Annotated in this window: 213 protein-coding genes, 16 tRNA genes, 1 other RNA gene and 9 pseudogenes (2 of these 239 running past the window's edge); 80 read left to right on the forward strand and 159 right to left on the reverse strand. The window is 67.8% G+C overall.

The features are described 5' to 3' along the window. A protein-coding gene (locus ISN38_RS05615; protein ID WP_058362493.1) for an error-prone DNA polymerase crosses the window boundary here: on the forward strand, positions 1-2,281 show its 3' portion. 920 nt of this gene lie to the left of the window's left edge; 2,281 of the gene's 3,201 nt are visible here — the last part of the coding sequence; its start codon lies off the left edge, out of view; the stop codon is at positions 2,279-2,281. A gap of 50 nt (positions 2,282-2,331) precedes the next feature. Here the strand turns inward: ISN38_RS05615 and ISN38_RS05620 are convergent, their stop codons facing one another. Then, positions 2,332-2,622 carry a hypothetical protein gene (locus ISN38_RS05620; RefSeq protein WP_003468827.1) on the reverse strand — a complete coding sequence of 97 codons (291 nt, stop codon included), beginning with the start codon at positions 2,620-2,622 and terminating at the stop codon, positions 2,332-2,334. 334 nt (positions 2,623-2,956) lie between these two features. Between ISN38_RS05620 and ISN38_RS05625 the strand changes: the two genes are divergently transcribed. After that, the gene (locus tag ISN38_RS05625; protein WP_003468826.1) at positions 2,957-3,232 is read left to right on the forward strand and encodes a hypothetical protein; all 276 of its coding nucleotides are present in this window, start codon (positions 2,957-2,959) and stop codon (positions 3,230-3,232) included. A 167-nt stretch (positions 3,233-3,399) separates the two neighbouring features. Here the strand turns inward: ISN38_RS05625 and ISN38_RS05630 are convergent, their stop codons facing one another. Next, a complete protein-coding gene (locus ISN38_RS05630) occupies positions 3,400-4,089 on the reverse strand; it encodes an SH3 domain-containing protein (protein ID WP_196479346.1) in 690 nt (229 codons plus the stop codon). Between the two features lie 168 nt (positions 4,090-4,257). Further along, positions 4,258-4,707, reverse strand: coding sequence for a nuclear transport factor 2 family protein (locus tag ISN38_RS05635; RefSeq protein ID WP_003468823.1), 450 nt, complete (start codon positions 4,705-4,707; stop codon positions 4,258-4,260). A gap of 123 nt (positions 4,708-4,830) precedes the next feature. On the opposite strand from ISN38_RS05635, the gene ISN38_RS05640 reads away from it, so the two are divergent. After that, positions 4,831-5,553 carry an ArsR/SmtB family transcription factor gene (locus ISN38_RS05640; protein ID WP_003468821.1) on the forward strand — a complete coding sequence of 241 codons (723 nt, stop codon included), beginning with the start codon at positions 4,831-4,833 and terminating at the stop codon, positions 5,551-5,553. On the opposite strand, the gene ISN38_RS05645 is transcribed toward ISN38_RS05640, so the two are convergent. Then, complete coding sequence (locus ISN38_RS05645; protein ID WP_003468819.1) at positions 5,550-6,314, reverse strand: DNA-formamidopyrimidine glycosylase family protein; 765 nt, start codon at positions 6,312-6,314, stop codon at positions 5,550-5,552. The two genes, ISN38_RS05640 and ISN38_RS05645, sit on opposite strands and share 4 nt — an antisense overlap. Before the next feature lie 155 nt (positions 6,315-6,469). Here ISN38_RS05645 and ISN38_RS05650 point away from each other — a divergent pair, with 155 nt between their 5' ends. Both ISN38_RS05650 and ISN38_RS05655 read left to right on the forward strand, forming a co-directional pair. Continuing rightward, positions 6,470-6,721, forward strand: a complete 252-nt coding sequence (locus ISN38_RS05650; RefSeq protein WP_003468816.1) for a type II toxin-antitoxin system Phd/YefM family antitoxin — start codon at positions 6,470-6,472, stop codon at positions 6,719-6,721. Beyond that, positions 6,718-6,975: a Txe/YoeB family addiction module toxin gene (locus tag ISN38_RS05655; RefSeq protein WP_003468814.1), complete on the forward strand. Its 258-nt coding sequence runs from the start codon at positions 6,718-6,720 to the stop codon at positions 6,973-6,975. The genes ISN38_RS05650 and ISN38_RS05655 overlap by 4 nt, the downstream gene beginning before the upstream one ends. A 140-nt stretch (positions 6,976-7,115) precedes the next feature. On the opposite strand, the gene ISN38_RS05660 is transcribed toward ISN38_RS05655, so the two are convergent. The 13 genes from ISN38_RS05660 to ISN38_RS05720 all read right to left on the reverse strand — a co-directional run bounded on the left by ISN38_RS05660 (position 7,116) and on the right by ISN38_RS05720 (position 17,684). Next, a tRNA-Val gene (locus ISN38_RS05660) sits at positions 7,116-7,190 on the reverse strand. Positions 7,191-7,267: 77 nt separating this feature from the next. Beyond that, the gene (locus ISN38_RS05665) at positions 7,268-7,621 is read right to left on the reverse strand and encodes a PilZ domain-containing protein (RefSeq protein WP_003468813.1); all 354 of its coding nucleotides are present in this window, start codon (positions 7,619-7,621) and stop codon (positions 7,268-7,270) included. Further along, positions 7,618-8,595, reverse strand: coding sequence for a DNA polymerase III subunit delta' (locus ISN38_RS05670; protein WP_003468812.1), 978 nt, complete (start codon positions 8,593-8,595; stop codon positions 7,618-7,620). The genes ISN38_RS05665 and ISN38_RS05670 overlap by 4 nt, the downstream gene beginning before the upstream one ends. Continuing rightward, positions 8,592-9,260: a dTMP kinase gene (gene tmk / locus ISN38_RS05675; protein ID WP_058358980.1), complete on the reverse strand. Its 669-nt coding sequence runs from the start codon at positions 9,258-9,260 to the stop codon at positions 8,592-8,594. The genes ISN38_RS05670 and tmk overlap by 4 nt, the downstream gene beginning before the upstream one ends. Then, complete coding sequence (mltG, locus tag ISN38_RS05680; RefSeq protein WP_038237756.1) at positions 9,257-10,318, reverse strand: endolytic transglycosylase MltG; 1,062 nt, start codon at positions 10,316-10,318, stop codon at positions 9,257-9,259. The genes tmk and mltG overlap by 4 nt, the downstream gene beginning before the upstream one ends. Positions 10,319-10,393: 75 nt before the next feature. After that, entirely contained in the window at positions 10,394-11,743 is a 1,350-nt protein-coding gene (locus tag ISN38_RS05685; protein ID WP_206712101.1) for an aminodeoxychorismate synthase component I, read from the reverse strand. 195 nt (positions 11,744-11,938) lie between these two features. Beyond that, positions 11,939-13,174 (reverse strand): beta-ketoacyl-ACP synthase II, encoded by a 1,236-nt coding sequence (fabF, locus tag ISN38_RS05690; RefSeq protein WP_047324599.1) that lies wholly within the window; start codon positions 13,172-13,174, stop codon positions 11,939-11,941. A 129-nt stretch (positions 13,175-13,303) separates the two neighbouring features. Continuing rightward, positions 13,304-13,543 carry an acyl carrier protein gene (acpP, locus tag ISN38_RS05695; RefSeq protein ID WP_003468806.1) on the reverse strand — a complete coding sequence of 80 codons (240 nt, stop codon included), beginning with the start codon at positions 13,541-13,543 and terminating at the stop codon, positions 13,304-13,306. A gap of 154 nt (positions 13,544-13,697) precedes the next feature. Next, positions 13,698-14,441 (reverse strand): 3-oxoacyl-ACP reductase FabG, encoded by a 744-nt coding sequence (gene fabG, locus ISN38_RS05700; protein WP_003468804.1) that lies wholly within the window; start codon positions 14,439-14,441, stop codon positions 13,698-13,700. A 62-nt stretch (positions 14,442-14,503) separates the two neighbouring features. Beyond that, complete coding sequence (fabD, locus tag ISN38_RS05705; protein ID WP_003468801.1) at positions 14,504-15,448, reverse strand: ACP S-malonyltransferase; 945 nt, start codon at positions 15,446-15,448, stop codon at positions 14,504-14,506. A 347-nt stretch (positions 15,449-15,795) separates the two neighbouring features. Beyond that, on the reverse strand, positions 15,796-16,779 hold the full coding sequence (locus ISN38_RS05710; protein ID WP_206712102.1) for a beta-ketoacyl-ACP synthase III: 984 nt from the start codon (positions 16,777-16,779) through the stop codon (positions 15,796-15,798). Between the two features lie 96 nt (positions 16,780-16,875). Next, positions 16,876-17,070 carry a 50S ribosomal protein L32 gene (gene rpmF / locus ISN38_RS05715; protein WP_003468798.1) on the reverse strand — a complete coding sequence of 65 codons (195 nt, stop codon included), beginning with the start codon at positions 17,068-17,070 and terminating at the stop codon, positions 16,876-16,878. Positions 17,071-17,174: 104 nt separating this feature from the next. After that, a complete protein-coding gene (locus ISN38_RS05720) occupies positions 17,175-17,684 on the reverse strand; it encodes a YceD family protein (RefSeq protein WP_003468797.1) in 510 nt (169 codons plus the stop codon). A gap of 126 nt (positions 17,685-17,810) precedes the next feature. Between ISN38_RS05720 and ISN38_RS05725 the strand changes: the two genes are divergently transcribed. Further along, the gene (locus ISN38_RS05725) at positions 17,811-18,383 is read left to right on the forward strand and encodes a Maf family nucleotide pyrophosphatase (RefSeq protein ID WP_003468795.1); all 573 of its coding nucleotides are present in this window, start codon (positions 17,811-17,813) and stop codon (positions 18,381-18,383) included. Between the two features lie 13 nt (positions 18,384-18,396). On the opposite strand, the gene ISN38_RS05730 is transcribed toward ISN38_RS05725, so the two are convergent. From ISN38_RS05730 to ISN38_RS05740, 3 genes are read right to left on the reverse strand one after another with little or no spacing between them, the layout of a single operon-like run. Continuing rightward, entirely contained in the window at positions 18,397-20,247 is a 1,851-nt protein-coding gene (locus ISN38_RS05730) for a glycosyltransferase 87 family protein (protein WP_053008577.1), read from the reverse strand. Further along, positions 20,244-21,239 (reverse strand): glycosyltransferase family 2 protein, encoded by a 996-nt coding sequence (locus ISN38_RS05735; RefSeq protein ID WP_206712103.1) that lies wholly within the window; start codon positions 21,237-21,239, stop codon positions 20,244-20,246. Before ISN38_RS05735 ends, ISN38_RS05730 begins: the two co-directional genes overlap by 4 nt. 46 nt (positions 21,240-21,285) lie before the next feature. Beyond that, positions 21,286-23,133 (reverse strand): ArnT family glycosyltransferase, encoded by a 1,848-nt coding sequence (locus tag ISN38_RS05740; RefSeq protein ID WP_058361544.1) that lies wholly within the window; start codon positions 23,131-23,133, stop codon positions 21,286-21,288. Positions 23,134-23,170: 37 nt separating this feature from the next. On the opposite strand from ISN38_RS05740, the gene ISN38_RS05745 reads away from it, so the two are divergent. From ISN38_RS05745 to ISN38_RS05760, 4 genes are read left to right on the forward strand one after another with little or no spacing between them, the layout of a single operon-like run. Beyond that, the gene (locus ISN38_RS05745; protein ID WP_003468773.1) at positions 23,171-24,124 is read left to right on the forward strand and encodes an AAA family ATPase; all 954 of its coding nucleotides are present in this window, start codon (positions 23,171-23,173) and stop codon (positions 24,122-24,124) included. Between the two features lie 5 nt (positions 24,125-24,129). Beyond that, on the forward strand, positions 24,130-25,086 hold the full coding sequence (locus ISN38_RS05750; protein WP_047324597.1) for a DUF58 domain-containing protein: 957 nt from the start codon (positions 24,130-24,132) through the stop codon (positions 25,084-25,086). Further along, positions 25,079-27,028 carry a transglutaminase TgpA family protein gene (locus tag ISN38_RS05755; protein ID WP_047324596.1) on the forward strand — a complete coding sequence of 650 codons (1,950 nt, stop codon included), beginning with the start codon at positions 25,079-25,081 and terminating at the stop codon, positions 27,026-27,028. The genes ISN38_RS05750 and ISN38_RS05755 overlap by 8 nt, the downstream gene beginning before the upstream one ends. After that, positions 27,025-27,552 carry a Slp family lipoprotein gene (locus ISN38_RS05760; protein ID WP_003468610.1) on the forward strand — a complete coding sequence of 176 codons (528 nt, stop codon included), beginning with the start codon at positions 27,025-27,027 and terminating at the stop codon, positions 27,550-27,552. Before ISN38_RS05755 ends, ISN38_RS05760 begins: the two co-directional genes overlap by 4 nt. Positions 27,553-27,657: 105 nt before the next feature. Here the strand turns inward: ISN38_RS05760 and ISN38_RS05765 are convergent, their stop codons facing one another. The 4 genes from ISN38_RS05765 to dnaX all read right to left on the reverse strand — a co-directional run bounded on the left by ISN38_RS05765 (position 27,658) and on the right by dnaX (position 31,049). Then, positions 27,658-28,005 (reverse strand): histidine triad nucleotide-binding protein, encoded by a 348-nt coding sequence (locus ISN38_RS05765; RefSeq protein WP_003468608.1) that lies wholly within the window; start codon positions 28,003-28,005, stop codon positions 27,658-27,660. A 77-nt stretch (positions 28,006-28,082) separates the two neighbouring features. Further along, positions 28,083-28,697 carry a recombination mediator RecR gene (recR, locus tag ISN38_RS05770; protein ID WP_003479776.1) on the reverse strand — a complete coding sequence of 205 codons (615 nt, stop codon included), beginning with the start codon at positions 28,695-28,697 and terminating at the stop codon, positions 28,083-28,085. A gap of 159 nt (positions 28,698-28,856) precedes the next feature. Further along, a complete protein-coding gene (locus ISN38_RS05775; RefSeq protein ID WP_003479775.1) occupies positions 28,857-29,177 on the reverse strand; it encodes a YbaB/EbfC family nucleoid-associated protein in 321 nt (106 codons plus the stop codon). 6 nt (positions 29,178-29,183) lie between these two features. Further along, positions 29,184-31,049: a DNA polymerase III subunit gamma/tau gene (gene dnaX, locus ISN38_RS05780; protein ID WP_058358977.1), complete on the reverse strand. Its 1,866-nt coding sequence runs from the start codon at positions 31,047-31,049 to the stop codon at positions 29,184-29,186. A gap of 234 nt (positions 31,050-31,283) precedes the next feature. Here dnaX and ISN38_RS05785 point away from each other — a divergent pair. Together ISN38_RS05785 and ISN38_RS20795 are read left to right on the forward strand one after the other, a co-directional pair. After that, positions 31,284-31,376 (forward strand) — tRNA-Ser (locus tag ISN38_RS05785). A gap of 81 nt (positions 31,377-31,457) precedes the next feature. Then, a complete protein-coding gene (locus ISN38_RS20795; RefSeq protein WP_425509977.1) occupies positions 31,458-31,778 on the forward strand; it encodes a DUF6538 domain-containing protein in 321 nt (106 codons plus the stop codon). Positions 31,779-31,974: 196 nt separating this feature from the next. On the opposite strand, the gene xopP is transcribed toward ISN38_RS20795, so the two are convergent. Both xopP and ISN38_RS05795 read right to left on the reverse strand, forming a co-directional pair. Then, positions 31,975-34,119, reverse strand: coding sequence for a type III secretion system effector XopP (gene xopP, locus ISN38_RS05790; RefSeq protein ID WP_058358976.1), 2,145 nt, complete (start codon positions 34,117-34,119; stop codon positions 31,975-31,977). A 333-nt stretch (positions 34,120-34,452) separates the two neighbouring features. Next, positions 34,453-34,599, reverse strand: coding sequence for a hypothetical protein (locus ISN38_RS05795; RefSeq protein ID WP_155522248.1), 147 nt, complete (start codon positions 34,597-34,599; stop codon positions 34,453-34,455). A gap of 335 nt (positions 34,600-34,934) precedes the next feature. On the opposite strand from ISN38_RS05795, the gene ffs reads away from it, so the two are divergent. Then, an RNA gene (ffs, locus tag ISN38_RS05800) (signal recognition particle sRNA small type) lies at positions 34,935-35,031 on the forward strand. A gap of 97 nt (positions 35,032-35,128) precedes the next feature. Here the strand turns inward: ffs and ISN38_RS05805 are convergent. From ISN38_RS05805 to ISN38_RS05835, 7 genes are read right to left on the reverse strand one after another with little or no spacing between them, the layout of a single operon-like run. Beyond that, entirely contained in the window at positions 35,129-35,557 is a 429-nt protein-coding gene (locus ISN38_RS05805) for a molybdenum cofactor biosynthesis protein MoaE (RefSeq protein ID WP_003468598.1), read from the reverse strand. Between the two features lie 3 nt (positions 35,558-35,560). Further along, positions 35,561-35,806, reverse strand: coding sequence for a MoaD/ThiS family protein (locus ISN38_RS05810; RefSeq protein WP_003468589.1), 246 nt, complete (start codon positions 35,804-35,806; stop codon positions 35,561-35,563). Continuing rightward, positions 35,803-36,318, reverse strand: coding sequence for a cyclic pyranopterin monophosphate synthase MoaC (gene moaC / locus ISN38_RS05815; RefSeq protein WP_047324595.1), 516 nt, complete (start codon positions 36,316-36,318; stop codon positions 35,803-35,805). The genes ISN38_RS05810 and moaC overlap by 4 nt, the downstream gene beginning before the upstream one ends. A 31-nt stretch (positions 36,319-36,349) precedes the next feature. Beyond that, on the reverse strand, positions 36,350-36,727 hold the full coding sequence (locus tag ISN38_RS05820; protein WP_003468584.1) for a nuclear transport factor 2 family protein: 378 nt from the start codon (positions 36,725-36,727) through the stop codon (positions 36,350-36,352). Positions 36,728-36,732: 5 nt separating this feature from the next. Continuing rightward, on the reverse strand, positions 36,733-37,773 hold the full coding sequence (gene moaA / locus ISN38_RS05825; RefSeq protein ID WP_047325546.1) for a GTP 3',8-cyclase MoaA: 1,041 nt from the start codon (positions 37,771-37,773) through the stop codon (positions 36,733-36,735). After that, on the reverse strand, positions 37,770-38,525 hold the full coding sequence (locus ISN38_RS05830; protein WP_003468578.1) for an MBL fold metallo-hydrolase: 756 nt from the start codon (positions 38,523-38,525) through the stop codon (positions 37,770-37,772). The genes moaA and ISN38_RS05830 overlap by 4 nt, the downstream gene beginning before the upstream one ends. Further along, a complete protein-coding gene (locus ISN38_RS05835; protein ID WP_058358974.1) occupies positions 38,525-39,274 on the reverse strand; it encodes a 3-deoxy-D-manno-octulosonic acid kinase in 750 nt (249 codons plus the stop codon). Before ISN38_RS05835 ends, ISN38_RS05830 begins: the two co-directional genes overlap by 1 nt. A gap of 20 nt (positions 39,275-39,294) precedes the next feature. On the opposite strand from ISN38_RS05835, the gene ISN38_RS05840 reads away from it, so the two are divergent. Continuing rightward, positions 39,295-40,344, forward strand: coding sequence for a glycosyltransferase family 9 protein (locus tag ISN38_RS05840; protein ID WP_003468571.1), 1,050 nt, complete (start codon positions 39,295-39,297; stop codon positions 40,342-40,344). Positions 40,345-40,547: 203 nt separating this feature from the next. Then, positions 40,548-40,703 carry a hypothetical protein gene (locus ISN38_RS20155; protein ID WP_003468568.1) on the forward strand — a complete coding sequence of 52 codons (156 nt, stop codon included), beginning with the start codon at positions 40,548-40,550 and terminating at the stop codon, positions 40,701-40,703. A gap of 165 nt (positions 40,704-40,868) precedes the next feature. Here ISN38_RS20155 and ISN38_RS05850 read toward each other — a convergent pair whose 3' ends face one another. Both ISN38_RS05850 and ISN38_RS05855 read right to left on the reverse strand, forming a co-directional pair. Next, positions 40,869-41,273 carry a DUF6165 family protein gene (locus ISN38_RS05850; RefSeq protein WP_003468565.1) on the reverse strand — a complete coding sequence of 135 codons (405 nt, stop codon included), beginning with the start codon at positions 41,271-41,273 and terminating at the stop codon, positions 40,869-40,871. A gap of 120 nt (positions 41,274-41,393) precedes the next feature. Next, positions 41,394-41,484: transfer RNA gene (locus ISN38_RS05855), tRNA-Ser, on the reverse strand. A 195-nt stretch (positions 41,485-41,679) separates the two neighbouring features. On the opposite strand from ISN38_RS05855, the gene ISN38_RS05860 reads away from it, so the two are divergent. Further along, entirely contained in the window at positions 41,680-42,384 is a 705-nt protein-coding gene (locus ISN38_RS05860) for a PP2C family protein-serine/threonine phosphatase (protein WP_047324594.1), read from the forward strand. A gap of 184 nt (positions 42,385-42,568) precedes the next feature. Here ISN38_RS05860 and dnaQ read toward each other — a convergent pair whose 3' ends face one another. Genes dnaQ through ISN38_RS05875 form a run of 3 tightly spaced genes read right to left on the reverse strand, consistent with a single transcriptional unit; the run spans position 42,569 to position 44,473 of the window. Further along, on the reverse strand, positions 42,569-43,309 hold the full coding sequence (gene dnaQ, locus ISN38_RS05865; protein WP_003479734.1) for a DNA polymerase III subunit epsilon: 741 nt from the start codon (positions 43,307-43,309) through the stop codon (positions 42,569-42,571). A gap of 32 nt (positions 43,310-43,341) precedes the next feature. Continuing rightward, positions 43,342-43,800, reverse strand: a complete 459-nt coding sequence (gene rnhA / locus ISN38_RS05870) for a ribonuclease HI (protein WP_003479732.1) — start codon at positions 43,798-43,800, stop codon at positions 43,342-43,344. Positions 43,801-43,813: 13 nt separating this feature from the next. Continuing rightward, complete coding sequence (locus ISN38_RS05875) at positions 43,814-44,473, reverse strand: class I SAM-dependent methyltransferase (protein WP_038237642.1); 660 nt, start codon at positions 44,471-44,473, stop codon at positions 43,814-43,816. 12 nt (positions 44,474-44,485) lie between these two features. On the opposite strand from ISN38_RS05875, the gene gloB reads away from it, so the two are divergent. Together gloB and ISN38_RS05885 are read left to right on the forward strand one after the other, a co-directional pair. Continuing rightward, a complete protein-coding gene (gloB, locus tag ISN38_RS05880; protein ID WP_003468546.1) occupies positions 44,486-45,253 on the forward strand; it encodes a hydroxyacylglutathione hydrolase in 768 nt (255 codons plus the stop codon). Then, the gene (locus ISN38_RS05885; protein WP_003468544.1) at positions 45,250-46,476 is read left to right on the forward strand and encodes a lytic transglycosylase domain-containing protein; all 1,227 of its coding nucleotides are present in this window, start codon (positions 45,250-45,252) and stop codon (positions 46,474-46,476) included. The genes gloB and ISN38_RS05885 overlap by 4 nt, the downstream gene beginning before the upstream one ends. A 615-nt stretch (positions 46,477-47,091) precedes the next feature. Here ISN38_RS05885 and ISN38_RS05890 read toward each other — a convergent pair. The 15 genes from ISN38_RS05890 to ISN38_RS05960 all read right to left on the reverse strand — a co-directional run bounded on the left by ISN38_RS05890 (position 47,092) and on the right by ISN38_RS05960 (position 57,582). Then, positions 47,092-49,083, reverse strand: a complete 1,992-nt coding sequence (locus ISN38_RS05890) for a SurA N-terminal domain-containing protein (protein ID WP_003468543.1) — start codon at positions 49,081-49,083, stop codon at positions 47,092-47,094. Positions 49,084-49,261: 178 nt separating this feature from the next. Next, positions 49,262-49,338, reverse strand: a tRNA-Asp gene (locus ISN38_RS05895). Between the two features lie 116 nt (positions 49,339-49,454). Then, a tRNA-Asp gene (locus tag ISN38_RS05900) sits at positions 49,455-49,531 on the reverse strand. Positions 49,532-49,561: 30 nt separating this feature from the next. Continuing rightward, positions 49,562-49,636 (reverse strand) — tRNA-Val (locus tag ISN38_RS05905). 11 nt (positions 49,637-49,647) lie between these two features. Beyond that, a complete protein-coding gene (locus ISN38_RS05910) occupies positions 49,648-49,920 on the reverse strand; it encodes an HU family DNA-binding protein (RefSeq protein ID WP_003468541.1) in 273 nt (90 codons plus the stop codon). Positions 49,921-50,146: 226 nt separating this feature from the next. Continuing rightward, positions 50,147-52,621: an endopeptidase La gene (gene lon, locus ISN38_RS05915; protein ID WP_058358970.1), complete on the reverse strand. Its 2,475-nt coding sequence runs from the start codon at positions 52,619-52,621 to the stop codon at positions 50,147-50,149. A 176-nt stretch (positions 52,622-52,797) separates the two neighbouring features. Beyond that, the gene (clpX, locus tag ISN38_RS05920; protein ID WP_003468538.1) at positions 52,798-54,084 is read right to left on the reverse strand and encodes an ATP-dependent Clp protease ATP-binding subunit ClpX; all 1,287 of its coding nucleotides are present in this window, start codon (positions 54,082-54,084) and stop codon (positions 52,798-52,800) included. A gap of 127 nt (positions 54,085-54,211) precedes the next feature. Next, positions 54,212-54,838, reverse strand: coding sequence for an ATP-dependent Clp endopeptidase proteolytic subunit ClpP (gene clpP / locus ISN38_RS05925; protein WP_003468536.1), 627 nt, complete (start codon positions 54,836-54,838; stop codon positions 54,212-54,214). A 138-nt stretch (positions 54,839-54,976) separates the two neighbouring features. Beyond that, the gene (tig, locus tag ISN38_RS05930; RefSeq protein ID WP_206712104.1) at positions 54,977-56,272 is read right to left on the reverse strand and encodes a trigger factor; all 1,296 of its coding nucleotides are present in this window, start codon (positions 56,270-56,272) and stop codon (positions 54,977-54,979) included. A gap of 215 nt (positions 56,273-56,487) precedes the next feature. Continuing rightward, positions 56,488-56,572, reverse strand: a tRNA-Leu gene (locus ISN38_RS05935). A gap of 360 nt (positions 56,573-56,932) precedes the next feature. Next, positions 56,933-57,076, reverse strand: a complete 144-nt coding sequence (locus ISN38_RS05940; RefSeq protein ID WP_155522249.1) for a hypothetical protein — start codon at positions 57,074-57,076, stop codon at positions 56,933-56,935. A gap of 42 nt (positions 57,077-57,118) precedes the next feature. After that, a tRNA-Lys gene (locus tag ISN38_RS05945) sits at positions 57,119-57,194 on the reverse strand. Between the two features lie 76 nt (positions 57,195-57,270). Next, positions 57,271-57,347, reverse strand: a tRNA-His gene (locus ISN38_RS05950). 36 nt (positions 57,348-57,383) lie between these two features. Beyond that, positions 57,384-57,460: transfer RNA gene (locus tag ISN38_RS05955), tRNA-Arg, on the reverse strand. A gap of 45 nt (positions 57,461-57,505) precedes the next feature. Next, positions 57,506-57,582 (reverse strand) — tRNA-Pro (locus tag ISN38_RS05960). Between the two features lie 155 nt (positions 57,583-57,737). On the opposite strand from ISN38_RS05960, the gene ISN38_RS05965 reads away from it, so the two are divergent. Next, positions 57,738-58,514, forward strand: coding sequence for a Bax inhibitor-1/YccA family protein (locus ISN38_RS05965; protein WP_003468531.1), 777 nt, complete (start codon positions 57,738-57,740; stop codon positions 58,512-58,514). 112 nt (positions 58,515-58,626) lie between these two features. Here the strand turns inward: ISN38_RS05965 and ISN38_RS05970 are convergent, their stop codons facing one another. The 3 genes from ISN38_RS05970 to grxC form a co-directional block, all read right to left on the reverse strand. Continuing rightward, positions 58,627-59,634: an isocitrate dehydrogenase gene (locus ISN38_RS05970; protein ID WP_003468529.1), complete on the reverse strand. Its 1,008-nt coding sequence runs from the start codon at positions 59,632-59,634 to the stop codon at positions 58,627-58,629. A gap of 175 nt (positions 59,635-59,809) precedes the next feature. After that, on the reverse strand, positions 59,810-60,223 hold the full coding sequence (locus ISN38_RS05975; RefSeq protein ID WP_003468524.1) for a carboxymuconolactone decarboxylase family protein: 414 nt from the start codon (positions 60,221-60,223) through the stop codon (positions 59,810-59,812). Beyond that, on the reverse strand, positions 60,220-60,531 hold the full coding sequence (gene grxC, locus ISN38_RS05980) for a glutaredoxin 3 (RefSeq protein ID WP_003468522.1): 312 nt from the start codon (positions 60,529-60,531) through the stop codon (positions 60,220-60,222). Before grxC ends, ISN38_RS05975 begins: the two co-directional genes overlap by 4 nt. Positions 60,532-60,672: 141 nt before the next feature. Here grxC and ISN38_RS05985 point away from each other — a divergent pair, with 141 nt between their 5' ends. The 8 genes from ISN38_RS05985 to lpxH all read left to right on the forward strand — a co-directional run bounded on the left by ISN38_RS05985 (position 60,673) and on the right by lpxH (position 71,404). Next, the gene (locus ISN38_RS05985; RefSeq protein ID WP_058361249.1) at positions 60,673-62,316 is read left to right on the forward strand and encodes a M48 family metalloprotease; all 1,644 of its coding nucleotides are present in this window, start codon (positions 60,673-60,675) and stop codon (positions 62,314-62,316) included. Between the two features lie 82 nt (positions 62,317-62,398). Then, entirely contained in the window at positions 62,399-63,088 is a 690-nt protein-coding gene (phoB, locus tag ISN38_RS05990) for a phosphate regulon transcriptional regulator PhoB (protein ID WP_003468516.1), read from the forward strand. A 67-nt stretch (positions 63,089-63,155) separates the two neighbouring features. Next, the gene (gene phoR, locus ISN38_RS05995; protein ID WP_003468514.1) at positions 63,156-64,481 is read left to right on the forward strand and encodes a phosphate regulon sensor histidine kinase PhoR; all 1,326 of its coding nucleotides are present in this window, start codon (positions 63,156-63,158) and stop codon (positions 64,479-64,481) included. An 11-nt stretch (positions 64,482-64,492) separates the two neighbouring features. Further along, positions 64,493-66,589 (forward strand): polyphosphate kinase 1, encoded by a 2,097-nt coding sequence (ppk1, locus tag ISN38_RS06000; RefSeq protein ID WP_003468512.1) that lies wholly within the window; start codon positions 64,493-64,495, stop codon positions 66,587-66,589. A 59-nt stretch (positions 66,590-66,648) separates the two neighbouring features. After that, positions 66,649-68,172, forward strand: coding sequence for an exopolyphosphatase (gene ppx / locus ISN38_RS06005; protein WP_047324591.1), 1,524 nt, complete (start codon positions 66,649-66,651; stop codon positions 68,170-68,172). A gap of 438 nt (positions 68,173-68,610) precedes the next feature. Next, complete coding sequence (locus tag ISN38_RS06010) at positions 68,611-69,741, forward strand: glycosyltransferase family 4 protein (RefSeq protein ID WP_003468509.1); 1,131 nt, start codon at positions 68,611-68,613, stop codon at positions 69,739-69,741. Beyond that, the gene (locus ISN38_RS06015; RefSeq protein WP_038237635.1) at positions 69,725-70,270 is read left to right on the forward strand and encodes a phosphatase PAP2 family protein; all 546 of its coding nucleotides are present in this window, start codon (positions 69,725-69,727) and stop codon (positions 70,268-70,270) included. Before ISN38_RS06010 ends, ISN38_RS06015 begins: the two co-directional genes overlap by 17 nt. Before the next feature lie 396 nt (positions 70,271-70,666). After that, positions 70,667-71,404, forward strand: a complete 738-nt coding sequence (lpxH, locus tag ISN38_RS06020) for a UDP-2,3-diacylglucosamine diphosphatase (RefSeq protein WP_058358944.1) — start codon at positions 70,667-70,669, stop codon at positions 71,402-71,404. Positions 71,405-71,443: 39 nt separating this feature from the next. On the opposite strand, the gene ISN38_RS06025 is transcribed toward lpxH, so the two are convergent. The 9 genes and pseudogenes from ISN38_RS06025 to ISN38_RS06065 form a co-directional block, all read right to left on the reverse strand. Then, positions 71,444-71,935 (reverse strand): hypothetical protein, encoded by a 492-nt coding sequence (locus ISN38_RS06025; RefSeq protein ID WP_058358945.1) that lies wholly within the window; start codon positions 71,933-71,935, stop codon positions 71,444-71,446. Positions 71,936-72,198: 263 nt separating this feature from the next. Next, positions 72,199-72,431 (reverse strand): annotated as a pseudogene (locus ISN38_RS20165) (peptidyl-Asp metalloendopeptidase); the annotation flags it as partial. A gap of 83 nt (positions 72,432-72,514) precedes the next feature. Then, positions 72,515-73,342, reverse strand: a complete 828-nt coding sequence (locus ISN38_RS06035; protein ID WP_003470548.1) for a ferritin-like domain-containing protein — start codon at positions 73,340-73,342, stop codon at positions 72,515-72,517. Positions 73,343-73,359: 17 nt separating this feature from the next. After that, a complete protein-coding gene (purF, locus tag ISN38_RS06040; RefSeq protein WP_003470549.1) occupies positions 73,360-74,826 on the reverse strand; it encodes an amidophosphoribosyltransferase in 1,467 nt (488 codons plus the stop codon). A gap of 28 nt (positions 74,827-74,854) precedes the next feature. After that, entirely contained in the window at positions 74,855-75,622 is a 768-nt protein-coding gene (locus ISN38_RS06045) for a CvpA family protein (RefSeq protein WP_003470551.1), read from the reverse strand. Positions 75,623-75,719: 97 nt separating this feature from the next. Further along, the gene (locus ISN38_RS06050; RefSeq protein WP_058362080.1) at positions 75,720-76,778 is read right to left on the reverse strand and encodes an SPOR domain-containing protein; all 1,059 of its coding nucleotides are present in this window, start codon (positions 76,776-76,778) and stop codon (positions 75,720-75,722) included. 69 nt (positions 76,779-76,847) lie between these two features. Then, complete coding sequence (gene folC / locus ISN38_RS06055) at positions 76,848-78,107, reverse strand: bifunctional tetrahydrofolate synthase/dihydrofolate synthase (protein WP_206712105.1); 1,260 nt, start codon at positions 78,105-78,107, stop codon at positions 76,848-76,850. A 383-nt stretch (positions 78,108-78,490) separates the two neighbouring features. Further along, positions 78,491-79,135 carry a histidine phosphatase family protein gene (locus ISN38_RS06060; protein ID WP_003470559.1) on the reverse strand — a complete coding sequence of 215 codons (645 nt, stop codon included), beginning with the start codon at positions 79,133-79,135 and terminating at the stop codon, positions 78,491-78,493. Positions 79,136-79,314: 179 nt separating this feature from the next. Beyond that, positions 79,315-81,468 carry a S46 family peptidase gene (locus tag ISN38_RS06065; RefSeq protein WP_003470562.1) on the reverse strand — a complete coding sequence of 718 codons (2,154 nt, stop codon included), beginning with the start codon at positions 81,466-81,468 and terminating at the stop codon, positions 79,315-79,317. Between the two features lie 162 nt (positions 81,469-81,630). On the opposite strand from ISN38_RS06065, the gene tdh reads away from it, so the two are divergent. Beyond that, positions 81,631-82,662, forward strand: coding sequence for an L-threonine 3-dehydrogenase (gene tdh / locus ISN38_RS06070; protein ID WP_038238771.1), 1,032 nt, complete (start codon positions 81,631-81,633; stop codon positions 82,660-82,662). A 128-nt stretch (positions 82,663-82,790) separates the two neighbouring features. Here the strand turns inward: tdh and ISN38_RS06075 are convergent, their stop codons facing one another. The 5 genes from ISN38_RS06075 to ISN38_RS06095 form a co-directional block, all read right to left on the reverse strand. Continuing rightward, a complete protein-coding gene (locus tag ISN38_RS06075) occupies positions 82,791-83,498 on the reverse strand; it encodes a TorF family putative porin (RefSeq protein ID WP_003470566.1) in 708 nt (235 codons plus the stop codon). Between the two features lie 325 nt (positions 83,499-83,823). Then, entirely contained in the window at positions 83,824-84,870 is a 1,047-nt protein-coding gene (locus ISN38_RS06080; RefSeq protein WP_047324589.1) for a sulfate/molybdate ABC transporter ATP-binding protein, read from the reverse strand. Between the two features lie 7 nt (positions 84,871-84,877). After that, entirely contained in the window at positions 84,878-85,840 is a 963-nt protein-coding gene (gene cysW / locus ISN38_RS06085) for a sulfate ABC transporter permease subunit CysW (protein ID WP_206712106.1), read from the reverse strand. A gap of 1 nt (position 85,841) precedes the next feature. Further along, positions 85,842-86,702 carry a sulfate ABC transporter permease subunit CysT gene (cysT, locus tag ISN38_RS06090; protein ID WP_038238777.1) on the reverse strand — a complete coding sequence of 287 codons (861 nt, stop codon included), beginning with the start codon at positions 86,700-86,702 and terminating at the stop codon, positions 85,842-85,844. A gap of 4 nt (positions 86,703-86,706) precedes the next feature. Further along, positions 86,707-87,729 (reverse strand): sulfate ABC transporter substrate-binding protein, encoded by a 1,023-nt coding sequence (locus ISN38_RS06095; RefSeq protein ID WP_047324587.1) that lies wholly within the window; start codon positions 87,727-87,729, stop codon positions 86,707-86,709. A 197-nt stretch (positions 87,730-87,926) separates the two neighbouring features. Between ISN38_RS06095 and kbl the strand changes: the two genes are divergently transcribed. Next, complete coding sequence (kbl, locus tag ISN38_RS06100; protein WP_058358948.1) at positions 87,927-89,126, forward strand: glycine C-acetyltransferase; 1,200 nt, start codon at positions 87,927-87,929, stop codon at positions 89,124-89,126. A 208-nt stretch (positions 89,127-89,334) separates the two neighbouring features. On the opposite strand, the gene ISN38_RS06105 is transcribed toward kbl, so the two are convergent. From ISN38_RS06105 to ISN38_RS06120, 4 genes are all read right to left on the reverse strand, one after another. After that, positions 89,335-90,126, reverse strand: coding sequence for a pseudouridine synthase (locus ISN38_RS06105; RefSeq protein ID WP_003470576.1), 792 nt, complete (start codon positions 90,124-90,126; stop codon positions 89,335-89,337). A gap of 91 nt (positions 90,127-90,217) precedes the next feature. Next, positions 90,218-90,724, reverse strand: a complete 507-nt coding sequence (locus ISN38_RS06110; RefSeq protein WP_058358949.1) for a hypothetical protein — start codon at positions 90,722-90,724, stop codon at positions 90,218-90,220. Between the two features lie 292 nt (positions 90,725-91,016). Further along, positions 91,017-92,111 carry an OmpA family protein gene (locus ISN38_RS06115; RefSeq protein ID WP_003470580.1) on the reverse strand — a complete coding sequence of 365 codons (1,095 nt, stop codon included), beginning with the start codon at positions 92,109-92,111 and terminating at the stop codon, positions 91,017-91,019. A 291-nt stretch (positions 92,112-92,402) separates the two neighbouring features. Beyond that, positions 92,403-93,086, reverse strand: a complete 684-nt coding sequence (locus tag ISN38_RS06120; protein WP_399507176.1) for a substrate binding domain-containing protein — start codon at positions 93,084-93,086, stop codon at positions 92,403-92,405. Between the two features lie 23 nt (positions 93,087-93,109). Between ISN38_RS06120 and ISN38_RS20170 the strand changes: the two are divergent. The 5 genes and pseudogenes from ISN38_RS20170 to ISN38_RS06145 form a co-directional block, all read left to right on the forward strand. Beyond that, a pseudogene (locus tag ISN38_RS20170) lies at positions 93,110-93,687 on the forward strand (MFS transporter); the annotation flags it as partial. Between the two features lie 250 nt (positions 93,688-93,937). After that, positions 93,938-94,168 carry an SGNH/GDSL hydrolase family protein gene (locus ISN38_RS06130; protein ID WP_003470585.1) on the forward strand — a complete coding sequence of 77 codons (231 nt, stop codon included), beginning with the start codon at positions 93,938-93,940 and terminating at the stop codon, positions 94,166-94,168. 40 nt (positions 94,169-94,208) lie between these two features. After that, positions 94,209-95,243, forward strand: coding sequence for an aldo/keto reductase (locus ISN38_RS06135; protein ID WP_058364682.1), 1,035 nt, complete (start codon positions 94,209-94,211; stop codon positions 95,241-95,243). Positions 95,244-95,295: 52 nt separating this feature from the next. After that, a complete protein-coding gene (locus tag ISN38_RS06140; RefSeq protein ID WP_068873099.1) occupies positions 95,296-96,321 on the forward strand; it encodes a zinc-binding alcohol dehydrogenase family protein in 1,026 nt (341 codons plus the stop codon). Positions 96,322-96,862: 541 nt separating this feature from the next. Then, entirely contained in the window at positions 96,863-98,911 is a 2,049-nt protein-coding gene (locus ISN38_RS06145; protein ID WP_058362078.1) for an NADPH-dependent 2,4-dienoyl-CoA reductase, read from the forward strand. A 6-nt stretch (positions 98,912-98,917) separates the two neighbouring features. On the opposite strand, the gene ISN38_RS06150 is transcribed toward ISN38_RS06145, so the two are convergent. Continuing rightward, positions 98,918-99,202 (reverse strand): Rap1a/Tai family immunity protein, encoded by a 285-nt coding sequence (locus ISN38_RS06150; protein ID WP_003470593.1) that lies wholly within the window; start codon positions 99,200-99,202, stop codon positions 98,918-98,920. A 214-nt stretch (positions 99,203-99,416) separates the two neighbouring features. On the opposite strand from ISN38_RS06150, the gene ISN38_RS06155 reads away from it, so the two are divergent. After that, on the forward strand, positions 99,417-100,736 hold the full coding sequence (locus tag ISN38_RS06155; RefSeq protein WP_058358952.1) for an MFS transporter: 1,320 nt from the start codon (positions 99,417-99,419) through the stop codon (positions 100,734-100,736). Here the strand turns inward: ISN38_RS06155 and ISN38_RS06160 are convergent. Then, entirely contained in the window at positions 100,705-101,826 is a 1,122-nt protein-coding gene (locus ISN38_RS06160) for an ROK family transcriptional regulator (RefSeq protein WP_003470596.1), read from the reverse strand. The genes ISN38_RS06155 and ISN38_RS06160 overlap by 32 nt on opposite strands. Before the next feature lie 108 nt (positions 101,827-101,934). Between ISN38_RS06160 and ISN38_RS06165 the strand changes: the two genes are divergently transcribed. From ISN38_RS06165 to ISN38_RS06190, 6 genes are all read left to right on the forward strand, one after another. Next, positions 101,935-104,436 (forward strand): TonB-dependent receptor, encoded by a 2,502-nt coding sequence (locus ISN38_RS06165; RefSeq protein WP_047324583.1) that lies wholly within the window; start codon positions 101,935-101,937, stop codon positions 104,434-104,436. A gap of 2 nt (positions 104,437-104,438) precedes the next feature. After that, on the forward strand, positions 104,439-105,359 hold the full coding sequence (locus ISN38_RS06170) for a glycerophosphodiester phosphodiesterase family protein (RefSeq protein WP_173427092.1): 921 nt from the start codon (positions 104,439-104,441) through the stop codon (positions 105,357-105,359). Positions 105,360-105,552: 193 nt separating this feature from the next. Continuing rightward, positions 105,553-106,710 (forward strand): glycerophosphodiester phosphodiesterase family protein, encoded by a 1,158-nt coding sequence (locus ISN38_RS06175; RefSeq protein ID WP_003470602.1) that lies wholly within the window; start codon positions 105,553-105,555, stop codon positions 106,708-106,710. 273 nt (positions 106,711-106,983) lie between these two features. Then, complete coding sequence (locus ISN38_RS06180; RefSeq protein ID WP_003470604.1) at positions 106,984-108,285, forward strand: hypothetical protein; 1,302 nt, start codon at positions 106,984-106,986, stop codon at positions 108,283-108,285. A gap of 297 nt (positions 108,286-108,582) precedes the next feature. Further along, a complete protein-coding gene (locus tag ISN38_RS06185) occupies positions 108,583-109,044 on the forward strand; it encodes a cell wall hydrolase (protein WP_003470606.1) in 462 nt (153 codons plus the stop codon). Positions 109,045-109,123: 79 nt separating this feature from the next. Further along, positions 109,124-109,732, forward strand: a complete 609-nt coding sequence (locus ISN38_RS06190) for a glutathione binding-like protein (protein ID WP_003470608.1) — start codon at positions 109,124-109,126, stop codon at positions 109,730-109,732. 113 nt (positions 109,733-109,845) lie between these two features. Here ISN38_RS06190 and ISN38_RS20800 read toward each other — a convergent pair whose 3' ends face one another. From ISN38_RS20800 to ISN38_RS06215, 6 genes and pseudogenes are all read right to left on the reverse strand, one after another. Beyond that, positions 109,846-110,142 (reverse strand): AMP-binding enzyme, encoded by a 297-nt coding sequence (locus ISN38_RS20800; protein ID WP_230811657.1) that lies wholly within the window; start codon positions 110,140-110,142, stop codon positions 109,846-109,848. An 88-nt stretch (positions 110,143-110,230) separates the two neighbouring features. Further along, a pseudogene (locus ISN38_RS20805) lies at positions 110,231-110,710 on the reverse strand (AMP-binding protein); the annotation flags it as partial. A gap of 130 nt (positions 110,711-110,840) precedes the next feature. After that, positions 110,841-113,348 carry a S9 family peptidase gene (locus ISN38_RS06200; protein ID WP_003470610.1) on the reverse strand — a complete coding sequence of 836 codons (2,508 nt, stop codon included), beginning with the start codon at positions 113,346-113,348 and terminating at the stop codon, positions 110,841-110,843. A gap of 339 nt (positions 113,349-113,687) precedes the next feature. Continuing rightward, positions 113,688-114,674, reverse strand: a complete 987-nt coding sequence (locus ISN38_RS06205; RefSeq protein ID WP_003470612.1) for a malate dehydrogenase — start codon at positions 114,672-114,674, stop codon at positions 113,688-113,690. 44 nt (positions 114,675-114,718) lie between these two features. Beyond that, on the reverse strand, positions 114,719-115,084 hold the full coding sequence (locus ISN38_RS06210; protein WP_038238803.1) for a glutaredoxin family protein: 366 nt from the start codon (positions 115,082-115,084) through the stop codon (positions 114,719-114,721). Between the two features lie 90 nt (positions 115,085-115,174). Continuing rightward, positions 115,175-115,669, reverse strand: coding sequence for a peptidylprolyl isomerase (locus ISN38_RS06215; protein ID WP_003470615.1), 495 nt, complete (start codon positions 115,667-115,669; stop codon positions 115,175-115,177). A 189-nt stretch (positions 115,670-115,858) separates the two neighbouring features. On the opposite strand from ISN38_RS06215, the gene typA reads away from it, so the two are divergent. Both typA and ISN38_RS06225 read left to right on the forward strand, forming a co-directional pair. After that, positions 115,859-117,688 carry a translational GTPase TypA gene (gene typA, locus ISN38_RS06220; RefSeq protein ID WP_003470617.1) on the forward strand — a complete coding sequence of 610 codons (1,830 nt, stop codon included), beginning with the start codon at positions 115,859-115,861 and terminating at the stop codon, positions 117,686-117,688. A gap of 13 nt (positions 117,689-117,701) precedes the next feature. Next, entirely contained in the window at positions 117,702-118,184 is a 483-nt protein-coding gene (locus tag ISN38_RS06225; protein ID WP_003470619.1) for a DUF2127 domain-containing protein, read from the forward strand. Between the two features lie 327 nt (positions 118,185-118,511). Here ISN38_RS06225 and ISN38_RS06230 read toward each other — a convergent pair whose 3' ends face one another. After that, positions 118,512-119,681: a mechanosensitive ion channel family protein gene (locus ISN38_RS06230; RefSeq protein WP_087960515.1), complete on the reverse strand. Its 1,170-nt coding sequence runs from the start codon at positions 119,679-119,681 to the stop codon at positions 118,512-118,514. A gap of 113 nt (positions 119,682-119,794) precedes the next feature. Further along, complete coding sequence (locus ISN38_RS06235) at positions 119,795-121,192, reverse strand: class II 3-deoxy-7-phosphoheptulonate synthase (protein WP_003470623.1); 1,398 nt, start codon at positions 121,190-121,192, stop codon at positions 119,795-119,797. A gap of 225 nt (positions 121,193-121,417) precedes the next feature. Here ISN38_RS06235 and ISN38_RS06240 point away from each other — a divergent pair, with 225 nt between their 5' ends. Continuing rightward, positions 121,418-123,553 (forward strand): TonB-dependent receptor, encoded by a 2,136-nt coding sequence (locus ISN38_RS06240; protein ID WP_058358956.1) that lies wholly within the window; start codon positions 121,418-121,420, stop codon positions 123,551-123,553. 366 nt (positions 123,554-123,919) lie between these two features. On the opposite strand, the gene ISN38_RS06245 is transcribed toward ISN38_RS06240, so the two are convergent. The 53 genes from ISN38_RS06245 to ISN38_RS06505 form a co-directional block, all read right to left on the reverse strand. Next, positions 123,920-124,432, reverse strand: a complete 513-nt coding sequence (locus tag ISN38_RS06245; RefSeq protein WP_003479607.1) for a disulfide bond formation protein B — start codon at positions 124,430-124,432, stop codon at positions 123,920-123,922. 175 nt (positions 124,433-124,607) lie between these two features. Beyond that, a complete protein-coding gene (gene rplQ, locus ISN38_RS06250) occupies positions 124,608-124,994 on the reverse strand; it encodes a 50S ribosomal protein L17 (RefSeq protein WP_003470628.1) in 387 nt (128 codons plus the stop codon). Between the two features lie 240 nt (positions 124,995-125,234). After that, a complete protein-coding gene (locus ISN38_RS06255; protein WP_003470629.1) occupies positions 125,235-126,233 on the reverse strand; it encodes a DNA-directed RNA polymerase subunit alpha in 999 nt (332 codons plus the stop codon). A 50-nt stretch (positions 126,234-126,283) separates the two neighbouring features. After that, a complete protein-coding gene (gene rpsD, locus ISN38_RS06260; protein WP_003470630.1) occupies positions 126,284-126,913 on the reverse strand; it encodes a 30S ribosomal protein S4 in 630 nt (209 codons plus the stop codon). Between the two features lie 14 nt (positions 126,914-126,927). Next, complete coding sequence (gene rpsK / locus ISN38_RS06265; protein ID WP_003470632.1) at positions 126,928-127,320, reverse strand: 30S ribosomal protein S11; 393 nt, start codon at positions 127,318-127,320, stop codon at positions 126,928-126,930. Between the two features lie 9 nt (positions 127,321-127,329). After that, the gene (gene rpsM, locus ISN38_RS06270; protein ID WP_003470634.1) at positions 127,330-127,686 is read right to left on the reverse strand and encodes a 30S ribosomal protein S13; all 357 of its coding nucleotides are present in this window, start codon (positions 127,684-127,686) and stop codon (positions 127,330-127,332) included. Positions 127,687-128,025: 339 nt separating this feature from the next. Continuing rightward, positions 128,026-129,396: a preprotein translocase subunit SecY gene (gene secY / locus ISN38_RS06275; protein WP_003470636.1), complete on the reverse strand. Its 1,371-nt coding sequence runs from the start codon at positions 129,394-129,396 to the stop codon at positions 128,026-128,028. Positions 129,397-129,403: 7 nt separating this feature from the next. Then, positions 129,404-129,847: a 50S ribosomal protein L15 gene (gene rplO / locus ISN38_RS06280; protein ID WP_003470637.1), complete on the reverse strand. Its 444-nt coding sequence runs from the start codon at positions 129,845-129,847 to the stop codon at positions 129,404-129,406. Between the two features lie 6 nt (positions 129,848-129,853). Beyond that, positions 129,854-130,045, reverse strand: a complete 192-nt coding sequence (gene rpmD, locus ISN38_RS06285; RefSeq protein WP_003470639.1) for a 50S ribosomal protein L30 — start codon at positions 130,043-130,045, stop codon at positions 129,854-129,856. Continuing rightward, entirely contained in the window at positions 130,038-130,583 is a 546-nt protein-coding gene (gene rpsE, locus ISN38_RS06290) for a 30S ribosomal protein S5 (protein WP_003470641.1), read from the reverse strand. The genes rpmD and rpsE overlap by 8 nt, the downstream gene beginning before the upstream one ends. A 157-nt stretch (positions 130,584-130,740) precedes the next feature. Next, on the reverse strand, positions 130,741-131,100 hold the full coding sequence (gene rplR / locus ISN38_RS06295; RefSeq protein ID WP_003470642.1) for a 50S ribosomal protein L18: 360 nt from the start codon (positions 131,098-131,100) through the stop codon (positions 130,741-130,743). A 90-nt stretch (positions 131,101-131,190) separates the two neighbouring features. Next, the gene (rplF, locus tag ISN38_RS06300) at positions 131,191-131,718 is read right to left on the reverse strand and encodes a 50S ribosomal protein L6 (RefSeq protein WP_003470644.1); all 528 of its coding nucleotides are present in this window, start codon (positions 131,716-131,718) and stop codon (positions 131,191-131,193) included. 16 nt (positions 131,719-131,734) lie between these two features. Further along, positions 131,735-132,133 carry a 30S ribosomal protein S8 gene (gene rpsH / locus ISN38_RS06305; RefSeq protein ID WP_003470646.1) on the reverse strand — a complete coding sequence of 133 codons (399 nt, stop codon included), beginning with the start codon at positions 132,131-132,133 and terminating at the stop codon, positions 131,735-131,737. 261 nt (positions 132,134-132,394) lie between these two features. Then, positions 132,395-132,700 (reverse strand): 30S ribosomal protein S14, encoded by a 306-nt coding sequence (rpsN, locus tag ISN38_RS06310; protein ID WP_003470648.1) that lies wholly within the window; start codon positions 132,698-132,700, stop codon positions 132,395-132,397. Between the two features lie 10 nt (positions 132,701-132,710). Beyond that, a complete protein-coding gene (gene rplE / locus ISN38_RS06315) occupies positions 132,711-133,253 on the reverse strand; it encodes a 50S ribosomal protein L5 (RefSeq protein WP_003470649.1) in 543 nt (180 codons plus the stop codon). A gap of 11 nt (positions 133,254-133,264) precedes the next feature. Further along, positions 133,265-133,582: a 50S ribosomal protein L24 gene (rplX, locus tag ISN38_RS06320; RefSeq protein WP_003470651.1), complete on the reverse strand. Its 318-nt coding sequence runs from the start codon at positions 133,580-133,582 to the stop codon at positions 133,265-133,267. A gap of 15 nt (positions 133,583-133,597) precedes the next feature. Further along, positions 133,598-133,966, reverse strand: a complete 369-nt coding sequence (gene rplN / locus ISN38_RS06325) for a 50S ribosomal protein L14 (protein ID WP_002811674.1) — start codon at positions 133,964-133,966, stop codon at positions 133,598-133,600. Between the two features lie 14 nt (positions 133,967-133,980). Beyond that, positions 133,981-134,250 (reverse strand): 30S ribosomal protein S17, encoded by a 270-nt coding sequence (gene rpsQ, locus ISN38_RS06330; protein ID WP_003470653.1) that lies wholly within the window; start codon positions 134,248-134,250, stop codon positions 133,981-133,983. A gap of 11 nt (positions 134,251-134,261) precedes the next feature. Next, positions 134,262-134,447, reverse strand: a complete 186-nt coding sequence (gene rpmC / locus ISN38_RS06335; RefSeq protein WP_003470655.1) for a 50S ribosomal protein L29 — start codon at positions 134,445-134,447, stop codon at positions 134,262-134,264. Beyond that, positions 134,447-134,860 carry a 50S ribosomal protein L16 gene (gene rplP / locus ISN38_RS06340; RefSeq protein ID WP_003470657.1) on the reverse strand — a complete coding sequence of 138 codons (414 nt, stop codon included), beginning with the start codon at positions 134,858-134,860 and terminating at the stop codon, positions 134,447-134,449. The genes rpmC and rplP overlap by 1 nt, the downstream gene beginning before the upstream one ends. Positions 134,861-134,865: 5 nt before the next feature. Next, complete coding sequence (rpsC, locus tag ISN38_RS06345; protein WP_003470660.1) at positions 134,866-135,600, reverse strand: 30S ribosomal protein S3; 735 nt, start codon at positions 135,598-135,600, stop codon at positions 134,866-134,868. Positions 135,601-135,617: 17 nt separating this feature from the next. After that, positions 135,618-135,953 (reverse strand): 50S ribosomal protein L22, encoded by a 336-nt coding sequence (rplV, locus tag ISN38_RS06350; protein ID WP_003470663.1) that lies wholly within the window; start codon positions 135,951-135,953, stop codon positions 135,618-135,620. A gap of 12 nt (positions 135,954-135,965) precedes the next feature. After that, a complete protein-coding gene (gene rpsS, locus ISN38_RS06355) occupies positions 135,966-136,235 on the reverse strand; it encodes a 30S ribosomal protein S19 (protein WP_003470666.1) in 270 nt (89 codons plus the stop codon). A gap of 6 nt (positions 136,236-136,241) precedes the next feature. Next, positions 136,242-137,069, reverse strand: coding sequence for a 50S ribosomal protein L2 (gene rplB, locus ISN38_RS06360; protein ID WP_003470669.1), 828 nt, complete (start codon positions 137,067-137,069; stop codon positions 136,242-136,244). A gap of 10 nt (positions 137,070-137,079) precedes the next feature. Then, positions 137,080-137,379 carry a 50S ribosomal protein L23 gene (gene rplW / locus ISN38_RS06365; protein WP_003470672.1) on the reverse strand — a complete coding sequence of 100 codons (300 nt, stop codon included), beginning with the start codon at positions 137,377-137,379 and terminating at the stop codon, positions 137,080-137,082. Continuing rightward, on the reverse strand, positions 137,376-137,981 hold the full coding sequence (rplD, locus tag ISN38_RS06370) for a 50S ribosomal protein L4 (protein WP_047325541.1): 606 nt from the start codon (positions 137,979-137,981) through the stop codon (positions 137,376-137,378). The genes rplW and rplD overlap by 4 nt, the downstream gene beginning before the upstream one ends. Positions 137,982-137,993: 12 nt before the next feature. Beyond that, complete coding sequence (gene rplC, locus ISN38_RS06375; protein ID WP_046979794.1) at positions 137,994-138,644, reverse strand: 50S ribosomal protein L3; 651 nt, start codon at positions 138,642-138,644, stop codon at positions 137,994-137,996. Positions 138,645-138,655: 11 nt separating this feature from the next. Beyond that, complete coding sequence (gene rpsJ / locus ISN38_RS06380) at positions 138,656-138,991, reverse strand: 30S ribosomal protein S10 (RefSeq protein ID WP_003470680.1); 336 nt, start codon at positions 138,989-138,991, stop codon at positions 138,656-138,658. A gap of 457 nt (positions 138,992-139,448) precedes the next feature. After that, the gene (gene tuf / locus ISN38_RS06385; RefSeq protein ID WP_047324579.1) at positions 139,449-140,639 is read right to left on the reverse strand and encodes an elongation factor Tu; all 1,191 of its coding nucleotides are present in this window, start codon (positions 140,637-140,639) and stop codon (positions 139,449-139,451) included. 90 nt (positions 140,640-140,729) lie between these two features. Beyond that, entirely contained in the window at positions 140,730-142,820 is a 2,091-nt protein-coding gene (gene fusA, locus ISN38_RS06390; protein WP_003469161.1) for an elongation factor G, read from the reverse strand. A 140-nt stretch (positions 142,821-142,960) separates the two neighbouring features. Further along, positions 142,961-143,428 carry a 30S ribosomal protein S7 gene (rpsG, locus tag ISN38_RS06395; protein WP_003469159.1) on the reverse strand — a complete coding sequence of 156 codons (468 nt, stop codon included), beginning with the start codon at positions 143,426-143,428 and terminating at the stop codon, positions 142,961-142,963. A 14-nt stretch (positions 143,429-143,442) separates the two neighbouring features. Continuing rightward, positions 143,443-143,817, reverse strand: coding sequence for a 30S ribosomal protein S12 (gene rpsL / locus ISN38_RS06400; protein ID WP_003469157.1), 375 nt, complete (start codon positions 143,815-143,817; stop codon positions 143,443-143,445). A 218-nt stretch (positions 143,818-144,035) separates the two neighbouring features. Continuing rightward, the gene (gene rpoC, locus ISN38_RS06405) at positions 144,036-148,259 is read right to left on the reverse strand and encodes a DNA-directed RNA polymerase subunit beta' (protein ID WP_003469148.1); all 4,224 of its coding nucleotides are present in this window, start codon (positions 148,257-148,259) and stop codon (positions 144,036-144,038) included. A 161-nt stretch (positions 148,260-148,420) separates the two neighbouring features. Beyond that, a complete protein-coding gene (gene rpoB / locus ISN38_RS06410; protein ID WP_003469145.1) occupies positions 148,421-152,572 on the reverse strand; it encodes a DNA-directed RNA polymerase subunit beta in 4,152 nt (1,383 codons plus the stop codon). A 295-nt stretch (positions 152,573-152,867) separates the two neighbouring features. After that, positions 152,868-153,239 (reverse strand): 50S ribosomal protein L7/L12, encoded by a 372-nt coding sequence (gene rplL, locus ISN38_RS06415; RefSeq protein ID WP_003469142.1) that lies wholly within the window; start codon positions 153,237-153,239, stop codon positions 152,868-152,870. A gap of 63 nt (positions 153,240-153,302) precedes the next feature. After that, positions 153,303-153,842 carry a 50S ribosomal protein L10 gene (gene rplJ / locus ISN38_RS06420; RefSeq protein WP_003469139.1) on the reverse strand — a complete coding sequence of 180 codons (540 nt, stop codon included), beginning with the start codon at positions 153,840-153,842 and terminating at the stop codon, positions 153,303-153,305. 486 nt (positions 153,843-154,328) lie between these two features. After that, positions 154,329-155,027: a 50S ribosomal protein L1 gene (rplA, locus tag ISN38_RS06425; protein WP_003469135.1), complete on the reverse strand. Its 699-nt coding sequence runs from the start codon at positions 155,025-155,027 to the stop codon at positions 154,329-154,331. Positions 155,028-155,030: 3 nt separating this feature from the next. Beyond that, positions 155,031-155,459, reverse strand: a complete 429-nt coding sequence (rplK, locus tag ISN38_RS06430; RefSeq protein ID WP_003469132.1) for a 50S ribosomal protein L11 — start codon at positions 155,457-155,459, stop codon at positions 155,031-155,033. A 201-nt stretch (positions 155,460-155,660) separates the two neighbouring features. Then, positions 155,661-156,218: a transcription termination/antitermination protein NusG gene (gene nusG, locus ISN38_RS06435; RefSeq protein ID WP_003469129.1), complete on the reverse strand. Its 558-nt coding sequence runs from the start codon at positions 156,216-156,218 to the stop codon at positions 155,661-155,663. A gap of 13 nt (positions 156,219-156,231) precedes the next feature. Continuing rightward, positions 156,232-156,645, reverse strand: coding sequence for a preprotein translocase subunit SecE (secE, locus tag ISN38_RS06440; RefSeq protein ID WP_003469122.1), 414 nt, complete (start codon positions 156,643-156,645; stop codon positions 156,232-156,234). Positions 156,646-156,695: 50 nt separating this feature from the next. Further along, positions 156,696-156,771 (reverse strand) — tRNA-Trp (locus ISN38_RS06445). 134 nt (positions 156,772-156,905) lie between these two features. Beyond that, positions 156,906-158,096, reverse strand: coding sequence for an elongation factor Tu (tuf, locus tag ISN38_RS06450; protein WP_047324579.1), 1,191 nt, complete (start codon positions 158,094-158,096; stop codon positions 156,906-156,908). Positions 158,097-158,142: 46 nt separating this feature from the next. Continuing rightward, a tRNA-Thr gene (locus ISN38_RS06455) sits at positions 158,143-158,218 on the reverse strand. 30 nt (positions 158,219-158,248) lie between these two features. Next, a tRNA-Gly gene (locus tag ISN38_RS06460) sits at positions 158,249-158,322 on the reverse strand. 32 nt (positions 158,323-158,354) lie between these two features. Next, positions 158,355-158,440: transfer RNA gene (locus ISN38_RS06465), tRNA-Tyr, on the reverse strand. Between the two features lie 168 nt (positions 158,441-158,608). Then, entirely contained in the window at positions 158,609-159,700 is a 1,092-nt protein-coding gene (ychF, locus tag ISN38_RS06470; protein ID WP_003471019.1) for a redox-regulated ATPase YchF, read from the reverse strand. Between the two features lie 122 nt (positions 159,701-159,822). Then, positions 159,823-160,434, reverse strand: coding sequence for an aminoacyl-tRNA hydrolase (pth, locus tag ISN38_RS06475; RefSeq protein ID WP_003471021.1), 612 nt, complete (start codon positions 160,432-160,434; stop codon positions 159,823-159,825). 54 nt (positions 160,435-160,488) lie between these two features. Further along, positions 160,489-161,136 (reverse strand): 50S ribosomal protein L25/general stress protein Ctc, encoded by a 648-nt coding sequence (locus ISN38_RS06480; protein WP_003471023.1) that lies wholly within the window; start codon positions 161,134-161,136, stop codon positions 160,489-160,491. Positions 161,137-161,302: 166 nt separating this feature from the next. Continuing rightward, positions 161,303-162,262 carry a ribose-phosphate diphosphokinase gene (locus tag ISN38_RS06485; protein WP_003471025.1) on the reverse strand — a complete coding sequence of 320 codons (960 nt, stop codon included), beginning with the start codon at positions 162,260-162,262 and terminating at the stop codon, positions 161,303-161,305. 145 nt (positions 162,263-162,407) lie between these two features. Further along, positions 162,408-162,484: transfer RNA gene (locus ISN38_RS06490), tRNA-Gln, on the reverse strand. A gap of 14 nt (positions 162,485-162,498) precedes the next feature. Next, positions 162,499-163,362: a 4-(cytidine 5'-diphospho)-2-C-methyl-D-erythritol kinase gene (gene ispE, locus ISN38_RS06495; protein WP_003471026.1), complete on the reverse strand. Its 864-nt coding sequence runs from the start codon at positions 163,360-163,362 to the stop codon at positions 162,499-162,501. After that, entirely contained in the window at positions 163,359-164,012 is a 654-nt protein-coding gene (gene lolB / locus ISN38_RS06500) for a lipoprotein insertase outer membrane protein LolB (RefSeq protein WP_047324578.1), read from the reverse strand. The genes ispE and lolB overlap by 4 nt, the downstream gene beginning before the upstream one ends. Beyond that, on the reverse strand, positions 164,009-165,706 hold the full coding sequence (locus tag ISN38_RS06505; protein ID WP_047324577.1) for a tetratricopeptide repeat protein: 1,698 nt from the start codon (positions 165,704-165,706) through the stop codon (positions 164,009-164,011). The genes lolB and ISN38_RS06505 overlap by 4 nt, the downstream gene beginning before the upstream one ends. 66 nt (positions 165,707-165,772) lie before the next feature. On the opposite strand from ISN38_RS06505, the gene hemA reads away from it, so the two are divergent. From hemA to ISN38_RS06520, 3 genes are read left to right on the forward strand one after another with little or no spacing between them, the layout of a single operon-like run. Beyond that, complete coding sequence (hemA, locus tag ISN38_RS06510; protein WP_206712107.1) at positions 165,773-167,056, forward strand: glutamyl-tRNA reductase; 1,284 nt, start codon at positions 165,773-165,775, stop codon at positions 167,054-167,056. Beyond that, a complete protein-coding gene (prfA, locus tag ISN38_RS06515) occupies positions 167,034-168,119 on the forward strand; it encodes a peptide chain release factor 1 (protein ID WP_206712108.1) in 1,086 nt (361 codons plus the stop codon). The genes hemA and prfA overlap by 23 nt, the downstream gene beginning before the upstream one ends. 49 nt (positions 168,120-168,168) lie before the next feature. After that, complete coding sequence (locus ISN38_RS06520) at positions 168,169-169,878, forward strand: O-linked N-acetylglucosamine transferase, SPINDLY family protein (RefSeq protein WP_003472862.1); 1,710 nt, start codon at positions 168,169-168,171, stop codon at positions 169,876-169,878. A gap of 336 nt (positions 169,879-170,214) precedes the next feature. Here ISN38_RS06520 and ISN38_RS20190 read toward each other — a convergent pair. After that, positions 170,215-170,687, reverse strand: a pseudogene (locus tag ISN38_RS20190) (hypothetical protein); the annotation flags it as partial. Between the two features lie 66 nt (positions 170,688-170,753). Here ISN38_RS20190 and ISN38_RS06535 point away from each other — a divergent pair. Next, positions 170,754-172,104 (forward strand): annotated as a pseudogene (locus ISN38_RS06535) (TonB-dependent receptor domain-containing protein); the annotation flags it as partial. Between the two features lie 85 nt (positions 172,105-172,189). Continuing rightward, entirely contained in the window at positions 172,190-174,343 is a 2,154-nt protein-coding gene (locus ISN38_RS06540; protein WP_058195634.1) for a phosphocholine-specific phospholipase C, read from the forward strand. Positions 174,344-174,396: 53 nt separating this feature from the next. Here ISN38_RS06540 and ISN38_RS06545 read toward each other — a convergent pair. Then, a pseudogene (locus tag ISN38_RS06545) lies at positions 174,397-174,792 on the reverse strand (alpha/beta hydrolase); the annotation flags it as partial. A gap of 237 nt (positions 174,793-175,029) precedes the next feature. Next, a complete protein-coding gene (gene bla / locus ISN38_RS06550) occupies positions 175,030-175,920 on the reverse strand; it encodes a class A beta-lactamase (RefSeq protein WP_038239961.1) in 891 nt (296 codons plus the stop codon). A gap of 98 nt (positions 175,921-176,018) precedes the next feature. On the opposite strand from bla, the gene ampR reads away from it, so the two are divergent. Together ampR and ISN38_RS06560 are read left to right on the forward strand one after the other, a co-directional pair. Then, positions 176,019-176,882 (forward strand): LysR family transcriptional regulator AmpR, encoded by an 864-nt coding sequence (ampR, locus tag ISN38_RS06555; RefSeq protein ID WP_003472662.1) that lies wholly within the window; start codon positions 176,019-176,021, stop codon positions 176,880-176,882. 235 nt (positions 176,883-177,117) lie between these two features. Continuing rightward, positions 177,118-177,408 (forward strand): hypothetical protein, encoded by a 291-nt coding sequence (locus ISN38_RS06560; protein ID WP_003472664.1) that lies wholly within the window; start codon positions 177,118-177,120, stop codon positions 177,406-177,408. Between the two features lie 196 nt (positions 177,409-177,604). Here the strand turns inward: ISN38_RS06560 and ISN38_RS06565 are convergent, their stop codons facing one another. Next, positions 177,605-179,461, reverse strand: a complete 1,857-nt coding sequence (locus ISN38_RS06565; protein ID WP_003472666.1) for an ABC-F family ATP-binding cassette domain-containing protein — start codon at positions 179,459-179,461, stop codon at positions 177,605-177,607. 258 nt (positions 179,462-179,719) lie between these two features. On the opposite strand from ISN38_RS06565, the gene ISN38_RS06570 reads away from it, so the two are divergent. From ISN38_RS06570 to ISN38_RS06585, 4 genes are all read left to right on the forward strand, one after another. Beyond that, positions 179,720-182,110, forward strand: coding sequence for a TonB-dependent receptor plug domain-containing protein (locus tag ISN38_RS06570; RefSeq protein ID WP_047324571.1), 2,391 nt, complete (start codon positions 179,720-179,722; stop codon positions 182,108-182,110). Positions 182,111-182,351: 241 nt separating this feature from the next. Continuing rightward, positions 182,352-184,736 carry a TonB-dependent receptor plug domain-containing protein gene (locus tag ISN38_RS06575; RefSeq protein ID WP_003472669.1) on the forward strand — a complete coding sequence of 795 codons (2,385 nt, stop codon included), beginning with the start codon at positions 182,352-182,354 and terminating at the stop codon, positions 184,734-184,736. Positions 184,737-184,796: 60 nt separating this feature from the next. Continuing rightward, the gene (locus ISN38_RS06580; RefSeq protein WP_139115995.1) at positions 184,797-185,006 is read left to right on the forward strand and encodes a hypothetical protein; all 210 of its coding nucleotides are present in this window, start codon (positions 184,797-184,799) and stop codon (positions 185,004-185,006) included. Beyond that, the gene (locus ISN38_RS06585; protein WP_155522284.1) at positions 184,996-185,172 is read left to right on the forward strand and encodes a hypothetical protein; all 177 of its coding nucleotides are present in this window, start codon (positions 184,996-184,998) and stop codon (positions 185,170-185,172) included. Before ISN38_RS06580 ends, ISN38_RS06585 begins: the two co-directional genes overlap by 11 nt. Positions 185,173-185,531: 359 nt before the next feature. Here ISN38_RS06585 and ISN38_RS06590 read toward each other — a convergent pair whose 3' ends face one another. Continuing rightward, the gene (locus tag ISN38_RS06590; protein ID WP_003472671.1) at positions 185,532-185,717 is read right to left on the reverse strand and encodes a hypothetical protein; all 186 of its coding nucleotides are present in this window, start codon (positions 185,715-185,717) and stop codon (positions 185,532-185,534) included. A gap of 83 nt (positions 185,718-185,800) precedes the next feature. Beyond that, entirely contained in the window at positions 185,801-186,634 is an 834-nt protein-coding gene (prmC, locus tag ISN38_RS06595) for a peptide chain release factor N(5)-glutamine methyltransferase (protein WP_003472673.1), read from the reverse strand. A 214-nt stretch (positions 186,635-186,848) separates the two neighbouring features. Here prmC and ahpC point away from each other — a divergent pair, with 214 nt between their 5' ends. From ahpC to ISN38_RS06625, 6 genes and pseudogenes are all read left to right on the forward strand, one after another. Beyond that, positions 186,849-187,412: an alkyl hydroperoxide reductase subunit C gene (gene ahpC, locus ISN38_RS06600; RefSeq protein ID WP_003472674.1), complete on the forward strand. Its 564-nt coding sequence runs from the start codon at positions 186,849-186,851 to the stop codon at positions 187,410-187,412. Positions 187,413-187,613: 201 nt separating this feature from the next. Further along, positions 187,614-189,203 (forward strand): alkyl hydroperoxide reductase subunit F, encoded by a 1,590-nt coding sequence (ahpF, locus tag ISN38_RS06605; protein ID WP_003472675.1) that lies wholly within the window; start codon positions 187,614-187,616, stop codon positions 189,201-189,203. A gap of 78 nt (positions 189,204-189,281) precedes the next feature. Next, complete coding sequence (locus ISN38_RS06610) at positions 189,282-190,247, forward strand: LysR substrate-binding domain-containing protein (protein WP_003472676.1); 966 nt, start codon at positions 189,282-189,284, stop codon at positions 190,245-190,247. 98 nt (positions 190,248-190,345) lie between these two features. Further along, a complete protein-coding gene (locus ISN38_RS06615; protein ID WP_206712110.1) occupies positions 190,346-191,140 on the forward strand; it encodes a hypothetical protein in 795 nt (264 codons plus the stop codon). 10 nt (positions 191,141-191,150) lie between these two features. After that, positions 191,151-191,429 (forward strand): annotated as a pseudogene (gene rnk, locus ISN38_RS06620) (nucleoside diphosphate kinase regulator); the annotation flags it as partial. A gap of 45 nt (positions 191,430-191,474) precedes the next feature. Further along, on the forward strand, positions 191,475-192,443 hold the full coding sequence (locus ISN38_RS06625; protein WP_058361431.1) for a transaldolase: 969 nt from the start codon (positions 191,475-191,477) through the stop codon (positions 192,441-192,443). Between the two features lie 169 nt (positions 192,444-192,612). On the opposite strand, the gene msrA is transcribed toward ISN38_RS06625, so the two are convergent. Beyond that, the gene (gene msrA, locus ISN38_RS06630) at positions 192,613-193,263 is read right to left on the reverse strand and encodes a peptide-methionine (S)-S-oxide reductase MsrA (protein ID WP_003472680.1); all 651 of its coding nucleotides are present in this window, start codon (positions 193,261-193,263) and stop codon (positions 192,613-192,615) included. A gap of 151 nt (positions 193,264-193,414) precedes the next feature. Continuing rightward, positions 193,415-193,564: pseudogene (locus ISN38_RS06635) on the reverse strand (nuclear transport factor 2 family protein); the annotation flags it as partial. Between ISN38_RS06635 and ISN38_RS06640 the strand changes: the two are divergent. Beyond that, a pseudogene (locus tag ISN38_RS06640) lies at positions 193,555-193,665 on the forward strand (response regulator); the annotation flags it as partial. The pseudogenes ISN38_RS06635 and ISN38_RS06640 overlap by 10 nt on opposite strands. A 158-nt stretch (positions 193,666-193,823) precedes the next feature. Here ISN38_RS06640 and ISN38_RS06645 read toward each other — a convergent pair. Together ISN38_RS06645 and ISN38_RS06650 are read right to left on the reverse strand one after the other, a co-directional pair. After that, positions 193,824-194,051, reverse strand: a complete 228-nt coding sequence (locus ISN38_RS06645; protein WP_003472682.1) for a putative signal transducing protein — start codon at positions 194,049-194,051, stop codon at positions 193,824-193,826. A gap of 9 nt (positions 194,052-194,060) precedes the next feature. Then, positions 194,061-194,702: a glutathione S-transferase family protein gene (locus ISN38_RS06650; protein WP_003472683.1), complete on the reverse strand. Its 642-nt coding sequence runs from the start codon at positions 194,700-194,702 to the stop codon at positions 194,061-194,063. Between the two features lie 99 nt (positions 194,703-194,801). Between ISN38_RS06650 and ISN38_RS06655 the strand changes: the two genes are divergently transcribed. From ISN38_RS06655 to rlmM, 6 genes are all read left to right on the forward strand, one after another. Then, a complete protein-coding gene (locus ISN38_RS06655; protein WP_058361429.1) occupies positions 194,802-196,556 on the forward strand; it encodes a glutamine--tRNA ligase/YqeY domain fusion protein in 1,755 nt (584 codons plus the stop codon). A 272-nt stretch (positions 196,557-196,828) separates the two neighbouring features. Beyond that, positions 196,829-197,782 carry a DMT family transporter gene (locus ISN38_RS06660; RefSeq protein ID WP_003472687.1) on the forward strand — a complete coding sequence of 318 codons (954 nt, stop codon included), beginning with the start codon at positions 196,829-196,831 and terminating at the stop codon, positions 197,780-197,782. A gap of 219 nt (positions 197,783-198,001) precedes the next feature. Further along, a complete protein-coding gene (locus ISN38_RS20195; RefSeq protein WP_003472688.1) occupies positions 198,002-198,235 on the forward strand; it encodes an STN domain-containing protein in 234 nt (77 codons plus the stop codon). A 61-nt stretch (positions 198,236-198,296) separates the two neighbouring features. After that, entirely contained in the window at positions 198,297-198,677 is a 381-nt protein-coding gene (locus ISN38_RS06670) for a hypothetical protein (protein ID WP_003472693.1), read from the forward strand. Then, a complete protein-coding gene (locus ISN38_RS06675; protein ID WP_003472695.1) occupies positions 198,677-199,237 on the forward strand; it encodes a nucleoside deaminase in 561 nt (186 codons plus the stop codon). Before ISN38_RS06670 ends, ISN38_RS06675 begins: the two co-directional genes overlap by 1 nt. Before the next feature lie 35 nt (positions 199,238-199,272). Continuing rightward, positions 199,273-200,313 carry a 23S rRNA (cytidine(2498)-2'-O)-methyltransferase RlmM gene (gene rlmM, locus ISN38_RS06680; protein WP_141697009.1) on the forward strand — a complete coding sequence of 347 codons (1,041 nt, stop codon included), beginning with the start codon at positions 199,273-199,275 and terminating at the stop codon, positions 200,311-200,313. Positions 200,314-200,483: 170 nt separating this feature from the next. On the opposite strand, the gene ISN38_RS06685 is transcribed toward rlmM, so the two are convergent. Continuing rightward, positions 200,484-201,599, reverse strand: a complete 1,116-nt coding sequence (locus ISN38_RS06685) for a Gfo/Idh/MocA family protein (protein WP_003472699.1) — start codon at positions 201,597-201,599, stop codon at positions 200,484-200,486. Positions 201,600-201,922: 323 nt separating this feature from the next. On the opposite strand from ISN38_RS06685, the gene ISN38_RS06690 reads away from it, so the two are divergent. Continuing rightward, positions 201,923-202,645, forward strand: a complete 723-nt coding sequence (locus ISN38_RS06690; RefSeq protein WP_058195638.1) for a hypothetical protein — start codon at positions 201,923-201,925, stop codon at positions 202,643-202,645. 47 nt (positions 202,646-202,692) lie between these two features. Beyond that, on the forward strand, positions 202,693-203,094 hold the full coding sequence (locus tag ISN38_RS06695; RefSeq protein ID WP_003472703.1) for an EF-hand domain-containing protein: 402 nt from the start codon (positions 202,693-202,695) through the stop codon (positions 203,092-203,094). 408 nt (positions 203,095-203,502) lie between these two features. Here ISN38_RS06695 and ISN38_RS06700 read toward each other — a convergent pair whose 3' ends face one another. Both ISN38_RS06700 and ubiH read right to left on the reverse strand, forming a co-directional pair. Beyond that, complete coding sequence (locus ISN38_RS06700; protein ID WP_003472704.1) at positions 203,503-204,681, reverse strand: UbiH/UbiF family hydroxylase; 1,179 nt, start codon at positions 204,679-204,681, stop codon at positions 203,503-203,505. Then, positions 204,678-205,892, reverse strand: a complete 1,215-nt coding sequence (gene ubiH, locus ISN38_RS06705) for a 2-octaprenyl-6-methoxyphenyl hydroxylase (protein ID WP_003472708.1) — start codon at positions 205,890-205,892, stop codon at positions 204,678-204,680. The genes ISN38_RS06700 and ubiH overlap by 4 nt, the downstream gene beginning before the upstream one ends. A 161-nt stretch (positions 205,893-206,053) precedes the next feature. On the opposite strand from ubiH, the gene ISN38_RS06710 reads away from it, so the two are divergent. The 9 genes from ISN38_RS06710 (at position 206,054) to ISN38_RS06750 (ending at position 215,409) form a co-directional block, all read left to right on the forward strand. After that, positions 206,054-206,638: a hypothetical protein gene (locus tag ISN38_RS06710; RefSeq protein ID WP_003481566.1), complete on the forward strand. Its 585-nt coding sequence runs from the start codon at positions 206,054-206,056 to the stop codon at positions 206,636-206,638. Between the two features lie 21 nt (positions 206,639-206,659). Continuing rightward, positions 206,660-207,214 (forward strand): cob(I)yrinic acid a,c-diamide adenosyltransferase, encoded by a 555-nt coding sequence (locus ISN38_RS06715; RefSeq protein ID WP_003472711.1) that lies wholly within the window; start codon positions 206,660-206,662, stop codon positions 207,212-207,214. Positions 207,215-207,248: 34 nt separating this feature from the next. Continuing rightward, on the forward strand, positions 207,249-208,154 hold the full coding sequence (locus ISN38_RS06720; protein WP_058195640.1) for a histone deacetylase family protein: 906 nt from the start codon (positions 207,249-207,251) through the stop codon (positions 208,152-208,154). Between the two features lie 109 nt (positions 208,155-208,263). Beyond that, positions 208,264-210,609, forward strand: coding sequence for an LPS-assembly protein LptD (lptD, locus tag ISN38_RS06725; RefSeq protein ID WP_003472718.1), 2,346 nt, complete (start codon positions 208,264-208,266; stop codon positions 210,607-210,609). Continuing rightward, complete coding sequence (locus tag ISN38_RS06730; RefSeq protein WP_003472723.1) at positions 210,606-211,985, forward strand: peptidylprolyl isomerase; 1,380 nt, start codon at positions 210,606-210,608, stop codon at positions 211,983-211,985. Before lptD ends, ISN38_RS06730 begins: the two co-directional genes overlap by 4 nt. Before the next feature lie 3 nt (positions 211,986-211,988). Next, complete coding sequence (gene pdxA / locus ISN38_RS06735; RefSeq protein WP_003472726.1) at positions 211,989-212,966, forward strand: 4-hydroxythreonine-4-phosphate dehydrogenase PdxA; 978 nt, start codon at positions 211,989-211,991, stop codon at positions 212,964-212,966. Between the two features lie 109 nt (positions 212,967-213,075). Continuing rightward, a complete protein-coding gene (gene rsmA, locus ISN38_RS06740; protein WP_003472731.1) occupies positions 213,076-213,870 on the forward strand; it encodes a 16S rRNA (adenine(1518)-N(6)/adenine(1519)-N(6))-dimethyltransferase RsmA in 795 nt (264 codons plus the stop codon). A 215-nt stretch (positions 213,871-214,085) separates the two neighbouring features. Then, entirely contained in the window at positions 214,086-214,469 is a 384-nt protein-coding gene (gene apaG / locus ISN38_RS06745; protein WP_003472733.1) for a Co2+/Mg2+ efflux protein ApaG, read from the forward strand. Between the two features lie 10 nt (positions 214,470-214,479). Next, positions 214,480-215,409 carry a symmetrical bis(5'-nucleosyl)-tetraphosphatase gene (locus tag ISN38_RS06750; protein ID WP_047324566.1) on the forward strand — a complete coding sequence of 310 codons (930 nt, stop codon included), beginning with the start codon at positions 214,480-214,482 and terminating at the stop codon, positions 215,407-215,409. Between the two features lie 118 nt (positions 215,410-215,527). Here the strand turns inward: ISN38_RS06750 and ISN38_RS06755 are convergent, their stop codons facing one another. The 8 genes from ISN38_RS06755 to ISN38_RS06790 all read right to left on the reverse strand — a co-directional run bounded on the left by ISN38_RS06755 (position 215,528) and on the right by ISN38_RS06790 (position 221,624). After that, positions 215,528-216,028: a dihydrofolate reductase gene (locus tag ISN38_RS06755; RefSeq protein ID WP_047325540.1), complete on the reverse strand. Its 501-nt coding sequence runs from the start codon at positions 216,026-216,028 to the stop codon at positions 215,528-215,530. A gap of 107 nt (positions 216,029-216,135) precedes the next feature. Then, positions 216,136-216,930, reverse strand: a complete 795-nt coding sequence (locus ISN38_RS06760) for a thymidylate synthase (protein ID WP_206712111.1) — start codon at positions 216,928-216,930, stop codon at positions 216,136-216,138. Continuing rightward, positions 216,927-217,808 carry a prolipoprotein diacylglyceryl transferase gene (lgt, locus tag ISN38_RS06765; RefSeq protein ID WP_206712112.1) on the reverse strand — a complete coding sequence of 294 codons (882 nt, stop codon included), beginning with the start codon at positions 217,806-217,808 and terminating at the stop codon, positions 216,927-216,929. Before lgt ends, ISN38_RS06760 begins: the two co-directional genes overlap by 4 nt. A 305-nt stretch (positions 217,809-218,113) precedes the next feature. Then, a complete protein-coding gene (locus ISN38_RS06770; protein WP_004426029.1) occupies positions 218,114-218,605 on the reverse strand; it encodes a TPM domain-containing protein in 492 nt (163 codons plus the stop codon). After that, the gene (locus ISN38_RS06775) at positions 218,605-219,549 is read right to left on the reverse strand and encodes a TPM domain-containing protein (protein ID WP_004426028.1); all 945 of its coding nucleotides are present in this window, start codon (positions 219,547-219,549) and stop codon (positions 218,605-218,607) included. Before ISN38_RS06775 ends, ISN38_RS06770 begins: the two co-directional genes overlap by 1 nt. Positions 219,550-219,738: 189 nt before the next feature. Then, entirely contained in the window at positions 219,739-220,377 is a 639-nt protein-coding gene (locus tag ISN38_RS06780; protein WP_003481596.1) for a LemA family protein, read from the reverse strand. Positions 220,378-220,453: 76 nt separating this feature from the next. Further along, on the reverse strand, positions 220,454-221,203 hold the full coding sequence (locus ISN38_RS06785; RefSeq protein ID WP_003481597.1) for a TerC family protein: 750 nt from the start codon (positions 221,201-221,203) through the stop codon (positions 220,454-220,456). A 40-nt stretch (positions 221,204-221,243) separates the two neighbouring features. Beyond that, a complete protein-coding gene (locus ISN38_RS06790) occupies positions 221,244-221,624 on the reverse strand; it encodes a diacylglycerol kinase (RefSeq protein ID WP_004426026.1) in 381 nt (126 codons plus the stop codon). A gap of 193 nt (positions 221,625-221,817) precedes the next feature. On the opposite strand from ISN38_RS06790, the gene ISN38_RS06795 reads away from it, so the two are divergent. Continuing rightward, complete coding sequence (locus tag ISN38_RS06795) at positions 221,818-222,525, forward strand: SGNH/GDSL hydrolase family protein (RefSeq protein ID WP_047324563.1); 708 nt, start codon at positions 221,818-221,820, stop codon at positions 222,523-222,525. Positions 222,526-222,569: 44 nt separating this feature from the next. Here ISN38_RS06795 and ISN38_RS06800 read toward each other — a convergent pair whose 3' ends face one another. Then, positions 222,570-223,034, reverse strand: partial view of a sensor histidine kinase gene (locus ISN38_RS06800; protein WP_206712113.1) — the 3' portion only. The gene runs 816 nt beyond the window's last position; only the last 465 of its 1,281 coding nucleotides appear in the window; the start codon falls outside the window, past its right edge — the gene reads right to left on this strand; its stop codon occupies positions 222,570-222,572.

Here is a 223,034-nt window from a genome sequence, read left to right on the forward strand (position 1 = left end):
ATGGCTGCGCACGCTCACCGAGCAAGGCGCCGCCACGCGCTGGCCGCACGGCGTGCCGGAAAAGGCGCGGCGCCTGATCGAACACGAACTGGGCGTGATCGCCCGGCTCGGCTACGAATCGTATTTCCTCACCGTCTACGACCTGGTGCGCTTCGCCAGGTCGCGCCACATCCTGTGCCAGGGCCGCGGCTCGGCGGCGAACTCCGCCGTCTGCTACGCGCTGGGCATCACCGCGATCGACCCGGACCGCATCGGCATGCTGTTCGAGCGCTTCATCTCCGAAGAGCGCAAGGAACGGCCCGACATCGACATCGATTTCGAGCACGACCGCCGCGAGGAAGTGATCCAGTACATCTTCAACCACTACGGTCGCGAACGCGCCGCGTTGACCACGGTGGCGATCCAGTACCACGGCCGCAGCGCAGTGCGCGACGTGGCGCGCGCCCTCGGCCTGCCCGGCGATAGCATCGACGCACTGGCGTCCACGCTTGGCCAGTGGGACGACGAAGTCCCGCCGCACGAACGCCTGCGCGAACGCGGCTTCGATCCCAACACTGCGCTGATGCGCCGGCTGCTGGCGCTGAGCGCCGAACTGATCGGTTTCCCGCGGCACCTGTCGCAGCACCCCGGCGGCTTCGTGATCTCCGAACATCCGCTGCACACGCTGGTGCCGGTGGAGAACGCGGCGATGGCCGAACGCACCGTGATCCAGTGGGACAAGGACGACCTGGAACTGGTCGGTCTGATGAAGGTGGACGTGCTCGCGCTGGGCATGCTCAGCGCGCTGCGGCGCACGCTGGATCTGCTGCGCGCGCACCGAGGCGTGGACTACAGCCTGGCGACCATTCCCGCCGAAGACGACAAGACCTACGAGATGATCCAGCGCGCCGACACCATCGGCGTGTTCCAGATCGAGTCGCGCGCGCAGATGGCGATGCTGCCGCGGCTGCGCCCGAAAGAGTTCTACGACCTGGTGATCCAGGTGGCGATCGTGCGTCCCGGCCCGATCCAGGGCGGCATGGTGCATCCCTACCTGCGCCGTCGCAACGAAGAAGAAGACGTCGACGATCTGCCGCCGGAACTGTTCAAGTTCTTCGAACGCACGCTCGGCGTGCCCTTGTTCCAGGAACAGGTAATGCAACTGGCGATCGTCGCTGCCGACTACTTACCGGGCGAGGCCGACCAACTGCGCCGCTCGATGGCCGCCTGGAAGCGCCATGGCGGACTGGAACCGCACCGCGAGAAACTGACCAAGGGCATGCTGAAAAACGGCTACAGCGCCGAATTCGCCGCGCGCATCTTCGAACAGATCAAGGGCTTCGGCAGCTACGGCTTCCCCGAGAGCCACGCCGCCAGTTTCGCCCTGCTCACCTACGCCAGCTGCTGGCTCAAGTGCCATGAACCGGCGGCCTTCACCTGTGCGTTGATCAACAGCTGGCCGATGGGCTTCTACAGCCCCGACCAATTGCTGCAGGACGCGCGCCGCCACGGCCTGCAGGTGCGTCCGGTGGACGTGCGCTACAGCGACTGGGATTGCGGGTTGGAAGCCTACAGTGCCGATCCGACGGTGCAGCCGGCGATCCGCCTGGGCCTGCGCATGGTCCGCGGCCTGGCCGAAGACGCCGCGCTGCGCCTGCAGCAGGCGCGCGCGCAGGCGCCCTTCCACGATCTCGCCGACCTGTGCCATCGCGCCGCGCTCGACGACAAGGCGCGCGACAGCCTGGCCGATGCCGGCGCGCTGAAACCGCTGGCCGGGCACCGCCACCGCGCACGCTGGGCGGTGGCCGGCGTCGAAGCGCAGCGGCCGCTATTCGAGCCGCTCGACGCCACACCGGAACAACAGGTGGCATTACCGCTGCCCAGCCTCGGCGAGGACATTCGTGCCGACTACGCGACCATCGGCACCACCCTCGGCAAACACCCGCTGACCTTGCTGCGCGCGCAACTGCGTGCGCGACGCTTTCGCCACTCCGCCGAACTGCGCGCCCTGCCCCACGCCAGCGCGGTCGCCATCGCCGGCCTGGTGACCATGCGCCAGCGCCCGCAGACCGCCAGCGGCGTCACCTTCCTCACCCTCGAAGACGAACACGGCCTGGTCAACGTCGTGGTCTGGCGGCGCCTGGCCGACCGCCAGCGCCAGGCGCTGATCGAATCCAGGCTACTGGCGGTGCGCGGCCGCCTGGAAACCGCCGACGGCGTGCGCCACCTGATCGCCGACCATCTCGAAGACCTGACCCCGCTGCTGCTCGGACTGGACATTCGCAGCCGCGATTTCCATTGAGTCGATGAGCACAACGCTGCATGCCTTGCGCGTCGAACAGGCAGGCACTGTTATTGCGAGGGCGCATCCGCCGCAAGACCGCATGCCTGCATCGCCCGCTGCACCGCATCCGCTTCGCCCAGGCGTTCGCGGTAGATGGTAGCGGCCATTTCGCGCCTGGCCTTGCTCGACCCGATCGAACCGTGGCTGGCGATGTCCGACAACGGCCCACCCAACTGACGATACCTGGCCACGAGCCTGGCCGTCGCGGCCATGCTGTCGCACTCCACCGGTGCCGCTTGCACCGGTGCGCACATTATCAGCAAACACGAAAAACCCAGCGCCGCGAGTGTCTTGTTCATAGCTACTCCCAAACGGAGACGAAGACCGCCATCCCCAAGCGGCCGCGCAAGGGCGAAGTGCCGCAGCGCACGCCTGCACAGCACCCCGGCAACCCGCACGGCATCGCCGCACGCGCCGAGAACACCGGCAAACAGGCCGCAGCGGCATCGGACCGCGCGTATCGCCATCCGCTCGTTGCGGACAGCGCCAATGGAAGATAGCCACCGCGAACGCCGGTGCCAGCCGTGTCGCGACGAAACCCCACGGCTGCGGAACGAACAACCGGATCAGCGGAGCCAAGCGCGGCGGCCATGTCGCCGCACGTTGCGCATCGCGCAAACAAGGATGGCGCCCATGCTAGAGAGCGCACCGGCCACCGCTGTCCGCACGGCGGCAGGACAGGCTGACAGGCGCGTTTCGATGACAGAAGAGCAGCTGGCGCTGCGCGGCAGACTGGAGATCACCGAGGGGTATGCGATCGTCCAGTTGGAAGACCCGGCCCCGCCGCTGCAAAACGCGAATGCGTGCAGCCGGGAATTAAAGCGAACGGACGCAAGCCTGGGCGTCGCCTTCGATCAAGGCGGGCGACGCATCGGACAGACAACCGCGATCCATTTCTATCGAGCATAGCGCGCACATCGGCGCCATGGCCTGCGGTCAAACGAGATGGACGGATTGAATGAATCGTGCCCCTTCATCCATCACAACTGTGCCGATCCACTGGAGGAAACCAGCAGTGCTGGCGGACCAGGAAATTGCATCGGCACGTCCAATATTGCGACGTGCCGCGCCCGCGATCAGCGCTTTGGAGCGGCCAGGCGCGCGTACTGGTCGTGATCGATCCAACCCGTGAACGAAGCATCCTTGGCATTGATGAATTCGACCTGGGCCCAACCATCCTTGAACGCCAGCACGCCCACCACATCGCCCTTGACGACATAGGCACCCTTGGGCGTCTTGGCACCCGGCGCCTTCTGCAGATATGCCTTGTCGGCGGACACCGTCACCAGCCCGATCCATTTCTTGTCGGCGGTCCGGGTCAGGTCCAGGCCAGTGGCGATTTCCGGCATCAACACATTGAGGCAACCGGGATGCTCACGGCCCTGCTTCACGGTCAGCGTCACGCCATCGGGCGATGCCGCCACCGTGCCGGGATAGGCGCCGTCCGCCCAAGTGGTGACCGCGACCGGGGCTGCGCTCTCCGCCTTGCCCTGCAGGTAGAACGCACAACCACGGCTCACGCCCTCGCCCATCTCTTCCGAGTAGAAGCCTTCGACCGCATGCTCGGGCGTCACGGCGAGCATCAGCCCTTCGTACTTGCCCGAATGCAGCGCAGCCGTGCCAGCGATTGCAGGCGCTACGGGGCAAAGCGAGAACAAACCAATAACCAGAAAACGGGTGATCGCCATTTTTTCCTTCGAGTGCTTCGCAAGTTTTTTGAAGCGTTTGTCATGGCAACCATCATAACCGTCGCAGGTGTGCAGCATGGCCACAAAATCCCGCTCTTGATGGCCTCGCCCCACAGCGGACGCTTGCTGCAAAAGCCGGGAACGCCTTCGATCGGCTATCGTCAATGGCCACCTCGCCCACTCGGAACCGAGAAGACGCTGGTCGTTGCCAGACCCGATTGCGCCGCGCAGGTTGCCCGGCATCGACTACGGCTTCCTGCCCAACACCGTCAGCAGCGTTTGTACGCCTTTCCAGCCCCAGTACACCCGATGGCACGCGATCAGGCCGCGCGCATCGATGTCCATGACTTCCACCAGATCGACCTGATCGCCCTCCGGCGTTTCTCGCGGATATTCCCACACCACTTGGCGGTGGGATGCATGGCAACGGTCGGTGCGATACCAGCGGCCAAGGCCGTTTTCGGGCTGTGCGAAAGACGCAGCGAAGAACGCCTTGATCGCTTCTCGGCGCTGCAGCCTTCCATCTTGCCGCTCTGCAGAAACCACGTACGCCAATGGCGTTTCCAGCATCGCGTCGTCCGCATACAGCGCCATCAGCGCATGCAGATCGCGCTCGACGACGCTGCGATGCCATTGCTCGAAGATGCGGCGGGCATCGCCGTGCGCCTCGTTCGACCGCGCTTCGATTTCGCTCATGCAAGACACTCCGAATGTAGTGCATTGCAGTCTAGGAACATGCACAGGCCATCGATTCGATGCGTGTCGAAGCGTTCCGGCAGGGTGCGGTCTATGATGACGGCGCCCGCCAGGAGTACACACATGCCGGTCGAACAGCCCAAGCTTGCGGCGACCGCGTTCCTGATCGCCGATCCCGCCCGCGCCGCCATGTTGATGGCGCTCATCGACGGGCGTGCACTGCCTGCCGGGGAACTCGCCTTCGCCGGCGGCGTCACTCCGCAGACGGCGAGTTCGCACCTGGCGAAACTGCTGGACGGCGGCTTGCTGGCGGTCGAAGCCCAAGGCCGCCACCGCTACTACCGGCTGGCCGGTTCCCACGTCGCGTTCGCACTGGAAAACCTGGCGACCCTCGCCGCACCCGCCGCACCGCGATGCCGGAAAGCCGGGCACAAGCAACAATCTCTGAGCCTGGCCCGATGCTGTTACGACCATCTGGCCGGGCGACTGGGCGTGGCGGTGGCCGAAGCGCTGGAACAGCGTGCGCTGATCGCCAGGGACGGCGACAAGCGATACGTGGTGACCACCGAGGGCGCCACCTGGTTCGCGCAGATGGGCCTGGATGTTTCGCGTGTCGCCTCGAGCAGGCGCGGCATAGCGCGGCAGTGCCTGGACTGGACCGAACGCAAGCACCACCTCGCCGGCTCGCTCGGCGTCGAATTGCTTGCGCTGCTCTGCGCCAAACGCTGGCTGCGCCGCAGCGACGGCTCGCGCGCGATCCACATCACCGACAGCGGCTGGGCCGGCTTGCATACGGAACTGGGAATCCACCGGCTTACCGGCGACGAACTCGCGCTGGATCCCTAAGATTCTTCAAAGAGGGAAGCATCCAGCACATAACGGCGCTGGCAATGCTCGCAGAAGAACGCGCGCCGCTGCGCCTTGCCGAGCTGCTTGCGATAGGTGAGCAGATGGCCGTCGCGCGGACAAATGGTCCTGGTATGCACCTGGTAGTGCTGCTTCAGCACGAAGGCCTTCTTCCAGGTGTAGAAATCGAAGCTGGACGCGCGCGCCTGCGTCACCAGCTCGGCCAGCTTGCGCGGCGGCAACGCCCCCACTTCGCTCTGCGGATGTACGCGGATGCGGGATAGCACCTCGTGCTTGATGATGTTGCCGACCCCGGCGAAGACGTCCTGGTCCAGCAACGCATCGGCGGCCAGCGTGCGCGGCCGCAGGCGCAACTTGCGCCGCGCCTGCGCCGCGTCCCAGTCCGGGTTCATCACGTCGGCGCGCCAGTCGTAGGCAGCGTCCAGCGCGCCTTCGATGAACTTGACCGAACACGCGTAGAAATTCAGTTCCTCGCCCTTGGCGAACCCCAGGCTCAGCCGCGGCGTCGCCTCCTCGCGCGCATTGATCCGATAGCTGCCGAACAGCAGGAAATGGATGCGCAGGCTGAACCCGTCGAACTCGATCAGGAAGTGCTTGCCCCAACTGCGCAGCGACAGGATCTTGCGGTTGCGCATCCGCGCCAGCTCCTGCTTGCTGTTGCCGGACACCCGCAACACCTTGCGCCCCGCGAACGCGGCCGCCTCTTCTTTCAGGATGACGATCGAAGGACCTTCGGGCATGGCCGCAGTATCGGGAATGGCCGTGAGCCGATCGTGAGCCGACGATCCACCTATGGACATGACGCCTCCTTGGGACTGTTTCGTGTCACCCCAGGAAGCCCAAATTGACACGCCCCAATCCACATGTACAATTATTTGTACAACTGGAGCCCAGCATGGACACCATCACCTATAGCGCTGCACGCGCCGCCCTTGCGGACACCATGGAGCGCGTCGTCAACAACCACGAGCCGGTGATCATCACCCGCAGCCGCGAGCAATCCGTGGTCATGCTGTCGCTTGAAGACTACAAGGCGATGGAGGAAACCGCCTACCTGCTCCGCAGTCCGAAGAGCGCGCAGCGCCTGCTGGAATCCATCGCCCAGCTCGAGGCCGGTCGCGGCAAGGCACGGGACCTGGCCGAGTGACGCTTCAGTTCTCGGACAATGCCTGGGAGGACTACCTCTACTGGCAGCAGACCGACAAGAAGATGCTCAAGCGCATCAACGACCTGATCAAAGCCATTCAACGCGATCCCTTCCAGGGCGTCGGCAAGCCAGAACCGCTACGCCATGCCTTGGCCGGCTATTGGTCGCGGCGCATCAACGACGAACATCGCATCGTGTACAAGGTCGAGGCGGGCGTCCTGCTGATCGCGCAGGTGCGCTACCACTACGTGTAGCCGCGCCGCTTGCAGCGTGATGCGCAGGTGCTCGACTGCCAACGACGGTTCGCAAGACAAGTGCAGGACAACAAAAAAGCCGGCACATGGCCGGCTTTTTCTGTTTCGCGAAACCCTTTCTGAAAACCAAGGGATTTTTTTGGTGGGCGGTGCAGGGTTCGAACCTGCGACCCTTGCCGTGTGAAGGCAATGCTCTACCGCTGAGCTAACCGCCCGTGCCGCGAGCCGCACATTATAGGGCTGCTGCGGCTGGCGTCAACGGCCCCCACAGATGCCGCACCTATGCCTCGCGCTACATGGTCTGGGTCGGCTTGTCGGCGTTGAGCGTGCCGGCCAGTTGGGTCTCGATCTTGTTGCGGATGGTCTCGCCTTCGCTGTTGTCCGGCAGCTGCACGCCGATGCCGGCGGTGCGGTTGCCCTGCGCGCCCATCGGCGTCACCCAGATCACCTTGCCGGCCACCGGCAGGCGCTCGCTGGAATCGGGCAGGGTCAACAGCAGGAACACTTCGTCGCCCAGGAAATAGCGCTTGGGCGTGGGTACGAAGATGCCGCCGTTCTTCACGAACGGCATGTACGCGTTGTACAGCGCCGCCTTGTCCTTCACCGCCAGCGACAGGATGCCCTGGCGTCCGCTCATCGCACTCATCGTTGTGCCCCTCTCCGGACCGGGCGATCGCCATCGCGCCAGGCCAACAACAGTTCCGCGATGGCCAGGTCGCCACGGACGGTGGTGCGCAGCAGGTCGCGGGTGCGATTGGCTGCGTCGAACCAGGTGGCCAGCTTGTGCAATCGCGCCGGGTCGGTCAAGCCGGCCTGCGAAGCCTGCGCCAGCGCCAGGTCGGCGGCATGGCCCAGGCGCTGTTCGGCGAAGCCGTCGGCGCTCCAGCGCTGCGCCGCTTCGACCGTGCCCAGCTTGCCCGCGGCGACCTGCTCCAGGTCCGCGGCCACCTGCCGGCGCAGTTTCAGGCCGTCCTCGCGCAGCCACTGCGCGGCCAGGCCGGGGTGGCCGCGCGCGGCAACCAGCGCTTCGCGCGCGGTCTTTTCCGGAAACGCCTGGGCCAGCAGCCAGGCGATCGCCTCGTCGGCCGGTGGCAGCTTGAACTCCAGGCGCTGGCAGCGGCTGCGGATGGTCGCCGGCAGCCGCGCCGGCTGCGCGCTGATCAGCCACAGGTAGCGGCCTGGTTGCGGCTCCTCCAGGGTCTTGAGCAGGGCGTTGCAGGCGGCGCGGTTGATCGCGTCGGCCGGGTCCACCACCACCACCTGGGCGATGCCGTACTGCGGGGTCAGCGACAGCTTCTGCGAGATCTCGCGCACCTGTTCGATGACGATCTCGGTGCGCAGCTTGTCGCCGGTGCGGTTGGGAATGAACGAGATCAGCTGCAGGTCGGGATGGGTGCCGGCGGCGATCAGCTGCGCGCTGCGCAGGTTCGCAGCCGGCTCGCCCTGGCCGAGCACGTGCGCGGCCAGCTTCAGCGCCACCGCGCGCTTGCCCAGGCCGTCCGGGCCGCAGATCAGCAGGCCGTGGCCAAGCCGGCCGGCGTCGAGCGCGGCCACGGTCTGCTCGTAGGCGCGCTGCTGCCAGGGCGCGAAAGGCAGCGTGTCGGTCGAAGCGGCGCTCATGGCGTGCGATCCTGCTGCACCCAGGCGGCCAGCGCGGCGGCCACGTCCTGCGCCACCGCCTGCGGCGGCTGGCTGGCGTCGATGGTGCGGAAGCGCTGCGGGTCCTGCGCGGCGCGCTGGCGGAAGCCGGCCCGCACGCGCTGGAAGAAATCGTCCTGCTCGCTCTCGATCCGGTCCGGCCACAGGTCGCGGCCGCTGGTGCGGGCGCGGCCGATCTGCACGTCCAGGTCCAGCAGCAGGGTCAGGCCCGGCTGCAGGCCGACCGCGCGCCGCTCCAGGTCGGCGATCCAGGCGCGGTCCAGGCCGCGGCCCTCCCCTTGGTAGGCGTAGCTGGAATCGGTGAAGCGGTCGCTGACCACGTAGGCGCCGCGCTGCAGCGCCGGGCGGATCACCTCGCGCACATGCTGGGCGCGCGCGGCGAACACCAGAAACAGTTCGGTCTCGGCGGCCAGCGGCTCGGCCGGCTGCTGCGCCGGTGCGTTGGTGAGCAGCAGCTCGCGGATGCGTTCGGCCAGCGGGGTGCCGCCGGGCTCGCGGGTCAGCACTACCTCGTGGCCCTGCGCCTGCAGCCAGTCGCGGATCGCGTTGATCGCGGTGGTCTTGCCGGCGCCCTCGCCGCCTTCCAGGCTGACGAAGCGATGGTGGCGCAGCACGGCCTCGCTCATGGCGTCACCGCCGCGCCGCTGCGCGCCTGGCGCAAGCGCTGCAGATAGCGCGCCACCGCCGCGGTGTGCTCGGCATAGCTGGCGGAAAACACGTGCGCGCCGCTGCCGTCGCCGACCGCGACGAAGTACAGGCTGTCGCCGGGCGCCGGGTTGGTCGCCGCGCGCAGCGCGTCGCGGCCGGGCATGGCGATCGGGGTCGGCGGCAGGCCGCTGCGGGTGTAGGTGTTGTACGGCGTATCGGTTTCCAGGTCGCGCTTGCGGATGTTGCCGTCGTAGGCGCTGCCGATGCCGTAGATCACGGTCGGATCGGTCTGCAGCTTCATGCCCTGCTGCAGGCGGCGCACGAACACGCCTGCGATCTGCGGGCGCTCGGCGGCCAGGCCGGTTTCCTTCTCCACGATCGAGGCCAGGCTCAGCGCCTGCTCCGGCGACTGCAACGGCAGCTCGGCGGCACGCGCATCCCAGGCCTCGGCCAGCGCCTTGTCCATCGCCGCATGGGCGCGCTGCAACACGTCCAGATCGCTGTCCTCGCGCTGGTACAGGTAGGTCTCCGGCAGGAAGCGGCCTTCCGGGTGCTGCCCGGGCTGGCCGAGCCTGGCCATCAGTTCGCTGTCGCTGAACTCGGTGGCGACGTGGCGCAGCGGCGTGGCCGCGTTCAGCGCCGCGCGCAGCTGGCGGATGTTCCAGCCCTCGACGATGGTGAAACGGTAGTGGATCACCTGGCCCTTGCGCATGCGCAGCAGCAGTTCGCGCGGGCTCAGCGCCGGCTGCAACGCGTATTCGCCGACCTTGAGCTTGCCGGCGGCATCGAGCTGGCGCGCAAGTAACTGCCACTGCAGATTACTGCCCTGTTCGACCCCGGCCGCGCGCAGCTTGCGCAGCACGCCGCTGAACGAATCGCCGCGCGCCACCTCCACGCTGGGCTGCGCCGCGTGCAGCGGCTGGTCGGAGAAGGCGCGATAGCCCTGCCACCACCACGCGCCGGCCGCAGCGGCCAGCAGCGCAAGCACCAGCACTGTCGCCAGCAGGGTCAGACACCCGCGTTTAGCCCAAGCCACGGCCACCTCGAAGCGAATTCAACGGGGTGCAGGATACCGCGCGGCCGGCATCGGCCGGTATCGCGACCGTGCCGCTCACGGTTCCAGCGCGCGCAGCAGGCCGCGCGCCTTGGCCCGGGTCTCGTCGAGTTCGCGCTCGGGCTGCGAATCGACCACGATGCCGGCGCCGGTGCGGAAATGCGCGTGCGCGCCGGCCACTTCGGCGGTGCGGATCAGGATGTTCAGGTCCATGTCGCCGTCGCGGTTGAGCCAGCCGAACGCGCCGGTGTAGGCGCCGCGCGGGGTCTGTTCCAGCTCGGCGATGATCTGCATGCAGCGCACCTTGGGACAGCCGGTGATGGTGCCGCCGGGGAAGGTGGCGCGGATCACGTCGCCGGGACTGACCCCGGCGCGCAGCCGCCCGCGCACGTTGCTCACGATGTGGTGCACGTGTGCGTAGCTCTCCACCGTCATCAGCTCGTCGACCTCGACGCTGCCCGGCGCGCAGACCCGGCCCAGGTCGTTGCGCTCCAGGTCGATCAGCATCACGTGTTCGGCGCGTTCCTTGGGGTGACCGACCAGCTCACGGATGCGCGCGGCCTCGTCGTCGCCGCGCGCGCGCGGACGGGTGCCGGCGATCGGCCGGGTCTCGACCACGTCGCCGCGCACCGACACCAGCCGTTCCGGCGAGGAACTGACCACGGCGCGGCCATGGCTGGCGAACAGGCCGGCGAACGGCGCCGGATTGGCGCGGCGCAGCTGCGCGTACAGCGCCGCCGGGTCCAGCGCGGCGGCGAAGCGCGCCGACCAGCGCCGCGACAGGTTGACCTGGAACACGTCACCGGCGCGCAGGTAATCGAGGATGCGGCGTACGCCATCGACGAAGCGCTGCGGCGGGTCTTCGTCGAGCGCCAGCGGCGCGGTCCAGGCCGGCAGCGGCGCGGCGGCGGGCACCGCCTGCAAGTCGGCGAGTGCCGCGTCCAGCAGCGCCGCATGCGCGGTTTCCGCCAGCGCCACGCACTCGCCGCTGGCGTGGTCGCGCAGCAATGCGGCCGGGCAGCGCAACGCCAGCGCTGTCGGCGTCGCCGCCTGCCCCCGCGGCAACTGCAGCACTGGCTCCACCTGCGCCGCCAGCTCGTAATCCAGCAGCAGCGCCCAGCCGCCACGGAACGGCAAGCGCGGTTCGTCGCGTGCGCAGCGTTCGGCCTGCCAGTGCGCGTCCAGCGCGGCCAGGAAATCGCCTTCGACCACCGCGCCGTGCAGATCGCGGGCGACCCCATCACGGTCCAGCCGCAGGCCCTCACCGCTGGCAATCAGCAGCAGGTCCCAGCGACCCTGCGCGGTCCCCGACGCCGCCGATTCCAGCAGCAACGGATAGCGCTGCGGCGCCAGGCGGTGCAGCGCCAGCAGATCGGTATCGGCCGGCAGGGGAACGGTACGCAGCATCGGAAATCCGGCGGAAGGATGGGAGGTGATGCGACGCCGCCATGCGAACGGCGGCGAAACGCCGGAAGCGTCATCCCCGTCGTGCAGGCACCTTTCCCGCATCAGAAAAAAACAAGCCGAGAATCAACGGATCGCAATGCAAACAAGCGGCTAAGCTCTACGAGTCCCGAGTCCCGAGTCCCGACTCAGCCAATCTCAAAGCCGCCTGAACACCAACGTCCCATTGGTCCCGCCGAAGCCAAACCCATTGGACATCGCCACGTCGATCTTCTTCTCGCGCGCCACGTTCGGCACGTAGTCCAGATCGCAGCCTTCGCTGGGTTCTTCCAGGTTGATCGTCGGCGGAATGATGCCGGTGTGCAGCGCCATCACCGAGAAGATCGCTTCGGCGCCGCCAGCCGCGCCGAGCAGATGGCCGGTCATCGACTTGGTCGAGCTGACCATGGTCGTGTAGGCGTGGTCGCCGAGCGCGCGCTTCATCGCCAGGGTTTCGGCCAGGTCGCCCAGCGGCGTGGAGGTGCCGTGCGCGTTGAGGTAATCGATCTGCTTGGGGTTGAGCTTGGCGTCCTTGATCGCGGCCAGCATGCTGCGCGCGGCGCCTTCGCCGTCCTCGCTCGGGGCGGTCATGTGAAACGCGTCGGAACTGGCGCCGAAGCCGACCAGCTCGGCGTAAATGCGCGCGCCACGCGCCTTGGCGTGTTCGTATTCTTCCAGCACCAGCACGCCGGCGCCGTCGCCGAGCACGAAGCCGTCGCGGCCCTTGTCCCACGGCCGCGAGGCGGCAGCAGGATCGTCGTTGCGGGTGGACATGGCCTTCATCGCGCAGAAACCGCCGACCGAGGTCGGCGCGGAACCGCGCTCGGCGCCGCCAGCCAGCATCACGTCGGCATCGCCGTGCTGGATCATGCGCAGCGCGGTGCCGATCGAATGGTTGGAGGTGGCGCAGGCCGACACCGCCGAGAAGGTCGGCCCCTTCAGGCCCTTGATCAGGCTCACCTGCCCCGGCAGCATGTTGATGATGGTGCTGGGAACGTAGAACGGCGAGATCTTGCGCGCGCCGCCCTCGTGGAATTTGATGGTCTGCTCCTCGATGCCGAACAGGCCGCCGATGCCGGAACCGAGGATCGCGCCGATGCGTTCGGCGTTGCTGTCGTCGATCACCAGGCCCGAATCGTCCAGCGCCATGAACGAGGCGCCGACGCCGTAGTGGATGAACGAATCCATCTTCTTGACGTCCTTGGCGGACATGAACTTGGTCGGATCGAAATCCTTGATCTCACCGGCGATCCTGGTGGTGAACTGCGACGCATCGATCTGCGTGGTCGGGCCGATACCGGAACGCCCGTTGACGATTCCATCCCAACTGCTGGCCAGGTCATTGCCCAACGGCGACACCAGGCCCATGCCGGTTATGACGACGCGACGGCTCATTGCGAAATCTCCTCGCCGCAGTACGCGCGGCGTTGACGCTGTAAAAACACAGGGCCGCAAGCGCGGCCCCATGGGATTGTCACGCGGACCGGACCCACGCAGGCGCCGATCGCGATCGAGAACGGAGCATCAGCTCTTGACGTGCGACTTGACGTAGTCGATGGCCTGCTGCACCGAGGTGATCTTCTCGGCTTCTTCGTCCGGAATCTCGCACTCGAACTCTTCTTCCAGCGCCATCACCAGCTCGACGGTGTCCAGCGAGTCGGCACCGAGGTCATCGACGAACGATGCGCTGTTGGTGACTTCTTCTTCCTTGACGCCGAGTTGTTCGACGACGATTTTCTTGACGCGTTCTTCGATGGTGCTCATTGGGATATCGCTCCAGATGGAGTAGTGGTGGTTCGAATACGCCATCGGGCTGCGATGGCCGCGTTGGATAGTGTAGTGGAAACCGCCCGGCGCTTGCATGCCTGCACAAACGCCCATCGATCAGCCACTTAGGCGCCGTCCTTGCGCCGCAGGCTTACGGCATGTACATCCCGCCGTTCACATGCAGGGTCTCTCCGGTGATGTAGCCGGCGCCGGGGCCGACCAGGAACGCCACCGCGTTGGCGATGTCGGCCGGCTGCCCGAGCTGGCCGAGCGCGATCTGCCCCAGCAGCGCGTTGCGCTGCGCCTCGGGCAGCGCCTTGGTCATGTCGGTGTCGATGAAGCCCGGCGCGACCACGTTGACGGTGATCCCGCGCGAGCCGATTTCCTTGGCCATCGACTTGGAGAAGGCGATGATCCCGGCCTTGGCCGCAGCGTAGTTGGCCTGGCCCGGATTGCCGGTCACGCCGACCACCGAGGCGATGTTGACGATGCGGCCCTTGCGCGCCTTCATCATGCCGCGCAGCACCGCCTTGGAGGTGCGGAACACGCTGGTCAGGTTGGTGTCGATGATCGCCTGCCAGTCTTCTTCCTTCATCCGCATCAGCAGGTTGTCGCGGGTGATGCCGGCGTTGTTGACCAGGATCGAGACCGCGCCGAATTCCTTGCCGATCGCCTCGATCAGCGCTTCGACCGCGGCCGGGTCGGTGACGTCCAGCGCGCGGCCGTGACCGCCGTGGACGGCCAGCCGCTCGCCGATCGCCTGCGCGCCGGAGGCGGAGGTGGCGGTGCCGATGACGGTGGCGCCCTGCGCGGCCAGCGTGTCGGCGATGGCCGCGCCGATGCCGCGGCTGGCGCCGGTGACGAGGGCGACGTCGCCCTGCAATGGCTTGCTCATCTGCTGTTCCTTGGGGAAGGACGGCGCGCGAAGCGCCGGGGGGAAAGGAGGTGGCGGCGCGATCAGGCGGCCCAGGCCTCGAGCGCACTGGCGAAGTCGGCCGGGGTCGCGAGCGCGCGCCCGTCCAGCGACTTGTCGATGCGCTTGATCAGCCCGGTCAGCACCTTGCCCGGGCCGCATTCGGCCACGCGGGTGGCGCCGCGCGCGGCCAGCGCCTGCACGCAGCCGGTCCAACGCACCGGCAGGTACAACTGCTCGACCAGCGCCTGGCGGATGGCATCGACGCCGTCGTGCACCTGCGCATCCACGTTCTGCACCACCGGCAGCTGCGGCGCGTGCCAGGCCAGGCCGCGCATCGCCTCGGCCAGGCGGTTGGCCGCCTCGCGCATCAGCGGCGTGTGCGAGGGCACGCTGACCGCCAGCTTCACCGTCTTGCGCACGCCGCGCTCGGCCAGCAGCGCCAGCGCGCGGTCGACCGCCGCCGCGTCGCCGCCGATCACCACCTGGCCGGGCGCGTTGTAGTTGGCCGGGACCACCACCTGGCTGCCGGCGGCCTGCGCGCAGACTTCCTCGACCAGCGCGTCCTCGGCGCCGATCACCGCGGCCATCGCGCCGACGCCGGCCGGGGCCGCGTCCTGCATCAGCTGGCCGCGCAGGCGCACCAGATGGGCGCCGTCGTGCAGCGACAGCGCGCCGGCCGCGACCAGCGCACTGTATTCGCCCAGGCTGTGCCCGGCCAGCAGCGCCGGACGCGCGCCGCCCTGGGCCTGCCACAACCGCCACAGCGCCACGCTCGCCGCCAGCAGCGCCGGCTGGGTGTATTCGGTGCGGTTGAGCATTTCCTCGGGGCCGCCCTGGGTCAGCGCCCACAGATCGACGCCGGCGCCGTCGGAGGCCTCGACAAAGCTGTCGCGCAGCGGCGGGTGCAGTTCGGACAGGTCGGACAGCATGCCCAGCGATTGCGAGCCCTGGCCGGGGAACACGAAGGCAAGTGTGGAATCGGTCACGCGGATGCGCCTGCAAAAATCGAGCGGCGATGATACGGGCGAAACCGGCCGTGCGTCTGTACCCGGGCGTATGTGCGCCGCCGGGCGACCGCGGCCACGGCAAACGCCACACCCGCTGCGGGCCGCCGCCGCAGGCCACGGCAGCGCTGCGCGCACCCGCACGACGACCTGCGGCGCATGCCCTCGCGCAGCTGGATCGCGCACGCCGCAACGCCGCGGCCATGCGCCAGGTCGGCGCCTGCGGGCAGGGGTCGCAACGAGGTTCTGTGATTCGGAGCGGCGCGCGACGCGCCCGCCCCCGCCGCCGGCCATGACGCGCCTGGCGCCATGCCGGGGAATACCCGGACTCAGTAGCGCAGCAGCGCCGAGCCCCAGGTGAAGCCGCCACCGAAGGCTTCCAGCAGCAGCAGCTGGCCGCGCTGCACGCGGCCGGAACGCACCGCTACGTCCAGCGCCATCGGCACCGAGGCGGACGAGGTGTTGCCGTGCATATCCACCGTCACTACCACCTGCTCCATCGACAGCTCCAGGCGCTTGGCGGTGGCTTCGATGATGCGCAGGTTGGCCTGGTGCGGGATCAGCCAGTCCAGGTCGCCCTTGTTCAAGCCATTGGCGTCGAGGGTCTCGTCGACCACCGCGTCCAGCGCCTTGACCGCGTACTTGAACACCTCGCTGCCCTTCATCTGGATGCCGCCGGCAGAGGCATCGCCGGTGCCGTCGCCGAGCCCGGTGGCGATGCCCACCGGATTCCACAGCAATTCCTTCTTGCTGCCGTCGGCATGCAGATGGGTGCTGAGGATGCCGGTGTCGGCATCGGCGCGCAGGACCACCGCACCGGCACCGTCACCGAACAGCACGCAGGTGGTGCGCTCGGTCCAGTCGACGATGCGGCTGAGGGTTTCGGTGCCGATCACCAGCACGGTCCTGGCGTCGCCGCAACGGATGAACTTGTCGGCCACGCTGAGCGCGTAGACGAAGCCCGAGCAGGCGGCGTTGACGTCCAGCGCGGCGCAACCGACTGCCCCCAGCCGCTCCTGGATCAGGCAGGCGGTGGACGGGAAGATCAAATCCGGGGTGGTGGTGCCGACGACGATCATGTCGAGCGCGGCGACTTCGATGCCGGCGGCCTCGATCGCCTTCAATGCGGCTTCGTAGCCGAGGTCGCCGGCGGTCTGGCCCGGTGCGGCGATGTGCCGCTCGCGGATGCCGGTACGGCTGCGGATCCATTCGTCGCTGGTATCGACCATGTGCGACAGATCGTCGTTGGTCAACACTTTTTCAGGCAAATAGCTACCGGTGCCCGCGATCCTGGAATAGATCCGCTTGCTCATGCTGATTCCTGTTGCCTGTTACGCAGGCCGCCCGCGCGGGCGCGGCCTGTGAAGATGGGTGACTCCGTCCGCCGCGGCGCGAGGGACGGGCACAAATCAATCTTCTTCGACCTGCGAGGTCTTGGTGACGATCACCTTCTTGCCGCGGTAGTAGCCGTCGGCGGTGATGTGGTGGCGCAGGTGGATCTCGCCGCTGGTCGGGTCGGTCGACAGCTGCTTGGCGCTGAGGGCGTCGTGCGAACGGCGCTGGCCGCGGCGGGACGGGGTGACACGGGATTTCTGCACAGCCATGGGATTGCTCCAAACTCGGTTCGTTTACATCTGTCGTCATTACGTCGCGCAGGACGCGCGCGTCCGGCAACAACCTTCAAGGCAGCGGGCCGGCGGGCCGACCGCTACTGTTTCTTCAGCGCCGCCAACGCCGCGAACGGGTTGGCCTTGCTCACCTCTTCCTCGGTCGCCGGCCAGTCCTGTTCGACCGCCTCACTTCCGGGCGCCACCGGCACCAGCGGAACCGCCAGCACCAACTCGTCCTCGACCAGATCGGCGGGCCGCAGCTGACCGTCGTCCGGCACCAGCAAGGCCTCGTACTCCGGCGGCAGCGCGGCCTCTTCGGCCTCGCTGCGGATCAGCCCCAGCCGCTGCACGCTCGCCACCGGCAGCAGGAAGCGCTGCAGGCTGCGCTGACAGATCAGCGGCAGCGCGGTTTCGAGCGTCAGTTCGACGTAGGACACTTGCAGTACAGCGTCGCGGCCGAATTCCAGCGTGTAGCGGCATTCGCCTTCGGTATCGGCCAGACTGCCTTGCAGACGGGTCATCGCCGAGAGCGGCAGGCGGTCTTCGAAGACCCTGCGCGCTGCGACCATCCGCCAGGCATCCAACAGTTCGGGCACGTTCGCGGACATAAGCCGCAGAATGTTAAGGACTGCCGTGGGCGCTGTCAAACCGTTCCGTCATCCTGCTTGCCCGGCCGCGCGCAACGCCGCAGACTGCCGGCCCCGGCGCCCGCACCGCCCTGCCCGACCTCGCCGATGCCGCGCCTGATCCTGGCCTCAACCTCCGTCTATCGCCGCGAACTGCTGCAGCGCCTGCGCCTACCCTTCGACAGCGTGCGCCCACAGGTCGAGGAGACGCCGCTGCCGGGCGAAGCGCCGCTGGCGCTGGCCCAGCGCCTGGCGCGGGCCAAGGCCGCGGCGGTGGCCGCTGGCGCCACCGATGCCTGGGTGATCGGCTCGGACCAGGTCGCCGAACTCGACGGCCAGCCGCTGGGCAAGCCGGGCCATGTCGCCGCCGCACACGCGCAACTGGCGGCAATGTCCGGGCGCAGCGTGCGTTTCCATACCGCGGTGTGCCTGCTGCGCGGCGAGCGGGCGCTGCAGCTGTGCGACCTGACCGAAGTGCGCTTGCGCGTGCTGCAGGCCGCGGAGATCGCCCGCTACGTCGCCGCCGAGCAGCCGCTGGATTGCGCCGGCAGCTTCAAGTGCGAAGGCCTGGGCATCAGCCTGTTCAGCGCGATCCATAGCCAGGATCCGACCGCGCTGGTCGGGTTGCCGCTGATCGGCCTGGCCGGGCTGCTGCGCGAAGCCGGCTACGTGCTGCCCTGAACTCGCGCCGCGGTCAGCGCCGGCTCACCCGGCACCACTGGTACGGGAAGCGCGCCTGCCCGACCCAGGATGCGTAGACCGCGCACGTCTCCGGCTGCAAGGCCAGGCCGTAGCCGGCCAGTTGCTGGTCGGCCAAGGCCCGCGCCGCGCGGTCGCCGGCGGTGATGTCGATGGCCCGTTCCGGCAGGATCGTCCACTGGCAGCGGCCATCACGCTCGGTCACTCCCGCGCGCACCGGCCGGTGCGCCAGGCGCCGCATCAGCCGGCAGTCCGGCCCCCGGTCCAGGCCCAGGCGCACGGCCAGGGCATTGAGCCGCTGCAAGCGCGCGACGTTGCGATCCACCGTCGCCGGCAACAGCGCATAGCCCTGGCCGCGTTCGGCCAGCATCGCCCGCACGCGCTCGGCATAGGCCGGCGATTCGGGGAAATTGGACGCCACCGACGCGTACACCGCCTGCGCCGGCAAGAACGGGATGCGCCACGACTGCGGCACGTCGCCGACCAGCAGCACCAGGCTGCGCGCCGGCTGCGGCAATGGCGGCGCCTGCACCCGGAACGCCGCGCGCGCCCAGCGCTCGTGGCCCCAGTCGCCCCAGCCTTGCACGGCAACCAGCGCGCAGGCGATCAGCGTCCAGCGCGCCGCCGGCGCGGCGATGCGCGCCGGCAGCAGCCACCGCAGCCCGACCCACAGCACCAGCGGCGCCAACAGCTCCGGCACCACCAGGTAGCGCTGGATGCTGAAGACCGACTGCCAGGCCAGGTACGCGACCACGAAGAACACCAGCAACGCGCGCCATGCCGGCGCGACCACGTCGCTGGCCGCCGCGGGCCGGGGTGGCCGGCGCAGCGCGACCCGCAGCAGCGCGGCCAGGCCGACCAGGTACAGCAACGGCCAGACGATCTGCCGCAAGGCGACCTCGCTGACCCGGTTCGGCGCGAGCGAGAAGTGCAGCGGCCAGCTCAGCCACTGCAGCCAGCCCTGCGGCAGCCAGCGCGTATCGCTGAGCGCGACTGGCTGCGCCAGCGGCGCCAGGAAATGGCTGTTGAACTGCGGGAACAGCGGGTTGCCGAACGCCTTCCACACGCCCAGCAGCCACGGCCCGGCCAGGACCGCGAAGCCGAGCACGGTGACCACGCTCAGCACCGCGGCGCCGCCGATGCGTTGCCGCGCTCGCCCGCCCGCGGCCAGCGCGGCCACGCCCAGCGCGAGCGCGAACAGCGCATTGGTCAGCTTGCAGGCCAGCGCCAGGCCCAGCAAGGCACCGGCCAGCGCCCACCACGCCACCGCCACGCCCTGCCCGGCCGCCTGTTGCCGGCGCTGCGCGTGCAGCGCGGCCAGCAGCGCGCCGAGCACCGGCAGCGCGCTGCTGTTGTCGGCCATTGTGCCGGCGAATTCGGACAGGAACGCGGCGCTGCACATGCCGGCCAGGGCCAGCCACGGCGCCAGCCGCGCCCGGTCCAGGCGCGGATCCAGCACCTGCCAGGCGATGCCGGCCAGCAGCAGGAACGCCAGCGCGTGCAACGCGCCCAGCGCGAAGCCCGCCAGCGGCGCCGGCAGGCCGCTCATCAGCGCGTAGTGCAGCACGTCCAGCAGCGGATTGAAGTAGCTCTGCAACTGCGCCGGCGCCAGGTCCACGCCGAGGCGGCCGTGCAATGCGGCATAACCGTTGTACAGGTGGTAATTGCGCAGGTCCCAGTTGGCGTCCTGGCCCAGCAGCAACGACAGCAGGCCGCCGAGCAGCGCGACCGCAAGGCCGGCGGCGATCACATTGCCGCGGCGGTGGAAGGCGAAGCGGCGATCCAGCGCGCGCAGCAGCCGCTGGCGGCGCGGCGGACGCGGCGCTGCGGCGCTTGCCGCACTCATGCGTTGTCGTCTTCGGCGCTGGGACCCAGCGGTGGCGAACGCAACGGCAGCGCCGGGATCGCCAGATAGGCCAGGCGCTTGGCCTCGACCCGGCCACGCGTGACCGTATCCAGGATCAGGCCGCAGGCCAGCAACAGGAAGCCGAGCAACACCAGCGCCGAACACAGGATCGCGGTCGGGAAGCGCGGCACCAGGCCGGTATGCACATAGGTGACCACCAGCGGCACCGCCAGCACCAGCGCCAGCAGCACGCAGGCGCCGAAGCCCAGCGAGAAGAACCGCAACGGCCGCTCGGCCTTGAACAGGCGCAGGATGGTCAGCAGGATCCGCATGCCGTCGTGCCAGGTGCGCAGCTTGCTTTGCGAGCCTTGCGGCCGCGCACCGTAGGCCGTGGCCACTTCCGCCACCGGCATGCGCAACTGCAGGGCGTGCACCGCCAGTTCGGTCTCGGTCTCGAAGCCGGCGGCATGCGCGGGAAACGACTTCACGTAGCGCCGCGAGAACACCCGGTAACCGGACAGCATGTCGTCGAAGCTGCGTCCGAACAGGAAGCTCACGCAGCGGGTCAGCAGCACGTTGCCGAGGCGGTGGCCGGCGCGATAGGCGGCGGCCGCGTCGCCGCGCCGCGCGCCGACCACCATGTCCAGCCCGTCGCGCAGCAGGCGCTCGACCAGCGCCGGCGCCATCGCCGCGTCGTAGGTCGCATCGCCATCGACCAGCACGTACACGTCGGCATCGACATCGGCGAACAGGCGCCGCACCACGTTGCCCTTGCCCGGCAATACGACTTCGCGCACCTGCGCGCCGGCGGCGCGTGCGCGCTCGATGGTGGCGTCGCTGGAATTGTTGTCGAACACGTGGATGCTGGCCGTCGGCAGCTGCTCGGCGAACGCGGCGACCACCTGGCCAATCGTGGCCGCTTCGTTGTGGCAGGGCACCAGTACCGCGATCCGCGGCATCGTCGCGGCGTGGGCAGAGGAAAGGCGCGGCATGGGCGGCGGGCGGTCCTGTGCGGCGGGCGTGGAAAGGCGCGCCATGCTAGCGGCGGCGCAGTTCGATCGGCTGTTCCCACCAATCCTCGACGCTGCCGTCGCGGCCATGCAGGCGCAGGCCGAGCCAATGCGTGCCCGGCGCCAAACCGCTGGCATCGAGTTCGGCGCGGAAGCCGACGTTGGGATGGCCCGGATCGGTGGAGATCTTCCAGAACGCGGTGACGTCGTAGGCCTCGCCATAGCGCGCCTGCGCGACGACCTTGCCATCGAGCAACACCTCGACCCGGGCGATACCAACGCCGTCCTTGAACGCCCAACCGGAGACCTCGAAATGGGGCGCTACCTTGCCGCCCACGTCCGGCGTGTTGAACCAGGCCATCGCCGGCGTCGTGCATGGCCCGGGCGGGCGTTGCGCCGGCAGCGCGAACAGCAGGAAGCGCTGGCTACCGTGGTCGCTGGATACCACCTTCGGCGGCGGCAACGGGCCGACCAGCGCGCAGAGCGCGTGGTAGCGCTGCAGCAGCAAGCGGTACTTCATGTCGCTGGGCGACAGCACCAGCAGCCGCGGCCCGTCGCGGCGGCCGTCGCTGAGCAGGCCCCACTGGCGCAGCTGCGCGCTGCGCCCGTGCTTGTCGTTCAACGGATGCGGCAGCACCTGGATGTCGGCATCGCCCAGTTCGAAGCCGAGTTCGGCGCCGACCTTGAAATTGTCCGCCAGCACCTGCGTGCCCGCCGGCATCGCCGCCAGCTCGCCGCGCACCGCGGTGGCCAACGGCTTCCAGCCGGCGAAGTTGCGCGGGTAGTCCTTGTCGCCGGCGGCATGCTCGCGCACCGACGGCACCGACACCGCCAGGTAATAGCCGAACGCGCCGATCAGGCCGATCCCGGTCAGCAGCCAGGTCGCGCGGCGCAGCGGTTTCGGCCAGCCGTGCAGGATCACCGGCGCGGCGATCAGCAAGGCCAGATAACCCGGCAGCGGCCAATGGAAACTGATGCGTTCGGCATCGGTGAAGAAGCCGAGCAGGAAGATGCCCAGCGTGGACACGCCGCCGAGCAGGCCGAAATAGCGCCACTGCACGCGCGCCCCGCCACTGCCGCCGCCGCGCGTGGCCACCAGCGCCACCTTCCACATCGCCACCGCCAGCAGCGGCGTGACGAACAAGCCCTGGATCAGTACGAAGGCGATGCCGCCGGGCTGGAAGCTCCAGGGGTGCCGATCGATCAGCTGGAACTTGACCCCGGCCTCGCCGTTGTCGGCATTCCAGGCCAGCAGCGGCAGCCAGGCGACGATGCCCATCGCCAGCGCCACCCAGACCTGCGGATCGCGCAGCATGCGCCGGCCCTGCGGGATCAGCAGCAGCGCGATCGCGCCGACCCCGATCACCCCGGCGAAGCGGTAATGGCTCAGCGCGCCCAGAGTCAGGCCCAGCGCCAGTTCCACCGCGCTCATCGCATCGATCTGGCGCAGCAGCCGGGCGCTGGCGTCCATGCACAGGATCGTCGCCAGCGCCATCGGCACGTCCGGCAAGGCGAGGATGCCGAGCGTACCCGACAGCGGCATCAGCAAGGTCAGGCTGCCTGCGCGCCAGCCGGCCACCGCGCCGAACCAGCGCGTGCCGATGCGCGCGATCAGCCACGGCATCAGCGCCGACAGCAGCAGGAACGGCGCGCGCAGCGCCAGCAGGTGATCGCCGCCGAGCGCCACGCCCAGCCGCGCCAGCCAGGCGGTCAATCCGGGCAGATCCGAGTAGGCGGCGGCCAGGTGCTGGCCTTCCTGCCAGTAGAACGCTTCGTCCACGAACAACGGCAGACGCGCGGCCACCAGCAGCTTGGCTGCGGTGACCAGCGTCCACAGCACCATGAAGGTGTTGCGTGCACGTTGTTCGCCTTGCATTGCCCTTAGACTCCCCTAAACCCGTTGCGAGAATGCGATGCCTACTCCGCCCCGCTTGCCGGAAATGCTAACCGATACGCTGCGCGAGGCGCTCGTGCAGGCCCAGCAGCAGGTCAATGCGCTGGTCCTGGGCAAGCCGCAACAGGTGCGCATGGCGTTTGTCGCGCTGCTGTCCGGCGGACATCTGCTGATCGAGGATCTGCCCGGACTGGGCAAGACCACGCTGGCGCATGCGCTGGCGGCGAGCCTGGGCCTGAGCTTCCAGCGCGTGCAGTTCACCTCGGATCTGCTGCCGGCCGACGTGCTCGGCGTATCGGTGTACGACGCGCAATCGCGCCAGTTCCAGTTCCATCCCGGCCCGGTGTTCGCCCACGTGCTGCTCGCCGACGAGATCAACCGCGCGCCGCCGCGCACGCAGAGCGCGCTGCTGGAAGCGATGGCCGAACAGCAGGTCACCCTGGACGGCACGACGCATCCGCTGCCGGCACCGTTCTTCGTCATCGCCACGCAGAATCCGGTGGACCTGTCGGGCACCTTCCCGCTGCCCGACTCGCAGCTGGACCGCTTCCTGCTGCGGCTGGCGCTGGGCTATCCCAGCGCCGAATCCGAACGCGCGCTGCTCAGCGGCCGCGACCGCCGCGACCTGATCGCACAGGCGCGGCCGCAACTCAGCGACACCGACATGGCCACGCTGCGGCGCAGCGTGGAGCAGATCCACGCCAGCGACGCGCTGGTCGGCTACGTGCAGGCGCTGCTCGCGCGCAGCCGCCAGCATCCGGGCGTGCGCGTGGGCCTGTCGCCGCGCGCCGGCATCGCGCTGCTGCGCGCGGCCAAGGCGCACGCGCTGCTGCTCGGCCGCGCGCATGCGCTGCCCGAGGACGTGCAGGCGCTGTTCGTGGCGGTAGCCGAGCACCGCCTGGTGGCCGAACAGGAATCGGCCTCCGGGCCAGCGCTGGCCAAGGCGATCCTGCACAGCGTGGCGGTGGACTGAGGCCGATGCGGGCACGGCTGCGCGAGTGGCGGCAGGCGCTGGCACGGCTGGCGCGGCCGCGCGATCCCGAGCCGCTGCCGGTGCGCCTGGACCGGCGCCGGATCTACATCCTGCCCACCCCGTTCGGCGGCTTCCTGGCGCTGCTGCTCGGCGCGATGCTGCTCGGCGCGCTGAACTACAACAACAACCCCGCCCTGCTGCTGGCGCTGCTGCTCGGCACGGCCGCCATCGCCAGCGCGATCGCGGCGCACCTGCAGCTGTCGGGACTGCGCCTGGACGCGCTGTCGGCCGAGCCGGTCGCAGCCGGCACGCCGCTGCGGCTGCGCCTGGCGCTGGCCGCCAACGACACCCGGCAGCGGCGCGGCCTGCGCGTGGCGCATGCCGACCGGCACACCTACATCGACCTGCACGGCGACGGCGGCAACGAAGTCGATCTGGAACTGCCCACCGAACGCCGCGGCTGGCTCGACCTGCAGCGCATCCGCATTTCCACCACCCAGCCGCTGGGCCTGCTGCGCGCCTGGGCCTGGTTCTGGCCGGACGCGCCGCTGTTGGTCTATCCGCAACCCGAACATGACGGGCCGCCGCTGCCGCACGGCGACGGCAGCCCGACCCAGACCCGGCTGCACGCGCTCGGCGAAGAACTGCAGCAGTTGCGCCCGTACCGTGCCGGCGATGCGCCGCGCGCGATCTCCTGGAAGCACTCCGCGCGCCGCGACACCCTGCTGGTGCGCGAATACGAACGCCCGATCGGCGTGGACGTGGTGCTGGACTGGCGCAGCCTGCCGGCGCTGCCCTACGAACGCCGCATCGCGCGGCTGGCGCGCTGGGTCAACGAGGCCGAGCGCGACGGCCGCCGCTACCGCCTGCTGCTGCCGGGACAGCCGCCACTGGGTCCGGGCCGCGGCCCGCAACATCGACATCTGTGCCTGCGCGCGCTGGCGCTGCTGCCGCATGGCTGAGTCGCGCTCGCCCGCACTGCGCGACGCCAGCCGCCACTGGGCGCTCGCGGCCGGCCTGCTGGCGCTGCTGCCGCTGTTGCTGCAGCTGCCCGCCGCGCTGGCGCTGCTGTTCGCGGCCACCGCGCTGCTGATCGGCGCCAGCTCGGCCTGGCGGCCGCTGCCGGCCGCGCTGCGCCTGCTGCTGGTGGCGGCGATGCTGGGAACAATCTATTGGCAGGTCGGCATGCGCTTCGGCCGCGACACCGGCTGCGCCATGCTCGCGGCGATGCTGGCGATCAAGCCGTCGGAACTGAAGACGCTGCGCGACGCGCGCAGCCTGCTCGGCTTCGCCCTGTTCGCGCCGTTCGCCGCGTTCCTGCTCGACCAGGGGCCGATCACGATGCTGCTGGGGCTGGCCGCGGTGATCGCCGCGCTGCTGTGTATGCAGCGCCTGGCCGACCAGGAAGGGCACAGCACCGCGCCGCCGCTACGCGGCCAGCTGCGCGGTGTCGGCCGGCTGCTGGCGCTGGGCCTGCCGCTGGCGCTGGCCGCGTTCTGGCTGTTCCCGCGCCTGGGCTCGCCGCTGTGGGGCGTGCCGGAACGCGCGCTGGCGCGGCCTGGTTTGTCGGACACGATGAGCCCGGGCCAGTGGCTGGACCTGATGGCCGACGACACCCCGGCGCTGCGCGTGCAGTTCTTCGGCCGCGTGCCGGCGCCGGCGCAGCGCTACTGGCGCGGGCCGGTGCTGTGGGATTTCGATGGCAGCACCTGGCGTGCGCAACGCGGCAACGCATACCTGCCGGCGCCGGCGGTGCAGACCGGTGCGGCCGCGTGGGATTACCTGATCGAAGTGGAGCCGACCGACCGCCGCCAGCTGGTCGCGCTGGACCTGCCGCTGCAGGTGCCGGAAAGCACCCGCCTCTCCGCCGATTACGTGCTGCACAGCGAACGCCCGCTCGGCGCGCTGACCCGTTGGCGCCTGCGCTCTGCGCCGCCGCTGCGCTTCGAGACCGAACTGGCGCCGGCGCAACGCCAGCGCGCGCTGGCGCTGCCGCCCGGCTACAACCCGCGCACACTGACGCTGGCCCGGCAATGGCGGCAACAGGCCGGCGCCGACGACGCCGCGATCGTGGCGCGCGCGCTGCAGTGGATCCGCCGCGACTTCGCCTACACCCTGGAGACGCCGCTGCCCGGCCGCAACGGCGTCGACGAATTCCTGTTCCAGCACAAGGCCGGATTCTGCCAGCACTTCAGTTCCGCCTTCGTGGTGCTGATGCGCGGCGCCGGCATCCCCGCGCGCGTGGTCACCGGCTATGCCGGCGGCACCCGCAATCCGTTCGGCGGCTACTGGGTGGTGCGGCGCATGGACGCCCATGCCTGGGCCGAGGTCTGGCTGGCGCAACGCGGCTGGGTGCGCGTGGACCCGACCGCCGCAGTCGCCCCGGAACGCATCTACGACACCCTGGAAGACCGCCTCGGCAACAATGCCGGCGCCCAGGGCGGCGGCGCCGACTGGCAGCTGCGCGACGTCGGCGACTGGCTGCGCCGCGGCTGGAACGACCTGGTGCTGTCGTTCGACGCCAACCGCCAGCAGCGGCTGCTGAGCGAGCTGGGCATCGCCAAGCTGGAGCCGGCGCAGCTGGTCGCCTTGTTCGCCGGCTTCGCCACGCTGCTGCTGGGCTGGATGACCTGGCTGCTGGCCCGCGGCGAACGCGAGCGCGACCCGCTGCTGCGCGCCTGGCGCCGGCTGGGCCGGCGCTACGCCCGGCTCGGCCTGGGCCGCGCGGCGCACGAACCGGCGCTGGCGTGGGCGCAGCGTGTCCACCAGGCGATGGAGGCAAACGCGTTGCTTTCGCTCAGCCAACGTTTCGCCGATTCGCGCTACGCTGGCGCGGATTCGGACAGCGCTTCATTGTTGCGCGACCTGCGCAGGCACCGTCCGCATACCGGAGCATCTCGATGAAGATCCGATTGCTGTTCCCCGTCATGGCGGTGCTTGCCCTGGGCGCCTGCGCGACCGCGCCCAAGCCGCTGCAAGGCCAATTCGCCACCGTCACCCCGCGCGACTCGGTTGCCGGCCAGCAGGTCGGCGCCTCGGTGCGCTGGGGCGGCAAGATCATCCAGACCAAGCCCAGCCAGGGCGAAACCTGCTTCCAGATCCTGTCGCGGCCGTTGAGCGCCAGTGGCCGTCCGGACAGCGACGCGGCAGACGCCAGCGACGGCCGCTTCGTCGCCTGCCGCGCCGGCTTCTACGATCCGGCGGTCTTCGAACCGGGCCGCGAGGTGACCTTTATCGGCCACGTGTCCGGCTACGAAAACACCCGCATCGGCGAGTACGACTACCGCCTGCCGAAGATCGACGCCGACGTGGTCTACCTGTGGCCGGTAGTGCGCCAGGTCGACGTGGTCCCCGCCTACCCCTACGGTCCGTATGGCCCGTGGGATCCGTGGGGTCCGCGCTGGGGCTGGGGCAGCGGCTGGTGGTAAGCCGGCTGGCACGCGCTGTGTCATGATGGAGAAGAAAACGCCGCTGAAAAGCGGCGTTTTCCGTTTGCCCGGCAGCGCAGCGGCACCTCGCGCCGCTGCGGCCGCTCAGGGCGTGCCGAAACGGCCCAGCGGCGCCCCGGCCAGCAGGTGCAGGTGCAGATGGAACACGGTCTGCCCAGCATGTTCGCGGCAATTCATCACCACCCGGTAGCCGTCCTCGGCCAGGCCCTGCTCGCGCGCATAGGCGGCCGCGGCCAGCACCAGCTTGCCGACCAGGGGAGCCTGTTCCGGCGCCAGGTCGTCGAGCGTGTGGATCTCCACCTGCTTGGGAATGAACAGCACGTGCACCGGCGCCTGCGGCGCGATGTCCTTGAAGCCGAGCACGTCGTCGTTCTCGTACACGATGCTCGCGGGAATTTCGCGGCGGATGATCTTGCCGAAGATGGTTTCCATGGGCCGGCTCGCACAGCGGAAAAGGGGCAGTCGTTATAGCCCAATTCGGCGGCGCGCAGCCATTGCCAGGTGTGCCGCTACTCGCCTGCGCCGCCGCGCGGGACCTCGTTGCGGCTGCCGAAGGCGTGCGACAGCGTGCCGCGGTCCACGTACTCCAGCTCCCCGCCCAGCGGCAGGCCCTGCGCCAAGCGGCTCGGGCGCACCCCGTGCCGGCGCGCCAGCTGCGCCAGGTAATGCGCGGTGGCCTCGCCCTCGACGGTGGAATTGGTGGCGATGATCAACTCGGCGATCTCGCCCTGCGCCAGCCGCGCAGCGAGTCCATCCAGACCCAGCTCGCGCGGGCCGACCCCGTCCAGCGGCGACAGCCGGCCCTGCAGGATGAAGTACAGCCCGCGGTAGCCGGTGGCGTGTTCGATCGCCAGGCGGTCGGCCGGCGACTCCACCGCGCACAACTGCTGGCGGTCGCGACTGGCGCTGGCGCAGATCGCGCACAGCTCGGTCTCGCTGAAATCGCGGCACTGCGTGCAGTGGCCGACCTTCTCCACCGCCTCGGCAAGCACGTTCGCCAAGCGCAGCCCCCCTTCGCGCTCGCGCTCGAGCACGTGATAGGCCATGCGTTGCGCCGACTTCTGGCCGACGCCGGGCAGCACGCGGAATGCGTCGATGAGTTGTTCTAGCAGGGAGGAGCTCATTGTTGGTCGGGACTCGGGACTCGGGACTCGAAAAAGCGACGCGGGGTTAGGACCTGATCGCAGTGCCATGTCCTGAAAGGCGACGCGTGCAACGACCCGCTTCTACGAGTCCCCAGTCCCGAGTCCCGAGTCCCGGCTTCATAGTCCCGAGTCCCGGCTTCAGAACGGCAGCTTCATGCCCGGCGGGATCGGCATGCCGGCAGTGGCAGCGCCCATTCGCGACTTGGACTCGGCGTCGATCTTGTTGGACGCATCGTTGAAGGCGGCGGCGATCAGATCCTCGGCCATCTCCTGGTCGGAGAGGATGCTCGGATCGATGCGTACCTTGCGGCATTCCTTGGCGCCGGTCAGGGTCACGCTGACCATGCCGCCGCCGGCGCTGCCGGTGACTTCCAGCTGGGCCAGTTCTTCCTGCGCGCGCTGCAGGTTTTCCTGCATCTTCTGCGCTTGCTGCATCAATTGGGCGATGTTTCCACGCATGCTTGATTACTCTTGGTAAGGGCGGATGGAATCGGGCACGACCCGCGCGCCTTGCTGCTGGATCAGCGCTTGCACCGCCGGGTCTTGCAGGAACGCGGTTTCGGCCGCGCTCTGGCGCTCGCCGCGTTGCCGGTGCGAGCGCTCGTGCAGGGTCTCGGCATCGACCGCGATGCCGCTTTCGATCACGATCTTCGGCCGGCTGCCCAGCGCGTCGGCCAGCGCCGCGGCCAGTTCGCCGAGCGAGCGCTCGGATTGCAGATATTCGAAGCCCGGCGACAACGACAGCCGCAGCACGCCGTCGGCATGGCTGACGAAGGCCGCGTTGGCGGCGAGCTGCCGCGACGGCCCGGTCAGGCCGCAATCGGCGACCAGTTCCAGCCAGTCCTCGGCTGCGTGCAGCACGCGCGGTGCGGCGTAGTCGGACGGCGTGCGCTCAGCGACGGCCAGCGGCGGCACCATCGCCATTTCCGGCTCGGGCGAAGACGCAGGTGCTGGCGTGGCCCGCGCCGTGTTCACGACCGGCGGCGGTGGCTGCGCAGGTGCCGATGCCTCGGTTTCCCACGGCGGGTCGAGCACGGCGGGCGCCGCGACCGGTTCAGGTGCGGGTGTCGGCTTGGCAGCGGTCGCAGGCGGTGTCGGTGTCGGTGTCGGCGCCATCATCGGTGCGGCGGGCGCGGGCGCCGCGGCAGCGCTTGCCGAAGCGGCAGCAGGGGCCGCGGCTACCGGTGCCGCAGGCGCGCGACCTTCCGTCGTCGTGCCCGACCCGGACGCGGCCGGCAACGGCGCGGCGCCCGCCGGGCGGAACGCCAGCATGCGCAGCACCGCCATCTCGAACCCGGCGCGCGGACTCGGCGCCAGGTACAGATCGCGACGACCGTTCAAGGCCATCTGGTACCACAGCTGCACGATTTCCGGACGCAGGCGCTCGGCGAACGGCGCCGGGTCCAGCCCGTCCAGGCCGGCCACCGCCGCGCCCGGCACCAGTTGCCGCACCTGGATCCGGTGCAAGGCCTCGGCCAGCGCTTCCAGCACCCCGCCCCAGTCCGGCGAGAACTCGGCCAGCCCGGCGACCACCTGTAGCAGGCGCTGCCCGTCGCCATCGGCCAGCGCCTCGAGCATCGCCCCGACCTGGGTGCGATCGACCGTGCCCAGCATCGCCCGCACCACGTCCTCGCGCAGCGCGCCGCCGGCGTAGGCGATGGCCTGGTCGAGCAGCGACAGGCCATCGCGCAGGCTGCCGTCGGCGGCCTTGGCCAGCTGCACGATCGCCGAGGCATCGACCTCGATCTGCTCGGCGGCCAGGATTCTGGTCATCTGCCCCTGGATCTGCTCCTCGTCCAGACGCTTGAGGTTGAACTGCAGGCAGCGCGACAGCACCGTCACCGGCAGCTTCTGCGGGTCGGTGGTGGCCAGCAAGAACTTGACGTGCTCCGGCGGCTCTTCCAGCGTCTTCAGCAGCGCGTTGAACGCTGCCTTGGACAGCATGTGCACCTCGTCGATCAGGTACACCTTGTACTTGCCGCGGGAGGGCATGTACTGCGCATTCTCGATCACCTCGCGCACATCGTCCACGCCGGTATTGGACGCGGCGTCGATCTCCAGCAGGTCGATGTAGCGGCCGGCGTCGATGTCCAGGCACGCCGGGCACTGCCCGCACGGGTCGGCACTGGTGCCCTGCTCGCAGTTCAGCGACTTGGCGAAGATCCGCGCGATAGTGGTCTTGCCGACGCCGCGGGTACCGGTGAACAGGAACGCGTGGTGCACGCGCCCGCTGTCCAGCGCATTGGTGAGCGCGCGGACCACGTGCTCCTGCCCCACCAGCTCGGCAAAACGCTTGGGGCGCCACTTGCGGGCGAGAACGAGATAGGACATCAGGCAACCGTCTTCATCTGAACCACCATTGTGCCATGCCACGCCGCGTCGATCGTTCAGTGGGAGCGGCAGCCGGACGGGCGCCAGGAGCCCGGGCGCCGATCGGCATTCTTCCGCAAGCGGGAACAGACGCTGGCAGCAGGTCCGGCCTCCGCAGGCCGATCTCCTTGTTAACCGCGCCCGCGACGGCTAGAATCCCGCCCCTGCCGTCGGCTACCTCGCGCCGGCAGACCCGGAGAGGTGTCCGAGTGGTTGAAGGAGCACGCCTGGAAAGTGTGTAAGCGTCTAAACCGCGCTTCGGGGGTTCGAATCCCCCTCTCTCCGCCAGATTACGCAATCCCCTGTTTTTACAGGGGTCTTTGCAATCTGACAAGATCTTAAACGGGGCACAAATCGGGACACATCCCGATGAGAATTCCCCATCATTTGATTCGCTCCGCCTCTGGCCGATGGTCTTTCCGACAAAGAGTGCCCCTTGACCTCCAAGCCAGGCTTGGGAGATGGGTCATCAAGCGGACGCTTCGAACCACCGAACTGCGACAAGCGCAGATCCAAGCAATCAGGCTTGCGTCGAGCTATGCTCAGGTCTTCAACGCAGTTCGGGGACTGTCGATGGACCGGATGAGCACCAAGGATGTGGATGCGCTCGTTGAGCGCTGGACCCGTACCGAGAGTCAGAAAGATCTAACCCCTCATCGTCGCCCAAGCACCAGACGGCACCGTCAGTGAGCGCTGGCAGATCGACAACGAAAAAGATGTGCGGCTCTATCGCAAGACTCAGAGTTGGGCTGCTTGATCGCTTCGATCTTGTACTCATCCGTATATCGCTTGCCGCTCATGCAGGACCTCCTCGATTGCCTGAATTATGTTATGGCTCTTAGGTGTTTACGAAAGGCTGGCCGGTCCAGCCGGTTGGTCGAGCCAGTTACCTCTGTCCACCAGAGCCAGCCGCCCAAAGCTGGCCGAGCAGCTTGACGCCAATCGTTGCCCGGTGCACCTTGGCATCGGTGTTCCCGAGTGCGCGCATCACTTCTTCCCAACGTGAGCCCAAGTTCACCTCCCTCGCCGTCTTGAGGTGGACAGCGGTAAAGTCCTTATAGGGAAGCGAGCGCAGCGCAGCGGGGGTTACCAGGTTTTCGGTATGCAGGTGTACGAACCAGGGCGCAGGGAGGTTGCCATTCGACTGCGGCGTGTGGTCGATACGCACTTCGAACAGCCTGCCACGGTTGCCGCGGTCGCCCTCCGAGGGAAGGCGGTTCGGAGTCGCGACGCGTGCCAGTCCCTTCAGTGCCAACAAGCGCTGCAAATGCGGCGCGCGCGGCTGCGGATCGGTCTTGAGCGCATCGGCTTCGCGCTGATCGAAATCGTGCTCGATCGTCTGCAGAAGACGCAACCGCGTGTCGAGTTGCGCGATGCGTTGGTCTCGCCTGGGGAGCTTGCTTCTGAGTTGCAGCAGACGCTCTTTCGATCCGAACCAGCTCTGCATGGAGGTCCTGGCAAAATCGAAGGCCGTCGCAGCGTCATGCCTGGCATCGCCGATCAGTCGCTCTACGTTTGTGGTGTCCTTGCCAAGGTGTTTGGCGATCTTGATGAAATCCCCCCCGAGCTCCGCCACAAGTGACGGCTCCAAGGGGGTACCTCTCAGCACCTCGTCGCTCTGTTTCTGCGCTGCGCTGCGATCATCGTTTGCCAGCCGTGCGGGCACTGCCGTCGAGCTGGAGGCACCGGGCGTCTCATTGCGAACCTTGCGTGACTTGGACGATTCGCCTGGTGTCGTTATCGATAATCGTGGCGTCACTGATGCGGATGCTTGTTCGGTCGGGGCCTTCGCTGCGCCAATCAGCTGCCTGTCATGGACAGCGAACTGACACAGATCAAGCAACGCCTGGCGTTGATCGGAGAGCGCCGTTGCGAGTTCAAGCATGGTCGGCCATAGATGATCTCTGGAATGATTCCCTTCCTCGATGAGCGCGGCAGCATCGACACACAGCTGCATCCCCACTCGGTCACGAATCTCGGCGTATTCGGCAATGAGGCTTTTGTGCATGGCCAGCCTCTCCGGTGTAAGCGAGTGCTCGGTTGAGGACAGGCGTTCGAGATGGACATTCATCAGTTCTTCGAGCGCTTCGCCCAACTCGGCGTCCATATAGCTGCCGACTTTTGCAATCTCCCTCAGTCGGTCTAGCACCTGTGGTAGGCCGCAATCGCTGGCCTGAACGCAGAGTTTCTTTGAATGTATTTCGAAGATCACTCCGCGGACGGTCTGCATCACAGCGTGGCAACTTCCTATCGTCGCCATGATGAGCTGCAACTGGCCCTTGAGCCAGTCGGGCGGCGCTTGATCCGTCATCGGCGACTTGATGCGTCGGCAAACTTCCTCCAATGCTGCAATGGCATCAAGAAGATGAGCGCGTAACGCAAGCCATGATTCCGGCTGTTGCAGAAGGATGGCTTCGCGAGGCAACGCCACCATAGCGACCCCTTCCGTTTGCACATAGCCCAATTCCTTGGCCATCTTCTCCTTGATTATCTTTCGGCACAAATCATAGTTCAGCGCTGCAGCTCGTGCGAGATGCGAAACCAACTTACTCTCGTGATATTCGACTTGGTCGAGCGGCAACCGTTGTCGCATCTTCAGCTCGGCCAGCGCCTGCAACCCTTGTCGAGCGGATTTGATGGCGGATGCGCCGGGCCTGAGTCTTGCTTCCAGGACCTTTGTGTCCGCCGGATCGGTCGGCGCTACGTTTGTTGCCAAGTGGTTGAACAGTTCCAGCCTCGACAAGGCATTGGTCAATACTTCGAAAGGATCTGGTCCTTGCGAGGCAGGCGTCGGGGCAAAGAGCGCCGCACTGACATCCCTGGCGTTGGCGGACGATGCCGCTGGGGCATTGGTTCTGGACGCTCTGACCGGCCTCGGCGGCCTGATGGCAAGCCCACTGAGTTGCGCGGAGGTCGCCACAACGTCGGTAGACGCACTTGCCGTTGCCCCCGGGTCCGGGTGGATCGGTGCAGATTGCGTGGATTGCGAAGGATCCAGTGGGGTCTGCTTGGTCGTTCTGACTTTAGGCACGGCGCATCCTCTGATATTGCCATTCAATTGCTACGCGCATGACGTACAGATGCGCCCGTTCTCGGGATGTGCTTTGATCTTGGTGGTGTTGCACGGAAAGGCCTGGCAAGTCAGCGAAGACGCGCGGTGCCGCGGCGTGGTGCAATACGCGTTTTATGTGCGTCATAGCGCTCAGTCCGCTTGCCGGATCACGCTGCATGTCGCAGCACCTGCATCGCGCGATGTTGGATCAGCCCTGCCCTTCTTCAACATGCGATCGTGGCTGACGCATCCGCAGCGATACCTCTGTGGTGCCTGTGATCGCCGTTTCAACGCAAGCAGTTCGCTACTCACTCACTGGTCGATGGGCGCCAAGCCGATGCCTAAGTAAACCACCGAATGCTGCGCCGTTCGCATGCTAGGCGAATGGCTGGTGCCTGATACGAAGCCACCTGAAACAGGGTCGAGCTGAAGTTGATGGGGCAGCGAGACCAGGTTCATGATCCGTTTCATTTCATTTCCGAACTTGAGTGCTATCTGCGTCCTATCTCTGCGACGCCTGAGCGCAGCGCTACAGACAAATCATGGACGGCGCTGCCCATCTACTTGGAGGCTAGCGGCAAACATGCCAGACCAGCTACAATGGCGCCTCGCAAGTCAGGAGACATCTCTGGTTTGCGTGCTGTAGGAGAGTCAGGACGTTGGATCGGGATCAGCACCTCCCCTCTCTCCGCCAGATTCGAATTGCGCTTCCCTCGCAGAATTGCGTCGCCGCCGGCGAAAGCGTTCAAGGGGAAAGACCGCGCCGCTGGCGCGGTTTCGTCTCTATGGTGGCCCCGTCGGCCCCTCGCGACGCTAGGTCGAAAACTCCGCCAGGGCCGGAAGGCAGCAACGGTATCGATCGACGCGGGCGCCGAGGTCAGCCGGCGGGGTCGCCACCCTAAATCCTGAAACGCAAGCGCAGCAGGCCGCTTATGCGCTTATGCGCAGTTCGCGCCTGCTCGTCCGCCGTGTCGCGGCTGGCACAGCCCTACGCCTCCGGATGCAACCAGCCGGCGTCGCCCTCGCGGTAGCGCTCGTGTTTCCAGATCGGCACCCGCGCCTTGACCTCGTCGATGACGTAGCGGCAGGCGCCGAAGGCGGCGTCGCGGTGCGCCGCGATCACGCCCACCCAGACCGCCAGGTCGCCGATCGCCAGGTCGCCGACGCGATGCACGCAGCGCAGGTCGAGGATGTCGAAGCGGGCCAGGGCTTCGTCGGCGATGCGCCGGCCTTCGGCCTCGGCCAGTGCCGCGTAGGCTTCGTAGCGCAGGCCATCGACCGCGCGGCCGTCGTTGTGGTCGCGCACCCAGCCTTCGAAACTGGCGTAGGCGCCGGCCTGCGCATGCGCCAGCGGCGCGCGCAGCGCGGCGATGTCCAGGGCGCGGTCGGCGAGATGGAAGCGGTGCGTGTCGGACATCGGTCAACCTCCCGAGACCGGCGGAATGAACACCACCTCGCTGCCCTCGCGCAGCGCGTCGTCCCAGCCCACGAAGGCGCCGTCCACGGCTACGCGCAAACGCTGCGACGGCCAGCGCAGGCCGTGCCGCGCATCGAGTTCGGCATACAACGCGCGCAGGTCGGCCGCGGCGGTCTGCACCTGTTCGCGCTCGATCCCCGCCGCCTCGCGCAGGCTGGCGAAATACAGCACGGTCACGCGCACGCTCATGCCGCGCTCCCGACGTCGCGCTTGCCGCCACGCTTGCCGAGCAGCCGTACCGGGCCGATCGTCATCGCATGGGTCAGCGCCTTGCACATGTCGTAGACGGTCAGCGCAGCGATGCTGGCGCCGGTCAGCGCCTCCATCTCCACCCCAGTGCGGTGCACGGTGCGCACTGTGCATTCGATGCGCAGCACCTGCGGCGAGGCCCAGTCGATCGCGAAGCGGCAGCCGTCGATAGGTAGCGGATGGCAGAACGGGATCAGTTCGTGGGTGCGCTTGACCGCCATGGTGCCGGCGATCACCGCCGTGTCGACGATGCCGCCCTTGGCGCTGCGCAGCGCGTCGGCGCGCAATTGCGCGGCCACCGCCACGGGAAAGCGCACCCGCGACTCGGCCACGGCGACGCGTGCGGTGACGGCTTTGGCCGAGACGTCCACCATCGTCGGCAGCCCCTGCGGGTCCAGATGGGTCAGCCTCTTGCTCGCCGCGACGGCGTATTTGACCTTTTCTTCGCTCATAGGCTGCACTGCCGCTCCCACGACACCCTGCTCAGGCGGCGCCGGGAATCGGCGTGCCCTGGTGGAACAGCATGCGCCATTCGCCGTCGCGGCAGCGCCACAGCGAACTGCGCAGCGCATGCCGTACCGGCACGCCGGCGCCATCGTAGCGCTCGCTGCGATAGCGCAGCTGCGCCAGATCCGGCGCCGGCAACCACGCCTGCAAATCGAACGCGCGATAGCGGACCGCGCCGGCCAGTGCCGGCAGTTCCTGCAACAGCGCCTGCCTGTCGATGCATCGCCCGGACGCACCGAATTCGACGAACGCCTCGTTGAGCAGCGCCGACAACCGCGCCACCGAGGCGCGCGTGGCCGGCTCCAGCAATTCCAGCTCCAGCGCGAACAATCGGTGCTTCAGCAACTCGTCCATTGCGCTCATCCGCCGATCAGGAACATCTCGACGTGCTTGCCGCGCGCCGCGCGCGCATCGCCGCGCAGTTCGCTGTAGCGATCGCCGCGCTGGCCCCACAGCGCCTGCACGCGCTCGGCCAGCGCGTCCTCGCCGCCGGCCAGGGCCGGCTTCAGATCCGTGCCGGCGGCGGCGAACAGGCAGGTGTAGAGCTGGCCATCGGCCGACACCCGCGCGCGATGACAATCGCCGCAGAACGGCGCGCTGACCGAACTGACGAAGCCGATCTCGCCGCCGCCATCGACGAAGGCGTGGCGTGCGGCAACTTCGCCGGCGTAATGCGGGTCTAGCGCGCGCAACGGCCAGCGTGCGGCGATGCGCGCGTGCAATTCGGCCGACGGCACCACCCGTTCGCGGCGCCACGCATTGCAGGTGCCCACGTCCATGTATTCGATGAAGCGCAGCACGTGGCCGCTGCCGCGGAAGTGCGCCAGCAGCGGCAGCACCTGGTCATCGTTGATGCCGCGCTGGACCACGCAATTGATCTTCACCGGTCCCAGCCCGGCCGCCACGGCCGCGTCGATGCCGGCCAGTACCTGTGCCACCTCGCCGCGGTCGCCGGACATGCGCCGGAAGGTCGCCGCGTCGATCGCGTCCAGGCTCACCGTGACCCTGCGCAACCCCGCATCGCGCAGGGCCTGCGCGTGCCGCGCCAGCAGCGAGCCGTTGGTGGTCATGGCCAGGTCGTCGAGGCCGGGAATGCACGCCAGGCGCCGCACCAGTCCGGGCAGGTCGCGGCGCAGCAACGGCTCGCCGCCAGTCAGGCGCAGCTTGCTGACGCCGTTGCGCACGAAACCGCGCACCAGCGTCTCGATCTGCTCGAACGACAACCGCGAGGCCGCATCGAAGCCGTAGTCGTCTGGCACTTTGTCGGCCGGCATGCAGTAGCCGCAGCGGAAATTGCAGGCTTCGATCACCGACAGGCGCAGCTCGCGCAGCGGCCGCCCCAGCCGATCCAACGGTGCGATGGGTGCGAGCGGCAGCGGCGGGCGCAACACGGCGCTCATGGCGCCGGCACCTGCGGCGCGCGCGGCGTGTCCAGCGCCACGCACTCGCCCGGCCGCGCGACGCGGTGGCCGCGCGCGCGCAAGGCCTCGGCATCCTCGGCGCTGGCGTAGTGGTACAGCATCATGCGTTGCAGCAACTCGGCGGGATAGTCCCGTTCCAGGTCATCGACCCCAGTATGCGACGGGTTGCCGTGAAGGCCGCAGTCATGCGCGACCAGCTCGCCGTCGCCGGCATACCGGCTCAGCATTTCCGGGATCGGCCGGGTATCACCGCTCCACACCAGCGCGCCCTGCAGGCGCAGCCCGTAGGCGGTCTCCGGCCAATGGTGGCGTACCGGGAATACCTCCAGCCGCACGCCGTCGTGCCAGAACGCATCGCCGACCGCGATCAGTTGGAAGGCGTCCCAGAAATTGGCGCCGCCCTCGGCCAGCACGTTCGGGTAGTCGCCGATCCGGCGATGCAGCAGCGGCACAAGCGGCGCCGGCACGTACACCCGCACCTTGCCGCGCCGCGCCGAGAAATAGGCGTCCACGAACAGCCGCTCGAAGCCGGCCACATGGTCCAGGTGCACATGGGTCACGAACAGCGCCTGCGGCATCGCCTGGTAATGCGCCTGATACGCGCTCAGGCCTTCGCCGCCGCAATCGATGCTCAGCCACGGCGCGCCATCGCGCTCGATCGTGGCCATCGGCGACCCCAGCTCCACCGCCGACGCATTGCCCACGCCCTGGAAGCGCAGCGCCCAGGCCATCAGTAGCCCCGGTTCCAGGCCAGGTCGTAGGCGCGGCGCAGGCGCGCGTAGTCCTTGTTGACCTCGTCCACGCTGCGCTCGCCGCGCAGCTTCAGCAGCGAGCGATGCAGGCGTTTGAGGTTGCGCTCGCGCCAGCGCGTGGCCGGGATGCGCATCACGCCGCGGTCGAAATCGATCATCCAGCCGCGGCCGTTGCCGTCGAACAGGATGTTGTGCGCGTTGAGATCGGCGTGATCCAGCCCGGCGCGATGGAAGCGCGCGACCAGCCGCCCGGTCTCCTCCCACGGCGCGCCGCGGCCGGCGACATGCGCGCGGTCGGCCAGCGAACGCACCCCTTCCAGCCGCTCCATCAGGATCGCGGCGCGGTAGCGCAGCCCCTGGCGCAGGTAGCAGGCGGCCAGCGGCCGCGGCACCGGCAGCTTGCGCGCGATCAACGCGCGCATCAGCCGGAACTCGGCGAAGCTGCGGGTGCGATCGGCGCCGGACCACAGGTAGCGATCGCGGCTGAGCTTGGCGACCAGGCCGCCGCGCCGGTACTGGCGCAGCACGCTGGCGCCGAACGGGGCATCGACGAACCAGGCGCCGCCGCGGCCGCCCTCGTCCACCGGGCGCGCGCGCTCGGCCCAGTACGCGGCCGAGAACAGCGCCGGCTCGGCTTGCCGCAGCCGTTGGCGGTCGAACAGAATGGCGCCATAGCCGCGGCCCTCGCGGTACGGCGTCAGCGCTTCGGTGGCGTCGAATGCAACCATTCAGCGAGTCTAACAACACCATGGCAGCAACGCTCCCTTCGCTGTGCCTGTTGCGCCTGTCGGCGCTGGGGGACGTGACCCATGTGCTGCCGCTGGTGCGCACCCTGCAGCGCGCCTGGCCCGCCGCGCCGCCGCTGCACTGGATCATCGACCAGCCCGGGCACAGGCTGCTCGACGGCCTGCCCGGGGTGGTGTTACACGCCTACGACAAGCGCAGCGGCGTGGCCGGCATGCGCGCGCTGCGCCGTGAACTGCCGGCGCAGGGCTTCGATGCGCTGCTGCAGATGCAGGTGGCGCTGCGCGCCAACGTGCTGTCCGCGTTCGTGCGCGCGCGGCGCCGCATCGGCTACGACCGCAGCCGCTCCAAGGACCTGCACGGCCTGTTCGTCAACGAACGCATCCCCGACCGCCCCGGCATCCACGTGCTGGACGCGATCGGCAGCTTCTGCGAACCGCTGGGCCTGCGCCAGAGCTCGGTGCGCTGGGAGCTGCCGATTCCCGACGACGCGCACGCCTGGGCGCAGGCGCAATGGCCCGAGGACGGCCGCCCGGCACTGCTGATCTCGCCCTGTTCCAGCCACGTGCGCCGCAACTGGTACGCCGACCGCTACGCCGCGGTCGCCGACCACGCCGCCGCACAGGGCTGGCGGGTGGTGCTGTGCGGCGGGCGCAGCGCGCTGGAGCGCAGCACCGCCGACGCCATCGTCGCGGCGATGCGCGCGCCGGCGCTGGACCTGGTCGGCCGCGACACGCTCAAGCAACTGCCGGCGCTGCTGCAGCGCGCCGCGCTGGTGATGACCCCGGACTCGGGCCCGATGCACATCGCCAATGCCGTGGGCAGCAAGGTGCTGGGCCTGCACGCGGCCAGCAACCCGCGCCGCAGCGGCCCGTATTCGGACATCCGCTATTGCGTGGACAAGTACGACGCGGCGGCGCGCACGTTCCTCGGCAAGCCGGCAGCAGAACTGAAATGGGGCAGCAAGATCGAATGCGACGCGGTGATGGCGCTGATCGGCGTGGACGACGCGATCGCCGCGTTCGAGCGCTACCGCACCGACCAGGGCATGTAAGCCGGCTTGTGCGCGGGCCGAGCGTAGCCTTACCGTGCGCGTGCATGCGTGCTCGCCACACCTTCGGTCTGCGGACGCCGCCGTAAGCGTTTAACGTCAAGCAACGCGCCAACCGCGCAGGATTCGTCCGGGGCCGTTTCGCGTCAGCGCCCAGGCGCCCACGGGTGGCGCCTTTGCTTCGACCGGCTTACGGAGTTCGCACCATGTCCAGTTCCCCTCGGTTTTTCCCGCGCAAGCTGCATTCCCGCCATGCCGGCTGGGTGATGCCGCTGTTGTTGTCGATCCTGATGACCTGCGTGGTTTCGATGATCCGTACGCTGCGCACGGTCGGCCTGGCGCAGGGCGTGTACTCGCTCTGACTGGGTGCCTGGGCGTTGCCGTGGCTGATCGCCTTTCCCACCCTGCTGCTGGCATTGCCGCTGGTGCGCCGGCTGACCGGCATCCTGGTCGCCCGCGCCTGATCCGACCTGCCCTGGCCCGCATGGGCCACTGCGGGAGGCGCTCAAGCCTCCCGGACTTTTCGCTCAGGACGCCGCGCCGCGGTAGTCCTGGTAGGACTTCTCTTCGACGTAGCTGGAACCCAGCGCCAGGTTGATCTCCTTCTTGATCCGCGCGCGCTCGTCGTTTTCGTAGTAAACGCTGCGCGCGAGCTTGATGAATTCCTCGTCGAAGGCCTGCGCCCTCTCCTTGATCCGGATTTCGTCCTCGATCACCCATAGGCGCTCGTTGACCGCCTTCAGTTCCAAGCGCAGGCGGGCGACGTCGCCGCTGGCGGCCGGATGCGCCATCCAGGTCCTTTCCAGCGCCGACAGCTCAGCGCGCACGTTGGCCAGCTTGGCCGCATCGCCGATGCGCTCGGACTTGATCTGCAGGATGGCGATCTTGTCGAGCAGTTCGCCGAAGGACACGGGGACGAGGATTTCGGACATGGGTACACCCAGGCGAGAGTTGAAGGAAAGTGTAGCGAGCCGGCCTTAAAGCCATGTCGGCGCGGCGTGGCCGCGACCGTCAAAAACAAAAAGGCCCCTGACGGGGCCTTCTGCGAAAACTGGCGGGAAGGGGGGGATTCGAACCCCCGAGGCGCTATAAACGCCTGCCTGATTTCGAGTCAGGTACATTCAACCGCTCTGCCACCTTCCCGGGTGGTCCCCGGCGGACCGGGGGCGTGCATCATACGGTTCCCGCCGCGCGCGGACAAGCGCCGCGTCGCCCGGCAGCGCCCGTACCGCCATGAACCCCGCCTGCTCTGCGGCGCGGCCGACGATTGCCTGATGTCCGCTTGGCCGCGATGATGCCGTTTGAATGACAGGACGCCAGGCCGGCCGCGGGCATGCAATGATCGAATTCGGACACCTCACCCACGTCGGCCTGCGCCGCGAACTCAACGAGGACACCTATTACGGCGACAGCGAGCTTGGCCTGTGGCTGGTCGCCGACGGCATGGGCGGCCATGCCTGCGGTGAGGTCGCCAGCGCGCTGGCGCGCGAGGCCATCGTCCGCGAGGTGCGCGGCGGCACGGCGCTGACGCAGGCGATCCGCATCGCCGACGAAGAGATCATCCGCGCCTCGCGCCGGCGCAACGACAGCTTGCCGATGGGCACCACCGTGGTCGCCGCGCGCGTGCAGGGCAACCGCTTCGAAGTGGCCTGGGTCGGCGACAGCCGCGCGTACCTGTGGCGCGACGGCAAGCTGGCCCAGCTCAGCCAGGATCACAGCTATGTGCAGGAGCTGATCGCGCAGGGCGCGCTGACCGCCGAGCAGGCGCGCGCGCACCCGCACCGCAACGTGGTCACCCAGGCGCTGGGCGTCACCGACCCGCTGCACCTCAACGTAGCCACGATGACCGGCGAACTGCGCCCGGGCATGCAGTTGCTGCTGTGCAGCGACGGGCTGACCGAGGAAGTGGACGACCCCGGCATCGCCGCCACGCTCGGCCACGACGACTGCAGCGCACAGGAATGCGTGGACACGCTGGTGGCCGCGGCGCTGGACGGCGGCGGCTCGGACAACATCACCGCGATCCTGGTGCGCTGCCACTGAGCCGATGCGCCGCCGCCTGCGCTTGCCGGCGCCACGCCAGCCGGGCCGCAGCCGGCTGGCGCAGTGCGCGGCCGCGCTCAGCGCACGCGGGAGTGCACCGTCGCCACGCTGGCGGCGCCGGGAGTGAGCGCGGTAACGCCCGAAGCGGCGCCAGCGAACGATCGGCTGCTGGACCTGGCGCCACTCAACCCGCCACGGCGTCGGCCAGCACCACCGGCTCGGCGGCGTCCCACACTGCACGCCCGGCCTTCTTGCGCAGCTTTTCCAGACGCGCCTGGTGCGCATCCAGCTCCGATGCCGTGGGCAGCACCCGCGGCCGCGGCAGCAGCGTCGCCATGTCGAACGCGACACGCTGTCCGTGGGCATGGCTGCCGCGCTCGTCGGCCAGGGCGAAACCGATTTCCTCCTGGCCCGAGGTCAGCGCGATATACACCTCGCTGAGGATCTGCGCATCGAGCAGCGCGCCGTGCAACTGCCGGTGCGCGTTGTCCACGCCCAGCCGCTTGCACAGCGCGTCCAGCGAATTGCGCTGGCCCGGGAAGCGCTCGCGCGCCATCAGCAGGGTGTCGATGACCGTGGCGCGGTCGAGGATGCGCCCGTAGGACGCGCCCAGCAGCGACAGTTCGTTGTCGAGAAAGCCCAGGTCGAACGAGGCGTTGTGAATGATCAGCTCGGCGCCGTCGATGAACGCCAGGAACTCGTCCACCACCTCACGGAACTCCGGCTTGTCGGCGAGGAACTCCAGGGTCAGGCCAGTGACCTCCTGCGCACCGGGTTCGAAGTCGCAGTCCGGGCGCAGGTAGCGGTGGAAGTTGCGCCCGCTGGGGCGGCGCTTTAGCAGTTCCACCGCACCTATTTCGACGACGCGGTTGCCCTTCTTCCATTCCAGGCCGGTGGTTTCGGTATCGAGGATGATCTGACGCATGTGGCTCGCTGCAGGATGAGGCGTGGAAGAAATCAGGACGCGACCGCGGTGCCGCCGGCGCGTACCCGCAGCGCCTGGTTGCGCGCCAGCACGTCGACCCGCTCGTTGTCCGGATCGCCGCTATGGCCCTTGACCCAGCGCCAGTCGATCGTGTGCCGCTGCGCGGCGGCATGCAGCCGCTCCCACAGGTCGCGGTTCTTGACCGGGTCGCCGCCGGCGGTCTTCCACTGCCGCCGCACCCAGCCCGGCATCCATTCGGTGATGCCCTGGCGCACGTACTGCGAATCGGTGTGCAGCACGATCTGGCACGGCTCGCTGAGCGTCTCCAGCGCCATGATCGCCGCCATCAGCTCCATGCGGTTGTTGGTGGTGTGCGCCTCGGCGCCGGCCACTTCGCGCTCCAGGCCCTTGTAGCGCAGCAGCGCGGCCCAGCCGCCGGGACCGGGATTGCCGAGGCAGGCGCCGTCGGTATGGATATCAACAGTCTTCATATACGTCCAGAAATCAGATGGAAGCGGTCGAACCGCGCCAGCGTACCGGCGCGCGCAGCGGAATGGGGCCGATGCCGGCGGCGGTGCGTTTCTCCGCCTGCAGCAGGCACACCGCGCGCAGCGGCGCGCCGGAGGTCGCCGGGCCGACCCCGCCGCGGGTCGGCCAGACCGGCCCCAGGTAGCGCAACGGCTCGGTGCACGGCAGCCCGACCTGCTGCAGCAACCCGCGCCAGCTGCCGGGTGGCCGCGCCAGCAATCCCTGCCGACGCCAGCGCAGCCGGTACGGGCTCACCGCATTGAGCGCGAACAGCCAGATCCGGCCGCCCGGCAGCAGCACCCGCTCGCATTCCTCCAGCAGCGCCGCGGCGTCGGCACCGAGCACGTGCTGCAGCACGATCGCATTGACGCTTTCCGAGGGCAGCGGCAGCGGCAGCGTGCATACCAGGTCGCCGGCATAGCCGCGCGCGGTGCGGTGCAGGCGCACGCCGCGCCCCGGCAACTCGCGCGCCAGCGGCGCGAACGGCACCGGCGCCATCCACAACCAGGGCTGCGCCGGGCGTCCGAGCAAGGCATCCAGGATCAATGGCTGCTCGGCCTGGAGCAGTTGTTGCGCCACCACCGTATCAAACCAGGATGAGACGGCGGCTTGACGGGGGAGCGGGGCGGCAGGCATGGTGCCAATTCTATGCGACTGATCGCCCTGCCCGCATTCCAGGATAATTACATATGGGCGATCGCCGCCGCGGATGGCCGCGCCGTGCTGGTCGATCCTGGCCAGGCCGAGCCGGTGTTCGAGGCCGCGGCGCAGGGACTGCACCCGGCCGCGGTGCTGCTGACCCATCATCACGACGACCACATCGGCGGCGTGGCCGCCCTGCGCGAGCGCTGGCCGGATCTGCCGGTGTATGCCCCGGCGGACGAGCCGCGGATCCCGTTCGCCAGCCAGCGTGTCGGCGACGGCGATGGCGTCCAGGTGCTGCAATGGGAGTTCCGGACCCTTGCCGTGCCCGGGCATACCCGCTCGCATGTGGCCTATGTCGGCCACGGCCATCTGTTCAGCGGCGATACCCTGTTCAGCCTGGGCTGTGGACGCATGTTCGAAGGTACGCCCTCCCAGATGTTGGGTTCGCTGCAACGGCTGGCCGCCCTCCCAGGCGCCACGCTGCTGTGTTGCGGGCACGAATACACCCTGGCCAATGCGGCATTCGCCGTCACGGTCGATCCCACCAACGCGGCCTTGCGGCAGCGCCATCAGGAAGTCCAGGCCATGCGTCATGCTGCCCGTCCCACTGTTCCCGTCAGCCTCGCCAGCGAAGTGGCGACCAATCCGTTCCTGCGCATCGCCTCGGCGGCGATCCAGCAGGCGGTCGGCGCCCGGCTCGGCCGCAGCGCTTGCGACGAAGTGGAAGTATTCGCCGAATTGAGGCGCTGGAAAGACGATTTTCGCGCATGAGGTCGCTGTTCCTGACGGCGGCGCTGACGCTGGCAATCGCGTCGGTGTCCCCTTGCGCAGGCGCGGCGGCGCCGATCGGCGCGGCGCTGGAGCAGACCGTGGCTGGCCTGAACGTGCTGCCGACGGATGCCGCGGCGCTGCCGCCGGCCACCACCCGTAACGGCCACGCCATCCTCGCCAGCTTCCGCGACGGCCTGGCCGATGCGCAATGCGACGGCGGCACCATCGATGCGCGCTGGAAGCAGCAGTTCGCGCGCGCGCCGGCGCGGCTGGCCAACGAGGACGAGGACGTGTTGCCGCTGTTCGGCTACGTGGTGGATGAACTGCGTGCCGCCGACCTGCCCACCGAATTCGCGCTGATCCCGTTCGTGGAGAGCGGCTACCGCCCCGCCGCACGCAACACCGGTGGTCCGGCCGGGCTGTGGCAGTTCATCGCCGATACCGCCCGCAACCACGACGTTCCGGTCGAAGGCAGCTACGACGGGCGCCTGTCCGCGGTGGATTCCACCCGCGCCGCGGTGCGCTACCTGAAGACCTTGCACGGCATGTTCGGCGGCGACTGGCGCCTGGCGATCATGGCCTACAACGCCGGCGAATACCGTGTGCTGCAGTCGATGCGCCGGGTCGACATGAACGCGCAGAACGCGCAGCCGGAGAAGTTGCCGGGGCTGTCGCCGATCACCTATGCCTATGTCGAGAAGCTGCACGCGCTGGCCTGCGTCCTGGAGCAGGCGCAGACCCACGACGAATGGATGGCCTCGCTGGACCGCGAAGTGCCGATCCTGCAGGCGCGCACCCTGCCCGCCGGCATGGCGCTGGACGAATGGGCGCGACAGCAGGCGCTGCAGGGCAACCAGGTCGCACGGCTGAATCCGGCGCTGGGCAGCGCGGGCAACAAAAAGCGCGCACTGCCGGTGCTGGCGCCGGTCGGCAGCGGCGGCAGCGCCGCCACGGCCGCCGCCGATGCCATGGCCGCGGCGGCGCAACCGCAGCAGCCCGAAGCGCCGGCACCACGCGCCGTCGCCAGCCTCGCCGAGGCCACACCGCCACGCATGCGCCAACGCCCGCCTGCGGCGCGCCGCACCCACACAGTCCGCGACGGCGACACCGCCTGGACCATCGCCAAGCGCTACGGCATCACCGTGCAGACGCTGCTGGCGAAGAACGGCCTGTCCGCGCGCAGCGTGCTGCGCCCGGGCATGGTGCTGAGTTACGAGGAATAAGCCGCCCGCTGCGGCGGGAAGATCGAGCTACCGGTAAATCTCGCAGTCGGTGCCGGTTGCCGGCAGCCGGCTGCCGGCGCAGCGTGACCGACCACTGCGGTTGCACTGCCGCGGCAGGTGCGCGGCCCGAAGCAGGCTAAGTGCCGTTGCCGCGCTGCGAGCGCAGACTCGCCGCTTCCCCCGCTACCCCGCTCCGCGACGGACGCGCACGTGCCTGCGCATCTGCGCCTCACCTCGGGATATTCTGATCGGCATCGCCCCGCGCGCTGCCGCACTGCCCCTGTAGGAGCGGCTTCAGCCGCGACGGGATTTACTGATAGCGTCTGTCGCGACTGAAGTCGCTCCTACAACGTCACGATCAGCCTAGGCAACGTTTGGCCCCCAGCGCCCTTGCACTGACCGCGCATGGCCCTCGCCTCGCTCGCATCGCGTCGCCGATCCGGCAACTGGCAGCGCATGCCGCGTGTCCGCAGCAGTTCTCGCGACCGCACCGCGCTACGCTCGCGCCGCACGCCCGCACTCGCCACGGCTGCGCCGCCCAGCACGCAGCCGCCGGAAACGAACAAGCCCGGCAGGACCGGGCTTGTTCGCATCACACCGCCAGGGAAGCAGCGCTTACAGCTGCGCTTCCTGCACGCTGACCTTGTAGCGCTTGCGCATCGCGTCGATGTAGGACTTCGCCGCGGCGGCGCCTTCGATCTGGCCCAGTTGCTGCTTCAGCGTCGCCTGCTGCTCGGCCGGCACCTTGCTCAGGTCGCCCGGGTTGACCTTGTTGAGCACGAACAGCGCGTAGCGCTTGGCACCGCCCGGGACGCCGCTGGCCGACAGCTCGACCTTGCCCACCGACGGCTTGCCCGCGGCCGGCAGCGGCGCGCTGAAGATCGCGCGATTGGCTTCCGGACTCGGCATCGGCACGGTGCGCGGCAGCCCCGGCATCGGGTTGATCTGCAGCTTCTCCGGGCCAGCCAGCGCCTGCAAGGTCTCGCCCTTGCGCAGCCGCTCCAGCAAGGCGTCGGCCTTCGCCGCGGCGGCCTTGGCGGTGCGATCGGCATGCACCGCGGCGGCGACCTGTTCGCGCACCTTGGCCAGCGGCTGGGTCTGCTCCGGCAAGTGCTGGGTGACCCGAATGAGCACGGTGTGGTTCGGCCCCAGGGTGATCGGGTCGCTGACCGTGCCGTCCTGCACCAGCGCGTCGGAGAACGCCGCACGCCGCACCGTCGGCTGCGCGGCGATGCCGCTGGCATCGGCGCGCGAGAACGGCCCCAGGGTCTGTACCGGCAGGCCGACTTGCTTGGCCGCCGGCGCCAGCGCGGTCGGGCTCTTCAGCACCAGGTCCACAAGCCTGCCGCTCAGATCGCTGTAGACCTTCTCGTTGTCGGCCTGCTGCTGTTCCCCGGCAAGCTGGTCGCGCACCTGCTCGAAGCGCTTGCCCTTGCCGCCCTTGATCTCGCGCAGCTGGATCACGTGGTAGCCGAACTCGCTCTTCACCGGGCCGACGATGTCGCCGGCCTTCATCGCGAACAGAGCGTCCTCGAACGGCTTGACCATCACTCCCTTCTCGACCCAGCCCAGATCGCCACCGGCGTTCTTGGAACCCGGATCCTCCGAGTTGGCGCGCGCCAGCGCGGCGAAATCGGCGCCGGGCTGCTTGGCCTCGGCGGCAAGCTTGGCCGCCTTGGCCTCGGCGGCCTTCTGCGATGCCGGATCCTTGCCAGCGCTGATCAGGATGTGCGAAGCCAGGCGCTGGTCGGGCTCGACGAAGCGGGCCTTCTCGTCCTCGTAGCGCTTGCGCAGCGCCGCCTCGTCGGCCGGCTTGGCCGGCGGCAGCTTGCTCGCGTCCAGTTCGACGTATTCGATCGACACCCGCTCCGGCTGCTTGAAATCGGCCTGGTGCGCGTCGTACCACTGCTGCACCTGTGCGTCGCTGACCGGGGCGGTATCGGCCGGCGGTTCCGGCAACAGCGCCAGGTCCACGTCGCGGGTCTCGCCGAGCATCTTCAGCAGGCGCTCGGTTTCCTGCTTGGTCGCGAACGCCGACTCCATCAGCGCCGAGGGGATCAACGATTGCTGCAGACCATCGCGTACCAATTGGTCGAACATCGCCGGCGTGCGCGGCGGCGTGCCCGAGGCAAGCGCCAGGCGGTAGCGTTCAGGGTCGAACTTGCCGTCCTTCTGGAACGCCGGAATGGTGGCGATGTAGTCGCGGACCGCGGCATCGCCGACCACCACGTGCGCCTGCTCGGCGGCCAGCTTCACCACCTGCTCGTCGATCAACTGGTCGAGCACCTTGCGCTTGTTGTCGGCGCTCTCGAACTCGCGCGGATCGAAGTTCTCGCCCTGCTGTTCGCGCGCCTGCTGCCGCGCTTCCTCGAAGCGCAGACGGAACTGCTCGGTGCTCACCTCGTGGTGCCGCCACAGGAACGACACCGGCCACCACGACGGCGCCGACGACCACCACGACGGCGGCGCCTGCACCTTGGCGACGTTGTTGGCACCGACGCCACCGAGGTAGCTGCTGTCGATGACGAACAGGAACGGAATCATCAACAGGCCGATGATCGCGGTGGCGATCCAGCCCGAGGTCTTTTCGCGGAGTTTCTGCAGCATTGGTTGGGAACCGAGGCCTGTTGGCGAGCCGCGCAGTTTAACCCGCTTCACGGCCTGCGGCGGAATGGCGTGCCACGGGGGGCGCGCGCATGAAATCGGCGGGCCGCACGGCGATCGCCGGCAAGGCATCCCGGAAAAAAAGAAACCCCCGATCGCTCGGGGGTTTCACGTACAAAACTGGCGGAGTGGACGGGACTCGAACCCGCGACCTCCGGCGTGACAGGCCAGCATTCTAACCGACTGAACTACCACTCCGCTTTTTGAACGGAGGCAGGCACAAGGCCCGCAATCTCTGGGAATCTGCGCAGCGCAATGCGCGGCGGATGCTTCGAGAAACGAAACCCCCGATTTCTCAGGGGCTTCGGTGCAACTGGCGGAGTGGACGGGACTCGAACCCGCGACCTCCGGCGTGACAGGCCAGCATTCTAACCGACTGAACTACCACTCCGCATTTGAAACTTGCCGCTCGGTGCTTGTCTGGTGGGTGCTGAGGGTTTCGAACCCCCGACCCTCTCCGTGTAAAGGAGACGCTCTACCGCTGAGCTAAGCACCCTAGCGAGTCGATTAGTTTACGGCATCCTTCAGCGCTTTGCCAGCCTTGAAGGTCGGATTCTTCGACGCGGCGATCTTGATCGAGTCGCCGGTCTTCGGGTTGCGGCCGGTACGCTCGGCACGGTCGCGCACCTGGAAGGTGCCGAAGCCCACGAGGGTCACGCTGTCGCCCTTCTTGAGCGCCTTGGTGACTTCGGACACGAAGGCGTCGACGGCGCGACCGGCTTCGGCCTTGGAGATATCCGCAGCGGCGGAGATAGCGTCGTTCAGTTCGGCTTTATTCATTGGTGATGACTCCATGTGCGGCAGAAAACCGCGGAATTGAGGATCGGGTGTCGGCTTGGCCTGCCTCGTCTGCGACGAGGCCCCGATTGATTTTTCACTACCAAGCACGCCCGTTCGCGGTGCTCGCAAGTCGTGCATTTATACCAGCGGCCTCCCACCCGCGCAAGCCGAAAAGCCAGTAACGGCGCGGGTTTGAGCTACTTGGGCGGGCGCGGTTCAGCGCCCTTCAGTGCTTGACGCGCGCGTTCGGGGATGCTTTCGGCTTGGGCTTGCGACGCACCGGCGCCGCGTCGCCAGCGGTCGTTGCGTTCGGCTTCAACGGCGTCTCCAGCGCCAGATCCAGCACTTCGTCGATCCACTTGACCGGCACGATCTTCAGATCGCGGGTGACGTTGTCCGGAATGTCGGCCAGATCCTTGCGATTCTCCTCCGGGATGATCACCGTGTGGATGCCGCCGCGCAGCGCCGCCAGCAACTTCTCCTTGAGCCCGCCGATCGCCGAGACGCGGCCGCGCAAGGTGATCTCGCCGGTCATCGCCACATCGGCATTGACCGGCACCTTGGTCAGCATCGACACCAGCGAGGTCACCATCGCGATGCCGGCGCTGGGGCCGTCCTTCGGCGTGGCGCCGTCAGGCACGTGCAGATGCACGTCGTGCTTCTGCAGGAAGTCGACCTCGATGCCGAGCCGCTCGGCGCGCGAACGCACTACCGACAGCGCCGCCGAGGCCGATTCCTTCATCACATCGCCGAGCTGGCCGGTCAGGATCACCGCGCCCTTGCCCGGGACCAGGGTCGATTCGATCTGCAGCAGATCGCCGCCGACTTCGGTCCAGGCCAGGCCGGTGACCAGGCCGACTTCGTTCTGCTCCTCGGCGCGGCCGAAATCGAAGCGGCGCACGCCCAGGTACTTGTCCAGATTCCTGGAACCGACGCTGACCCGCGCCTTGTCCTTGCGGACCGTCGCGCCCTTCTTGGCCGGCGCCTTCTTGGCCGCCGCCGGCTGCGGACCGGACAGCGCGATTTCCTTGACCACCTTGCGGCAGATCTTGGCGACTTCACGCTCCAGGTTGCGCACACCGGACTCGCGCGTGTAGTAGCGCACGATGTCGCGGATCGCGTCGGCGGCGATCTCCAGCTCATCGCCCTTCAGGCCGTTGGCCTTCAGCTGCTTGGGCACCAGGTAGCGCATGGCGATGGCCAGCTTCTCGTCCTCGGTGTAGCCGGGGATGCGGATCACCTCCATGCGGTCGAGCAGTGGGCCGGGGATGTTCAGCGAATTGGAGGTCGCCACGAACATCACTTCGGACAGGTCCAGGTCCACTTCCAGATAGTGGTCGTTGAACGCGTTGTTCTGCTCCGGGTCGAGCACTTCCAGCAGCGCCGAGGACGGATCGCCGCGGAAGTCCATCGACATCTTGTCGATCTCGTCGAGCACGAACAGCGGATTCTTGCTGCTGACCTTGTTGAGGTTCTGCACGATGCGGCCCGGCATCGAGCCGACGTAGGTCCGCCGATGCCCGCGGATTTCCGCCTCGTCGCGCACGCCGCCGAGCGACATGCGCACGAACTTGCGGTTGGTCGCCTTGGCGATGGACTGGCCGAGCGAAGTCTTGCCGACGCCAGGGGGGCCGACCAGGCACAGGATCGGGCCCCGCATCTGCTTCACCCGCGACTGCACCGCCAGATATTCCAGGATGCGATCCTTGACCTTCTCCAGGCCGTAGTGATCGGCGTCCAGCGTTTCCTGCGCGACCTTCAGGTCCTTGCGCACCTTGCTGCGCTTCTTCCACGGCACGCCCAGCAGCCAGTCGAGATAGTTGCGCACCACCGCTGCCTCGGCCGACATCGGCGACATCTGCTTGAGCTTGTTGAGCTCGGCCTTGGCCTTGGTCTCCACCGGCTTGGGCATGCCCGCCTCGGCGATCTTGCGCGCCAGTTCTTCCAGCTCGCCGGGCGCGTCGTCCAGGTCGCCCAGTTCCTTCTGGATCGCCTTCATCTGCTCGTTGAGGTAGTACTCGCGCTGGCTCTTCTCCATCTGCGACTTGACCCGGCCGCGGATGCGCTTCTCCAGCTGCTGCACGTCGATCTCGCCATCGACCAGGCCGACCAGCATCTCCAGCCGCTCGCCCACTTCCCGGGTTTCCAGCAGGCGCTGCTTGTCGGCCAGGCGCACGCCGATGTGCGCGGCGATGGTGTCGGCCAGGCGCCCGGGCTCGTCGATGCCCGACAGCGTCTGCAGCAGCTCCGGCGGCAGCTTGCGGTTGGTTTTGACGTACTGCTCGAACAGCGACATCAGCGAACGCGCGATCGCCTCGACCTCGCGCTCCTCGCGCGATTCGGCCGCATCGATCTCGCTGCCCTCGCCCTGCAGCGCGCCGTCGCGCTCGGCCACGTTCTCGACGCTGACCCGCGACAGCCCTTCGACCAGCACCTTGATGGTGCCGTCGGGCAGCTTCAGCAATTGCAGCACCTGCGCCAGGGTGCCGACGTTGTACAGGTCGGCCGCCACCGGATCGTCGGTCTCGGCGGATTTCTGCGCGACCAGCAGGATGCGCTTGTCGGCTTCCATCGCGTGCTCGAGCGCGCGCATCGACTTGTCGCGGCCGACGAACAGCGGGATGACCATGTGCGGGAAGACCACGACGTCGCGCAACGGCAGGACCGGCAGGTCGAGGACTTCGGATGTGGACTGGGCCATGAGGGTTCCGATGTGGGGTGCGGGAATGCGGATAAGGCGGGCATAAAAATGCCGATGGCCCCGTTATGGGGCCATCGGCTGGACGATGCAAGAGCAGCGGAAAAGCCCCTTTTCTTTCAAGCGTTTAGTCGGTCGCAAAGGCCGCGGCAGAACAGCGCCGCGGCTTCACCCGGCACTCACTCGGCCGAGGCCACCTTCGGCGCCGGCGGCGGGGTCTGGTAAATCAGGTACGGCTCGGACTTGTGTTCGATCACCGACTCGTCCACCACCACCTTGCTGACGTTTTCCTGCGACGGTAGTTCGTACATCGTGTCCAGCAGCACCGACTCGACGATGGTGCGCAGGCCGCGCGCGCCGGTCTTGCGCTTGAGCGCCTTCTTGGCGATGGCCAGCAAGGCGTCGGGCCGGAATTCCAGCTCCACGCCTTCCATCTCGAACAGCTTCTTGAACTGCTTGGTGATCGCGTTCTTCGGCTCGGTCAGGATCCGGATCAGCGCCGGCTCGTCGAGTTCCTCGAGCGTGGCGACCACCGGCAGGCGGCCGACGAACTCGGGGATCAGGCCGAACTTGATGAGGTCTTCCGGCTCCACTTCGGCCAGGATCTTGCCGACTTCGCGCTTGCGCTCGGAACTCTTCACCTTGGCGCCGAAGCCGATGCCGCCGACGTCGTTGGAACGCTGCTGGATCACCTTGTCCAGGCCGGCGAACGCGCCGCCGCAGATGAACAGGATGTTCTTGGTGTCCACCTGCAGGAATTCCTGCTGCGGATGCTTGCGCCCGCCCTGCGGCGGCACCGACGCCACAGTGCCTTCGATCAGCTTCAGCAATGCCTGCTGCACGCCTTCGCCGGACACGTCGCGGGTGATCGACGGGTTCTCGCTCTTGCGCGAGATCTTGTCGATCTCGTCGATGTAGACAATGCCCTGCTGCGCCTTGTCGACGTCGTAGTCGCACTTCTGCAGCAGCTTCTGGATGATGTTTTCCACGTCCTCGCCGACATAGCCGGCTTCGGTCAGCGTGGTCGCATCGGCGATCGTGAACGGCACGTTGAGCAGGCGCGCCAGCGTTTCGGCCAGCAGCGTCTTGCCCGAACCGGTCGGACCGACCAGCAGGATGTTGGATTTGGCCAGCTCGACTTCGTCGTTCTTCTGCCGGCTCTCGATGCGCTTGTAGTGGTTGTACACGGCCACGGCGAGCGTGCGCTTGGCGCGCAGCTGCCCGATCACGTACTGGTCCAGCACCTCGAGGATTTCCTTGGGCTTGGGCAGGCTGCTGCGTGCGGACTGCGCCTTCTCCTCGAGCTCCTCGCGGATGATGTCGTTGCACAACTCGACGCATTCGTCGCAGATGAACACGCTCGGCCCGGCGATCAGCTTACGGACCTCGTGTTGACTCTTGCCGCAGAACGAGCAGTACAGAATCTTGTTGCTGTCGCCGGAACGGCCTTGCCGGTCTTCGCTCATTGCTTCGCTTACCCAGTTACCCCACCCGATGAACGGGGGTTCGATTTCGAGAATAACACAGGGCCGGGAGGACGCTAGCCCGGCCCCGACCCTGCGGAATACGCTGCGTTTCCAGTACATGCAAGCCTTATGCCGGCTGGATCGACTCTTCCGGACGGCGCTCCAGTACCTGATCGACCAACCCGTAGGCCTGCGCGTCGACGGCGCTCTTGAAGTTGTCGCGCTCGGTATCGCGGGCGATGGTTTCCAGCGACTGGCCGGTGTGCTTGGCCAGGATTTCGTTCAGCCGCGAACGCAGGGTCAGGATCTCGCGCGCGTGGATGTCGATGTCGGTGGCCTGGCCCTGGAAGCCGCCCAGCGGCTGGTGGATCATCACCCGCGAATTCGGCAGCGCGTAACGCTTGCCGGCCGCGCCCGAGGCCAGCAGCAGCGCGCCCATCGAGGCGGCCTGGCCGATGCAGATGGTGCTCACATCCGGCTTGATGTACTGCATGGTGTCGTAGATCGCCATGCCGGCGGTGACCACGCCGCCCGGCGAATTGATGTAGATATTGATGTCCTTTTCCGGGTTGTCCGCTTCCAGGAACAGCATCTGCGCCACGATCACGTTGGCCATGTGGTCGTCGATCGGACCGACCAGGAAGATCAGCCGCTCCTTCAGCAGGCGCGAATAGATGTCGTAGGCACGCTCGCCGCGGCTGGTCTGTTCGACCACCATCGGAACCAGATTCAAGGCCTTGGTCACATTGTCCACGCGGGAACTCCTGCTCTGTGTCGTCCCTGCACGGGGATGTGCAGGGCTTGCATCTTGTCGCACCCCCGCCGCCGCAGGGATTCCAGCATTTCGTCTCCAACCCGCATGCAACATGCGGGGCGTCGCGAAGCGCTCGCGTTACTGGCGGATCGCTTCCTGGAACGTCATCGCCTGCTCGGTGTGCCTGGCGCGCTCGGCGATCCAGTCGATCACCTGCTCCTCCATCACACGGCTCTGCAGTCCCCCCATCAATTGGGTGTCGTTGCGGTACATCTCAATGACTTGCTCCGGCTCTTCGTAGGTCGAGGCGATCAGGCGCAGGGTTTCCGAGACCCGCTTGGGGTCCAGGCGCAGCTCGTTGCGGCGGGCGACCTCGCCGACCAGCAGGCCGACCAGCACGCGCTTGCGCGCCGCGTCGACGAAGCCCTGGTGGGCGTCGTCCGGCACCTGGCCCGGATCGCGGCCGGAGCGGCGCATCTGCTCCACCTGCTGCGCCAGCATCGAACGCGCCTCGTTCTCGACCAGGCGCGGCGGCATTTCCACCGACGCATAGGCGGCGATCAGCTGCTCGCCGACCTCGCGGCGCAGCCGGTTCATCAGCGCGCCCTTGAGCTCGCGTTCCAGGTTGATGCGGATGTCCTTACGGAACTGCTCGGCATCGCCGCTCTTCACGCCGAAGCTCTTGATGAACTCCTTGTCCACCTCCGGCAGCACCGGCGCGGCGACGTCGACCGCCTTCACGTGCACCTGGACCTGCTTGCCGGCGAACTGCGGCACGCGCCAGTCGGCCGGGAAATCGACGGTCAGGGTCTTTCCCTCGTCCTTGGACAGGCCGACCAGGCCCTGCTCGATCGCCGGGAACATGACGCCGGAGCCGATCACACTGCTGCCCTTCTCCACGCCCTCGGCGGGCAGACGCTCGTCGCCGGCCTGCGACCAGGTTTCCAGGGTCACCAGATCGCCGTCCTGCGCCGGACGCCCGGCGGGCTGCCAGGTGCGGCGCTGCAGGCGCAGGTTCTCGATCATCTGCTCGATGTCGGCGTCGGTGACCTCGGCGGTGTGGCGGATCACTTCCAGCTTGGCCACGTCGATGTCGCCGAAGTCAGGCACCACTTCGAAGGTCGCCACGAATTGCAGTGCGTTGTCGCCGGCGCGGTCGATGCGCGGATTGCCGGCCAGGCGCAGTTCGTGCTCGCGCACTGCAGAGTCGAAGGTCTCGCGCAGCAGGCCGTCCAGCGCCTCGGCGCGGATCTGCGGCCCGAAGCGCTGCTCGATCACCTTCGGCGGAATCTTGCCGGGACGGAAGCCCTTGATCCGCGCAGTGCGCGCGACTTCGCGCAGGCGCCCGCCGATATGGGTCTCCAGGCGCTCCTCCGGCAGGGTGAAGGTCAGACGCCGTTCCAAGGTACCGGTGGTTTCGATCGAAGCTTGCATGTGGACTCCTGCCACCGGGAGCCCACGGCTCTCGGCACGATGTAGTAAAGAACGGATTGACGCGGGCACGGGACGGCCGCCGCAGCCGGATAGTTTCGCCTATTCCCGCGGCGCCTGCCAGCGCGCCCGGTCGGCCGGCACCGCTGCAGCCCTGGCGCGGCAGGGATGCGGACGGGGGATATGGGCTGTGGCGGGCCGCGCACGCGGCGCCGGGATGGTGCGAAAGAGGGGACTCGAACCCCTACGCCTTGCGGCACTGGTACCTAAAACCAGGGCGTCTACCAATTCCGCCACTTTCGCGCTGCGGCGCCGGAAGCGCGCGCCTGCGCATTGTTGCAGGCCTGCCGGCAAAGAAAAAGGCGCCCGACGCAGGGGATGCCGCCCGGCCCGGTCGGCGGCCCGGGAGGCCAGGCGCGCGCCCGTCGATCGAGATGCAGTGCCGCAGGGCTTTGTAATCAATGCATTAGGCCGCCTCGCTGGGAAGGGCTAGCGCCGAAATGGCGACGGCGGAGCGCACATTTTCGCGATCCCGCCGATGGCGAGGCACCAGGCAGCCTTGCCTTCAGCCCCTGGGCACCCGGCGCCGCCCGCGCACCGCGGCCGGCGCCAGCACGAAGGCCAGCGACATCGGCCGATCACGCGACGCATCGCGCGGGCGGCTCAGCAACTCGCACAGCGGCTCCAGCAGCGATTGGCCTCGGCCAGTTCCGCATGGTTGACCCAGCTCTTGTTGCGCGCCGTCCACCGTTGCCGGCCGATGCGCACCCATGCCATCGCCAGCTGCGCCGAGAACGCTTGGGTCATAAAAAAACAGCCACTTGGCTTGCGCTAAGTGGCTGCTTGATTTGGTGGGCCGTCAAGGATTCGAACCTTGGACCTATTGATTAAGAGTCAACTGCTCTACCAACTGAGCTAACGGCCCTGAAACTGAGTCGCACATCTTATGTGCTTTTTTGCTTCGTTGCAACACCCCGCGAAGCAGCGGGTCACGCGATCAATGGGGTGGCTGAGGGGACTCGAACCCCCGACATCTGGAATCACAATCCAGTACTCTAACCAGCTGAGCTACAGCCACCATTGAACTCTTGCAACACCCTATCCGGCACCGGTGTGGCGCGCCCGACAGGAATCGAACCTGTAACCGCCGGCTTAGAAGGCCGGTGCTCTATCCGGTTGAGCTACGGGCGCCCGGGCCGGATTGTCGCATTCCTCTCCGCCGTTTGGACATCGGATTGGTCGGGGTAGAGGGATTCGAACCCCCGACATCCTGCTCCCAAAGCAGGCGCGCTACCAGACTGCGCTATACCCCGGCGGAACATCCCTCGCGGCCGAGGCCGGAAAGGTCGGCTATTGTGGGAAGCTCGCGGCCCGGTGTCAACGGCACATCGCGTCAACGCCGCCTGCGCTATCCTCGCCACTTGTGGCCGATACCGGCCAATCGTCTTCATTTACAGGGAGAAACAGCATGATCCGCAGCGGCAACCCCGCCTTGAAGGAATCCACCTTCCTCGACCTCGGCAGCGGCGCAGTGGTTTCGCGCGACGGCGAGGCGATGACACTGAACGGCACCATCCACAAGACCGGCGCGCTGTTGCTGCTGACCGTGCTGACCGCGGCGTTCGCCTGGAGCCAGTCGATCTCGGTCGATGGCGCCGGCAACGAAGTGATCGCACCGGGCATCATCGGCTACGTGCTGGGCGGCGCCATCGGCGGCTTCATCCTGGCCATGATCACCACCTTCAAAAAGACCTGGGCGCCGATCACCGCGCCGCTGTACGCGCTGGTGGAAGGCTTCTTCCTGGGCTCGATCTCGGCGATGTACGAAGTGCGCTTCAACGGCATCGTGCTGCAGGCGGTGCTGCTGACCTTCGGCACCCTGTTGGCGCTGCTGTTCGCTTACCGCAGCGGGCTGATCAAGGCCACCGAGAACTTCAAGCTCGGCGTGGTCGCGGCCACCGGCGGCATCGCGCTGGTGTACCTGGCCTCCATCGTCCTCGGCTTCTTCAACATCACCGTCCCGGTCATCCACGAATCCAGCGGCCTGGGCATCGCCTTCAGCCTGTTCGTGGTGGTGGTGGCGGCGCTGAACCTGGTGCTGGATTTCGACTTCATCGAAACCGGCGTGGAACAGGGCGCACCCAAGTACATGGAGTGGTACGGCGCGTTCGGGCTGATGGTCACCCTGGTGTGGCTGTACATCGAGTTCCTGCGGTTGCTGTCGAAGTTGCAGTCGCGGAACTGAGCGGGGCTCGGGGCTCGGGGCTCGGGGCTCGAAGAGCTTCGCAGCCCCGGTTCTGGGCGGCAACAAAAAAGGGCGCCTCGCAGCGCCCTTTTTTTGTTTTCTGCGCGCCGGCTTACAGGCGGCTGGCGATGGCCTTGGCGAAGCCCATGGTGTTGCCGCTGCCGCCCAGGTCCGGGGTCAGCCCGTCCTTGGCTTCCAGCGTGGCGACGATGGCGCTGCGCAGGCGCTCGGCGTTCTGCGGCTGACCGACGTGGTCCAGCAGCTGCGCCGCGCCCAGCAGCAGCGCGCACGGGTTGGCCTTGCCCTGCCCGGCGATGTCCGGGGCCGAGCCGTGCACGGCCTCGAAGATCGCCGCATCGACGCCGATGTTGGCGCCTGGGGCCAGACCCAGGCCGCCGACCAGGCCGGCGCACAGGTCCGACAGGATGTCGCCGAACAGGTTGGTGGTGACGATGATGTCGAACTGCTCCGGACGCATCACCAGCTGCATGCAGGCGTTGTCCACGATCATTTCCTGGAACTCGATCTCCGGGTAGTTCGCGGCCACTTCGCGCGCCACCTTCAGGAACAGGCCCGAGGTGGACTTGATGATGTTGGCCTTGTGCACCGCGGTGACCTTCTTGCGGCCGGTCGCCCGCGCCAGGTCGAAGGCGTAGCGGACGATGCGCTCGGAGCCCTTGCGGGTCACCTTGGCCATCGACACTGCGGTCTCGCCGTCGGCCGACACTTCCTGGCCTTCGCTCAGGTAGGCGCCTTCGGTGTTCTCGCGCACGGTGATCAGGTCCACGCCGGCGCCGAAGCGCGACTTGGTGTTCGGGAACGACTTGGCCGGGCGCACGTTGGCGTACAGGTCGAACTGGCGGCGCATGGCCACGTTGATCGAGCTGAAACCCTCGCCGACCGGCGTGGTCAGCGGGCTCTTCAGCGCGATCTTGTTCTTGCGGATCGAGTCCAGGGTGGCGGCCGGCAACAGATCGCCGTGCTTCTCCAGGGCGACCAGGCCGGCGTCGGCGTATTCGTAGGTGAGGCCGGCGTTCAGCGCGTCGAGCACGAACAGCGTGGCGTCCATGATCTCGGGGCCGATGCCATCGCCACGAATGACCGTGATTGTCTGCGTCATAGGATTGGGGGTTCCGTACAGAGGGGGAATGCGCCGACCGGAAGCCCGGGCTGCAGGCGCAAGGAGGTTTCACCGGTAATTATGCCCGAAGCCGGTGAAGGCCCCCAAAACCAGGCAGGCGCAAAACCCAGCGCGCCGCCTGCAGGCGGCGCGTCCCAGGCCGATCCGGCGCCACTCAGCCGTGCGCGTGCTCCGACGGCGCCGCGGCGGCGCCTTCCTCGAGCTGGTCGAGGAAATCCACCGCCCGGCGCAGGTGCGGAATCACGATCGAGCCACCGACCACCAGCCCCACCGAGAAGGTCTCGAAGAATTCGTCGCGCTGCACGCCGGCCTCCTTGCACTGCGCCACGTGGTAGCTGATGCAGTCGTCGCAGCGCAGTACCAGCGAGGCGACCAGGCCGAGCAGTTCCTTGGTCTTCACGTCCAGCGCGCCGGCCTGGTAGGTCTGGGTATCGAGCGCAAAGAAGCGCCGCACCACTTGGTTCGGCTCGGCCAGGATGCGCTGGTTCATGCGCTGGCGGAACTCGGTGAAGGCGCGCAGCCGGTCCTGGCCGTCGCCGCCCTCGCCGCCCGTCTGCGCTGCGCTCATGCCTGCGCCTCGGGCGCCTGGCCGTCGAGCAGCGGCTGCAGCTTGCCGGCGCGATGCAGCGCCATCATGTCGTCGTAGCCGCCGACGTGGGTGTCGCCGACGAAGATCTGCGGCACGCTGGTGCGGCGCGCCAGGGCCACCATCTTCTCGCGCTCGGCCGGGTCCAGGTCGATACGCACCTCGGTCCAGCTGCGTCCCTTGCTCTTCAGGAAGTTCTTGGCGGCCACGCAATACGGGCAGATCGCGGTGGAGTACAGGGTGATCGGCGGGCCGCCGGCCTGGCCGTCATCGGTATGTTGGGTGTCCACAGGAAACTCCGGGCAGGAAAAGGGGTCCAAGCGCACTATGGTAGCGGCCAGCTGGATTTTCGAGTCCGCTGCCGCAACACTGCAGATCACCCTGGATTCACCCGCCGCCGCCGCGGCCCCCGCCCTGCCCTGGAGCCTCACTTGCGCCCGCTGCCGCTTGCCTTCGCGATCACCCTGGCTACCGCCGCCGCCATCGCGCCGGCGCAGGAGAACAAGCTGCCGGACATCGGCTCCTCGGCCGGCGAGCTGCTGACCCCGGCGCGCCAGGCCGAGTACGGCAAGATGATGCTGGCCGAGCTGCGCAACTACGGCTACGTGCTCGAAGACCCGCTGATCGACGACTGGCTGCAGACCATGGGCATCCGGCTCGGCGCCAACAGCGACCAGCCGCAGCAGAAGTACACGTTCTTCATGCTGCGCGACCGCCAGATCAACGCCTTCGCCACGCTGGGCGGCTATGTCGCGGTCAACGCCGGACTGGTGCTGACCGCCGAGCGTGAGGACGAAGTGGCCGCGGTGCTGTCGCACGAAATCGCGCACATCACCCAGCAGCACGTGCTGCGCGGGGTGGAGCGGGCGCAGCGCGACCAGGTGCCAATCCTGCTCGGCATGCTCGCCGCGGTAGTCGCCGCGCAGCAGGCCGGCGGCCGCTCCAGCGGCGACGCCACCCAGGCGGCGATCGCCAGCGGCCTGGGGCTGATGCAGCAGCGCCAGATCGACTACACCCGCTCCAACGAATCGGAGGCCGACCGCCTGGGCATCCGCACCCTGGCGCGCAGCGGTTACGACGTGGACGCGATGGCCGGCTTCTTCGAGCGCATGTCGCTGGCGATGCGCGGCAATCAGGGCGGCTACAGCACCCCCGACTACCTGATGACCCACCCGGTCACCAGCACCCGCATCAGCGAGGCGCGGCAGCGCGCCGAACAGATGAAGAAGAACACGGTGACGCTGACCACCAGCGTGCCCGGCGGCAGCTTGCAGGAGCGGGTCGATCCCAACGACGTGTCGCTAAGCCAGCCGCTGGGCGCACCCGGCAATCCGTTGCTGCCCGGGCGCCTGCAACTGCAGTTCGAGACCTATGCGCGCGGCGCCAGCGGCCAGTTCGAGTGGGCCCGCGAGCGCCTGCGCGTGCTCAGTGCCAATACCCCGGCAGATGCGGTGCGCGAGTACGAGGGCCTGCGCCAGGGCAGCAAGCAGGGCCTCAGCGACGCCCAGCGCTACGGCCTGGCGCTGGCCCGGCTGCGCGGCGGCGGCAGCCCGCAGGACGGCATGCAGACCCTGGAAGAGCTGCTGAAGGCGCACCCAGACAGCTGGTGGCTGAGTCTGGCGGTGGCCGAGGCCGAATCGCGCAACGGCCGCAGCCAGCAGGCCAACCCGCGTTTCGACGCCCTGCTCAAGCGCCTGCCGAGCAACCGCGCGGTGGCGCTGACCTATGCCACGGCGCTGAACGAGCAAGGCGGCCGTACCGCCGGGCAGCGCGCGCAGGCGGTGCTGCGCCCGCTGCTGAGCGCGGCCGCCGACGATCCGGTGTTCCAGCGTACCTTCGCCCGTGCCTGCGAGCTGGCCGGCGACAGCAACCGCGCCGGCGAAGCTTATGCCGAAGCCGCCTACCTGAACGGACGCCCCGAGCAGGCGCTGATCCAGCTGAACAATCTGAAGAAGCGCGACGACCTCGACTACGTGGCGCGCGCGCGCATCGATGCGCGTGTCGCCGCGATCACCCCGACAGTATTGGAACTGCGCCGCCAGGGCGTACAGGATCCGGATGTGAAACAGCGGTGAAACGCAATGTGGCGGCGGTCATCGAATAGTAATAAAACCGTAGTCTACTGGCGACCTCTCCTCCCAGTCCCACGGTGCCGTCGTGCAGAAACGCATCCTGATCGTCGACGACGAACCCGCCATCCGCGACATGGTGGCGTTCGCCCTGCGCAAGGGCGACTTCGAACCGGTCCACGCCGGCGACGCGCGGGAAGCGCAGACCTCCATCGCCGATCGCGTCCCCGACCTGATCCTGCTGGACTGGATGCTGCCCGGCACCAGCGGCCTGGAACTGGCCCGGCGCTGGCGCAAGGACGCGATGACCCGCGAGGTGCCGATCATCATGCTCACCGCGCGCGGCGAAGAGAACGACCGCGTCGGCGGCCTGGAGGCCGGGGTCGACGACTACGTGGTCAAGCCGTTCTCGGCCCGCGAGCTGCTGGCGCGGATCCGCGCGGTGATGCGGCGTACCCGCGACGACGACGAAGACGGCAGCGTCTCGGTCGGCAGCCTGCGCATCGACGGCGCCGCGCACCGCGTGTTCGCCGGCGACGCGCCGGTGCCGATCGGCCCCACCGAATACCGCCTGCTGCATTTCTTCATGACCCATCCCGAGCGCGTCTACAGCCGCGCACAGCTGCTCGACCACGTGTGGGGCGGCAGCGTCTATGTCGAGGAGCGCACCATCGACGTGCACATCCGCCGGCTGCGCAAGACCCTGGAACCGTTCGCGGTGGAGAACATGGTGCAGACGGTGCGCGGCTCCGGCTACCGCTTCTCCTCGTCCATCTGACTGACGGCTACGCCTGCCATAACCGGCGCACGACGGACACGATCCATTGCGACAGAGCGCGCTTCCGATGCCCCGCCACATGCGTTACGCCTGGTTCAAGACCCTCGGCACCCTCGCCGCGCTGCTGCTGCTGGCGGTGCTGGCCGGCTGGATCGGCGGTCACGTGTGGATGGGGCTGACCCTCACCTCGCTGGCGGTGATGGGTTGGCACTACTGGCGCCTGCGCAGCGTGTTGCGCCGGCTGACCGCGCGCCAGCGCTGGGAACCGCCGGCCAGCACCGGCGTGTGGAACGAGCTGGACCGGCTGCTGTACCGCAGCCAGGCGGAAATGCGCACGCGCAAGCGGCGCCTGCTGGACATGCTGCGCGCCTACCGCGGCGCTGCCGCCGCGCTGCCCGACGCGGTGGTGGTGGTGGACCGCAAGAGCCAGCGCATCCAGTGGTTCAACGAAGCCGCCAGCACCCTGCTCGGCCTGCGCCACCCCGGCGACCTGAACGTGCCGGTGGTGGAACGCCTGCAGCCGATGCCGCTGGCGCACTGGCTGGCCGGTGGCCGCAACGCCGAACCGATGCTGGACATGCCCTCGCCGATCGACGACCGGCTGCGCCTGAACCTGCGCCTGATTCCCTACTCCGACGATTACTGGCTGCTGGTCGCGCGCGACGTCAGCAAGCTTCTGCAGCTGGAGCAAGTGCGCCGCGACTTCGTCGCCAACGTCTCGCACGAACTGCGCACCCCGCTGACCGTGGTGCACGGCTATCTGGACATGCTCGACCCGGAGGATTTCCCCGATTCCGGGCCGATGATCGCCGAAATGCGCAAGCAGTCGCAGCGCATGACCCAGCTGGTCGAAGACCTGCTGACCCTGTCGCGGCTGGAATCGCAGGAACACGCCAACGAAGAGACCATCGCGATGGCGCCGATGCTAGCCACGCTGCGCCGCGAGGCCGAGGCGCATAGCCAGGGCCGGCACCGCATCGAGGTGCACGACGAGGCCGATCTGGATCTGGTCGGCTCCAACAAGGAATTGCACAGCGCGTTCTCCAACCTGGTCACCAACGCAGTGCGCTACACCGCTGCCGGCGGCTCGGTCAGCATCACCTTCGCCCGCGAAGGCGACGGCGCGGTGCTGTCGGTGCGCGATAGCGGCTACGGGATCCCGTCGCACCACCTGCCGCGCATCACCGAGCGCTTCTACCGCGTGTCCAGCAGCCGTTCGCGCGAAAGCGGCGGCACCGGGCTGGGGCTGTCGATCGTCAAGCATGTGCTGGGCCTGCACCAGGCGCGGCTGGACATCGAAAGCGAAGTCGGCAAGGGCAGCACGTTCTCCTGCCACTTCGGCGCCGGACGCGTGCATCCGCGGCGCGACCGTGCCACCCTGACCTCCGCCTAACGAGTACCGCCATGCCCCGCGCCGCCGCTTTGCCGCCCACGCCGCCACCGGACGTTCCCAGCGACCCGCTGCGCGACCCGGCGCTGTACCTCAACCGCGAACTGTCGCAACTGGATTTCAACTTCCGCGTGCTGGCGCAGGCGCAGGATCCGAGCGTGCCGCTGCTGGAGCGGCTGCGTTTCCTGTGCATCTCCTGCACCAACCTCGACGAGTTCTTCGAGATCCGCGCCGCCACCGTGCGCCATGCGCTGGAGTTCGGCTTGCCACCGGCGCCGGACGGGCTGAGCTCGAGCGCGATCCTCAACACCATCCACGACCGTGCCGCGCAGTTGGTCGACCATCAGTACCGCTGCTGGAACGAAGTGCTGCGGCCGGCCTTGAAGGACGCCGGCATCGGCGTGCTCGGCCGCAACAGCTGGAACGCGCGGCAGAAGCGCTGGCTGCGCGCCTACTTCCGCAACGAGATCATGCCGGTGCTGTCGCCGCTGGGCCTGGACCCGGCGCATCCGTTCCCGAAGATCCTCAACAAGTCGCTGAACATCGTGGTGGTGCTGAAGGGCGTGGATGCGTTCGGCCGCGTCGGCCACCTGGCGATCGTGCGTGCGCCGCGCTCGCTGCCGCGCATCATCCAGTTGCCGGAAAGCCTGGCCGAGGGCGGCCAGAGCTTCGTGTTCCTGTCCTCGGTGCTGTCCACCTTCGTCGACGAACTGTTCCCGGGCATGGAGGTGATGGGCTCCTACCAGTTCCGCGTGACCCGCAATTCCGAACTGGTGGTGGACGAGGAGGAAGTGGAGAACCTGGCGCTGGCGCTGCGCGACGAGCTGGTCAACCGCGGCTACCGGCCGGCGGTGCGGCTGGAGATCGCCGAGGACTGCCCGAAGTCGATCATGCGCACCCTGCTGCAGAACTTCGAATTGCCGGAGAACGCGGTCTACCGCATCAACGGCCCGGTCAATCTGAGCCGGGTCAATCAGGTCTACGATCTGGTGCAGCGCCCGGAGCTGAAGTACCCGCCGATGAATCCGCGCACGCTGCGCGACAGCGAAGGCATCTTCGAGATTGCCGCCGCTGGCGACATCCTGCTGCACCACCCGTTCGATGCGTTCACCGCGGTGCTGGACCTGATCAAGCAGGCCGCGGTGGACCCGCAGGTGCTGGCGATCAAGCAGACCCTGTACCGCACCGGCAAGGACTCGGGCATCGTCGATGCGCTGGTGCTGGCCGCGCGCAACGGCAAGGACGTGACCGTGGTGGTTGAGCTGCGCGCGCGCTTCGACGAGGAAGCCAATCTGGGCCTTGCCGATCGCCTGCAGGAAGCCGGCGTGCAGGTGGTGTACGGCGTGGTCGGCTACAAGACCCATGCCAAGATGCTGCTGATCGTGCGCCGCGAGGGCCGCAAGCTGCGCCGCTACGTGCACCTGGGTACCGGCAACTACCACAGCGGCACCGCGCGCGCCTACACCGACCTGAGCCTGATCACCGCCGACGCCGACATCTGCAACGACGTGCACCTGCTGTTCCAGCAGCTGTCCGGGCTTGCCCCGAAGATCCGCCTCAAGCGCCTGCTGCAATCGCCGTTCACCCTGCACCCGGGCCTGCTGCACCGGATCGAGCGCGAGACCAAGCTGGCCCTGGCCGGGCGCCCGGGCCGCATCATCGCCAAGATGAACGCGCTCAACGAGCCGCAGGTGATCCGCGCGCTGTACGCGGCCTCGCAGGCCGGGGTCAAGATCGACCTGATCGTGCGCGGCGCGTGCACGCTGCGCCCCGGCGTGCCGGGCGTGTCGGAGAACATCCGGGTACGCTCGATCGTCGGCCGCTTCCTCGAGCACAGCCGCGTCTACTGGTTCGGCAACGACGGCACGCCGGAGCTTTTCTGCGCCAGCGCCGACTGGCTGGAGCGCAACCTGCTGCGGCGCGTGGAGACCTGCTTCCCGATCCTGGATCCGGACCTGGTCAAGCGGATCCATCGCGAGGTGCTGCAGAACTATCTGGCCGACAATGCCAACGCGTGGGAACTGGATGCCAGCGGCAGCTACCGCAAGCTGGCGCCGGGCCAGGACCAGCCGCTGCATTCGGCGCAGCTGACCCTGCTCGACGGACTCTGAGCCACGCCGCCCGCGCGCCGATGGACGGCATCCGCCGTGCATCGGCTACCATTCCGCCCATGCCTTCCATCTCCCCGTACACGCCGTTGCGCGATGGCGACCTACTGGCCGCCATCGACCTGGGTTCCAACAGTTTCCACATGGTCGTGGCGCGCTATCAACTCGGACAGTTGCGGGTGGTGGACCGCCTGCGCGAGACCGTGCGCATGGCCGACGGCCTGGACAACAAGGGCGGGCTGTCGGCCGAAGCGCGGCAACGCGCGCTGGAATGCCTGGCGCGCTTCGGCCAGCGCATCCGCGACGTGCCGTCGCTGCACGTGCGTGCGCTGGCCACCAACACCGTACGCCAGCTGCGCTCGCCGCAGGCGTTCCTGATCCCCGGCGAAACCGCGCTCGGCCATCCGATTGAAGTGGTCAGCGGCCGCGAGGAAGCGCGCCTGATTTACCTGGGCGTGGCGCATGCGCAACCGCCCAAGCCGGACCAGCGCCGGCTGGTGATCGACATCGGCGGCGGCTCCACCGAATTCATCATCGGCCGCGGGTTCCAGACCCTGGAACGCGAAAGCCTGCAGGCCGGCTGCATCGCCAGCACGCGGCGCTTTTTCCCCGGCGGCAAGCTGTCGAAGAAGAAATGGAAGGACGCGCTGACCGAGATCGGCGCCGAGTTCCAGCAGTTCGCCGGGCTGTACCGCACGCTGGGCTGGGACGAGGCGCTGGGCTCGTCGGGCACACACAAGGCGATCGGCGAGATCTGCGCAGCGATGAAGCTGACCAAGGGCGCGATCACCGCCGAGGCGCTGCCGCTGCTGCGCGAACGCCTGCTGCTGGCCAAGCGCATCGAGGACATCGACCTGCCCGGCCTGTCCGCCGACCGCCGGCCGATCATCGCCGGCGGCGTGCTGGTGCTGGAGGCCGCGTTCCAAGCACTAGGCCTGCAGCGCCTGATGGTGAGCAAGGCGGCCATGCGCGAAGGCATTCTCTACGACATGCTCGGCCGCGGCGGCGAGAACGATCCGCGCGAGACCGCGATCGCCGCGCTCACCCAGCGCTACGGCATCGACGAGGCGCAGGCCGCGCGCGTGGAAGCCACCGCGATGGCGCTGTTCGAACAGGTCGCCACCGATTGGGCGCTGGATGCCGACGACGGGCGCATGCTCGGCTGGGCCGCGCGCCTGCACGAGCTCGGCCAGGCCATCGCGCACAGCCAGTACCACGTGCACGGCGCCTACGTGCTCGAGCACTCCGATATCGCCGGTTTCTCGCGACAGGAGCAGCAGGTGCTGGCGACGCTGGTACGCACCCATCGCCGCAACGTGTCCAAGACCGCGTTCGACGCCCTGCCCGACCGCCTGCTGCTCAGCGCCAGGCGCAAGGCCGCGCTGCTGCGGCTGGCGGTGCTGTTGCATCGCGCACACGAATCCGAACCGATACCGTCGCTGGACCTGAAGGCCAATGGCGACGACCTGCACCTGATCCTGTCGCAGCCGTGGATCGAATCGCGGCCGCTGCAGCGCGCCGACCTGATCGGCGAGGTCGAGGGCATGGCGGGATTGGGGATCAATTTCCGGCCATTTGTGGCTTGACTGACGGGACTCGGGACTCGGGACTCGGGACTCGGGACTCGGGACTCGGGATGATGTACCTGGGTAAATCGATGTCAAGCGATTTGATGCAAAAAGGGCCGATTTTTTTAAAAAAAGCGGCTTCTTTTGCAGCTCCGGCGCAGCCGCTTTTTTTGTAGGAGGGGCTTCAGCCCCGACGCCTTACCGGTAACGCGTCGGGGCTGAAGCCCCTCCTACAGAAAAGCGCAGAAGCTGCGAACTTGCGAAAATCCCCAGTCCCCAGTCCCCAGTCCCCAGTCCCCAGTCCCCAGTCCCCAGTCCCGAGTCCCGAGTCCCGAGTCCCGCATAAAGCCCGAACTGCCAGGAATTCGCCCCGGGCCAGCGTCACCATTCCTACATGCCCCGGACATGCGCGCTTCACCGCCTCGCGCCAAGCTTTGGCAAACCGGAGCCTGAAGCATGCGCTACGAGATCGTCACCGAAACGTACCCCCCTGAGGTCAACGGTGTCGCGCTGACAGTGCAGGGGCTGGAATCTGGATTGCGGGCGCTCGGTCATCAGGTCGATGTGGTGCGGCCACGCCAGGTTGGCGACCACGACGACGATGCGCACCTGGTGCGCGGCGCGGCGCTGCCGCGCTACCCCGGCCTGAAGTTCGGCCTGCCCGCGCCGCGGCGCCTGGCCCGGCTGTGGCAGGCCACGCCGCCGGACGCGGTCTACATCGCCACCGAAGGCCCGCTCGGCTGGTCCGGGCTGCGCACCGCGCGGCGCCTGGGCATCCCGATCGCCACCGGCTTCCACACCCGCTTCGACGAATACCTGCCGCAGTACGGTGCCGCCTGGCTGCAGTCGACCGCGCTACGCTGGATGCGGCGCTTCCACAACCAGGCCGCCGCGACCCTGGTGCCGACCCGCGAACTGCTCGGCTTTCTCACCGGACAGGGCTTCGAGCGCGTGCGCCTGCTGCCGCGCGCGGTGGACAACCGCCAGTTCGAACCGCAGCGCCGCGATGCGCAGCTGCGCCACGAGTGGGGCCTGGAGGCGGACGGGTGCGCGGCCCTGTACGTCGGCCGCATCGCGTCGGAAAAGAACCTGCCGCTGGCGGTGCGCGCGTTCCGCGAACTGCAGCGGGTGCGGCCGGAGGCGCGCTTCGTCTGGGTCGGCGACGGCCCGATGCGCGAGCGCCTGGCGCAGGAAAACCCAGACTTCATCTTCTGCGGCGTGCAACGCGGCGACGCGCTGGCGCGGCACTTCGCCAGCGGCGACCTGTTCCTGTTCCCCAGCCGCAGCGAGACCTTTGGCAACGTGACCCTGGAAGCGATGGCCAGCGGCCTGGCCACGGTCGCCTTCGATTACGGCGCGGCGCGCGAATACCTGCGCGACGGCGTCAACGGTGCGGCGGTAGCCGACGACGACGGCTTCGTCGCCGCCGCGGTACGCCTGGCTGGCGACGCCGCCCTGCGCAGGCAGCTGGGCGATGCCGCCTGCGCGTCCATGCGACAACTGCGCCCGGAACAGGTCGTGGCCGATTTCGAGGCGATTCTCGGCGAACTGGCGTACAGCAGGAGGTCCCATGTCAACGCGGCTTGAGGTTCTACGCGGGCACGAAACCCGCTGGTGCAGGCAAGCCAACCACTGGTGCCGGCGGCGTTCGATGCGGCGCTTCTTCGCGCTGATCAGCCGGCTCGGCGACGGCGTGTTCTGGTATGCGCTGATGACCTTGCTGGTGGTCTGCGACGGCATGGACGGCGTGTTCGCATCGGCGCACATGGCCGCCACCGGCGTGGTCGCGCTGAGCCTGTACAAGGGCCTCAAGCGCTGGACCCGGCGCCCGCGCCCATACGCGTCCGACCTGCGCATCCGCGCCTGGGTGGCGCCGCTGGACGAGTTCAGTTTCCCGTCCGGGCACACCTTGCACGCGGTGTCGTTCGGCATCGTCGCGCTGGCCTACTACCCGTGGCTGGCGCCGCTGCTGATCCCGTTCATCGCCTGCGTAGCGCTGTCGCGGGTGGTGCTGGGCCTGCACTATCCCAGCGACGTGCTCGCCGCCACCGCGATCGGCGCCGTGCTGGCCGGGGTGTCGTTGTGGCTGTTGCCGATGCCGGTTTTGCTCGGCTAGGCGCGGGACGCGGGACGCGGGACGCGGGACGCGGGACGCGGGACGCGGGACGCGGGACGCGGGACGCGGGACGCGGGACGCGGGACGCGGGACGCGGGACGCGGGACGCGGGACGCGGGACGATGTCCCGGGGCAAATCAATGTCAAGCGATTTGATGCAAAAAGGGCCGATTTTTTAAAAAAAAAGCGGCTTTTTTTGCAGCTCCGGCGCAGCCGCTTTTTTTGTAGGAGGGGCTTCAGCCCCGACGCCTTACCGGTAACGCGTCGGGGCTGAAGCCCCTCCTAAAGAAAACGCAGCATTGCTGCAGACATGGGAAAATCCCGAGTCCCGAGTCCCGAGTCCCGAGTCCCGAGTCCCGAGTCCCGAGTCCCGAGTCCCGCCTCTACAATACCCGCATGACCACCCTGTTCATCTCCGACCTGCACCTGGATCCGGCCCGGCCGGTGATCACCGAGCTGTTTCTGCACTTCCTGCGCGGCCAAGCGCGCAGTGCCGAGGCGCTGTACATCCTCGGCGACCTGTTCGAGGCCTGGATCGGCGACGACACGCCGTCGCAAACAGCCGACGCGGTGGCGCTCGAACTGCGCGCGCTGCGCGACGGCGGCGTGCCGGTGTGGTTCATGCACGGCAACCGCGATTTCCTGCTCGGCGCCGACTACGCGCGCCGCGCCGGCATGCGCCTGCTGCCGGATCCGTGCGTGATCGAGCTGTACGCCGAGCCGACCCTGCTGCTGCACGGCGACCTGCTGTGCACCGACGACACCGCCTACCAGGCGTTCCGCGCGCAGACCCGCGACCCGGCATTCCAGCAGCAGTTCCTGGCGCAGCCGCTGGCCGCGCGCATCGCCTTTGCGCAACAGGCGCGCGCCGCCAGCCAGGCACGCCAGGCGGAAATGAAGCAGGACGACACGGCGCAGTTCGAAACCGTCACCGACGTGGCGCCGGCCGAGGTCGTGGCCAGTTTCGCGCGCTACGGCGTGGCGCGGATGATCCACGGCCATACCCATCGCCCCGCGGTGCACACGCTGGACGTGAACGGCCGCGGCTGCACCCGCATCGTGCTCGGCGACTGGTACGAACAGGGGTCGGTGTTGCGCGTGGATGCGCAGGGCTGCCGGCTGCAGCAGCTGTAATCGGCAGCGGCGAGAAACGCGCGCGCAGAACCGCCACTGTTACAGCATGCCGCCGGCACTGCCGCGCGCACGCTGCGCATAGCCGACGAAATCGCCCTCGGCCACGTCGTACCACAGGATCGCGCCGGAGCGTTCGACCCGGTAGCGGTCCCTGACCGGCGCGGTCTGCGGGTCGCCCGGACAGCCGTCGCCGTGCTTCTCACGCACCGCGACGTCGATCGCGGCGGCGGCGTATTCGGTGCTCGGCGACGGCGATGCAGCGGCGTCAGCGACCACGGGGTCGGCGTCGGTCTCGGCCGCGTATTGCAGGCACGGCGCATCGGCATAGACATGATCGGCCGCCAGCCGCGTCTGCAGCATGTCCAATGCGCGGGTTGCGTCGAACGCGGCCGCCGGCGCATTGCCCGCAGCGGGTGCGATCGCGGGTGCGGTCGGCGCCGGTGCAGCCGGTGGATCGGCCGCCGGGCCGCAGCCCATGCTCAACATCGCCAGCGCCAAGGCCGCTGGCAGGCCCATGCTCTTCAACACCATCGCCGATTCCAGGAGTAATGAGCGGTGCACGCCCGGCGCTGCCGGACAGGTCCTGGCGCAGCATAGCCCAAGCCGTACGCCACGGCGTCCGGCAGTCTGCAGGATCGGCAAGTGAAGCGCCGCGGCGCAGGCCTGGCGCGGCCTGCACCGGAGCGCCCCTGAAACTGCCACCTCAGCGGAACGCGCGACCGCCGCCTCGGTCGTATGACCAGCACGCGCTGGTTGTCCGCGCTGAGGGCATTGCCCATCGGCACACCGCCTTAAGAGATGTTCGGGTTGCACCAGGAGTTCAGGCGCGGGCAGTTGACGGAGCCGTCGTAGGCCAGGCGCGTGCGCCAGCGGTGCCGTAGCGATAGCCATGGCCTTAGGCGTATGGCGGGGTGCCGGAGTCGGTGGCGATGTCGTGGCGCGCGCCCTGCAGATGGCAGATCTCGCGGGCGCAGCTGTAGTCGCCGGTGGCGCGATCCCAGTACATCGCGGCGAACCCGATAGCGGCGCACGCCAAGCGGCGATCCTTCGGGACCGTCCGCGCCCGCCTGCGGGTGCAGCCGTCCGCTTCGCCGCGCGCCAGCACGCCGCTCAGCCTGAGCCGGCCTGGCGCTGCAAGGCGAGCAGTTCGTCCTCGTCGAAGCCGGCCAGCAGCCGCGCCGGTAGGTTGAACGGGCCGTGCAGGTAGCCGCCGGCGTAGTCGCGCAGCAGCTCGGCGAACCGCGCGCGCGGCTCGATCCCGGCGCGTGCGCAATACCAGCGGTACCAGCGCGAGCCGGCGGCGACATGCGCCACTTCCTCGCGCAGGATCAGTTCCAGGATCTCGACCGTGGCGGCGTCGCCGAGCGCGCGCAACTTCACGATCATGCCCGGGGTCACGTCCAGCCCGCGCGCCTCCAGCACGCGCGGCACCAGGGCCATGCGCGCCAGGCCGTCGTGCGCGGTCTTCTCGCACATCTCCCACAGCCCGTTGTGCGCGGCGAAATCGCCGTAATCGTGGCCCAGCGCGCGCAGCCGGTCGCGCAGCAGCGCGAAGTGGCGCGCTTCGTCGGCGGCCACCGCCACCCAATCGGCGTAGAACGCGTCGGGCAGCCCGCGGAAGCGGTACACCGCGTCCCAGGCCAGATCGATCGCGTTCAGTTCGATGTGGGCGATCGCATGGATGAAGGCGGCGCGGCCTTCGGCGCTGCCCAGGCCGCGCCGCGGCAGTTCGCGCGGATGCACCAGCAGCGGCCGCGGCGGACGCCCGGGCATGCGGATCGGCTCAGGGTCTGCGGCATCCGCCGGCACGCGCAGCGCGCCGGCGGCGAACGCGGCGGCGTAGCGTCGGGTCAGTGCGACCTTGTCCTCGGGCGCGCTGGCGGCCAGGCACAGCCGCGCCGCGTGCAGCAGGTCCCCGCCGGCGGGCGCGTCGTGCATGCGTGCGCAGGGCCGCGTCAGGCGCGGCGCTTCTTCTTCGCTTCTTCCGAACGCAGCTGCATGATGCGCTCGAAGTAGCCCGGCTCGATGCCGGTGGTGTACTCGCCGTTGAAGCACGAGGAATCGAATGTCTTCAGCTCCGGGTTGCCCTCGCGCACCGCGGTCTCCAGGTCTTCCAGGTCCTGGTAGATCAGCCAGTCGCAGCCGAGGAATTCCTGGATCTCCTGCTCGCTGCGGCCATGCGCGATCAATTCCTCGGCGGCGGGCATGTCGATGCCGTAGATGTTCGGGTAGCGCACCGGCGGCGCGGCGCTGGCCAGGTACACCTTGCGCGCGCCGGCCTCGCGCGCCATCTGCACGATCTGCCGGCTGGTGGTGCCGCGCACGATCGAATCGTCGACCAGCAGCACCACCCGGTTGCGGAATTCCAGGTGGATCGGGTTGAGCTTGCGGCGCACCGACTTCACCCGCTCGACCTGCCCCGGCATGATGAAGGTGCGGCCGACGTAGCGGTTCTTGACGAAGCCCTCGCGGTACTTCACCCCGAGCACGTTAGACATCTCCAGCGCGGCATCGCGCGAGGTGTCCGGGATCGGGATGATGGTGTCGATGTCGTGGTCCGGGCGCAGGCGCAGGATCTTCTCGCCCAGTTTCATGCCCATGCGCATGCGCGCCTTGTGCACCGAGACGTTGTCGATCATCGAGTCCGGGCGCGCGAAGTACACGTACTCGAAGATGCACGGGGTGTGGTCGGTGGGCGAGGCGCAGACTTCGGAGAACAGCTCGCCGCGGCCGGTGATCACCAGCGCTTCGCCGGGGCGCACGTCGCGCAGGCGGGTGAAGCCGAGGATGTCCAGCGCCGAGGACTCGGAGGCGACGATGTACTCGTCGCCTTCCACGCTCTCGCGCTTGCCCAGCACCAGCGGACGGATGCCGTGCGGGTCGCGGAACGCCACCAGGCCCAGGCCCAGCACCACGCTGACCACCGCATAGCCGCCCTTGCAGCGGCGGTGCACGCCAGCCACCGCGCGGATCGCCGCTTCCGGGGTCAGCATGCGCTGCGCGTCCAGCTCGTAGGCGAACACGTTCAGCAGCACTTCGCTATCCGAATCGGTGTTGATGTTGCGCCGGTCGGCCTCGAATACCTGCTGGCGCAGCGCCTCGGTGTTGATCAGGTTGCCGTTGTGCGCCAGCGCGATGCCGTAGGGCGAGTTGACGTAGAACGGCTGCGCCTCGTCCATGCCTTCCGAGCCGGCGGTAGGATAGCGGCAATGGGCGATGCCGACCCGGCCTTCCAGCACCGCCATGCGCTTCTCGTCGAAGACGTCGCGGACCAGGCCGTTGGCCTTCTGCACGCGCAGGCGGGTGCCATCGGCGGTGGCGATGCCTGCGGCATCCTGGCCGCGGTGCTGCAGCACGGCCAGGCCGTCATACAGTTGCGCCGCGACATTCTGGTTGCCGACGATTCCGACGATGCCACACATTTGAACGCTCTCCGCGGCGACTGCGCCGCTATTGGGAAGGTGGCCGTGCCTGGCCGTTGGATTCGACCCGTGCCGGGTCGTTTGCTGCCGGACGCGCCTGCGCCGGATCGATGTTCGCAGGCAGGACCTGAGTCGGATCGCCGCCAGGCTGGGTCGATCGGGTCGCCGGACGGCCCAGGACCTTGGACATCACATCCTGCAGGCCGCTGCCGGACAGGGCATTGCCCAAGGCGGCATTATCGCCTGCCGCGGGCAACTTGCCCAAATCCATCTGAGGCATGTTCATCTGCTGCAGGTTCATCTGCGACATATTCAGTTGCGGGATCTGCGGCATGTGCCAGTCCGGCAGCTGCGCGCGCATCCAGCGCACGCCGGGGCTGAGCATCGGCAGCACCACCGACTGGCGCCAGGCAGGCTCGCGGGTCAGCGGGGTGAAGCTCATCAGCAGCACCAGCACCGCGGCGAAGAATCCGCCGCGCAGCGTCCCCAGGCCGAAGCCAAGCGCGCGGTCGGTGCCGGACAGCGCGGTGGCGCGGACCGCGCTGCGGATCACCATGCCGGTGATGCCGACCACCGCCATCGTCACCACGAAGGTCAGCGCGTAGCCGCCAAAGTAATAGGTCATGCTCGGATGCGCGCCGTCGGCCAGCCAGCGCCCTGCATCGCCGCCGAACTGGAAGGTAGCCCAGCCGGACAGCAGCCACGACAGCGTGCCGACCACGATGCCGACGAAGCCGCGCAGCGCGCCAAGCAACGCCGAGACCAGGATCACCGCCAGCAGCACCATATCGATCATGCGTACCTCCCGCGGCTGCACCGCGCCATGGCGGCGGCAGCGCGCCGCAATCCCCTTCCCTGGTACATGCTTGCGACTCCGAGGGCCGAAGCCCGGTTCAAGGGTGTGGACGTACCATACCGCTGATACCGACCTTCGAGGCAACCTGCCCGCGCAGTTGTTCGGCTTCGGCACGATTGGCGACCGGGCCGACCCGCACCCGGTTCAAGGCACCCTTGTCGGTGCGCACCTGTTCGACGAAGGCGCTGAACCCCGCGGCGCGGACCTTGTCGCGCAACGCATTGGCATCCTCGGCCTTGCCGAACGCGCCCAGCTGCACCGCGAAGCCGGTACCGGACGCGGCCGGCACGCTCGGCACGCTCGGCGCCGGCTTGGCCGCGGCGACCGGAACCGGCGTCGCTGCCGGCTTGGCCGGCTCGGGCTTGGCCAGCTCGGGCTTGGGCTGTTCCGGCTTGGGCGCGGCGGGCACAGCCGGCTTGGACGCGGCCACTGGTTTGGCCGGCTCCGGCGGCAAGGCTTCGGTCTTGGCCGGCGCCGCGCTCGCGGCCGGCGTCGCGGCGGCCGCCACCGCGGACGCGCTCGGCGCGTCCAGGGTCACCACCTGGGCATTGACGTCGTTGCGCACCTTCACCGCCTGCAGCCGCACCGACTCGGCCTGGGCGCGATCGGCGTAGGGGCCGATGCGCACGCGCCAGGCCTGGCGCCCGCCGATCGTGGCCGCCTCGCGGAAGCCCGGCAGTTGCGCCTGCTTGAGCCGCGCGATCACCGCATCGGCGTCGGCCTGGGTGGAATAGGCGCCGAAATTGACCGCGTAATTGCCAGCGGCCACGGTCGCCGGCAACGGCTGCGCGGCGCTGCCGGCCGCGGCCGGGGTGGCCAGGTCGGCGGCATCGGGATTGTCCTGCACCGGCGCCGGCGGCGGGGCCGGCGCGCTGGCCATGCCCACGGCACCGCCGCTGGGCGCGTCACCCGGCGTCACCAGCGGCAATTCGCGGGTCTGGAACTGGCCGTCGGCCGGGGCGTCCGGGGCCTTCAGCGGAACATTGGCGACGCCGCTGTCGGGCGCAGGGCCCTTGACCAGCATCGGCAGGAAGATCACGGCGAGCGCCACCAGGACAAGGGCGCCAATCAGTCGCTGTTTCAGGACGGTATCCACGGAAAGCTTGAGGGGGCGGCATGGCGGAGTGCCGCAGCGATTATAAGGTCGGGCCGGCTGCCGTCGGGGTCAGCCGGCTGAATGCAGCCAGTGCAAGGCGTCGGCCGCGGTGTGGAACGAGCCGAATACCAGCACCCGGTCGCCCGGCCGCGCCTGCGCCAGGGCCTGCTGCAACGCCTGCGCCACGCTGTCGGCGAGCGCGGCGGCGGCGGCGTCGGTGCCGGCCAGGCGCGCCTGCAACTGCGCGCCGCTCTGGCCGCGTGCGCCGGACAGCCCGGCCAGATGCCAGGCAGCGACCTGCCCGGCCAGCGCCTGCACCACACCTGCCGCGTCCTTGTCGTCCAGGGCAGCGAACACCGCGCGGGTGGCGCCGCTGCAGGGCTGCGCCTGCAGCGCCGCGGCCAGTTCGCGTGCGGCCTGCGGGTTGTGGCCGACATCGACCAGCACCTCCACCCCGTTGCGCGCGAAAGGCTGCAGCCGTCCGCGCAGCTGCGCGGCGGCGATGCCCTCGGCATAGGCGGTGCGCGGCAAGGCCTTGCGCAGCGCGCGCAAGGCGGCGATGGCGGTGGCGGCGTTGACGCGCTGCACCGGCGCACGCAGCTGCGGCGACGGCAGCTCCAGTTCGGTGCCGACGTCGCGCCAGCGCCACCGTTCGGCGTCGATCGGCTCATGGAAGAAGTCGCTGCCGGCGCGGATCGCGTTGGCGCCGATCGCATAGGCGTGGCGCAGCACGCTCGACGGCGGATCGATCTCGCCCAGCACCAGCGGCTTCCATGGCCGCGCGATACCGGCCTTCTCCGCACCGATCGCTTCGCGGTCGCTGCCCAGCCAGTCGGTATGGTCGATATCGACGGTGGTGATCACCGCCACGTCGACATCGACCAGGTTGACCGCATCCAGGCGTCCGCCAAGGCCCACTTCCAGCACCGCCAGGTCCAGCTCGGCCTGCTGCAACAGCCACAGCGCGGCCAGCGTGCCGTATTCAAAATAAGTCAGCGGGGTGTCGCCGCGCACGGCCTCCACCGCGGCGAAGCCAGCCACCAGTTGCGCGTCGCTGGCCTCTTCGCCGCCGACGCGGACGCGCTCGTTGTAGCGCAGCAGGTGCGGCGAGGTGTAGCTGCCCACCGCCCAGCCGCCGGCGCGCGCGATCGCCTCGACGAAGGCCACGGTCGAGCCCTTGCCGTTGGTGCCGCCGATGGTGATGACCTTCTTCGCCGGCCGCGCCAGGCGCATGCGCGCGGCCACCGCGCGCACGCGCTCCAGGCCCATCGCGATGTCCTGCGGGTGCTGCTGCTCGATGTAGGCGAGCCATTCGGGGAGGGTTTTCATCTGCCTATTTTCAGCCTTTCGATGAGGCGCATTGGATCATCCGCTCGCCTCGTAGAAGCAACAGCTTTCGCGCTAGGCGCGAGTCACTTTTCTTTGCTTGTGCAAAGAAAAGTAACCAAAAGAAAGCACACACGGGCGACGCGCCCTCCGCGCTTCGCGCTCCGGGTCCGCACGTGGCACCTGGGCATTTTTCGAAGGCACATCCATGTACCTACGAAAAACGGCGCGCATCGTGCGCGCCGCCCCTTCGGGGTATTCGCCCAGACCACGTGCCGCGTCTCACGGGACCCAAAAAGCAAAGCAAAAGCTAAAGAAGCAAAAGCAAACCGTGCACTAGGCTAGGACTCGGAACTGCAATCCAGATGTGCGGATTTTGCCGTTGCCTACAGCGCCCGGTGCTTGGCCTCGCCGAAGAACGGGGTGTGGTGCGCGCAGTCGTTCAGCCGCACCACTTCCAGATGCTCCACGTCCGGGCCTTCCAACAGGTTCAGCGTGGTCGGCGCCTGGCGGAAGCTCCACAGCTTGGCGATCGGCAGGCCCAGCACCCGGCACAGGATCACCCGGTTGACCGCATCGTGCGCCACCACCAGTAAGGTGTCGTACTCGCCCAGACCCTCGGCGGCGCGGGTCAGGCCGCGCCAGGAACGATCCAGCACCTGGCGCAGCGATTCGCCACCCGGCATCAGCACCGTGTCCGGCTCCTCGCGCCAGGCGCGCAACCGCGCCGGATCCTTGTCGTTGATCTCGCTGGCGAGCAGCCCTTCCCATTCGCCATGGGCGATCTCCTGCAAGTCGGGATCGGTCAGCAGCATCGCCTCGCGCTCCGCACCCAGCGCGTAGCGGGCGGTGCTCTGCGCGCGCGACAGCGGCGAGGCCACCGCGCGGGTCAGCGGCACTTCGCGCAGGCGTGCACCGAGTGCCTGCGCCTGCGCTTCGCCGACCGGCGACAAGGCGATGTCGATCTGGCCCTGGTAGCGGCCTTCGGCGTTCCACGGGGTTTCGCCGTGACGAGCGAGCAGGATGCGCATGCGCTGGAATTCCGTTGGGGGAGAGGTTTCCGTCTCGCGAGCGAAAACGGAGCGGCATGATACCTGCTCCGTCGCCGAAAACCCCCGAACCGCATCCCGCTCCGCCGCCGCCTCACTCCGCGTTTAGCGACGGGCAGGTCGCGCGGTGGCGGCGCAGGCCGCCACCATGCCAGGCGCGGTTACCGCGCCAGGTTCAGCTCCTTCAGCAGCCGCGGCGCCGGCGCCACTTCCTGCATGATCCAGTGCAGGTAGCGCGTATCGACCGCGATCATCCGGGTCATGGCCGGGTCGAACACCCAGTTGGAACTCACCGACTCCCAGTTGCCATCGAACGCCAGCCCGACCAGCTTGCCCTGCGCATCGAGCACCGGCGAGCCGGAGTTGCCGCCGGTGATGTCCAGGTCGGACAGGAAATCGACCGGCACCGAGCCCAGTCGCTTGTCCTCCAGCCCGCCGTAGCGCTTGGCCCTGGCCGCGTCGAGCAGCGCCTTGGGCGAATCGAACGGGTCGGCACCGGTGTCCTTGGCCAGCACGCCTTGCAGCGTGGTGAACGGGGTGTAGGCCACACCGTCCTTGGGGGTATAGCCCTTGACGTTGCCGAAGGTGATGCGCAACGAGGAGTTGGCGTCCGGATAGACCGACTCGCCCTGGCTCTTCTTGTAGTCGGCCAAGGCCTGCAGGTAACGCGGACGCGCCAGCAGTTCCTCGCCTTGGCGGCGCTTTTCCTCGCGTTCGATCTGCAGCAGCGCCGGCATCAGCGCCACCGCATAGCGCAGCGCCGGGTCGTCGCTGGACTCGAACGCGGCGCGATCGGCATGCAACCACTGCAGGCGTTCGTCGGTGCTGCCCAGCTTGGTGCCGGCCAGCCGCGCGGCGGCGGCCTGCGCATCGGCGCCGGCCAGCCACTGGTCCAGCGCCGGCAGCCGCTGCGCCTTCGGCAGCTTCAGATACTGGTCGAACCAGTAGCGCTGCAATTGGCTGTCCATGGCGGCGACGTAACGGCGCTCCATCTGCTTCTGCGCGCCCTCGATCTCCGGCAGGTCGCGCTCCTGGTAGCCGGGCTCGCGCTCGGCGTCGGGCTTGGCCCGCTCGATCGACACGCGGTACAGCGACAACGCGCTGCCGAGCACGCCGGTGCGGCGCATCTGGCGCAGAATCAGGTCGCGGTCGCGGGTGGCCTTGGCCTGCTCGTCCAGCGCCAGCAGCTGCGCATGCGCCTGCAGCGCGGCGCGGCCATCGCGGCCCTGGCGCTTGAGCCAGGCCAGCACCGCGCGTTCCTCGGCCTGCTTCTGCGCGGCCGCGTCGATGCGCTTGAAGCCTTCCAACTGCCCTTCGTAGTTCTTGGCGACGTTGTTCCAGCTGGCCATCGTCGCGGCGTACTTCACCTGGATGTCCGGGTCCTGCTTGCCGGCCTGCTCCACCAGCGCGATCAGGTCGCGGTACTGGCGCGCGGCAGTGGGATAGGCCCAGCCGGCGGTGGCGTCGAATTCCGAGGCCAGCGCATAGCGGTTGGTGCGGCCCGGATAGCCGGCCACCATCACGAAGTCGCCGGCGCCCAGCGGCTGGTCGGCGAACTTGAGGAAATGCCTGGGCTGGTACGGCACGTTGTCCTTGGCGTAGGCCGCCGGCTTGCCGTCCTTGCCGACATAGGCGCGGTAGAACGAGAAATCGCCGGTATGGCGCGGCCACATCCAGTTGTCGACATCGCCGCCGAACTTGCCGATCCCCGACGGCGGCGCGTAGGCCAGACGCACGTCGCGGATCTCCAGGGTGCGGAACAGCCGGTAGGTATTGCCGCCGGCGAAGCTGTACAGCTCGCAACGGTAGCCGGCCTCGGCTTCGCAGGCCGCGACCTGGGCCTTGTCGAAGGCCTCCAGCGCCTGGGTACGCTTGAGCGCGTCGTTGCCGGCGGCGTCCATCGCGGTCTTGGCCTGTTCGGTGACATCGCCGATACGGTCGAGCACGTAGATGCGCGCGTTCGGCCCGGCGCTGAGTTCGGCGCCGTTGCTGGCCGCGCTGAAACCGTCGCGGATCAGGTTCTTCTGCGGCGTGGAATTGAGCTGGATCGCGCCGTAGGCGCAGTGATGGTTGGTCACCACCAGGCCTTGCGGGGAGACGAAGCTGGCGGTGCAGCCGCCCAGCGACACCACCGCGCCCATCGGATCGCCGGTCAGGTCGGCCAGTTGCTGCGGTGACAGCTTCAACCCGGCCTGCTGCAGCGGGCCGGCGATATCCGGCAATTGCTGCGGGACCCACATGCCTTCGCCGGCATGGGCGGCCGGGACACAGGTCAGGGTGGTGGCGACGGCGACAGCCAGCAGAGTCGAGCGCATCGAATGGATTCCTTCGCGACAGGCATGAAATAGACGTTAGAGTGTAACGAATGCAACCGATGCCGCGACCATGACCAACGGCACCCCGAACGCGCCGCAACATGGCCGCATCAACGAGCGGCTTATACTTCGCGCCCTCTCAACCCCGAGTCTCGCACCGCCATGGCGCAAACGATGAAGGCGCTGGTCAAGCGCGACGCAGCCAAGGGCATCTGGCTGGAGCAGGTGCCGGTGCCGGCGCCTGGCCCCAACGAGGTGCTGATCAAGCTCGAGAAGACCGCGATCTGCGGCACCGACCTGCACATCTATCTGTGGGACGAGTGGAGCCAGCGCACGATCAAGCCCGGCCTGACCATCGGCCACGAGTTCGTCGGCCGCATCGCCGAACTCGGCTCGGCAGTCAGCGGCTACCAGGTCGGCCAGCGCGTCTCGGCCGAAGGCCACATCGTCTGCGGACATTGCCGCAACTGCCGCGGCGGGCGCCCGCACCTGTGCCCGAACACGGTCGGCATCGGCGTCAACGTCAACGGCGCCTTCGCCGAATACATGGTGATGCCGGCCTCCAACCTGTGGCCGATCCCGGACCAGATCCCGTCCGAGCTGGCCGCGTTCTTCGATCCGTACGGCAACGCCGCGCACTGCGCGCTGGAGTTCGACGTGATCGGCGAGGACGTGCTGATCACCGGCGCCGGCCCGATCGGCATCATCGCCGCCGGCATCTGCAAGCACATCGGCGCGCGCAACGTGGTGGTCACCGACGTCAACGACTTTCGCCTCAAGCTCGCCGCCGACATGGGCGCCACGCGCGTGGTCAACGTCGCCAACACCTCGCTGAAAGAGGTGATGGCCGACCTGCACATGGAAGGCTTCGACGTGGGCCTGGAGATGAGCGGCAACCCGCGCGCGTTCAACGACATGCTCGACTGCATGTACCACGGCGGCAAGATCGCCATGCTCGGCATCATGCCGCGCGGCGCCGGCTGCGACTGGGACAAGATCATCTTCAAGGGTCTGACCGTGCAGGGCATCTACGGCCGCAAGATGTACGAGACCTGGTACAAGATGACCCAGCTGGTGCTGTCCGGCTTCCCGCTCGGCAAGGTGCTGACCCACCAGCTGACCATCGACGAGTTCCAGAAGGGCTTCGACCTGATGGAAGAAGGCAAGGCCGGCAAGGTGGTGTTGAGCTGGTGAGGTCCGGCGCGGCGGCGCTGCTGCCGCACGCTGCGCCGCCAGGGCCTGCAGCATCGGCCCTGGCGAGCGTACAAAAAGAAGGGCGCCAAACAAGGCGCCCTTCTTCGTTCGCGACGGTATTGCGCGTATCAGAACGCGATCGTGCCCGAGACCACGAAGCGGTGGTCGGCCAACTTCTTGCTGAAGTTCTGGTTGCCCTTCTCGTCGGTGTCGTAGTAGCCCACGCTCAGCGCCAGCGGACCGACCATCTTGCCGACGCTGACGTTGTAGTCGGTGTAGTCCCGGTACTGAGTCAACGCGCTGGCATAGGTGGTGCGGCCGACGTGCGCGCCGATGCTGAACTCGTTCGGCAGCGCCCAGTTTCCGTCCAGCGCGTAGTAGAAGCTGTCCTCGTCCAGGCCGTAGACGTCGTCGGTGTAGGCGACGGTCAGCGCGTAGGTCTTGAGGAACTTGGTCTTGGTGATCAGTTCGTTGTAGTTGGAACCGCCGGCGCCGGGATAGCCGTAGCGGTTGACCATCACGTCGAAGTTCCAGTTCTCGGAGAAATCGACGTTGTAGCCGATGAAGCCGTCCACTTCCCAATCCGGGTCGCCGGCGCCGACATCGACGTTGGAGCCCCAGGTGCCGACGTACAGGCCGAACGGCGAGGTGTAAGTGACGCCGGCCTGGAACGCGGGGCGTTCGTTGGTCTGCGACACGCCACGGAACACGTAGTCGCTGACCACGCCATAGGAGCCGGTAATCGGCGAGGCAGCGGCCTCGTCCTGGGCCAACGCACTCAGTGGGGCGGCGGCCAGCGCCACGGCCAGGGCGACACCAAGCTTGATCTTGTTCACCGGTCATTCTCCTACGGGTTGACGAGGGGGTGGTTCCAGCGCGCACTGCAATGCTGGCTTCACACTTTTTTAACCGGTTTTTTCTTGCAGTGCAACACTTTCAAGACAAACCAAGTCAGCGCAGGCCTTGCCGCTGCGGGCTTCGGGTCAATGTTTGTCTACGCCATGCGCCAGCGGCCAAGCCTGCGCCCAGAGCCCGGCGGGCTTTTATTTGCTTGCGGACAGGAACGTGTAGGAGAGGCTTCAGCCGCGACCGGCGTTACCGATAAAGCCCGTCGCGACTGAAGTCGCTCCTACGCCGAGCCGGCGCGCCGATTCGAATCCGCTAGCTGCGCTGCTGCGCGAACAGGCCGAAGCGTCGTGCGCTCAGCTGCAGCACCTGGCCCGGCGCGTAACGGGTGGCGCCCTCGCCCGCCGGCAACTCCACTTCCACTTCGTCCTGGCCATGCGCCAGTTGCGCGCGCAGGCGCAGGCGCGAACCGCTGCGCTGCGAGGACAGCACCGTCGCCGCCCAGCCGCTGTCGCTGGGCGCCAGGTCTTCCGGGCGCACGTACAGATCGACCGGGCCGCTGGACAGCGATGTGTCCGGCGCCCGCAGCGCCAGGCCGGCGACCTGCAACTGGCCGTCGTGCAGGTGCGCCGGCAGCCGGTTGACCGCGCCGACGAAGCCGTACACGAACGGCGACACCGGGCGGTCGTAGACGTCGGCCGGACTGCCGAGCTGCTCGATGCGCCCGCGGTTGAGGATCGCCACGCGGTCGGCCAGTTCCAGCGCCTCTTCCTGGTCGTGGGTGACGAACACGGTGGTCAGTCCGGTGCGGTCGTGCAGCTCGCGCAGCCAGCGCCGCAGGTCGCGCCGCACCTGCGCGTCGAGCGCGCCGAACGGTTCGTCCAGCAGCAGCACGCGCGGCTCGATCGCCAGCGCGCGCGCCAGGGCGACGCGCTGGCGCTGGCCGCCGGACAGCTGGGTCGGGTAGCGCGCCTCCAGCCCGTCCAGTTGCACCAGCGCGAGCAGTTCGGTCACCCGCGCACGGATCGCCGACTCGGCCAGGCGCTCGGCGCCGCGGCGCACGCGCAGGCCGAAGGCGATGTTGTCGCGCACGGTCATGTGCCGGAACAGCGCGTAGTGCTGGAACACGAAGCCGACCCGGCGCGACTGTACCGGCAGCCCGGTCGCGTCCTCGCCGTCGATGAGCACGCGCCCGGCATCGGCATGCTCCAGCCCGGCGATCACCCGCAGCAAGGTGGTCTTGCCCGAGCCGGACGGCCCCAGCAGCGCCAGCAATTCGCCCTGGCGGATGTCCAGGCTGACGTCGTCGAGCGCGACGAACGCGTCGAAACGCTTGCCCAGGTGCTGTACGCGGATGGTCATCGCAACCTCAGTGTCGGTGATTGGCGGCCAGCGATTCGCCGTGGCGCCATTCCAGATAGGACTTCAGCGCCAGGGTCAGCAGCGCGGTCAGCGCCAGCAGGCTGGCGCAGGCGAACGCGGCGCTGTAGGCGTACTCGTTGTAGAGGATCTCCACGTGCAGCGGCAGCGTATTAGTGCGCCCGCGGATATGCCCGGACACCACCGACACCGCGCCGAACTCGCCCATCGCCCGCGCACTGCACAGCAGCACGCCGTACAACAGGCCCCAGCGGATGTTGGGCATGGTCACCCGCCAGAACATCTGCCAGCCGTTGGCGCCCAGGCTCAGCGCCGCCAGTTCCTCGTCGCTGCCCTGCTGCTCCATCAGCGGCATCAGCTCGCGGGCGATGAACGGGAAGGTGACGAAGGTCGTCGCCAGCACGATGCCGGGCAGCGCGAACACGATCCGCGGCAGTTGCAGCAGCACCTCGCCGAACACCGGTAGGTGCAGCCGCCAGCCTTCGTCGATCAGCGGCCAGGCCCAGCCGCTGCGACCGAAGATCAGGATGAAGACCAGGCCGGCGACCACCGGCGACACCGAGAATGGCAGGTCGATCAGGCTCACCAGCAGGCGCTTGCCGGGAAAGCGGTGCTTGCTCACCGCCCACGCCGCGGCCACGCCGAACAACAGGTTCAACGGCACCACGATCGCGGTCACCAGCAGGGTCAGGCGGATCGCCGCCAGCGCATCCGGATCGCAGACGGCGCGCCAGAACACGCCGACGCCGCCGCGCAGCGCTTCGACGAACACCAGCAGCAGCGGCAGGAACAGGAACGACAGCAGGAAGCCCAGCGCGCCGAGGATCAGCAACACCTGCACCCACCACGGCTCGGTGGTGACCGAGGCGGCGCGGCGGCAGGCAGCGGGCGGCGATGCGCTCAACGCAGTCTCCGAAAACGAGAGGGGCAAGCTGGACACGGTATCGTTCATCTCAATGCGCCGCCAGGCCGCGGCGCGCGAAGCGCGCCTGCACGCCATTGACCACCAGCAGCATCAGCAAGGACAGCAGCAGCATCGCCGCGGCGATCGCGGTGGCGCCGGCATAGTCGAATTCCTCCAGGCGGATGGTGATCAGCAGCGGTGCGATCTCGGTCGCGTTGGGCAGGTTGCCGGCGATGAAGATCACCGAGCCGTATTCGCCGATGCCGCGCGCGAAAGCCAGCGCGAATCCGGTCAGCACCGCCGGCCACAGCGCCGGCAGCACCACGCGGCGGATGGTCTGCCAGCGGCCGGCGCCGAGCGTGGCGGCGGCCTCTTCCACGTCGCGTTCGGCCTCGGCCAGCACCGGCTGCACGATCCGCACCACGAACGGCAGCCCGACGAACACCAGCGCCACCACGATGCCGAGCTGGGTGTAGGCGATCTTCAGCCCCAGCGGTTCCAGCCAGCGGCCGACCCAGCCGTTGCCGCCGTACAGCGCGGTCAACGCGATGCCGGCCACCGCGGTCGGCAGCGCGAACGGCAGGTCGATCATCGCGTCGAACAGGCGCTTGCCGGGGAAGCGGTAACGCACGAACACCCAGGCCACCCAGGTGCCCATCACCGCGTTGAACGCAGCGGCGACGAAGGCGGTGCCGAAGCTGACCCGCAGCGCCGACAGCACCCGCGGTTCGCTCCACACCTGCCACACGCCATGCCAGCCCAGGCCGCTGGTCTTGAGCACCACGCCCAGCAGCGGGATCAGCACCACCAGCCCCAGCCAGGTCAGGGTGATGCCCAGGCTCAGACCGAGTCCGGGGATCACTCTGCGCCGCGACGGAGCGCGCGGGGCCGCGGCGGCATTCACTCCCATCGCGTCACTTGCTCGCCTGGATCTGGTCGAACAGGCCGCCGTCGTTGAAGTGCTCGGCCTGGGCCTTGGCCCAGGAGCCGAACGCCTGGTCGATGGTGACCAGCTGCACCTTCGGCAGGCGCGCGATGTCGGCGCGGTCGGCGTATTCGGGATGGCGCGGGCGGTAGTAGTGCCTGGCCGCGATCTTCTGCCCTTCCGGCGAATACAGGTACTTCAGGTAGTCCTCGGCGACGTCGCGGGTGCCGTGCTTGTCCACGTTCCTGTCGACCACCGCCACCGACGGCTCGGCCAGGATCGACAGCTTCGGCACCACGATCTCGAACTTGTCCTTGCCCAGTTCCTCCTGCGCCAGGAACGCCTCGTTCTCCCAGGCCAGCAGTACGTCGCCGATGCCGCGCTGGACGAAGGTGGTGGTGGCGCCGCGCGCGCCGGTGTCCAGCACCGGCACGTTGCGGAACAGCGCGCGCATGTAGCCGAGGATGCGCTCGCGGTCGCCCTTAAAAATATGGTCGGCGTAGGCCCAGGCAGCCAGGTAGTTCCAGCGTGCGCCGCCGGAGGTCTTCGGGTTCGGGGTGATCACCGACACGCCGGTACGCAGCAGGTCCGGCCAGTCCTTGATCTGTTTCGGGTTGCCCTTGCGCACCAGGAACACGATGGTGGAGGTGTACGGCGCGCTGTTGTCGGGCAGGCGCTTGGCCCAGCCCGGATCGATCAGCTTGCCCTTGTCAGCGATCGCGTCGACGTCGTAGGCCAGCGCCAGCGTCACCACGTCGGCCTCGACCCCGTCGATGACCGAGCGCGCCTGCTTGCCGGAACCGCCGTGCGAGGTCTCCACGCTGACCTTGTCGCCGCTGTGGGTCTGCTCCCAGTGCTTGACGAAGGCGGCGTTGTAGTCACGGTACAGCTCGCGCGTGGGATCGTAGGACACATTGAGCAGCTGCACGTCGCGCGCGGCAGCGCCGCCGGCGAACGCGCACAGTACGAGCGCGAGCAGCGGGCTGAATCGGCGCGGCAGGAGGCAGGGCATGGACGGATCTCCGGAAGATGGGTCGAGGCACGGGCGGTCCGGCCATGCGACCACGGCCAGTGCGCCATGCTGCGCAGCCGCATTCGTGCGGTGAAATGACTTCGCCGCCGATACTGATGCCATTTGTGCATGACGCCCGCTGACCTTCGCACATGCCGCGTTAAAATCTTTGCTTCTTTCGCCTGCGCGTGCCCGTCATGACCGATTCCCGCCTCACCCAGCACTACGCCGACGCACTGGATGCGATCCGCGCGCAGGGCCTGTTCAAGTCCGAGCGCATCATCGTCGGCCCGCAGGCGGCGGAGATCGTGCTGGCCGACGGCCGCCGCGTGCTCAACTTCTGCGCCAACAACTACCTGGGCCTGGCCGACCACCCGGCGCTGATCGCCGCGGCCAAGGACGCGCTGGACACCCATGGCTTCGGCATGGCCTCGGTACGCTTCATCTGCGGCACCCAGGACCTGCACAAGCAGCTGGAAGCGCGCATCGGCGAGTTCTTCGGCACCGAGGACACCATCCTTTACGCCGCCTGCTTCGACGCCAACGGCGGCCTGTTCGAGCCACTGCTCGGCGAAGCCGATGCGGTCATCTCCGACGCGCTCAACCATGCCTCGATCATCGACGGCGTGCGCCTGTGCAAGGCCAAGCGGTTCCGCTACGCCAACTGCGATATGGCCGACCTGGAAGCGCAGCTGCAGGCCGCCGACGCGGCCGGCTGCAAGACCAAGCTGATCACCAGCGACGGCGTGTTCTCGATGGACGGCTTCATCGCCCCGCTCGACCAGATCACCGCGCTGGCGCGCAGGTACAACGCGCTGGTGCATATCGACGAGTGCCACGCCACCGGCTTCCTCGGCGCCAGCGGGCGCGGCTCGGCCGAGGTCAAGGGCGTGATGGACCGGATCGACATCTTCACCGGCACCCTGGGCAAGGCCATGGGCGGCGCGCTGGGCGGCTTCACCACCGGCCGGCGCGAGGTGATCGAACTGTTGCGCCAGCGCTCACGCCCCTACCTGTTCTCCAACTCGCTGCCGCCACATGTGGTCGCCGCCGGGATCAAGGCCTTCGCGATGCTGGACGCGGCCGACGAGCTGCGCGCGCAACTGGTCGAGAACACCCGCCACTTCCGCGAGCGCATGGGCGCGGCCGGCTTCGACATCAAGCCCGGCACCCACCCGATCTGCCCGGTGATGCTGTACGACGCGCCGCTGGCGCAGCGCTTCGCCGAGCGGCTGCTGCAGGAAGGCATCTACGCGATCGGCTTCTTCTTCCCGGTGGTACCCAATGGGCAAGCGCGGATCCGCACCCAGATCAGCGCCGCGCATACCCGCGAACAGCTGGACCGGGCGATCGACGCGTTCGTGCGGATCGGGCGCGAGTTGGGAGTGATTGGGTAAGAATTCGGGACTCGGGACTCGGGACTCGGGACTCGGGACTCGGGACTCGGGACTCGGGACTCGGGACTCGGGACTCGGGACTCGGGACTCGGGACTCGGGACTCCAGGGCAGGGTCTTTGGCGCCGCTTCCGTGTCAAGTGTTTTTTGAATTCTCGTGCGGGATCAGCATGAACAGTGCGCCACGCGTACAGGGCCGAGCCAGCGCCTTTACGAGTCCCGAGTCCCCGGTCCCGAGTCCCGACCAACTAATCCCTCCACTTCCGCCAAACTCAACTCACGCCACGCGCCCTTGCCCAGTTCGCCCAGCGCCAGGCCGCCGATCGCCACCCGCACCAGGCGCAGCACGCCCAGATCGAGTTCGGCCAGCAGGCGCCGGATCTGCCGGTTGCGGCCCTCGTCCAGTACCACTTCCAGCCAGGCGTGCTTGTCGCCCTGGCGCAGCAGCCGCGCTTGCTTGGCGCGCAGCGGCTCGCCGTCGGCGATCACGCCAGCGCACATACGCGCCAGCAGCGCCGCGTCGGGCAGCGCATCGACCTGCACGTGATAGGTCTTGTCAGGGCCGCTGGCCGGGTCGGCGATCCGCGCTGCCCATTGCGGGTCGTTGCAGAACAGCAGCAAGCCTTCGCTGGCCTTGTCCAGGCGCCCGACCGGGGCCAGCCAGGGCAAGCCGGCGCCGTCGAAACAACGGTAGACGGTGTCGCGGCCACGCTCGTCCTGCGCGGTGGTAACCAGGCCGCGCGGCTTGTTGAGCATCAGGTACAGGCGCTGCATCGCTGCCAGCGCCACGCCATCGAGCGCCAGCCGGTGGCGGCCGCGCAGAATCGGGAATTCGGGATCGGTGACGGTGCGGCCATCGACCGCGACGCGGCCGGCGGCGATCCAGCGCGTGGCCTCGGTGCGCGAACACAGGCCGAGCTTGGACAGGGTACGCGCCAGGCCGTGGCGGGCTTCGCCGGACGCCGTGGCGCGCGGCGATCGCCCAGCATTGGCCGCTGGCACCGAGGTGCGCGATGCGCGGCGGCAGGAACGCGAAGGAGGTTTCACCGCTCGCGCTTCGCTACGCAGGCGCTGTTGCGACCGCGCGCAGCGTTTACTGCGTGTCGACCGGCGCGGCCGCGTCGGGCGCCGTTGCCGCGGCAGGCACTGCGGCAGGCAGCGGACGCGCCTTGACCACACGCACGCCGCGCGCCTTCATCCACGCGTCGAACTCTTCGGCGGTCATGCGCTTGCCGTTCTGGCTCATGTCGAAGCGCCACGGGGTGTTGTCGAATGCGGTGGTCGGCTTGTAGGCGGCCGGATCGTTCGGCTTTACCGCAGCACCGCCCGGCATCGCGTTGGCCAGGCTCTGGCAACCCTCGGCGCGCAGCCGCACCAGCACCCGGTCCAGCGACTGGTCGCTGCTGTAGGACTGCGCCAGCACGCCGCTGGGCATGCCCAGTTGCAGGTTGCGCGTAGACAGCTCCGAAGCGATCGGCGCGCCGACCGTGGCCGGCAGCGGCAGCGACTTGGGCAGCACATCGCCGGAACAATCCGGTGCGGCATGGGCGGCAGGAATCAAGGCAAGACCAAGCAAGCCGGCCATAACGATACGCAGCATCGGTTTTTTCCATTCAGGCGAGACGACGCCGCGAGTGTAGGCAGGGCCAGGCGCAGTTTCAACCAATACCGGCACTGCATGCGCTAAATAATTGGGAAGGCTGAAAAAGTTCAGCTTGGCAAAGAGCTTTTTGCCGCCCCCTGTAGGAGCGGCTTCAGCCGCGACATTGGCCTTTCCGGAGAGGACCTGTCGCGGCTGAAGCCGCTCCTACAGAAGCGCGCAATGTTTTCCACACGCACAAAAACAAAGCCCGGCGCGAGGCCGGGCTTTGCTTGAAGCATGAAGCGTCCGATCAGTTCTGGACGTTCAGCTCGGTACGACGGTTCTTCGCACGGCCTTCCGGGTTGTCCGAACCATCCGGGTTGGTGTTCGGCGCAATCGGGCGGCTCTCGCCGTAACCGATCGGACCGACCAGACGCGAAGCGTCCACGCCGTTCTTGGTCAGGTAGTCATACACGGTGGTCGCACGACGCTCGGACAGCTTCTGGTTGTAAGCGTCGGTACCCTTCGAGTCGGTGTGACCGGCAACCTCGACCTTCAGGTCGGGGTAACGCTTCAGGATCTCGGTGGCTTCGCTCAGGATCGCGATCGCGTCAGGACGCAAAGTCGACTTGTTGAAGTCGAAGTTGACGCCCTTCAGGTCGATCGACACCGGCACCGGGCAACCGTCCGGACCGATGGTCTGGCCAGGCTGGGAGGTCGGGCACTTGTCGTCGCAGTTGTTGACGCCGTCGCCGTCGTCGTCCAGATCCGCACAGCTCGGAGCAGCGGTCGGAGCCGGAGCGGCAACCGGGGCAGCCGGCGGCGGGCCGAGCGGGATCACGACGCCGACCGAAGCCAGCACGTCGCCGAACCAGTTCTCGGACGGAGCGGCAACGCTCTTGTCGTCGAAGTCAGCGCGGTAGGCCACTTCGGCACGCACGGCAACGCGCTTGTCGAAGGTGGTCTGCAGACCGACGCCGGCCTTGGCGGCAAAGTTGCCGTCCTTGCGCTGACCCGGGGACACGGCGCCGCCGGTGTCGAACTCTTCTTCCGAACGCTGATAGCCCAGACCGAACAGCAGGTACGGGTTCCAGCCACGGCCTTCCTGGATGAAGTGGCGACGCAGGTCGAACGAGATGCCGTACTGGCTCCAGTTCAGGTCCTGGTTGGCGTCGAAGTTCGGGTTCTGATAGTTCAGTTCACCGTCGATCGACCAGTTCGGGCTGACGAACTTGCCCAGACCCAGGGTGACGAACGGGGCGTCGTTGGTCAGACGGTCGTTGTCCTGGAAATTGAAACCGGCCGAACCGGTCAGGTACCAGCGGTCGTCGAATTCCTGTGCGGACGCTGCCTGGGCGACGGCCAGACCGCCCAGCAACGCGGCGGTGAGAATTTTCTTGTTCATTAATACAGCTCCTTGTTTCGGGGATATAAAAACCGATAGGGCATGGTTCAGTACAGATGTCTCGTCACATCCAGACGGCCGTTCCGCACGCCATCGCCGCGCACATTATGCTCGGCAAGGTGAAGACGGCGTTAACGGGCACGTAACATGTGAAACCCACGACCAGCCCTTAGGTGGTCGTGGATACACCGTATACAGCTTCATGAAATGATGCAATGCGGCGTTTGCGGCCCCCGTCAGCGCTTGTAGACAGTGTCTCGGTTCTGCGCGGCCGCCTCACTCCAGCCGCTCCTACGGCGGCGGCTCCACCAGCTGAACCTGCATGAACTCGACGAAGGCGCGTACCCGCGGCGGCACCAGCCGGCGCTGCGGCATCACCGCGTGGATGCCGGTCTCGGCGAGCGTGTACTGCGGCAGGACCTGGCGCAGCTGCCCACGGCGCAGGTGCTCGGCCACATGCCAAACCGAATACAGGGCAATGCCCTGGCCGTTCAGCGCCGCATCGCGCAGCACTTCGCTGAAGTTGGACTCCAGCGGACCGCCGACCTTGACCGCCACCTCGCCCTCGGCGCCGAGCAGGCGCCATATGTCCTGGCGGCCTTCGGCGCCGGTCAGCAGCAAGCAGGCGTGCGCGGCCAGGTCCGCTGGGGTGGCCGGTTCGCCGTGGCGGCGCAGGTAGTCGGGCGCGGCGCACAGCACCCGGCGGTTGCCGGCCAGGCGCCGCGCCACCAGGCTGGAATCGCGCAGCGCGCCGATGCGGATCGCCAGATCGAAGCCTTCGCTGACCAGATCCACCACGTTGTCGCTCAGGTGCACGCTCAGCCGCATCTGCGGATACAGGGCCATGAACTGCGGCAGCAGCGCCGACACGTGCTGGCGCCCGAACGAGGCCGACAGGGTCACCCGCAAGGTGCCGGCGGCGCTGCGGCCGGCTTCGCGCAGGCCGCCGGCCTGCGACTCCAGGTCCTCGACCAACGCACGGCCCTGGGCAGCCAGTTGCGCTGATGGCGGCGCGGGTACTCACCTCGCTGGCGCACGGCACCTTCTTCGGCGTCGGCGCGGTGGTCGCCACCGGCCTGATGGCGCTGCAACGCAAGGCCTCGGCGATCGCGACCATGTTCACCGGGCTCACCGTCGCCACCCTGCTGGAGTGCCGGCCGGCGCCTGGCTGGGCCTGCAGTTCGGCTGGCGCGCGACGTTCTGGGCGGTGGCCGCGATCGGCCTGCTGGCCACCGTGGTGATCGCCGCGCTGGTCCCGGCCAGCGACGACGCGACGCCCGCGCCGTCGCTGCGCGCCGAATTGCATGCGTTCAGCCGCGCGCCGGTCTTGCTTGGCCTGGCCACGACCGTGCTCGGCTATGCCGATGTGTTCACCGTCTACACCTACATCCGGCACCGGCGATGGTGCTGGGGGTCGGGCTGCTCGGGGTGGCCGCGTTCGCCACGGTGGCGCCGCTGCAACTGTGGGTGCTGGGCAAGGCAGGCGACGCCGGACGGCATCTGGCGTCGAGCCTGAACATCGGCGCGTTCAACCTGGGCCAATGCGCTGGGCGCCTGGCTCGGCAGGCTGGTGATCGGCCATGGCGGCAGCCTGGCGCAGTCCTTGGTGCTGCTGATCGGCATCAACGACATCAGTGGGTACGCCACGCCGTTCGCGCCGGACGATGCGCCGGTCTCCGCACAGGAGCTGATCGCCGGGTATCAGCAACTGCTGCAGCGTGCGCAGGCGCGCGGCCTGCGCGTGATCGGCGCCACACTGACCCCGTTCGAGGGCGCATTGCCGGACACGACGATCCGCGGTTACTACCCGCGTAGACAAGGAGCACGTGCGCCAGCAGGTCAATGCGTGGATACGCGATGGCAACGGTTTCGATGCGATCATCGATTTCGACGCCCTGCTCCGCGACCCCGCGCACCCTACCCGCATGCTGCCCGCGTTCGATTCCGGCGATCACCTGCACCCCGGCGACGCCGGCTATGCCGCCATGGCCGAGGCCGCCGCGCGCGTGCTCAACCACGCCACCGATGCGCATCCCGTCGTTGCTGCGCCACGCTGATCGCAGCCCCCTTCCGTTCCCCCGCAAAGGAATCTCCACCATGGAATACCGTCATCTCGGCGCCTCCGGCTTCAAGGTCCCCGTGCTCAGCTTCGGCACCGGCACCTTCGCCGGCTCAAACGCCTTCTTCGCCGCCTGGGGCAATTCGGACGTGGATCAGGCACGGCGCCTGATCGACATCTGCCTGGAGGCCGGAGTCAACCTGTTCGATAGCGCCGACATCTATTCCGGCGGCGCCGCCGAATCGGTACTGGGCGCGGCGATCAAGGGCCGCCGCGACCAGGTGCTGATCTCGACCAAAGCCACCTTCCGCTTCGACCCCGACGATCCGAACAGCGTCGGCTCCTCGCGCTTCCACCTGCTGCGCGCGGTCGATGCCGCGCTCAAGCGCCTGGACACCGACTACATCGACCTGTTCCAGTTGCACGGCTTCGACGCGAAGACGCCGGTGGAAGAAACCCTGTCCACGCTCGACGACCTGGTCCGCGCCGGCAAGATCCGCTATCTGGGCGTGTCCAATTTCTCCGGCTGGCACCTGATGAAGTCGCTGGCGGTGGCCGATCGCTACGGCTGGTCGCGCTACGTCGCCAATCAGACCTACTACTCGCTGATCGGCCGCGACTACGAGGAAGAACTGATGCCGCTGGGGCTGGACCAGGGCGTCGGCGCGGTGGTGTGGAGCCCGCTGGGCTGGGGCCGGCTGACCGGCAAGCTCCGCCGCGGCCAGCCGCTGCCGGAAAGCAGCCGGCTGCACAACAGCAAGGTCACCGAGGCCGGCCCGCCGGTGGAGGACGAACACCTGTACCGGGTGATCGACGCGCTCGAGGCGATCGCTGCCGAAACCGGCAAGAGCGTGCCGCAGATCGCGCTGAACTGGCTGCTGCAGCGGCCTACGGTGAGCAGCGTCATCATCGGCGCGCGCAACGAGGCGCAGTTGCGGCAGAACCTAGGCGCGGTCGGCTGGCACCTCGACGCCGCACAGGTGCAGCGGCTGGACGCGGCCAGCGCGGTGGTGCCGCCGTATCCGTATTGGCATCAGCGCGGTTTCGCCGAGCGCAATCCGCGGCCGGTCTGAGCCGGATACGCCGCGCGCCGCAGCAACTACTTCCCCATTCCCTGGAGAGATCATGAAAGCCGTCGCCCTGACCCACCACCTGCCGATCGACGATCCGCAGTCGCTGTTCGATACCGACTTGCCCACCCCGCCCGCGCCCACCGGCTTCGACCTGCTGGTGCGGGTGGAGGCGGTCTCGGTCAATCCGGTCGATACCAAGGTGCGCGCGCCCAAGCCGCAGGTGGAAGCACAGCCCAAGGTGCTGGGCTACGACGCGGCCGGCGTGGTCGAAGCGGTCGGCGCCGATGTCGCCGGGTTCGAGCCAGGCGACGAGGTCTATTACGCCGGCGACATCACCCGTTCCGGCAGCAATGCGCAGTACCAGCTGGTCGACGCGCGCATCGTCGCGCGCAAACCGGCGACGCTGGATTTCGCGCAGGCCGCGGCACTGCCGCTGACCACGCTGACCGCCTGGGAGCTGCTGTTCCAGCGCATGCCGTTCGACTTCGACGACGAGCGCAACCGCGGCCGGCGGCTGCTGGTGATCGGCGGCGCCGGTGGCGTCGGCTCGATCGCGATCCAGCTGGCGCGGCATGCCGGCTTTGAGGTCATCGCCACCGCCTCGCGCCCACAGACCCGCGACTGGTGCCTGCAGCTGGGCGCGCAGCACGTGATCGACCATCGCCAGCCGCTGGCGCTGCAATTGCAGGCGCTGGGCATCGAACAGGTGGATGCGGCACTGAACCTGGCCGACACCGACCGCTACTGGGATGCGCTGGGCGAGTTGATCGCGCCGCAGGGCCATGTCGGCCTGATCGTGGAACCGGCCGGCGCGTTGCGCATCGGCGATCCGTACAAGGCCAAGTGCATCGGCATCCACTGGGAAATGATGTTCGCGCGGGCGCGCTTCAAGACCGCCGACATGATCGAGCAGCACCGCATTCTGGCGCGCACCGCCAGCCTGATCGACGCCGGCAAACTGCGCACCACCCTGACCGAGACGCTGGCGCCGATCAACGCGGCCAACCTGCGGCAGGCGCACCGGCGGCTGGAATCGGGCAGCACCATCGGCAAGCTGGCGCTGGTTGGCTGGGGCTGAGCGGCCGGCGCAGTTCGATCGGACACAGACCCGATCGCCGTGCTTTGCGTGCGCGGCGGTCATTGGCCGCAATGCTTGCCATGGCCGAGAGCGTTGCCGCTGCTTTTGTTGTTGTTGCTTTTGATCTACCGGGTCCCCTCAGCGCGGCAGACCCGACGGGCGAAAACCCGAAGGGCGGCGCGCAGGATGCGCGACGTTTTTCGATGGCACATGGATGTGCCATCGAAAAATGCCCGTCGGGGCTGCGGACCTGGAGCGCGCAGCGCGGAAGGCGCGCTGCGGGGTGTGCTTGACCAGCCTTCGGCTGTGGTAAAGCGTTTCTTTTGGTTACTTTGATCAGCCTGCGGCTGCTGAGGAGCGCTTCTTTGCACAAGCAAAGAAAAGTGACCCGCGCCAGCGGAAACCGTTGCTCTTGCTTCAAAGCTCCAAAATCCCTGTGCCAGGACCAACTACCGCAGGCAACCCGCACACACGCCCCCTCTTGCCGTCGCCCGGATTTCGCGTCACCCTGCGCGCTTCCGTACGCAAGCGTATCCAAACCATGTCGCCCGCCTCCGGCCAGCCCGACCCGTCCTCCCCAGCCTACCCGCACCTGTTCGCCCCGCTCGACCTGGGCTTCACCCAGCTGCGCAACCGGGTGCTGATGGGCTCGATGCACACCGGCCTGGAGGATCGCGCGCGCGACTTCCCCAAGCTGGCCGCGTATTTCGCCGAACGCGCCGCCGGCGGCGCCGGGCTGATCGTCACCGGCGGCTTCGCGCCGAACGTAGTCGGCTGGCTGAAACCGTTCGGCGGCAAGCTATCGTGGCCCTGGGAAGTGCGCCCCCACCGGCAGGTGACCCGCGCGGTGCACGACCACGGCGCCAAGATCTGCCTGCAGCTGCTGCATGCCGGGCGCTATGCCTACCACCCGCTGTCGGTGGCGCCGTCGAAGCTGAAGGCGCCGATCAATCCGTTCACGCCGCGCGCCTTGTCCGTACGCGGGGTCGAACGCCAGATCGGCGCCTATGCGCGCGCCGCGCGGCTGGCGCGCGAGGCCGGCTACGACGGCGTGGAAGTGATGGGCTCGGAAGGCTATCTGATCAACGAATTCGTGGCCCCGCGCAGCAACCGCCGCGACGATGCCTGGGGCGGCGACGCGCGCAAGCGCATGCGCTTCGCGGTGGAGATCGTGCGCCGCATCCGCGAGGCGTGCGGGCCGGACTTCATCATCATCTACAGGCTGTCGTTGGTGGATCTGGTCGAGGACGGCAGCGATTGGCAGGAAATCGTGATGCAGGCGCAGGCGATCGAAGCCGCCGGCGCGACGCTGATCAATTCCGGCATCGGCTGGCACGAGGCGCGCGTCCCCACCATCGCCACCTCGGTACCGCGCGCCGCGTTCGCCGGCGTCACCGCCAAGCTCAAGCCGCACGTGCGGGTGCCGCTAATCGCGACCAATCGCATCAACATGCCCGACGTGGCCGAACGCATCCTCGCCGGCGGCGGCGCCGACATGGTGTCGCTGGCGCGGCCGCTGCTGGCCGATCCGGAGTGGCCGAACAAGGCGCGACGCGGCCAGGCGCAGGCGATCAACACCTGCATCGCCTGCAACCAGGCATGCCTGGACCACGTGTTCGAGAACAAGACCGCCAGCTGCCTGGTCAACCCGCGCGCCGCGGCCGAAACCGAACTGAACTACCTGCTCACGGCGGCGCCCAGGCGCATCGCCGTGGTCGGCGCCGGCCCGGCCGGACTGGCCTGCGCCACGGTGGCCGCCGAACGCGGCCACCGCGTCACCCTGTTCGACAGCGCCGCGGAGATCGGCGGCCAGTTCAACGTGGCCAAGCGCATTCCCGGCAAGGAAGAATTCCACGAGACGCTGCGCTATTTCCGCCACAAGCTCAAGTCCACAGGCGTGGATGTGCGCCTGCATACCACCGCCGATGCGGCACTGCTGACCGGTTTCGACGAGGTGGTGCTGGCCACCGGCATCGTGCCGCGCGCGGTGGAGTTTCCCGGCGCCGATCATCCCAATGTGGTCAATTATCTCGACGTGCTGCACGGCCGGGTGCAGGCCGCGGACAAGGTCGCGATCATCGGCGCCGGCGGCATCGGTTTCGACGTCGGCGAGTTCCTGGTGCACGCCGGCGTCTCGACCGCGCTGGACCCGGCGCGGTGGATGGCCGAATGGGGCGTGGACCCGCAGTTCGAAACGCGCGGCGCATTGCGCAAGCCGCAGCCGGAAGCGCCGGCGCGCACGGTATGGCTGCTGCAGCGCAGTGCCGGCCGTCCGGGCGCGCGCCTGGGCAAGACCACCGGCTGGATCCACCGCGCCACGCTGAAGGCCAAGGGCGTGACCATGCTCGGCGGGGTCGAATACCTGGGCATGGACGACGCCGGGCTGCGCATCCGCGTGGAGGGCACCGAGCAGTTGCTGCCGGTCGGCACCGTGGTGGTCTGCGCCGGCCAGGAGCCGCGCCGCGACCTGCACGCTGCGCTGCAGGCGGCCGGTCGCAAGCCGCACCTGATCGGCGGTGCCGATGTCGCCGCGGAACTGGATGCCAAGCGTGCCATCGCCCAGGGTAGCCGCCTGGCGGCGCAGTTGTAGGCGCGCCTACCTGGAGCAGGGAAAGGACGCGCGCAACGCCTGGCTCACCGCGATCGAGGCGCGCTGCTGCAATTGGGCCGGCGGCAACGCGCTGAGCGCGGTGTACACGCGATCGGCCAGTTCGTGCCGCAGCACGCCGCTGCCGGCGCACCACTGCACACCCTCGGCACCGTCGGCGACGCCGGCGATGTAGAACTTCGCCGCTTCGCTGGCCTGCTGGCGACGGCGTTCGGCCAGTTGCGGTTGCAGCCCGGCAACGGCCTCCGGATCGCCCTTGAGCAGTTGCAGCAAGTGCGCCGCGGATAGCTGATGGACATCGGCGTTCGATGTCCGCGCAGGCGCAGCCAGCACAGGCTTCGCGCCGCAAGCCGCGCGAACAGGAACGAAATGCGCACGGGCATGGACACCTCCCCGGATGGCTCGAGCCACTATCCCCGACCCTAGCAGGCACCGATCGGCACGCCTGGACTTAGTGCTGTCGCATCGCGCCGCTATAAGGCGTCAGATGCACCGGACGCCGCCCGCCACCCCGCCGCCATTGCCCGCGCTGCCGCACAAAGCGCTGGCGGCGTATGCCTGCGCGCATTTCGGCAAGAGCCTGCTGTGGTACGCCAGCGAACTGCTGCTGATCTATTCGTTGACCGAACACGCCGAACTGGGCGCGGCCGCCGCCGGGCTGGTGCTGGCGCTGGGCCTGCTGGTCAGCGCAGCGATTGGTCTTGTCGCCGGCTGGAACCTGCGCCGGCGATTGCGCGAGGTGACCAGTAGCGGGCACCTGCAATGGCTCGGCCTGAGCGCGGCGGCGCTGGCGCTGCTGCTGGTGTTCGCCGCGCCGCTGTTGCCGGCGCCGCTGCGGTTGGGCTACGTGCTGGTGCTCAGCCTGCTGTTCCGCATCGCCTACGCCGTCTGCGACGTGGCGCAGAACACCTTGCTGAGCATGGTGCAGTGGCCATGGCGCGGCCACGACGGCGCCAGCGCGTTGCGTCTGGCCGGCAGCGGCATCGCGGCGCTGCTGATCAGCGCGATGGTTGGCGCGATGCTGGCGCCGGGCGCCGACGGCGCGGCTTTCGCACTGCAGGCCAGTGCGCTGCTGGCCGCCGTGGCTGTGGTATGCGCATTGCTGCTGCGCCGCGCGCTGCTGCGCGATGCCGCGCCGCGTGGGCACACCACTGCCGACGCGCCCACGCGTACCGCGCCGGCGCCGTGCTGGCACGCGATTCCCTGGCAGCCGCTGCTGCTGATCGCCGCGATGTCGCTGACCCTGCCCGCCTTCAACAAACTGGCGCCGTACGTGGCCGCCTACGGCCTGCTGTCGCCAGGCTGGGGCAGCGCGGTGCTGATCGCCTATGCGCTGGGGTCGGTGCTGGTGCAACCGCTGGCGGCGCGGTTGGGCCGGCAGCATCCGCCGCAGCGACGGCTGGCATGGCTTGGCGCAGCGCTGCTGTTGAGCGCGCCACTGTTCGCGCTGGCGCTGCCGGCGATGCCGCGGCTGAGCCTGCTCGCCGCCGCCTGCATCGGCGCGATCGGCGGCAGCGGCGGCCAGTTGGTCTGGGCCTGGCACGCGCAACTGACGGCCAGGCGCGCGCTGGCCCAGCACGCGCTGTGCTTCGCCGCGCTGGTCGCCAGCGCACAGGTGGCACTGGCCGCCGGCATCGTCGTGATCGGACTGCTGCTGGGCGCAGTGGATTACCGCGGCGGCCATTGCCAGCTGCTGCGCTGGGCGATGGCCGCCGGTCCGCTGGCCTGCGGTGCGCTGTGCCTGCTGTTGGCGCTGCTGTCCGCGCGCCGCCCGCTCAGGCGAAGAAGGCCCGCTGCAATGGAATGAGCGCCGCGCCGAGGGTCACCGCGTCGCCGGTGGTACCCGCGATGCGCAGTTCCGGCAGCGGCGGCGCCAGGCCATGCCGGTTGGGTGCACGCGGGATACGGATGCGTTCGATCAGGCGCAAGCCGATCGGTGCCGGCAGGCGTCCGCCGATGACGATCGCCTGCGGATCCAGGGTGTAGGCCAGGTACGCGCACAGCTGCGAGAACGGCGCTTCGGCCTGCGCCAGCCAGGCGTCCACGCCCGGGCTGTGCGGGCCGATGGCGCCCAGCATCTGCTCGACGCTGGCGTGGTCCTGCCCCGCCGCCCGCGCCAGGGCCAGCAAGGCGTCCAGGTTCGGATAGGCCATGCCGCCGACGGTCCAGATGCCGCCGAACTCGCCGGCATTGCCGCGATGGCCGCGGAATAGCCGGCCGTCGGCGATGATGCCGCCGCCGAAGCCGTTGGTCAGGTGCAGGTAGGCGAAGTCGCGGCAGTCGCGGCCGACCCCGTACAGGCTCTCGGCCACCGCCGCTGCCGCGCCGTCGTTCTCCACCGTGACCGGGCAGCCCAACGCCTCCTCCAGGATCGGCCCCAACTCGACCTGGGTCCAGTCCTCCAGCGCCGGTGGCCCGGCCATCTGCTGGCCCTGCCCGGTGAAGAAGGCCGAGATCGCCATGCCCGCGCCGATTACCCGCGCCGGATCCACGCCGGTTTCGGCAAGCAGTTCCTCGCGGAACCGCAGCAGCTGCGCCAGCACCGGGGCACGCCGCATGTCGGCCAGGCCGACGCGGCGCTGGCCGCGCACCGCACCGGCGAAATCGACCAAGGCCAGCGCCACCACGTCGCCCATCAGGCCGATGCCGAACGCGTAGGCGTAGTCCGGCGCCAGACGCACATCGACGCTGGGGTTGCCGCGCCCCCCGGCGGCGCGCGCGCTGAGCTGCACCATCCTGTCCTGCACGAAGCCCTGCAGCAGGCGCGCGACCGTGGGCTGCGACAGGCCCAGCTCGCGACTCAGCGCCGCCTGGGTCTGCACCCCGGCCTTGAACACACGGTCGAGCAACTGGCGGCCGCCGGCGCTGACGCGCGGCGGGAAATCGGCATGGAGCATGGAACGGCGCGGACCCGAAGTGGATGTGCCACAACGCTAGCATGTGGACACATGATTTTCATACATGGTAAATAGTATTACCCCCACATACTTTTAATGGGGAGTTCCATGCGTACCAACCATCCACACCAGAGCCTGCTCGCGCTGGCCCTGTCTTCCGTTCTTGCCGCCAACGCAGCCAATGCCCAGGAGCCGCCACAGGCCCCCGCTGCTACCGATGCCACCACTACCCTGGATCAGATCGTCGTCACCGGCACCCCGCAGGGCCAGTCGCAGAAGGACGCGCCGTTCGCGATCAGCGTGGTGTCGAAGCAACGCCTGGATCGCGCGGCACCGAGCAGCAGTGTCGACATGCTGCGCGCCGTGCCCGGCTTCTCGGCCGAACCCTCCGGCGGCCAGGGCGGCGGCCAGAACCTGTACGTGCGCGGCCTGCCCGCCGGCGGCTGGTACTACGTGCAATACCAAGAAGACGGCATGACCCTGTTTGACGAGCCGCAGGAAAGCTTCTTCAACGTCGATACGCTGTTTTCGCTGGACATGATGACCGAGCGCCTGGAAGTGGTGCGCGGCGGCACCTCGCCGCTGTTCGCGACCAACGCGCCGGGCGGCACGGTCAACGCCATCACCCGCCACGGCACGGCCACGCCCGAGGGCGCGGTGCGCATGACCGTCGGCAGCGACGGCCTGCGCCGCGAGGACGCCTACAGCTCCGGCCCACTGAGCGAGAATGTGCTCTACAGCATCGGCGGCTACCACCGCAGCGATGATGGGCTGCGCAAGACCGGCTACACCGCCGACAAGGGCGGCCAGGTGCGCGGCAACCTGACCTTCCTGATGGGCGATGCGATCCTCGACGTGGACGCCAAGTACCTCGACGACCGCACCGCGTTCTACAACCCGATCCCGCTAGACGATCCGCGCACTCCTTCGCAGTCGCTGTCGGCGCTGCTCGACCCGCTGGACGGCACCCTGCTGTCCAACGACCTGCGCCGGACAACGGTGCCGACCTTCGACGGCAACCGCCTGCTGTCCCGCAACCTGGATCTGGCCGACGGCATCCACAACAAGGTCAAGCAACTCGGTACCCACCTGGAGTGGAACCTGGACGACGGCCTGACCCTGAACAACCGCATGCGCTTCGTCGATGCCGAAGTGGACTACACCGCGCTGTTCTCCGGCGCCGCGCCCTCCGACGCCGCCGCCTACCTGTCCACCCAGCTCGGTCGCGCGCGCACCGGCTTCGGCAACCGCGTGGCCCGCGTCGGCTACGTCGCCAGCCGCGACGGCGCCGCCTACGATCCGGCCGCCGCCGACGGCCTGGTGCTGGAAAGCGGCCTGTGGAACGCGCGCACCCACCTGCGCACGCTGTCCGACGATCTGCGCCTGAGCAAGGCATTCGGCGAATCGGCGCTCGGCCAGCACACACTCACCGCCGGCGTGAACGTGCAGCACTTCGAATATGCCCAGGACCGCCTGCAGAACACCGTACTGACCACGCTACAGAACAATGCGCAGCGGCTGGACGTGGTGGCATACGACGCGGCCGGCAACGTGGTCGGCTCGGTCACCCAGAACGGCTTCGTGCGCTACGGCAACGGCGTCACCCGCGGCTTCGCCAACGGTACCTACCTGTCGCCGTATCTATGGGATTCGGTGCGTTTCGGCCGCTTCGGCGTGGATGCCGGCGTGCGCTACACCCGCTACAGCGCCAACGGCGGCGTGTACGCCAACACCACGCGCAACCTCGGCGATGCCGGCACCCTGGCCGATGACAGTGCGGGCGGCCTCAGCGGCGCGTTCAGCGCGCGCGAGGATCGCCGCCATGCCACGCAATGGACGCTCGGCGCCGAGTTCGCGCTGACCCCGCAGTTTCAGACCTTCGCCCGCTACACCAAATCGCAGCGCCTGCCGCGGTTGCAGAACGTGTACCAGACGCAGAACGCAGCGGTCACCGACATCGACCAGGCCGAGGCCGGCCTGCGCGGCGCCTTCGGCGACACCTTGTCGTTCTCCACCGTCGGGTTTTGGAGCCGCTTCAACGACCTGTCGATCAGCGCGATCGTGCTCGACGACGCCGGTGCGGTGCAGACCCTGGCCCTGGTCGGCCAGACCCAGACGTTCGGTCTGGAGTCGGAGTTCACCTGGCGTCCATCGGCGCACTTCGGCATGACCGGCTCGGTCACGCTGCAGGATCCGCAAACCCGCAGCCTGAGCAATGCCAGCACCGGCGCCAGCTACGGAAATCTGGACGACAAGCAGATCTCGCGCATCCCCAAGTTCATGGCCTCGCTCAGCCCGACCTTGTACTTCGACATCGCCGGGCGTCCGCTCGAACTGTCGGCCACCGCCTACCGCATGGGCCAGCGTTACGTCGATTACACCAACGCCACCGCGCTGCCCGCCTACACCACCTACGACCTGGGCGTGTTCGCCCATCTCAGCGACAACCTGGAACTGCAGCTGCATGCGGCCAACGTCGACAATAGCGCCGGCCTGACCGAAGGCAACGCGCGGGTGGATACGCTGTCCGGGCAAGGCACCGCCGAGGCGATCTATGCGCGTCCGATCTTCGGCCGCAACTACAACGCGTCGCTGACCTGGCGGTGGTGAGCATGTGCTACCGCAAACTGCTGATGGGCGCGGCGATCTGGCTGCCGCTGATGGCGGCGACGGCGACGGCGGCGGACTTGCCGGAGCGCCTGCGCGATCCACACGGCGATGCGCTGGTGGTGTCGCACCGCGCATGCTGGAAGTTTGCATCGGAGAACACCCTCGACGGCATCGCCGCGTGCATCGCACATGGCGTGGACATGGTCGAGGTCGACGTGCGCACCACCCGCGACGGCACGCTGGTGCTGATGCACGACGAGCGCGTGGATCGCACCACCGACGGACATGGCGCGGTGGCCGAGCTGGATGCGGCGCAGATCGCCGCGTTGCGCGTGCGCAGCCGCGGCGGCGGCCGTACCAGCATCCTGACAAAGCGCCACCCGCCGACGCTGGCGCAGGCGCTGGCCGCGGCGCGCGGCCGGGTGCTGGTGAACCTGGACGTCAAGGCCGCTGCGCTGGACCAGGTCATGGACGTGGTCGATGCGGCCGCTGCGCAGCGGGACGTGCTGTTGAACGTCCCGCTGGATGTGCCGCAGGCTGCGCTGCAGCGCGCGCACGCGGCCGGCATCGCGTTGCAGGTGCTGTATCTGCAACGCGATGCCGCGCTTTCGCCGCAACAGGCGCTGCGCCAAGCCGCCGCACTGCGTCCGGCGGTGGTGCAATTGATGTTCGACGATCCGGCGGTGTTGGCCATCGCCCAACGCGAATTGGCGCCGCATGCGCGCCTGTTCGTCAACACGATGAGCAAAGACATCGCCAGCGGCAAGCCGATGCGGCTATCGGCGAACTACACCGACCAGCGCGCGCTGCGCGATCCGGCCAGCGTCTGGGGCGCGCTGCGAACACAGGGGGTGAGCATGATCCAGACCGACGAGCCAATGGCGCTGCAACGCTACTTGCGCACATCGGACATACACCGGTAGCCACCGTCGCTCTTAATCCTCGCGAACCTCGCGAGCACTCAAGCCACACACGGTCGGCATGCAGCCAGATCGCGCCCATGGATGGCGCACCCGTCGTTCCAAGCGATTCGCTGCGACGGTCGAGCCAACACGGTCGGCCGCCATCGGCGTTGTTGTGCCTGTTCCATATCCATCAACTCCCAACGGGAAACACATGAAATCGTCTAAGAAACGCTTCAAGACCTTATCGCTCGTCCTGGCCTGCGCCTCGCTGACCGTGTTGTCCGGCCTCGCCTCGGCCGCCAACAATTGGAATCCGCAACACATCCTCAACGCCATGAAAAGCCCCTACCAGGGCAACCGCGCCAGCGTCGCAGTGATCGCGCATCGCGGCCTGGTCACCAACGGCTGCCCTGAAAATTCCACCTGCTCCATCCTCAATACCTACAGAAACAACATCGAAGCGATCGAACTGGACGTCAAGCAGTCCTCCGACGGGCAGCCGTGGTTGTTCCACGACCAGAACGCCGGCCGCGTGATCGCCCATTCGCCGGCCTTCAACATCTTCCAGAATGGGAGCAACCCGGCCGGCTGGAATCCGGACATCCGCACCATGACCAGCCACGAGCTGGTCAATTCGTTCCTGCGCGACAGGAATTTCGCCAAGACCAACTACCGCCCGGTGCCGCTGGCCAACGCGTTGGATGCCGTGCACCACAGCGCCAATCACATGGTCGTGGTGCTGGACCTGAAGACGCTGGACGCGGTGTCGCGCGCAGCCGACCTGGCCCTCTACTTGGGCATGCAGAACCAGGTGGTACTGAAGTTCAGCGCCTCGCTGCTGCCGCGCACGCCAAACGACATCGTCCGTTACACCAAGGGCGTCGCGTTCGCACCGACCGTCTACGCCGGCGACATGGACAGGCTCGCCGACGGCGGCTACACCGGCCTGTGCGGATTGACCGTTAGCAACTCGCCGTTCTGCCACGTCAATGCGTGGATCGACCAGGCCCGCATCCAGAAAGGCTTCGCCTGGCTGGAAATCGGCAACAAACAGCCACGCCGCAGCGATCCGACCGGCGAACTGCTGGCCAGCGAGCAGTCCAAGCACCTCGCGCTCGGTGCGTTCTCGCCGGTGCCCGAGTACCGCATCAGCAGCCATGACGGCCAGCACTTCGTGCGCAGCAACGGGACCTGCTGCGCGGCGCTGAGCGACTACCTGACGCGCACCAAGCACTTCGGCAACGAAATCGCCGACGATCGCTCCGACTTCGGTTTGCAGGCGTTGGCCGGCTTCACCAACATCATCAGCGACGACCCGCTCAGCATTACCCGTTCGCGCATTTTCCGGAATACCTCGCGCTACGAGTGATCGCGGCATGATCCGGCCGGGGAGTTCGCTCCCCGGCTTCCCGCTGCACTCTCCACCCAGGAAGCATCCGCTATGCGTGCCGTTCACCGTCCACGTCTCCGTCACCTGTTTGTCCTGCTCCTCGTCGCCGGCGTGAGCTGGCTCCTGTTGCAACGCGCAGCGACCGCGGAAGGCGCCCGCGCCGCCACCGCGCCAGCCGCCGCACCGGCATCCCGGCAACGCGCTGTCTCCGCGACCGACATCCCGTCCGCATCACCGTCTTCCACCGACACCGTGCCCGGCCCATCGGCGCGCGAGGTCATCGCCGCGGCACAGGCGCTACCTGCCGATTTCCAGGCCGACACGCTGCTGCGCATCGCTGACGCCAAAGACCTGCCGTCGGCGGCCGGCGGCGATCGCCGCGACGCCGCGATGCGCCTGGCGCAACAGGCCTCGGTCCTGGCAGAACGCGCGATACGGCGCATGCCCGGCGTGGCCAGCGCCGGCTATGCCAGCGAAGAGCACAACAACGAGTTGCGCGACACCCGCACCGCCGGCCTAGACCGGCTGTCGCTGCAAACGCGCGCTGCGCGCATCCTCGCGACGTCTCCCGCACAGGCGACCGCGCTGTTCGCGGCGCTGCCGACGCCGCAGGCCGCCGGCTGCGATGGCGACCTGATCGACGATCCAAGCCCCACCTACGCGCTGGCGACCGCACTGCAGCCGGCCCAGGCCGCGCCGCAGGCGGCGTGGCTCGCCGAGCGCGTGGACAAGGCGCAACAGGAAACCGACGTGGCGCCGGCGCTGAAGATGGTGCTCGCCAGCACGGCGCTGGCGCGCAACGGCCAGTCCCAGGTCGCCGACAGCCTGGTACGCATGTTCGCGCGCATCCGCGGCAACGATCCAGGCTTCACCGCCACCGAGCTGAGCGTCGCTGCGGACATGCCGCTGCTGCTGCAATGGCTGCAGGACGCGGCGCTGCGCGAGCGACTGCATGCGGCGTACCGCACGTATGTCGCGGCGCATCTGGCGCAGGCGCGTTGCCCGGCGAGCCTGCTCGGCAACCACTGGCTGCTCGAACAGCGTTTCGTCGCCGAACTGCCGGACGAACGCATCCCGCCGGCACCGCCGGTGGCGCAGGAATCGATCGACGACGAAGCGATCTCGTTGATCCGCGAGGCCGGCTACAACGTGCGCACGCAACTGCTACTGCCCGACGCCTCTGCGGACGACCCGGCGCTGGAAAAAGCATCCGCCGAATTCCTCGACCAGCTCGACCATGGCGTTCTGCAGCAAGCCGCGGCAGGCGACGGCAGCGGCCGGGTGCAGCGTGCACGGCTGCGCGAACTGCTGCGCTATCTGGAATATGCGCCGAGCGGCGCATCGCGCGATCGCGGCGCCGCACTGATGGCAGCGTTGCTGTCCGGTCCTTACTACGCGCAGGACCACGACACCTGGTTCGGCGATCTGCACGTGGTCGCCGCGCAGATGCAGCGCTGGCCCGACCGCGCGCAACGGCTTGCGCAATTGGCCGAGCATCGCGATCCGGTGGTGAAGGTCTACGCCATGCTGATGCAGCGCGGTCAGTTTCCCTGAGCCTGGTTGCAGCGGATACACCACGCTTCGATCCCTCCGCGCGCGGCGCGGCGCGCCGCGCGTTCCACACGGATGGTGAACCCTGTCAATCGTCAGGGTTCAGTTGCGATTGTGGAAGCGGCGCCTATTGTGCGCGCCACTTCCGGTCCGCCCATCCTGGCGGATCCGCCGGCTTCCACATGACGCCGGCACCCGGGCGGCCCGTGACAGGCCGCCTCCCCATGACGCCAAGCCGCATCGCCTTGCCGCGCCACCCGCTGCAGCACCGATGACGGCCCATACGGAGCAAGGAGTCATATGAAACTGGCCTGGATACTCTGGCTGTCGCAACTGTTGCCGCAACCCGCCGCCGATTCGCTGTGTTTGAGCACGACCGTCTACCTGGAAGCGCGCGACCAGACGCTGCGCGGCCAGCAGGCAGTGGCCGAAGTCGCGCTGCGGCGCCTGGACAGCGGCTTGTGGGGCAACTCGATGTGCCAGGTAGTCACCGCGCGAAAGCAATTCGCGCCGGGGCTGGTGAAACCCGGTACCGAACTGAAGAACGATGACGCCTGGGCCGATGCGGTCAACGTCGCCTTCGCCGCCGAACGCAACTGGGCGCTGCCGCAGGGCCAACGCAAGGAGATCGTGCCCGGCGCCAGCCACTTCGCCGCGCACGCGATCGCCAATCCGAGCTGGCGCAACGCCTACCAGGTGGCGACGATCGGCGACCACACGTTCTACCGCGTGCAGAAGCTGCGGCCGCGCAACGCGTCCTGAGCGGCTGGCGCGGCGCTATCGCCAACCGCACGCCAGGCCGGGTACGCTTGCCTGCCCTTTGTCCGTGCGGAGTCCTGCAATGAAACTGTATGCCAAGCCTGGCGCCTGTTCGCTGGCCGACCACATCGCGCTGCGCTGGGCGCAGCTGCCGTTCGAACTTGAACTGCTCGATGCCGCCGCGATGAAAGCAGCGGCCTATCTGGCGATCAATCCTGCCGGCGCGGTACCCGCGCTGCAGGTGGACGCGTGGGTGCTGACCCAGAACTCGGCGATCCTCAACTACATCGCCGATCTCGCACCCGCGGCGCAGCTGGCCGGCGATGGCAGCGCGCGCAGTCGCGCCGAAGTACAGCGTTGGCTCGCCTTCCTCAACGCCGACCTGCACCCCGCCTTCCATCCCTTGTTCGGCAGCACGCGCTACCTTGAGGACGCGGCGACGATCGCGCGCACCCAGGACCATGCGCGCGAGCGCCTGCGCACGCTGTACGCGCGCGTGGACGCGCAGTTGGCGACGCAGCCCTGGCTCGCCGGCGCGCAGCGTTCGATCGCTGATGCATATCTGTTCGTCACCCTGCGGTGGGCGCGGGGACTGAAGCTCGAAACCGGCGCCAACCTGCAGCGTTTCTTCGAGCGCATGGCCGCCGATCCGCAGGTGCAGGCGGCGCTACAGGCCGAAGGTCTGGAGTGAACGCAGGGACGCAGCCGCATCGCATGCGGGTGGTGTTTGCTGCGCCCGCAGATAACTTCCTGGACGATTTTCGCGGCAGCTGATACCAACATTGCGTTGGCTGCAGAACGGCCTCAGCGCGCCAGCACCCGACGGATCACGTCGAGCGCGCCCGGATCGTCCAGCGTCGACAGATCACCGGGCTCGCGCTGCTCGGCGAGCGCCTGCAGCGAACGCCGCAGCAGTTTGCCCGAGCGCGTCTTCGGCAACGCCTGCACCGGATACACCTGCGCCGGCCGCGCCACCGCGCCAAGCCGCTCGACCACGCATTGCCGCAGCTGCGCGGCGATGGTGTTCGCGGCATCGGGCGCGGCTTGCTGTTTCAGCGTCGCGAACACCACCGGCACCTGCCCCTTCAGTTCGTCGTGCATGCCGATCACCTCCACCTCGGCCACGTCCGCATGGCCGGCGATGGCTTGTTCGATCCGGCCGGCCGGTCTCGGTCTGCCAGTAGTTGTCGATGACCGGCTTGCCCTGCGCCTGGTCGATGCGCAACGCCAGGTTGTGCGCGGCGAAACGGCCGAACACCACCGAGTGCACCGCGCCGATGCGCGCGCAGGCCAGCATCGCGAACACCGCCTCGGCCATGTTCGGCATATACACGACCACGCGATCGCCGCGCTGCACGTCCAGGCGCAGCAGCACCGCGGCGAAGGCATTGACCTCGGCGTGCAGCTGCGCATAGGTGAATTCGCGGGTCTGCCCGGTCTCGCTGGACACCGCCACCAGCGCCAACTGCGCGGCGCGCTCGGGCAGGTGCCGGTCGACCGCGTTATGGCACAGGTTGGTCAGCCCGCCGCCGAACCAGCACCGGAACGGCGGGTCGTCGTAATCCAGGATCGCCTGCGGCGGCCGCTGCCCGTGGATGGCCTTGGCCTGCTCCGCCCAGAACTGCTCCGGCTGCTCGATAGAGCGCCGGTACAGTGTCGCGTAATCCATGCGGCCCCTCCCAAGGCGATGCACCCGCCCGAGCATAGTCCATGCGCAGCGCGGGCGTGGTTCCGAGCTTGGTCGAAGGGCGCAGGCGACGCGGCGGCGGCACCTGCCTGTGCCGCCGCCGGTGGACGGCTTACTGCTTCTGCGCTGCCGCTTTCGCCGCCGCCGCACGTGGCGGCGCATGCTTCACGTAGCGGTCGAACCACTCCAGCATTTCCGCCACCACATCCTCGTTGGACTCGCGCGCGCTATACCAGTGCGGCTCGAACGGCAGCAGCACCAGCCGCGCAGTACCGCCGTTGCCGCGGATCGCCTGGAACAGCCGCGGCGCCTGGGTGGTCTCGGTGCCTGGGTTGGCGTCGTCCATGCCGTGCACGATCAGCAGCGGCTCGTCGATCTTATCGGCATGGAAGAACGCCGAGGCCTGCGCATAGACCTCCGGCGCGGCCCAGAACGAGCGCCGTTCGTTCTGGAAGCCGAACGGGGTCAGGGTCTTGTTGTAGCTGCCGCTGGTCGCCACGCCGGCGCGGAACAGGTCGGTATGCGCGAGCAGGTTGGCCGCCATCAGCGCGCCGTGGCTGTGGCCGGTGACGCCGATCCGCTGGCGATCGACCACGCCCAGTTCCACCGCCTTGTCCACCGCGGCGGTGGCGTTGTCCACCAGTTGCTGCAGATAGGTGTCGTAGGCGGTCTTGGGATCGCCGACGATGGGGAACGCGGTGTCGTCGATGATCGCGTAGCCGGCCAGCAGCAACAGCTGGTAGGAACGCAGGCGGGTGAAGTCGCGCTCGTTGGCGCCGCTGACCTGGCCGGCCTTGGACGGGTCGGCGTAGTCCAGCGGATAGGCGTACAGGATCGCCGGCACCCGCGTGCCTTCCTTGTAGCCCGGCGGCGTGTACAGGGTGAACGACAGCTCCACGCCGTCCTTGCGCTTGTAGGTCACCAACCGCTTCTTGATCTGCCGCACCAGCGGCGTCGGATCGGGGAAGCGGGTGACCGGCGCGATGGTGGATGCGTAGACCGCTTCGCCCGCCGCCGCGCCGGGCTGCACCTGGCCCAGCGCGCGCAGGTACACGTTCGGCGGATCGGTCGGCGACTGGCGCCAGGTCAGCAGCCGGGTGGTGTCGTCGCCGGCAAACCCGGCGAATACCTCGTCGACGCTGGCATCGCTGCGGAACAGACGCTCGCTCTTGCCGCTGGCCAGGTCGTAGCGATCCAGGAACGCGCGGTCGCCGGCCGGCGTGGCGCCCTGCCCGCTCAAGAACAGCGCGCCGCGGTCCTCGCGCAGCACCGCTTCGCCATTGGCCAGCATATGCAGTTCGGGGGTGCCGGGATCGGCATACAGGTCGTCGGTGGACAGATCGAACAGCACGCGGCCAGGCGTGCCGGGGCGGTCGGCGTTCAGCAGGGTGGTGCGCCGCCAGTGGCGGTTCTCGTCGTAGTCGTCCAGCAGCGCCTGCCCGCCCTGGGCGAACCAGGACAGGCCGGCGTAGCGCTGGGTCACCCGCGCCAGTTCGCGCGGCTTGGCGATGAACGGCGCCGCCAGGGTCAGCAGCTTGTCGCGCGCCGGTACGTTGGCCTTCCAGTCGCCGCCGTCCAGCGCCTCGGCCCAGACCAGCGTGGCCGGCTGGTTGGCCCGCCAGGAATACGCACGCGGGCCAGTCGGCACGCCCTGCACCGGCACCCGGTCGGCGACCGGCAGATCGGCCAGCACGCGCTCGCCGCCATTGGACAGATCGAGCACCGCCACATCGTGGGCGAAACGCGCATAGGTGGTGACGTAGGAATACGGCCGCTTGAGCCGCTCCACGCGCACGTGGCGGCCGTCGGGCGCGCCATCGACCACGGTGTAGACCGCCGGCGCGCCGACCTTGCTCTGCTTGCCGCTGGCCGCATCGACGGTGAGCAACTGCGAAGTGGCGTAGTACGCAAACAGCGCCTCGTCCTCGGGACTGGACAGCGTGTCGCGCGCCTCGTAGGTGCTGCTCTCGCCCTTGCCCTGGATGGTTTCCTTGACCTCCGGCCCCGGCGGCACCGCCGCCTTGCGCGGCGCCGCGCCCAGGTCCTGCGGCACGGTCTTCAGCAGCAGCGTGTCGCTGCCGCCCAGCCACTGGATCTCGCCGCCCAGCACCGGGTTGAGCTGCACGCCGTCGATGCGGCGCACGTTGCCGGTGGCCACGTCGCCCAGCCACAGCTCGACGCGGTCGGCGGCGGTGTTGTTGAAGGCGAAACGGCGCCCGTCCGGCGACCACACCGGCAGTGCCGGACAAGCGCCGGCCGGCAGGGTCACCGCGGTCTGCTTGCCGCTGGCCACGTCGACCAGGCTGAAACCTTCCAGGCAGGCGCGGATGCCGTAGCCGTTGGACATGTCGTGGCGGCTGTGGCTGCGTGGCTCCACGCGCACGCCGGCCAGCTTCAGGTACGGCTCGGCGACGCGCGCGATCGGCGGATACTGGGTGCGCTGCACCAGCAGCAGGGTCTTGCCGGTGGGATCCAGCCGCGGCGACGGATTCAGCGGCGCGCGCATCACCCCCAGCAGTGGTTCGGGCGGCTGGCGATAACCGCCGGCGGCGGCAGAAGCGGCGAGCGGCAACAGGCTGGCGACGGCCAGCACCCCGATCCAGCGATACGGCATGAGCATGAGGTTGTTCCCCTGGCGAATGGCTGCGGAAACGTAGCACACCGCATTGGCCGGCCAGCCATTCGACGAAGCCGACATCCCTTCTCCCGACGGAAGAAGGTGGCCCGCAGGGCCGGATGAGGGTACGGGCGCAGCCTCGCGCACCCAACTGCGCGAGTCGCTTCGCGTCGTACCCTCACCCCAACCCCTCTCCCGAGGGGGAGAGGGGCTATGTACGCTCGGCTGTTCAACCAGGACCACGCTTTCCCATCTCGTAGAAAGCGGCTGGCCGGTTTGGAACCCGCACAACGCAGAACGCCGGGCAGAGCCCGGCGTTCGGTGACGCGATCGCGACAGCGATCAGCCCAGCAGGTGCGCCACGCCGCTGCGCTCTTCTTCCAGCTCGGCCAGGGTCTTGTCGATGTACTTCTGGCTGAAGTCGTCGATCGGCAGATCCTTGACCAGGGTGTACTCGCCGTTCTCGGTGGTCACCGCGAAGCCGAACATCACGCCTTCCGGGATGCCGTAGGAGCCGTCGGACGGCACGCCCATGGTCACCCACTTGCCGTTGCTGCCCAGCACCCAGTCGCGTACGTGGTCGATGGCGGCGTTGGCGGCCGAGGCGGCCGAGGACGAGCCGCGCGCTTCGATGATCGCCGCGCCGCGCTTGCCCACGGTCGGGATGAAGGTGCCGGCGTTCCAGTCCTGATCGTTGATCGCATCGGCCACGGAGGCGCCGTCGGCGGTGGCAAAACGGTAGTCCGGGTACATGGTCGGGCTGTGATTGCCCCACACCACCAGCTTCTCGATGCCGCCGACCGGCTTGCCGAGCTTGAGCGACAGCTGGCTCAGCGCGCGGTTGTGGTCCAGGCGCAGCATGGCGGTGAAGTTCTTCGGGTTCAGGTCCGGTGCCGACTTCATCGCGATGTAGGCGTTGGTGTTGGCCGGGTTGCCGACCACCAGCACCTTGACGTTGCGGCTGGCGACCTTGTTCAGCGCCGCGCCCTGCGCGGTGAAGATCTTGGCGTTCTCCAGCAGCAGGTCCTTGCGCTCCATGCCCGGGCCGCGCGGACGCGCGCCGACCAGCAGGGCGACGTCGGCGTCCTTGAACGCCACTTCGGCGTCGTCGGTGCCGACCATGCCGGCCAGCAGCGGGAACGCGCAGTCTTCCAGCTCCATCATCACGCCCTTCAGCGCGGCCTGGGCCTTCTCCATCGGCAGCTCGAGCAGCTGCAGGATCACCGGCTGGTCCTTGCCCAGCATTTCGCCGGAGGCGATACGGAACAGCAGGGCATAGCCGATCTGGCCGGCAGCGCCGGTCACAGCAACACGTACGGGTGTCTTCATGGGGGGTTCCTCTGCGAAAAAAGGGATCAGGGTCAGTAGACGCGTTAGCCGAGCGGCAGCAGGTGCACATCCGGGGCGGCGCCGCGGTCATCAGCGATGCGGTAGCCGTCGATCACGTGCTGGCCGATCGCCGTGATCGGCACGCCTTCGCGGCCCAGTGCGGCGGCCGCGCGGCGGCCCTGCTCCTGCTCCACATCGAGCACGCGGTAGCGGACCTGGACACGTTCGACATCGGCCTGTTGCCGGCGGCAGTCGCCGCACCCGTCGGCGGCAAGCATCACGCTGCCGTCTGCGCTGGTGAGCCGCCGCGGATCGCTGGCCGCCAGCGTTGCCGACGGGCCGCTGCGCCACCACGTCTGCAGTCCGCCACCGATTGCGAGCAACAGCATGCACAGCAAAAGGGGACGCATCGTCATCGAGGCTCGGGCGCGGCGGTCAACCGGCAAATGTTAGCACGCAGGCCATCGGCGACCGGCCGCGATGGCCGGTCGCGGCGGCACTCAAGCGTCGAGCAAGCGGTTCCACTCGGCGACGCGGTCGGCCTTGGCCGCCAGCACCGCATCGGTGTCGCCTTCGATGCTGATCTTGTTGATAGCATCGCCCTGGGCGACGCTATCCACCACGTCCAGGCCCTGGGTCACCTTGCCGAACACGGTGTGCTTGCCGTCCAGCCACGGGGTGGCGGTGTGGGTGATGAAGAACTGGCTGCCGTTGGTGCTGGGACCAGCATTGGCCATCGACAGCACGCCGCGATCGTGGCGCACGCCGTTGTTGGTCTCGTCCTCGAACCGGTAGCCCGGGCCGCCGCGGCCGGAGCCTTCCGGGCAACCGCCCTGGATCATGAAATCGGGGATCACGCGGTGGAAGCTCAGCCCGTCGTAGAAGCCGCGCTTGGCCAGGTTCACGAAGTTGGCCACGGTCAGCGGCGCCTTGTCGGGGTACAGCTCGATCGTGATCGGGCCGCGGGCGGTGTCGAAATGGGCGATCAGGGACATGGGATTCCTTGGAAACGGGGGCGTCATTTGGGGCGCATAGAATACACGGCGGCCTGTTTGGCCCGCTTCCCGCACTGCCAACGGCCTTGTCCTCGCCGCCTGAATCCTGAACCGGCAGGCGTGCCGGGATGCGGGTATACTAGGAGGCTTACTCTCCTTCCTTTCTGGCGCCGGTTGGCCCCCTTTCGCATGTCCATCGAAAATCTTCGCAATATCGCCATCGTCGCCCACGTCGATCATGGCAAGACCACCCTCGTCGACTGCCTGCTGAAGCAGTCCGGCACCCTCTCCGAGCGCACGGTCCTGGCCGAGCGCGTGATGGACAGCAACGATCAGGAAAAGGAGCGTGGCATCACGATCCTGGCCAAGAACACGGCCATCACCTGGCAGGGCAACCGCATCAACATCGTCGACACCCCCGGACACGCCGACTTCGGCGGCGAAGTGGAGCGCGTGCTGTCGATGGTGGACTCGGTGCTGATCCTGGTCGACGCGATGGACGGGCCGATGCCGCAGACCCGCTTCGTGACCCAGAAGGCCTTCGCGATGGGCTTCAAGCCGATCGTGGTGGTCAACAAGATCGACCGCCCCGGCGCGCGTCCGGACTGGGTGATCGACCAGGTGTTCGACCTGTTCGACAAGCTCGGCGCGACCAACGAGCAGCTCGACTTCCCGATCGTCTACGCCTCGGCGCTGCACGGCTACGCGAGCCTGGACGACAGCGCCCGCGAAGGCGACATGACCCCGCTGTACGAAGCGATCATGAAGCACGTGGCGCCGCCGCAGGTGGACCCGGACGGCCCGTTCCAGATGCGCATCAGCCAGCTGGACTACAACAACTTCGTCGGCCTGATCGGCATCGGTCGCATCCAGCGCGGCAAGGTCAAGAAGAACATGCCGGTCAGCATCGTCGACCGCGAAGGCAAGAAGCGCCAGGGCAAGATCCTGCAGGTGCTGGGCTTCATGGGTCTGGAGCGGGTGGAAGTGGAAGAGGCCGAGGCCGGCGACATCGTCGCCATCTCCGGCGTGGCCGACATGAGCATCTCCGACACCATCTGCGCGCTCGATACCCCGGAGGCGCTGCCGGCGCTGACCGTGGACGAGCCGACCATCTCGATGACCTTCCAGGTCAACAACTCGCCGTTCGCCGGCAGCAAGGAACACAGCGGCGGCAAGTTCATCACCAGCCGCCAGATCCGCGAGCGCCTGGAGCGCGAGACGCTGCACAACGTCGCGCTGAAGGTCGAGGAAGGCTCGGACCCGGACAAGTTCCTGGTCTCCGGCCGCGGCGAGCTGCACCTGTCGGTGCTGATCGAAAACATGCGCCGCGAAGGCTTCGAGTTGGCCGTGTCGCGCCCGGAAGTCATCGTCAAGGAAATCGACGGCAAGCTGATGGAGCCGGTCGAGCAACTGGTGGTGGACATCGAAGAGCAGCACCAGGGCGGCGTGATGGAGAAGCTGGGCGTGCGCAAGGGCCAGCTGAAGAACATGGAGCCGGACGGCAAGGGCCGCGTGCGCCTGGACTACATGATCCCGGCGCGTGGCCTGATCGGCTTCCAGAACGAGTTCCGCACCCTGACCCAGGGTTCGGGCCTGCTGTTCCACGTGTTCGACCATTACGGTCCGAAGGAACAGGGCGCCATCGCCAAGCGCCAGAACGGCGTGATGATCGCCAACGCCGCCGGCGCCACCCCCGCCTACTCGCTGGGGCCGCTGGAAGAGCGTGGCCGCCTGTTCGCCGCCGAAGGCGACAACGTGTACGAAGGCCAGCTGATCGGTATCCACTCCAAGGACAACGATCTGACCGTCAACGCGATCAAGACTAAGCCGCTGACCAACATGCGCGCGTCTGGCAAGGACGATGCGATCAAGCTGACCCCGGCGATCAAGTACACGCTGGAACAGGCGCTGGACTTCATCGAGGACGACGAGCTGGTCGAAGTCACCCCGAAGGAAATCCGCCTGCGCAAGAAGTTCCTGACCGAAAGCGATCGCAAGCGCGCCGGTCGCGGCGGCTGATCGCCGACTCCCCGTGGCCAGCAAGAAGGCGTACAACCCGGATCCGCATGCGCATCCGGGCCTGCACCTGATCGCACTGCTGGAGGCCGGCAAGGGCCTGCTCGCGGTGCTCGCGGCCACGGGCCTGGAACTGTTGGGCCCACTGCCGCTGCGTGCGGCGGTGGGCCGGCTGATCGTGCGTTTCAGCCTGGACCCGGAGCACGGCGCGCTGCCGTCGCTGCTCACCATGATCAATCCCGGCGCGGTGCACCTGGCCGCCGCCGGCATGCTCGCCTACGGCGTGCTGCACATCGTCGAAGCCTGGGGCCTGTGGCGCGCCAAGGCCTGGGCATCGATGCTCGGCTGCGTTTCCGCCGCGATCTATCTGCCGTTCGACATCTATGCAATCGTCCGCCATCCCGGCTGGGCGTCCTGGGCGGTCCTGGCGATCAATCTGGCCGTGGTCGGCATCCTGGCCCGCGACCTGGTTCGGCGCCGGCGACGTCCTGCGCTCTGAGCGTCTGCGGGCAGGCACCCGCCCGGTTTGCCGATCCGCATAGCCTCCTGGAGAACCACTCCCGGGGACTCTGCCGATGCGCTCGTCGGCACTGAAGTCGCACCCACAAAGGCTTGTGCAGCGCAATCGCGCCAGGAGGTCGTTTGCAGGAGGGACTTCAGTCCCGACTGCATGCAAGTTCGGGCAATTCACCACTTCGCCAGTCGCGGCTGACAGTGGCTCCTGCAGGGTGCGTTGCCTGGTGCATTGCCTGCGAGCGATGCGCCAGCAGCAGCGCACGGACGCGGCAGGCGCCTGTCGCAACGACGACACGGCACGAACGCAGCGCTATGCCTTATCCGGCCGCGGCGCGTCCGGATCCTGCAGCCCTGTCGCCGCTGGCGCGCCATCCTCGGCGCCGGGCGAGCGCATCGCCGACGAGTCGCTGCTCGTCGATGGCGGCCGCTGTGACGCGCGTGCGGTATCCGAAGAGATCTCCGCGCGCATCCTCGGCAAGGCATACGGATGTTCGCGGGTCAGGAAATCGATCATCCGCTCGCGCACGATGCAGCGCAGGTCGAACGCATCGCTGGAATTGCGTGCGCTGACCAACAGGCGCACCTGAATCGTGTTCTCGCTGGTCTCGGTCACCTGGGTCACGCAGACGCGACCATCCCACAGCGGCTCGCTCTTGCAGATCCGTTCCAGCTCGGCGCGCAGTTGCGGCATCGGCGTGCGGTAGTCCAGCCACAGGAACGCGGTGCCGAGCAGGTCGGCACTGCTGCGCGTCCAGTTCTGGAACGGGTTCTCGATGAACCAGGTCAACGGCACCACCATGCGCCGCTCGTCCCAGATGCGCACCACCACGTAGGAACTGCCGATCTCCTCGATGCGGCCCCACTCGCCTTCGACGATGACCACGTCGTCGAGCCGGATCGGCTGGGTCAAGGCGATCTGCAGGCCAGCGATCAGGTTGCCGAACACCGGCTTGGCGGCGATGCCGGCGACCAGGCCGATGATGCCGGCCGAGGCCAGCAGCGTGGTGCCGATCTGGCGTACCGCCGGGAAGGTCAGCAGCACCACCGAGGTGCCGAGCAGGATGATGGTTCCCATCGCCACGCGCGCCAGCACCCGGGTCTGAGTCTGGATGCGCCGCGCGGCCAGATTGTCGGCCACTTCGATCGGATAGCTGCGCAGAATCGCCGCTTCCAGCGCGGCGGCGCCACGTACCAGCAGCCAGGTCACGCAGCCGATCATGCCGATGTGCAGCAAGTGCTGCAGGTCGGTCAGCGCGCGCTGCTCCAGCGGCGTGGATTCCAGCGCGAAGCTGAGCATCAGCATCGGCAGCAGGAACGCCATCGGCACGCTGAGCACGCCCACGATGCGCGCGCGCCGGTAGTCGCGCCCGCGCATGCGCTGCGCGATGCGCAGCAACAGCCACCAGGCCAGGAAGCCGAGCACCACCGCGGCGCCGATCGGCAGCGTGTAAGTGCGCAACGGGATCCAGTTGAGATCCAGATTCAAGATGCGCTCCTTGAAGGGAGGGAGGAGGCGCGACAGTGTGGCAAAGCGGGTATGAGCGCGATGTCGAGCGGCGCGATGCGCTCGCCAGCCGCGCGCTTGGCGCGGCCTCAGTCAGTCGTCAGCGGTACGCTGCGCCCGTTCTGCTTGCGCACGATCGCCAGCGCGATCTCCAGCGACTGCTCGTAGTTCAAGCGCGGGTCCACGCTGGAGCGGTAGGCCCGCTCCAGGTCGCGCTCGGTCAGCTCGCGTGCGCCGCCGGTGCATTCGGTGACGTCTTCGCCGGTCAGTTCCAGATGCACGCCGCCCAGCCGCGTGCCGGCCGCGGCATGGATGTCGAACGATTGCTCCACCTCGCCCAGCACGTTGTCGTAGCGCCGCGTCTTGTAGCCGTTGCTGGTGCTCTCGGTATTGCCGTGCATCGCATCGCACACCCACAGCACGCGGCGGCCGTCGCGCTTCACCGCATCCAGCAGCGGCGGCAGTTTCTGCGCGATCTGCGCCGCGCCCATGCGGTGGATGAAGGTCAACCGGCCCGGTTCGTCCTCGGGATTGAGCACGTCGATCAGGCGCAGCAACTGGTCCGGCTGCGCCGACGGCCCGACCTTGATCGCGATCGGATTGCGGATGCCGCGGAAATACTCCACGTGCGCGCCGTCCAGCGCGGCGGTGCGCATGCCGATCCACGGATAGTGCGTGCTGAGGTTGAACCAGCCCCACTGCCGCGGCACCTCGCGGGTCAGCGCTTCCTCGTACGGCAGCAGCAGCGCTTCGTGCGAGGTGTAGAAATCGACCCGGTTGAGGTTGTACAGCTGCGCGCCGGACAGCGTCTCCATGAAGCGCACCGCATCGCCGATCGAGGACACCATCTTCTGGTAGTCCTCGGCCAGCGGCGAGTAGCCGACCCAGCTCAGGTTCCAGTACTCGGGATGGTGCAGGTCGGCGAAGCCGCCATCGATCAGCGCACGCACGAAATTCATCGTCATCGCCGAACGCGAGTGCGCGGTGATCATCCGCCGCGGATCGGGCACACGCGCCTGCGCGGTGAACTCCGGGCCGTTGACCACGTCGCCGCGGTAGCTGGGCAGGGTCACCCCGTCGCGAGTCTCGGTATCGGCCGAGCGCGGCTTGGCGTACTGACCGGCGTAACGTCCCACCCGCACGACCGGCAGGCGCAAGCCGTGCACCAGCACCAGGCTCATCTGCAGCAGTACCTTGAGTCGGTTGGAGATCGTGGCGGACTCGCAATCGCTGAAGTTCTCCGCGCAATCGCCGCCCTGCAGCAGGAAACGCTTGCCTTCCTGCGCCTCGGCCAGTTGCTTCTTCAGCGCGAAGATCTCCCACGAGGTGACCAGCGGCGGCAGGTGGCGCAATTCGCCCAGCGTCGCCTCCAGCGCCTGCGCGTCTGGATACACCGGCATCTGCAGCGCGGGTTTGCCGCGCCAACTGGCAGGCGCCCAGGACGGCTGGGTGGATTCGGACGCGGCGGCGGGGACGGACAGGCTCATGAAAGGACTCCTTGGCAACCTGCGATGTTCGCAGAGCCTGGCCGCGACGCAAAGCACTAAGTGAAGCGCGCGCGCAGCCGTGGCCGTAACCGACGCCGGGACATGAACGCCAGGCAAAGCGCGCAAGCCAGCCATGACTTCCGACCTACGCCAGCGCCGCCGCAAAAGTAGAATGTTATTACATTACAAATTTGTATCCCTTCCATTTCAGGTCTCGCCTACGCCATGACGCCCCGCCCCCTTTCCGCCGCCATCGCCCTCGTCCTGCTGGCCGCCCCCGGCTTCGCACTCGCCGCCGATGCCGCCAGCGCCGATGCTGGCCCCCAGCACACCACCGACCTGGATGCGGTCACCGTCACCGCCAAGCTGGAGGCGGCACGCAACGCGCTGTCGCCGGACATCGGCAGTAGCCAGTACGCGATCACCGCCGAAGACATCGAGCGCTTGCCGCTGGGCGCCTCCACCCCGCTCAACCAGGTACTGCTGCAGGCCCCGGGCGTGGTCCAGGATTCCTACGGCGGCATCCACGTGCGTGGCGACCACGCCAATTTGCAGTACCGCATCAACGGCGTGCTGATCCCCGAATCCATTTCCGGTTTCGGCCAGAGCCTGGACCCGCGCACGATCAAGAGCATCAAGCTGCTCGACGGCGCGCTGCCGGCGCAGTTCGGCGAGCGCACCGCGGCGGTGGTGGACATCACCACCAAGAGCGGCGTGGAACTGGGCAACGGAGGCAGCGTCGGCATCACCGGCGGCTCCTACGGCACGCTCAATCCGAACGCCTCCTGGTGGGGCAGCAGCGACCGCTGGAGCTGGTTCGTCACCGGCGACTACGAGCAGAACAAGCTCGGCCTGGAGAATCCGGTCAACAGCCGCAACCCCGAGCACGACAAGACCCGCCAGGGCAAAGGCTTCGCCGACCTCAGCTACCTGATCGACGAGAACACCCGGCTCAGCCTGCTGGTCGGCTACGCCAACAACCGCTTCCAGATCCCGAACAATCCCGAGCAAACGCCGGCGTTCGATTACCTGGGCACGACCGACTTTGACTCGTCCAAGCTTGACGAGAACCAGCGCGAGAACACCCGCTTCGGCACCCTGGTGCTGCAGGGTTCGCTCGGCGCCACCAGCTACCAGCTGTCGGCCGGGCAGCGCTACAGCAGCGTCGCGTTCTCGCCCGACGTCGCCGGCGACCTGATCTTCAACGGTGTCGCCTCGCAGGTGGACCGCAGCAACCGCGCCAACACCGCGCAGGCCGACTTCTCCACCCCGCTCGGCGATGCGCACACCTTGCGCTACGGCGTGTACGGCAACTTCGAGCATGCCGTCGCCAGCAACAATTCCTACGTGTTCCCGGCCGATGCCGACGGCAGCCAGAGCGGCAACGCGCCGATCTTCATCCCCGACGCCAGCCGCTTCCACGCCAGCACCTATGCGCTGTACATGCAGGACGAATGGAAGATCGGCGACGACTGGACCGTGAACTACGGCGTGCGCGGCGACCGCTACAAGGCGTTCGGCACCACCGAAGGCCAGCTGAGCCCGCGCCTGGGCGTGGTCTGGCAGGCCAGCGCCGACACAACCGTGCACGCCGGCTATGCGCGCTACTTCACCCCGCCGGCCAGCGAACTGATCTCCACCAGCGACATCGCGCTATACGACGGCACCACCAACCAGCAGTCCACCGCCGGCGGCGCGACCACGCCGCTGAGCGAGCGTAGCGACTACTACGACATGGGCATCTCGCAGGTGGTCAGCGATCACCTGACCCTGGGCCTGGACACCTACTACCGCAAGGTCGACCGCTTGCAGGACGAAGGCCAGTTCGGCGCCGCCTACGTCTATTCCACTTTCAACTACCACTACGGCCGTATCCGCGGTGCCGAGTTCAGCGCCGACTACAGCAACGGGCCGGTCACTGCCTACTTCAACGTCGCCTACAGCAAGGCGATGGGCAAGCGGGTCATGACCAGCCTGTACAACTTCGATCCCGATGCGCTGGCCTACGCCTACGACAACTGGATCCACCTGGACCACGACCAGAAGTTCACCTCGTCCGGTGGCATCAGCTACGCGATCGACGATGCCAGCCGGATCGGCGCCAACTACCTGTTCGGCAGCGGCCTGCGCACCGATACCGACACCGTGCCCAACGGCGCCGCACTGCCTTCGTATTTCCAGCTGAACCTCAGCGCCGGCCACGACTTCGCGCTCAGCGCGCATCCGCTGCACGCGCAGGTGGCGGTGCTCAACGTGCTCGATCGCGCCTACCAGCTGCGCGACGGCGGCGGCATCGGCGTGTTCGCCCCGCAATGGGCGCCGCGCCGTGGCGTCTACCTGAGCCTGCAGCAGGATTTCTGAGGCAACTGCGCAGACAGGCCGCGCCCGCGACGGGCCGGCCTAGATGCATGGATGGGTGCGGCGCAGCGATCGTTAGCAGCGGTCGCGCCGCCGCTACCCGCGGCACGCCATCCGTTTACCGCTACAGGACACTGTAGAAGTCAACTGTCTTCAGCCACAACGAGCGGCGTGGTGAATTCTCGGAACCGGCATGCAGTCGGGATTGAAGTCCCGCCCACAGTGCACCCGGCAGGCTTGCCGCAACTCTCCTGTAGGAGCGACTTCAGTCGCGACAGGACCTTACCGATAGGGTTCGGTCGCGGCTGAAGCCGCTCCTACAAGTGCGCTCACTCTCAGCCGATGGCAAGCGCCCAGCACACGGGAATCTCAGTGCAGCGAACGCCGCCGGGCCTTGAACCCGGCATACAGCGCGAACAGCGCCAGTGCCACGAAACAGATCAGGCACCACATCGGCATCGACAGGCCGAGGAAGCGCCAGTCGATATTGCCGCAGTCGCCGGTCCCGGTCAGCACCCGGCGCAGCACCTCGAACGGCCCTAGCGTCTCGCGCAGAAAGCTCAGCGGCGGACCGCAGGAGGCCATCGGATCGGGAAACAGCTGCACCGACACGTGCTTGGTGGAGATGCCGGCGCCGATGGCCGCGGCCAGGAACGCCAGCACGCCATAGACCTTGCGCCCGCCGCTGCGCGCCGGGCCGTGCAAGGCGCCAAGCAGGAACAGCAGACCCAGCGCGGCGAACGCGATGCGCTGGAAGATGCATAGCGGACAGGGCTCGATGCCCAGCTGCAGCTGCACGTAGATCGCATAGCCCAGCAGCCCGGCACAGATCAGAAAGCCGAACAGGAACTGCGCGCGGAAACTCCAGCGTAACGGGTTCATCGGGTCGGGCTCACATGAACAGTCCGCGCATTATCCGCCATCGCCCGCCTCGCCACCATGTGCCGTGCGTTCTTGCGCGCAGCGAGCGCGCCACGCGCGCGGCGCAAACCCTAAGCCCCGGACGCAAAAAAGCCCGGACATGCCGGGCTTCTTGCTGACACGGTGCGGACCGGAGTTACTCGGCCACTTCCTCGGCAATCGCGGTCGGGCGATCGACCAGCTCGACGTACGCCATCGGCGCGTTGTCGCCGGCGCGGAAGCCGCACTTCAGGATGCGCAGGTAGCCACCCGGACGCGACTGATAACGCGGGCCCAGCTCGACGAACAGCTTACCCACCGCTTCCTTGTCGCGCAGACGCGAGAAGGCCAGACGGCGGTTGGCGACGCCATCGACCTTGGCAATGGTGATCAGCGGCTCGGCGACGCGACGCAGTTCCTTGGCCTTCGGCAAGGTGGTCTTGATCAGCTCGTGCTTGAACAGCGAGGCCGCCATGTTGGAAAACATCGCCTGGCGATGGGCGCTGGTGCGGTTGAATTTGCGGCCGGATTTCTGGTGACGCATGGTCTTGGTTCCTATGGAAAATTGAAACTGCTGGAAATCGCTGTCGCCGTCCTGGCGCTGAACAATGGACTGCGGATGGTCCGAGCCGGCCGTCCTTGACCGGACAACGCCGCGGGTTTAGCGGCCCGTCGACGTAGTGGTGCATTGATGCTGCGCGAGCCGCCGCGAGGGCGCCCGTGCGTGCGCTGGCAGGCAACGTCCGCGGCCGATGCCGGTGCGGCATCGGCCAGGTGCGTGTGCTTAGCCGAGCATGCCGTGCTGGGCGACGCCGGCCGGCGGCCAGTTCTCCAGCTTCATGCCGAGCGACAGGCCACGCTGGGCCAGCACTTCCTTGATCTCGGTCAGCGACTTCTTGCCGAGGTTCGGGGTCTTGAGCAGTTCCACTTCGGTCTTCTGGATCAGATCGCCGATGTAGTAGATGCTCTCGGCCTTCAGGCAGTTGGCCGAACGCACGGTCAGTTCCAGATCGTCGATCGGACGCAGCAGCACCGGATCCACGCCGTTGCTGGCCGGCTTGGCTGCGCCACGGTCGCGATGGGTGAAGTCGCCGAACACCGACAGCTGATCGCTAAGGATGTCGGCGGCGGTGCGCACGGCTTCCTCGGCATCGATCGTGCCGTTGGTCTCGATGTCCAGGACCAGCTTGTCCAGGTCGGTGCGCTGCTCGACGCGCGCAGATTCGACCGCGTAGGCAACACGACGCACCGGCGAGAACGACGCATCCAGGATCAGGCGACCGATGGTGCGGGTCTCCTCGTCCGGACGGCGACGCGCGGCAGCCGGCTGGTAGCCGAAGCCACGCTCGATCTTCAGACGCATGTTGATCGCCATATCCTTGGTCAGGTGGCAGATCACGTGGTCGTTGTTGAGGATCTCGACGTTGTGGTCGGTCTTGATGTCGGCGGCAGTGACCGTGCCCGGACCCTGCTTGGACAGCGACAGCGTGGCGCTGTCACCCGTGTGTATGCGGATGGCCACGTCCTTGAGGTTGAGCAGGACATCCAGCACGTCCTCCTGCAGCCCTTCGACCGTGGTGTACTCGTGCAGCACGCCGTCGATCTCGACTTCGGTGATCGCGAAGCCGGGGATCGAGGACAACAGCACGCGACGCAGGGCATTGCCCAGCGTATGCCCATACCCGCGCTCCAAGGGCTCGATTACGACCTTGGCGCGGTTGTCGGTAAGGCGTTCGATCTGCGGCCCACGGGGGCGCAGAACCTGGTTGGCGGTAACCGTCATGTTGCGGGTTCTCCTGACGAGCCTCCGTTGCCGGAGGCTCTCCAATGTGATTACTTCGAATACAACTCGACGATCAGCGCTTCGTTGATGTCAGCAGGCAGGTCCGCACGATCCGGCACGGCCTTGAAGATGCCGCTGAACTTCTTCGAATCGACCTCGACCCAGGACGGGTTCAGGTCGTGCGTTTCGGCAACGGTCAGCGCTTCTTGCACGCGAAGCTGCTTCTGCGCCTTTTCCGACAGGGTGATCGCGTCGCCGGCCTTGACCTGGTACGAAGCCAGGTTCACCGACTTGCCGTTGACCAACACGCCACGGTGCGACACCAGCTGGCGCGCGGCCGGACGGGTGACGGCGAAGCCCATGCGGTAGACGACGTTGTCCAGGCGGGTTTCCAGCAGCTGCAGCAGGTTCTCGCCGGTGTTGCCCTTCTTGGTCGAGGCCTTCTTGTAGTAGTTGCGGAACTGACGCTCCAGCAGACCGTAGATACGCTTGACCTTCTGCTTTTCGCGCAGCTGGGTGGCGTAGTCGGACAGCTTGCCCTTGCGGGCGGTCGCGCCGTGCTGGCCGGGCTTTTGCTCCAGCTTGCACTTGGAGTCCAGCGCACGCGCCGGGCTCTTGAGGGAAAGATCGGCGCCTTCACGGCGCGCGAGCTTACAGGTAGGACCGATATAACGAGCCATTTCTTATCGCTCCTTTAGACGCGACGCTTCTTCGGCGGACGGCACCCGTTGTGCGGGATAGGCGTCACGTCGATGATGTTGGTGATCTTGTATCCGACGTTGTTCAACGAACGGACGGCGGACTCGCGACCCGGACCCGGGCCCTTGATGCGCACTTCCAGCGACTTCACGCCGTAGTCGAGCGCAGCGCGCCCGGCCTTCTCGGCGGCAACCTGCGCCGCGAACGGCGTGGACTTGCGCGAACCGCGGAAACCGGCGCCACCGGAGGTCGCCCAGGACAATGCATTGCCCTGGCGGTCGGTGATGGTCACGATGGTGTTGTTGAACGAAGCGTGGACGTGGGCGACGCCGTCGGTGACGACGCGCTTGATCTTCTTCTTGGTCTTTGCTGCTGCGGGCTTAGCCATGTCTGTCCCTTACTTCCTGATCGCCTTGCGCGGGCCCTTGCGGGTGCGGGCGTTGGTGCGGGTGCGCTGACCACGCAGCGGCAGGCCACGACGATGACGCAGGCCGCGGTAGCAGCCCAGGTCCATCAGTCGCTTGATGGCGATGCCCACTTCGCGACGCAGGTCGCCTTCGACGATGTACTTGCCGACTTCGAGGCGCAGGCGCTCGATTTCCGGTTCGGACAGGTCACGGATCTTGGTGCTCGAGGTCACGCCTGCGGCTTCGCAGACCTTCTTGGAACGGGTACGGCCGATGCCGAAAATGCTTTGCAACCCGACCCAGACGTGCTTCTGGGCTGGCAGGTTGACGCCTGCAATACGCGCCATGACGCGGTTCTCCAACTGAGTGATGGCCCGACGGCGCACTGCGGCGCCATCCGGCAGGATGGATCAAAAAGTGAACTTGTAAGTCTAGCAAGGTCTCGGGTTACATGGAAGCCCGCGGAACCGTTCGGTTCCGCAAGCCCGGCATGGGGAGTGTGCCCATGCTCCGGCGCCGGACGTCGTTGGCCCAGGTGAGGATCCACCTTGGCCGCCCGCGCTACTCCAGCGCAGGACCACCACGTCGCACCCACGCACGAGACCGCTGCATGGGCCGCCCTTCAAGTCGGAAGACTGCGCCCGGGAACCGGGGCGTCTTCGCGGAAGGAAGTCAAATTATAGCAATCAACCGCGGGCGAAACCGCCGCCGCGCGAGCCACCCTTGAGGTTGGCCTTCTTCAACAGGCTTTCGTACTGGTGCGACATCAGGTGCGCCTGGATCTGCGCGATGAAGTCCATCACCACCACGACCGCGATCAACAGCGAGGTGCCGCCGAAATGGAACGAGGTGCCGAGCTGGGTGCGCATGATTTCCGGCAGCAGGCACACGATCACCAGGTACAGCGAGCCAGCGGCGGTCAGCCGGGTCAGCACGCCGTCGACGTAGTCGGCCGTGGCCTTGCCCGGACGGATGCCCGGAATGAGCGCGCCGGACTTCTTCAGGTTGTCCGCGGTTTCCTGCGAGTTGAACACCAGCGCGGTATAGAAGAAAGCGAAACCGATGATCAACGCGGCGAACACGATCATGTGCACCGGCTCGCCCGGCCCGAGGGCATTGGCGATGCGCTGCAGCACGCTGCCGAAGGTGCTGTTGGACGCGGCCTGGCCCGACCACATCGACAGCGTCGCCGGGAAAGCGAGGATGCTCGATGCGAAGATCGGCGGAATCACGCCTGCCATGTTCAACTTCAGCGGCAGGAACGAGGTCTGGTTCATGTACGCGTTACGCCCGCCCTGGCGCCGAGCGTAGTTCACAGTGATACGCCGCTGCCCGCGCTCGACGAACACCACGAACAGGGTGAAGGCGAGGATGGTCAGCACGATCAGCAACAGCGAAATGAAGCTCATGTTGCCGTCGCGGTAGGCTTCCACGGTCTGGATCGACGCTGCCGGCAGGCCGGCGACGATGCCGGCGAAGATGATCAGCGACACGCCGTTGCCGATGCCGCGCTCGGTGACCTGCTCGCCGACCCACATCAGGAAGATGGTGCCGGCGGTCAGCGCGATCACCGCGGTGAGCACGAAGCCCATACCCGGCGCGTACACGACCGGCGCACCGCCCGGTGCGGTCTGGTTCTGCAACGCCAGCGCGATACTGCCGCCCTGCACCACCGCCAGCAGCACCGCGCCGATGCGCGAATATTGGGTGATCTTGCGCCGGCCGGACTCGCCTTCCTTCTGCATCGCCTTCAGCGACGGGAAGATGTGTGTGGCCAACTGGATCACGATCGATGCCGAGATGTACGGCATCACGTTCAGCGCGAAGATGCTGAAACGGTGCAGGGCGCCGCCCGAGAACATGTTGAACATGTCCACGATGCCGCCGCCCTGCGCCTGCATCAGCGCAAGCATGGCTTCGGGATTGACGCCCGGCACCGGCACGTAGCAACCGATGCGGTAGACGATCAATGCGCCGAGAACGAACAACAGGCGCTGGCGAAGTTCCGTGAACTTGCCAAGCCCGCCGCCGAGGTTACCCATGCCAGCCTGCGCCATCTGCGTGTTACTCCTGCACGCTGCCGCCGGCAGCTTCGATTGCCGCCTTGGCACCGGCGGTCGCAGCGATGCCCTTGAGCACGAACTTCTTGCTCAGCTCGCCCTTGAGGACGACCTTTGCCTTCTTCGCGGTGCTCGGGACCAGCTTGGCAGCGCGCAGCGCGGCGAAATCGATCTCGCCTTCCGGCAGGTTGTCGAGCTGGTAGGACAGCACTTCGGCCGTGTCCTTGGCCATCTTGGAACGGAAGCCGATCTTCGGCAGACGGCGCTGCATGGGGGTCTGGCCGCCTTCGAAGCCGGCCTTGATCTTGCCGCCGCCCTTGCGCGCGAACGAACCCTTGTGGCCGCGGCCGCAGGTCTTGCCCAGGCCCGAGCCGATGCCGCGACCGACGCGGGTGCGCTCGGTCCGCGCGCCTTCGGCGGGCTTCAGATCATTCAGATGCAAAGTCATGGTCGCTTACTCCTCAACCTGGACGAGGTAGTGAACCTTGTTGATCAGGCCGCGCACCTGCGGGCTGTCCTTCAGTTCACGCACATCGTTGAGCTTGTTCAGGCCCAGCGCACGCACCGACAGGCGGTGACGCGACTGGGTACCACGAAGGCCGCGCACCAGGCGCACCTTCACCGTCTTGTTGGACGCATTAGCCATGGTTGAGCTCCTCCACCTTCTTGCCCCGCTTGGCCGCAATGCGCGACGGCGACTGCATGTCTTCCAGGCCGCGCAGCGTAGCGCGCACCAGATTGATCGGGTTGCGCGAACCGACGGCTTTGGCCAGCACGTTCTTGACCCCGACCGCTTCCAGCACGGCGCGCATCGCGCCGCCGGCGATGACGCCAGTACCTTCCGACGCCGGCATCATGAACACGCGCGCCGCGCCGTGGCCGGACTTCACCGCGTGCCACAGGGTGCCGTTGTTCAGATCGATGTTGAGCATGCCCTTGCGCGCATATTCCATCGACTTCTGGATCGCGACCGGCACTTCGCGCGCCTTGCCGTAACCGAAGCCGATCTTGCCGTTGCCGTCGCCGACCACGGTCAGCGCGGTGAAGGTGAACTGGCGACCGCCCTTGACCGTCTTGCTGACGCGGTTGACCGCGACCAGCTTCTCGATCATGCCGTCGTCGACTTTCTCTTCGCGGTTGCGGTCGCGATCACGACCCCGCGGTGCACGCTGTTCTTCAGCCATTGTGTATTCCTTGGTAGTTGAAAGATTTACGGCTTGCATGCCGCTTGTAGTTGTTGACTGGAACCGTGTTCCCCGGACGCGCACACAAGGCGCGCCAAGGTCCGATGCAACCCGCATCGGCAGGTCGGGCGCGGCGTGGACGCCGCACCCGCAAGGATCAGAACTGCAGGCCGCCTTCGCGCGCGGCGTCGGCCAGCGCCTTGATGCGGCCGTGGTAGCGGTAGCCCGAGCGGTCGAAGGCGACCTTCTCGATGCCCGCAGCCTTGGCGCGCTCGGCGATCAGCTTGCCGACCTTGACGGCCGCCTCGCTGTTCTTGCCGCTCTTCAGGCCGTCCTTGACGTCGGCCTGCAGGGTGTTCGCCGCAGCGATCACCTTGGAGCCGTCGGCAGTGAAGACCTGCGCGTACAGGTGCTGACCGGTGCGCAGCACCGACAGGCGCGCGACGCCGAGTTCGCGGATGTGCGCACGGGTCGACTTGGCGCGGCGCAGGCGGGCGATGTTCTTGTTGATGGTCATGTCTATGTCCTACGGAAGCTGAAGGAGAACAGGCTTTTGCGTCGAAGAATCCGGCCATGGATGGCCGGGCTCCTCGCAGCAGGACCTGCCTTATGCCTTCTTGGCTTCCTTGCGAATGATGGCTTCACCGGCGTACTTCACACCCTTGCCCTTGTAGGGCTCCGGCGGACGGAAACCGCGGATCTTGGCGGCGACTTCGCCGACGCGCTGCTTGTCGGTGCCCTGCACCACGATCTCGGTCTGAGTCGGGGTGGCCAGGGTGATGCCTTCCGGCGCCGTGAACAGGACCGGGTGCGAGAAACCGAGCGCCAGGCTCAGGTCCTTGCCCTGCATCGTGGCACGGTAACCGACGCCGACCAGCTCAAGCTTGCGCTCGAAGCCTTCGGACACGCCGTGCACCATGTTCGCCAGGATCGCGCGGACGGTGCCGGTGATGGCGATCTGCGACGGGTCGTTGGCCGACAGCGTGGCGACACCGTCTTCCTGCTTGATTTCGACGCCAGCGGGCTTGATCAGCGACAGGGTACCCTTCGGGCCCTTGACGCTCACCAGCTCGGGCTGGACATTCAGTTCGACGCCCTTGGGGAGGGAAATCGGCTTCTTGGCTACGCGGGACATTTACTTGCTCCTTCCCTTAGGCCACGAAGCACAGGACTTCGCCACCGACGCCGGCCTGACGGGCCTGCGCATCGGTCATGATGCCCTTGGACGTGGAAATGATGGCAACGCCCAGGCCGCCGAGAACCTTCGGCAACTCAGCCTTACCGCGATACTGACGCAGACCCGAACGGGACACGCGCTTGAGCGTATCGATGACCGGACGGCCCTCGAAATACTTCAGCACGATTTCCAGTTCGGACTTGTTGTTCTCGATCGGATTGACGCGCAGGTCGCCGATGTAGCCTTCGGCCTTCAGCACTTCTGCGATTGCAACCTTGATCTTGGAGGACGGCATTTTCACCGTCGGCTTGCCAACCGCGGCCGCATTCTTGATGCGGACCAGCAGGTCGGCGATGGGATCAGTCATGCTCATGGTGTCTACCTTTGAGTGCACCGATATCCGCTTTCGCGAAAATCTTGTGATGTGTAACTGTGGAATGACGCGGTGATGTGAAGCGTGGAGCGTCCTGAAGAAGGCCAGGGCCTGTTTTCCGCCCCCCCCTGCCAGGCGCAGGCAAGGAGCGGGATTATACGACAAAAAGTCCGACTTGCGTCGGACTCGTTGACTGAACAGCACGCGGACGGGCGACTGCCCTGCCCCGGGCTCCGCGAACGGAGCCGGGACCGCCGGTTGTTACCAGCTGGCCTTGCGCAGGCCAGGCACGTCGCCGTTCATCGTCGCCTTGCGCAGCATGTTGCGGCCGAGGCCGAACTTGCGGTACACGGCGCGCGGACGACCGGACAGCTCGCAACGGGTGCGATGACGGCACGGCGAGGAATCGCGCGGCAGCTTCTGCAGCTTGATCACCGCCTCGGCCTTCTCGTCGTAGGACGAGCTGTCGGCGGAGATGATCTTCTTCAGCGCGTCGCGCTTGTCGGCGAACTTCTTCGCCAGCTTCTTCCGCTTGAGGTCGCGGTTGACCATGGAGGTCTTTGCCATTGTCTAACCCTTAATTACGGAACGGAAACTTGAACGCTTCGAGCAGCGCCTTCGCTTCGGCGTCGGTCTTGGCGGTGGTGGTGATGGCGATATCCATACCGCGGATCGCATCGACGGCGTCGAAGTCGATTTCCGGGAAGATGATCTGTTCCTTCACGCCCATGTTGAAGTTGCCGCGACCGTCGAACGAACGACCGGACACACCGCGGAAGTCGCGCACGCGCGGCAGCGAGATGTTGATCAGGCGGTCCAGGAACTCGTACATCTTGCCGCGACGCAGTGTGGTCTTGCAGCCGATCGGCCAACCATCGCGGATCTTGAATGACGCCACCGAGATACGCGACTTGGTGACCACCGGCTTCTGGCCGGAAACCTTGGCCATGTCGGCCACGGCGTTTTCCAGGATCTTCTTGTTCGTCGCCGCCTCGCCCACGCCCATGTTGAGGGTGACCTTGACCAGCTTCGGCACTTGCATCGGATTGGTGTAACCGAACTTCTTCATCAGAGCCGGTACCACTTCTTCCTTGTAAATCTTTTCGAGACGGGAATTCATTGTGTCATTCCTCAGGCGTCGAGCGCCTCACCGCTGGAGCGGAACACACGCAGTTTGCGTCCATCCTCCAGCACCTTGAAGCCAACGCGCTCGCCCTTGCCCGATGCCGGGTTGACGATCGCCACGTTGGAGATATGGATCGACGCTTCACGCTCGACCACGCCGCCGGCAACGCCTGCCTGCGGGTTCGGCTTGGTATGGCGCTTGACGATGTTCGCGTTGGAGACGATCACCCGATCGCCGTCGACACGGACGATTTCGCCCTGCTTGCCCTTGTCCTTGCCAGTAGTGACGACGACCTGGTCGCCCTTCTTGATACGGTTAGCCATGTGTATGTCCTCCGCTCACAGCACTTCAGGAGCGAGCGAGACGATCTTCATGAACTTCTCGGACCGCAGCTCGCGGGTAACAGGCCCGAAGATGCGCGTGCCGATCGGCTCCTGCTTGTTGTTGAGCAATACCGCAGCGTTGCCGTCGAAACGGATCAGCGAACCGTCGGGACGACGCACACCCTTGCGGGTGCGCACCACGACGGCGTCGTAGACTTCGCCCTTCTTGACCTTGCCGCGCGGGATCGCGTCCTTGACGGTGACCTTGATGATGTCGCCAATGCGTGCGTAGCGGCGCTTGGAGCCGCCGAGCACCTTGATGCACATCACTTCCTTGGCACCGGAGTTGTCGGCGACGTCGAGGTAGCTCTGCATCTGGATCATGATTCAGATCTCCCTTAGTCGGCCGAACGGGTGACGATTTCAACCACCCGCCAGTTCTTGGTCTTGGACATCGGCGCAATCTCGGTCACGCGCACGAGATCGCCTTCGTTGCAGGCGTTGTCGGCGTCGTGGGCGTGGAGCTTGGTCGAGCGCTTGATGTACTTGCCGTACAACGCATGCTTGACCTGACGCTCCACCAGCACGGTGACGGTCTTGTCCATCTTGTTGCTGACGACGCGGCCTTCGACCGTGCGCAGCGTCTTGCTTTCGTTAGTGTCGCTCATGGCGGCCATCCTTACTTCGTGCTGCCGATCAGGTGCTTCACGCGAGCAATCTCGCGGCGCACCCGACGGGTTTCGTGGGTCTTCGGCAGCTGCCCGGTGACCTGCTGCATGCGCAGGGCGAACTGCTCCTTGCGCAGATCGGTCAGATGGGCCTTCAAATCGTCAGCCGACTTCTCGCGGAGTTGTTTGATGTCCATCAGCGTACCGTCCGGGTCACGAAGGTGGTGGTCACCGAAAGCTTGGCAGCGGCCAGGCGGAACGCCTCGCGCGCGACATCTTCGCCGACGCCTTCGATTTCATAGATCATGCGACCGGGCTGGATCTGGGCGACCCAGTACTCGACGTTGCCCTTACCGGAGCCCATTCGCACTTCGATCGGCTTCTTGGTGATCGGCTTGTCCGGGAACACGCGGATCCACATCTTGCCGCCGCGCTTGACGTAGCGGCTGATCGAGCGGCGCGCCGCTTCGATCTGGCGCGCGGTCAGCTGACCGTGCGCGGTGGCCTTCAGCCCGTACTCGCCGAAGCTGACGGCGTTGCCGCTCCATGCCAGGCCGTCGTTACGGCCCTTGTGCATCTTGCGGTATTTGGTTCGCTTGGGTTGCAACATTGCCGTTACCTCGCTTCACGAGCCGGACGCGACGGACGGTCACCGCGGTCGCCGCGATCGTTACGATCGTTGCGCGGGGAATCGTCCTGCTTTTCCTGGCCAACCTGGGAGAAATCGAAGATCTCGCCCTTGTAGATCCACACCTTGATGCCGATGATGCCGTAGGTCGTCTTGGCTTCGGCGAAGCCATAGTCGATGTCGGCACGCAGCGTATGCAGCGGCACGCGGCCCTCGCGGTACCACTCGGAACGGGCGATTTCCGCACCGTTCAAGCGGCCGGCGACGTTGACCTTGATGCCCAGGGCACCCAGGCGCATCGCGTTGCCGACCGAGCGCTTCATCGCTCGGCGGAACATGATGCGGCGCTCCAGCTGCTGCGCGATCGACTCGGCGACCAGCTGCGCATCCAGCTCCGGCTTGCGCACTTCGGTGACGTTGATGTGGGCGGGGACGCCCATCATCTCGCTCACTTCCTTGCGCAGCTTCTCGATGTCCTCACCGCGCTTGCCGATCACCACGCCCGGGCGGGCGGTGTGGATCGTCACGCGTGCGGTCTTGGCCGGACGCTCGATCAGGATCTTGCTGATGCCCGCCTGCGCCAACTTCTTGCGCAGCATCTCACGGACCTTGAGGTCGGCTGCCAGGTAACCGGCGAACTCGCCCTTGTTGGCGTACCACTTGGAATTCCAGTCCTTGGAGACACCCAGGCGGATTCCAATCGGATGAACTTTATGACCCATCGTCTTTTCCTTTCCGCTTACTTGGCGGCGCCCACAACCACAGTGATGTGGCTGGTGCGCTTGAGGATGCGGGTACCGCGGCCTTTCGCCCGCGCCATGAAACGCTTCAGGGTCGGACCTTCATCAACCATGATGGTCTTGACCTTCAGCTCGTCGACATCCGCGCCCTGGTTGTTCTCGGCATTGGCGATCGCCGACTCCACCACCTTCTTGATCAGGTGGGCAGCCTTCTTATCCGAGAACTTCAGCAGGTTGACCGCCCGCTCGGCGGAAAGACCGCGCACCTGGTCGGCGACCAGGCGGGCCTTCTGCGGGGAGATGCGCGCAGTGCGCAGGATTGCTTTCGCTTCCATCGTCATCTCTCCTTACCGGCTCGACTTCTTGTCGCCACCGTGACCCTTGAAGGTCCGGGTGACGGCAAATTCGCCGAGCTTGTGGCCGACCATGTTCTCGTTGACCAGCACCGGAACGTGGTTCTTGCCGTTGTGCACGGCGATGGTGAAACCCACCATCTCCGGCAGGATCATCGAGCGACGCGACCAGGTCTTGATCGGACGCTTGCTGCCGGCCGCGGCCTCCACCTTCTTGACGAGGTGGTGATCGACGAACGGGCCTTTCTTGAGTGAACGTGCCATGGTCGATTAGCCCCTACGATCGCGGACGATGAATTGTTCGGTGCGCTTGTTATGGCGCGTCTTGTAACCCTTGGTCGGCACACCCCACGGAGTGACCGGATGCGGATTACCCTGACCGGCCTTCGCCTCGCCACCACCGTGCGGGTGATCGACGGGGTTCATGGCCGCACCGCGAACGGTCGGACGCACGCCACGCCAGCGCTTGGCGCCAGCCTTGCCCAGCTTCTCGAGGTTGTGCTCGTCGTTGCCGACTTCGCCGATGGTGGCGCGGCACTCGACCGGCACCTTGCGCATTTCGCCGGAGCGAAGACGCAGGGTGGCGTAGATGCCTTCACGCGCGACCAGCTGCACCGCAGCGCCTGCAGCGCGCGCGATCTGCGCGCCCTTGCCCGGCTTCAGCTCGATGCCGTGCACCGTCGTACCGACCGGGATGTTGCGCAGCGGCAGCGTGTTGCCGGTCTTGATCGGCGCATCCGAACCGGCGATCACCTGGTCGCCGGCCTTCAGGCCCTTCGGCGCGATGATGTAGCGGCGCTCGCCGTCGGCATAGCACAGCAGGGCGATATGAGCGGTGCGGTTCGGATCGTATTCGATCCGCTCCACACGCGCCGGAATGCCTTCCTTGTTGCGCTTGAAGTCGATGATGCGGTAGTGCTGCTTGTGACCACCGCCGACGTGACGGGTGGTGATGCGGCCGTGGTGGTTACGACCACCAGAATTGCTCTGAGGCTCCAGCAAGGCGGCGTGCGGGGCGCCCTTGTGCAGATCAGGCGTGACCACGCGCACGGCCGAACGACGGCCGGGAGAGGTGGGTTTGAATTTCATCAATGGCATGGGATGGACCTCAGGCCTTGGCCGTTACGTCGATGGACTGGCCTTCGGCCAGACGCACGTACGCCTTGCGCCAATCGCCGCGACGACCGCTGCGCGAACGGAAGGACTTGTTCTTGCCCTTGACGTTCAACACGTTGACCGACTCGACCTTGACGTCGAACAGCTGCTCGACCGCGGCCTTGACATCGGCCTTGGTGGCTTCGCTCGAAATCTCGAAGACGTACTGATTGGAGAGCTCCTGCAGGCGCGCGGTCTTTTCGGAGACACGCGGGGCACGCAGCACGCTGAAGATTTTTTCGTTGCTGCTCATGCCAGCCACTCCTCGACCTTCTTGACCGCATCGGCGGTGATCACGACCGTATCGGCCCCGACCAGCGACACCGGATCCAGGCCCTGCACGTCACGCACTTCCACGTAGGGAAGGTTGCGCGCCGACAGGTACAGATGCTCGGACGCCTCTTCGGTCACGATCAGCGGGCGCTTGCCCACTTCCAGACCCTTCAGCTTCTCGATCAGATCCTTGGTCTTGCTGGCCTCGACGTCGAACGCGTCGACGACCATCAGGCGACCCTGGCGGTTGAGCTCCGAAAGGATCGCGCAGATCGCGGCGCGATACATCTTGCGGTTCACCTTCTGCTCGAAGCTGCGCGGCTTGGCCGCGAAGGTCACGCCGCCGCCAACGAAGATCGGAGCGGTCAGCGCGCCGTGGCGTGCGCCACCGCCCTTCTGCTTCTTCGACTTCTTGGTGGTGCCGTTGACTTCCGAACGCGTCTTCTGCGCCTTGGTGCCGGCGCGGCCGGCGTTGCGATAGGCGACGACGACCTGGTGAACCAGATCCTCGCTGAAATCGCGACCGAACACGGCGTCGGAGACCGAGACCTTGTTGTTGCTACCCGTGATAACGAGTTCCATCGTCATCTCTCCTTATGCCTTGCTAGCCGGACGCACGATCACGTCGCCACCGGCAGCGCCAGGCACAGCGCCGCGAATGGCGATGAGGCCACGCTCGACGTCGACCTTGACCACTTCCAGATTCTGCGTGCTCTGCTGCACCGCGCCCATGTGGCCGGACATCTTCTTGCCCGGGAAAACGCGACCCGGGGTCTGGCGCTGACCCAGCGAACCCGGCGCGCGATGCGACAGCGAGTTACCGTGGGTCGCATCGCCCATGCGGAAGTTGTACCGCTTGATGGTGCCCTGGAAACCCTTGCCCTTGGTGACGCCCTGGACGTCGACCTTCTGGCCGACCTCGAAGATGTCCGCCTTGATCTCGCCGCCGATGGCGTAATCGCCCAGCTGCGCGTCTTCAACGCGGAACTCCCACAGGCCGCGACCGGCTTCGACCTTCGCCTTGGCGTAGTGGCCGGAGGCAGGCTTGTTGACCAGCGCGGCGCGACGGGCGCCCACGGTGATCTGCACGGCGCTGTAGCCGTCGCTTTCGACGGTCTTGAGCTGGGTGATGCGGTTCGGGGTCGCTTCGATCAGGGTGACCGGGATGGAGCGGCCGTCTTCGGTGAAGACGCGGCTCATGCCGGCCTTGCGGCCCACGAAGCCCAACGAATATTTCTTCGTCATGGTCGTAGTCCTCAGGTCAACTTGATCTGGACATCGACGCCCGCCGCGAGCTCGAGCTTCATCAGCGCGTCCACGGTCTTGTCGTTAGGGCCGATGATGTCGAGCACGCGCTTGTGCGTGCGGGTCTCGTACTGGTCGCGCGCGTCCTTGTCGACGTGCGGAGAAACGAGAATGGTGTAGCGTTCGATCTTGGTCGGCAGCGGGATCGGGCCGCGCACTTGCGCGCCGGTCCGCTTGGCCGTCTCAACGATCTCGCTGGCCGAACGGTCGATCAGACGATGATCGAACGCCTTCAGCCGAATCCGGATCTTCTGATCCGCTTTCTGACCGGTCTTTTGCTCCGCCATGGCGGTGGGTTCCTTCGTTAAAAGAGCGACGGGCAAGGCCTCTGGGATACCTGCCCCGATTATTTCCTGACGTCGTATACCGCCGAGCATCCAGCTGGCGAGGGCCATTCCTCCGCCCAAAAACTGAGGCAGACCAGTTACCCGGCCTGCCCAGACGGAAAAGTATAATGCGCAGATAAAACAACGTCAACAGCGCAAGGCCGTTGAATGCTTCATGCAGCGCGACCTTCCCGGTCTGGCGAACACGAGGGGCATCCTGCCTCTCTTTTCGCGTTGTATCCGGCACCCTACCCAGGAATGCCGAGCCGCGCATTATAGCGACTGATTCACCCGCCCGCAACATCTTGCGGCAACAATTTTGCGGATCACCGCCCCACCCCTCCTCGCAACGAAAAAGGGCCGGCTTGCGCCGACCCTTCTACTGGAACCGCGGCGACCGAAATCGCCACAGCGGGCATTACTTGATGATCTTGGCGACCACGCCGGCGCCGACGGTCCGGCCGCCTTCGCGGATCGCGAAACGCAGGCCTTCGTCCATCGCCACCGGGTTGATCAGCGTGACCACCATCTTCACGTTGTCGCCCGGCATCACCATCTCCACGCCTTCCGGCAGCTCGCACGCGCCCGTGATGTCGGTGGTGCGGAAGTAGAACTGCGGACGGTAGCCCTTGAAGAACGGGGTGTGACGGCCGCCCTCGTCCTTCGACAGCACGTAGACTTCGGCTTCGAACTCGGTGTGCGGCTTGATCGAACCCGGCTTGCACAGCACCTGGCCGCGCTCCACGTCGTCACGCTTGGTGCCGCGCAGCAGCAGACCGGCGTTGTCGCCCGCCTGACCCTGGTCCAGCAGCTTGCGGAACATTTCCACGCCGGTGACCGTGGTCTTCTGCGTGGCACGGATGCCGACGATTTCGATTTCGTCGCCCACCTTGATCACGCCGCGCTCGATACGGCCCGTCACCACGGTGCCGCGGCCGGAGATCGAGAACACGTCTTCCACCGGCATCAGGAACGGCTTGTCCACGTCGCGCTGCGGCTCCGGGATGAACGTATCCAGCGCTTCCACCAGCTTCAGGATCGACGGCACGCCGATCTCGCTCTGGTCGCCTTCCAGCGCCAGACGCGCCGAACCTTGGATGATCGGGGTGTCGTCGCCGGGGAAGTCGTACTTGCTCAGCAGCTCGCGCACTTCCATCTCGACCAGCTCGAGCAGCTCGGCGTCGTCGACCATGTCGGCCTTGTTCAAGAACACCACGATGTGCGGCACGCCGACCTGGCGCGACAGCAGGATGTGCTCGCGGGTCTGCGGCATCGGGCCGTCCGCGGCCGAACACACCAGGATCGCGCCGTCCATCTGCGCCGCACCGGTGATCATGTTCTTCACGTAGTCGGCGTGGCCCGGGCAATCGACGTGCGCATAGTGGCGGTTCGGCGATTCGTATTCCACGTGCGCGGTCGAGATCGTGATGCCGCGCGCCTTCTCTTCCGGCGCCGCGTCGATCGCGTCATAGGCCTTGAATTCGCCGCCGAAGCGCTCTGCGCCGATCTTGGTCAGCGCTGCGGTCAGCGTGGTCTTGCCGTGGTCGACGTGACCGATGGTGCCGACGTTGACGTGCGGCTTGGTGCGCTCGAACTTACCCTTTGCCATGATGTAATTACCTTCTAATTCGGAATGGGGGACAAGGGACCGGGATGCGGGACTTGCGATGCCCGAATCCCGAATCCCGTCACGCTGATCTCAGCTCTTCTTGATGACCGACTCGGCGATGTTGGTCGGCGCTTCGGCGTAATGGTCGAACTCCATCGAGAACGTGGCGCGCCCCTGCGACATCGAGCGCAGCGTGGTGGCGTAGCCGAACATTTCGCCCAGCGGCACCATCGCGTTGATCACCTTGCCGGACGGACTGTCGTCCTGGCCCTGCAGGATGCCGCGACGACGGCTGACGTCTCCCATCACGTCGCCCAGGTAATCTTCCGGGGTCACCACCTCGACCTTCATGATCGGCTCCAGCAGCACCGGGCTGGCCTTGTTGAAGCCTTCCTTGAAGCCCATCGAGCCGGCGATCTTGAACGCCATTTCCGAGGAGTCGACGTCGTGGTAGGAACCGTCGATCAGGCGGACCTTGATGTCCACGATCGGGTAGCCGGCCATCACGCCGTTGGCCACCGCTTCCTGGATGCCCTTGTCCACCGCCGGGATGTATTCCTTCGGCACCACGCCGCCGACGATCGCGTTCTCGAAGGTGTAGCCCAGGCCACGCTCCTGCGGCTCGATCTCGAGCACGACATGACCGTACTGACCCTTACCACCGGACTGGCGGACGAACTTGCCTTCCTGCTTGACCGCCTTGCGGATGGTCTCGCGGTAGGCCACCTGCGGCTTGCCGACGTTGGCTTCGACGTTGAACTCGCGCTTCATGCGGTCGACCATGATTTCCAGGTGCAACTCGCCCATGCCGCGGATGATGGTCTGGCCGGATTCTTCGTCGGTGTTGACGCGGAACGAGGGATCTTCCTGCGCCAGGCGGCTCAGCGCGACGCCCATCTTTTCCTGGTCCGACTTGGTCTTCGGCTCCACCGCCATCGAGATCACCGGCTCCGGGAACACCATGCGCTCCAGGATGATGATGTGGTCCTGCGCGCACAGCGTGTCGCCGGTGGTGACGTCCTTCAGGCCCACCGCCGCGGCGATGTCGCCCGCGCGCACTTCCTTGATCTCTTCGCGATTGTTGGAGTGCATCTGCAGGATACGGCCCACACGCTCCTTGCGCGACTTGACCGGGTTGTACACCTGGTCGCCGGAGTTCAGCGTGCCGGAGTAGACGCGGAAGAAGGTCAGCGAGCCCACGAACGGATCAGTCATGATCTTGAACGCCAGCGCCGAGAACGGCGCGGTGTCGGTAGCCGGACGGCTGTCTTCCTTGTCGTCCTCGTCGATTCCATTGACCGGCGGACGGTCGCTGGGCGAAGGCAGCAGCTGGATCACGCCGTCGAGCATCGCCTGCACGCCCTTGTTCTTGAACGCGGTACCGCAGTACACGGGCACCACTTCCACCTTCAGCGTGCGCTCGCGCAGGCCGCTGACGATTTCCTCTTCGGACAGCTCGCCCTCGTTGAGGTACTTGTCCATCAGTGCTTCGTTGGCTTCGGCCGCGGCCTCGACCATGAACGCGCGCGCCTCGACGGCCTTGTCGGCCAGGTTGGCGGGGATCTCGCGGTATTCGAACACGGTGCCCTGCGAGGCGGTATCCCAATGGACCGCCTTCATCTTGAGCAGGTCGACCACGCCCTCGAAGCCGTCTTCGGCGCCGATCGGCACCTGCATCGGCACGGGGTAGGCACCCAGGCGCGACTTCAGCTGCTCGACCACCTTGTCGAAGTTGGCACCGGTACGGTCCATCTTGTTGACGAAGGCAAGACGCGGCACCGCGTACTTGTTGGCCTGGCGCCACACGGTCTCGGACTGCGGCTGCACGCCGCCGACCGCGCACAGCACGAACACCGCGCCGTCGAGCACGCGCAGCGAACGCTCGACTTCGATGGTGAAGTCGACGTGCCCGGGGGTGTCGATGATGTTGAAGCGGTGCTGCGGCAGCGACTTGTCCATGCCGCTCCAGAACGCGGTGGTCGCGGCGGAGGTGATGGTGATGCCACGCTCCTGCTCCTGCTCCATCCAGTCCATCGTCGCGGCACCGTCATGCACCTCGCCGATCTTGTGGCTGACACCGGTGTAGAACAGGATGCGTTCGGAGGTGGTGGTCTTGCCGGCATCGATGTGAGCCATGATGCCGAAGTTGCGGTAACGCTCGATGGGAGTGTTGCGGGCCACAGGGAGCCTCTCAGAATTCTTGAATTGCGGATGGCCGAACGCCGCCTTGCGGCGGCCTTCGGATTTGTGCAGCGCTCAGCGGCGCCGCTAGCAGCACATGGAGATTGTGCCGACGGACCCTGTTTCCAAGGCCCGGAAGGTCACCAGCGGTAATGCGCGAACGCCTTGTTCGCTTCCGCCATGCGGTGGGTTTCTTCACGCTTCTTGATGGCGCCACCACGGTTTTCCGAGGCGTCGACCAGCTCGGCCGCGAGCTTGCGCGGCATCGAGTTCTCGCCGCGCTTGCGCGCCGAGTCGATCAGCCAGCGCATGGCCAGCGCCATGCGACGGGAGGAACGCACCTCGACCGGCACCTGGTACGTGGCACCACCGACGCGACGCGACTTGACTTCGACCGCCGGAGCGACGTTATCCAGCGCTTTCTGCACCAGCTCGACCGCATTCGGGTTTTTCTCGCCGATGACGTCCATTGCGCCATAAACGATCTTTTCGGCGACCGACTTCTTGCCGCTCAGCATCACCATGTTGATGAAACGGGCGATGGTTTCACTGCCGTGCTTGGGATCCGGCAGGACGGTGCGCTGCGGAGTAGAACCTTTACGAGACATTTGTGTGCTTTCCCTTAGCTCTTCGGACGCTTGGCGCCGTACTTGGAACGACCCTGGCGACGCTTGGCGACGCCGGCGGCATCGAGCGAACCGCGCACGGTGTGATAGCGCACGCCCGGCAGATCCTTGACGCGACCGCCGCGGATCAGGACCACGGAGTGCTCCTGCAGGTTGTGGCCTTCGCCGCCGATGTAGCTGATGACCTCTTCCTGGTTCGTCAGGCGCACCTTGGCGACCTTACGCAGGGCCGAGTTCGGCTTCTTCGGGGTGGTGGTGTACACGCGCGTGCAGACGCCACGGCGCTGCGGGCACTTGTCCAGCGCCGGAGAGGCGCTCTTGTAGGTGGTCGCCTGCCGCGGCTTGCGGACCAGCTGGTTGATCGTCGCCATCAGTGGATTCTTCTGATTGAGGCCGTGGGGCCTGGATGCGTGAAAACGAAGGCAGGCCGAAGGACGGCCTGCCGAGACAGGAAAGTATAGCGGGCAAGTAAAAGTGCCGTCAACTCAACGGAAACTTAACCTGCTGCCCATCCCGGGCCGGAACACGGGGCGCATCCGTTGCGCCCCATTTCGCTTACGACCGGCCCCGCGCACGCGGCCGATCCGGCTCACTCCTCGCTGCTGGCCGCTGCCGGCGCTGGCGCTGGCGCTTCGACCGCCGGCTCGGCGTTGCCGCCTGACAGGGTCTGCATTTCCGACTCGGTCAGGCCGCTGGAGTTGCGACGACGCAGGCTGTGGTAGGCCAGGCCGGTACCGGCCGGGATCAGGCGGCCGACGATCACGTTTTCCTTCAGGCCGCGCAGCGTGTCGCTGGTGCCGCGGACCGCCGCCTCGGTGAGGACGCGGGTGGTCTCCTGGAACGAGGCCGCGGAGATGAACGACTCGGTGGCCAGCGAAGCCTTGGTGATGCCCAGCAGCACCGGGTCGTACTTGGCCGGCAGCTCGTTGCGGTTGCCCAGGCGGGCATTTTCCTCGATGACGCGCTGGCGCTCGGCCTGCTCGCCGTTGAGGAACTTGCTGTTGCCCTGGTCGGTGATCTCGACCTTGCGCAGCATCTGCCGGGTGATGACCTCGATGTGCTTGTCGTTGATCTTCACGCCCTGCAGGCGGTACACGTCCTGGATTTCCTTGACCAGGTACGCGGCCAGCGGCTCCACGCCGAGCAGGCGCAGGATGTCCTGCGGGCTCGGCTCGCCGTCCACCACGGTCTCGCCCTTGGCCACATGCTCGCCTTCGAACACGATGATCTGGCGGTACTTCGGAATCAGCTCTTCGTGTTCCGAACCATCGGTGTCCTTGATGATCAAGCGCTGCTTGCCCTTGGTGTCCTTGCCGAAGCTGATGATGCCCGAGCGCTCGGCCAGGATCGCCGGATCCTTCGGCTTGCGCGCCTCGAACAGATCGGCTACGCGCGGCAGACCACCGGTGATGTCGCGGGTCTTGGACGCTTCCTGCGGGATCTTGGCGACCACGTCGCCCACGCCCACCGCCGCACCGTCCTGCAGGTTGACGATCGAGCGCGGCGGCAGCAGGTACTGCGCCGGCAGATCGGTGCCCGGGATGGTCAGGTCGTTGCCCTTGCCGTCGACGATGCGCACGATCGGGCGCAGGTCCTTGGCCTGGGCGCCGCGGCGCTTCGGATCGGTGATCTCGCGCGAGGCCAGGCCGGTCAGATCGTCGGTCTTCTCGATGACGGTGACGCCGTCGATGAAGTCGATGAAGCGGATGAAACCGGCCACTTCCGACACGATCGGGTGGTTATGCGGATCCCAGTTGGCCACCGACTGGCCGGCCTTGACCGCGTCGCCGTCCTTCGCGGTGATCGTTGCGCCGTAGGCCAGCTTGTAGCGTTCACGCTCGCGGCCGTGGCCATCGAGCACCGACAGTTCGCCCGAACGCGACACCGCCACCAGCGAACCGCTGGCGTGCTCGACCGACTTGAGGTTATTGAACTTGATCGAACCGGTGGTCTTGACCGTGATGTTGTCCACCGCCGCCGCACGCGATGCCGCGCCGCCGATGTGAAAGGTCCGCATGGTCAGCTGGGTACCCGGCTCGCCGATCGACTGCGCGGCGATGACACCGACCGCTTCACCGATGTTGACCAGGTGACCGCGCGCCAGGTCGCGGCCGTAGCAGCGGGCGCACACGCCGAACGAGGAGGCGCAGGTGATCGTGGAGCGCACCTTCAGCGTCTGCACGCCGGCCTCTTCCAGCTTGGCGACCCACTGCTCGTCGAGCAGCGTGTTGCGCGTGACGATCGGATCCTCGTCGTTGCCAGGCAGGAACACGTCCTCGGCCACCACGCGGCCGAGCACGCGGTCGCGCAACGGCTCGACCACGTCGCCGCCTTCCACGATCGGGGTCATGGTCAACCCTTCGGTGGTGCCGCAATCGGGTTCGGTGATCACCACGTCCTGCGCCACGTCGACCAGGCGACGGGTCAGGTAACCGGAGTTGGCGGTCTTCAGCGCGGTATCGGCCAGACCCTTACGAGCGCCGTGGGTGGAGTTGAAGTACTCCTGCACGTTCAGGCCTTCGCGGAAGTTGGCCTTGATCGGGGTCTCGATGATCGAGCCATCCGGACGCGCCATCAGGCCGCGCATGCCGGCCAGCTGACGGATCTGCGCCTGGCTACCACGCGCACCGGAGTCGGCCATGATGTATAGCGAGTTCATCGACTTCTGGTCGATGGTCTCGCCCTTGGCATTGGTGACCTTCTCGGTACCGATGGTGTCCATCATCGCCTTGGCGATGCGCTCGTTGGTGCGCGACCAGATGTCCACGACCTTGTTGTAGCGCTCGCCGGCGGTGACCAGGCCGGACTGGTACTGCTCCTGGATTTCCAGCACTTCGGCCTCGGCCTCGGTCAGGATGCCCTTCTTCTCGTCCGGGATCAGCATGTCGTCGATGCCGATCGACACGCCGGCGCGGGTCGCGTAAGCGAAGCCGGTGTACATCAGCTTGTCGGCGAACACGACGCTGTCCTTCAGACCCAGCTGGCGGTAGCTGGAGTTGATCAGGCGGCTGATGTTCTTCTTGGTCAGCTCGGTGTTGGCCAGCGCGAACGGCAGGCCTTCCGGCAGGATTTCGGCCAGCAGCGCGCGCCCGATCGTGGTGTCCACGATCGAGGTCTTCTTGCTGCGGCCGCCGTCCTCGTCGATCACCGTCTCGGTGATGCGGACCTTGACCTTGGCGTGCAGTTCGACCGCACGGTTGTCATAGGCACGCTTCACTTCGGCGATGTTGGCGAACACCATGCCTTCGCCCTTCTTGTTCTCCAGGGCGCGGCTCATGTAGTACAGGCCCAGCACCACGTCCTGCGACGGCACGATGATCGGCTCGCCGTTGGCCGGCGACAGGATGTTGTTGGTGGACATCATCAGCGCGCGCGCTTCGAGCTGCGCTTCCAGCGACAGCGGCACGTGCACGGCCATCTGGTCGCCGTCGAAGTCGGCGTTGAACGCGGTACACACCAGCGGATGCAGCTGGATCGCCTTGCCTTCGATCAGCACCGGCTCGAAGGCCTGGATGCCCAGGCGGTGCAGGGTCGGCGCACGGTTCAGCAGCACCGGATGCTCGCGGATGACCTCTTCCAGGATGTCCCAGACTTCGGCTTCTTCGCGCTCGACCAGCTTCTTGGCGGCCTTGATGGTGGTGGCCAGGCCGCGACGCTGCAGCTTGGCGAACACGAACGGCTTGAACAGCTCCAGCGCCATCTTCTTCGGCAGGCCGCACTCGTGCAGGCGCAGGGTCGGGCCGACCACGATGACCGAACGGCCCGAGTAGTCCACGCGCTTGCCGAGCAGGTTCTGGCGGAACCGGCCCTGCTTGCCCTTGATCATGTCGGCCAGCGACTTCAGCGGGCGCTTGTTGGTGCCGGTGATGGCACGGCCGCGGCGGCCGTTGTCCAGCAGCGCATCCACCGATTCCTGCAGCATGCGCTTTTCGTTGCGCACGATGATGTCCGGCGCATTGAGTTCGAGCAGGCGGCGCAGGCGGTTGTTGCGGTTGATGACGCGGCGGTACAGGTCGTTTAGATCGGAGGTCGCGAAGCGGCCGCCGTCCAGCGGCACCAGCGGGCGCAGATCCGGCGGCAGCACCGGCAGCACGGTCATCACCATCCACTCCGGACGGTTGCCCGACTCGAGGAAGGCTTCGACCAGCTTGATGCGCTTGGTCAGACGCTTGAGTTTGGTTTCCGACCCGGTGCCGGCGATCTCTTCGCGCAGGCGGGTCATTTCCGACTGCAGGTCGATCGTGCGCAGCAACTCGTACACCGCCTCGGCGCCCATCGCGGCGTCGAAGTCGTCGCCGTGCTCCTGGCGCGCGGTCAGGAACTGCTCTTCGGTCAGCAGCTGGCGGCGCTCCAGGGCGGTCAGGCCCGGCTCGGTCACCACGTAGGCTTCGAAGTACAGCACGCGCTCGATGTCGCGCAGGGTCATGTCCAGCATCAGGCCGATGCGCGAGGGCAGCGACTTCAGGAACCAGATGTGCGCGACCGGCGAGGCCAGGTCGATGTGGCCCATGCGCTCGCGGCGCACCTTGGCCAGGGTCACTTCGGTGCCGCACTTCTCGCAGACCACGCCACGGTGCTTCATGCGCTTGTACTTGCCGCACAGGCACTCGTAGTCCTTGATCGGGCCGAAGATGGCGGCGCAGAACAGGCCGTCGCGCTCGGGCTTGAAGGTCCGGTAGTTGATCGTTTCCGGCTTCTTCACCTCGCCGAAGGACCACGAACGGATCAGGTCCGGCGAGGCCAACGCGATCTTGATCGCGTCGAAGTCCAGCGTCTGGCGCTGCTGGTTGAAGAGGTTGAGCAGGTCTTTCATTGGGTATCTCCGGGTCGGAGGAATTTCGTATCGAGGACGGGGCGGGAAGGCTTTCTGACGGGACTCGGGACTCGGGACTCGGGACTCGGGACTCGGAAGCAAGAGCGCTCGCGCTTCTGGCTTTTCCGAGTCCCGGGTCCCGGGTCCCGCGTCCCGGCTCCTTAGTCTTCCAGTTCCATGTTGATGGCCAGCGAGCGGATTTCCTTCACCAGCACGTTGAAGGATTCCGGCATGCCCGCGACCATCTCGTGCTCGCCGTCGACGATGTTCTTGTACATCTGGTTGCGGCCCTGCACGTCGTCGGACTTCACCGTCAGCATTTCCTGCAGGGTGTAGGCCGCGCCGTAGGCTTCCAGCGCCCAGACTTCCATTTCGCCGAAGCGCTGGCCGCCGAACTGCGCCTTGCCGCCCAGCGGCTGCTGGGTGACGAGCGAGTAAGGGCCGGTGGAGCGCGCGTGCATCTTGTCGTCGACCAGGTGGTTCAGCTTCAGCATGTGCATGTAGCCGACCGTGGTGTGGCGATCGAACGCCTCGCCGGTGCGGCCGTCGTACAGCTGGGTCTGGCCGCTGATCGGCAGGTCGGCGAGTTCGAGCATGTGCTTGATCTCGGCTTCCGTCGCACCGTCGAACACCGGGGTGGCCATCGGCACGCCGTCGGTCAGGTTGCCGGCCAGGCGCAGCAGCTCTGCGTCGCTGAACTGATCCAGGTCCACACGGTCCTCGCCCAGCTTCTGGTCGTGGTTGTAGATCTGGGTCAGGAACTTGCGCAGGTCGGCAACCTTGGTCTGCGCCTCGAGCATGTTCTGGATCTTGCGCCCCAGGCCCTTGGCGGCCCAGCCCAGATGCACTTCCAGTACCTGGCCGATGTTCATGCGCGACGGCACGCCCAGCGGGTTCAGCACGATGTCCACGGTCTCGCCGTTGGCCATGTACGGCATGTCCTCGATCGGCTGGATCATCGACACGACACCCTTGTTGCCGTGGCGACCGGCCATCTTGTCGCCGGGCTGGATGCGGCGCTTCACCGCCAGGAACACCTTCACCATCTTCAGCACGCCCGGGGCGAGGTCGTCGCCGGCGGTGATCTTGCCGCGCTTGTCGGCGAAGCGACGCTCGAATTCCTTCTCGTGCGCCTGGATCTGCTTCTGCGCGCGCTCGATCGCGTCGGACGGTTCCTCGTCCTTCATCCGCAGCGCGAACCAGTCGGACTTCTTCAGCCCGTCCAGATACGCGTCGGTGATGGTGTCGCCCTTCTTCAGGTTCGGACCGCCGTTGGCGACCTTGCCGAGCAGTTGCGCGCGCAGACGCGCGTAGATCGCGCTTTCCAGGATGCGGAACTGGTCGTCGAAGTCCTTCTTGACCCGCTTGATCTCGTTTTCCTCGATCTGGCGGGCGCGCTTGTCCTTCTCGATGCCGTCGCGGGTGAACACCTGCACGTCGATGACGGTGCCGTCCATGCCCGGCGGCACGCGCAGCGAGCTGTCCTTCACGTCCGAGGCCTTCTCGCCGAAGATCGCGCGCAGCAGCTTCTCTTCCGGAGTCAGCTGGCTCTCGCCCTTCGGCGTGACCTTGCCGACCATGATGTCGCCGGCGCGCACTTCGGCACCGATGTACACCACGCCCGACTCGTCCAGGCGGTTCAGCGCCTGCTCGGACACGTTCGGGATGTCGGCGGAGATTTCCTCCGGCCCCAGCTTGGTGTCGCGCGCCACGCAGGTCAGCTCTTCGATGTGGATCGTGGTGTAGCGATCCTCTTCCACCACGCGCTCGGAGAGCAGGATGGAGTCTTCGAAGTTGTAGCCGTTCCACGGCATGAACGCGATCAGCATGTTCTGGCCCAGGGCCAGCTCGCCGATGTCGGTCGAGGGACCGTCGGCCAGCACGTCGCCGCGCGCGATCACATCGCCCACATTGACCAGCGGACGCTGGTTGATGCAGGTGTTCTGGTTGGAGCGCGTGTACTTGATCAGGTTGTAGATGTCCACGCCGGCATCGGTGCCGCCGCCGATCTCTTCCTCGTTGACCTTGACCACGATGCGCGCCGCGTCGATCTGCTCGATCACGCCGCCGCGCTTGGCGTTCACGGTCACGCCCGAGTCGCGCGCCACCGCACGCTCGATGCCGGTACCGACCAGCGGCTTCTGCGCACGCAGCGTCGGCACGGCCTGGCGCTGCATGTTGGCGCCCATCAGCGCGCGGTTGGCGTCATCGTGCTCCAGGAACGGCACCAGCGCCGCCGCGATGGACACGGTCTGCATCGGCGACACGTCCATGAAGTGCACTTCGGCCGGCGGCTTCAGCAGCGACTCGCCCTGGTAGCGGCACGGCACGAACTGCTCGGTCAGGCGGCTCTTAGAATCGTGCAGCGCGTTGGCCTGCGCGATCACGTACTCGTTCTCTTCGATCGCCGACAGGTATTCGACGTCGTCGGTGATCTGGCCGTCCACGACCTTCCGGTACGGCGTCTCCAGGAAGCCGTACTGGTTGGTGCGGGCATACACCGCCAGCGAGTTGATCAGGCCGATGTTCGGGCCTTCCGGCGTCTCGATGGTGCAGACGCGGCCGTAGTGGGTCGGATGCACGTCGCGCACTTCGAAGCCGGCGCGTTCGCGGGTCAGACCGCCCGGACCCAGCGCGGAGACGCGACGCTTGTGCGTCACTTCCGACAGCGGGTTGTTCTGATCCATGAACTGCGACAGCTGCGAGGAGCCGAAGAACTCCTTGATCGCGGCGGCCACCGGCTTGGCATTGATCAGTTCCTGCGGGGTCAGGCCTTCGGACTCGGCCATCGACAGGCGCTCCTTGACAGCGCGCTCGACGCGGACCAGGCCCACGCGGAACACGTTCTCGGCCATTTCGCCGACCGACCGAACGCGACGGTTGCCGAGGTGGTCGATGTCGTCGACCACGCCGCGGCCATTGCGGATCTCGGTCAGGACCTTGATCACTTCCAGGATGTCGGAGCTGTCGGCATGCTCGGCGACCAGGCGCTTGGACTCTTCGTCGTTGCGCTCGCCGAAGTACTTCCTGTCGTACAGCACCGACTCGCCGGTGACTTCCTTGCGGCCGACACGGCGGTTGAACTTCATCCGGCCGACCGTGGACAGGTCGTAGCGCTCGAAGGTGAAGAACAGGTTGTGGAACAGGTTCTGCGCGGCGTCCTTGGTCGGCGGCTCGCCGGGGCGCATCATGCGGTAGATCTCGACCAGCGCTTCCAGCTGGGTCTTGGTCGGATCGATGCGCAAGGTATTGGACAGGTACGGACCACGGTCCAGATCGTTGACCCACAGCGTGCCCACGGCATCGACGCCGGCCTTGCGGAACGCGTTCAGCTGGTCTTCGCTGATCTCGTCGTTGGCGCTGGCCAGCAGTTCGCCGGTCGCCGCATCGACCACGTCGTGCGACAGGATGCGGCCGACCAGGTACTCGTCGGGCACGGCCAGTGCGGCGACGCCGGCGGCTTCGAGCTGCTTGACGTGGCGCGCGGTGATGCGCTTGCCGGCCTCGACGATGACCTTGTCGCCATCGGCCAGGTCGAAGTTCAGCGTCTCGCCGCGCAGGCGCTCGGGCACCAGTTCCAGCTGCACGCCTTCCTTGGGATCGATGTGGAAGGTGTTGATCTCGAAGAACTCGGCCAGCATCTCTTCGTTCGAGTAACCGAGCGCGCGCAGCAGGATCGACACCGGCAGCTTACGGCGGCGATCGATGCGGGTGAACAGCGCGTCCTTCGGGTCGAACTCGAAGTCCAGCCAAGAGCCGCGGTACGGGATGATGCGGGCGCTGTACAGCAGCTTGCCCGAGCTATGCGTCTTGCCGCGGTCGTGGTCGAAGAACACGCCCGGCGAACGGTGCAGCTGCGAGACGATGACGCGCTCGGTACCGTTGACGATGAAGGTGCCGTTGTCGGTCATCAGCGGGATTTCGCCGAGGTAGACCTCCTGCTCCTTCACGTATTTGATGGCCTTGGTCGAGGACTCGCGGTCGTAGATCACCAGGCGCACGGTCACGCGCAGCGGGGCGCCGTAGCTCATGCCGCGCTGGCGGCATTCGCGCTCGTCGAACACCGGGTCGCCGAGCTTGTAGCCGACGTACTCCAGCGCTGCGTTGCCGCTGTAGCTGGAGATCGGGAACACCGATTTCAGGGCCGCGTGCAGGCCGTGGTCCGAACGCTTGTTCGGGTCGGTGTTCTCCTGCAGGAATTCGCGGTAGGAATCCACCTGGATCGCCAGCAGGAACGGCACTTCGAGGATCGAGCGCTGCTTGCCGAAATCCTTGCGGATACGCTTCTTTTCGGTGAACGAATAAGACGTCATGAGGTATCACCTTGGCTGTGCGGGCCGCGCGTCCGCGGCCCTGAGTGAACATAAATTGTCAGTTGGAAGTCGCTGGTATTGCCGGCACCAGCACGCCTTCTCTTGCTACTTCCAACTACCAACTCGGTGCGGCCGGGAATCGGGACTGGAGACACGGGAATCGGGAGCCCGCAACGCGGCTTTTCCGATTCTCCACTCTCTGTTGCCGATTTCCGCCTGAAACGGCCAAAGGCCGGGGACTTGCGTCCCCAGCCTTCGATGCATCACCTGACACGCTGGCGATGCAAGATGCCGATTACTTGATTTCGACGGTCGCGCCGGCGGCCTCGAGATCCTTCTTGAACTTCTCGGAATCTTCCTTCGACACCGCTTCCTTGACGGTCTGCGGAGCACCTTCGACCAGGTCCTTCGCTTCCTTCAGGCCCAGGCCGGTGATGGCGCGGACGGCCTTGATGACTTCGACCTTCTTCTCGCCGACAGCCTTCAGGATGACGTTGAACTCGGTCTGCTCTTCGACCGGGGCGGCAGCAGCGGCCGGGCCGGCAGCGGCGACCGGGGCGGCGGCGGAGACGCCAAACTTCTCTTCGATGGCCTTGACCAGCTCCATCACTTCCATGAGGGTCTTTTCGGCGATTGCGTCGACGATCTGTTCGTTAGACAGGGACATTGTGATTACCTTTGGAATTTTTTCTGGATGAGGTTCTAGTGAACCGTTTCAGGTGTCGCGAACTTAAGCCGTTTCGGCCGGGGCGTCTTCCGCTGCGGCGGGGGCTTCTTCGCCACCACCGAGCTTGTCGCCCACAGCCTTCACCGCGCGGGCGAACATGCTCGCCGGCTCGGCGAGGACACGTGCCAGCATGGCCAGCGCCTGCTCGCGGGTCGGCAGCGATGCCAACACCTCGAGGTGAGCGGCCGGATACAGCTGGCCCCCTATCGACACGACCTTGGTCTGCAGCTTGTCGTTACCCTTGGCGAATTCCTTGATCAGACGACCGGCAGCGCCGGGTTCTTCCGTCGAGAACGCATATAGCAGCGGACCGACCAGCGCGTCCTGGACGCACTCGTATTCGGTACCGGCAACGGCACGCGAGGCCAGGGTGTTCTTGACAACACGCAAGTACACACCGGTTTCGCGCGCCTTCTTGCGCATCGCGGTCAGCTGGGCGACCGTGATGCCGGCGTACTCGGCAGCAACCAAGGAGTGAGCCTTCGCGGCAACGTCTGCCAGTTCGGCGACGACTTCTTGCTTCTGGGACAGATTGAGAGCCATTGCACTCCTCCGTTAAAGCCGGGCTCGAGGCCGATGGTTCGGGAGCCGCAGGAGCCGTGATGCGCTCTTGCCAATCCCCGATCCTCAATCCCGAATCCCTGCTTCAAACAAACTCCGCTTGCGGCTCCTGCCGCGTGCGGTCCTGGGCGGCCTCCATCCTGGATGCCGGGGACGCCGAATGGCATCCCAGTTGGTGGCCGTTCCAGACCTGGAGTGAGCGCGCTCGGGAAACCCCGAGCTGGCCTGAACCAGAAAAACTCCAGAAAGGCGGCACCATCTACGCCGGCGCGTCCCCGAGGGGACTGGATTAAGCGATCCCGCTGTACCGACGGCGACTCCTTGCCATATCGAGCTTCCGTGCCCGTCGTCGGTATGCGCCGACCGCGCCTGCGGTCTTTGACGGCTTCGCTCCGGGTTGCCCCTCGGCGACGCCTTCAAAAGGGTGGAACCGGCGCCGCCCCTCGCGGAGCGCCGCCGTATCGCGAATTACTTCAGTGACAGCGACGCCTGATCGACGGTGACGCCCGGACCCATGGTCGAGCTCACCGAGATCTTCTGCAGATAGGTGCCCTTCGAGGTCGCCGGCTTGGCCTTGACCAGGTCCAGCAGCAGCGCCTGCAGATTGTTCTTCAGCGCCTCGTCTTCGAAGCTGGCCTTGCCGATGGTGCAGTGGATGATGCCGCCCTTGTCGGTGCGGTAGCGCACCTGACCCGACTTGGCGTTCTTCACCGCTTCGGCCGGATTGGCCGACACGGTGCCGACCTTCGGGTTCGGCATCAGGCCGCGCGGGCCCAGCAGCGTGCCCAACTTGCCGACGACGCGCATCGCGTCCGGGGTGGCGATGACCACGTCGTAGTTGAGGTCGCCGGCCTGCATCTTCTCGGCCAGGTCGTCCATGCCGACGGCTTCGGCGCCAGCGGCCAGGGCTTCGTCAGCCTTGGCGCCGGCCGGGGCGAACACCGCCACGCGCACGCTCTTGCCGGTACCGGCGGGCAGCACGGTGGAACCGCGCACCTGCTGGTCGGACTTCTTGGCATCCACGCCCAGACGCACGGCCACGTCGACGGCTTCAACGAACTTGGCCTTGCTGGTGGACTTGATGATCTTCAGCGCTTCGTCGATCGAATACGCCTTGCCCGGCTGCACGGCAGCACGGATTGCTTTCTGTCGCTTGGTCTGTGCCATCGCTTAACCCTCCACCGTCAGGCCCATGCTGCGAGCGGAACCCGCAATCGTACGCACCGCCGCTTCCAGCTCGGCTGCAGTCAGGTCGGCTTCCTTCGCCTTGGCGATCTCTTCGAGCTGCTTGCGGGTGACCTTGCCGACCTTTTCGCTGTTCGGGCGCTTGGAACCGGAGGTGATGCCTGCAGCCTTCTTCAGCAGCACGCTCGCAGGAGTACTCTTGGTGATGAAGGTGAAGGTACGGTCCGAATAGGCCGTGATGATGACCGGAGTGGGCAGGCCCGGCTCCAGCTTCTGCGTGGCGGCATTGAACGCCTTGCAGAATTCCATGATGTTCAGGCCGCGCTGACCCAGCGCAGGACCGACCGGCGGCGAGGGATTGGCCTGACCGGCCTTCACCTGCAGCTTGATGTAACCGACTACTTTCTTTGCCATTTCAGTGGTCTCCGGGTGCTAGCGCCCCAACTTGCAGGCTCCCCATCGCGACGGGAAAATCACGTGTCCCGCCATCACGTTTGACGTGCGCAGAAAGCCGCCTTGCGGCGGCTTCCTGCCCTGCCAGGCGGCGAGCCTGGACAGCTAGCCGCGCAGTATAGCAGAGATTCTGGCGTCCGGCGCAGCTGCGCCGGCGCAGGCTCAGGCCTTCTCGACCTGGCCGAATTCCAGTTCCACCGGGGTGGAGCGGCCGAAGATCAGCACCGCGACGCGCAGGCGACTCTTCTCGTAGTTGACCTCCTCGACCACGCCGTTGAAGTCGTTGAACGGACCGTCGGTGACGCGGACCATCTGGCCCGGCTCGAACAGCACCTTCGGACGCGGCTTCTCCACGCCATCCTGAACGCGCTGCAGGATCGCATCGGCCTCTTCGTCGCGGATCGGCAACGGACGGTCTGCGGTACCGCCGATGAAGCCCATCACCTTCGGGGTTTCCTTGACCAGATGCCAGCTTTCGTTATCGATGCGCGGGATGCCGGCTTCTTCATGGGTCTCGATCTGCACCAGCACGTAGCCCGGGAAGAACTTGCGCTCGGAACGGCGCTTCTGGCCGGCACGCATCTCGATCACTTCCTCGGTCGGCACCAGCACGTCGCCGAAGCGCTCCTGCATCTCGTCACGCACAATGCGGTCACGCAGCGCTTGGGCCACGGACTTCTCGAAGCCTGAATAGGCGTGAACGACATACCAACGCTTCACTGCTGCACTCTCCTCAACGACTCACGAACCACTGCATCAGCTTCTGGATCAGGAAATCGAACCCGCCCAGCAGCAGACTCAGAATGATCACCACCACGATCACGACCCAGGTGGTGCGGATCGCTTCCTGACGGGTCGGCCAGACCACCTTGCGCAGTTCGAACCGGGACTCGGACACGAACTCGCGGGCTTCGCGCCCCTTGGCGGTCAGCAGGAACACCGCGGCACCCGCAACCAGGCCGACGATGACCGCCAGGCCACGCAGTGGCCCGGACCAGCTCCCCAGTTGCGTCGCACGACTCGGCTCGCCGAACCAGAACCAGACAAACAAGCCCGCAACCACCAGCAACGCAGCGATGACGTACTTGACGATATCGCCACCGGAGGAAGCAGTGGTGCCTTTGGAATGCTCGATCTTGCTGTTCATCCGACTCTTGCGGCTATGCGACCAAGGTCACTGGATAGGGTGCGGCAGATTGGCACGCCAGGAGGGACTCGAACCCCCAACCTGCGGTTTTGGAGACCGCTGCTCTGCCAATTGAGCTACTGGCGTGTAGTTACAAACGCTGCATTTCCCTTAGACGGCGAAGGCGGACCGAAGGTTCCGGCCCGCCCTTCGCTGAACCCGACGGCCGAAGCCGCCTGCACATCGTCAAACCGCGGCGACCGAAATCGCCACAGCGGGCATTACTTGATGATCTTGGCGACCACGCCGGCGCCGACGGTCCGGCCGCCTTCGCGGATCGCGAAACGCAGGCCTTCGTCCATCGCCACCGGGTTGATCAGCGTGACCACCATCTTCACGTTGTCGCCCGGCATCACCATCTCCACGCCTTCCGGCAGCTCGCACGCGCCCGTGATGTCGGTGGTGCGGAAGTAGAACTGCGGACGGTAGCCCTTGAAGAACGGGGTGTGACGGCCGCCCTCGTCCTTCGACAGCACGTAGACTTCGGCTTCGAACTCGGTGTGCGGCTTGATCGAACCCGGCTTGCACAGCACCTGGCCGCGCTCCACGTCGTCACGCTTGGTGCCGCGCAGCAGCAGACCGGCGTTGTCGCCCGCCTGACCCTGGTCCAGCAGCTTGCGGAACATTTCCACGCCGGTGACCGTGGTCTTCTGCGTGGCACGGATGCCGACGATTTCGATTTCGTCGCCCACCTTGATCACGCCGCGCTCGATACGGCCCGTCACCACGGTGCCGCGGCCGGAGATCGAGAACACGTCTTCCACCGGCATCAGGAACGGCTTGTCCACGTCGCGCTGCGGCTCCGGGATGAACGTATCCAGCGCTTCCACCAGCTTCAGGATCGACGGCACGCCGATCTCGCTCTGGTCGCCTTCCAGCGCCAGACGCGCCGAACCTTGGATGATCGGGGTGTCGTCGCCGGGGAAGTCGTACTTGCTCAGCAGCTCGCGCACTTCCATCTCGACCAGCTCGAGCAGCTCGGCGTCGTCGACCATGTCGGCCTTGTTCAAGAACACCACGATGTGCGGCACGCCGACCTGGCGCGACAGCAGGATGTGCTCGCGGGTCTGCGGCATCGGGCCGTCCGCGGCCGAACACACCAGGATCGCGCCGTCCATCTGCGCCGCACCGGTGATCATGTTCTTCACGTAGTCGGCGTGGCCCGGGCAATCGACGTGCGCATAGTGGCGGTTCGGCGATTCGTATTCCACGTGCGCGGTCGAGATCGTGATGCCGCGCGCCTTCTCTTCCGGCGCCGCGTCGATCGCGTCATAGGCCTTGAATTCGCCGCCGAAGCGCTCTGCGCCGATCTTGGTCAGCGCTGCGGTCAGCGTGGTCTTGCCGTGGTCGACGTGACCGATGGTGCCGACGTTGACGTGCGGCTTGGTGCGCTCGAACTTACCCTTGGCCATGGCTGCTTGTTCTCGGTGATCGTAGAAAGATTTTGGAGACTGAATATGGTGCTCACGAAAGGAATCGAACCTTCGACCTCCTCCTTACCAAGGAGGTGCTCTACCGACTGAGCTACGTGAGCGTAGTTCTATTGTGACACAAGCGCGTTCAATGGAGCGGGAGACGGGAATCGAACCCGCACCATCAGCTTGGAAGGCTGAGGTTCTACCGTTGAACTACTCCCGCTACGGGATGCCGCACTGCCACAACAAAAAAACTGGTGGAGGGAGGTGGATTCGAACCACCGAAGGCGTAAGCCAGCAGATTTACAGTCTGCCCCCGTTGGCCGCTTGGGTATCCCTCCAGCTACCCGTCCCGATCAGGCCGCAAGGCCAAAATCAGTACGGGGTGAAACAGCCCGCTATTCTTCCCTGACATCCCTGCCTTGTCAACAGTATTTTGACGCGATGTCGCAGGAAACGCGCCCCCCGCGCGCCGCGACTGCGGCACGGCGCGAACGCGCGCATGCGGCTCAGACGTTGAAGCGGAAATGCAGCACGTCGCCTTCCTGCACGCGGTAGTCCTTGCCCTCCAGGCGCAGCCGTCCGGCCTCGCGCGCACCGGCTTCGCCCTTGTACTTGATGAAGTCGGCGTAAGCGATAGTTTCGGCGCGGATGAAGCCCTTCTCGAAATCGGTGTGAATCACTGCGGCGGCCTGCGGCGCGGTCGAGCCGGCCTTGACCGTCCACGCGCGCACTTCCTTGACCCCGGCGGTGAAATAGGTCTGCAACCCGAGCAGCGCGTACGCCGCGCGGATCACACGGTTCAAGCCCGGCTCGGCCAGGCCCAGGTCGGCCAGGAAGGTGTCGCGGTCGGCGTCGTCCAGCTGCGACAGCTCTTCCTCGATCGCCGCCGATACCGGCACCACTTCGGCGCCCTCGGTGGCGGCGCGCGCGCGCACCGCGTCCAGGTGCGGGTTGTTCTCGAACCCGTCCTCGAGCACGTTGGCGATGTACATCACCGGCTTGAGCGTGAGCAGGAACAGATCGCGCACCAACGCCTTCTCTTCCTCGTCCAGGCCCGCGCTGCGCCCAGCCTTGCCGTCGGCCAGCGCGGTCTGCAGCTTGGCCAGCACCGGCTTGCGCGCGGCTGCGTCCTTGTCGCCGCCCTTGGCGCTGCGCTCGGCGCGGTTCAACGCCTTTTCGACGCTGTCCAGATCGGCCAGAGCCAGCTCGGTGTCGATGGTGTCGATGTCCGAGATCGGATCGACCTTGTTGTTGACGTGGATGACGTCGGCGTTCTCGAAGCAACGCACCACGTGGGTGATCGCATCGACCTCGCGGATGTGCGCCAGGAACTTGTTGCCCAGGCCTTCGCCGCTGGCCGCGCCGGCGACCAGCCCGGCGATGTCGACGAACTCGACCGCGGTCGGCACCACTTTCTGCGGATTGATGATCCTGGCCAGCTCACCCAGCCGCGGATCCGGCACCGGCACCACGCCGACGTTCGGCTCGATGGTGCAGAACGGGAAGTTGGCCGCAGCGATGCCCGCCTTGGTCAGCGCATTGAACAGCGTCGACTTGCCGACGTTGGGCAGGCCGACGATGCCGCACTTAATGCCCATTGGTGGCTCCGGGACTCGGGATTCGGGACTCGGGACTCGGCGCAAAGCCGACACGCGGTTGTTTGTACATTCGCAGCAATCCTATGTTCATGGGGTGAGACAGGGGCATGTTTCCAGGGAGTTCAGGCGTTTCGAGTCCCGAGTCCCGAGTCCAGGGTACCGACCGTATGCAACCGCTTCATCGCCTCATTGAAATCGCCCTGCACCGCCAGCGGCAGCACCGCGATGGCGGCGTCGATGGCGCGGTCGATCAGGATTTGCTCGTCCTTGCTGGCACGCCCCAATACCCAGGGGACGACCTTGTCCTTGTGCCCGGGATGGCCGATGCCGATGCGCAACCGGTGGAAGCCGGCATGCCCGAGCAGGCGAATGGTGTCGCGCAAGCCGTTCTGCCCGCCATGGCCGCCGTCGAACTTGAGCCGCGCCGTGCCCGGCGCCAGATCCAGCTCGTCGTGCGCCAGCAACGCCTGCGCCGGTTCGATCTTCCAGTAGCGCAACGCGGCGGTCACCGACTTGCCGCTGAGATTCATGAAGGTGGCCGGCTTCAGCAGCCACAGCGCCTGCCCGGCCACGTCGACCTTGGCGGTTTCGCCGAACAGCTTGGCGTCCACGTTCCAGCGCGCGCCGGCCCGCTCGGCCAGATGTTCGACAAAACGAAACCCGGCGTTATGCCGGGTGTTCGCGTGTTCGGCTCCGGGATTGCCCAGACCGACGATCAGACGCAGACCAGTCATGCCGCAGCATCGCCGCAGCGCCCGAACCACACGGCCCGGGCGCTGCGCAGGCGATTATTTGCCGTCCTTCTTCGCCGGCTCGACCGCAGCCGGAGCCTCGGTCGCTTCCGGCTCGACCTCGATCTGGCCGTGCTTGGCGATGACCACCGCCACGTCGTGCTCCTTGCCCAGCTTCAACTCCGGCAGCTCGACGCCGGCCGGCAGCTTCAGGTCGGACAGATGGATCACGTCGCCGACGGACAGCGCGGACAGGTCGACTTCGACGAACTCCGGCAGGTCCTTCGGCAGGCACACCACCTGGATCTCGTTCAACTCATGGGTGACGACCACTTCGACCGACTTGCCGGCCGGCGAGGCGTCCTCGTTGAGGAAGTGCAGCGGCACCGAGGCGTGCAGCGCCTCGTTGTCGTTCACGCGCTGGAAGTCGATGTGCAGGATCAACTGCTTGAACGGGTGGCGCTGCATATCGCGCAGCAGCACCTTCTGGATGTCGCCGTTCAGGCTCAGGCTCAGGATCGACGAATAGAACCAGTCGTTCTGGCTGGCGAGCCAGACTTCGTTGTGGTTGAGCTGGATGTTGACCGGCTTCAGTTCGCCACCGTAGACGATGGCGGGGATCAGGCCGTCGCGACGGAGGCGGCGGCTCGCACCCTTACCCTCGACCTCGCGGCGCTGAACCTTGATTTCATGTGTGGTTGCCATTTGCGTTTACTACCTTGGTTGAATGAACCGCCTCGCGGCAGTTTTGAGGACTCTTCCGCGACCAGAAGAGTCTGTGAAGCCGGGAGCGGGGAATCGGGAATAGAGCATCGGACAGCGCGACACTGCGCCGTTGCGGCTCCCTATTCCCGATGCCCCATTCCCAGCCTTAATCCACGTACAACGAACTCACCGACTCGCCGAAGGCGATGCGGCGAATGGTTTCGGCCAGCAGCTCGGCGACGCTGAGCTGGCGGATCTTGTTGCAGCCGCGCGCGGCGTCCGACAGCGGGATGGTGTCGGTGACGACCAGCTCGTCGAGCTGCGAGTTGGTGATGTTGCTGACCGCCGGGCCGGACAGCACCGGGTGGGTGCAGTATGCGGCGACCTTCAGCGCGCCCTGCGCCTTCAGCGCGGCCGCGGCGGCGCACAGGGTGCCGGCGGTATCGACGATGTCGTCGACCAGCACGCAGGTCTTGCCTTCGACGTCGCCGATGATGTTCATCACCGTGGACACATTGGCGCGCGGACGGCGCTTGTCGATGATCGCCAGGTCGGCGTCGTCCAGGCGCTTGGCCACGGCGCGGGCGCGGACCACGCCACCCACGTCCGGCGACACCACGATCAGGTTGTCGGTGCCGTAGGCGCGCCAGATGTCGGCCAACAGCAGCGGCGAGGCGTAGACGTTGTCGACCGGGATATCGAAGAAGCCCTGGATCTGGTCGGCGTGCAGGTCCACGGTCAGCACGCGGTCGGCGTTGACCGCGGTGAACATCTTCGCCGCGACCTTGGCGGTGATCGGCACGCGCGAGGAGCGCATGCGCCGGTCCTGCCGCGAGTAGCCGAAGTACGGCACCACCGCGGTGACGCTGGCGGCGCTGGCGCGCTTGAGCGCGTCGATCAGCACCAGCAGCTCCATCAGGTTCTCCGCGCTGGGCGCGCAGGTCGGCTGGATCACGAACACTTCCTGCCGGCGCACGTTCTCCTCGATCTCCACCTGCACTTCGCCATCGGAGAAGCGCGACACCATCGCCTTGCCCGCCCGCACGCCCAGCTCCTTGCAGATGCTCTTGGCAAGCGGCTTGTTGGCATTGCCGGAGAACACCAGCAGGTTACGTTGATCTTGCATGAGGAGTGTCTCGAGCGGCGGCGGCGAAGAATGTGCAACGAAGAAACAGCATGGAACCGAAAAAACCAGGCGAAGCGAAGCTCTTACCTGTTGACCCCCCGCACATGGATGTGCGGGCTTTTGCAGAGGGATCTGCATACACAAATGGCAGGGGCGGTAGGATTCGAACCTACGAATGCCAGGATCAAAACCTGGTGCCTTGGGCCTCTTGGCGACGCCCCTGCATGAAACTGTTGCTATGCCTCCAGCGCGTCGAGCAGCGGCGAGCGGGTCACGCCGCCAGCCACCCAGGCGCGCAACCCATCCGGCAAGACCGCCAGCGCGCGCACGGCGGCAGCGCGATCGGCGAACTCGACGAAACACCCGCTCCCCGACCCGGTAAGCCGCGGCGTGCCGATCTGCGCAAGCGCCTGGAACGCGGCCTGGATGGCGGGTTCGCGGCGGAGCAGCACCGGCTCGAACGCATTGCCGAGCAGGAAACCTGAAACGAAGTCAGCTATTTTCGCGGGCGCGGCATCCCGCGTCAAATCCGCGGCCTGGAACAACGCCGCGGTGGGCACGTGAACCGCCGGATCGGCCAACACATACCAGGCCGGCGGCAGGCGCAACGCGGTCAGCCGCTCGCCCACGCCCTCGGCCCAGGCATCGCGGCCGCGCACGAACACCGGCACATCCGCGCCCAGCGCCAGGCCCAGGCCGGCCAGCGCGTCCTCGTCCAGTGCAGCGCGCCACAACGCATTCAGCGCGACCAGCGCGGTCGCCGCGTCGGACGATCCGCCACCGAAACCACCACCCACCGGAATGCGTTTTTCGACGCGGATATCCACGCCTTGCGCGATTTTGGCTTCTTTTTGCAGAAGAAGCGCGGCACGCACCAACAGGTCGTCGGCCTCGGCGACACCGGCGACGGAGGCGCCGCGCCGCGCCACCACGCCATCGTCGCGCACGCGCAGATGCACGGTATCGCCCCAGTCGAGCAGGCGGAACACGGTCTGCAGATCGTGGTAGCCGTCGGCGCGGCGGCCGGTGATCTGCAGAAACAGGTTCAGCTTCGCCGGCGCCGGCCAGGCCGACCAGCCACGCTCTCCCACCACGCTCATGGCGCGACGAAGCCCCACTGGTCCAGCAGCAGGCGCACCTTGGCGTCGCCGTTGCGCGCCTCGATGCGTCGCGGCAGGGTCGGACGGCCGTCGCTGGGCGGATACCATTCCTGGAACTGGATCTCCCAGCCCATCTGCCGCAGCGCCTGCGGACGCCCTTCAGCGTCGTAGCTCACCTGCTCCGGTGCGCCGGCGTCCACCGCAACCTGTCCGCGCACCCAGTCCGGCAGCAGATTGACCGGAATCTCCCAACCAGTGGCCTCGAGCAGCAGCTGCTGCGCGTCCTCGCCCGCGCGCGGACCGCCTTCCAATCCCTCCAGACGGCCGCCGCCACGCTGGCTGTCGCCGCTCAGGCGCCAGCTCTGGCGGGTCACCGGCGCGCTGAGTTCGACCTGGTACTGCCGCCGCTGCTGCGCCCAGTCGATGCGCCCGCTGCCGCCATTGCGGCCCTTGGTGATCGCCACCCGGCCCTGGAACGACCAGTTCGGATGCGCGGCCAGCCAGGCGCCGCGGGCCGATTCGGCCTGCCGCGCGGCGTCGCTCAGCGGCGCGCTCGCGGCCGGCGGCGCCTGCCGCGGCGCCAGCGTGCTGCAGCCGGCCAGCGCCAGCAGAGCCGTCAGCGCCAAGCCCGCGCGCAGCGCCGACCTCACGGCGCGACCTTTTCCATCGCCCGCTGCAGCGCGCGATTCTTCGGATCGAGCTTGCGCGCCTCGTCGAAGTATTTGGTTGCCTCGTCGTGCTTGCCCTGCTCCCACAGCACCTGACCGATGTGCGCGGCGATCTCCGGATCCTTGAACAGCGTCCAGGCGCGGCGCAGCTGGACCAGGGCTTCCTGGGTCTTGCCCAGCCGGTACAGCACCCACCCGTAGCTGTCGATGATCGCGGCGTTGTCCGGATCGGCAGTACGCGCGCGGTCGATCAGCTGCAAAGCCTCGCGGTAGCGATGGGTGCGATCGGCCAGGGTGTAGCCAAGCGCATTGAGCGCGGCCACATTCTCCGGCTCGGTGACCAGGATCTTGCGCAGGTCGGCCTCGGCGCGGTCGATGCGGTCGCGCCGCTCCCAGGCCAGGCCGCGCGCGTAGAGCAGCGCGTTGTCGTCCGGATAGGCGGCCAGGCCACGCTCGAACACCTGCAGCTCGCCGGCGTCGTCGCCGCTGCGCTGGCGCAATTCCGCCTCCAGCACATAGGCGTCGCGGCGCGCGGCGTCGTCGGCATCGGCATCGTCCTGCAACGCGCGCGCATCGGCGAAGGCGGCGTCCTTCTGTCCGAGTGCGTACAGCGCGCCGACGGTGCGCAGCCGCGCCTCGTTGCGCAGCGGGCCGCCCGGCACGCCGCGATACCAGGTCACCGCTTCCTGGTAACGCTTCAGGAACTCGGCGATCTTGCCGAGCAGCAGGCGCCGCTCCGGATCGGGCTGCGCGGACTCCTTGCTCAGTTCTGCGTACAGCGCGCTCAGCGCCGCGTTGTCCTGCAGCTTGGCCAGCATCGAGGCGCGCAGGCCGTAGTTCTGGGTGTCCTGCGGGCCGAGCGCCAGCACCCGCGCCGCCGCGGCAGTGTCGCCGATCGCGTCGTAGGCGTAGGCCAGCGCACCGCGCAGTTCCGGGTCGCGCGGCGCTTTCGGCTCCACGCCCTGCAGCAGCGCACGCGCCTGCTCGGTCTTGCCGGCCTGCTGCAGCTGAGTGGCATGCAGCAGGGCCACCCGCGGTTCTTCCGGGAAGCGCTTGACCAGTTGATCGACGATGCGCTCGGCCAGCTTCGGCTGCTCCAGGCGCAGCGCCAGGCGCCCGAACTCCTGCCAGGCCTCGAGCTGGTCGGGGATGGCGTTGGCGTCGAGCAACTGGTCCAGCACCTTGGCCGCCACTTCCGGATCGCGGTTGCCGCTGACCAGCGCCACCAGCGCATAGCGCCAGCCGCGCGGGTCCTTGTCGCGCAGCAGCGCCACCAGCAGCCCGCGCGCCTGGCGCAGGTTGCCGATGCGCAGCGCCAGCGAGGCCTCGGCGCTGCGCATCGGCAGCGATTCCGGCGCACGCTGGCGCCACAGCGCCAGGGCCTGGGTCGCGGCCGCGTTGTCGTTGGCCAGCATCGCGATGCGGGTCGCGCGTTCGGCCAGGCCGGCATCGCCGGGGGCGTCGTTCGCCGCCTGCAGGTACCAGTGCGAGGCATCGGCCAGCTGCCCGGCCTGCAGTGCGAACTCGCCGGCCAGCACCGGCGTCAGCGAGGACGAAGCGGCGCTCGGCGCCCGCTTGGCGGTGGTCGCCGGCATGGCCGCCGCGCCCCCGGTGGCGGGCAGCGCGGCGAGCGCGGAAAGCAATAGAACGGTACGGATGCGAATCAATGCGGGCATCGGGGGCAACCGGGCCGTAAAATGGGGCCCTGAATGGCCAGCAGCTTATCGCAAGCAACTGAACAGATGACGTTGTGGGTGCTCGGATTGAACCACCAGACCGCGCCGGTCGACCTGCGCGAACGGGTGGCGTTCGCCGGCGATGCTCTACCGCGCGCGTTGCAGTCGCTGCGCGCCTTGCCCAACGTCGCCGAGGCCGCCTTGCTGTCCACCTGCAACCGCACCGAGCTGTACGCGATCGCCGACGACGCGCAGAGCCTGGCCGACTGGCTGGATTCGCACGCGGCCGGCCTGCACGGCTACCTGTACCAGCACCAGGACGCCGACGCGGTGCGGCATCTGTTCCGCGTCGCCACCGGGCTGGACTCGATGGTGCTGGGCGAGCCGCAGATCCTCGGCCAGGTGAAAGATGCCTGGGCGCTGGCGCGCGCACACGGAGCGATGGGCAACCGCCTGGACCGGCTGTTCCAGCAGACCTTCTCGGTGGCCAAGCGCGCGCGCACCGATACCCGGGTCGGTGCCAATCCGGTGTCGGTGGCCTCCACCGCGGTGCGCCTGGCGCAGAATTCCTTCGCCCGGCTCAGCGAATCGACGGTGCTGCTGGTCGGTGCCGGCGAGACCATCGAACTGGCCGCCAGGCACCTGAGCGAAGGCCGCGTGCGGCGCCTGCTGATCGCCAACCGCACCCTCGCCCACGCTCAGGAGCTGGCCAGCCGGCATGGCGGCGTGGCGCTTCCGCTGAGCGAGCTGGAACGGCACCTGCAGGAAGCCGACGTGGTGTTCTCGGCCACCGCCGCGCGCGAACCGGTGGTGACCCGGGCGCAGGTCGAGCAGGCGCTGCGCGCGCGCAAGCACAAGCCGATGCTGCTGTTCGACCTGGCGGTGCCGCGCGACATCGAGGCCGGCGTGGCCGAGCTGGCCGATGCCTATCTGTACACCGTGGACGACCTGGAACGCGCGGTCGAGGACAATCGCCGCGGCCGCCGCGAAGCGGCCGAGGCGGCCGACGCGATCATCGACCTGCAGGTGTTGCGCTACATCGAGACGCTGCAGGCCAGCACCCGCCAGGCGTCGCTCAAGCGCCTGCGCGCGCACGGCGACAGCACCCGCGACGACGTGCTGGCCAAGGCGCGGCAGCAACTGGCCAACGGCAAGCCGGCCGACGAGGTGCTGGAATTCCTCGCCAACACCCTGACCAACCGCCTGCTGCATCCGCCCACCGCGGCGCTGCGCGAGGCGGCACTGCGCGGCGATGCCGAGCTGGCCCGCGCAGCCGAGCGCCTATTCCCGGAAAAGCCGGGCTATTTCCATCCCATTCTGAAGACCGATGACACCGACCCTGCGCCGTAAGCTGGAGGCGCTGGCCGAGCGTCGCGAAGAACTCGAACGCCTGCTGTCCGATCCCGAGGTGGTGAGCGACAACGCGCGCTTCCGCGATTACTCTCGCGAATTCGCGCAGTTGGAGCCGGTCGCCGCCGCGCTGGCCGACGAGGCCGCGGCCAAGGCCGACCTGGCCGCGGCCGAGACGATGCGCGCCGATCCGGAACTGCGCGAACTGGCCGAGGAGGAAATCGCCGCCGCCCACGCGCGGCTGCTCGCGCTGGACGAACAGCTGGCGCTGCTGCTGGTGCCGCGCGATCCGCGCGACGACGGCAACCTGTTCCTGGAAGTGCGCGCCGGCACCGGCGGCGACGAGGCGGCGATCTTCGCTGGCGACCTGTTCCGGATGTACGCGCGCTACGCCGAACGCCAGGGCTGGAAGGTGGAGGTGGAGTCGGACAGCCCCGGCGAGCACGGCGGCTACAAGGAGATCGTGGCGCGCATCGTCGGCCGCGGCGCCTATTCCAAGCTCAAATTCGAATCCGGCACGCACCGCGTGCAGCGGGTGCCGGCGACCGAATCGCAGGGCCGCATCCACACCTCGGCGGCGACGGTGGCAATCATCCCCGAGGCCGACGATGTGGAAGAGATCGCGATCAATCCGGCCGACCTGAAGGTGGACACGTTCCGCTCCTCCGGCGCCGGCGGCCAGCACGTCAACAAGACCGAATCGGCGATCCGCATCACCCATGTGCCGAGCGGGGTGGTGGTCGAATGCCAGACCGAGCGCAGCCAGCACGCCAACCGCGACAAGGCGATGAAGCGGCTGAAGGCGCAGCTGCTCGACGCCGAGCGCAGCAAGCAGGCCGCGGCCGAAGCGCAGGACCGCAAGCTGCAGGTCGGCAGCGGCGACCGCAGCCAGCGCATCCGCACCTACAGCTTCCCGCAGGGCCGCATCACCGACCACCGGGTCGAAGGCCTGACCCTGTACGACCTGTCGAACGTGATCGAAGGCGATCTCGACGCGCTGATCCAGCGCCTGAGCCATGAGCACCAGGTGGACGAACTGGCGCGGCTGAGCGACAGCCCATGAGCCGGCGCGTGCACCGCGCCGCTGCGCACGCGCCGGCCGCCGCCCGCACGTGAGCGGCAGCGCGCTGGACGAGCTGCGCCAGCTGCAGGACGCGGTGCGCCGCGACCCGCAGGACTTCATCGCCTGGGTGATGCTGGCCGATGCCGAGCTCGGCGCCGGCGCGATCGCCGCCGGCGAACAGGCCGCAGTGCGCGCATTGCAGCTGCGCCCGGCGCATCCGGAAGCCCTGGCGCGGCTGGGCCGCGTGCGCTGGAGCCAGGGCCGCCATGCCGAGGCCACCGCCGCATTGCGCCAGGCGCTGCAGCACGCGCCGCAGCATCCGGGCATCGCCCTGTGGCTGGGCCATGCGCTGGAAGACAACGGCGAGGCCGAAGCCGCCGCGCAGGCCTATGCGCATGCGCATGCGCTGCTGCCGCAGGAACCGTCGATCGCCGCGCACCTGCTGAACTGGCGACGCAAACTGTGCGATTGGCGTGCGCTGGACGCGCTGTCGCAGCAGGTCCGCGGCGCGGTGCGCCAGGGCCATCCGGCGATCGAACCGTTCGCCTTCCTCAATGAGGACGCCACCGCCGCCGAACAGCTGCACTGCGCACGCAACCGTGCGCTTGCCCTGGCGCAGACGCTGACGCCCTTGCCGGCCGCGACGCTGCGCCGCGCCGGCCCCTTGCAGATCGGTTTCCTGTCCAACGGCTTCGGCGCGCATCCCACCGGGCTGCTGACCGTGGCCTTGTTCGAACGGCTGCGCGCGCATGCCGACCTGCAGGTGCAGCTTTTCGCATTGAACCGCGACGACGGCAGCGCGATCGGTGCGCGCCTGCGCGCCGCGGCGCATGCCTGGCACGACGTGGCCGGACAGCCGCACCGGGCGATCGCGCAAGGCATTCGCGATGCCGGCATCGACCTCCTGTTCGACCTGCGCGGCTGGGGCGGCGGCGGCGCACCGGAAGTGCTGGCACTGCGTCCGGCACCGCTGCAGATCAACTGGCTGGCCTACCCCGGCACGTCCGGCGCGCCCTGGATCGACTATGTGATCGGCGATGCGTTCGCGCTGCCCGAGGCGCTGGCCGCACATTACAGCGAGCGCGTGCTGCGCCTGCCGCGCGCGTTCCAGCCCTCGGACGACAGCCGCCGCATCGCGGCGCCGCCAGCGCGCCGCGACTGCGGGTTACCCGAACACGGCACCGTGTTCTGCTGCTTTAACAACAGCTACAAGCTGACCCCGCGCAGCATGACGCGGATGCTGGCGGTGCTGCGCCAGGTCCAGGGCAGCGTGCTGTGGCTGCTGTCCGGCCCAGGCCAGGCCGATGCACGGCTGCACGATGCCGCGCGCCGTGCCGATGTGGATCCGGCGCGGCTGCGCTTCATGCCCAAACTGGCGCATGCCGACTACCTGGCCCGCTACCGGCATGCCGACCTGTTCCTGGACACGCATCCGTACAACGCGCACACCACCGCCTCCGATGCACTGTGGGCCGGCTGCCCGCTACTGACCTGCCCCGGCACGACCTTCGCCGCACGCGTGGCCGGCAGCCTCAACCATCACCTGGGCATGGACGCGATGAACGTCGCCGACGACGACGCCTTCGTCGCCAAGGCGGTACAGTTGGGCCGCGATCCGGCGGCGCTGCGCGCACTGCGCGATACGTTGCAACAGCGCCGCGCCAGCACCGGCCTGTTCGACATGCAAGGTTTCGCAGCAGACTTCGCCGCGCTGCTGCGGGGACTGGCACATGAACGCGGATGGCAGAACGCAGGCTGACCTTGGCAGCCCCGGAGATTCCGAGAACGCAACCATCCGCCGGCATCGGACCCGTGTGTTTCCACGACGCGCAATGCGAGCACCCGTTGCACGATTCACGCAGCGCCTGCGCGACCGCCGGGCAGCGCGATCTACCCGGCACATGCCGGCGCGCCCCCACCGCATCGCAGGCTTGCAACAGGTGAAAATGGTCAAGCACGCGTTCATGGCGAACGAAAAATCCGCCGATTACGGATGCGCAACGTCATCGGCGCGACTCGCCATTTTCGCAACATCTCTGCCACAACCATGCCAGGGCTTTCGCTGACGTATTTAGTCGGCCCTGAAGAATCCCCGTCAGCAGATGAACGCCGCAACGACTGCGGTGGATTTCGCCATCGGCGCGAGCACGCTGGCTCGGAGCCAAGCACGCAAAAACGCGATCCAACGCATCAGCCAGCGCAGGTTGTCGCCGGCAGCCGCGCCGATGGCGTTCAACGCATCGTCTTGCGCGCCCTTGAGCAACCAGCGGTCCAGGCGGTGCTCCTGCCTTTCTTCGCCGTCACCGCCATGCCGACCTTCACTGCGAACTCATACGGCCTGCGTGCCTTGCCCTTGCCGATGCACTCCACCTCCGGAGCATGCACGGCATACCGCTTGTCCTTGCGCCGCTGGCGCCAGAGCCGTTCGGCCCGTTCCACCCACCCCCGCCTCTGTTGCTGGGCGGTGTCTTCCAGCGTCTGCCGTTTGCGCCCGATGTCCCGGATCACCCGGCCCAGTAGCCTGCGCTGTCGGCGCAGCACACGCCGCATCCGCTTGAACTGCAGCGCACACACCGCCTCGTCGGACAGGGCGTAGGCGTGCTTGAGGTAGAGCAGCCCAGCCATCAACCGGATCGACAGGGCCGGACGGCCACCGCGCAACGGATCAGCCGATACAGGACGATCATCAGCGGCGGGACGACGGTTGCGCATGCTCGCAACACGCTGGCTGGCTACGCGCATCGCATGCAAGGCCGCGGCGACTGGATCCCGCCATACCTGGTGGACATGACCAACGACGGCAGCGGCAAGCCCGAATCCGAATACACCGGCGGACGCACCGTGTACGGCGGCAGCGACCTGGGCGAGATCTATTTCGTCACCCCGACCGGTGCAGCGGCGACGATGCTGGCCGGCTGCAGCGGCAGCGCGACGCTGCCGGCCGAGTCGGACCCGGCCTGCGATCCGGCCGGTTCGCAAGCGGTGCAGTCCTACCGCCATAGCCATTACGACAACCACCGCGCCGGCGTCACCGCCGATGCCGAATGGCGCACCGACCTGGGCGCGATCGACAACACCGTGCGCAGCGGTGTGTGGCTGGAAAAATACCAGCGCAGCGTCACCCGCGACTGGCACCGGTTGCTCAACGTCGGCAGCAACATCGCCTTCGACCATGTGCCGTACTGGCTGCAGTTCAAGGACAACTACGACACCGACGAGCGCATGTACGACGTGGAAGACGTGATGCGCTACGGCAACTTCGCCTGGCGTATGGGGGTCAAGCAGTTCTTCGTCGACCAGACCCGCGACCGCCGCATCGGCGACAGCGAACACGCCGAATCGGATTCGCATTCCGATCCGCTGTTCTCTGCCTGCCTGACCTGGACCACCCCGGTGCAGGGCCTGGAAGCCTTCGCCGGCTACTCGCAGAACTTCGCCGCGATCCCCTCTGGCGTGCTCGGCGAGATCGATCCGGTGGCGCTGAGCCTGGTCAAGCCGGAGACCGCCGACAACATCGAACTGGGCCTGCGCATGAGCCGCTGGCCGCTGACCGGCAGCGTCACCGTGTACGACATCCGCTTCGACAACCGCATTCTCTACGTGCCGAAAACCTTCGTCAGCGGCATCGACTACCTCGGCGAGAGCGACGGCGTCTACGAGAACTTCGGCGGCGTGCATGCGCGCGGCGTGGAAGCGGCGCTGGGCTACGCGGGTCAACGGCGCCTACACCTTCAACAAGGCGACCTACCTGGGCAGCGGCGGCACCGACCGCGACACGGCACTGGAGATCACCCCAGGCTCGCAGGTGATCAGACAGCCACGCAACACGCTGGTGGCCTCGGCCGACTGGCAGGGCCAGGCCTGGGCGTTCGGCATCTCCGGGCGCTACCTCGGCAAGCGCTACCTGGAAGGCGTGGACGGCAGCGACAGCGCGTTCATCGCCGCACCGCGCACGGTCGGGCTGACACTGACGCTGGATATGTAATCGCGCAGCCCGCATGCTGCGCCCTTGCCGGCGGCCTGGTGACGCTGGCGAGTTCTTTTCGTCCCGACCTGCCGATGCCCACGCCATGACCGATCTTTCCCGCCGTCGCCTGCTCCAGGCCGGCGTCGCCGGCGCCGCACTGTTGCCGCCCAGCATTGCCCGCGCTGCCGCGATCGCCCCCGACGTGCGCAGCGGCACCCTGCAGGATCTGCAGCACGTGGTGATCCTGATGCAGGAGAACCGCGCCTTCGACCATTACTTCGGCAGCTTCGCCGGCGCGCGCGGCTTCGGCGACCGCTTCCCGATCCCGGCGCCGCCGTTGCCCGGCATCGCCCCGCGCAACGTGTGGCTGCAACCCAGCGAGGACGGCAGCCGCCTGCTGACCCCGTTCCCGCTGCAGACAGCGCGCGACTTCCGCACGATGCGCGTGCAGGGCACTCCACACACCTGGACCAACGCGCAGCAGGCCTGGGACCACGGCCGCATGGGCCGCTGGGCCGCGGCCAAGCACGACCACGCGCTGGCTCACTACGAGCGCGACGACCTGCCGTTCCAGTTCGCGCTGGCCGAGGCCTTCACCCTGTGCGACGCCTACCACTGCGCAATCCAGGCCGGCACCAACCCCAACCGCGTGTTCCTGTGGACCGGGCAGAACGATCCGCAGGCGCGCGCCGGCGGGCCGGTGATCGCCAACTCGCACGACAATTTCCCCGAACTGGGCGGGCATGCCGACGACTACCACTGGCCCAGCTACGTGGAAGCGCTGCAGCAGGCCGGCGTGTCCTGGCAGATCTACCAGGACATGGCCGACAACTTCACCGACAACCCGCTGGCCGGCTTCGCCCCGTTCCGCGCTGCCTGGCGCGGCGCACCCGGGCACGATCCGCAGCTGCGCGAACGCGGGGTCGGCACGCGCACGCTGGCGCAGCTGCGCCAGGACGTACTTGGCGCGCGGCTGCCGGCGGTGAGTTACATCATCGCCGACGCCGCCGGCAGCGAGCATCCCAATCCGTCCAGCCCCGCGCAGGGCGCGGCCTACACCGCGCGCGTGCTGGATGCGTTGACCGCCGATCCGCAGGTGTGGTCGCGCACCGCGCTGCTGCTGATGTTCGACGAGAACGACGGCTTCTTCGACCACGTGCCGCCGCCGGCACCGCCCTCGCCCGACCCGGCCTCGGCCGGCGGCTGGGCCGGCGCCTCGACCGTGAACACCGACGGCGAATACCACCTGCACCCGGCGCCGGGCGACGAGAAGGCAGATTCGCCCGAGCTGCGCGGCCGGCCCTACGGGCTGGGTCCGCGGGTGCCGATGTATGTGATCTCGCCGTGGAGCCGCGGCGGCTGGATCGATTCGCAGGTCTACGACCACACCTCGGTGCTGCGCCTGCTGGAACGCCGCTTCGGCGTCGCCGCGCGCGGGCTGACGCCGTGGCGCCGCGCAGTCTGCGGCGATCTGGTGGATGCCTTCGATTTCCGCCAGGCCGATACGCGCCCGTTCTTCGCCGCGCTGCCCGACGTCAGCGCCACGGCCGCGCGCGCGGCCGCCCTGCGCGAGCTCGCGCGGCCGCCGCTGCCGGACACCGTGCAAGCGCCGCGGCAAGCGTTCGGCGTGCGCCGCGCGCGCGCCTTGCCGTATCGCCCGACGGTACAACTGCAGCACGTGGACGCGCGCGGCGAAGTGCAGCTGCGGATGGGCAATGCCGGCGCGGCCACGGTGCTGCACGTCTACGACCGCTACGACCTGGCGGCGATTCCGCGGCGCTACACGCTCGGCGCCGACGCCACACTGGACGCCACCTGGACCACCTACGACGGCCGTTACGACCTGTGGCTGCTCGGCCCCAACGGCTTCCACCGCCATTACCGCGGCGACCTGGACGCGGCGCCGCTGCAGGCCGAGATCGCCCAGGACGCGCACGATCCGCAGGCGCTGTGCCTGCTGCTGCGCAACCCAGGCAACAGCACGCTGCGGGTGGAACTGCGCCCCGGCGCTTATACGCAGGCGCAACCGCACGCCAGCGTGACGCTGGCGCCGGGCGCCGAACAGCGGCGCAGTTGGAGCGCGGCGCCGAGCGGCGGCTGGTACGACCTGTGGCTGCTCCAGGACGGCGCGCGCCAGCGCCTGGCCGGGCGCGTGGAAACCGGCAAGCCCGGGGTCAGCGATCCGGCGATGGGCGGGCCGGCGCGGCTGTACCAGGACGACCCAATCGCGATCGGCGCGCTGGGCCCGCTAGGTTGAGCGCTACGGTTTTCGCGTAGCGCAACGACTGCGTGCCACAGCCGCGACGACGCTCAGCGTGCGCCGTCCGTCTCCAGCATGCCGATGTTCCCCAACCAGGTTTCCACCAGCTGCGGCCACTGCGCGATCGGCAGCGTGCCCGCGCGCAGCCCGAAGGCATGGCCGCCTTGCGCATACAGATGCATTTCCACCGGCACGCCGGCCCGCTGCAGCGCGACGTAGTACGCCAGCGACTGCGTCACTCTATCCACCTTGTCGTCCTCGGCCTGCAGCAGGAAGGTCGGCGGCGTGTCGGCGCTGACGCGGATGTCCGGGCGCAGGTCCAGGCGGGTCGGATCGCGCTTGGCACGGTCCTCATCCTCGTGCGCCCACAGATGACCGGGATAGACGGCGATGGCGAAGTCGGGGCGGCAACTTTGCGCATCGGCAGCGTCCACCGCCGGATAGGTGTGCGGCGGCTGCACTGCTGGAAAGGAACGGGTTGCGCATCGTGGTGCTCCAGTGGATGGCGAAGAGGGAAGAAGCAAGAGGGAGAAACGCATGCGCTATGCAAAAACACGAGGCGTTCACTCGCAGGTGCGGCGGCGCATGCGCCGGCGCCCGGATCTGGTGATTCGCAATGCAGGCGCGGTGGCCACGCTACGCCGGGGATGGGTGCTGCCGCCAACCAGCAGCGGCGCCCGCACTCAATCCGCCAGCGTCTCGCGCACCGCCACCGCCACCGCCTTCAGCGCCGCATCGCGGGCGGCCTCGTCGACCTTGGCGCCATTGAGATAGGCGGTCAGCAGCAGCGGCGTGCGCCGGCCCGGCGGCCATACGATGGCGATGTCGTTGCGGGTGTCGGTGCCGTTGCTGCCGGTCTTGTCGCCGATCTTCCAACTGCGCGGCAGCCCGGCGCGCAGGCACGCATCGCCGGTGCGGTTGTCGATCATCCACTCGCTCAGGCATTGTCGCGAGGCAGGCCGCAATACGTCGCCGAGCAGGAGCGTGCGCAGGGTCGCGGCCATCGCCGCCGGGGTGGTGGTATCGCGCGGGTCGCCCGCGGCGAAGCGGTTCATCTCCGGCTCGTGGCGGTCGCTGCGGGTCACCGGATCGCCGAGTTCGCGCAGGAAGCGGGTCAGCCCCGGCGGGTCGCCGACCAGCGGGAACAGCAGATTGGCCGCCGGGTTGTCGCTGAAGATCATCGTCGCCCGGCACAATTCGGCCACGCTCAGCGCGCCGCCGACATGGCGCTCGGTGACCGGCGCATGCGACAGCATGTCCACGGCGCGGATCTGCACCGGTCGTTGCAGGCTCAGTTCGCCGCGGTCGACCCGCTGCAGCACCGCGGCGGCCAATACAAATTTGAAGGTGCTGCACATCGGGAAGCGCTCGTCCTGGCGCTGCCCGCCGAGCACTGCGCCGCTGCCGTCGAGCAGGGTCACACCGAGCCGCCCACCGGTGCGCCGTTCGATCCCGGCCAGCCGCTGCGCCAGCGTCGGCGCCTGGGTTTTCGGCACTTTCGCCTCCACCGCCGCCACCGCCAGCGCGGCCGCCGCCAGCCCCATGCCCTGCAGGAATCGTCGTCTGTCCAGCATCGTCCACCTCCGTCGGAAGAGCCGATCATGCGCAGCTTGACCGCGGCCCACCAGCGAGGTTATTCAATCGCAATCATGAAAATAACTAATGGCGCACGATGATCCGCCCGCAGCTGCCGTTGAACGCCCTGCGCGCCTTCGAAGCCGCCGCGCGGCACCAGAACCTGACCCGCGCCGCCGCCGAGCTGTGCGTGACCCAGGCCGCGCTCAGCCACCAGATCAAGCAACTGGAAGCGCGCCTGGGCGTGGTCCTGTTCCAGCGCCTGCCGCGCGGCGTGGCCCTGACCGACGAAGGCCAGCGCCTGCACCCGGTACTGACCGAGGCCTTCGACCGCATCGCCGCCACCCTGCAGCGCTTTTCCGGCGGCCACTACCGCGAGACGCTGAGCATCGGCGTGGTCGGCACCTTCGCGGTGGGCTGGCTGCTGCCGCGGCTGGACGCCTTCCACGCCGCGCATGCGGACATCGAACTGCGCGTGCACACCCACAACAACCGGGTCGATCTGGCCGGCGAAGGCCTGGACCTGGCGATCCGCTTCGGCGACGGCGACTGGCAGGGGCAGTGCGCCACGCCGATCCTGGACGCGCCGTTCGCGCCGGTGTGCGCACCGGCGCTGGCACGGTCGTTGCGCGTGCCGGCCGACCTGGGCGGCGTGCCGCTGCTGCGCTCCTACCGGCTGGACGAATGGGCGCGCTGGCTGCAGGCGGCCGGCGCGCCGGAAGTGGTCGCCAGCGGGCCGATCTGCGATTCGTCGCTGACCCTGGCCAGCGCCGCGGCGGCGGGCGCCGGCGTGGCCTTGCTGCCGCTGCGCCTGTTCGCCCAGGACCTGGACGCCGGACGCCTGCTGGCGCCGTTCCCGACCCGCATCGACGCCGGCCGCTACTGGCTCACCCGGCTGCGCTCGCGCGCGGAAAGCGAGGCCGGCCGCCGCCTGCGCGAATGGCTGCTGGCCGAGCAATGACAGGCGGTGCGCGACGCATCGGCTAGTCGCGCTGTCGACGCCGGCCTGCATGATCGAGCCGGACACGCCACAGCCCCACGAGCGCACTCCGGCAGCAGGCGCGACCGGACACCACAGTCAGGTGAAGAATTTGTGCACTGCCGCTTGGCGGCCGCTAGAACGCCGAACTATGATCATGTTCGCAGTCGTAATGTGCGCCAGGGAAAGGCGATCACGTTCCTGGGGATAACACGCAATGAACCGTTTCGTCATGGCCGCTCGTCCGACCTTGGTTTCGCGCGACATCATCCTGGCCGCCGCGCTGGCCTGTCTGTGCGTATTGCACCTGGCCTATTTCCTGCGCAGCGGCGCGAGCGAATGGCACTGGGCGCTGAGCGCGGCCGGATTGGCCTTGATGGGGATCAAGGCCGGCTTGCGGCCGACGCCGACGGCACGCCCGTCGCTGCGCGGCCTGCGCTCGCGTACGCCGCTAGACTGGGCCGCCATCGCCGGCGGCCTGCTGGTGGTGGCCAGCGCCGCCGCCTGAGCAAGTCCGGCGCACGCCGACACGGTGCCGGCACGCGCGAAGTGGGCGCTGGCGCTGCGCGGCTAGGTGGTCATCCGGGCTGATGATGCCGCTGATCATGGTGGCCGCCCTGCTTTGCTTGCGTCGCGCCACAGCTTAACGGCGCCAGCGTACGCATGCAGCCGCGTACGTTGCGCCGCCGCAACGCGCACGCCGCTTACGCGCCTTCGATCAACTCCATCCACGCCTGCTCGGCCTGCGCCAGCTGCTGCGCGATGGCTTCGCGATCACGGCCCAGCACCGCCATCTTCTCCGCGTCGGCGTAGTGCCTGGGATCGGCGAGCTGGCGGTCGAGCTCGGCCAGTGCCGCTTCCAGATCGCCGACGCGCTTTTCGGCGGCGGTCAGCTTGTGCGGGTTCGGCGGCTTCTTCGCCGGTAGCGGCTTGACCGGCGGCGGCGGGGTCGGCGCGACCTCGGCCATCTTCTGCTTGGTGCCCTGCGCGGCCGGACGGCTGCGCAGCCATGCCGCGTAGTCGTCCAGGTCGCCGGCGAACGGCTCGACCACGCCATCGGCCACGCGCCAGAAGGTGTCGCAGACCAGACCGATCAGGTGGCGGTCGTGCGAGACCATCACGATCGCGCCCTCGAAATCGCTCAACGCTTCGGCCAGCGCCTCGCGCATCTCCAGGTCCAGGTGGTTGGTCGGCTCGTCGAGCAACAGCACGTTGGGCTGCTGCCAGGCGATCAACGACAGTGCCAGGCGCGCGCGCTCGCCGCCGGAGAAGCCGTCCACCACTTCGAATGCGCGGTCACCGGGGAAATTCCACTTGCCGAGGAAATCGCGGAACGCCTGGATCGACGCGTCCGGCGAAATCTCGCGGAAATGGTCGATCGGCGACTGCCCTTCGTGCAGCGACTCCACCGTGTGCTGGGCGAAGTAGCCGATGCGCAGGTCCGGATGCGCGCTGCGCTCGCCGCTGAGCAGCGGGATCTCGCCGACCAGGCTCTTGACCAGGGTCGACTTGCCGGCGCCGTTGGGGCCGAGCAGGCCGATGCGGTCGCCCGCCTCCAGGCCGAACCCGGCCTGGCGCAGGATCACCTCGCTGCCGTAGCCGCAGTCGGCATGGTTGAGCCGGATCAGCGAATGCGGCAGGCGGTTGGGCTGCGCGAACTCGATGCGGAACTCGCGCTCGGCGCGCACCGCCTCGGTGCCGGCCATCTTCGCCAGCCGCTTCATCCGGCTCTGCGCCTGGCTGGCCTTGCTGGCCTGGGCTTTGAAGCGGTCGATGAAGCTCTGCAGGTGGGCGCGCTCGGCCTGCTCCTTCTCGTGCGCGATCTGCTGCTGGCGCAGCTGCTCGGTGCGCTGGCGCTCGAAATCGGTATAGCCGCCGACGTACAGCTTGGCGCCGCCGCCGTGCAGGTGCAGGGTGTGGGTGGCGACGTTGTCGAGGAATTCGCGGTCGTGGCTGATCAGCAGCAGCGTGCCCGGGTACTTCAGCAGCCACTGCTCCAGCCACAGCACCGCGTCCATGTCCAAGTGGTTGGTCGGCTCGTCGAGCAGCAGCAGGTCCGAGGGCATCATCAGCGCCCGCGCCAGGTTCAGCCGCACCCTCCAGCCGCCGGAGAAGTCCTTGACCGGGCGCGAATGGGTCGCCGCCGGGAAGCCCAGGCCGTGCAGCAGCTTGCCGGCGCGCGCGGTGCCGTCGTAGCCGCCGACCTCTTCCAGGCGCACATGCGCCGCGGCCACCGCCTCCCAGTCCTCTGCGGCCAGCGCGGCGGCCTCGGCCTGCAGCGCCGCGGCCACCTCGGTGTCGCCGCCGAGCACGAAGTCCAGCGCCGGGTCCGGCAGCGACGGGGTTTCCTGGGCGACGCTGGCGGTGCGCAGCTTGCCGGGCAGTTCCACATCGCCCTTGTCCGCCTCCAGCTCGCCGCGGATCGCCGCAAACAGGCTGGACTTGCCGGTGCCGTTGCGCCCGACCACGCCAACGCGGTAGCCGGCATGCAGGGTCAGATCGACGTTGGACAACAGCAGCCGCTCGCCGCGGCGCATGGCGAAGTTTCTGAGGGAAATCACGGGAAGGGGGACACTCGACGTTCGAACCGGCAGTGTATCCGCTTCGTCCCGGATGGCCCACCCCGTCCCAGGATCGCGGCATCGCTTCGCATACGAAAACAGGACTTCGTATTTGATCCAACCCGGCACCCCAACACGGTTTCTGGCCGATTTTGTATACACACCTTGGTTAAAAACATATTTCAATCACTCGGACTTATCGCTGCGCCGCAACACGCGCTCCCTCCCCCAGCCTCAGCCAATGGAGTCTCCTTACCGATGAAGAACCGCCCCCTCCCCCTGGCCAGCGCCATCCTGCTCGCCCTCGCCTCCGGCACCAGCTTCGCCCAGCAAGACCAGGCGCCCAAGACCCTGGACAACGTCATCGTCACCGGCACCCGCATCGCCGACCGCACGGTGGCCGAGTCGCAATCGCCGATCGATATCATCGCCCCCGAATCGCTGCAGGCGACCGGCGCCAGCGACCTGGGCAGCGCCCTGGGCAAGCTGCTGCCGTCGCTGAACTTCCCGCGCCCGGCGATCAACGACGGCAACGATGCGCTGCGCCCGGCGACCCTGCGCGGCCTGTCGCCCGACGCGGTGCTGGTGCTGGTGGACGGCAAGCGCTATCACACCACCTCACTGGTCAACTACAACCCCGTGGTCGGCCGCGGCTCGGCGCCGGCGGACCTGAACTCGATCCCGATGTCGGCGATCGCGCGCATCGAGGTGCTGCGCGACGGCGCCTCCGCGCAGTACGGCTCCGATGCCATCGCCGGGGTGGTCAACATCGTACTCAAGCACGGCGCCAAGCCCGGCAGCAACAGCGTCTCGGTCAACGGCGGCATCATGGACAAGGGCGACGGCGCGCAGAACGGCGTGGATGGCTCGTACGGGCTGGCCTTCGGCGGCGCCAACGACGGCGAAGCGCCCGGCTGGGCGCGGCTGTCCTGGAACTACCAGAACGCAATGAACACCAACCGCGCCGAGAACACCGACAAGGCCACCACCCTGGCCGGCGCCGACAATCCCGGCGGTATTCCGTACCAGCGCTACGGCGACCCCGCGGTCAAGACCTACCAGGGCCTGCTCAGCTTCGGCTACGCGCTGACCCCGGGCATCGACCTGTACGGCTACACCAACTTCAGCCGCCGCGAGGCGGTGTCCAACGGCTACTACCGGGCCTGGGACAACAGCGACCGCAACGTGCAAGAGATCTACCCCAACGGCTTCCTGCCGCAGATCTACAACCCGTCCAACGACCGCGCCGCGGTGCTCGGCCTCAAGGGCAGCACCGACAGCGGCTGGAACTGGGACGTCTCTGCCGACTACGGCGAGAACGACGTGACCTTCAACCTGCTCAACACCATCAACACCAATCTGTACCGGACCACCGGCGCCTCGCCCACCCGCTTCAATGCCGGCGGCTTCCGCAACCGGCAGGGTGCGCTCAATGCGGACTTCAGCAAGTCCTTCGACTGGGGCCTGGCCTATCCGGTCAACCTCGCCTTCGGCGCCGAATACCGGCAGGACAAGTACGCCGTCAGCGCCGGCTCGCCGAACTCCTACTTCTTCGACCCGACCACGATCAACCCGGACACCGGCAGCGCCTACCCGGGCGGTTCGCAGGTGTTCCCGGGCCTGACGCCAGCGGTGGCCGGGGACTTCCAGCGGCACAGCAATGCGGTCTATGCCGACCTGGAGACCGACCTGACCGAGAAACTCTCCGGCGGCCTGGCCGCGCGCTACGAGGACTACAGCGACGCCGGCTCCACCCGCTCCGGCAAACTGTCCGCGCGCTACCAGCTCAACGACGCCTTCGCCCTGCGCGGCACCGTCTCCAACGGCTTCCGCGCGCCCTCGCTAGCACAGCAGAACTACGCCTCGGTGGTGACCCTGCTGCAGAACGGGCAACTGAGCCAGATCGGCACCTACCGCACCTCCGACCCGGTGGCCATCGCGCTGGGCGCCAAACCGCTGACCCCGGAAAAGTCCAGCAACTACAGCCTCGGTGCGGTATGGCAGGCGGGCACCGCGTTCAGTTCCACCCTGGACCTGTACCAGATCCGCATCTGGGATCAGATCCTGTATTCGGACCAGCTGTCGCTGGCCGAGCCGATCGGCCAGGTCACCGCGGTGCAGTTCTTCGTCAACGGCGCCACCACCCGCACCCGCGGCATCGACTGGGTGAGCAGCTACCTGCTCGATCTCGACCAGGACGGCAAGCTCAACCTGAGCCTCAGCGCCAACTACAACAAGACCGAGATCCTGGAAATCTCCGATCCCAATTTCCGGCGCGCCAGCCAGGGGCTGCTGACCGACGCTACCCCGCGTACCAAGTACGTGCTCAGCGCCGAATGGGACCGCGCCGGCTGGAGCGTGCGCGGCGACGCCACCCGCTACGGCGCGGTCACCCGACGCGGCAACGAGGACGACGGCAGCCAGGACCAGACCTTCGCCGCGCGCTGGCTGTTGAACGTGTCCACCAGCTACACCTGGCGCGACCTCACCTTCAGCGTGGGCGTGGACAACCTGACGAACCAGTACCCGACCCGGTCGGCGCTGAACAACGTCTACGAGGATCGCTCCAACGGCCTGCAGTACTCGTCGCTGTCGCCGTTCGGCTTCAACGGCCGCTACTGGTTCGGCCGGGTGAGCTACCGCTTCTAACGACACAGCCGCCACTGCCGCACCCGGCACAGACCACCCCCGCCGCAGCGCGGGGGCGGTCTGTGCCATTGGCGCCGGCTACCCTGCCGCTTAGAACCGAAAAGCATAAAAAAATGCCGAGACATGCTGCGCCGCGGCGCGATTGTTAAAGAATAATAACGATCCCTGGGGGTCAGGCCCGCGTGGCGGACATCGCGCAGCGACGGCCCCGTCTGCCATTTCGGCATCTGCTGGAGTTTCCATGAACCGTCCGTTGTCCCTGTTGGCGAGCGCCGTGCTCTCCGCCCTCGCCGCTCCTCCGGTCCTGGCCCAGTCCAGCACCGACACCCCGAGCACCCTCGACACCGTCATCGTCACCGGCACCCGGGTCAGCGACCGCACCGTGGCCGAGTCGCAATCGCCGATCGACATCATCAGCAGCGAAGCGCTGCAATCCACCGGCACCTCCGAACTGGCCACCGCGCTGTCGCGCGTGCTGCCCTCGCTGAACTTCCCGCGTCCGGCGTTGACCGACGGCACCAGCGGCATCCGCCCGGCGCAGTTGCGCGGGCTGTCGCCGGACCAGGTGCTGGTACTGGTCAACGGCAAGCGCCGCCACACCTCCGCGCAGATCAACGTCAACGGCAGCATCGGCCGCGGCGCCTCCGCGGTGGACATCAATGCGATCCCGATCGCGGCGATCGAGCGCGTGGAAGTGCTGCGCGACGGCGCCTCGGCGCAGTACGGCTCCGACGCCATCGCCGGGGTCATCAACATCGTGCTGAAGGGTTCGGGCAGCGGCGGCAGCCTGGCGATCGACCACGGCCAGTACTCGGCCGGCGACGGCGCCAAGTCGCAGCTCTCCGGCGACACCGGGATCGGCTTCGGCGACGGCCGTGGCAACCTGCACGTGGCCGGGCAGATCAGCCAGCAGGACGCCACCAACCGCGCCGGCCCGTACCAGGGCAGCGCACCGAACACCGGCAACTATCCGGGGATCGGCGAGACCACCTTCGTCTACGGCGACCCGCAGGTCGATGCGACCGCGGTCGCGGCCAACGGCGAGTTCCGTTTCAGCGACCACGTCACCGGCTACGCCACCGCCATCGCCGGCAACCGCGACATCACCTCGTTCGCGTTCTACCGCTCGCGCAACCACAACGGGCAGAGCGCATTGCTGGCGCAGACCTATCCCGACGGCTACGTGCCGCAGATCGGGCAGTCCTCCAAGGACCGCTCACTGGTGGCCGGGCTCAAGGGCAGCACCGACGGCGGTTTCGGCTGGGACGTGAGCTACAACTACGGCTACAACAAGATCGGCTTCAACACCCGCAACAGCATCAACTACAGCCTAGGCACCGACAGCCCAAGCAGCTTCTACGACGGCGCGCTGGAGTACACCCAGAACATCGTCAACGCAGACTTCACCCAGTCGCTGGACTGGGGCCTGGCCTATCCGGTGACGCTGTCCTTCGGCGCCGAATACCGCCAGGAGAAGTGGAACCAGTCGCCGGGCGAAGCGGCCTCCTACACCGGCACCACCGGCGGCGCGCAGGGCTTCGCCGGCTTCTCGCCGGCCAACGCCGTGCATGCGGACCGGCACAACTACGCCGTCTATGCCGGGCTGGAAGCCGACTTCACCGACAAGTTCTCCGCCGGCCTCACCGGGCGCTACGAGGACTACTCGGACTTCGGCAGCAAGAGCTCGGGCAAGCTGTCGGCGCGCTACGCGTTCACCGACAAGCTGGCACTGCGCGGCACCGTGGCCAGCGGCTTCCGCGCCCCGTCGCTGGCGCAGCAGCAATACCAGGCGGTGACCAGCAGCTACATCAACGCCAACTTCTTCGAATCGGGCACGTTCCCGGTGGACAGCGCCGTGGCCCAGGCGCTGGGCGCCGCGCCGCTGAAGGCGGAGACCTCGCTGTCCTACAGCCTGGGCCTGGTGCTGCAGCCGGTCGAGCGCCTGTACCTGACCCTGGACGCGTACCAGATCAAGATCGACGACCGCATCCTGCTGTCCTCCAACCTCAACGACGCCGCGGTGCTGGCGCAGTTGCGCAGCCTGGGCTATTCCAACGTCACCAGCGTGCGCTACTTCAGCAATGCGGCCGACACCCGCACCCGCGGCGTCGACCTGGTCGGCACCTACACGATCCCGTTCGCGGCCAGTTCGCTGGACCTCACCGCCAGCTACGGCTACAGCAAGACCGAGATCACCCATGCGGTCGAACAGCCGCAGGCGCTGGCGGACATCGGCTCGACCCAGACCATCCTGGGCCGCGACGAGATCGGGCGCCTGGAGGACAGCTTCCCGAAGGACAAGATCATCCTCAGCGGCACATGGAAGCTGCAGCACTGGGACCTCAACCTGGCCGCCACCCGCTACGGCGATTTCACCGTGCGCAACTCGGCCAGCGCCGCCCGCGACCAGACCTACGCCGCAAGCTGGGTGGTGGATGCCTCGGCCAGCTTCAAGCCCAGCGACAACTGGACCCTGACCCTGGGCGCGGACAATCTGCTGGACCAGTATCCGGACAAGACCGCCAACCTGATCAACGCCACCTACGGCGTGCTGCCCTACAGCAACTACTCGCCGTATGGTTTCAACGGCGCCTACGTGTATGGGCGGATCAACTACCGCTGGTGATCGCGGCGTAAGACACTGTGGGTTGACCTCCTCCCCCGTTCGCGGGGGAGGATTTCGCACATGACCGGCGACCTCTCTGGCGTGCATCCATCCCAGTGGCTGCACGTCTTGATTCGCCGGCATGGCTGGCAATTGCACTGGCTGTCGCTGCCGGGCCGCATCGTCGCTCGGGCGTGGACGTCTCTGTCCGTTTCCTTCTTGGCGCTTGCCGCGTGCACGCGCAACCACGGCGACACCTGCTCATGGATGGAAGCAAGGCTTGGCCCATGACCGGCCCGCCCCTGCCGCCAGGCCCTTCCTGCTGCCGCTGCTGCGCCTCCAGCGCCAGCTGCTGCTGGCGCTGTTGATTGAGCGCTTGTGCCTGCTGCACCGTCTCTTGCAGTGGTGCGGCCTGCTGCACCACATCCGCCGAGGCGCGGACACCCAGCGTGCTTAGCTCAACCGGTTTACGTCCTTCTCGTTCTGCACCTGGATGACGTGCTCTGGCAATGCCATCTGCGCATCATGCCCCACTAACTTGATGCGGCATTGATGATGGCCACATCGCGCAGCAACTGCGCATCGTGATGCGGATCGCGCACCGTGCGTGTGCGTGTGCGTGTGCGTGTGCGTGTGCGTGTGCGGGGGCGGGGGCGGGGGCGATCGGGATTGTCGCAGTGATCGTTCGTGCCGTCGCTCATCGCGCGCTCCCTCGCCTTATCGTTTCGCCAAGTCTCCAGCCTGCGCCTGCGATATTAAGTCACAGGCCCCATGCCGCCACTGCTCGACGTGCCCGTGGCGCCGATGAGGGCATGGTCAGCGGTGGCCATGTCCCGCCACAAGCCCGGACAGCGACGCCTGGGGCATGACGGCGGCGCCATCGGCGCCGGCCACGCGCACCGCCGACGCCAGGCGTTCGTCCAGGTCGTACGCGGCACGGCCGGTGGCACGGGCGAAGCCGGCCCCGTAGAGCAGGCCGTGTTCGGCCCACTGCACCGGCACGTTGCGTTCGATGCCCTCGCGCAGGGACGGGGTAGCACATCCACACGTCGAGACACGACAGGCGAGTCAGCATCGCGACCGAATCAAATGACCGGCCAGCGCCCCAGCGTGACCCGGTCGCGCACTTCCAGGTCTTGGTGGGTCGCCACGGCATCGAAGCCGGCATCGGCCAGCAGCGCGCGCACCGTCGCGCCCTGCTCCCAGCCATGCTCCAGCAGCAGCCAGCCGCCCGGCTGCAAATGCGCCGATGCGCTGGCGGCGATCACCTGGATGTCGTCCAGCCCGTCGGCGCCGGACGCCAGTGCGCTGGCCGGTTCGTAGCGCAGATCGCCCTGTGCCAGGTGGGGGTCGCCAGCGGCGATGTAGGGCGGGTTGCTGGCGATCAGGTCGAAGCGCTGCCCGGCCAGCGGCGCCAGCCAGGGGCCTTGGGCGAAGCGGACGTTGTGCAGGCCGTGCGTGCGTGCATTGGCTTGCGCCACCGCCAGCGCCGCTTCGCTCAGGTCGGTGGCCAACACCTGCGCCTGCGGCCGTTCGCTGGCCAGCGCCAGCGCGATCGCGCCACTGCCGGTGCCCAGGTCGGCGACGCGGCGGCCCGGCAGCGTGTCCAGCCGCTCCAATGCCAGCTCCACCAAGCGCTCGGTGTCCGCGCGCGGGATCAGCGTGGCCGGGCCGACCGCAAGGTCCAGCGTCCAGAAGCCGCGGCGGCCCGTCAGGTAAGCCACCGGCTCGCCCTGCGCGCGCCGTGCCAGCAGGGCGCCGAAGCACTCGGCAGCATCGGCAGGCAACGGATCGCGGGCGTGCGCGAACAGCCAGGCGCGGTCGCGCCGCAGGGCGTGGATCAGCAAGGCTTCGGCATCGGCACGGTCGATCTGCGAGCTAGCCGCGCGCAGCAGGGACTCGGGGGTGGGGGCGTTCATCGGCGTCACGATGCCGCAGCGGTGCGGAAAAGCCAACGTGGTAGAACGTTGGCACTGCGTGCTCCCCCGCAGCGCAGCAAAGAACCAGGCTTGAATAGCGATAGGCCAAAACTATCTATTCAATTCCATCAATCGATTTGAGATATCTATCAACCCCTCCTATCATGAGCCTCGTTCTATCCCCCGTTCCCCTTCGCAACCACGAGGAAACTCCATGTCTTTGATCAACACCCAGGTCCCGCCGTTCAAGGCCAACGCTTACAAGAACGGCGAATTCATCGAAGTCACCGACGCGGACCTGAAGGGCAAGTGGTCGGTGCTGATCTTCATGCCGGCCGCCTTCACCTTCAACTGCCCCACCGAAGTGGAAGACGCCGCCGACAACTACGCCGAGTTCCAGAAGATCGGCGCCGAGGTCTACATCGTCACCACCGACACCCATTTCTCGCACAAGGTGTGGCATGAGACCTCGCCGGCCGTCGGCAAGGCGCAGTTCGCCCTGGTCGGCGACCCGACCCACCAGCTGACCCGCGCATTCGGCGTGCACATCGACGAGGAAGGCCTGGCCCTGCGCGGCACCTTCGTGATCAACCCGGAAGGCGTGATCAAGACACTGGAAATCCACGACAACGCGATCGCCCGCGACGTCACCGAGACCCTGCGCAAGCTCAAGGCCGCGCAGTTCGTCGCCGCGCATCCGGGCGAAGTGTGCCCGGCCAAGTGGAAGGAAGGCGAAAAGACCCTGAAGCCGTCGCTGGACCTGGTCGGCAAGATCTAAGCCGCGCCCCACTCCCATCTCCGCCGCTTCGGCGGGGGTGGGGGTGAACCGCAGCCCGCGTCGCGGTCGCTACGCCCGCTTCACGCCAGCCGCCGGCAGCGCGCGCCGGCTGCGGTTCACCCCTCCTCCCAATTCTTACGGCGATCTGCCCATGCGGCAGCAACGCCTTCCCCGCGCTTTGCCCATCGTCAGGAGTCCGCCATGTTGGATGCCGATCTGAAAACCCAGTTGAAGGCTTACCTGGAGCGGGTCGTTCGGCCCATCCACATCACCGCGTCGGTGGACGACGGCGCCAAGTCGCGCGAGATGCTCGACTTGCTCGAGGACCTGGTGCTGCTATCGGACCAGATCAGCCTGGACGTGCATCGCGACAGCGCCGAGCGCACGCCGTCGTTCGCGCTGAGCAGCCCCGGCCATGATATCCACCTGCGCTTCGCCGGGCTGCCACTGGGTCACGAGTTCACCTCGCTGGTGCTGGCGCTGCTGCAGGTCGGCGGGCATCCGTCCAAGGCCACCGCCGAGGTCATCGAGCAGGTGCGCAACCTGCCCGGCGACTACGTGTTCGAAACCTACTTCTCGCTGTCCTGCCAGAACTGCCCGGACGTGGTGCAGGCGCTGAACCTGGCCGCGGTACTGAACCCGAACATCAAGCACGTGGCGATCGACGGCGCGCTGTTCCAGGACGAGGTGGAAGCGCGGCAAATCATGTCGGTGCCCACCGTCTACCTCAACGGCGACGTGTTCGACCAGGGCCGCATGAGCCTGGAGCAGATCGTGGCCAAGCTCGACACCGGCGCGGCCAAGCGCGACGCGGCCAATATCGCGGCCAAGGCGCCGTTCGACGTGCTGGTGATCGGCGGCGGCCCGGCCGGCGCAGCGGCGGCGATCTATGCGGCGCGCAAAGGCATCCGCACCGGGGTGGCGGCCGAGCGCTTCGGCGGCCAGGTGCTGGACACCATGGCGATCGAGAACTTCATTTCGGTGCAGGAGACCGAAGGCCCGAAGATGGCCGCGGCGCTGGAGCAGCACGTGCGCCAATACGACGTGGACATCATGAACCTGCAGCGCGCCGAGCAGCTGATCCCGGCCGGCGCCGACGGCCTGGTCGAGATCAAGCTGGCCAACGGCGCGTCGCTGAAGAGCCGCAGCGTGATCCTGTCCACCGGCGCGCGCTGGCGGCAGATGAACGTGCCTGGCGAAGACCAGTACCGCAACAAGGGCGTGGCCTATTGCCCGCACTGCGACGGCCCGCTGTTCAAGGGCAAGCGCGTGGCGGTGATCGGCGGCGGCAATTCCGGCGTGGAAGCGGCGATCGACCTGGCCGGCATCGTCAGCCATGTCACCCTGGTCGAGTTCGACGCCAAGCTGCGCGCCGACGAAGTCCTGCAGCGCAAGCTGCGCAGCCTGGGCAACGTGGACATCATCGTCAACGCGCAGAGCACCGAGGTGATCGGCGACGGCAGCAAGGTCACCGGCTTGGTCTACAAGGACCGCGTCGGCGGCGACGTCCACCGCTTGGCGCTGGAAGGCATCTTCGTGCAGATCGGCCTGCTGCCCAACACCGAATGGCTGCAGGGCACCGTGGCGCTGTCGCCGCGCGGCGAGATCGTCGTCGACGACCGTGGCCAGACCTCGCTGCCCGGCGTGTTCGCCGCCGGCGATGCCACCACGGTGCCGTACAAGCAGATCATCATCGCCATGGGCGAAGGCTCCAAGGCGGCGCTGAGCGCGTTCGACCACCTGATCCGCAGCAGCGCGCCGGTCAGCAGCGCGGTCGCCGAAGCGGCCTGACCTGCCTGCCCCGCGCCGCGAGCCGGCGCGGGGTCTATGCTGTTTCCCAGCAACGCCGCACCACCAAGGAACTTGCCGATGAACCTGCGTGATCTGAAATACCTGGTGGCGCTGGCCGATCACAAGCATTTTGGGCGTGCCGCGGCGGCCTGTTTCGTCAGCCAGCCGACGCTGTCAACGCAGATCAAGAAGCTGGAGGACGAACTGGGCGTGCCGCTGGTCGAGCGCGCACCGCGCAAGATCATGCTGACCCCGGCCGGGCGCGAGGCGGCCAGCCGCGCGCGCGGCATCGTCGCCGAGATCGAGCAGATGAAGGAAGCGGCGCGGCGCAGCCAGGATCCGGAAGCGGGCACGGTGCGCCTGGGCATCTTCCCGACGCTGGGCCCGTACCTGCTGCCGCACGTGATCCCGGGCATCCGCGAGCGCTTCCCGCAACTGGAACTGCTGCTGATCGAGGAAAAGAGCGACGTGCTGCTGACCCGATTGCGCGAAGGCCGGCTGGATGCGGCGCTGCTCGCGCTGCCGCTGCACGATGAGCAACTGCATACCGAATTCCTGTTCGAGGAACCGTTCGTGCTGGCGGTACCGGATGGCCATCCGCTGGCCCAGCGCGATTCGTTGAGCCTGAGCGAACTGCACCAGCAACGGCTGCTGTTGCTGGAGGACGGCCATTGCCTGCGCGAGCAGGCGCTGGACGTGTGCCACCTGTCAGGCGCGCTGGAAAAGGCCGAATTCCAGGCCACCAGCCTGGAAACGCTGCGGCAGATGGTGGCCGCCAATGTCGGCGTGACCTTGCTGCCCCTGCTGGCGGTGCAGCCACCGGTGGCGAACTCGTCCAATATCCATCTGCTGCGCTTCGACGATGCCTCCGGCCCGAGCCGGCGCATCGCGATGCTATGGCGCCGCAGTTCGGCGATGAGCGATTTCCTGGAACAATTGGCGACGCTGTTCAAAGCGCTGCCCGAGGCACTGCTGTCGGCCAAGGCCACGCCGACGGCACTCGCCCCGGTGGCCGCCGCGCTGCCGCGCGTGGCGACGCTGTGAGCGCCGCGCCGTTGCCGCAAGGCGTACGGGCGACGCTGACGCCCGGTTTACAGTCCACGGTGCGACAATCCCGTCATTACTTGTGTAAAGGAATGCGGATGACATCTATCGGAACCGTGCTCGGCCGCCATCGCAACAATGCGACGCTGTCGATCCTGGTCATGCTGTTCGGCGTGGCACTTCTGGCCTGCGGCGTGCTGCTGTTCGTGGTGCGCGACAAGGTCGCGCCGGACGCGGCGCAGACGCTGCAATGGATCATGCTCGGCCTTGCCCTGGTTGGCGTATTGACGCTCCTGCTGGGCTGGGCGATCCGCCGCGGCGGCTGGGAACAGGGCGAACTGGGCGTGCGCCAGTTTCCCGAGCGCAGCGACGGCACCTATCTCTATCGCGACATCGTCGAAACCTGCCAGTTCTACCGTGCCGGCCTCTCGGTCAACCTCGGCTGGCGGCGCGAAGGCCAGGAACAATGGCAGGCGGCCAACGGCAACATCGGCGGCTACTACACGTTCCTCGACCGCTTCATGCAGGGTTATCTGCAGGCGCGCGTGCCGGTGCTGATGGCCAAGCTCGATGCCGGGCAGACGCTGAGCTTCCGCATGGTCACCACCGCCGGCGCGATCCGCCGCGAATTCGCAGTCAACATGAAGGGTTTCACCCGCGGCCCGATCGAGACCGTGCAAGTGAGCCGCGAGCGTCTGGCCTTCGCCGACAACGAGATCCGCATCGACGACATCGTCGGCATGGACGTGTCGGCTTGGACCTCGCGCCTGCAATTCCAGTTGCGCGGCGGCAGCAAGGTCAGCGTCAGCTACACCGCCTTGTTCGACGGCCCGCTACTGCTGGCGGTGCTGGAGCAACTGCTGCCCACGCAGCCGCAGGTCACTGCTGGTTGAGCGCGGCCATCTGGCGCCCGAACAGATTCCCGCCGATATCGTCGCCATGCACTCGCGCGTGGAATGCGAAGACCAATTGCACGGCGAACGCCACCAGCTGACCCTGGTCTATCCGCACGAAGCCGACGCCGCGCAAGGCTGCGTCTCGGTGCTGGCGCCGGTCGGCAGCGCCCTGCTCGGCCTGGCCGTGGGCCAGTCGATCGACTGGCAGGCCCCCGGCGGCCGCCCGCTGCGGCTGCGCGTGATCGCGGTGCAGGCCGCGGACGCCGCCGCGCGCGCAACGCGTTAACGTGCGCAGGGCTACCCTTCACTTCATTCGTTCCGAGACCTATCGATGACGTCTTCCGCTCCTTCCAAACTGGCCCAGCTGCGCGACCTGTCCGTGGTCGTGGCCGATACCGGCGACTACGATGCGATCAAGCGGCTCAAGCCGGTCGATTGCACCACCAATCCGACCCTGGTGAAGAAAGCCCTGGACCTGCCGGTCTACGCCGAGCTGATCGACGAGGCGCTGGCCTGGGCGCGCAGCCAGCACGGCGGCCACGCCGCCCAGGTCGACGAGATCGCCGACCGCCTGACCATCGGCGTGGGCAGCAAGCTCAGCGCGCTGGTCCCTGGGCGCGTATCCACCGAGGTGGACGCCGACCTGGCCCACGACACCGCCGCCACCATCGCCAAGGCGCACAAGTTCATCGCCATGTACGCCGAGCGCGGCGTGCCCAAGGACAAGATCCTGATCAAGGTCGCCGCGACCTGGGAAGGCATCGAGGCCGCGCGCCAGCTGCAGAAGGACGGCATAGACTGCAACCTGACGCTGATCTTCAACCGCACCCAGGCGCTGGCCTGCGCCGAGGCCGGCGTGTTCCTGATCTCGCCGTTCGTCGGCCGCATCCTGGACTGGTACGTGGCCAACGGACAGACCCCGGCCAGCATCGACGAAGACCCGGGCGTGCAGTTCGTGCGCGGCGTGTACGCCGAATTCAAGCGCCGCGGTTCGCAGACGGTGGTGATGGGCGCCTCGTTCCGCTCCACCGCGCAGATCGAGGCGCTGGCCGGCTGCGACCGCCTGACCATCTCCCCGGAGCTGCTGGAAAAACTCGACGCCGACCATGGCGAGCTGCCGCGCAAGCTGTCGCCCGGCCAGGGCGACGGCGCGCAGATCGCGCCGATCGATGCCCAGCAGTTCGCCACCGACCTGGCCGCCGATCCGATGGCGACCGAGAAGCTGGCCAGCGGCATCGACACCTTCGCCAAGGACCTGCAGGCGCTGCGCGACACGATCCGGCACAAGCTGGCCGTCTGAGCGACAGCGCTGTGTCAGTGCGGCCGAGAGCGGCGGCGACGCCGCTCTTTTTTTGAGGTGCAGGGACTGCGAAAACGGGAATAGCGAATGGGCGATGCGGGTGTCCGCTGCGCCGCCGATTTCCGGCTCGCTGACGACCGCGCAGCGCGTGGGCGCTGCGCGAGGCGGCTCAGGCCTCCAGCCCCAGCGGGCAGCTGACCCCGGTGCCGCCCAATCCGCAGTAGCCGCCCGGGTTCTTGGCCAGATACTGCTGGTGCTCGTCCTCGGCGTAGTAGAACGGCGGCGCCGGGAACAGGATTTCGGTGGTGATCTCGCCGTAGCCGGCCGCGCGCAGACGCTGCTGGTAGGCGTCGCGGCTGGCGATGGCCGCATCGTATTGCGCCTGGGTGCTGCAGTAGATCGCCGAGCGGTACTGGGTGCCGGTGTCGTTGCCCTGGCGCATGCCCTGGGTCGGATCGTGGCTTTCCCAGAAGGTCTGCAACAACTGCTCGAACGTCACCGCCTGCGGATCGAACACCACCAGCACCGCCTCGGTGTGGCCGGTCTGGCCGGAACACACCTCCCCGTAAGTGGCGTTGGGCGTCTGCCCGCCGGCGTAGCCGACCGCAGTGCTGAACACCCCCGGCAGCGACCAGAAGGCGCGCTCGGCGCCCCAGAAGCAGCCCAGGCCGAACTGCACCTGGTGGAGGCCGGCGAACGCGTCGCGCAGCGGGTGGCCGTTGACGAAATGGCGGTTGTGCAGCGGCAGCGGCTGCGCGCGGCCGGGCAGGCTTTCGCCCGGGCGCGGCAGGCGCTGCTTGAAGGCACCGATTCCGAACATGGCGCGGACTCCTGGCATCGAAAGGGATGCCTCCTGGATGGCGCTGCCGGCACCGGCTTTCAAGGTGCGCGTGGCGCAGCGGCGGGGACGCCGACGCCGCACGACGCCCTGGCGGCGGGCCGTTATCGACCCACGCCAGGCGTCCGCCAGGTCAATGCGCCGCGGTCTTGCTGCCGCCGCTGGCCACTTCCGGCATCGCCGAGCTGTGGTGGTTGATGATCAGCCAGCGGCCGTCGCGCTTCTCGTAGACGAAGGTGTGGCGCGCCTGCACCTTGCGGGTGCTGCCGTCCGGGTTGCGAAGTGGCGCTGCGGGTCTGGAACGCGGCCGAGACCACGGTGGTGTTCAAGCGCCTGTGCGCTTTGGCCGATCCGGAAGCGGTGCCGCCGGGGTGGAGAGGTTGAGGTGGGACCGGGACTCGGGACTCGGGACTCGGGAAAGGCTGAGCGGCGGCGGCGCGCAGCGCAAGCCCAGCGCCGCGCTTACTCTGTTTCCGCAGACAGTCGCGGCCTTGCACTCGCCGTTGACTGCGAGTCCCCAGTCCCGAGTCCCGGCCCCACACCTACATCGCCCGCGTCACCCACCCGCCCAGGCCCAGGGCCATCAGCACTTCCTGCGCTTTTTCCAGCAGTTCGTCGGCCACGCACACTTGCACCACACCGAACGGCAGTTCGCCGGCGCCGCCGAGCAGTGCCTCGCCGAATACGAACGCGGTGATGCCGGCGTCCTCCAGGGCGTGCTTGGCCAGGTGCGCATCGATCAGGTGCTGGGCGCGATAGGCGATCTGCATGCTCCACCCTCAACTGCGCGCCGCGACTTCGGAAGCCGCGCCGGCGCGCCATTCGCGCATCGCCGGCAAGGCCTCCAGGGCCGCCATGTACTGCGCGGCCGCCGCCGGCACCGCCACCCCGTAGCCGGCGAAGCGCACCGCCACCGGCGCGAACATCGCATCGACGATGCCGAAGTCGCCGCACAGGAACGCCCCGCCGGCACCGTGGGTCTGGCGCAGCGTCGCCCATAGCTGCACGATGCGCGCGATCTGGGCCTGTGCATCGGCGTCCCAGCGGTCATCGTCGGGCACGCGGCAGGCCTGCATCGGCAGCTGCCGGCGCAGCGCCAGGAATCCGGAATGCATCTCGCAGGCGGCCGCGCGCGCCTGCGCCCGCACCTCCAGCGCCGCCGGCCAGCCGCGGCCGCCCAGCCAGCGCTCGTTGGCGTACTCGCAGATGGCCAGCGAATCCCAGATCTGCAGTTCGCCGTCCCACAGCGCCGGCACCCGCCCGGTCGGCGAATAGGCGCCGATGCGCGCGGCGAACGCGGGCGTGTCCAGCGGCAGCGGCACTTCCTCGAACGGCACCGCGAAGTGCCGCAGCAACAGCCACGGCCGCAGCGACCACGAGGACAGGTTCTTGTCGCCGATGACCAGACGGGGAAGCGGCATGGCGCACTCTCGGACGTGGACGGACCCGCAGCGTACGCGGCGGGGCGGCCCGCGGCCAGCTCGGCTAAACTTGTGTTTTATTTATCTGCTGAAGCGCGCATGTCCGACACCCCCGCCACCGACGCCACCGCCCCGGCCGAGAAGAAAGACTTCATCCGCCAGATCCTCCGCGAGGACCTGGCCAGCGGCAAGCACGCGGCCATCCGCACCCGTTTCCCGCCCGAGCCCAACGGCTACCTGCACATCGGCCACGCCAAGGCGATCTGCCTGGATTTCGGCATCGCCGCCGAGTTCGGCGGGCGCTGCAACCTGCGCTTGGACGACACCAATCCGGCCAAGGAAGACCCCGAGTTCGTCGCCGCGATCCAGGACGACGTGCGCTGGCTGGGCTTCGACTGGGCCGAACTGCGCCACGCATCGGACTACTTCGAGGTGTACTACCTGGCTGCCGAGAAGCTGATCCGCGACGGCCACGCCTTCGTCTGCGACCTGAGCGCCGAGCAGGTGCGCGAATACCGCGGCACCCTGACCGAGCCGGGCCGCAATTCGCCGTACCGCGCGCGCAGCGTCGAAGAGAACCTGGACCTGTTCCGGCGCATGCGCGCCGGCGAGTTCCCCGACGGCGCACGCACCCTGCGCGCCAGGATCGACATGGCCAGCGGCAACATCAACCTGCGCGACCCGGCGCTGTACCGGATCAAGCATGTGGAGCACCAGAACACCGGCAACGCCTGGCCGATCTATCCGATGTACGACTTCGCGCACGCGCTGGGCGACGCGGTGGAAGGCATCACCCACTCGCTGTGCACGCTGGAATTCGAAGATCACCGCCCGCTGTACGACTGGTGCGTGGACAAGGTCGACCTGGCCGGCCATCCCGAGCTGCTGCAGCCGCTGCTGGACAAGGGCCTGCCGCGCGAGGCGGCCAAGCCGCGGCAGATCGAGTTCTCGCGCCTGAACATCAACTACACGGTGATGAGCAAGCGCAAGCTGACCCAGCTGGTGACCGAGCAGTTGGTCGATGGCTGGGACGACCCGCGCATGTACACCCTGCAGGGCCTGCGCCGGCGCGGCTACACGCCGGCGGCGCTGCGCCTGCTGGTGGACCGGGTCGGCATCAGCAAGCAGAACTCGGTGATCGACTTCTCGGTGTTGGAAGGCTGCCTGCGCGAGGACCTGGATGCCGCCGCGCCGCGGCGCATGGCGGTGATCGAGCCGCTCAAGCTGGTGCTGGGCAATCTGCCCGACGGCCATCGCGAGACGCTGGTCTTCTCCAACCATCCCAAGGACGCATCCTTCGGCACGCGCGAGGTGCCGTTCTCGCGCGAGCTGTGGATCGAGCGCGAGGATTTCGCCGAAGTCCCGCCCAAGGGCTGGAAGCGGCTGGTGCCGGGCGGCGAAGTGCGCCTGCGCGGCGCCGGCATCGCCCGCGTCGATGAGGTGATCAAGAACGATGCCGGCGAGATCGTCGAGTTGCGCGGCTGGCTGGACCCGGAGTCGCGTCCCGGCATGGAAGGCGCCAACCGCAAGGTCAAGGGCACCATCCATTGGGTCAGTGCCGCGCATGCGCTGGAGGCGGAAATCCGCCTGTACGACCGCCTGTTCTCGGTGGAGAAGCCCGACGACGAATCCGACGGCAAGACCTACCGCGACCACCTCAACCCTGCCTCCAAGCGCAGCGTGCGCGGCTACGTGGAACCGGCCGCCGCGCAGGCCGCGCCGGAGCAGGCGTTCCAGTTCGAGCGCAGCGGCTACTTCGTCGCCGACCGCTACGACCACAGCGCGGCCACGCCGGTGTTCAACCGCAGCGTGACCCTGCGCGACACCTGGACCGGCGGCCATGGCGCGGGCTGACGCAATCGCGCCGCGCCGACCGTTTCCCGCTTGCGGCACGCGCGCGGCCACCACCCGCCGCGCCACGGACGCAGTTGCCGGCATGCGCTGCCTGAGCGCATGCCGTGCCGCTATGGCAGCCTCCGCGCCGGAGTCGCCAGCGTCGCACTTTCCAACGGCAGGGGCGGCACGTTAGCGTAGCGTCCATCTCGCCCGTCCCCACCCTGCGCCTGCGCAGCGACGGCCGCGACGGCCATGCTGGCGTACTCCGCAACGAAGCAACAGGACACGATATGCGCAAGCGTTTGTGGGCGGGAGTGGGCAGCGGCATCGCCGCGGGCGCGTCGTGGGGCCTGGTGTTCCTGGCGCCGCAGTTGCTCGCCGGGTTCTCGCCACTGCAGCTGTCGGTGTCGCGCTACCTGGCCTACGGCGCGGTCGCCGCGCTGCTGCTCGCCCCGTGCTGGCGCGCCGCCACCGGGACGCTCGGGGCGCCGGAATGGTGGGCGCTGCTGCGGCTGAGCCTGCTTGGCAACATCGTCTACTACGTGTTGCTGGGCAGCGCCGTGCAATGGGCCGGCGGCGCGGCCACGGCCTTGATCATCGGCCTGCTGCCGGCGGTGGTCACGGTGCTCGGTTCGCGCGCGGCCGGCGCGATGCGGTTGCGCCGGTTGGCCGCGCCATGCGCGTTGTGCGTGCTCGGCGTGGCGCTGGTCGCGGCACAGACGCTCGACGCCGCGCACCCAGCGCAGACCAGCGTGGCCACGCGCGCGGCCGGGCTGGCGTGCGCGGTCGGCGCGCTGGCGTGCTGGGCGGCGTATTCGGTCAAGAACGCCGGCTGGCTCGCGCGCCGGCCCGACATCTCCGGGCGCGACTGGTCGCTGCTGACCGGCGTGGTCACCGGTGCATTGGCGCTGACCCTGGCGATCCCCGCGTTCGCGTTCGACCACGGCCATGCGGCGGCGGACTGTGCGCGGTTCTGGGGCGTGGCGATCGTGCTGGGCGTGTTCGCCTCGGTGATCGGCAATGCCTGCTGGAACCACGCCAGCCGGCTGCTGCCGCTGACCCTGGTCGGGCAGACGATCGTGTTCGAAACCGTGTTCGCGCTGCTCTACGGTTTCCTGTGGGAGGCACGCTGGCCCACCCTGCTGGAAACCTTGGCGATCGCCTGCCTGCTGGCGGGCGTGCTGTGGTGCGCCTGGCTGCACGCGCCTGCGCAGGTGCGCAAACCGGATGCAACATTGGGTTAAGGCAAGCCGCATAGACTTGAAGCGTCATCCAGTCCGAGGAATTGCCTCATGTCCGCTGCTTTGCGCACCTCCTGCATCAGCCTTGCGCTGTTCGCCCTGCTCGCCGGTTGCGACAGGGCGCCGTCTTCCGCTCCCTCGCAAACCGCCGCGACGCCTGCACCCGCTGCGTCATCTGCACCTGCACCTGCATCCACAGCGGCGCAGGGCAAGTGCGACGCCATGCCCGACCACGACTACGACATGCCCGCCGCACGCTTCGACGAGACCGCGCAACAGCTGGCGCATGCCACCGGCTGCGGCATCGTCTACGACGATCCGTCGCTTTCGCCGCTGCAGGTCAACGCGGTGAAGGGGCGGATCAGCATCCGCCAGGCGATCCACCAGGCCATCGACGGCACCGCCATCCAGGTCAAGCAGGAAACCGCCGATACGATCGCCGTCGGCCGCCGCTGAGTTGCCGGCGCCGCGGCCATGCGCGCTACCATGGCCGCGGTCTCTCGCACGGAAGGTCGCCATGTCCAGTCGTCTCGCGCTGTTGCTGTGCTGCCTGTGCCTGTTCGTTGGCACCCTCGTCTTCAGCGGATGCGCACGCAGCGAAGGCGCCAGGCCCGCCGCGCCCGGTTTGCCGGTGAAGGTGGACACCACCTGCCGCAGCGACGCCGACTGCATGGTCAAGGACGTCGGCAACTGCTGCGGCGCGATGCCGGCCTGCGTCAACCGCGACAGCCCCACCGATCCGCATGGCGTGATGGCGCAATGCCAGGCCAGCGGCCGCATGAGCGTATGCGGCTCGCCCGCAATCGGCGGTTGCCAGTGCGTGGCCGGGCAGTGCAGCGCCAAGGGCGTACAAGCCGATACACTGCGCGACCCCCAGCCTGCCGAACCCGTCCGCTGATGCTCTACGCGCAAGTCCACCTCACCCTGCCCGCCTGGATCCACGAGGCGGTCGATCCGCAGGCGGTCTATCCCGGCGACGCCGACAAGGTGGCGCTGGCGGTGGAACTGTCGCGGCGGAACGTGGCCGCCGGCAGCGGCGGCCCGTTCGGCGCGGCGGTGTTCGGCCCGGACCACCGCATCATCTCGGTCGGGGTGAACCGGGTGGTACCGCAGACCACCTCGCTGGCGCATGCCGAAAACATGGCCTACATGCTCGCGCAACAGCGCCTGCAGACGCCGCGGCTGAACGCGGCGCTGACGCCGGTGACCCTGGCGACCTCGGCGCAACCGTGCTGCCAGTGCTATGGCGCGACCATCTGGGCCGGCATCGATCGGCTGCTGATCGGCGCCAGCGCCGAAGACGTGATGGCGCTGACCCCGTTCGACGAAGGCCCGTTGCCGGCGGACTGGATCGGCGAACTGGAACGCCGCGGCATCGAGGTGGTGCGCGGCCTGCATCGCGACGCCGCCTGCGCGGTGTTGCGCGGCTACGGCGAACTCGACAGCCCCCGCTACTGACCGCCGCCCGGCGAAGGCTTCCTTCCATGTCCTCCCTGAACGGCCTGCTGTGCTACTGCCGGCAAGGCTTCGAGCCCGAACTGGCGGCCGAACTGAACGATCGCGCCGCGCGCGCCGGCTTGGCCGCCTACGCGCGCACCGAACGCAACAGCGGCTACGCGCTGCTGGTCTGCGAAACCGCCTTGCCGCCGCGCGCGCTGCCGTGGCGCGGGCTGATCTTCGCGCGGCAGAAACTGCGCCTGCTGGCCGAACTGCGCGAGCTGGATCCGGCCGACCGGATCGCGCCGATGCTGCAGGCGCTGAGCGGATACAACCGCTTCGGCGACTTGTGGATCGAGCACCCGGATTCGGACGAAGGCAAGCAGCTGTCCGGGCTGGCGCGCAGTTTCGGCAACGCGCTGCGTCCGGCGCTGCGCAAGGCCGGCCTGCTCAGCGACAAACCGCAGCCGAAGCTGCCGCGCCTGCACGTGTGCTTCCTCGCCGGCACCCACGCCTTGCTGGCCGTCGCCGACAGCGACGACAGCGCGCCGTGGCCGCTGGGCATCCCACGCCTGAAGTTGCTGTCGGAAGCGCCCTCGCGCTCGGCGCTGAAACTGGAAGAAGCGCTGCTGGCGCTGCTGGCGCCGGAGGAACGCGAGGCGCTGCTAAAGCCCGGCATGCGCGCCGCCGACCTGGGCGCCGCGCCCGGCGGCTGGACCTGGGTACTGACCCGCCAGCACCTCCACGTGACCAGCGTCGACAACGGCCCGCTGCGCCAGCACGTGCTCGACAGCGGCCTGGTCGATCACCTGCGCGCCGACGGCTTCCACTGGAAGCCGCCGCAGGCGCTGGACTGGATGGTCTGCGACATGGTCGAACAGCCGCGCCGCGTCGCCGAGCGCATGGGCACCTGGTTCCGCGAAGGCTGGTGCCGGCACGCGATCTTCAACCTCAAGCTGCCGATGAAGAAGCGCTGGGACGAGACCCAGTTTTGCCTGGACCTGTTCGCCGAGCGCGCCGAGCACCCGCTGCAGATCCGCGCCAAACAGCTGTACCACGACCGCGAAGAGATCACCGTGCTGGCGATGTCGGCCTGAGGCTGCGAGAACGCACTAGGCGCCCCCCTGTAGGAGCGGCTTCAGCCGCGACAGGATCTGTCCGGTAACGCCCGGTCGCGGCTGAAGCCGCTCCTACAGGAAATCGAAGCAGCTGCGGGAAAATGCGCACCCAGGCATCGCTCGACCGCAGGCACATCACCATCCCGCCGCTAGAGCACCATCCGCTTGCCGCCCTCGCGCGCGGAGCGGTAGATCGCATCGATCACGCGCATGTCGCGCAGGCCTTCCTCGCCCGGCGCGCGCATCGGCGTGCCGTCGAGGATCGCCAGCGCGTCCTCGTCCATCTGCAGCGCCTGCTGGTGGCGTACCTTGGCGTCGAACACGCGGCCGTCGCTGGCGCGGCCGCGGATGCCCTCGTAGCTCTGGAACGGCGCGAGCTCGTACCAGCCGCGCTCGCACTCGGCACGCAGCCGGTTCATGGTGCGGCCGAAGCTGGTGGCGCAATCGGCGAGCACCTCATGCGGGAATTCCAGCTTGAACTGCATGTGCTCGTCGACCTCGTCGAACAGCGCCGGCCGATCGGTGGAACGGGTCGCGCTGACCGCCAGCGGCTCGGCGCCGACCGTGTAGCGCGCCGCATTAAGCGAATACACGCCCATGTCGTACATCGCGCCACCGCCGAACTGCGCGCGCAGCCGCCACGGCCGCTGCGCCGGATCGGTGTCGCCGTAGCCGTTGTAGCCGGCCTCGGCACGCACCGTGCGCAGCGCGCCGAACGGGCGCTCGCCGGCCAGCGCGATGATGCGCCGCGTGTTCGGCTCGTGCTGCATGCGGTAGCCGATGCTCAGCCGCACCTTGTTGCGCGCGCAGGCGGCGATCATCGACTGCGCCTCGTCGGCATGCATCGCCATCGGCTTCTCGCACCACACGTGCTTGCCGGCGGCCGCCGCGCGCAGGCTCAGCGGCGCATGCAGATAGGTCGGCGTGACCACGTAGACCACGTCGATGTCCGGGTTGTCGGCGATGCGCTCCAGGTCGTCGTAGCTGTAGACGTTGCGATCGGGAATGCGGTAGCGCGACTGCCACTGCGGAATCTTGTGCGGCGAGCCGGTGACGATGCCGGCCAGCCGGCAGTGCTTGGTCAACGCCAGGCCCGGCGCCAGGCGCGTGCTGGCGTAGTCGCCCAATCCCACCAGCGCCACCCCCAGCGGTTTCTTCGGCTTGCCGCGCGGGGCCGCCAACAACGGCGATCCCAACAGGCCTGCGCCCGCCGCGGACAATCCGGCGAGCAGCACACGTCGACGATTCGGCGAGGACAGCGACATGCGGATCTCCCTGAAGGCCGGACACATCTGTGTCGAAAACCCTAGCGCATCCCTTGCCCGGCGATGTGAGCGCTCTGTCGCGGCCGTCGGCGCGCCCGGCAACCCGGCCGTTCCGCGGCGCGCCGGATCGCGCCACCCCATCCGACCTGTCGTCTTCGCTGCCGCCGGCCGTGTATTGCTGCAGGCTCGCACCGGCAGCCAACGTGGCCGCACAGGGCGACCCGAAGGCCATAGAATGCCGTCGGGATGCGCATCGCAGCGTCGTCTCAGTCCGCGCAATCGCGGTCGGGCATCCTGCCTGCACTGACTGGAGAGCCGCGCACATGCAGCCGATCGAACTGAAAGACCCGGCCGGCTTCGCCGACGAATTCCTGCGCCTGACCCTGTTGCAGGGCTTCCAGTCGCTGACCAAGCGCGACTTGGAGTTGCTGATCTTCGTGCTGCTGGAACGCGACGGCGCGATCTCGCGCAGCGACTCCAACAACGCGGTGGCGCTGCGTCTGCGGGTCACTCCGGCCAAGGTGAAGGGCCTGCGCCGCGACGGCTATGCGCGCTGGCGCGCGCTGGTGCCCGAAGACGGCGATGCCGCGCTGGAGCGGATCGTGGCCAGCGTGCTCACCGAAGACAACCTGCGCGCCGGGGCCAAGCACGTCAGCGAACGCAGCAAGCAGGAAGGCTTCCTGGCGATCCGCATCGAACATCCGGACGACCAGCAGCGCTTCGAGCAGGCCATCGTCGATGTGGGCGCGATGCCGGTGTACGAGCGCAACCGCGACGTGGTCGCGGTGCGCTTCGACACCTTGCTGAAGATCGCTGAGCGCTGGGGCTACCTGCAGCCGGAACCGGAGAAGGTGGTGCGCGAGCTGCAGAAGCTCACCCCGACCGCCGAGGAAGTGGCGGACCTGTTGAAGAAGGACGTGGGCAAGCTACGCTGGGAGGACGTGCGCGGCGCGCTCAACAGCCTCGGCGCCAAGGCCATCGCCAGCACCGCCGAGGGCGGGCTGAAGGGATTGCTGAAACTGGCGTTCCCGTTCATCCCCGGCTGAACCTGCCGCGCCGTCCATCATGCGAACCATCGGAGTCCGTCGTGTCCATGCACTGCCTTTCAGCCCTCGCCGCCTTTCTGCTCGCGGCCGCCATCGTCCCGGCCGCCGCGCAGAACCTCAACCCGACCTCGAGCGTGGTCACCGAGCCGTTGCGCGACGTGCCGGCGAGCGTGGTGCTGGCGCAGCCGCTGAGCAGCGGCGAGGTGACCCACCAGGTGCGACTCGACGTCCCGCATGGGCAGGCGCCGGTCACCGTGCGCACGGTCCAGCCCGACAAGGTCGCCGGCAACTACCGCATCGACTTCGACGCGCTGGACAGCGACCACGATGGCTCCATCAGCCGCAGCGAAGCGCAGGCAAACCCGGCGCTGGCCGACGAATTCGATTCGCTGGACCCGCAACGTCGCGGACGCCTGAGCCGCGAGCAGCTGGCCGGTTGGCTCAAGTAATTCGTCGCGCCGGGTCGGGTACCGCGTACAGAAACAGCGGCGGGTAGACGCGGACCGCAGCCGCGACGAACGCAGCCGGCGCCAAGGTCGGGGCTGAAGCCCCTCCTACAGCACGCAGCCGGCTCGCCATGCTTCCTGTAGGAACGGTTTCACCGCGACAAAAGCTGCGGCAAGCTAACGGGCTTCGGTAGCCATCGGGGCTGAAGCTCCTCCTACAGTGCCCTCATACAACCAATCGCAAGTCCCTGTAGGAGCGGCTTCAGCCGCGACCGGCGAAGCGATGGACATTCGGACGCCTCGCGCTGTCGGGACCGATGGCCAAATACCACCCAGCGCTGCGGCTGCAACCGCCGCAGCGCCTGCCGCTCCCACAGGAGCGACCAACGCCTCTCGCCCCGACCCGAATCGCTACACCCCCGACGCGCGCTTCCAGAACCCATGCATCAGCAGCGGCAGCCTGCCGGCCAGGCCCAGCAGCGGGCCGCGCAGCAGCGTCAGGTGCATGTCGTCGTTGGAGAACAGCCGGTTGATCGCATCGAACCCATAGGCGGCCACGGTGTTGTCGCTGCGGCGGCCGCGCGCCCAGCGCGCCAGCCGGTGCGGCGCCGACCAGTCGACCCGCCGCGCCTGTGCCTGGCGCACCTGAGCGGCCAGCGCGGCGACATCGCGCAGGCCGAGGTTGACGCCCTGCCCGGCCAGCGGATGCACCACGTGCGCGGCGTCGCCCAGCACCAGCAGGCGGCCGCGGTGGTAGTCCTCCACCAGTTGCCGGCGCAGCGCGAATCCGACCCGCGGCGACAGCGCGCGCACCGCGCCCAGCCGCGCGCCGAAGGCCTGGGTCAGTTCGGTGCCGAACGCGGCGTCGTCCAGCGCCAGCACCCGCGCCGCCTCGGCCTCGGGCAACGTCCACACGATCGAACTGCGGCCGTCGGCGAACGGCAGGAACGCCAGCGGCCCGCCGGGCAGGAAACGCTGCCAGGCGGTGTCCTGGTGCGGCACCTCGGTGTGCACGAAGGCGACCACGCCGCGCTGGCCGTAGTCGTGCGCCGGCGCGTCCAGCCCGGCCAGGCCGCGCAGCGTGGAATCGGCGCCGTCGGCGGCGATCGCCAGGCGCGCGTCGAGCCGGCTGCCGTCGTCCAGGCGCAGGCGCACGCGCTCTTCCGCCACCTCCAGGGCCTCGACCCGCGCCGGACAGTGCAGTTGCACCCCAGCCGCCGGCAGCGCCGCCCACAGTTGTTCGACCAGCAACGCATGCTCGACGATCCAGCCCAGCTGATCGCGGCCCAGCGCATCGGCATCGAAGTCCAGCTCGCCGCCGCCACCGGCATCCCACACGCGCATGCGCCGATAGGCCTGCGCGCGCCGCGCCAGCACCTGCGGCCACACGCCCAGCGCCTGCAGCAGCGCGGCGTTGTCCGGGGCGAAGGCGTACACGCGCAGGTCCGGCTCGGCCGGCGACCAGCGCGGCGGCTCGCGGCCCTCGACCAGCGCCACCGCCAGGCCTTCGGCGGCCAGCGCCAACGCGCAGGCCGCGCCGACCACGCCGCCGCCGACCACCACCGCGTCCAGCACCCCGCGCCGGCTCATGCCGTCGCCTCCCGGCACAGCTGCGGCACGTCGCCGCGGAAGCCCATCGCGCCGCCGACCAGGAACGACTGCAACGGCGCGGCCTGCGCCGCCGCCAGCAGGCCCAGGCTGCGCAGCGGGCGCAGCAGCGGTGCCGGGTTGGCGGTCAGCCGCGCCAGGCCACCGGAGAAGGTCACGGTGCGCTGCCGGTCCTGCTCGCGGCGCTGCGCGTAGTGCTGCAGCAACGCCGGCGCGCCCGGATCGGCGCGGTCGCGCTCGATCAGTTCGGCCAGGGTCAGCGCATCGCGCAGGCCCAGGTTGAAACCCTGCGCACCCAGCGGGTGCAGGGTCTGCGCGGCGTTGCCGAGCAACACCGCACGCGCATCGGTCAGGCGCCCGGCCAGCACCTGCACGATCGGATAGGCGCTGCGCTCGCCGCTGCCCAGTAGGCGGCCGACGCGCCAGCCCAGCGCCTCCTGCAGGCGCTGCAGCCAGGCGGCCTCGTCGAGCGCAGCCACAACGTCGGCCTGTTCGGCGGCGACCGCGTGGATCGCGCCGTAATGGCGGTCGCCGCGCGGCAGCAGCGCGGTCGGGCCGTCGTCGCGGAACCGCTCGTAGGCGGTGCCGTCGGGCTGGCGGCTGCCGCGTACCCGCGCCACGAACAGGGTCTGGCGGAAATCGTGGCGCTGGGCATCGATGCCCAGCGCACCGCGCACCGGGCTGGCGCTGCCGTCAGCCCCGACCAGCAGGCGCGCCTGCAGCACCTCGGTCGCGCCGTCCTGGGCGATGCGCACGCTGCGCAGCGTTGCATCCTCGCCGGCCTCCAGCGCCAGGAACTGCGCCGGCCGGTAACGGCTGACATGGTTCGCTTCGGCCAGCCGCGCCTCCAGCGCCTCGCCGAAATCGCGCGCCACCACCACCTGCCCGAACGCCTCGCGCCCATAGTCGGCCGCCTCCAGCCGCACCCGGCCGAAGTCGCCTTCACGGCTGACATGGATGCGCCGGATCGGTCCGGTCGGCGTGCGCAGCCGCTGCATCACCCCCAGCGCGCCCAGTGCGTTGACCGTGGCCGCGGCGAAGCTGAGATTGCGCTGGTCGAACACCGGTGGCAGCGCGCCGGGCGGCGCGGCCTCGACCAGGCCCACGTCCACGCCCAGGCGGTCCAGCGCGATGGCCAGGCTGGCGCCGACCAGGCCGCCGCCGACGATCACTACCTCATGTCGTTTGCTCATGCGGCCATGATACGACCGGCACCCGAATCGTCGGTGATCGGACCGCACGGTTCGCAGCTGCGCGTGGTCGCACCCCGGCGCGCGCCGGGGCCGGGCCGGCTCACTCCGCGGCGCCTTGCTTCCAGTAGAATCGGCCATCTCTGCACCGGTGCCCGCCCGCCATGACCGCTTCCCGTCACCGCCTCCCCGCCCTGCTCCTGCTGGCAGCGCTGCTGGCCGCGACCCGCATCAACCACTTCGGCGCGATCCCGGATGCCTCATGGGCGGTGTTCTTCATCGGCGGCTTCTACCTGCGCAGCTGGACCCGCTGGGCGTTCCCGCTGCTGATGGGGCTGGCAGTGCTGGTCGATTACCTGGTGATCCGCGGCCAGGGCCTGGACTTCTGGCAGCACTACTGCGTGTCGCCGGCGTACTGGTGCCTGCTCCCGGCCTACTTCGCGCTGTGGGCGGGCGGCAGCTGGCTGGCGCCGCGCTACCGCGGCGCCGACTGGCGCGCGCTGGGACTGACCGCGGCCAGCCTGGTGGTGGCGGTGGCGGTATGCCACCTGATCGCGCAGGGCAGCTTCTACTGGGTCAGCCGCAGCGTGCCCAATCCGACCCTCGCCGGCTGGTGGCAGAACTACAGCGACTGGCTGCTGCCGTACCTGAGCAGCGCGGCGCTGTACACCGCGCTGGCCGCGGCGATCCAGGTCGGTGTCGAGCAGATGGCGCGGCTGGGCCAGCGCGGCCAGCCGGCCGGCCACTGAGCCAAGGCCTGGCAGCCGGCGATGGGCAACCGTCTCTCCAAGATCTACACCCGCACCGGCGACGACGGCAGCACCGGCCTGGGCGACGGCAACCGGGTCGGCAAGGACTCGGCACGGGTGGCTGCCTACGGCACCGTCGACGAGGCCAATTCGGCGATCGGCGTGGTCCTGGCCTGTGCGCTTGCCGACGACGTGCGCCACCTGCTGACCGCGATCCAGCACCAGTTGTTCGACCTCGGCGGCGAGCTGTGCATCCCAGGCCATGCGGCGATCCACGCCGCCGACATCGATGCGCTAGAGCAGCATCTGGACCGCTACAACGACACCCTGCCCGCACTGCAGGACTTCATCCTGCCGGCTGGCGGCGAAGCCGCGGCGCGCTGTCACCTGGCGCGCACCATCGTGCGCCGCGCCGAGCGCGAGACGGTGGCGCTGTCGCGCCAGGACGCGGTACGGCCGGAGGCGATCCGCTACCTCAACCGCCTGTCCGATCTGCTGTTCGTGCTGGCGCGGGTGCTGGCCCGGGCCGATGGCCAGGGCGAAGTGCTGTGGCGCCACGACCGCCGCCAGGCCTGAGCGGCAGCGGTAGCGCGCGCAGCGGACGGCCGGCATGCTGATCTATACCCATCCCGCCTGCCTGGGCCATGAACCCGGGCCGGAGCATCCAGAGCGGCCGGAACGCCTGCAGGCCGTCACCACGGCGCTGCGCGAGGCCTTTCCCGACCTGGAATGGCGCGAGGCGCCGCTGGCCAAGCTCGGCGACCTGGCCCGGGTCCACGAGCGCGAGCTGATCGACAGCGTCCTGGCCGACATCGACGGCAAGCGCGTGCTCGACGTGGACACGGCGCTCTCGCCCGGCTCGCGCGCCGCCGCGTTGCGCGCCGCCGGCGCCGGCCTGGCCGCGGTGGACGCGGTGCTGCATGGCGCCACCGACACCGCCTTCTGCGCGGTACGCCCGCCCGGCCACCACGCCACCGCCACCACCGCGATGGGCTTCTGCCTGTTCAACAACATCGCCGTGGCCGCCGCCCACGCCCGCGATACGCACGGCCTGGAACGCATCGCCATCGTCGATTTCGATGTGCATCACGGCAACGGCACCCAGGCCATCTTCGAGCGCGACCCACGGGTGCAGTACCTCAGCACCCACCAGTCCGGGCTGTTCCCCAACTCGGGCGGGGTCCACGACCGCGGCGTCGGCAACCTGCACAATGCGCTGTTGCCGCCGGGCAGCGGCGGCTTCCGCTTCCGCAACACCTGGGCCGATCAGATGCTGCCGCTGCTGGACGCGTTCAAACCGCAATTGCTGCTGATCTCGGCCGGCTTCGACGCGCACATGCGCGACCCGCTGGCCGACCTGATGCTGGAAACCGAGGACTTCGCCTGGCTCACCGCCGAGCTGCGCGCGCTGGCGCAACGGCATGCGCGCGGCCGCGTGGTATCGCTGCTGGAAGGCGGCTACGACCTGCAGGCGCTGCGCGAATGCAGCGTCGCCCACGTCGACGCGCTGCGCTGAGCACAGCACGAGCGGATGAACCCCGTCCCCCGCCCCGGGGACGCCTTCATTGCCCCCATGCATGGGATGGGGCAAGCTAGCGGTCGTTTTAGCCCGATACCTGACGCGCGTGCGCCGAGCCCTCCGCCTGCTACCCCTTCCGTTCAGTATCGCCCTCTGCCTGCCGGCGATGGCGGCCGAGAAGCCGCCCAACTGGGGCCTGTGCCCGACCCCGGACGTGCTGCCCAAGTTCGACGATGCGCCCAAGGTCGATCCGAAGATGGCCGCGCTCCGCGACCAGCAGCCGACCGATATCGTCGGCGACAAGCTGTCCGGCACGACCACGCTGCCCAACTACGACGGCAACGTCGCGCTCAAGCGCGGCGACCAGTTCATGGGCACCGACAGCCTGCGCGTGGATACGGAAACCGGCAATTACATCGCCGAAGGCCACGTGCGCTACCAGGATTCGTCGATCCGCATGGTCGCCGACCGCGCCGAAGGCAACCAGGACACCGACACCCACAAGATCACCAACATCCGCTACCAGCTGATCGAGCGCCGCGGCAACGGCAAGGCCGACTCGGTCGACCTGCAAGGCGCGCTGGGGCAGATGCACCGCTCCACCTACACCACCTGCGATCCGTCGCAGCCGGTATGGGAGCTGCATGCGCCGGAGATCGACGTCGACAACGACGAGGGCTTCGGCACCGCGCGCAACGCGGTCCTGAAGATCTACAACGTGCCGATCCTGTACGCGCCCTGGTTCAAGTTCCCGATCGACGATCGACGCACCAGCGGCTTCCTGTTCCCGGCCATCGGCCTGTCCGGGCGCAACGGCTTCGACTACATGCAGCCGTACTACCTGAACCTGGCACCGAACTACGACGCCACTTTGTATCCGCGCTACATGAGCTCGCGCGGCTTCATGCTGGGCAGCGAATTCCGCTATCTGTACGACGGCGGCAAGGGCGAGATCCAGTCAACGTACATGCCGAACGACCGGTTGCGCGACAAGGACCGCGGCAAGTTCGAATACCAGGGTTACCACAACCTGGATTCGCACTGGCAGGCGCGCGCTTCGGTGGCCTGGGTCAGCGACGAGCGCTATACGGAGGACTTCTCCAGACGCCTGCTCGGCAACTCGGTGTCCAACCTGCAGAGCACGGTCGGCGTCTACGGCACCGGCGAGACCTGGACCGGCGGCCTGATGGCCGACCGCTGGCAGCTGACCGACTACACCCTGACCGAGGATGCGCTGCCGTACAACCGCCAGCCGCGCGCCTTCTTCAACTGGGACCAGTCCTTCGGCAACTACTTCGAGGCCGGCCTGTATAGCGAAGCGGTGCGCTTCGTGCACGACGACGTGCATGCCAAGGACGCGCTGTTCGCGCGTACCGGCATGACCACCGACAAGCCCGGCGGCACCCGCCTGGATCTCAAGCCCTATCTGTCGATGCCGCTGGCCGGCGCCGCCTGGTTCCTCAAGCCGACCGTGGCCTGGCGTTACACCGCCTACCAGCTGGACAAGGACCTGGCCGCCACGCTCGGCGGCGATACCTCGCCCACGCGCAGCCTGCCGATCACCACCGTCGATGCCGGCCTGTACTTCGACCGCGACGCCACGTTCGGCGACACCAGCTACCTGCAGACCCTGGAACCGCGGCTGTTCTATCTGTACACGCCGTACCGCAACCAGGACGACCTGCCGATCTTCGACACGCGCGAATTCACCTTCAGCTGGGGCCAGCTGTTCCGCGATTCGCGCTATACCGGTGCCGATCGCCAGAACGACGCCAACCAGATGACGCTGGCGCTGAGCTCGCGCCTGCTGCGCCAGGACGACGGCAAGGAAAAGCTGTCGGTCAGCCTCGGTCAGATCCTGTATTTCAATGACTCCCTGGTCAGCCTGCCCGGCAGCAACACCAGCATCCAGCAGGGCAAGTCGGCATGGATCGCCGACGCCAACTACATGCTCAACGACCGCTGGACGATGGGCGCCACCTACCAGTGGGATCCCAAGTACCGGCGCAAGGACCTGGCCAGCTTCCGCACCCGTTACCTGCTGCCCGGCGACGGCATCATCAACGTCAGCTATCGCTTCCGCCGCGACCTGCTGGAGCAGACCGACGTGTCGGTGCTGTACCCGATCAACCCGACCTGGAGCCTGGTCGGCCGCCACTACTACTCGCTGCAAGACAGCAAGCCGCTGGAAATCATTGCCGGCGTGCAATGGGACAGCTGCTGCCTGGCCGTGCGCGCACTGGCGCGGCGCTATGTGCGCAACCGCGAAGGCGATCTGGACACCGCGTTCCAGGTCGAGTTCGTGCTGAAGGGACTCTCCTCGCTTGGCCAGGACACGGACCGCGTTCTGCGCCGTGCTATTCTCGGCTACAACCGCGACGACCTGTACTTGGTCCCGCCCAGCAACACCACGAGCGATCCGGACGCTTACGATCCGAACCTGATTCCATGACCAATACCCTTTCTGTGTTCCTCGCCACCTTGCTGGCGATCGCCGGTGTGTCCGCTCCGGCCGCCGCGCAACAAACCCAACCGCTGGACCGCATCGCTGCGGTCGTCGACGAGGATGTCGTGCTGCAGAGCGAACTGGATCGTGCCGTTCGCAACGTGAAGGCGCAGTATGCCGGCCGCGAAGCGCAGCTGCCGCCGGACAACGTGCTGCAACGCCAGGTGCTCGAGCGCCTGGTGCTGGTCAAGCTGCAGGTGGCGCGCGCCAACAGCACCGGCATCCGCGTCGGCGACGACGAACTGAACCGCGCCATCGGCAGCATCGCCCAGCAGAACGGCACTGACGTGGACGGCCTGCGCAAGAAGCTCGCCGCCGACGGCATGGCGTTCGACGACTTCCGCAACTCGGTGCGCGACGAGATCACCGTGCAGCGCCTGCGCCAGAGCTTCGCGCAGAGCCGCATCAACGTCAGCGAGAGCGAAGTGGACGCGGCGCTGGCGCAGCAGGCCACCACCGGCGCCCAGTACCACCTGGCGCACATCCTGGTCGGCCTGCCGGAAGGCGCCACCGCCGACCAGATCAAGACCGGGCAGGGTAAGATCGACGGGGTCAAGAGCCTGATCGACAAGGGCGAGATCGATTTCGGCGCCGCCGCGGTGCGTTATTCCGACAGCCCCAACGCGCTGGAAGGCGGCGACCTCGGCTGGCGCAGCCTGGACGAGATTCCCAACGCCTTCGCGCAGCTGATCCGCGACATGAAGCCGGGCCAGGTCGCCGGCCCGCTGCGCGGCCCCAGCGGCTTCCAGTTGCTGAAGCTGGTCGAGATCCGCGATGCCTCGGCCAACCCGGAAAAGAAGACGGTCACCGAATACCACGCCCGCCACATCCTGATCCGGGTCAACGAAGCGCAGCCCGACGCCGCCGCCAAGGCCAAGATCGAGACCCTGCGCGCGCGCATCGCCGGCGGCGCCGACTTCCAGGCCGTGGCCAAGGAGTCGTCCGACGACGCCAACAGCCGTGGCCAGGGCGGCGACCTGGGCTGGTTCCCGGTCGACGCATTCGGCCCGGACTTCGGCCACCAGATCGAAGGCCTGAGCGACAACCAGATCTCGCAGCCGTTCCGCACCGAGGCCGGCTGGCACATCGTGCAGCGCGTGGCCACGCGCCAGACCGACGTGACCAGCGACAGCCAGCGCGCCCAGGTCCGCGAGACCATCGGCCGCCGCAAGCTGGAAGAAGAGTACAACCGCTTCCTGCAGGAAATGCGCGGCGAAGCCTATGTGAACCTGCGCGTCGGCGGTGCCGAGAGCGCCGCTGCGCCTGCGGCCGACGCCACCGCGCCGGCGGCACCCCCGGCACCGGCCGCCGCCAAGAAGTAAGCCGTGCTACCCCCGCTCGCGCTGGTGCCGGGCGAGCCGGCCGGGATCGGCCCGGAACTGTGCGTGCGGCTGGCGCAACAGCCGCGACGCGACTGCCAGCTGCTGGCCTTCGCCGATCCCGATAGCTTGCGCGCCGCCGCCGCGGCGCTGTCGCTGCCATTGCAGCTGCTGCCCGAATCCGCCCCCGCCCTTGCACCCGGCGACCTGCGCCTGCGCCCGGTGCGCAACGCGCTGCCGAGCCGCTTCGGCCATACCGAACCGGCCAATGCCGCCGCGGTGATCGGCGCGCTGATCCAGGCCGCCGACGCCTGCCTGCGCGGCGAACTGGCCGGCCTGGTCACCGGCCCGGTGCACAAGGCGGCGATCAACGCCGGCGGCATCGCCTACACCGGCACCACCGAACTGCTCGCCCGCCATGCCGGATGCGAGGTGGTGATGATGCTGGCCAACGACATCGTGCGCGTGGCCCTGGCCACCACCCACCTGCCGTTGCGCGCGGTCGCCGATGCGCTGACCCCGGCATTGCTGGAACGCTGCCTGCGCATCGTCCACGCCGCGCTACGCAGCGACTTCGGCATCGCCGCGCCGGTCATCGCGGTGCTCGGGCTGAACCCGCATGCCGGCGAAGACGGGCATCTGGGCCGCGAGGAAATCGAGGTGATGGCGCCGGTCCTCGACGCCTTGCGCGGCGAAGGCATGCACCTGCTCGGCCCGCTGCCGGCCGACACCGCGTTCCTGCCGCAGAAACTGGCCGGTGTCGATACGGTGCTGGCGATGTACCACGACCAGGGCCTGCCGGTGCTCAAGTACAGCGGCTTCGAGCGGGCGGTGAACCTGACCCTGGGCCTACCCTACCCGCGCGTGGCGGTCGATCACGGCACCGCGCTGGAGCTGGCCGGGCGCGGCAGCGCCGACCCGTCCAGCCTGTTCGCCGCGGTCGCGCAATGCGCGCAATTGGCCGCGCGCCGCGCGCATCTGTAGGAGCGGCTTCAGCCGCGACCGGGCTTTCCCGATAACGCCCTGTCGCGGCTGAAGCCGCTCCTGCAGGACAGCGCACGCCATCCCGGCCCCATCCCGATAAGATGCCCGCATGACTTCCTATTCCGGCTTCAGCGCCCCGGCCAAGAAATCGCTTGGCCAGCACTTCCTCAGCGACCGCCACTACATCGACAGCATCGTGCGCGCGGTCAATCCCAAGCCGGACGAGCTGCTGGTCGAGATCGGCCCCGGCCAGGGCGCGATCACCTTCCCGCTGCTGCGCCGCCACGGCCGCCTGACCGTGATCGAATTCGACCGCGACCTGATCGCGCCGCTGACCGCCGCGGCGGAAGGGGTCGGCGCACTGACCATCCTCAACCGTGATGTGCTGTCGGTGGATTTCGCCGAACTGGCCGGCGCCAACCGCATCCGCCTGGTCGGCAACCTGCCGTACAACATCTCCTCGCCGATCCTGTTCCATGCGCTGGACCACGCCGCGGCGATCGCCGACATGCACTTCATGCTGCAGAAGGAAGTGGTCGATCGCATGGCCGCGGGGCCGGGCAGCAAGGTCTACGGCCGGCTCAGCGTGATGCTGCAGGCGTATTGCGAAGTGACCTCGCTGTTCGTGGTGCCGCCGGGCGCGTTCCGGCCGCCGCCGAAGGTGGATTCGGCGGTGGTGCGGCTGGTGCCGCATGCGCCGCAGGATATCGGCATCGCCGACCGGCGGCGCTTCGCCGACGTGGTGCGCGCAGCGTTCGGGCAACGCCGCAAGACCTTGCGCAATGCGCTGGGTGGGGTCTGCGACGCCGCCCAGTTCGAGGCCGCCGGGGTGCGCCCGGATGCCCGCGCCGAGCAGCTGGAGGTCGCCGATTTCGTGCGCCTGGCCAACGTGGCGCAAGCCTGAGTTCCAGGTCCGCGCGCCGCAGCGCGATCCGCATCCATCCGCGCCAGGCACACGCCGCAGCACGAACATCGCAGCAGCGCGGGCGCCGATCGCACTGCGCGACCGGCCGACGCCACGCGTCACCACGCGCAGCGGCCGCAGCGCGCGCTGTCTGCAGCGCGCTCGTAGACAGCGCGCAGTCCATTCCTGCGCCGGCTTTGCTTACACTGTGAGGCATGAACGATGACGCCCCCTATCGGATCGAGGTCGAAGTGTCGCCCCGGTTCCTCGACGACCAATCGACGCCGGAGGACGGGCGCTACGCGTTCGCCTACACCATCCGCATCCACAACCGCGGCCGCGTCGCCGCGCGGCTGATCGCCCGGCACTGGGAAATCACCGATGGCAACGGCCGCGTGGAGCGCGTGGACGGCGACGGCGTGGTCGGCGAACAGCCGCGACTGCGTCCCGGCGAGGACTTCCGCTACACCTCCGGGCTGATGCTGGAAACCGAGCACGGCACGATGCGCGGCCACTACGACATGGAAGCCGACGACGGCACCCATTTCGTCGCACCGGTCGCACCGTTCGTGCTGACCATGCCGCGGACCCTGCACTGATGGCATCGGCATGAGCGTATGGGCCATCGGCGACCTGCAGGGTTGCTACGACATCACCCAGCGGCTGCTGGAGAAGATCCGCTTCGATCCGGCGGTGGACCGGCTGTGGTTCTGCGGCGACCTGGTCAACCGCGGCGGGCAGTCTCTGGAAACCCTGCGCCTGGTGCACTCGTTGCGCGCGCACAGCGTGGTGGTGCTGGGCAACCACGACCTGTCGCTGCTGGCGATCGGCGAGCGCAGCCTGGACGAGCAGCGCAAGGTCAATGCGGACCTGCAGCGCATCGTGCTGGCCGAGGACCGCGACGAACTGCTGACCTGGCTGCGCATGCAGAAACTGCTGCACGCCGACCGCGAACTGGGCTGGATGATGATCCACGCCGGGCTGGCGCCGAAGTGGACCACCACTCTGGCCGAGAAGCATGCGCGCGAGGTCGAACAGCAACTGCACGGCAGCGGCTACCGCAAGCTGTTCAGTAACATGTACGGCGACCGCCCGGCCTGGTCGCCGGGGCTGACCGGCTACGACCGCGCGCGCGCGATCATCAACCTGTTCACCCGCGCCCGCTATTGCACCCCACGCGGGCGCATCGCGATTGAGGAGAAAGGCACGCCGGGCACCCAGGCGCAGGGCCTGTATCCGTGGTTCGAAGTGCCCGGCCGCGCCGAGCGCGACCTGAAGATCGTCTGCGGCCACTGGTCCACGCTGGGCCTGGCCATTACCCAGGGCGTGCACGCGATCGACACCGGGGCGGTGTGGGGCGGCAAGCTCACCGCGTTGCGCCTGGACAGCGAAGACCTGCAGGTGGTGCAGGTGCCGGGGCGCCCGATCGAGGGACCGCCGCCGGTGCAGCGCACGCGGCCGCCGCGGCGCAGGACCGGCGGTGGGCGCGGTGCGGGCGGTGGTGCTGCCGCTGCATCGCCGCCACCCGATCAGGAATGACGGCCACGCAGACTGCCAACGTGTAGGAGCGGCTTCAGCCGCGACAGGATCTCGCCGGTCACGCCCGGTCGCGGCTGAAGCCGCTCCTACACCACGCCGCGCCGCCGGCGCGAATGCGCTACGGCGCGCTACGCCTGCGCCGGTAATCGACGAATTCGAACGCCAGCGCATGCCGGGCATCGGCCGCGTGCGCCTGCCGCGCCACGACCTCCCACTGCGCCGGATCGAACGCCGGAAAATGCGCATCGGCGCCTTCGACCAGCGTGTCCACGTGGGTCAGGTACAGCATCTCGGCATGCGGCAAGGCCAGCGCGAAGATGTCGCCACCGCCGATCACCGCCAGCTCCCCGGCGCCGCTGGCCTGCGCCGCCTCGATCGCGGCGGACAGCGAAGCGACCGCCTGCATGCCTTCGAACGGCACCTGCCCCGAGCGCGTCAGCACCAGATTCAGGCGCCCCGGCAGCGCGCGGCCCAGCGACTGCGCGGTCTTGCGCCCCATCAGCACCGGCTTGCCCAGGGTCAGCGCCTTGAAGCGCTTCAGGTCGTCCGGCAAGCGCCACGGCAGGTCGTTGTCGCGGCCGATGGCGTTGCCGCGATCGAGCGCGGCGATCAGGGTTATTCGGGACTCGGGACCCGGGACTCGGGACTCGTCCCTGCCCGTCCTCGCCGATGCCACCGCTGTTGCATTTTCCGAGTCCCGAGTCCCGAGTCCCGAGTCCCGCCGCCTCATACCGCCACCGGCGCCTTGATCGCCGGATGCGGGTCGTAGCCCTCGATCGCGATGTCGTCGTAGGTGAACGCGAACAGGTCGCTGACCGCGGGATTCAGGCGCAGCGTCGGCAACGGCCGCGGCGTGCGCGCCAGCTGCTCGCGCGCCTGCTCGAAGTGGTTCGAATACAGGTGCGCATCGCCCAGCGTGTGCACGAAATCGCCGACACCCAGGCCGGTGGCCTGCGCCACCATGTGGGTCAGCAGCGCGTAGCTGGCGATGTTGAACGGCACGCCGAGGAAGATGTCGCCGCTGCGCTGGTACAACTGGCAGCTGAGCGTGCCGTCGACCACGTAGAACTGGAACAGGCTGTGGCACGGCATCAACGCCATCTGCGGCAATTCCGCCACGTTCCAGGCGCTGATCACCAAGCGCCGCGAGTCGGGATTGCGCTTGATCTCGTCCACCAGCCATTGCATCTGGTCGATCTCGCCGCCGTCGGCGCCGGTCCAGCGGCGCCATTGCTTGCCGTACACCGGGCCGAGTTCGCCTTGCGCATCGGCCCACTCGTCCCAGATGCTGACCTTGTTGTCCTTCAGGTAGGCGATGTTGGTCTCGCCCTTCAGGAACCACAGCAGCTCGTGCACGATCGAGCGCAGGTGCAGCTTCTTGGTGGTCACCAGCGGGAAGCCGGCATTGAGATCGAAGCGCATCTGCCAGCCGAACACGCTTCGCGTGCCGGTGCCGGTGCGGTCGGATTTCTCCGCGCCGTGCTCAAGCACGTGGCGCAGCAGGTCCAGGTAGGCCTTCATGGCGTGGCGTCCAGTGCGACCGGCACCGGCTGCAATACCGGCGCGCGGCGCGAGCGCCACAGCAGGAACAGGCCGAGCAGGATCAGCGGCGTGCTCAGGATCTGGCCCATGGTCAGCCAATGAAACGCCAGGTAGCCGATCGGCACATCCGGCACGCGCACGAACTCCACCGCGAAGCGGAACACCCCATACAGCAGCGCGAACAGACCGGACACCGCATAGCGCCGGCGCGGCCGCAGCGAGAACGTCCACAGCAGCGCGAACAGCACCAACCCTTCCAGCGCCGCCTCGTACAGCTGCGAGGGATGCCGCGCGAACTTGTCCAGCGCACCGCTGGCGTACTGCGCCTGGATCTGCGCCAGCGGCCAGTCCTGCAGCTCCGGCGTGCGCGGGAAGATCACGCCCCAACCGGCATTGGTGAACTTGCCCCACAGCTCGCCGCCGACGAAATTGCCGACGCGGCCGAAACCCAGCCCCAGCGGCACCAGCGGCGCGACGAAATCCATGGTGTCGAAGAAGTGCAGGCGCGACTTGCGCGACCACCAGGCCGCCGCCACCAGCACGCCGATCAGGCCGCCGTGGAAGCTCATGCCGCCATCCCAGACCTTGAAGATCAGCAGCGGGTTGGCCAGGAAATCGTGCAGCGCGTAGAACAGCATGTAGCCGATGCGCCCGCCGAGCACCACGCCGAGCATCGCGTAGAACAGCAGATCGGAAAACCCGTCCATGTCCACGCCGGGCAGGCGGCCGGCGCGGATGCGCAGCCGGCCCAGCCACCAGGCCGAGGCGAAGGCGGCCAGGTACATCAGCCCATACCAGTGCACCTTCACCGGGCCGAGCGAGAAGGCGATGGGATCGATCTGGTGGAGATAGGTCATGCGGGAACGTCGGCCGGAGGGCGAGGGTCGCCTATTCTGCCATCGGCGCCGGTCACTGCCGTGGTCTTGGTCGACTTGAACTGCGCCAGGCTTCATCTGCCGGCAGGCGCAAGCGTCTGCCATCGGCGCCGGTCACTGCCGTGGTCTTGGTCGACTTGAACTGCGCCAGGCTTCATCTGCCGGCAGGCGCAAGCGTCTGCCATCGGCGCCGGTCACTGGTGCAGTCGCGATCAACTCAGACGGCGCCACGCTTCATCTGCGGGCAGGCGCGACCCACATCGCGGCGAGTCATGCCGCGGCGGCGCTCAATCCAGCAGTTGCGGCATATTCGGCAATTCATCGGACTCGGCCTGGCCCGGCTGCACGGGGAAATGCGTGGCCAGCAAGGCCGACACCGCCGCCACCCCGGCGATCACCGCCTGCTCGGGCTGGCCGGCGCGCATGTCGCGCTCGATCAGCGCGCAGACGGCGCGCCATTGCGCAGGGTCGATGCGCCCGCGCAGGCCGCGATCGGCCACGATCTCGATCCGGTGCTCGGCCAGCAGCAGGTAGATCAGGACGCCGTTATTGGCCTCAGTGTCCCAGGTGCGCAACTGCGCGAAGGCCTGCTCGGCGCGTGCGCGCGGCGCCAGGCCGCGCAACACCGCCGCCGGCGCCAGCGCCGATTCGACCGCGAACATCACCTGACCGCGGTGCGTGCGCTCGCCGTCGGCGATCGCCGCGCCGATGCGCTCCAGGCTGGCGTTGGGGAACAGCCGGCGCGCTGCCGGCGCGAACAGATGGCGAAGCAGCCGCATCACCAACTCCCCGAGGCGCCACCGCCTCCCGAACTGCCGCCTCCACCGCCCCAGCCACCGCCACCGCCAAAACCACCGCCCCCTCCGAAACCACCACCACCGAAGCCGCCGAAGCCGCCGCCACCCCAACCACCGCCGCCACCGCCGCCGACCGAGCGGCCCGGCGAGATGCCCGACAGCAGGCCCAGCACCAGCCCGATGGCGCCGGTCAGCACGCCGACGAACAGCGACAGGCTCAGCAACAGGCCCACCCCGCCGCCGGCGACCGCCGCCAGCACGCCGCGCAGCAACCGCGGCGCACGCGCGAACAGCAGTTGCGCGACGAAGGCGGCGAACAGCCCGGCGAAGAAACCGAGCGGCAGCTTGCCGCCGGAACGTGATTCGGCCGCATGCGTGCTCACTGGCGGCGGCAGCTGTTCGCCGTCGATCAGCTTGACCAGCATCGCGGTGGCCTCGGCGATGCCGCCGCTGTAGTCGCCGGCGCGGAACCGCGGCACCAGGTACTCCTGGATGATGCGGTTGGCGGTGGCGTCGGGAATCGCGCCTTCCAGCCCATAGCCGGGCTGGATGCGCACCCGCCGATCGTCCTTGGCCACCACCAGCAGTACGCCGTCGTCCACGCCCTTGCGGCCGATCTGCCACTTATCGAACACGCGCTGGGTGTACTGCTCGATCGTTTCCGGCGCAGTGGTCGCGACCATCAGCACCTGCAGCTGGCTGCCCTTGCGCTGCTGCAGTTGCACTGCCTGCTGTTCCAGCGCGAGGCGCTGGGTCGGCTGCAGGGTGCCGGTGGTATCGACCACCGGCGTGTCCAGCGGCGGAATCGGCGCCTCGCTGCTGGCCTGTGCCCAGGCCAGCAGCGGCAGCAGCGCCAGCAGCAGCACTCCGATCCAGGCACGCCGACCGCGGCGCGCAGGGCGCTGGCGGGTGATCGCATCAGTCATTGCAGACTCCTGCCGACGCAATCGCGCGGCGGCATCGAAAGGAAGAAACCGCAGCGGCGGCCTGCTTCGGAACGCATTGGCCACCCTGGGCCGCCAACACGACTGTAGCGTCCTAGCGCTGGCCGCGGCACAGGCCAACGCGTAGCGGCAGCATCACCGGCACCGTTGCGCGCTGCAGCGCGCTCACTGCTACTGCGCCGGTGCAGGCTGCGGCGACTGCTGCGGCGGCTTGGGCGCCGCCGGCTGGCCGCCGAAATTCACCGCCGGCGCCTCGGAGATCTGCGCCTCGTTGGCTACACTGAAGTTCGGCTTTTCCTTGTAGCCGAAGATCTTCGAGGTGATCACCTGCGGGAACGAGCGGATGTAGGTGTTGTAGTCCTGCACCGCCTGGATGTAGCGGCCACGGGCCACGGTGATGCGGTTCTCGGTGCCTTCCAGCTGCGCCTGCAGGTCGCGGAACGACTGGTCGGACTTGAGGTTGGGATAGTTCTCGGTGACCACCAGCAGACGCGACAGCGCGCTGGACAGCTGGCCCTGCGCCTGCTGGAACTGCTGCAGCGAGGCCGCATCGTCGGCGTTGACCTGGACCTGGCCGACCCGCGCACGCGCATTGGTCACGTCGGTCAGCACTTGCCGCTCCTGGTCGGCATAGCCCTTGACCGTGTTGACCAGATTCGGGATCAGGTCGGCGCGGCGCTTGTACTGGTTGAGCACCTCGGACCAGCCGGCCTTGACCGCCTCGTCCTTCTGCTGGATCGCGTTGTAGCCGCAACCGGACAACAGCACCGCGACGGCGGCGAGCAACAACGAGCGGGACAACAGGCGCATGGCGCTCTCCGGGGTAAAGACAGGGCGCAGCTTGCCACGCCCCCCGTGAAAACGCAGCCGCGACCGCGTCAGCCGTTCACCACTGGCCGGCGCCGGGCACGTGGTGCGCGGCGGCGCGGCGGCGCATCAGCAGGTTCAGCCATTCCACCAACACCGAAAAGCCCATCGCCGTGTAGATGTAGGGCTTGGGCACGTGCACGTCCAGGCCGTCCAGGATCAGCACCACACCGATCATCAGGATGAACGCCAGCGCCAGCATCTTCACCGTCGGGTTGGCGTCGATGAAGCGGCCCAGCGGGTTGGCCGCCAGCAGCATCACCGCCACTGCCAGCAGCACCGCCGCCACCATCACCGGGATGTGCTGGGACATGCCGACCGCGGTGATCACCGAGTCCAGCGAGAACACGATGTCGATCACCGCGATCTGCGCGATCACCATCCAGAACACGCCCGAGGCCTTGCTGGTGGTCGGATCGGCATCTTCGCCGCCGGTGATCATCTCGCGGATCTCCATCGTGCCCTTCACCAGCAGGAACACGCCGCCGACGATCAGCACCAGGTCGCGCACCGAAATGCCCATGCCGGCGACGCTGAACAGCTCGCCCTGCATCCGCGCCAGGAACGCCAGCGACACCAGCAGCGCGATGCGGGTCAGGCACGCCACCGCGATGCCGAACTTGCGCGCCGCCGGGCGCCGCGCCTCGGGCAGCTTGCCTACGGCGATGGAGATGAACACCAGGTTGTCGATGCCCAGCACGATTTCCAACGCGCTCAGCGTCAGCAGTGTCAGCCAGGTGTTGGGATCGGCGAGAAACTCGAAAGCCATGGGGTCGAATCCTTATAACGGTAAAAAAGACAGGCGCACGTCACAGCAGGCGCGGCAGCAGGATCAGCCCCCAGCACAGCACGACATTGGCCAGCATCAGCAGCACGGCGGCCGAGCCCATGTCCTTGGCGCGACCGGCCAGTTCGTGGTGCTCGGGCCCGTAGCGCTCGATCACCGCCTCGATCGCGGAATTGAGCAGTTCCACTGCCAGCACCAGCAGCAGCGAGCCGATCATCAGCGCCTGCTGCAGCGGCCCCTGACCCAGCCACAGCGCCAGCGGCGCCAGCAGCACGAACAGGCACGCTTCCAGCCGGAACGAGGACTCGTGCAGCCAGGCCGCGCGCAGCCCCTGGTAGGACCAGCGCAGCGCCATTAGCATCCGGCGCGGCCCGCGCGGCAGGTGCCCGAATTGGTCGGCCATGGATCAGCCCCGACCTGCGGAACGGAAACGCGACGGCGACGGCCGGAAGGGAACGGTCATGGGCGATGGCGAAGCGGGCTAATTGGCGATTTTGCCACAAGCCCCCGCCCGTCGCAGGAACCGGTCGCCGCATTTGCCTGTCGCCCCGCGCCTGCGGCACCATCGCCGCTGCGTCGCACCTAGGAAACGCACCATGTCCCGTTCGCCGCTGCGCACCGCGCTGCTCGCCAGCTGCCTGTTCCTGCTGGGCCTGCATTCGGCCCTGGCACGCGCGCCGGCGCCGCCGCCGCAGATCCCCGCGCAGGTCTCCAGCCCGGCCTGGGAACAGGACATGCAGCGCTTCGCCCAGGCCGATGCCGCGTATCCGCCCAAGCGTGGCGGTGTGCTGTTCGTCGGCAGTTCCTCGATCCGCTTGTGGACCTCGCTGGCCAGCGACTTCCCGGGTGTGGACACGCTCAACCGCGGCTTCGGCGGCTCGGAGATACGCGACAGCACCTGGTACGCCGACCGCATCGTGGTGCCGTACCGGCCGCGCTTGATCGTGTTCTACGCCGGCGACAACGACCTCAACAGCGGCCGCAGCCCGCAGCAGTTGCGCGAGAACTTCCTGGCCTTCGTGGCGCGGGTGCGCCGCGACCTGCCCAAGACCCGCATCGCCTACCTCTCGATCAAGCCCAGCCCGGCGCGCGCGGCGCTGCTGCCGCAGGTGGCCGACGCCAACGCGCTGATCCGCAAGGCCGCGGCGGGGCTGAAGCAGGTGGACTTCATCGACGTGTACACGCCGATGCTCGATGCCGACGGGCGACCACGCGGCGAATTGTTCGGCCCGGACCATCTGCACATGAACGCCGCCGGCTATGCGCTGTGGCGCGACACGGTGCGGCCGTATGTGAAGCGCTGAGCGCGCGCCAGCGCCGACGTCGGCGTTTCAGGCAATCCAGCCGCTCACTTGATCGGATCGAAGCGCACGGTGGCGGTGGTGCCGCCGCCTTCAGCGCTTTCCAGCCCGATCCGCCAGCCGAAGCGCTCGCACAGCCGGCGCACGATCGACAGGCCCAGTCCGGTGCCCTGCGGGCGGTCCGGTTCGGCGCGGAAGAACGGCTCGAACGCGCGCTGCAGCGCTTCGCTGGACATGCCGATGCCGGTATCGCGGATGCTGATTCGGTCGCTGCCGACCTCGACCTCGATGCTGCCCGCGTCGGTGTAGCTGCAGGCGTTGCGCAGCAGGTTGCTGACCACCACGTGCAGCACCCGCGGCGGCGCATGCAGGCGCGTGGCGGCGGCGACGCTGACGCTTAGCGTCACCGGCTTGCCGGTCAGCAGTTCGCGCGCGTTCTCGGCCTCGTACTCGACCACGTCGGCGACCTCGAAGGTCTCGCTCTGCGGCTCCACGTCCGCCTCGCGCGCCAG

Source organism: Xanthomonas translucens pv. undulosa, assembly GCF_017301775.1.
GTDB lineage: Bacteria > Pseudomonadota > Gammaproteobacteria > Xanthomonadales > Xanthomonadaceae > Xanthomonas_A > Xanthomonas_A translucens.

What these genes read in the sequence shown, in the direction of transcription:
- ISN38_RS05620 (WP_003468827.1), bottom strand. Translation starts at nt 2,622, where the DNA reads ATGAACAAGACACTCGCGGCGCTGGGTTTTTCGTGTTTGCTGATAATG.
- ISN38_RS05625 (WP_003468826.1), top strand. Translation starts at nt 2,957, where the DNA reads ATGCTAGAGAGCGCACCGGCCACCGCTGTCCGCACGGCGGCAGGACAG.
- ISN38_RS05630 (WP_196479346.1), bottom strand. Translation starts at nt 4,089, where the DNA reads ATGCTGCACACCTGCGACGGTTATGATGGTTGCCATGACAAACGCTTC.
- ISN38_RS05635 (WP_003468823.1), bottom strand. Translation starts at nt 4,707, where the DNA reads ATGAGCGAAATCGAAGCGCGGTCGAACGAGGCGCACGGCGATGCCCGC.
- ISN38_RS05640 (WP_003468821.1), top strand. Translation starts at nt 4,831, where the DNA reads ATGCCGGTCGAACAGCCCAAGCTTGCGGCGACCGCGTTCCTGATCGCC.
- ISN38_RS05645 (WP_003468819.1), bottom strand. Translation starts at nt 6,314, where the DNA reads ATGCCCGAAGGTCCTTCGATCGTCATCCTGAAAGAAGAGGCGGCCGCG.
- ISN38_RS05650 (WP_003468816.1), top strand. Translation starts at nt 6,470, where the DNA reads ATGGACACCATCACCTATAGCGCTGCACGCGCCGCCCTTGCGGACACC.
- ISN38_RS05665 (WP_003468813.1), bottom strand. Translation starts at nt 7,621, where the DNA reads ATGAGTGCGATGAGCGGACGCCAGGGCATCCTGTCGCTGGCGGTGAAG.
- ISN38_RS05670 (WP_003468812.1), bottom strand. Translation starts at nt 8,595, where the DNA reads ATGAGCGCCGCTTCGACCGACACGCTGCCTTTCGCGCCCTGGCAGCAG.
- tmk (WP_058358980.1), bottom strand. Translation starts at nt 9,260, where the DNA reads ATGAGCGAGGCCGTGCTGCGCCACCATCGCTTCGTCAGCCTGGAAGGC.
- ISN38_RS05685 (WP_206712101.1), bottom strand. Translation starts at nt 11,743, where the DNA reads ATGCTGCGTACCGTTCCCCTGCCGGCCGATACCGATCTGCTGGCGCTG.
- fabF (WP_047324599.1), bottom strand. Translation starts at nt 13,174, where the DNA reads ATGAGCCGTCGCGTCGTCATAACCGGCATGGGCCTGGTGTCGCCGTTG.
- acpP (WP_003468806.1), bottom strand. Translation starts at nt 13,543, where the DNA reads ATGAGCACCATCGAAGAACGCGTCAAGAAAATCGTCGTCGAACAACTC.
- fabG (WP_003468804.1), bottom strand. Translation starts at nt 14,441, where the DNA reads ATGAGCAAGCCATTGCAGGGCGACGTCGCCCTCGTCACCGGCGCCAGC.
- ISN38_RS05710 (WP_206712102.1), bottom strand. Translation starts at nt 16,779, where the DNA reads ATGAGCAAGCGGATCTATTCCAGGATCGCGGGCACCGGTAGCTATTTG.
- rpmF (WP_003468798.1), bottom strand. Translation starts at nt 17,070, where the DNA reads ATGGCTGTGCAGAAATCCCGTGTCACCCCGTCCCGCCGCGGCCAGCGC.
- ISN38_RS05720 (WP_003468797.1), bottom strand. Translation starts at nt 17,684, where the DNA reads ATGTCCGCGAACGTGCCCGAACTGTTGGATGCCTGGCGGATGGTCGCA.
- ISN38_RS05725 (WP_003468795.1), top strand. Translation starts at nt 17,811, where the DNA reads ATGCCGCGCCTGATCCTGGCCTCAACCTCCGTCTATCGCCGCGAACTG.
- ISN38_RS05730 (WP_053008577.1), bottom strand. Translation starts at nt 20,247, where the DNA reads ATGAGTGCGGCAAGCGCCGCAGCGCCGCGTCCGCCGCGCCGCCAGCGG.
- ISN38_RS05735 (WP_206712103.1), bottom strand. Translation starts at nt 21,239, where the DNA reads ATGCCGCGCCTTTCCTCTGCCCACGCCGCGACGATGCCGCGGATCGCG.
- ISN38_RS05740 (WP_058361544.1), bottom strand. Translation starts at nt 23,133, where the DNA reads ATGCAAGGCGAACAACGTGCACGCAACACCTTCATGGTGCTGTGGACG.
- ISN38_RS05745 (WP_003468773.1), top strand. Translation starts at nt 23,171, where the DNA reads ATGCCTACTCCGCCCCGCTTGCCGGAAATGCTAACCGATACGCTGCGC.
- ISN38_RS05750 (WP_047324597.1), top strand. Translation starts at nt 24,130, where the DNA reads ATGCGGGCACGGCTGCGCGAGTGGCGGCAGGCGCTGGCACGGCTGGCG.
- ISN38_RS05755 (WP_047324596.1), top strand. Translation starts at nt 25,079, where the DNA reads ATGGCTGAGTCGCGCTCGCCCGCACTGCGCGACGCCAGCCGCCACTGG.
- ISN38_RS05760 (WP_003468610.1), top strand. Translation starts at nt 27,025, where the DNA reads ATGAAGATCCGATTGCTGTTCCCCGTCATGGCGGTGCTTGCCCTGGGC.
- ISN38_RS05765 (WP_003468608.1), bottom strand. Translation starts at nt 28,005, where the DNA reads ATGGAAACCATCTTCGGCAAGATCATCCGCCGCGAAATTCCCGCGAGC.
- recR (WP_003479776.1), bottom strand. Translation starts at nt 28,697, where the DNA reads ATGAGCTCCTCCCTGCTAGAACAACTCATCGACGCATTCCGCGTGCTG.
- ISN38_RS05775 (WP_003479775.1), bottom strand. Translation starts at nt 29,177, where the DNA reads ATGCGTGGAAACATCGCCCAATTGATGCAGCAAGCGCAGAAGATGCAG.
- dnaX (WP_058358977.1), bottom strand. Translation starts at nt 31,049, where the DNA reads ATGTCCTATCTCGTTCTCGCCCGCAAGTGGCGCCCCAAGCGTTTTGCC.
- ISN38_RS20795 (WP_425509977.1), top strand. Translation starts at nt 31,458, where the DNA reads ATGAGAATTCCCCATCATTTGATTCGCTCCGCCTCTGGCCGATGGTCT.
- ISN38_RS05795 (WP_155522248.1), bottom strand. Translation starts at nt 34,599, where the DNA reads ATGAACCTGGTCTCGCTGCCCCATCAACTTCAGCTCGACCCTGTTTCA.
- ISN38_RS05805 (WP_003468598.1), bottom strand. Translation starts at nt 35,557, where the DNA reads ATGTCCGACACGCACCGCTTCCATCTCGCCGACCGCGCCCTGGACATC.
- ISN38_RS05810 (WP_003468589.1), bottom strand. Translation starts at nt 35,806, where the DNA reads ATGAGCGTGCGCGTGACCGTGCTGTATTTCGCCAGCCTGCGCGAGGCG.
- moaC (WP_047324595.1), bottom strand. Translation starts at nt 36,318, where the DNA reads ATGAGCGAAGAAAAGGTCAAATACGCCGTCGCGGCGAGCAAGAGGCTG.
- ISN38_RS05820 (WP_003468584.1), bottom strand. Translation starts at nt 36,727, where the DNA reads ATGGACGAGTTGCTGAAGCACCGATTGTTCGCGCTGGAGCTGGAATTG.
- moaA (WP_047325546.1), bottom strand. Translation starts at nt 37,773, where the DNA reads ATGAGCGCCGTGTTGCGCCCGCCGCTGCCGCTCGCACCCATCGCACCG.
- ISN38_RS05830 (WP_003468578.1), bottom strand. Translation starts at nt 38,525, where the DNA reads ATGGCCTGGGCGCTGCGCTTCCAGGGCGTGGGCAATGCGTCGGCGGTG.
- ISN38_RS05835 (WP_058358974.1), bottom strand. Translation starts at nt 39,274, where the DNA reads ATGGTTGCATTCGACGCCACCGAAGCGCTGACGCCGTACCGCGAGGGC.
- ISN38_RS05840 (WP_003468571.1), top strand. Translation starts at nt 39,295, where the DNA reads ATGGCAGCAACGCTCCCTTCGCTGTGCCTGTTGCGCCTGTCGGCGCTG.
- ISN38_RS20155 (WP_003468568.1), top strand. Translation starts at nt 40,548, where the DNA reads ATGTCCAGTTCCCCTCGGTTTTTCCCGCGCAAGCTGCATTCCCGCCAT.
- ISN38_RS05850 (WP_003468565.1), bottom strand. Translation starts at nt 41,273, where the DNA reads ATGTCCGAAATCCTCGTCCCCGTGTCCTTCGGCGAACTGCTCGACAAG.
- ISN38_RS05860 (WP_047324594.1), top strand. Translation starts at nt 41,680, where the DNA reads ATGATCGAATTCGGACACCTCACCCACGTCGGCCTGCGCCGCGAACTC.
- dnaQ (WP_003479734.1), bottom strand. Translation starts at nt 43,309, where the DNA reads ATGCGTCAGATCATCCTCGATACCGAAACCACCGGCCTGGAATGGAAG.
- rnhA (WP_003479732.1), bottom strand. Translation starts at nt 43,800, where the DNA reads ATGAAGACTGTTGATATCCATACCGACGGCGCCTGCCTCGGCAATCCC.
- ISN38_RS05875 (WP_038237642.1), bottom strand. Translation starts at nt 44,473, where the DNA reads ATGCCTGCCGCCCCGCTCCCCCGTCAAGCCGCCGTCTCATCCTGGTTT.
- gloB (WP_003468546.1), top strand. Translation starts at nt 44,486, where the DNA reads ATGCGACTGATCGCCCTGCCCGCATTCCAGGATAATTACATATGGGCG.
- ISN38_RS05885 (WP_003468544.1), top strand. Translation starts at nt 45,250, where the DNA reads ATGAGGTCGCTGTTCCTGACGGCGGCGCTGACGCTGGCAATCGCGTCG.
- ISN38_RS05890 (WP_003468543.1), bottom strand. Translation starts at nt 49,083, where the DNA reads ATGCTGCAGAAACTCCGCGAAAAGACCTCGGGCTGGATCGCCACCGCG.
- ISN38_RS05910 (WP_003468541.1), bottom strand. Translation starts at nt 49,920, where the DNA reads ATGAATAAAGCCGAACTGAACGACGCTATCTCCGCCGCTGCGGATATC.
- lon (WP_058358970.1), bottom strand. Translation starts at nt 52,621, where the DNA reads ATGGCCCAGTCCACATCCGAAGTCCTCGACCTGCCGGTCCTGCCGTTG.
- clpX (WP_003468538.1), bottom strand. Translation starts at nt 54,084, where the DNA reads ATGAGCGAAGACCGGCAAGGCCGTTCCGGCGACAGCAACAAGATTCTG.
- tig (WP_206712104.1), bottom strand. Translation starts at nt 56,272, where the DNA reads ATGCAAGCTTCGATCGAAACCACCGGTACCTTGGAACGGCGTCTGACC.
- ISN38_RS05940 (WP_155522249.1), bottom strand. Translation starts at nt 57,076, where the DNA reads ATGACCCAAGCGTTCTCGGCGCAGCTGGCGATGGCATGGGTGCGCATC.
- ISN38_RS05965 (WP_003468531.1), top strand. Translation starts at nt 57,738, where the DNA reads ATGATCCGCAGCGGCAACCCCGCCTTGAAGGAATCCACCTTCCTCGAC.
- ISN38_RS05970 (WP_003468529.1), bottom strand. Translation starts at nt 59,634, where the DNA reads ATGACGCAGACAATCACGGTCATTCGTGGCGATGGCATCGGCCCCGAG.
- ISN38_RS05975 (WP_003468524.1), bottom strand. Translation starts at nt 60,223, where the DNA reads ATGAGCGCAGCGCAGACGGGCGGCGAGGGCGGCGACGGCCAGGACCGG.
- phoR (WP_003468514.1), top strand. Translation starts at nt 63,156, where the DNA reads ATGCCCCGCCACATGCGTTACGCCTGGTTCAAGACCCTCGGCACCCTC.
- ppk1 (WP_003468512.1), top strand. Translation starts at nt 64,493, where the DNA reads ATGCCCCGCGCCGCCGCTTTGCCGCCCACGCCGCCACCGGACGTTCCC.
- ppx (WP_047324591.1), top strand. Translation starts at nt 66,649, where the DNA reads ATGCCTTCCATCTCCCCGTACACGCCGTTGCGCGATGGCGACCTACTG.
- ISN38_RS06010 (WP_003468509.1), top strand. Translation starts at nt 68,611, where the DNA reads ATGCGCTACGAGATCGTCACCGAAACGTACCCCCCTGAGGTCAACGGT.
- ISN38_RS06015 (WP_038237635.1), top strand. Translation starts at nt 69,725, where the DNA reads ATGTCAACGCGGCTTGAGGTTCTACGCGGGCACGAAACCCGCTGGTGC.
- lpxH (WP_058358944.1), top strand. Translation starts at nt 70,667, where the DNA reads ATGACCACCCTGTTCATCTCCGACCTGCACCTGGATCCGGCCCGGCCG.
- ISN38_RS06025 (WP_058358945.1), bottom strand. Translation starts at nt 71,935, where the DNA reads ATGGTGTTGAAGAGCATGGGCCTGCCAGCGGCCTTGGCGCTGGCGATG.
- ISN38_RS06035 (WP_003470548.1), bottom strand. Translation starts at nt 73,342, where the DNA reads ATGCACGACGCGCCCGCCGGCGGGGACCTGCTGCACGCGGCGCGGCTG.
- purF (WP_003470549.1), bottom strand. Translation starts at nt 74,826, where the DNA reads ATGTGTGGCATCGTCGGAATCGTCGGCAACCAGAATGTCGCGGCGCAA.
- ISN38_RS06045 (WP_003470551.1), bottom strand. Translation starts at nt 75,622, where the DNA reads ATGATCGATATGGTGCTGCTGGCGGTGATCCTGGTCTCGGCGTTGCTT.
- folC (WP_206712105.1), bottom strand. Translation starts at nt 78,107, where the DNA reads ATGAAAACCCTCCCCGAATGGCTCGCCTACATCGAGCAGCAGCACCCG.
- ISN38_RS06060 (WP_003470559.1), bottom strand. Translation starts at nt 79,135, where the DNA reads ATGCGCATCCTGCTCGCTCGTCACGGCGAAACCCCGTGGAACGCCGAA.
- ISN38_RS06065 (WP_003470562.1), bottom strand. Translation starts at nt 81,468, where the DNA reads ATGCGCTCGACTCTGCTGGCTGTCGCCGTCGCCACCACCCTGACCTGT.
- tdh (WP_038238771.1), top strand. Translation starts at nt 81,631, where the DNA reads ATGGCGCAAACGATGAAGGCGCTGGTCAAGCGCGACGCAGCCAAGGGC.
- ISN38_RS06080 (WP_047324589.1), bottom strand. Translation starts at nt 84,870, where the DNA reads ATGACCATCCGCGTACAGCACCTGGGCAAGCGTTTCGACGCGTTCGTC.
- cysW (WP_206712106.1), bottom strand. Translation starts at nt 85,840, where the DNA reads ATGAACGATACCGTGTCCAGCTTGCCCCTCTCGTTTTCGGAGACTGCG.
- cysT (WP_038238777.1), bottom strand. Translation starts at nt 86,702, where the DNA reads ATGGGAGTGAATGCCGCCGCGGCCCCGCGCGCTCCGTCGCGGCGCAGA.
- ISN38_RS06095 (WP_047324587.1), bottom strand. Translation starts at nt 87,729, where the DNA reads ATGCCCTGCCTCCTGCCGCGCCGATTCAGCCCGCTGCTCGCGCTCGTA.
- kbl (WP_058358948.1), top strand. Translation starts at nt 87,927, where the DNA reads ATGACCGATTCCCGCCTCACCCAGCACTACGCCGACGCACTGGATGCG.
- ISN38_RS06110 (WP_058358949.1), bottom strand. Translation starts at nt 90,724, where the DNA reads ATGCTGCGTATCGTTATGGCCGGCTTGCTTGGTCTTGCCTTGATTCCT.
- ISN38_RS06115 (WP_003470580.1), bottom strand. Translation starts at nt 92,111, where the DNA reads ATGAACAAGAAAATTCTCACCGCCGCGTTGCTGGGCGGTCTGGCCGTC.
- ISN38_RS06135 (WP_058364682.1), top strand. Translation starts at nt 94,209, where the DNA reads ATGGAATACCGTCATCTCGGCGCCTCCGGCTTCAAGGTCCCCGTGCTC.
- ISN38_RS06140 (WP_068873099.1), top strand. Translation starts at nt 95,296, where the DNA reads ATGAAAGCCGTCGCCCTGACCCACCACCTGCCGATCGACGATCCGCAG.
- ISN38_RS06145 (WP_058362078.1), top strand. Translation starts at nt 96,863, where the DNA reads ATGTCGCCCGCCTCCGGCCAGCCCGACCCGTCCTCCCCAGCCTACCCG.
- ISN38_RS06155 (WP_058358952.1), top strand. Translation starts at nt 99,417, where the DNA reads ATGCACCGGACGCCGCCCGCCACCCCGCCGCCATTGCCCGCGCTGCCG.
- ISN38_RS06160 (WP_003470596.1), bottom strand. Translation starts at nt 101,826, where the DNA reads ATGCTCCATGCCGATTTCCCGCCGCGCGTCAGCGCCGGCGGCCGCCAG.
- ISN38_RS06165 (WP_047324583.1), top strand. Translation starts at nt 101,935, where the DNA reads ATGCGTACCAACCATCCACACCAGAGCCTGCTCGCGCTGGCCCTGTCT.
- ISN38_RS06170 (WP_173427092.1), top strand. Translation starts at nt 104,439, where the DNA reads ATGTGCTACCGCAAACTGCTGATGGGCGCGGCGATCTGGCTGCCGCTG.
- ISN38_RS06175 (WP_003470602.1), top strand. Translation starts at nt 105,553, where the DNA reads ATGAAATCGTCTAAGAAACGCTTCAAGACCTTATCGCTCGTCCTGGCC.
- ISN38_RS06185 (WP_003470606.1), top strand. Translation starts at nt 108,583, where the DNA reads ATGAAACTGGCCTGGATACTCTGGCTGTCGCAACTGTTGCCGCAACCC.
- ISN38_RS06190 (WP_003470608.1), top strand. Translation starts at nt 109,124, where the DNA reads ATGAAACTGTATGCCAAGCCTGGCGCCTGTTCGCTGGCCGACCACATC.
- ISN38_RS20800 (WP_230811657.1), bottom strand. Translation starts at nt 110,142, where the DNA reads ATGCACGACGAACTGAAGGGGCAGGTGCCGGTGGTGTTCGCGACGCTG.
- ISN38_RS06200 (WP_003470610.1), bottom strand. Translation starts at nt 113,348, where the DNA reads ATGCTCATGCCGTATCGCTGGATCGGGGTGCTGGCCGTCGCCAGCCTG.
- ISN38_RS06205 (WP_003470612.1), bottom strand. Translation starts at nt 114,674, where the DNA reads ATGAAGACACCCGTACGTGTTGCTGTGACCGGCGCTGCCGGCCAGATC.
- ISN38_RS06210 (WP_038238803.1), bottom strand. Translation starts at nt 115,084, where the DNA reads ATGCGTCCCCTTTTGCTGTGCATGCTGTTGCTCGCAATCGGTGGCGGA.
- ISN38_RS06215 (WP_003470615.1), bottom strand. Translation starts at nt 115,669, where the DNA reads ATGTCCCTGATCGCCCATTTCGACACCGCCCGCGGCCCGATCACGATC.
- typA (WP_003470617.1), top strand. Translation starts at nt 115,859, where the DNA reads ATGTCCATCGAAAATCTTCGCAATATCGCCATCGTCGCCCACGTCGAT.
- ISN38_RS06235 (WP_003470623.1), bottom strand. Translation starts at nt 121,192, where the DNA reads ATGAGCCTGTCCGTCCCCGCCGCCGCGTCCGAATCCACCCAGCCGTCC.
- ISN38_RS06240 (WP_058358956.1), top strand. Translation starts at nt 121,418, where the DNA reads ATGACGCCCCGCCCCCTTTCCGCCGCCATCGCCCTCGTCCTGCTGGCC.
- ISN38_RS06245 (WP_003479607.1), bottom strand. Translation starts at nt 124,432, where the DNA reads ATGAACCCGTTACGCTGGAGTTTCCGCGCGCAGTTCCTGTTCGGCTTT.
- rplQ (WP_003470628.1), bottom strand. Translation starts at nt 124,994, where the DNA reads ATGCGTCACCAGAAATCCGGCCGCAAATTCAACCGCACCAGCGCCCAT.
- ISN38_RS06255 (WP_003470629.1), bottom strand. Translation starts at nt 126,233, where the DNA reads ATGACGGTTACCGCCAACCAGGTTCTGCGCCCCCGTGGGCCGCAGATC.
- rpsD (WP_003470630.1), bottom strand. Translation starts at nt 126,913, where the DNA reads ATGGCTCGTTATATCGGTCCTACCTGTAAGCTCGCGCGCCGTGAAGGC.
- rpsK (WP_003470632.1), bottom strand. Translation starts at nt 127,320, where the DNA reads ATGGCTAAGCCCGCAGCAGCAAAGACCAAGAAGAAGATCAAGCGCGTC.
- rpsM (WP_003470634.1), bottom strand. Translation starts at nt 127,686, where the DNA reads ATGGCGCGTATTGCAGGCGTCAACCTGCCAGCCCAGAAGCACGTCTGG.
- secY (WP_003470636.1), bottom strand. Translation starts at nt 129,396, where the DNA reads ATGGCGCAGGCTGGCATGGGTAACCTCGGCGGCGGGCTTGGCAAGTTC.
- rplO (WP_003470637.1), bottom strand. Translation starts at nt 129,847, where the DNA reads ATGACTTTGCATCTGAATGATCTGAAGCCCGCCGAAGGCGCGCGGACC.
- rpmD (WP_003470639.1), bottom strand. Translation starts at nt 130,045, where the DNA reads ATGGCTAATGCGTCCAACAAGACGGTGAAGGTGCGCCTGGTGCGCGGC.
- rpsE (WP_003470641.1), bottom strand. Translation starts at nt 130,583, where the DNA reads ATGGCTGAAGAACAGCGTGCACCGCGGGGTCGTGATCGCGACCGCAAC.
- rplR (WP_003470642.1), bottom strand. Translation starts at nt 131,100, where the DNA reads ATGACCATCAACAAGAACATCGCCCGCCTGCGCCGCGCCAAGTCGACC.
- rplF (WP_003470644.1), bottom strand. Translation starts at nt 131,718, where the DNA reads ATGTCCCGCGTAGCCAAGAAGCCGATTTCCCTCCCCAAGGGCGTCGAA.
- rpsH (WP_003470646.1), bottom strand. Translation starts at nt 132,133, where the DNA reads ATGAGCATGACTGATCCCATCGCCGACCTGCTGGTCCGCATCAAGAAT.
- rpsN (WP_003470648.1), bottom strand. Translation starts at nt 132,700, where the DNA reads ATGGCAAAGACCTCCATGGTCAACCGCGACCTCAAGCGGAAGAAGCTG.
- rplE (WP_003470649.1), bottom strand. Translation starts at nt 133,253, where the DNA reads ATGAATTCCCGTCTCGAAAAGATTTACAAGGAAGAAGTGGTACCGGCT.
- rplX (WP_003470651.1), bottom strand. Translation starts at nt 133,582, where the DNA reads ATGGCTAACCGTATCAAGAAGGGCGACCAGGTCGTCGTCACTACTGGC.
- rplN (WP_002811674.1), bottom strand. Translation starts at nt 133,966, where the DNA reads ATGATCCAGATGCAGAGCTACCTCGACGTCGCCGACAACTCCGGTGCC.
- rpsQ (WP_003470653.1), bottom strand. Translation starts at nt 134,250, where the DNA reads ATGAGCGACACTAACGAAAGCAAGACGCTGCGCACGGTCGAAGGCCGC.
- rpmC (WP_003470655.1), bottom strand. Translation starts at nt 134,447, where the DNA reads ATGGACATCAAACAACTCCGCGAGAAGTCGGCTGACGATTTGAAGGCC.
- rplP (WP_003470657.1), bottom strand. Translation starts at nt 134,860, where the DNA reads ATGTTGCAACCCAAGCGAACCAAATACCGCAAGATGCACAAGGGCCGT.
- rpsC (WP_003470660.1), bottom strand. Translation starts at nt 135,600, where the DNA reads ATGGGTCATAAAGTTCATCCGATTGGAATCCGCCTGGGTGTCTCCAAG.
- rplV (WP_003470663.1), bottom strand. Translation starts at nt 135,953, where the DNA reads ATGGAAGCGAAAGCAATCCTGCGCACTGCGCGCATCTCCCCGCAGAAG.
- rpsS (WP_003470666.1), bottom strand. Translation starts at nt 136,235, where the DNA reads ATGGCACGTTCACTCAAGAAAGGCCCGTTCGTCGATCACCACCTCGTC.
- rplB (WP_003470669.1), bottom strand. Translation starts at nt 137,069, where the DNA reads ATGCCATTGATGAAATTCAAACCCACCTCTCCCGGCCGTCGTTCGGCC.
- rplW (WP_003470672.1), bottom strand. Translation starts at nt 137,379, where the DNA reads ATGAGCAGCAACGAAAAAATCTTCAGCGTGCTGCGTGCCCCGCGTGTC.
- rplD (WP_047325541.1), bottom strand. Translation starts at nt 137,981, where the DNA reads ATGGAACTCGTTATCACGGGTAGCAACAACAAGGTCTCGGTCTCCGAC.
- rplC (WP_046979794.1), bottom strand. Translation starts at nt 138,644, where the DNA reads ATGACGAAGAAATATTCGTTGGGCTTCGTGGGCCGCAAGGCCGGCATG.
- rpsJ (WP_003470680.1), bottom strand. Translation starts at nt 138,991, where the DNA reads ATGGCGGAGCAAAAGACCGGTCAGAAAGCGGATCAGAAGATCCGGATT.
- tuf (WP_047324579.1), bottom strand. Translation starts at nt 140,639, where the DNA reads ATGGCAAAGGGTAAGTTCGAGCGCACCAAGCCGCACGTCAACGTCGGC.
- rpsG (WP_003469159.1), bottom strand. Translation starts at nt 143,428, where the DNA reads ATGTCTCGTAAAGGTTCTACTCCGCAGCGCACCGTCCTGCCGGATCCC.
- rpsL (WP_003469157.1), bottom strand. Translation starts at nt 143,817, where the DNA reads ATGGCGACGATCAACCAGCTGGTCCGCAAGCCGCGGCAGGCGACCACC.
- rpoC (WP_003469148.1), bottom strand. Translation starts at nt 148,259, where the DNA reads ATGAAAGACCTGCTCAACCTCTTCAACCAGCAGCGCCAGACGCTGGAC.
- rpoB (WP_003469145.1), bottom strand. Translation starts at nt 152,572, where the DNA reads ATGACGTCTTATTCGTTCACCGAAAAGAAGCGTATCCGCAAGGATTTC.
- rplL (WP_003469142.1), bottom strand. Translation starts at nt 153,239, where the DNA reads ATGTCCCTGTCTAACGAACAGATCGTCGACGCAATCGCCGAAAAGACC.
- rplJ (WP_003469139.1), bottom strand. Translation starts at nt 153,842, where the DNA reads ATGGCTCTCAATCTGTCCCAGAAGCAAGAAGTCGTCGCCGAACTGGCA.
- rplA (WP_003469135.1), bottom strand. Translation starts at nt 155,027, where the DNA reads ATGGCACAGACCAAGCGACAGAAAGCAATCCGTGCTGCCGTGCAGCCG.
- rplK (WP_003469132.1), bottom strand. Translation starts at nt 155,459, where the DNA reads ATGGCAAAGAAAGTAGTCGGTTACATCAAGCTGCAGGTGAAGGCCGGT.
- secE (WP_003469122.1), bottom strand. Translation starts at nt 156,645, where the DNA reads ATGAACAGCAAGATCGAGCATTCCAAAGGCACCACTGCTTCCTCCGGT.
- tuf (WP_047324579.1), bottom strand. Translation starts at nt 158,096, where the DNA reads ATGGCCAAGGGTAAGTTCGAGCGCACCAAGCCGCACGTCAACGTCGGC.
- ychF (WP_003471019.1), bottom strand. Translation starts at nt 159,700, where the DNA reads ATGGGCATTAAGTGCGGCATCGTCGGCCTGCCCAACGTCGGCAAGTCG.
- pth (WP_003471021.1), bottom strand. Translation starts at nt 160,434, where the DNA reads ATGACTGGTCTGCGTCTGATCGTCGGTCTGGGCAATCCCGGAGCCGAA.
- ISN38_RS06480 (WP_003471023.1), bottom strand. Translation starts at nt 161,136, where the DNA reads ATGGCAACCACACATGAAATCAAGGTTCAGCGCCGCGAGGTCGAGGGT.
- ISN38_RS06485 (WP_003471025.1), bottom strand. Translation starts at nt 162,262, where the DNA reads ATGCAAGATCAACGTAACCTGCTGGTGTTCTCCGGCAATGCCAACAAG.
- ispE (WP_003471026.1), bottom strand. Translation starts at nt 163,362, where the DNA reads ATGAGCGTGGTGGGAGAGCGTGGCTGGTCGGCCTGGCCGGCGCCGGCG.
- ISN38_RS06505 (WP_047324577.1), bottom strand. Translation starts at nt 165,706, where the DNA reads ATGCCCGCATTGATTCGCATCCGTACCGTTCTATTGCTTTCCGCGCTC.
- hemA (WP_206712107.1), top strand. Translation starts at nt 165,773, where the DNA reads ATGACGTTGTGGGTGCTCGGATTGAACCACCAGACCGCGCCGGTCGAC.
- prfA (WP_206712108.1), top strand. Translation starts at nt 167,034, where the DNA reads ATGACACCGACCCTGCGCCGTAAGCTGGAGGCGCTGGCCGAGCGTCGC.
- ISN38_RS06540 (WP_058195634.1), top strand. Translation starts at nt 172,190, where the DNA reads ATGACCGATCTTTCCCGCCGTCGCCTGCTCCAGGCCGGCGTCGCCGGC.
- bla (WP_038239961.1), bottom strand. Translation starts at nt 175,920, where the DNA reads ATGCTGGACAGACGACGATTCCTGCAGGGCATGGGGCTGGCGGCGGCC.
- ampR (WP_003472662.1), top strand. Translation starts at nt 176,019, where the DNA reads ATGATCCGCCCGCAGCTGCCGTTGAACGCCCTGCGCGCCTTCGAAGCC.
- ISN38_RS06560 (WP_003472664.1), top strand. Translation starts at nt 177,118, where the DNA reads ATGAACCGTTTCGTCATGGCCGCTCGTCCGACCTTGGTTTCGCGCGAC.
- ISN38_RS06570 (WP_047324571.1), top strand. Translation starts at nt 179,720, where the DNA reads ATGAAGAACCGCCCCCTCCCCCTGGCCAGCGCCATCCTGCTCGCCCTC.
- ISN38_RS06575 (WP_003472669.1), top strand. Translation starts at nt 182,352, where the DNA reads ATGAACCGTCCGTTGTCCCTGTTGGCGAGCGCCGTGCTCTCCGCCCTC.
- ISN38_RS06580 (WP_139115995.1), top strand. Translation starts at nt 184,797, where the DNA reads ATGACCGGCGACCTCTCTGGCGTGCATCCATCCCAGTGGCTGCACGTC.
- prmC (WP_003472673.1), bottom strand. Translation starts at nt 186,634, where the DNA reads ATGAACGCCCCCACCCCCGAGTCCCTGCTGCGCGCGGCTAGCTCGCAG.
- ahpC (WP_003472674.1), top strand. Translation starts at nt 186,849, where the DNA reads ATGTCTTTGATCAACACCCAGGTCCCGCCGTTCAAGGCCAACGCTTAC.
- ahpF (WP_003472675.1), top strand. Translation starts at nt 187,614, where the DNA reads ATGTTGGATGCCGATCTGAAAACCCAGTTGAAGGCTTACCTGGAGCGG.
- ISN38_RS06610 (WP_003472676.1), top strand. Translation starts at nt 189,282, where the DNA reads ATGAACCTGCGTGATCTGAAATACCTGGTGGCGCTGGCCGATCACAAG.
- ISN38_RS06615 (WP_206712110.1), top strand. Translation starts at nt 190,346, where the DNA reads ATGACATCTATCGGAACCGTGCTCGGCCGCCATCGCAACAATGCGACG.
- ISN38_RS06625 (WP_058361431.1), top strand. Translation starts at nt 191,475, where the DNA reads ATGACGTCTTCCGCTCCTTCCAAACTGGCCCAGCTGCGCGACCTGTCC.
- msrA (WP_003472680.1), bottom strand. Translation starts at nt 193,263, where the DNA reads ATGTTCGGAATCGGTGCCTTCAAGCAGCGCCTGCCGCGCCCGGGCGAA.
- ISN38_RS06645 (WP_003472682.1), bottom strand. Translation starts at nt 194,051, where the DNA reads ATGCAGATCGCCTATCGCGCCCAGCACCTGATCGATGCGCACCTGGCC.
- ISN38_RS06650 (WP_003472683.1), bottom strand. Translation starts at nt 194,702, where the DNA reads ATGCCGCTTCCCCGTCTGGTCATCGGCGACAAGAACCTGTCCTCGTGG.
- ISN38_RS06655 (WP_058361429.1), top strand. Translation starts at nt 194,802, where the DNA reads ATGTCCGACACCCCCGCCACCGACGCCACCGCCCCGGCCGAGAAGAAA.
- ISN38_RS06660 (WP_003472687.1), top strand. Translation starts at nt 196,829, where the DNA reads ATGCGCAAGCGTTTGTGGGCGGGAGTGGGCAGCGGCATCGCCGCGGGC.
- ISN38_RS20195 (WP_003472688.1), top strand. Translation starts at nt 198,002, where the DNA reads ATGCCCGACCACGACTACGACATGCCCGCCGCACGCTTCGACGAGACC.
- ISN38_RS06670 (WP_003472693.1), top strand. Translation starts at nt 198,297, where the DNA reads ATGTCCAGTCGTCTCGCGCTGTTGCTGTGCTGCCTGTGCCTGTTCGTT.
- ISN38_RS06675 (WP_003472695.1), top strand. Translation starts at nt 198,677, where the DNA reads ATGCTCTACGCGCAAGTCCACCTCACCCTGCCCGCCTGGATCCACGAG.
- ISN38_RS06685 (WP_003472699.1), bottom strand. Translation starts at nt 201,599, where the DNA reads ATGTCGCTGTCCTCGCCGAATCGTCGACGTGTGCTGCTCGCCGGATTG.
- ISN38_RS06690 (WP_058195638.1), top strand. Translation starts at nt 201,923, where the DNA reads ATGCAGCCGATCGAACTGAAAGACCCGGCCGGCTTCGCCGACGAATTC.
- ISN38_RS06695 (WP_003472703.1), top strand. Translation starts at nt 202,693, where the DNA reads ATGCACTGCCTTTCAGCCCTCGCCGCCTTTCTGCTCGCGGCCGCCATC.
- ISN38_RS06700 (WP_003472704.1), bottom strand. Translation starts at nt 204,681, where the DNA reads ATGAGCCGGCGCGGGGTGCTGGACGCGGTGGTGGTCGGCGGCGGCGTG.
- ubiH (WP_003472708.1), bottom strand. Translation starts at nt 205,892, where the DNA reads ATGAGCAAACGACATGAGGTAGTGATCGTCGGCGGCGGCCTGGTCGGC.
- ISN38_RS06710 (WP_003481566.1), top strand. Translation starts at nt 206,054, where the DNA reads ATGACCGCTTCCCGTCACCGCCTCCCCGCCCTGCTCCTGCTGGCAGCG.
- ISN38_RS06715 (WP_003472711.1), top strand. Translation starts at nt 206,660, where the DNA reads ATGGGCAACCGTCTCTCCAAGATCTACACCCGCACCGGCGACGACGGC.
- ISN38_RS06720 (WP_058195640.1), top strand. Translation starts at nt 207,249, where the DNA reads ATGCTGATCTATACCCATCCCGCCTGCCTGGGCCATGAACCCGGGCCG.
- ISN38_RS06730 (WP_003472723.1), top strand. Translation starts at nt 210,606, where the DNA reads ATGACCAATACCCTTTCTGTGTTCCTCGCCACCTTGCTGGCGATCGCC.
- rsmA (WP_003472731.1), top strand. Translation starts at nt 213,076, where the DNA reads ATGACTTCCTATTCCGGCTTCAGCGCCCCGGCCAAGAAATCGCTTGGC.
- apaG (WP_003472733.1), top strand. Translation starts at nt 214,086, where the DNA reads ATGAACGATGACGCCCCCTATCGGATCGAGGTCGAAGTGTCGCCCCGG.
- ISN38_RS06750 (WP_047324566.1), top strand. Translation starts at nt 214,480, where the DNA reads ATGAGCGTATGGGCCATCGGCGACCTGCAGGGTTGCTACGACATCACC.
- ISN38_RS06760 (WP_206712111.1), bottom strand. Translation starts at nt 216,930, where the DNA reads ATGAAGGCCTACCTGGACCTGCTGCGCCACGTGCTTGAGCACGGCGCG.
- lgt (WP_206712112.1), bottom strand. Translation starts at nt 217,808, where the DNA reads ATGACCTATCTCCACCAGATCGATCCCATCGCCTTCTCGCTCGGCCCG.
- ISN38_RS06770 (WP_004426029.1), bottom strand. Translation starts at nt 218,605, where the DNA reads ATGCGGCTGCTTCGCCATCTGTTCGCGCCGGCAGCGCGCCGGCTGTTC.
- ISN38_RS06775 (WP_004426028.1), bottom strand. Translation starts at nt 219,549, where the DNA reads ATGACTGATGCGATCACCCGCCAGCGCCCTGCGCGCCGCGGTCGGCGT.
- ISN38_RS06780 (WP_003481596.1), bottom strand. Translation starts at nt 220,377, where the DNA reads ATGCGCCTGTTGTCCCGCTCGTTGTTGCTCGCCGCCGTCGCGGTGCTG.
- ISN38_RS06785 (WP_003481597.1), bottom strand. Translation starts at nt 221,203, where the DNA reads ATGGCTTTCGAGTTTCTCGCCGATCCCAACACCTGGCTGACACTGCTG.
- ISN38_RS06790 (WP_004426026.1), bottom strand. Translation starts at nt 221,624, where the DNA reads ATGGCCGACCAATTCGGGCACCTGCCGCGCGGGCCGCGCCGGATGCTA.
- ISN38_RS06795 (WP_047324563.1), top strand. Translation starts at nt 221,818, where the DNA reads ATGTCCCGTTCGCCGCTGCGCACCGCGCTGCTCGCCAGCTGCCTGTTC.